Here is a 230,686-nt window from a genome sequence, read left to right as displayed (position 1 = left end):
CTCGCTCTGAACCATCTCCGGCGGCAGCGGATCAAAACGGTTGCGGCCGCGCTCTCGCACCGCGTCGCGCAGCCTGAGGGCCGGCGCAAGGCCGCGCTGCAGCCCAAGAATGGTTACCAGGCTCGCCAAGAAGACCAGCACGAACTGCTTCGAAAAATCCGACAGCCAGAGCTGCCTTCGCATCGCATATTGGCTCTTATGCGTCACCGCGACGGTCACGGAAATCGTGCCGTCATTGGGAAGCCCGACGACGGGATGGTCGAGCATCAGCACGCGCACATCGGCACCATGGAAGGCGTGGTCCTCGCCGACACGCTGAGCGGCCGGCAGCGGCAAATCGGGAAAGCCGCTCACCAGATTGCCCCACACGGTGGTCACCTGGTAAAAAACGCGGTCGCCGAACCCCGTATCGAACATCTCGAGCGCTGCGGGCGGCACATCGACCTGGACATTGCCGCCCTCGTCGACGCGCACCGCCTCGGCAATGACGCGGGCCGAGGCCAGAAGCGTGCGGTCCGTCACCAGTCTCGCTGTCGCGTCGGCCGACCAAAAGCTGTCGTAGAGATTGAAGCCGATCGCGCCGAATAGCGTCAGCAGCACCAGGAAAAGCAACTGCACCCTGAGGCTCTGGCTGAGCCGGCCGAAGGCGGCGCCGATTTTGCTGTAGACGCTACTGAACATGTCTGAGGAGATAGCCGAGGCCGCGCAACGTCGCGATTTGCACGGAGCTGGCCTCGAGCTTCTTTCGAAGCCTATGGACATAGATTTCGATGGCGCTCGGATCCGCCTCGTCATCGAAACCGAAGACGCTTTCCGACAGGGCGGCCTTCGAGACCGTGTTGCCGAGCTTCATAACCAGCTGCTCGAGAACCGCATATTCGCGCGGCGTCAATGGCAGCGGCTCGCCCTCGACGAAGAACTGCCGTGTGCCGCCGGAAAAACGCAGGTTTCCGACGGTGATTTCCGACGAGGCCCGGTCCTGCCCGCGGCGCACCACCGCGCGGATCCTGGCTTCGAGTTCGGCGATTTCGAAGGGCTTGGCGAGGTAATCGTCGGCGCCGCTGTCGAGCCCGGCCACGCGGCCGTCGAGGCTCGCATTGGCGGTCAGGATGATGACCGGGAGCTTGTTGCCTGATTGTCTCAGCCGCTTCAGGAGCGTCAATCCGTCGAGCTTCGGCAGCGAAAGGTCGAGGATCATCGCCGAATATTCCGCCACCTTGAGCAGATGCTCCGCGTCTTCGCCGTCATAGGCAATGTCGATCGTATATTGCGCCTGCCGCAGGGCTTTGCCCAGCCAGGCCGCCAGTTCCTTGTTGTCCTCCACCACAAGCAGTCGCATCCAATCCCCTTAGCACGTGCGGAGGGGCTCGCGGAAGCGGGCGCATGGAAGGGCGGCAACATTCGATCGCGTCCACCGTTCGCGGCATCGGGCTGCCTTCCGCCTTAGTTGGCGCGAAGTGTCCGCTATTTGTCCGACGCGTGCATTTTCCTCTGTCCAGGGATCACCGAATATGGCTTCATGATCAACATCCACGGAGCAAGAAATGTCCGGCCATGAAACCATACTTCTCGTCATCGACGCTCAGGAGTCCTTCCGGCAGCGCGATTATTGGGATGAAAGCCTCGCATCCGGCTATATCGATCGCCAGCAGGCTCTGATCGATGGCGCGGCGGCAAGCGGGATACCCGTCGTTCAGATCTTCCATGTCGATGGAAGCGGGCCGTTTTCGGAAAGCTGGGGCTTCGTCAGGACGCTCGCTCCGCTGAGGATCGCCCCCGACGTGACCTTCAAAAAGAGCCGTCACAGCGCGCTCGTCGGCTCCGGTCTCGACGTCTGGCTGACCGAGAACGGCGTCCGTCGCATCATCGTCTCGGGCATCCGCACCGAACAGTGCTGCGAGACCACGACCCGCCACGCATCGGATCTCGGCTATCAGGTCGATTATGTCGGCGAAGCGACGCTGACTTTCCCGATGACCGACGCGGCGGGACGCACCTGGAGCGCCGGGGAAATACGCGGCCGCACGGAACTGGTCCTGTCGGGCCGTTTCGCAAGGATCTCAACCGTCGAACAGGCGCTGGCGGGGCGCGCTGAGCAACTCGCCGCATGACGGAAGTCGCGCAGCCCTTCGAGATTCCCGTTTTCGTCGTCGTGCCGCCGCGCGTGCTGCTGCTCGACGTCGCCGGTCCGATCGAAGTGCTGCGCAAGGCCAATCTCGAACAGCAGGCGGTGCGCTTCAGCGTCACCTATATCGGCCCTTCGGCAACGGTCGGCAGCTCGATCGGCCTTTCCGTCACCGGCGTCGCCACCCTGCCGGAGCGCTTGCCCGATCGGGCGCTCGTGGTCATCGCGGGCAGCGCCGACGCGCCGATGGAGAACAACCGTCCCTGGGACGGGCAGGAGCGCGCCGCGCAGGCCGCCATCGTCGCATGGCTGAAGCGCGGCATCCGTCCGGGAGTTCGATTGGTCTCGATCTGCTCCGGCGCCCTGCTCGCCGCCGAGGCCGGAATGCTCGATGGCCGCGAATGCACCACCCATCACGGCTGCATGGAAGACCTGGCCAGACTCGCGCCTACCGCGCGCATCCGGGACAACCGCCTCTATGTTGAGGATGGAGAGCGCCTGACGAGCGCCGGCATCACCGCCGGCATTGATCTCATGCTGTATATCGTCGCCGAAGCGGCGGGACATGCGTGCGCGCTTGCGGTGGCGCGATATCTCGTCGTCTATCTCAGGCGCGCCGGCTCGGACCCGCAGCTTTCGCCCTGGCTCGAAGGCCGTAACCATATCCATCCGGTCATTCATCGTGCACAGGATGCCGTCGCCGCCGATCCCACTCGCGACTGGTCGGTCGCCTCGCTTGCGCACCTCAGCGGTGCCAGTCCGCGGAACCTCTCGCGGCTGTTCAACGAGCAGACCGGCATGAGCGTCACGGATTTCGTCAACCGCATGCGCGTGGCGCTTGCCCGCGAAATGCTCGCCGGTTCACGGCTGGATATGGAGGCTGTGGCAATGCGCTCAGGCTTCGGCTCGGCCCGGCAGCTGCGCCGAGCGTGGAACCGTCTGTACGACAGCCCGCCGAGCGCAGCGCGGCCGAGGCCGGCCTTGGGTTCATAGAGGAACAGAAAGAGCGGCGTGACCGGTCTGATCTTCGGCAGCGACGGCTGCGGCGCCCAACGCCTCTGCTCCCCAGATTTCGATCTGCGTCAGCGCCGGAAAAGGCGAACCGTCCTCGGCCTTAACCAAGCCGTGCAGCTCCACCCATTCGACGATGTAGGGCTCGATGGAAAAACATTGCGCGGCGCCGGTTTTTGTCAACGAAAAGGAGCGGGTCTTGCCGTTCGAGAAGGTGACGCTCGCCTGCTCCCACCAGGAATCATGCGGGAAATCGGCCCTGAGGTAGAAGACGATCTCATCAATCCGGACGGGCCTACCGAACTCCACCGTCAGCGTCGCTTCGGGGTCGCGATTGATGCCCCAACTCGTATAGGGCCAGAATCCGTGATTATCGTTGGCCTTTTCCCCGTCGATCGCATTGCGCGCCGCAAAGACCGCTTCGCCGCGGGTCTCGACATTGGCCCGCGCATGCGGGAAGAGCGCCCGATTGGCGTGGTCGTCCCAGGGGTTCAGAGCGAGATTGCGCCGCTGCGCGAGTTCGTCGGGCCGCGCCTTTCTCGCTGAAAGCCGGTGGATGTCCCCCTTGAAGGCATTCGGCGAATAGGACTTGCGCTTATCGTCGAAAGGCACGGCGAGCGAGTAGGCGCTTTCCCTAATGTAGACAAAACCGGGCTGGATCGCGCTGTCCAAGGCGAGAAAGAGATGCCCGGGTTCGGAAGCTTCGACGACGACACAGTCGCCCTCGCGATAATCCTGGCGATAGACCAGAAAGGTCTCGTCCCGCCCGGTGGCGCTTGCCCGCACGAACCCGTCGGCATCCACGATCTTCAGCGTCAATTCCATGCTCGACCTCCGGAGGACATCATGCTCTAACTCTCTAATTGATCTGCAATTTCAGGCGATTGCCGGCGAGCGGCAGACGCAGCCGGTAGAGCTGCTCGGGCCAGGCCGATCTCAGCCTGATGTCATTGACCTCGATCTCATCGACTTCGATTTCGCCGGCGCCCTCGACAAAAATGTTGCCGAGATCGGCGAGATCTATTCTGTCGGAGTTGACGGTCGGCGCGAGGCACGTCATCAGCGACAGGACAGCCGGCCGGTCGCCGTCTTGGGTGTCGACGATCTCGACATGGCGCCCGCGCAGCAAGGAGACTGTGCGGCGATAGCTGCGCAGTTGCGCTTCCTCTGGATAGGCGCCTGCAATATCGAGGGATATGCGCGCACACTCCTCGCCGAATTCGACCTCTACATCCCTGGCGCCGAAGGCTTCCCCGGCGGCCTGCATGATGCCGGAGAAAGTCGGCAGGTTGTGATAGGCCGACTGCATCGTCCAGATCTCGTAACGCCCAAGCGAGAAGGTCTTGGAGGTATAGGTCTCGACGCCGACATCGATCAGGAACGGGCGTCCGTTCTTGTAGAGCGTCATGCTGCCGACATCGTTGTGATTGTGGCCTTCGCCATTGTTGCCGCCCTTGACGGCAAGCGAAAACTGCCCGTCGCGGGCGATGAACAGGCCGATGCCGGGATAGAAGATATCCCGCTTGGACACAGGATTCGCCTCGACCTTCGGAATTGCGGGGCCGGTCAGCAGCTCCTGCACGCGATACCAGAGGTTCCATTCCTCCGGCAGATGCGGTCTCTCGGCCGCCGCCCGGTCGGCTGCGGCGAAGGCCGCGAGCATTTCGGAGCCGACCGCCTCGCCGAACAGATATTCGCGCACGCTGCAGGGTTCGACCACGGCAGAGGAATCCGCGAAGTTGAAATAATGGCGGCCGGCCACATGCATGTGGGCGATATACTCGGCCATGTTGCGGATCTTCGGCTGCCGCCAGATCCCGTCGAACAGGCCGGGCGCGACACGATCGAGCACGGTCAGCGCGCCGTGTAGGCAGAGTGCGGCATGGCGGTAATAGACCACGCCCTCCTCGCAGGCGCCGTCCTCGGCGTAGTCCTTGAGGAAGGCATCGAGACTGCCGAGCGCCTTTTCGGCAACGGCGCGGCGCGTCGGCTGATCGGTCTTCAGCGAGAAGGTGGCCAACAGGACGTTCTGGGTGATCCAGGCGGTCCAGTTGTTCATCCGCTCGTCGCCGCTGCCCATCCACCAGAAATGCCGGCCGAGATAGGGCGTCAGGATGCGGGCCTCAATCTCGCGGTTCACACGCGCGGCAATCTCCGGGCTGATGCCGTCGAGCGCATCGCCGAGCAAGGCGACGATCGTTGCCAGAAGGGCTGCCGTTTCGGCGGCGAAGAGATCGATCACCGGTTGTGAAGTATCGGGCAGCGGCAGACGCGGGCCGCCGCGCCCATAAGCATTGTGCGCCGGCAGCTGCCAGCCGCTTTCTTCCGCGATCAGGACGATGCCGTCGACGATCCCGGGCAGGAACCGCCCGTTGCCTTCGATAAGTTCGCCCAGCACCAGATCGTTGAGCATCCGCCGCCGCGTGAAATAAAGCTCCTCGAAGCGCGAGCGATTGCCCGTGGCCGTATATTCCCGGTAATCCGAGGCGGTGATCAGAGGCCATGTTCGCGCAAGCGTGGCTTCCGCGTCGCGGACGACCACATCCCGCAAGGCCTGCGGCACCGCTTTCCATCTCTCGCGATCGGAGGAGACGGCTCCCGGCGTGAAATCGCCGAGGATGTCCGGCAACGCGCCTGAAATCTCGCTGAACATATCCCTCCCCGCACCGGAAAAACATTGACGGGCGTCTGGCCTTCATCCCCACCTATCATATGTTTTTGGCGCTTGCCATAAAATTTGTATGATCTATTCATAACTTGTTTGACCAATACCGGAGATGTGCTATGTCCTTGGCTGGAGGAAGAACAGGCGGCACCTATCCGCCCGAACGGCTCTGCGTTTTAGGCTAGAGAAGCCCAGAAGCCGCCAGTTGCAGAATGCCGACCAGGAGGAAGCATCGGTGTCCATATCGAATTCGGTCATCGCTAGGGATGGCGTCCCGGCAACGCCACGCCGGAAGGCCGCGGCTCTATCCAAGCGGCAGCGGAAGATCCGCAGCGCGCTGGTCGCCTATTCCTTCATCGCGCCGAATTTCATCGGTTTTGCCGTCTTCACGCTCGGCCCGATCCTCTTCGCCTTCGCACTCGCCTTCATGCATTGGGACGGCTCGAATGCGATCACATTCGCCGGGCTGGATAATTTCTGGCGGCTGTTCGACGACAAGGCCTTCGTCGCCGCCTTCTGGAACACGATCATCTATACGGTCGCCTCGGTGCCGGCGACGCTGCTCTGCGCGCTCGGCCTCGCCGTCCTCCTCAACCAGAGGATCGCCGGGCGGAATTTCTTCCGCACGGCAATGTTCTTCCCCTATGTCGCCTCGCTGGTCGCCGTCGCCGTCGTCTGGAACATGATCTTCAATCCCGAGATGGGACCGGTGAACATGATCCTCTACACGCTCGGCCTCGACCCCAAGAACATGCCGGGATGGGCGGCCGACCGCCACTGGGCGATGGTGACGGTGATCCTCTTCGGCATCTGGAAGAACATGGGCTATTACATGGTCATCTATCTGGCCGGCCTGCAGGGGATCAATTCCGAACTCTACGAGGCTGCCGATCTCGACGGCGCCAATTCCTGGCAGAAGTTCATCCATGTCACCGTGCCGCAGCTCGGGCCGACCACCTTCTTCGTCACCGTCATGCTGACGATCCAGTCCTTCAAGGTGTTCGATCAGATCTTCATGATCACCCAGGGCGGCCCCGGCACATCGACGCTCGTCCTCGTCTACCACATCTATAACGAGGCCTTCATTTCCTGGGATCTCGGCTATTCCAGCATGATTTCGTTGGTGCTGTTCTTCCTTGTGCTCGCGGTCACGATTTTCCAGTTCCGCCGCCAGCGGGAGGACGAGGCATGAGGATCGCCGGGCGCAAGGTGACCGCCAAAACGGTCCTCCTCTATGTCATTGTCATCACGGTGACGGTGGTAATGCTGATGCCCTTCGCCTGGATGCTCTCGGCATCGCTGAAGCTCAGCCGCGACGTTTTCGCCTTCCCGATCGAATGGATACCGTCGCAGCCGCAATGGCAGAACTACGTCGATATCTGGACGAAGATCCCGCTTGCCCTTTTCATCTACAACACCTCGAAGCTGACGATCATCGTCACGCTGCTGCAGCTCTTGACCTCCAGCTTTGCCGCCTACGCCTTCGCCAAGCTGAATTTCCCTTATAAGAACACGCTGTTCCTCGGCTATATCGCCACCATCGCCATGCCATGGCAGGTTTATATGGTGCCGCAATTTCTGCTGATGCGCGAGTTCGGCCTCAACAACACGCATCTGGCGCTGATCTGCCTGCAGGCCTTCACCGCCTTCGGCGTTTTCCTGATGCGGCAGTTCTACATGTCGATCCCGACAGAGCTCTGCGAGGCCGCGCGCATCGACGGCATGAACGAATATCAGATCTGGGCACGCATCATGCTGCCGCTCTCCAAGCCCGCGCTCTCGACGCTGACGATCTTCACCTTCGTCAGCACCTGGAACGATTTCCTCGGGCCAATGATCTATCTCACCAAGACCGAGCTGAAGACCGTCCAGATCGGCCTGCGCATGTTCATCTCGCAATATTCAGCCGAATACGGGCTGATCATGGCGGCCTCCGTCGTCGCCCTCGTACCCGTTCTTATCGTCTTCCTCGCTCTGCAGCGCTTCTTTGTCGAGGGCATCGCCTCGACGGGACTGAAGGGTTAAGCCATGAATGCCGTTTCAACAGTCGCCCCGCAGCCGATCACCGACGCAGAGGTAAAGGTCGCCCTCGACCTTGCCGTCGAGCAGGTCAGGCGCAATCTTCCCACATTCACCTACGCCGCGCAGAACCATTCGAGCGTCAACAATTTCTATCCCGCCGTTGCCAACGACCAATGGACGGCCGGTTTCTGGCCGGGCGAGATGTGGCTCGCCTTCGAACATAGCGGCGATCCGGTGTTCCGGCATGCCGCGCAGATCCAGGTCCAGTCCTTCCTGCATCGGATCGTCAACCGCATCGAAACCGATCATCACGATATGGGCTTTCTCTATTCGCCCTCCTGCATCGCTGCCTGGAAGCTCGTCGGAGACGCGGACGGCCGCAGGGCCGCGATCCTGGCCGCCGACCAACTGATCGAGCGCTTCCAGCCGATCGGCCAGTTCATCCAGGCCTGGGGCCATAAAGGCAAGGCGGAGGAATACCGCTACATCATCGACTGCCTTTTGAACCTGCCGCTCCTCTACTGGGCTAGCAGCGAGACGGGCGACCCGAAATACCGCGAGATCGCGCTCACCCACGCCCGCACCACGCTCGCCCATTCGGTGCGGCCGGATGATTCCACTTATCACACCTTCTACATGGACCCGGTCACCGGCGCGCCGGTGCGCGGCGCCACCAAGCAGGGCTACCGGGACGACAGCTTCTGGGCGCGCGGGCAGGCCTGGGGCATCGCCGGCATGGCGATCTCCTACCGCTATGAGCGGATCGAGGAATATCGCCAGACCTTCGACCGGCTGCTCGCCTTCTATCTCAACCGGCTGCCGGCCGACATGGTGCCCTATTGGGATCTCGTCTTTTCCGATGGCGACGGCGAGCCGCGCGACAGCTCGTCCGCCTCGATCACCGCCTGCGGCCTGCTTGAGATGGCCGATCTCATCGATGCCGATACCGCCGAGCGCTACCGCATGCTGGCGCGGCGCATGGTGAAGAGCCTCGCCGATCATTATGCGGTCAAGGATCCCACCGTCTCCAACGGCCTGGTGCTGCACGCCACCTATTCGAAGAAATCGCCCTTCAACACCTGCCGCGGCGAGGGCGTCGATGAGTGCGTCTCCTGGGGAGATTATTATTACATGGAAGCTTTGACGCGCCTTTCGCGCCGTTGGTCTTCCTATTGGTGACGTCAGGAGAACCCGATGGCCAGCATTTCGCTCAAAGACCTGAACAAGACCTACGGCGCGCTCACCGTCGTCCACGATATCGATCTGGAAATTGCCGACAAGGAATTCATCATCCTGGTCGGCCCCTCCGGCTGCGGCAAATCGACGACGCTCAGGATGATCGCCGGCCTCGAGGAGATCTCGGGAGGAGAGTTGAAGATCGGCGGCGATGTCATGAACGACGTCCCCTCCAAGGATCGGGATATCGCCATGGTCTTCCAGAACTATGCGCTCTACCCGCATATGACCGTCTACAAGAACATGGCCTTCGGTCTGCAGCTGCGCAAAGTGTCGCGCGATTTCATCGACAAGCAGGTGCAGGACGCCGCCAAAATCCTCGACATCACCCATCTCCTGAACCGCAAGCCGAAAGCGCTTTCGGGCGGTCAGCGCCAGCGCGTCGCGCTCGGCCGCGCCATGGTGCGCAACCCGGCCGTCTTCCTGCTCGACGAGCCGCTGTCCAATCTCGACGCCAAGCTGCGCGGCACGATGCGCTCGGAAATCACCAAGCTGCACAAGCGCCTCAACGCCACCTTCATCTACGTCACCCACGACCAGGTGGAAGCCATGACCATGGCCGACCGCATCGTCGTCATGAAGGACGGCCATATCCAGCAGGTCGACACACCGCAGAACCTTTACGACCGCCCCGTCAACATGTTCGTCGCCGCCTTCATCGGCGCGCCGCAGATGAACATGATGCCCTCGATCATTCAGCGCCGGGGCGAGCGCTATGTCGCAATCTTCGACGGCCGCGAGCTGCCGCTGCCTGAGCATTTCGACAAGAGCAGGATCGCTCCTTACGAGGGCCGCGAACTGGTGCTCGGCATCCGCCCGGAGAATCTCCACGAACTGCCGCCGGCCGACATCCCGGCCGAAAATCTGGCGCCGGTTAAGGCAGTGGTCGAGCTTGCCGAGCCGATGGGCTCGGAAGTGCATCTGAACATGGTCGCCGGCGGGCGCAATCTCATCGCCCGCGTATCGCCGCGCTTCCGGCCCGATATCGGCGAGGAGGCGACGCTCGTCGCCGACATGAGCAATGCGCAGCTGTTCGACAAGGAAACCGAACGATCGATTCTCTACTGAGCGCCTGGGGAAACGGCCATGCAGTGGTTGCGGGACATGTGGACAAAGGAGGGGCCGGGCATTCCGAAGGATGCGCCTGTCAAGACCGGCCTTGCCTTGTTCGCCGACATCCTCGCCCGCGAATGGTGGGAGATGGTCAAGCTCAACATCCTGTTCATCCTGGCCTCGCTCTTCGTGGTGACGCTGCCGGCAGCACTCGCCGCCACGGCCCGGGTCTCGGTGGCCTTCGTCGAAGATCGCAACACCTATCTGCTGCGTGATTTCACCGAAGCATTCCTGCGCTATTTCTGGCGGGCCACCGCCTGGGGTCTGGCGCTGACGGGCGTGCTCGCACTCGGCATCTATGCAATCCTCAGCTATGCAGCCGGCGCGCGTGACAACCTGATGCTCGCCGCACCGCTGGCGGTCGCGCTTGTTGCCACCGCCTTTCTTGCGGTCACCGCCTGCCATCTCGTCGTGCTGATGGTCATGCGCGACCTGCCGGCGCTGCGGCTCCTTCGCCTGGCCGCGCTCGCCTCCGTCGCCCGCCCGCTGCCGGCGCTTGCCGCGCTCGCCTTCAACGCTGCCCTGTGGCTGGTGCACATCCTCTTCTATCCGGTTTCCGTGTTCATGCCGGCGACCTTCAATTTTTCATTCGGAATGTTCGCCGTCGCATTCGGCGTCCATCGGGCAGTGGTGTTGGTTCTGGACCTGCCAGAGGCAATGCGGCCGCACCGACACTTCATAAAATAACTGATCCAGAGACGATCCAGGGAAGGAGAAACGGGAATGTATTTGGATAATTTTGGGAGGACGGTGAAACTTGCCGTGGCAGGTTTCACACTGGCGGCGACGACGGCCGGCGCAGCGCTTGCTCAGGACGCCGTGACGCTCAAATGGGCTTTGTGGGACTGGGACAAGACAGCCTATTACAAGCCGCTGATCGAGGCCTATCAGGCCAAGCATCCGAACGTGAAGTTCGAGCCGATGGATCTCGGCTCGCAGGATTACCAGCAGATGATTTCGACGCAGCTGACCGGCGGCTCGAAGGATATCGACATCGTCACCATCAAGGATGTGCCGGGCTATACCAATCTGGTGCGCGCCGGCAATATCGCCGATCTCAGCGGCTTCGTGAAGGATCAGAAGATCGATCCGGCACCCTATGGCGGCCTGATCGAAGAGCTGACCGTCGACGGCAAGATCTATTCCCTGCCGTTCCGCTCCGACTTCTGGATCGTCTATTACAACAAGGACATCTTTGACAAAGCCGGCGTGCCCTACCCCACCAACGACATGACCTGGGCGCAGTTCGACGCAACCGCCGAGAAGCTCGCGGGCGGCATGGGCACCAACAAGACCTATGGCGCGCTGCTGCATACTTGGCGCTCGACCGTCCAGCTGCCCGGCATCCTCGATGGGAAACACACGCTGGTCGATGGCGACTATGCCTTCCTGAAGCCCTGGTACGAGCGGGCCCTCACGCTGCAGAAGGATGGCGCCATCCCCTCCTATGCCTTCCTGAAGACCTCGAACACGCATTATTCGGCGCTCTTCTTCAACGGCACGATCGGCATGCTACCGATGGGCACCTGGTTCGTCGGCACCCAGATCGCCAAGGTCAAATCGGGTGAATCGAAGAGCAAGAACTGGGGCATCGTGAAGTTCCCGCATCCCGATGGCGTGCGGGCCGGCACCACCGCCGCGCAGATTTCGGGCCTGGCGGTCAACGCCAATTCCACCCACAAGGAAGCGGCGCTCGATTTCATCAAGTTCGTCACCGGCCCCGAGGGCGCCGCCGTCATCGCCTCGACCGGCACCTTCCCGGCGCTGAAGACCGCCGACGTCAGCGCCAAGATCGCGTCGACGCCCGGCTTCCCGCAGGATGAAGCCAGCAAGGAAGCGCTGATACCAGCCAAAGCCTATCTGGAAATGGCCGTCAATCCGAACGCCGCCAAGATAGAGGTCGTGCTCAACCGCGCCCATGATGCGATCATGACCGACAATACCTCCGTCGACGACGGGCTGAAGGAAATGACCGAAGGCGTGAAGGCCATCAAGTAAGTCTCGCGAGATACCGGCGGCCGCGGACCAGCACATGGCCCGCGGCCGATCCTGTTTTAGAAAAACCAGAGCAGACAATGATCTACGATCCCAGCAGGGCCAACCCGCTTTCCGGCAACCCCCTGAAGACGCGCGACGATCTGGCAAGGGCCGTCATCAACCTTTTCGAGCCGCTTCTGCCCTATTTCTCCGAAGGCGGCGCCCGCGTGCGCCTTAGTGCTGCCGGCGCGATCTTCGACCAGGCTGCGGCCGATCTCGAAGGATTTGCGCGGCCGCTCTGGGGCATCGTTCCCCTTGCCGCCGGCGGCGGCCATTTCCCGCATTGGGATCTCTATCGGCGCGGGCTGGCAAACGGAACCAATCCCGATCATCCCGAATATTGGGGTGATCTCGCCGATCGCAATCAGCGGCTGGTCGAGCTTGCCGCCGTCGGCTTTTCGCTGGCACTGGTGCCCGAACATATCTGGGAGCCGCTTGCTGACAACGAGAAGAAGACGGTCTCTGCCTATCTTGTCGCCGCGCGGAACCTGGAATTCATCGACAACAACTGGAAATTCTTCCGCGTCCTCATCGATCTCGGGCTGGAGCGTGTCGGTGTGGCGTTCGACCACGGCAAAACCGTCACCTATCTCGACGAAGCCGAGGCTTTTGATCTCGGCGAGGGCTGGTATCGCGACGGACCGGTCAGGCGGGTCGATCACTACATCCCCTTCGCCATGCATTTCTACGGCCTGATCTATGCCGTGCTGGCGCCCGGCGACGAGGCGCGCAAGCAGCGCTTCCGCCATCGCGCCGAAATCTTCGCCCGGGATATCCGCCACTGGTTCGGCCCCGATGGCGCTGCCCTTGCCTTCGGCCGCAGCCAGACCTACCGCTTCGCCGCCGGCGGCTTCTGGGGTGCGCTCGCCTTTGCCGGCCTCGAGGCGCTGCCCTGGGCGGAGATCAAGGGCTACTACATGCGCCATATCCGCTGGTGGTCGGCGCTGCCGATCGCCGACCGCGATGGCATTCTCTCCATAGGCTACGGCTACCCGAACCTTCTGATGAGCGAGAGCTATAACTCTCCCGGCTCGCCTTATTGGGCGCTGAAATTCTTCCTGCCGCTCGCCCTTCCTTACGATCACCCCTTCTGGGCCGCCGAAGAGGCGCCGCAGCCGGAATTCTCGGAGCCGGTGGCTTTGAAGCCGGCCGGCATGGTCGCCATGCACACGCCGGGAAATGTCGTCGTGCTCTCTTCCGGCCAGCAGCACGACAAGATGCGCGGTGCAAACGAGAAATATTCGAAATTCGCCTACTCCACCCGCTATGCCTTCAACATCGAGGCCGACGACCGGAACTTTGTCGCCGCCAGCTTCGACGGCATGCTCGGCCTTTCCGACGACGGCGTTCATTTCCGCATGCGGGAAACCCTCGAAGAAGCGCTGATAGCAGGCGACCGGCTCTATTCGCGCTGGCGCCCCTGGAATGATGTCGCCATCGAGACTTGGCTCATTCCCGCAAACCCCTGGCACATCCGCATTCACCGCATAACCACACCGCGGGCGCTGAGCACCATCGAAGGCGGCTTTGCGATCGAACGCGCCGATTTTAATGTCGACCGATCCGAACAGGCGGAAGGCCGGGCCGTCTGGTACGGGCAAACGGATGTCAGCGCCATCGCGGATCTGTCATCCCGTCCGAGGGCCGGCCACACGATGAGCCCGATCCCCAACACCAACCTTATCCACGCCAAAACCCTGCTGCCGCAGCTGCGCGGCGAACTCGGCCCGGGAACCACCGTGCTGGTCACCGCGGCGATGGCCCTGCCCAGCCGCGAGAACTGGGCCGAGGCGCTGGGCAATCCGCCGGCTAGTCCGGATATTGACGAGCTGGAGCGGCACTTCCTTAAAAACGGCGTGCGCGTGCCGGCATTCGCCCTTAAGCTTTAGGTTTGTATACGCGAAGCGCGGGAGCGAATATGAACGATCTCGACGCGCTTTAGCCCGCCGCACGCAACTCATCGTACACCTCCGCGCCGATCGGAAGCCGGAGGGTGAACGTCGTGCCATTCCCGCGGCTGCTCGTCACCTCGATCGTTCCGCCATGAAGCTCGATGATCTGTTTGACGAGATTGAGGCCGATGCCGGTGCCGGCGATGCCTGTGGAACTTCTGGCGCGGAAGTAACGCTGGAACATCTTCGGTAGGTCGTCGGCATCAATGCCGATGCCCTCGTCGCGCACCGTGATGCAGACGTTGTCACCGTCCTGCCACCCTGTCACGTGAACATTGGGGGAATCCGGCGCGTATTTCACGGCATTTGAGAACAGGTTGCTGAAGACCTGATCGAGCGCGGGGCGATCGCCATAAATGGTCTCAGGAATCCGGTCGAGTTCGAGCAGAAAGCGATGGGACCGCCGGATGCTTTCCTGGCGCGCGCTGCAGGTTTCGATGATTTCGGCAATTGAGCACGGCTTGGGCACGATGGTGATCCGGCCATGATCCAACCGCCCGGCGGCAAGAATGCTTTCCATCAGTTCGAGCATACGGGAAACCGAGCTGCGGATCTGGTCGGTCTTTTCGGCAAGGAATTCCGGTGTCGCCGCCTCCTTGCGGCGAATGAGCCGCTGCGCCGCGCCGTCGATTACCGCCAGCGGGGTACGGAACTCATGCGACGCCATCGAGACGAACTGGCGCTGCAACTCGTTGATGTGCTTTTCCTGTTCGAGCATGCGTTCGAGTTCTTCCGTCTGCCGCGCCAGTTCGACGGTGCGGGAACGCACCATCTCTTCCAGCGTGTCGCGGTGCTGCAGCAATGCCTTCTCGGCACGCTTGGCCTCGGTGACGTCGGCGACGGCCATGAGCGCTGCCGCTTTGCCCTTGTAGTTCAAGCAGGTGGAATAGACGGTGACTTCAATGGCGCCGCCATCTGCCTTGAGGTGGCGCGACGAGCAGGTCGTGGCGGCCGGATCCTCGGCGTCGAAGACGGCCGCCGTTGCCCGGGCGGCGTCCTGCGGCACCTGGATGTCACGCAGCGTCATTGTCACAAACTGCTCCAGACGGTAGCCATAGTGATCGATGGCGGCCTGGTTGACATGGAGGAATTTCAGGGTTTCGCGGTCATACACCCACATCGGCATCGGGTTGCCTTCGAACAGCAGCCTGAACGAGGCCTCCTGCATCTTGAGATCGGTGATATCGACTCGGATGCCGACGCTGCCGCCTTCGGAGATCCGGCGTTCCTCGATCCGGATCCACCGGTTTCCGGGCAGGCGCTGCTCGTGGTTGCTGGTGGGCGCGGCATGATGGGCCAGCCGCTCCTCAAGCCATTCGTCTTCGCGCCCAACCGCCTCCGGATACTGGCCGCGTTCGAGGCCTGCACGCAGGCGGTCTTCGAAGCGCATCCCCTTGGCGAGCATATCGCCGCTTTCGGCGTAAAGCTGTTCGTATCGCCGGTTCCACAGGACGAAGCGGTCTTCTGCGTCGAACAGGACGAGGCCTTCCGGGACGACTTCGAAAGCTGCCAGAAGCCGGGCATGCGCCGCCCGCGCCTCCTGCTCGGCGCGTTCTGCCTGGGCGTGCGCCTCTGCAAGGGCTTTTTCAGCAAACCAGGCCTTTGTGATATCCTCATGGGTCGATACCCAGCCGCCCTCCGGCGTCCGCTGATGATAGCCGCGGATGATCCGGCCGGATTTCAGTTCCTTGATCCAATCCTGGGGCACATCGCCCATATTGGTCGCTTCGGCCCAGGCGAGATAGTCCGATGTGGAGGTGGCGGGAACGGCGCCGACCTCCAGTCTGAGATTCAGGATGTCTTCCAGCGACTGTCCAGGGTGGATGACGGCGGGATCGAGTCCATAAACCTCAGCATAACGATTATTCGAAAGAAGCAGCCGACCGCTTTCGTCGAACAGGCAGACGCCCTGTCCCATGCTGGCAAGCGCCGTTTCGAGTTGCTCGTTGCGCCGCTGCAGTCGCGCCTGCGCGGCGGCGAGCTCGATGTGTCGCTTAATGCGGGCGACGAGCTCAGCGGCGGACACGAGGTTGGAGACACAATCCACCGCACCGGCGGCAAACCCCGCAATCTTGGTCTGCTCGTCCTGAGGCGAGACCAGGATAATCACAGGGATATCACGCGTTACGACGTTTCCCTTGAGACGCCGGCAGTCTTCGAGACCGTCCCCCTCCGGCGACAGAGCGTCGAGCAGGATAAGCTCCGGTAACGGCCGCTTGGCGGCGCATTCATGAAATCCATCTCGATCAAGATGAACGCCGAGCACGATACCGTGTTGATCAAGGCAATCGCCAATTCCGGGCAGGCCCGTCAATGCACCACCCATTGCGGAGATCATGTGCAGCTCGTCGGACAAGACTATTCCCCCGTTCGCCCAAGTAGCCACGACCATAAGTCGTATGAGTTAATAAGCGACTTACCGCTGGTCGGCATGCCGCCGCGGCCTGCTTCATAGTCAGGAAATGGTTAGCGGCTGGCGGCTAGTTCTTGAACTTCGGAAGAGTTTCGCTCGCCGCGCCATAAATTGCGACAGCCTGCGCTGCGTTCGCAGAACGGAACACCTATCGTCCGTTCTCTATATCGCGCACCAGATCGAGGCCGCGTTGATACTTTTCCTTGTCTTTGCCGGTCTGTTCGGCCTGTCGGAGATTGTCTTCGAGGTCGGCCCGCTTGACGGGCAGAGCGAGCGGATTTGCTGCCGCACGCCTGACGAATTCCTCATCCGGCTCGTCGGACCGCCGGGTCAACGCATCCACTGCAGAGATGATCGCCGGCGGGAAGCCTTCCTCTCTCAACCTGTCGAGCGTCCAGCCGCTGCCTCTTTCTGCAACGTCGTGAAGGTAGGCGACGGTTCGCGCCTCGTCGCCCGACACGAGAAGCGCAACCCGCTGACAGTGCTCGAAAAACGGCCGGCCGGTTTTATCCGTCTGGCCATCATGCGCGTCCATAGCGACTTGCATGGCGTGGTCGAGATGCTGCATGACGATTACGGTCCTTCGGTCTCTCTGATCTTTTCTCGGGAAGGCTTCTCCCCCGTGGTTATTTCGATATCCGCCGTCTCCCCGGCATCTTGACCAGACCCGAGGCCTGGCCGGTCGAGATCGCCGCTTTCCCCGGCGCCTTGAAGCAGCGCCGCGTCGTCCCTGTCGTCTTGATCGAGCAGGTCCTGCAGCGTCGCATCCTCGTCCTCACCAGCCAACTCGTCGCAGGCTTGCATCCAATGACGCAGGTCCGCCCCTTCAGGGCGGCCTTCGGCCTCCCAGATTTCGTAGGCCCGCCGGCGTATCTGTTCGTGTTTGTCTGTGGCCATGATCTTCTCCAGTTCCGACCTGACCTCGCGGTTGGTTCGCCGTGTCTTAAGGCGTGTTGATGGTGGGAAGAAAATCCTCCACCTGCTTGCGCTCATTCTTTGAAAGCGTCTCCACCCGCTCCTGCCAGAAGCGTTCAGCCGCCGGCGGATCCTCCTCCCATTGACGAACAGTGGTGATGTTGTCGTCGATCTTGGACCGGCGGCGCCCCCCGAGGCTCAGATACTCTCTCGCGAGTTTCAGGCTCGGAGTTTCAGCGCCGCTGTCTCGATCCAACGTCGAATCCGCATTGCGCCGGGCTGCGTCCGACGCTCTTTGACGATCGGTTTCGGCTCGCTCAGTGTCGAAGGAACGCGCGTCGTCGGTTCCGCTTTCAGGTGGCGTGCTGGTTTTGGGAGTCGTCATGGATCACCTCTAGATGCTGTGATCCATTAACCTTCGCCAGCTGTGAGAGTTCCGCACGCTGGCAATTGTTTGAGAGGGGCAATCAGTGAACGGCCATGCTTACCATGCGATAAGGGTGCATAGCCTCGAACTGCGAGATCATCGCCGTCGCCTCGAGCAATACGCGCTCGGCATTCTCGGGATCGTCCCGGGCGAGTTCGTCGGCGTTGACGCGGATCGCTTCGGCCATGTTGTTCGACAGTACAGCAAAGTGCATATTGCCCTCGACGAGGGCCTCGCGCGCCGTATCCTCCAGCGTACGAGCGATATCGACGAAGATTTCCTCGCGTTCCTCGATACTGAGGTCTTTGATAATATTGGTCTTCTCTTCCATGTCACTCACTCCTAAAGACGTGGGACGGTGATCGAGCTCATCGAGCCTCGATCGCCTGAGAGCTAGGAACGCCGAAATCCGGATTCAAGCCGGAACAGTTTTGAACTCGTCTTATCAGACGAGGGGACGACCATCGTCATTAGCCCGAACGCAGGAGCCGGCCTTCGGTTCCCCGGCGCCATTAGCAGTCACCGGCAGAGAGTGCTAATTTTTCTGCGTCGCCCCTTGAAATCGAAAAACCATCGAACCAGATCAATCGCGCAAGGCGCGCGACCTTGCACCCGTCCGGACTGGTCATCAGGTCCGGTCTGGCGAACAACGTCATCATTGTTTGTCGATGGAGGAAGACATGTCGTTCCGACCGCTTCATGACCGCATTCTCGTCCGCCGCGTCGATTCCGAGGAAAAGACCAAGGGCGGTATCATCATTCCCGACACCGCCAAGGAAAAGCCGCAGGAAGGCGAGGTCATCGCCGTCGGCCCCGGCGCGCGCGATGATGCTGGCCAGGTCCAGCCGCTCGACGTCAAGGTCGGCGACCGCATCCTGTTCGGCAAGTGGTCCGGCACCGAGATCAAGATCAATGGCGAAGACCTGCTGATCATGAAGGAGAGCGACGTGATGGGTATCATCGAAGCCCAGAGCGAAGGAAAGCAGGCCGCCTGAGACCCTCAGGACGTGGTCAATGCTAGCTGCCTATGAAGGAGTGAGGACATGGCTGCTAAAGAAGTCAAATTCAACGTCGAAGCCCGTGAGAAGCTGCTGCGCGGCGTCGACATCCTGGCCAACGCCGTGAAGGTAACGCTTGGCCCGAAGGGCCGCAACGTCGTGATCGACAAATCCTTCGGCGCGCCGCGCATCACCAAGGACGGCGTTTCCGTCGCCAAGGAAATCGAACTTGAAGACAAGTTCGAAAACATGGGCGCTCAGATGGTCCGCGAAGTGGCTTCGAAGACCAGCGACATCGCCGGCGACGGTACCACGACTGCGACCGTTCTCGCCCAGGCGATCGTCAAGGAGGGCGCCAAGGCCGTTACCTCAGGCATGAACCCGATGGACCTGAAGCGCGGCATCGATCTCGCCGTCACCGCTATCGTCGCGGAACTGAAGGCCAACGCCCGTAGTATCTCCAACAATTCCGAAATTGCCCAGGTCGGCACTATTTCAGCCAACGGTGATTCCGAGATCGGCCGCTTCCTGGCGGAGGCGATGGAAAAGGTCGGCAATGACGGCGTCATCACGGTTGAAGAAGCCAAGACCGCCGAAACCGAACTCGAAGTCGTCGAAGGCATGCAGTTCGACCGCGGCTATCTCAGCCCCTATTTCGTCACCAATGCCGACAAGATGCGGGTCGAGTTCGAGGATCCCTATATCCTGATCCACGAGAAGAAACTGTCGAACCTGCAGTCGATGCTCCCGATCCTCGAAGCCGTCGTCCAGTCCGGCAAGCCGCTTCTCATCATCGCCGAAGACGTGGAAGGCGAAGCGCTTGCAACGCTCGTCGTCAACAAGCTGCGCGGCGGCCTGAAGATCGCTGCCGTCAAGGCCCCTGGCTTCGGCGACCGCCGCAAGGCGATGCTCGAAGACATCGCCGTGCTCACTGCCGGCACTGTCATCTCCGAAGACCTCGGCATCAAGCTCGAATCGGTCACGCTCGACATGCTCGGCCGCGCCAAGAAAGTGTCGGTCGAGAAGGAGAACACCACGATCGTCGACGGTTCGGGCGCCAAGTCCGACATCGAAGGCCGGATTGCCCAGATCAAGGCGCAGATCGAAGAGACCACCTCTGACTACGACCGCGAGAAGCTGCAGGAACGTCTTGCCAAGCTCGCCGGCGGCGTTGCCGTCATCCGCGTCGGCGGCTCGACGGAGGTCGAAGTGAAGGAAAAGAAGGACCGCGTCGACGATGCACTTCACGCAACCCGCGCGGCGGTCGAGGAAGGCATCCTGCCGGGCGGCGGCGTGGCGCTGCTGCGCACCGTCAAGGCGCTTGAAAAAGTCCAGACCGCCAATGCCGACCAGCGCGTCGGCGTCGAGATCGTTCGCCGCGCACTCGAGGCGCCGGCTCGCCAGATCGCCGAGAACGCCGGTGCGGAGGGCTCGGTGGTCGTCGGCAAGCTGCGCGAGAAAAGCGAGTTCTCCTATGGCTGGAACGCGCAGACGGACGAATATGGCGACCTTTATGCGCAGGGCGTCATCGATCCGGCCAAGGTCGTTCGCACCGCCCTTCAGGACGCGGCCTCCATCGCTGGTCTTCTCGTGACGACGGAAGCCATGGTCGCCGAGAAGCCGAAGAAGGATGCCGCTCCGCCATTGCCCCCCGGTGCCGGCATGGATTTCTGACAGATGACAGATAGGCCCGCACGCTCTGCCGGGCGGGCCTTTTTCGAGGGAATGAAAATGGTTCAAACGATCCTAAACCGATCGCAGGTGCCGCTGGACTCCCGCGATCTGGCAACCTGCCAGCAAGTCTTCGACAAGCTCCGCACCGACTACGGGGTGGCAAGGGACAGCGACGAAGCCGAACGAATGGCGAGCATCATCATCGAGCTCTACCGGCAGGGCGTACGCGACCCCAACCACCTGCAATCGATGGTCGAGGCGGCCCGCGGGCTCTTCGAAACGCGCCAGGAGGCGCCGGCTGCGGGGTGACCCCATAGAGCAAGACGCTTAGGTCATTTATATGGGCCGCCGCTGACGAGAGCTTCCTCGGGTGCGGCGGCCATAGCGTTCCTTAGCCTCAGCACAAACCATTCGGCGCGGTCGACAAGCGCGATCCGGGCATCGTCTTATCGGTGATTCAAGAGCTCACGGTCTTCAATCCAACGTCATCGCCGATCATTTCGCTCCGATCCTTTGAAGCTTCACTCATGATCGGGCATCGCCATCACAGCGACGCCTGCCCATCAGACGCGGGATCGAGATTTCCTCGGATAGCCTTTCGGAAAATCGATTCCGATTTAAGAGCCGATGCGCTAGTGACAAGGCTCGAGTGCATTCTGAAGGTTTCGAAATGATTCCACGCCTCCAATCGAGGGATTCCATCCCTCTTCCAGCCGCGGGGTTTTTCCAGCGGCTCGTCGAGGCGGGGTTCGACGGCGATATCGAGACCGGTGCGGCGAGCCGAACCGTATTTTCAACCGACAATTCCATCTACCAAGTCGCTCCGGGCGGCATTCTTTTTCCGAGGAGCGTCGAAGACCTGCAGGTCGTGGCGACCGTGCTGTCGGGACCGGCCTTCCAGGAGATCAGCATCGCGCCGCGCGGCGGCGGCACCGGCACAAACGGTCAATCCCTGACATCCGGCGTCGTGGTGGACTGTTCGCGCCATATGAAATCCATTCTCGATATCGATCCCGTCCGAAGGATCGCGCGTGTCCAGGCGGGCGTCGTCAAGGATGAGCTGAACCGAGCCCTGAAGCCCTACGGCCTGTTCTTCGCGCCCGAACTTTCCACCTCCAACCGCGCCACCATCGGCGGCATGATCTCCACCGATGCCTGCGGCCAGGGTTCATGCCTCTACGGCAAGACCAGCAACCACGTCCTCGGATTGCGTATCGTCCTGATGGACGGGTCCGATTTTTGGTCGCGCCCGATCGACGCAGAGGCGTACGCGAGGGTTGCCGCGCGCGAGGACCGCGTCGGCGATATCCACAGGACGGTCGAACGGATCGCGCGGGAGAAGCACGAGCGGATCGCCGAGATCTTTCCGAAGCTTAACCGCTACATGACCGGCTACGACCTCGCCCATATCAGGCGTGACGACGGACGCTTCGACCTCAATGCCGTTCTTAGCGGCTCGGAGGGAACGCTGGCGATGATCGCCGAAGCAGAACTCAACCTTCTGCCGATCCCCGCCCATGCAGCGCTGATCAACATCCGCTACGGCGATTTCAACACCGCCCTGGAGGACGCGCGCAATCTCGTGGCGCTGAAGGTCGCCTCGGTGGAAACGGTCGACGAGAAAGTGCTCGGCCTCGCGAAAGGCGATATCGTCTGGACCGGCATTGCCCGCTTCTTTCCCGACGATCCGAGCATTGCGACCAATGGCATCAACATCGCCGAAGTGCTGGCCGATAATGAAGACGAACTCGAGCGCAAGCTTGCGGAGGTGACCGCCGCGCTCGACACGGGCGCGAATGCCCGCCATGCCGGTTATACGATCGCCCGGGGCCATGCCGATGTCGAGGCGATCTGGTCGATGCGCAAGCGCGCGGTGGGCCTGCTCGGTAATGTGGAAGGGCCGGTCAGGCCGGTCGCTTTCGTCGAGGATACGGCCGTGCCGCCGGAGAATTTGGCGGCCTATATTCGCGAGTTCCGCGCGCTTCTCGATGGCGCCGGTCTCTCCTACGGCATGTTCGGCCATGTCGATGCCGGCGTCCTGCACGTGCGGCCGGCACTGGACCTCACCCGCGCTGATCACGTCCGGCTGATTCGAGAGGTCAGCGACGCCGTGGTGGCGCTGACCCGCAAATATGGCGGAGTGCTCTGGGGCGAACATGGCAAGGGCGTGCGTTCGGAATATGTGCCGGAGTTTTTCGGCGATCTTTATCCCAGCCTGCAGGAAATCAAGAGGGCTTTCGATCCTGAAAATCGGCTCAATCCCGGCAAGATCGCAACCCCTTCCACGGGAGCGCTGACGAAGATCGACGAAGTCCCGCTGCGGGGAGATACCGACCGCATCATCGGCAACGAGATCCGCTCTGCCTTCGACAACGCCGCCTATTGCAACGGCAACGGCGCCTGTTTCGATTTCGACGAGACGAGCCCGATGTGCCCCTCCTACAAGGCGACGCGCGACCGGCGCTTTTCGCCCAAAGGCCGTGCCGCCCTAATGCGGGAATGGCTAAGGCTGCTTGCCGAGGAGGGCATCGATGCCCGCCAGGAGGCGATGCGCCTGCGGCGGAGCATTCCGCTCGCCAGCCTGGCGCGGCGCGCCTTCAATTCGCTGAACCCGGCAAATCGGAACGACTTTTCCCACGAGGTGCGCGCGGCGATGGACACGTGTCTGGCCTGCAAGGCCTGCGCGGGGCAGTGTCCGGTGAAGGTCAGCGTGCCAGCCTTCCGCTCGAAATTCCTGGAACTCTATTATGGACGCTATCTGCGTCCGCTGAAGGACCCGCTGGTCGCCGCGATCGAAACCACCCTGCCGTTCGTCCGGCGCATTCGGCCTGCCTATAACCTGGTCGTGGGCACGCGCGCCGGCAGAACGATGATGCGTGTCGCCGGACTAACCTCCCTGCCGCATCTGCCGCGAATCTCGCTCGCCAGGGAAGCCGCCCGCCTCGGCGTACCGCTTGCGACGCCCCATTCGATCGAAGCCCTGTCGCCGCAGGAGAGGCAGCGGAGCGTGGTTTTCGTCGCCGACACCTTTACCGCCTATTTCGATCCCGATGTCGCCCTCGCGGCCATCGGGCTCGCCCGCAAAATGGGACTGACGCCGCTTCTTGCGGCGTCCCACGTCAATGGCAAAGCCCTGCATGTTCATGGCTATCTCGGACGCTTCGAGGCTGCGGCCAAGCGGACAGCGCGCTACCTCCAGCGACTGGATGAAACGGGCGTGGCGCTCGTCGGACTCGATCCGTCCATGACGCTCGCCTTCCGCAGCGAATACAAGGGATTGCTGAAGGCGACGGTGCTGCTCCCACAGGAATGGCTCGCCGCCAACCTCGACCGGCTGACCGCTTCGCCTTCTGCCATCAAGGGCAGTAGCTTCCGATTGATGGCCCATTGCACCGAACGCACCAATGCGCCGGCCTCCGTCGCACAATGGCAAAAAGTGTTCGACAGCCTCGGCGTCGATCTTCAGGCGGCGCAAACCGGTTGCTGCGGCATGGCCGGCACCTTCGGACACGAGGCCCGCAACCGGCCGCTCGCGGAGCGCCTTTATGCGCTGAGCTGGAAGCCGGAGCTCGACGCGGCTGGCGACTCCGATATCCTCATGGCGACAGGATATTCATGCCGCTCCCAGGTGAAGGAAATCGACGGCAGGCGGATGCCGCATCCGCTCGAAGTCATCGCCGGGATAGTGTCGGAAAAGGCCGAAATCCCACAGTCACACACGACAGCTCCACGGGGCTGACGACGAAGGCATGTCGCCTGTGAAGCAAAGACCGGCCGGCGATAGCCGAGCCGCTTCGTGACTCGCCACGGCCGCGATCGCGGTGCTATCGTTCGGCAGCAGCCGCGCGACGGCGCTCAGCAGATCGGTCTGCGATATCAGGCCGAGGATCCGGTGGTCATCATCGACAACGATGACCGCATGTGTACGCCCATCCGTCAAAACGGGCAGCAGCGACAGAGCAGCATCCGATGGCCTCGCCACCGCCGGCTTCGAGATTGCATGCGCAATTGTATCGCCGCTCGTAAACAATTCCCGCAGGCCGACGGTGCCGATAAGGCGACCCTCCGGATCCTTCACCGGCAAGGTGCGGATGTTGTGCTTCAGCAGAAGATGCCGGGCAGCATCCGGTTCCGACATGTCGCCGATGGCAATGACGTCACGCGACATGATATCGGCACAGCTGATCTTGTCGTTCGAGCGAATGGCCGCCTGCAGCTCGACCTGCTGCAGCAGCCGGCCGAGATCTGCCCGATCGATATCGAAGGTTTCATCGAGCGCTTCGAGGGCGGCGTCGACATCCTCCTCGCGAAAGCCCACCCGCACGGCAGATGGCGGGTCGACCGTCTGATGGGTATTCTCCGCCGGCTTGGGCACGACATGCGGATAATTCCGCCTGGAAAGCTTGTGGAACAGCAGGCCAAGTGCAACGAGAATGCAGGAGTTCAAGGCGACGGGCACGAAGGGAAAGAGGAAGCCCCAGCCGGCAACGATCGGACCGCCGAGCACCGCGGTCAGCGCCGCAGCCCCTCCCGGCGGATGGAGCGAGCGCGTGAACGACATCGCGCCGATTGCCAGTGAAACTCCGACGCCGGTTGCGATGATCGGGTCGCGAATGAAAAATGCGGCAATGATGCCCATCATGGCGGAAATGGTATTGCCGCCGATAATCGACCATGGCTGCGCCAGCGGGCTTGCCGGCACCGCAAAAAGCAGCACCGCCGAGGCGCCCATCGGCGCCACGATCAAGGGTAGATGCGGTCCCTGGCCGAACAGATAGCCGCTGATGACGCCGGTGAGACCGATGCCCAGCAACGCGCCGAAACAGGCGATCAACCGTTCTCGTAAAGTCGCACCCGCCAGGATGGGCGAAAACAGGCGGAATCGGCGAAAACCGCTCGCCTTCGGGGAAATGGGATATTGCATGCGAAGACCAATTATAAGCGAGGATTGTCTGGCGGGCGAAGGGGAAGACGGAGAAACTAGTTTGTCGCCAGCCGGATGTCTCTGCCCTTTTTAGCGCTGAGGACTTCGTGGAAGGCGCTGAAGGCGCTGGGGCGGTTATCCCTACGGTAAACCAGCAGCGTCTCGACTGGGCCGAGCTGATGGGTCTGGACAGCGGTCGGCCAGTGCATGAGGTCGAGCACGGATTTCGGCATGACACCCGCGGTATTGCCGGTCGCAACGCTCGCCAGGATCGCGTGGTAGGAGCCGAGCTCGCTCGTCGGCAGAGCGCTCGAATTGCGCGCCCAGCTTTCGGCAATCCTGCGATAGGTGCAGCCTGGCTCCAAAGCCGCGAGCGCTCCGACACGCAGGTCGGCAGCGGATTTGATGGCGGGATGTCCTGACGGCAGCACGATCAACAGATCTTCGACGAAGACAGTCTCCATCTCCAGCGCCTTGAGTTCGGCATCGAAATCCAGGTCATCCTCGCGCATCGTCTTCGGCGGCCGGGCGATCAAGGCGCAGTCCAGTGCGTCGGCCAGAACATCGCGGGCGAGATCGCGCGACGCGCCCATCGTCAGATGCAGTGACACATCAGGCCACATCCGGTTGAATTGCGTCAGCGCAGCCGGCAGGCGGCTTGCCGCCGTGCTCTCCATCGTGCCGACCCGCAATGTTCCCGATGGGGCAAGAGGCCGCACGGCTTGGCGCGCTTCCAGCGCAAGCGCCATAAGCCGGTTGGCGTAGGTGAGAAACGCCTCGCCCTCCCGCGTCAACGTCATCTTCTTGCCGTCACGGCTGAAGAGGGAAGCGCCGAGGTCTTCCTCCAACTGCTGAATACGTGTCGTCACGTTCGACGGCACCCGCCCGACGGCTTTGGCAGCCTTTGTAACGCTGCGGTCGCTGGCGACGGCGAGAAATATCTCGATCGAGGAAAGGTCCAAAGAAAATCTCTTTTTCAGAATTTAGGTGATTTATCATTCTCTATATAAAAATGATTGCATCCGCTCAAGCAGGTTTCTGCGTCGCACAGTTCCGCCTCGTCATCCCGGCTTGCCGGGCTGCATGCGCGCTATTCAGCGCGTGGACAAGCCGGCGACTGCCGAAAAAAGGATCGCGCCGCCGCTGAAATAGCCATAGACGCCGCGGCCTCGCCTCTGTGGCGGGCAATTGCGGCTGGCATGGCGTTTGCATCTGTACGCTATCTGCAGAGCGATCGTCGACGACCCATGTTGCACCTTGTCTTCACCTGTCTTCTCCTAAGCGTCGCTTCAGGCCTGAGCATGCGGCGTTTTCTCCTGCCGTATTTTTCTGGCGGCGATCTCGCCGAGAAATCCGCTCCCGTCACGATCGTCGCAACTGCGGTCTTTCTGGCGGCAGTCGCCTTCACCCTCTCCGATCAGGATCTTTGGGCGAAATCGGTCATCCTGATGCTCTGCCTTTCGCTGGCGGCAATGTTCGACGACGCCAGACCCAGGCTCACCATCAGCCTTTCCGCCATCTGCCTGGGCGCTTATCTCGGGCTGCGCACGATCAACTGAGGATCCGCTCGGCCTCGGGCGACAGGCGGACGGCGACGACGCCTTTGGGAAAGTCGTTCTCGTTCCATCATGCGGCTCGCAGAGCCCCCGCAAACAGATCGTGCTCATTCATGTCGTGCCCAATCGCCTCCTTGGGTGGAGCACGATTTTGACTAATCCTAAAAGGATCTTCGTAGAAGAATAATTTTGCAATATCATTCTCCTCTTCTGAATATTTGCCGGAGCAGACCGCTTAGGAGAGAGGGCGATGATAGGCAACGACAATGGAAAGATCTGGTCGCAGTGGTATGCGTGGCATCCCGTACTGCCGATCGACGACACGGTGTTCTGGCTCGAGACCGTATATCGGCGAGAGACTGCTGAGGGTTCCTGGCAATATCGCTCGTTCAGACCCGAGTGCGAACGCATTCAGGATCTGGCATCGCTGCCCCTCTGTCCCGGCGCTTAATTCACCCGAGCGCCTGGCTGACGAGCGCATAGGTTTTCGACTCGTGAAGAGAGAAGGCCGCGATCCGGCCGGCGCGGATCAGCAGCACCCTTGGAATTTTTAAGGAGCCGGCAAGAAGCAGCGTGCGATCCTTGCCGAAGGCCATTCGATCCAAAGCGGCGATCGCCGTCAGATCATCGGCTTCCACGGCCCGTAAAGCGGCACCTGGCGACAGTTCCACATCCGGCGGCAACCCGGGCAAGCCCCAGGGAAAGCTACCCATGGAAACTCCTCGTCAAGACTAGGACGGATTGCGCGATACAATTGACTGACGAAGCCCGTGCAAACACAACAATCGACCAAATCCGGCGCACTTTCGGCAAATAAAGCCAGGGCAGGTCTCTACAGTCGTTGACCAGCCGCGATAGGCCCAACGGCACCATTGACCGCAAAGCCCGATCGCCTCGATATTTCCCGCCGTGAGGACGCCCATGCAGGCAACTGATATTCTGGAAAGGCTCGTTGGTTTCCCCTCCGTCGTCGGAACACCGAACGGCGAGATCGTCGCCTGGATCCGGCACTATCTGCAAAGTCACGGCATCGCCGCCGTAGAGCTTCTGGGCCCCGAGGGTGACCGTTCGAACCTGTTTGCAACAATCGGTCCGAACGAAGTGCCGGGTTATATTCTCTCCGGCCATATGGACGTGGTTCCGGCCGCCGAGGCCGGCTGGAGTAGCGATCCCTTCCGCCTGCGCGCCGAAGCGGATCGCTTCTACGGCCGCGGCACTACCGATATGAAAGGCTTCCTGGCCGCCGTTCTTGCTGCCGTTCCGACGCTCGCATCAATGCGGCTCCGCCGGCCCATCCACCTCGCCTTTTCCTACGATGAGGAGGCCGGCTGCCGCGGCGCCCCGCACATGATCGCCCGCCTGCCGGAACTCTGTAGGCCTCCGCTTGGCGCGATCATCGGCGAGCCGAGCAACATGCGGGCAATCCGCGCCCACAAGGGCAAGGCCGCCGCCCGACTGACGGTCAGGGGCCGGTCCGGCCATTCCTCCCGCCCGGACCAGGGACTGAACGCGATCCACGCCATGTGCAGCGTCCTGGCTTGCGCCAATGCCGAAGCAGTGCGGCTGACACACGGTCCATTCGAAGATGTGTTCGAGCCACCCTACTCATCTCTTCAGGTCGGCACGTTGAAGGGCGGCCAGGCGGTCAACGTCATCCCCGATACCTGCGAGGCCGAGTTCGAAGCGAGAGCCATTTCCGGCGTCGATCCGGCCATTCTGCTGGCGCCGCTGCGCGCGGCGGCCGAGGCGCTGCCGCATCGCGGCTTCGAGGTCGAATGGCGCGAACTCAGCGCCTATCCGGCACTTTCGCTTGCCGCCGATGCGCCGCTTGCGCACCTGCTTGGCGAACTGACCGGCATCGAACCGCTCTCCGCCGTCAGCTACGGCACCGAAGCCGGCCTTTTCCAGCGCGCCGGCATCGATGCGATCATCTGCGGGCCGGGCGATATCGGCCGGGCCCACAAGCCGGACGAGTTCATTCACGGCAGCGAACTCCTGGCCTGCCAGGCAATGGTCGAAGCGCTCGCCCGCCGCTGCACCGCCTGACTTGAGATCAAGGAGCCGATGCAATGACCTTTCTCTTCAATTCCGACGCGAAGCGCGGGACCATATTCGCCGAAGCCTTCGCACGCGAACTGCCCGACATCGCCTTTTCCATGGACCCGGCATCCGTCGAACCGGAGGCTGTGCGTTACCTGATCACCTGGACCGTACCCGAGGATCTCGCGCGCTATCGCAATCTCGAAATCCTGTTCTCGATCGGCGCCGGGATCGACCAGTTCCGCATCGATACCGTGCCTGCGCGGGTCAAAGTGGTGCGGATGGTCGAGGAAGGCATCGTAAGGATGATGCAGGAATATGCGACACTCGCCGTCCTTGCGCTCCATCGCGACCTGCCGGCCTATCTCGACCAGCAGCGGCGCGGGATCTGGCAGCCGATCAAACCGGTACAGGCCGCACAACGCCGCATTGGCGTGCTTGGGCTCGGCATGCTTGGAAGCGCAGTGCTCGAACGTCTGCAACCCTTCGGCTTCCCACTTTCCGGCTGGAGCCGCAGTCCACGCGCGATCGGCGGCGTGCGCTGCCTTAGCGGCAGCGAGGGTCTCGACACCCTGCTTGCAACCACCGACATTCTCGTCTGCCTGCTGCCGCTGACGGAGGAAACGCGCGGCTTCCTGAATGCCGAGCTCTTCGCAAGGCTGCCGGCCGGCGCTGCGCTCGTCCATGTCGGCCGCGGCGCGCAGCTTGATCATCAGGCGCTCGTCAATGCCCTCAATACCGGGCATCTCTCCGGCGCCGTCGTCGATGTCACCGATCCGGAGCCCCTGCCTGCGGGTCACGTCTTCTGGAACCATCCGCAGATCCTGCTGACGCCGCACATTGCCAGCGTCACCCAAGCCGAAACGGCCGCGGCGGCGGTGATCGACAATATCAAGCGGCACCGGGCGGGCCTCGATCCGATCGGGCTCATCGACCGCAGCCGCGGCTACTGATTCATTCCGTTCAAACGTAAACCCCGGAAAGGAAAGCCATGTCCCTGCTCAAGACGATCGACACCAACCCATCCCAGGCGCCGCGCGAGTCCGCCCCCCTTCCCGAGCGCCTGATCTCAGGCAGTCCCACCTTCAAGACCTGGGCGCAGGACGTCGCCCGCGCAGAGACGGTTCATACCGGCGTATGGGAGGCAACGCCCGGCGAGACGCGTTCGATCAAAGGCGAAACGTTCGAGTTCTGCCATATCCTTTCCGGCCTGGTCGAACTCACGCCCGAAGGCGGCGATCCGGTGGTCTACAAGGCCGGCGACAGTTTCGTGATGAAACCTGGCTTCGTCGGCGTCTGGAAGACGATCGAGACGGTGCGCAAGATTTACGTGACCGTCACGTGACGCCGTAGAATTGACTGGTGGCGGCGGCGAAAACGCAATTTTTCGCCGCCTCGGCACCTCCGGTCGATGCATGCTGCTCGCTTTCCCCGGTTAGGCTTGTGTTAGCCCATCCCGAGGACATGCGATGACACTCAGCTTCGACCCAAACACGATTTCCTTGCCCGTAGGACATTTCATCGGCGGCCAGCTGGTTCCGGCCGAAGCCGTCATCGACATGCATCGGCCGTCCGACGGCAAAGCCTATGCGGGCTGCCCGCTTGCCGACGAGGCCCTTGTCGACCACGCCGTCGAGACGGCGGGAAAAGCATTGAACAGCAGCAACTGGGGCGGCGTGCGGCCGCGCGAGCGCACCAAGGCGCTGCAGCGCTGGGCGGACCTGATCGAAGCCGAGGCGGAGACCCTCGCCAAGCTCGAAGCGCTCTCCTCGACCCGCCCCGTCGGCCAGCTCATCGCCGGCGATATCGCCGTCACCGCCGAGCAGATCCGCTTCTTCGCCGAATTCGCCGATAAGGAAGGCAGCGATCTCGTCCCGACCGACGACGAAAATTTCGGCATGATCGTGACGGAGCCCTACGGCGTCGTCGGCGCGATCACGCCGTGGAATTTTCCATTGTCGATGGCAGGGTGGAAACTTGCCCCGGCGTTGGCGGCAGGCAATGCGGTGGTGTTGAAGCCATCGGAGATAACACCATTTTCGACGCTCTACCTTGCCGAACTTTCGGTGCGGGCCGGCCTGCCCGCCGGCCTCGTCAACGTCGTCCTCGGCGACGGTCCGACCACCGGAACCGCCATCACCGGCCATCCGGGAATTTCCAAGGTCAGCTTCACGGGTTCGACCGCGGCCGGCGCGGCGATCATGGCCAATATTGCCCGGACCGGCGTCAAGCCGATGACGCTGGAACTCGGCGGCAAGAGCCCGCAACTGGTCTTCGCCGATGCCGATCTCGATCTCGCCGCAGGCGCCATTGCCGGCAGCATTTTGTCCAACGCCGGCCAGGCCTGCGTCTGCGGATCCCGCCTCATCGTCGAGGCGAAGGTGGCGGAAGCGCTCGCAGCCGCACTTCTCGCGAGGTTGGCGGCAATCCGTCCCGGTCCCACCTGGGAGGAAACGACAGACTATTCGCCCGTCATCTCAGAACGCCAGATCGCCCGCATGGATGGCATAATCCGCGCCGCGATCGAGGGCGGGGCCGAATGCCTCACGGGCGGCGGCCGGCTCGACCGCGAAGGTTATTTCTACGCGCCGACGCTGATGTCAGGTGTGACGGCAACATCGCCCGCGGTTCTGGAAGAAATCTTTGGACCGGTGCTGACCATCCAGACTTTCGAGGATGAGGAGGAGGCGCTGAGGCTGGCCGACCATCCATCTTATGGGCTGGCCGCCGGCCTCTTCACCCGCGATCTCTCGCGCGCGATCCGCCTCACTCGCCGCCTGCAGGCCGGCACCGTCTGGGTCAACCGCTACGGCCGCTCGCGCGACCATATCCTGCCGACCGGCGGCTACAAACAGTCGGGCATCGGCAAGGATCTCGGCCGCGAAGCCTATCACGCCAACCGCAAGAGCAAGAGCGTGCTCATCAGCCTTTAAGGAGCTGCGATGAAAACCTACAAGATCGCCCTTCTGCCCGGAGACGGCATCGGCCGGGACGTGACCGAAGCGGCCTGGGCCGTGCTCGAGAAGACAGCCGGTTCAAGCGGATTTTCTCTCGAGGCAATCCGCCACCCCTGGTCCTGCGACTATTATCTGGAAAACGGCAGCATGATGCCCGCCGACGGCATCGAGACGCTGAGATCCTCCGATGCGATCCTGCTTGGCGCCGTCGGATGGCCTCGTGAAGTGCCGGATTCCGTGTCGCTGCACGGCCTCCTGCTGCCGATCCGCAAGGCATTCGTGCAATATGCCAATATCCGCCCGCATCGGCTGCTACCTGGCGTGCAGGGGCCGCTGCGGTCTGAGGGCTTCGACATCCTCTGTATTCGTGAAAATACCGAGGGGGAATATTCCGGAGCCGGCGGCCGCGTCCACCAGGGCACCGACAGCGAAGTCGCCGTGGAGACCTCGATTTTCACCCGCAAGGGCGTCGAACGCATTCTGCGTTTCGCCTTCGAGCAGGCGCATCGGCGGCGCGGCAAGCTTGCCTCGGTGACAAAGTCCAATGCGCAGAAATATTCGATGGTCTTCTGGGACGAGATTACCCAGATGCTTGCTGCGGAATATCCCGACGTCGAGGTGACCAGCTACCATATCGACGCCATGGCCGCCCGCATGGTCATGGCGCCCGAAAGCCTCGATGTCGTGGTCGCCTCCAACCTGTTCGGCGACATCCTGACCGATCTCGGCGCCGCCATCCAGGGCGGACTCGGCTTTGCGGCATCGGCCAACATCAATCCTGATCGATCGGCGCCATCCATGTTCGAACCCGTTCACGGGTCCGCGCCCGATATCGCTCATCTCGGGATCGCCAATCCGATCGCCGCCATCTGGTCGGGCGCAATGATGCTGGAGCATCTCGGAGAAACGGCTGCCGCCGAAAAGGTGATGGCCGCAATCGAAGCGACGACAGCGCGCGGCATTGGCGCAATTCCCGGCAAGGACAAAACCGACGCGATCACGGCGTCGGTGCTTTCAGCACTCGACTAGCGGATGCCGCGCAAAACGGCGCGCCCGAACTTGTGGAAATAAAATGTTCTGATGAAAGGGGATAAAATGAACGGATTAAGGGATGGCAGCCTGCTTCGCCAGCAAGGGCTCATCGACGGTGAATGGTGCGGAGCTGCAGCCGGCCACACGATCGAGGTGACCGACCCGGCGACGCAGCATGTGCTGGGCACGGTGCCCGATATGGACGGAGCCGATACAAGGGCCGCAATCGCGGCGGCGGAAAAAGCCTTTAGCTCGTGGCGGAAAAAGACCCATGCCGAGCGCGCCGCCTTGCTGGAAGCCTGGCACGATCTGATGCTCGACAATATCGAGGATCTGGCGCTGATCCTCACCAGGGAACAGGGCAAACCGCTGACGGAAGCACGCGGCGAAATCCGTTACGGCGCTTCGTTCATCAAATGGTTCTCCGAGGAAGCCCGCCGCATCGGCGGAACGACCATTCCCTCGCCGACAGCCGATCGGCGGATCGTCGTTTTGAAGGAGCCTGTCGGCGTTTCGGCAATCATCACGCCGTGGAATTTCCCCAATGCGATGATCACCCGCAAGGTGGGGCCGGCGCTTGCGGCCGGCTGCACCGTCGTCATCAAGCCCTCGGACCTGACCCCGTTTTCGGCGCTGGCGCTTGGCGTCCTGGCCGAGAGGGCCGGCATCCCAAAGGGCGTGATTAACATTGTCACCGGCATGCCGGCCGGAATCGGCGACGAGTTGATGACCAACCAGACCGTCCGCAAGATTTCCTTCACCGGCTCGACCCGCATCGGCTCGCTGCTGATGCGCGGCGCGGCCGACAGCGTCAAGCGGCTCAGCCTCGAACTCGGCGGCAACGCGCCCTTTATCGTTTTCGACGATGCCGATCTCGATCTTGCCGTGGAAGGTGCGATTGCCTCGAAATTCCGCAATGGCGGCCAGACCTGCGTCTGTGCCAACCGCCTTCTCGTCCAGTCCGGCGTCTACGATGCCTTTGCCGCCAAACTTGGCGCGCGCATCTCGGCCATGAAAGTCGGCGTCGGCACGGATGCCGGCACGGATATCGGGCCGATGATCAACAAGGCGGCGATCGAGAAGATCAAACGTCATGTAGACGATGCGGTGAAAAAGGGCGCGAGAATCCTCGCCACTGCGAGTTCTGTGCCGGCCGGTGATCAATATGCGGTGCCGATGGTGCTTGGCGGGGCGACAACCGACATGCAGCTTGCCAGCGAAGAGACATTCGGGCCGGTTGCGCCGCTCTTCCGCTTCGACACGGAGGAAGAGGCGATCCGCATTGCCAATGCGACCCCCTTCGGCCTTGCCGCCTACTTCTACACCGAGAGCCTGAAGCGCTCCTGGCGTGTCGGCGAAGCGCTCGAATTCGGTATAATCGGCCTCAACACCGGCGCCATTTCCACCGAGGTCGCCCCGTTCGGCGGCGTCAAGCAATCCGGCGTTGGCCGTGAGGGCGCGCAGTGCGGCATCGAGGAATATCTGGAAATGAAGAGCTTCCACATCGGCGGGCTTTCCTGACCCGCAAAAACAAAGGGCGCCGGAAATTCATCCCGGCGCCCATGCACCATCTATGTTCTGGAAAGATCGAACCGCTCTCGCGTGCGCGCCGCTTACTTGAAGCGATCAAGCGCCTTGTAATAAAGCCCGACCATTGGCAGGAACCACGGCTTGCCGAAATGGCCTGGAACGGCGGGCCATTCGAGCCCCTTTACCGGGTTGCGGTCCGTCTTGCCCATAATGGCATCGGCCATGATCATGCCGAGGTGGGTGGAAAGCTGGGCGCCATGGCCGGAATAGCCCATCGCGTACCATACGCCGTCGACATAGCCGGCACGCGGATAGCGGTCCTTCGTCATATCGACGAGCCCGCCCCAGCAGTAATCGACTTCGACGCCGGCAAGCTGCGGGAAGATCTCGGCGAGACTGGTACGCAGAATATCGCCGCTCTTTGCATCCGATCGCTGATCCGACGTTGCGGAAAAGCGGGCGCGACCGCCGAAGATCAGCCGCTTGTCCGGCGACAGCCGGAAATAGTTGCCGATGTTCATCGAGGTGACACAGGTCCGATTTCCCGGCATAGTCGCGGCGATTTCAGCATCGCTGAGCGGACGGGTGGCGATCAGGAAGCTGCCGACGGAAATGACCCGCCGGCGGAAATAGCTAAAGAGCGACGGCGTGTAGGCGCCGGTCGCGACAAGGACGTGATCGGCGGTAACGGTGCCCCGCGCGGTCTGAAGGCTGTGGCGGCCATTACCCTGCCTGTGAGCGGTCACCGCAGCCTGTTCGAAGATCGTCGCTCCATGGCGGGCGGCTGCGGCGGCAAGCCCGGCGACATAGCGGCCCATATGCATCATCGCGCTCTTCTTCGAGAGCATGGCGCCGTAGAAGGGCGATCCGACCTCGCTCTTCAGCTCATTTGCCGTCAGGAGTGCCGTGTCCGCATCGACTTCTCTGTGCACGGCCTCGAAATTGCGGGCAATGGCCTCGAAGTGCTGCGGCTTGGAGGCAAGCTTCAGCTTTCCGGCACGACGGAAACTGCAGTCGATCCCCTCTTCGGTGATGATCGTCTCGATCGTATCGATGGAATCGTCGAAGGCCCGGTAGAGTGCAACGGCCCGCTCCGGGCCCAGCGAGGCCTTGGCGGACAGGAAACTGTGGGCGAGCCCGTTATTGAGATGGCCGCCATTGCGTCCCGATGCTCCCCAGCCGACGCGTTCGGCCTCCAGCACAACGACCATGACGCCGGCTTTCGCAAGCTGGCGCGCGGCTGCGAGCCCGGTGAACCCGGCGCCGATGACGGCCACATCATAATGTCCTTCGACAGGACCTTTGGCCGCCTCCGCAAAAGGAGGGGCCGTGGCGTGCCAGTAGGATTGGAACTGCATCCGCTTGTCTCCGTCAGAGCCCGACGACGCCCGGGAGGCCCGAAATATTCGGGATTTCGACATAGCCGTAATAGGGATTGGCCGGCTCGTGACCGCGATTGACCCAGACCTTGTTCTTGATGCCGAGATCATGCGCAGACATCAGATCGTAGCGGAAGGAGGACGAGCAATGCAGCACATCCTCCGGCCCGCAGCCCAGCATGTCGAACATGTATTCGAAAGCCTGGAAACGCGGCTTGTAGGCATTGGCCTGCTCAGCGGTATAGACCGCGTGAAAGGGCGCCGCGAGCTTTTCGACATTCGACATGATCTGAGCGTTCATGGCGTTGGACAGGATGACCAAGGGAATCTCCTTGGCAACCCTGGCAAGACCCTCGGGTACGTCGCGATGCGGCCCCCAGGTCGGAACACGCTCGTAAACCATTTGCGCGGCTTCGTCGCGAAAGGTCACGCCGTTGCGCTTGCATGTCCGCTCGAGCGAATTGTGCACGACCTCCGCATAGGGCTTCCAGGCGCCCATGATCTCGTCGAGACGATAGGCCGCGAAATTCTTGATGAACTCCGCCATGCGCGGCTCGTCGAGCTGGTCGCCGTAAAGGTCGCGCGCCGCTTCCGCCATCTGGAAGTTGGTCAGCGTGCCGTAGCAATCGAAGGTGATGTATTTCGGACGGAACGTGGTCATCTGCATATCCTCGAACGATCGGAGCTGTGGAACGTGTTAACAATCATAGGCACCGCTTTGCCCATCGCTTGCCTGAATCGGCGGCATCGGAAGCAGAATCTATCGTATAGAAACCGGCGTTTGGCAGAAGGTTGCGCGCTCCCGCAGGCGATCATGCCGTCGAGCTCGACGATCCTCGAAGCGATGAGGGTTCAATCGTGATCGTGATCGCGGTGCGAGGGAAGATCGAGGCCAAAGGTCTTGACGAGATCGGCCACTTGCTCCGGGCTGAGGAAGCGGGGATTGAGGTTTCGCAGCAGCAGATATAGCTTCGCCGTTTCCTCCAGTTCCTCGGTTGCGAAGACCGCCGCCTCCAGACTGTCACCGGCGACGACGGGTCCATGATTGGCCAGAAGCACAGACGAATATTTGCCCGCCAGTCCGCGGATCGCATCGGCCACCGCCGGATCGCCGGGACGGTAATAGGGAACCAAAGCAGTCTCGCCGGCCCGCATCAGATAATATGGCGTCATCGGCGGCAAAGCGGCACGCGGATCGATCTCCGGCAGCATGGTCAGCGCCACCGCATGAGTGGAATGAAGATGGACGATGGCGCGGGCGCTGCCGCGTGTCTCGTAGAGGGCGGTGTGGAGCGGGATTTCCTTGGTCGGCTTGTCGCCGGACAGAAGCCGGCCTTCGGCATCGAGCCTTGAAATACGCGCCGGATCGAGAAAGCCGAGCGAGGCGTTGGTCGGCGTGACCAGCCAGCCGCCGTCCTCCAGCCGCAACGATATGTTGCCCGACGATCCGGGCGTCAGCCCGCGCTCAAACAGCGAGCGGCCGTACCGGCAGATTTCCTCACGCAGGCGCGCGTCGGACATGACAGTTCCTCCAATTCATGCGGTTGCCCCTTCGATCAGCTCAAAGCCGAGATCGATGGCCTGCGGCGGCGCGTTGGCGACGACCAACTGCGCGGCTAGCTCACCCGTCGCCACGCGCGGCGTCCGGATGGTCGACAAGGGTTGCGGTATCGCCCGGCCGATATCGAGGCCGTTATAGCCAAAAATGGCGAGCTGCGACGGGATTGCGATCCCCTGAGCGAGACAATGAAAATAACCGCCGAGCGCCATGTCGTCGTTGGAAAAATAGACCGCATCGAGATCGGTCGCGCGTGCAAGCAGTCGCTCCAGCGCCAACCTGCCGTTCTCCACCGAGGATGGGCCGGCAAGAATTTCCTGGGCGACCAGGGGGGCGCCGGCGGCATCGAGCGTTTCGCAAAAACTGGAAAAGCGCTTGCCGGCGCGGGTGTCCCGCTTCAGGTCGTGACCGACATAGCCGATCCGGCGATAACCCCGCTTGAGCAGGAAGGCAGCGCTCTCGCGTCCGGCCGCGCGGTTGGAGAAGCCGACCGCGATATCAAGGGCATCGCCGTCCAGATCCAGCAGTTCCACGACCCGGCATCCGCTGGCGCGCAGCATCTTCGCCGTGCCGTCAGTATGCTCGTATCCTGCCAGCATCACCGCCGCAGGCCGCCAGGCTAGCATCGCGGCGGCGAGTGCTTCCTCCTTGCCCGGATCATAGTCGGTCACCGAAAAAACCGCCTGATAGCGGTTTTCCTCCAGAACAGCGCTGGCACCGCGCAGCACGTCGGCAAAGACGATGTTGGACAGCGAGGGAATGACGAAGGCGACAAGGCGTGAGGTGGTGGACGCGAGCGTTCCGGCAATCCGATTCGGCACATAGCCTAGCCGTTCAACGGCAGCCATCACCCGCTCGCGCGTCTTGCCTGAAAACGAACCATGGTTGCGCAGAACGCGCGACACCGTGCTTTCCCCGACTCCAGCCGCCTCCGCGACTTCTGCAATGGTGACCGTCGCCTGATGTTTGAGTTCCATGTCAATTTCGGATCCGGCGCTAGGAGGCTTTGAGGCGCGGACCAGTTGTTGGGGCGCCAAGGCTGCCACTGTCATTTTTCACCACTTCGGACAAGAAGCAAGTTATTTTTGGCAGCGCTGCCAATTTCCCGTTGGCAATGCGCCACGATTGATTTAAAAAGAATGGCAGCGCTGCCAAAATGAGCCTGAAGGACATTCTCATGACACCGTCTGCTGAAAACTCAAGCCTTGCCGTCAGCGTCGCCGTTATCGGGCTCGGTTCCATGGGGCTGGGAATGGCCCGGTCGATGAAGCGCGCAGGTCTTGACGTCGTTGGGTATGACATAACCCCGGCAGCGGTGGACCGCTTCGCCGCCGAAGGCGGACGGGGCGCGGCGACCCCCGCCGACGCCGCCAAGGACGCCGACATCGTCGTCTCCGTGGTGGTCAACGGCGAGCAGACCGAGACCGTGCTGTTCGGACCGCAGGGCGCTGCGGATACGATGAAGCCCGGCGCCGTCTTCATCTCGTCAGCGACCATGGATCCAGCCATCGCGCGCGATCTGGCGGGGCGGACGGAGGCCCTCGGCCTGCACTATCTCGACGCGCCGATTTCAGGTGGCGCGGCCAAGGCCGCGCTTGGCGAGCTGACGATCATGGCTTCCGGCTCCGGCCGAGCTTTCGATACGGCCCGCCCCGCGCTCGATGCCATGGCCGGCAAGGTCTACGAGCTCGGCGAGGCCGCCGGCACAGGCGCTGCGTTCAAGATGATCAACCAGCTTCTCGCCGGCGTGCACATTGCAGCCGCATGCGAGGCGATAAGCTTTGCCGCCAAGCAGGGCCTCGACCTCGACAAGGTCTATCAAGTCATCACCGCCTCAGCCGGCAATTCCTGGATGTTCGAAAATCGCGTGCCCCACGTGCTGGCCGGAGATTATACGCCGCTCAGCAGCATCGAGATCTTCGTCAAGGATCTCGGCATCGTCCAGGATATGGCCCGTTCCGAGCGTTATCCGGCACCGCTCGCGGCAGCGGCCCTGCAGATGTACCTGGCGGCCGCCGGCGCCGGCATGGGCCGTGACGACGATTCCTCGCTCGCCCGGCTCTACGCGCAGCTTTCCGGCGCGCAATTGCCCGGCTCGGCCAAAGAACCGCAGAGCCGATAAGGAATATCGATATGCCCGCTTTCGCCGCCAACCTGACGATGATGTTCAACGAATGGGACTTCCTCGATCGCTTCGACGCCGCAGCCGATGCGGGATTTTCCGCCGTCGAATACCTCTTCCCCTACGAGGCCGCACCGGAGGCCATCGCCGAACGGCTTGCCCGCAACAATCTGCGGCAAGCTTTGTTCAATTTGCCGCCGGGCGACTGGGGTGCGGGCGAGCGCGGCATCGCGGCTCTTCCCGGACGGTTCGACGACCTCAAAGCGGATGTCGAGCGGGCATTGGACTATGCGGCGGCGACGGGCGTCAGGCGATTGCACCTGATGGCGGGTATCGCCGACCCTCATGATCAGGAGGCCGCCTCTTCCTACCGGCGCTCCGTCGCCTACACTGCCGGCCGGCTTGCGGAAAAAGGCATCGATCTCCTGCTGGAGCCGATCAATGGGCGCAACATGCCGAGATACTTCCTCAACGACTTCGCGATCGCCGAGCGGCTGATCGCCGAATGCGGCCTGCCGAATCTGAAGCTGCAGTTCGACATCTATCACCGTCAGATCCTCCATGGCGACGTCACGATGGCATTGCGGCGGCTGCTGCCGATCACCGGCCACATCCAGATCGCCAGCGTGCCGTCACGCAACGAGCCGGACGGGGAGGAGCTGAACTATCCCTACCTGTTCGGCGAAATCGACCGGCTGGGTTATGACGGCTTCATCGGCTGCGAATATATCCCGCGCGGCCAGACGCTGGACGGCCTTGGGTGGTTCAAACCTTTTGCAAGGAGCTAGACGATGGCTATATCGCTTGGATCGATCGCAGACGACTATACGGGCGCGTCCGATCTCGCCAACACGCTGACGAAGAACGGACTGCGCACGGTGCAGACGGTCGGCATTCCCGATCCGTCGCTCGCGCTGCCGGATATCGATGCTGTGGTCGTTTCGCTGAAAATCCGCTCCGTTCCGGCTTCGGAGGCCGTGAACGCTGCAACCAAAGCTGAGCGCTGGCTGCGCCAGCAGGGCGCGGGCCATGTGCTTTACAAGATCTGCTCGACCTTCGATTCCACCGATGCCGGCAATATCGGCCCCGTCACCGAGGCTTTGAGCGAGGCGGCGGGCGGCGGCGGCGTGCTGGTTACACCGGCCTTTCCGGAAACAGGGCGCACCGTCTATCTCGGCCACCTCTTCGTCGGCGGCCAACCGCTGAACGAAAGCCCGCTCAAGGACCACCCGCTGAACCCAATGCACGACGCCAATCTCGTGCGGGTTCTCGCCCGGCAATCGCGCGGCACCGTCGGACTGATCGATCTCCCAGCCATCGCTGCCGGAGCGGCCGCCGCCAAGGCGAAGCTCGATGCCCTTGCCAGGACGGGCGCGACCATGGCTATCGCCGACGCGATTTTCGAACGGGATCTGGAAACGCTGGGCGAAATCGCGCTGGAAACGCCGGTATCCACCGGGGCGTCCGGCCTCGGCCTCGGCCTTGCCCGCGCGCTTGTCCGTTCCGGCCGGATCTCCGGCAGCGCGACAGGTGAAGACGTCATTCGCCCTGTGGGCGGGCTTTCAGCGATCATTGCCGGCAGCTGTTCGAAGGCGACGCTGCGCCAGATCGACGTCGCCGAACGAGTGATGCCCGTGCTGCGGCTTGATCCGGAGCGGCTGCTGGCCGCCGGTCCGGATCAGATCGCCGCGGCGATTTCCTGGGCCGGTGACCGCATTTCTGCTGGCCCGGTCGTGGTCGCCGCGAGCGCGGCACCCGAAACCGTATCCCGGCTGCAATCGCAATATGGGCGGGAGGCCTCCGGCCACGCGATCGAGACCGCCACATCGATCATCGCCGCCGAACTGGTGGAGAGAGGCGTGCGGCGCCTCGTGGTCGCAGGCGGCGAGACCTCGGGGGCCGCAGTCGACAAGCTCGCCATCCCGGCATTTCTGATCGGCCCCGAAATTGCTCCCGGCGTGCCGGTACTGCGCACGGTCGGCAATGCGCAAGGCGATATGCTTCTAGCGTTGAAATCAGGCAATTTCGGAGGCGAAGATTTCTTCACCGCAGCGCTGGCGATGATGCAGTGACAAGACTCAGGCCTGCAACACACTCGCAGCAAGCGGTTTGCGAGAGGGTCGGTCCGCCAGCATAAGATGCGGCGACCCATGATCGCAAAGCCATAAGATACTGCTTGAACCACGGCCTTCAGACGATCTGCCCGCCGGCACTCCGGCAGACTTGCGGGAAGCCATGGGTCGGCCACGCCGCCGCCCCTGCTGCCACCACCTTCGCGCTTGCCAGCCAGGCGCTCGGCTGATCGGAGACCTCATGTACGCCAACTCGCTCATCGAACTCGACCGCGCCCATCTCATCCATCCGGTCGCCTCCTACCGCAGCCACGAGAAGCATGGCGTGCGCGTGCTGGCCTCGGCCAAGGGCGCAACGGTCACCGACGCTTCCGGCAAACAGCTGATCGACGGCTTCGCCGGCCTCTGGTGCGTCAATGCTGGTTACGGCCACGAGAGCATTGTCGAGGCAGCGGCCCGGCAGATGCAGGAGCTTCCCTACGCAACGGCCTATTTCGGCCTCGGGTCCGAGCCGGCGATCCGGCTTGCCTCAGAACTCGCCGATCGGGCGCCAGGCGATCTCAACCATGTCTACTTCACCCTCGGCGGCTCCGACGCAGTAGACAGCACAATCCGGTTCATCCGCTACTACTGGAATGCCCGAGGCCGTCCTGAGCGCGACCAGTTCATCTCGGTCGAACAGGGATATCACGGCTCCTCGACGGCGGGTGCGGGCCTGACCGCCTTGCCTGCCTTCCATGCAGGCTTCGGCCTTCCCTTTGACTGGCAGCATAAGATTCCGTCTCACTACGCCTATCGCAACCCCGTCGGCGATGATCCACAGGCGATCATCGAAGCCTCGCTCGCCGCGCTGAAAAGCAAGGTCGAGGCGATCGGGCCGGAGCGGGTCGCCGCCTTTTACGTCGAACCGATCCAGGGTTCGGGCGGCGTCCTCGTACCGCCGAAAGGCTGGGTGAAGGCAATGCGCGACTTCTGCCGCGAGCACGACATCCTTTTCGTGGCGGATGAGGTGATCACCGGCTTTGGCCGCACCGGGCCGCTTTTTGCCTGCAGCGAGGAAGAGGTCGTGCCGGATTTCATAACGACTGCCAAGGGCCTCACCTCCGGCTACGTCCCGATGGGCGCCGTCTTCATGGCCGACCACGTCTATGAAACGATTGCCGAGGGGGCCGGCGCCACCGCTATCGGTCACGGCTACACCTACTCGGCCCATCCCGTCAGCGCCGCGGTCGGCCTGGAAGTCCTGAAGCTTTACGAAAATGGCCTTCTCCAGAATGGCGTCAGAGCCGGGGCGCGGCTGATGCGGGGCCTCCAATCGCTGAGAGATCACCCGCTCGTCGGCGATGTCCGTGGCCGCGGCATGCTCGCGGCCGTCGAACTGGTGGTCGACAAAAGCAACAAGACGCCGCTGCCGTCATCTGCTGAACCCGCCCGCCGGATCTTCGATCGTGCATGGGAGAACGGCCTCGTCATACGCGCCTTCGCCAACGGCGTCCTCGGTTATGCGCCGCCGCTATGCTGCACCGAAACGGAAATCGATGCGATCGTCGAGCGCACGCGCATCACGCTGGACGAGACGCTTGAGGACCCGGATGTGCGCCGGGCGCTGCGCGCCTGAGTATACCGCGAAACTGCCGGATTCGGAATTTTGTGCCGCTCAATGGCGTCATTTCGGAGAATCCGGCGCAGTGCAGGTGACAAACTGAAATCGACCAAAGGCCTTGATCCCGGCAAAGGCGGGCCTTCCACAAGAGCGGGACAAAGATCCCGCCGGGAACAGAATATTCTTCTTTGAGAAGCGTGCTCCCATCGGAGCCGAACACTGGGGAATTCGCGTGAGCAAGAGCCTTTTGGGATTCAAGTATATGACCTTCGACGTCGTCGGCACGCTCATCGACTTCGAGGGCGGCCTCAAGGCCTGTCTCGCCGAGATCGCGGCCGAAACGGGAATTGAAATCGATGGCGAACGTGCCCTCAGCCTCTATCGCGAGGCCCGCTATTCCGGCGACGCCGACCTCTTTCCCGACGACCTCGTGCGCGTCTATCTCACAATCGCGCCGACGCTCGGCCTTCCCGCCGATCGCAAATACGGCGAGCGGCTGCGGGACTCGGCGAAAAACTGGAAAGGTTTCGCAGACAGCACCGCAGCACTGGCAAGCCTGGCGAAAAACTACCGTCTGGTTGCGATGACCAATGCCCGACGCTGGGCCTTCGCCTTCTTTGAGAAAGAGCTCGGCAATCCCTTCTATGCCGCCTTCACCGCCGACGACACAGGGACCGAAAAACCCGATCCCGCCTTCTTCGAGACGGTCTTCGCCTACATCGCTTCGGAAGGGCATTCCAAGAACGACATCCTGCATGTCGCCCAGAGCCAGCATCACGATATCGGGATTTCCAGGAAGCTGGGGCTGACCAATTGCTGGATCGAGCGGCGCCATGACCAGAAGGGTTACGGCGGCACGATCGAACCGGCCGAATTCACGACACCAGACTATCATTTCACGTCCATGGCAGGCCTTTCCGCTGCCGTGGCCGCCGCGCGTGCCTGACTATGAACCGGTGCGGACTCGCCTCGCAAGGCAGCCGCCGCAAAAGAAAAGGGGAATGAGATGAACGACAAGATCACCAATTGGACCAGAGCCGACGACGCCATGATCGAAACCGCCATCCGCCGCGGCGCGACTCGGCGCGAACTTCTGCAACTGATGCTGGCCGGCGGCGTCGCGATGTCAGCGGGCGGCCTCATCCTCGGCCGCGCCTCGCAGGCGGTCGCGGCCACGCCCGTTGCCGGCGGCGCCCTTAAGGCGGCCGGCTGGTCGTCCTCGACGGCCGACACGCTCGACCCGGCGAAAGCTTCGCTTTCGACCGACTATGTGCGCTGCTGCGCATTCTACAATCGCCTCACCTATATTCAGTCCGATGGCACGCCGCGAATGGAGCTCGCCGAGTCGGTCGAAACCAAGGACGCAAAGGTCTGGACGATCAAGCTGCGCAGCGGCGTCACCTTCCACGACGGCAAGCCGCTTACGGCCGACGACGTCGTCTTCTCGATGAAGCGTCATCTCGACCCGGCGGTCGGCTCGAAGGTCGCTAAGATCGCCAAGCAGATGACCGGGTTCAAGGCGGTCGACAAATTAACGGTTGAGATCACGCTGGAAACCGCGAATGCCGACCTGCCGATGATCCTCGGCATGCACCATTTCATGATCGTCGCCGACGGCACGACCGACTTCTCCAAGGGCAACGGTACCGGCGCTTTCGTCCGCGAGGTCTTCGAGCCCGGCGTTCGCTCGGTCGGCCTGAAGAACAAGAATTATTGGAAGCCCAACCATCCGAACGTTGACTCGTTCGAATTCTTCGCGATCGCTGAGGACAACGCCCGCGTGAATGCATTGCTCTCGGGCGACATCCACCTCGCTGCCGCCATCAATCCGCGCTCTGTGCGCCTCGTGGATGGCAAGGAAGGATTCTTCCTTAATAAGACGACCGCCGGCAATTACACGAACCTGAATATCCGCCTGGACACAGCGCCCGGCGACAAAAAGGGCTTCGTAGAGGGCATGAAATATCTGATCAATCGCGAGCAGATTCAAAAATCGGCCTTGCGCGGGCTCGCCGAGATCGGAAACGATCAGCCGATCTCACCGTCGAACTTCTATTATAATGGGGACCTGAAACCGAAATCGTTCGATCCCGAAAAAGCAAAGTTCCTCTTCGAGAAAGCCGGCCTTCTCGGTCAGTCGATCCCGGTGATCGCGTCCGATGCAGCGAATTCGGCGATCGACATGGCCATGATCGTCCAGGCCGCCGGCGCAGAAATCGGCATGAAGTTCGACGTGCAGCGCGTACCGTCCGACGGATATTGGGACAACTACTGGCTCAAGGCGCCGATCCATTTTGGCAATATCAATCCGCGGCCGACACCTGACATCCTGTTCTCGCTCCTCTATGCATCCGATGCGCCATGGAACGAGAGCCAATACAAGTCGGAAAAATTCGACCGGATGCTGCTCGAAGCGCGCGGCTCGCTCGACCAGGCCAAGCGCCGCGAGATCTACAACGAGATGCAGGTCATGGTGTCGGAAGAAGCCGGCACCATCATTCCGGCTTACCTCTCCAACGTCGATGCGGTGTCCTCCAAGGTCAAGGGACTCGAGACCAACCCGCTCGGCGGAATGATGGGCTACTCCTTCCCGGAATATATCTGGCTGGAAGGCTGATCGGCACATGCCGGGGGCGATAAGTCCCCGCTCGTCCCCCTGTTTCGTAATGTACTGTCAGCCAACGGCCGACGGGAGGCCTGCATATGAAGAATCCGGTCCTGTCTCTTATTGCCAGTCGACTGTTCATCTCCGCTGTCACGCTTCTGATCGTCTCCTTAGCGGTGTTCTTCGCAACGACGATGCTTCCCGGTGACACGGCGTCGATCCTGCTCGGGCAGGCCGCGACCCCGGAGGCGGTCGAGGGGCTACGCAAGGCCATGCATCTCGACGAGCCGGCGTTCCTGCGTTTCGTCTACTGGATGACAGGGCTCCTGTCCGGCGACCTCGGCACGTCTTACGCCAACGACATGCCGATCGCCGACTTGATCGGAGGGCGTTTCGTAAACTCTATGAAACTCGCCGGCATAACCGCCTTGTTCGCGGTTCCGATCGCGCTGACGCTCGGCATCACGGCCGCCATGATGCGTGGCTCGCTCTATGACCGGGCGGTCACGGTGCTTACGATTGGCGTGATCTCCGTGCCCGAATTCATGATTGCAACATCGGCGGTCCTGTTCTTTGCGGTCTATCTGCAGTGGCTCCCGGCAATTTCCTTTACGAATGAAGCGAAAACCTTCACCGATCTGCTGCGGGTCTATGCGATGCCGGTGATCACACTGACCTTCGGCGTATCGGCGCAGATGATCCGGATGACGCGGGCTGCCGTGGTTGAAACTCTGAACACGCCCTATGCCGAAATGGCGTTGCTGAAAGGCGCCTCCCGCAGTCGCATTGTTCTGAAGCATGCATTGCCGAACGCCCTTGGTCCGATCGTCAACGCGATCGCGCTTTCGCTATCCTATCTGCTGGGCGGGGTCATCATCGTTGAGACCATCTTCAACTATCCGGGCATTGCCAAACTGATGGTGGATGCGGTGGCCACGCGCGACCTGCCGCTCATTCAGACCTGCGCTATGATCTTCTGTGTCGGCTACCTCATCCTCATCACCCTTGCCGATATCATTGCCATTCTTTCCAATCCGAGGCTGCGATGACATCCCATATCGAACAACGGCCCGCCATGGCGCGCCGGCTCAGCTACCGCTTCAATCTCGTTGGGCTCCTGGGGCTTGCCGTCATCCTGTTCTGGGCCTTTATCGCGATCTTCGCGCACACGCTCATCCCCTACCCAGTGGGCGAAATCGTCGATTACGACTATTTCGGGCCGATATCCCAGCAGTTTTGGATGGGATCGGATTATCTCGGCCGCGATGTCTTCTCGCGCATCCTGATGGGCGCGCGCTACACGGTCGGCATCTCTCTTGCGGCGGTGACGATCGCCTGCTTCAGCGGCGTCGTACTCGGCATGATCGCGGCGGTCGCCGGTGGTTGGCTCGACACGTTGCTCTCCCGTTTTCTCGATGCCATGAATTCCATTCCGTCCAAGCTCTTCGGCCTGGTCGTGGTCGCAGCCGTCGGATCGTCGATCCCGGTGCTGATCCTGACGCTTTCGGTAATTTATATTCCGGGCTCCTATCGTTTCGCTCGGGCGCTCGCCGTCAACGTCAATTCCATGGACTTCATCACTGTCGCCCGCATCCGCGGTGAAAGCACGCTCTATCTGATCCGCTCGGAAATTCTGCCCAATATCATGGGTCCCGTACTTGCCGATTTCGGGCTCCGCTTCGTCTTCATCGTTCTCCTGCTCTCCGGCCTTTCCTTCCTGGGACTGGGCGTGCAGCCACCGTATGCGGACTGGGGTGCGCTCGTGCGTGAAAACATCGGCGGCCTGCCATTCGGGGCTCCCGCCGTCATGTTCCCATCGCTTGCCATTGCCAGCCTCACGATCAGCGTGAACCTACTGATCGACAACCTGCCGCAGAAAATCCGGGATCGGAGCGAGTGATGAGCAATCTTGTCGAAATTCGTAACCTCCGGGTCGAAGCCACTACCGATTCCGGCCGACGTGTCGAGATCATCAAAGATGTCAACCTCGACATTGCCGAGGGTGAGATCGTCGCGCTGATCGGCGAGAGCGGCTCCGGCAAGACCACGATCGCGCTGACCCTCATGGGTCATACCCGCCCAGGCTGTCGCATCTCCGGCGGCACTGTATCGGTCGCCGGCAAGGATTTGGTGGCGCTCAGCGGAAAGCAGCGGGCCAAACTACGCGGCACCCAGGTTGCTTACGTGCCGCAATCGGCCGCTGCCGCTTTCAACCCGGCCACATCAATCATGGATCAGGTGGTCGAGATCACGCGTATTCATCAGCTGATGTCGCCGGAAGAAGCGCGTGCCAAGGCCATCGAACTCTTCCGGGCGCTGTCCCTGCCGGAACCGGAAACGATCGGCAGCCGCTATCCGCACCAGGTTTCCGGCGGTCAGCTGCAGCGTCTGGCTGCCGCCATGGCGCTGATCGGCAACCCGACTCTTGTCATCTTCGACGAGCCGACGACGGCGCTCGACGTGACGACCCAGATAGAAGTGCTGCGCGCCTTCAAATCGGTCATGAAGAAGGGCGGCATATCAGGCGTCTATGTCTCGCACGACCTTGCTGTCGTCGCACAGATCGCCGACCGAATCGTCGTGTTGAAAGGGGGGGAGACCCAGGAAATCGGCACCACCGATGAAATCCTCAACAATGCGAAGCATCCCTATACCCGGCAACTGCTCGAAGCCTTCGAACCGAAACGGCGCGGCCCAGCAAGCCTTGCCGAGAACGCGCCGGCGCCGCTCTTGAAAATCGAAGACGTCGTTGCCGGTTACGGGCAGCGCCAGGCTGACGGCCTGCCTCTCGTTCGTGCGGTCGAGCATGTGAGCCTGACAGTCGAAAGAGGACGCAACCTCGGCATCATCGGTGAATCCGGTTGTGGCAAGTCGACTCTCGCGCGCACCATCGCAGGCATCCTGCCGGCCGCAGTCGGGAAGATCGTCTTCGACGGCACGGAGCTGCGCCGCAATGCGCGCGAGCGTTCACGCGATCAGCTGCGCGAGATGCAGATCGTCTTCCAATATGCCGATACCGCCCTCAATCCGGCGAAATCCGTCGAGGATATCCTCGCCAGGCCGCTGGTGTTCTACCACAGCATGGATCGACAGGCGCAGAACATCAGGATCAACCAACTGCTCGACATGGTGCGCCTGCCCCGCAACCTGCGCCACCGCAGGCCGGGAGAACTCTCGGGTGGACAGAAGCAGCGCGTCAACTTCGCCCGCGCGCTCGCCGCCGATCCGAAGCTGATCCTTTGCGACGAGATCACCTCGGCACTCGACACCGTTGTCGCCGCCGCCGTCATCGACCTGCTCAAGGAATTGCAGCGCGAACTCGGCCTCTCCTACATCTTCATCAGCCACGACCTCTCGGTGGTGGAGGCGATCTGCGACGAGATCGTCGTGATGTATGGCGGCCGGAAAGTCGAGGAAATCACCCCCTCGAAAGTGAAAACGCCGCAGCATCCCTATTCGCAACTGCTGTTCTCGTCGGTGCCGAAGCTCGATCCGGCGTGGCTCGACGGGCTCAGGCAGGATCCGGAACTCGTGCGGGCCTATTGCCGTCACTGAGGTCAGGCCGATGGTGCGGCTCGCGGTAGACTGGCTTGTTCTACAAAGCCGCGCCGCCTGATGCGCGAGGCCGTCTTGTTCACTGCTTTGCGATCAGGATCGCGCAGTACCAAGCCGGCCTGGTCGAACTGCGGAAAACCGGTGAACCCGCTGGCCTAGAGCCTTTCCTGGATGCGGGAGCGCGCATTTAGCGCGGCGGCCATGTGCAGGATACCAAGCTCAGGGCTGGTAAGTACCGGCATCGATGCCTCGCTCATTTCATTGAGAGCATTCGCCATTGACGCTTGAGCAAGAACAACCACGTCGACGCTGCCCACGAGCGAAGCGAAGCCTTCACGTATCATTGCATCATGCGCTGCCCTGTCACCGCTTCGCAACTTATCAAAGGCGCCATCACAAAGACGACCGGTCACAGATACAGTATGACCTATTCCTTGAGCATGGCGTTCAATTAGCCGGGTTGTAGGGTTCATTGTCGTAGCCAGAGTTGCAAGGACGCCAATTCGGTTCCCGCGCCGGATCGCCTCAATCGCCATGCCATCATCTATTCGGAAGAGTGGGACGGGGCAGAGCGGCATTGCCGCATCCACTGCCGGACCGAGTGAGGAACAGGTGACGAGGACCGCCGAAGCCCCTGCATCCACCGCCGACCAAATATGACCCGCAAGCCGCCGCATAGTTTGAGGTGACAACGCGCCTTCACGAATTGTGTTTCCCAGCAGGCTCTCATCTAACATGTTGAACGCGCGCCAACCGGGCAGATGGAGACCGACGAGTTCGTTAAATGAGGGGATGATCCCGGGAACCGTATGGATCATGGCAAGCGCAGGGCGATCATTAATTTCCGTAGGCATGGCTTAGATCTCTATTTTGGTTGTGCGCGCTCATCAATTGGAGCCGGCAGCAGTCGGGTTGATGTGGCCCTGAACCCGGCGTCTGTCGTGCTACGACCGGAAGTCGATTCAAAACCACTGTCGTCAGAGGATGCTTTACAATTTACCAGCTCAACGGCCAAAGTTTTGACTGTCATGCCGCCGAACACGGAACATTCCGCCGTCCGTGCATTTTCATTCGATGCATGCTGCTCGCCTTCCTCCGGTAGCTTCAGCTGAGTTCACTTCGAGGACGCGCCATGACACCAATCTTTGATCCAGGCAGTCTGCCCCTGCCCACCGAATTTGCGGGCAGCTCGCACCGCCATTTCAACTCAATACAATAGCCGTCATCGGCTCAGATACTTCTGCCTGAGGGGCAGAAACAGTGCCGTATAAGTCGGTTCCAAATCAGTTCAGGTCAGCCTCCATGTCTCCACTCCTCAAACGAATACACAGCGATGAAGCACTCCCCGCCAAGGCGGATGTCGTCGTCATCGGCGGCGGCATCATTGGCGCAACGGCGGCTTTCTTTCTAGCGGAGCGGGGACTCTCGGTCGCTCTGGTCGAAAAAGGCCAGGTCGGCTGCGAGCAGTCGAGCCGCAACTGGGGTTGGTGCCGCCAGCAGAACCGGGATGAGCGGGAGTTGCCGCTCTCGGGTGTCGCGCTGCGGCTCTGGGGTGAGTTTGAATCCAAAATTGGCGAGGACGTCGGTTTCCGTCGATGCGGTTTGCTCTACGCTACTGACAACCCGCAGCAACTGGCGGAATGGGAAGCATGGCGTGATACGGCTCGCCAGTTCAACGTCAATACGAAGATGCTTGGTGCCGCAGAAGCGGCTGCCGCAATCCCGGCAAATGGTCGCCTATGGCTCGGCGGGGTTCATTCCATTGACGATGGCAAGGGCGAGCCCGCTATCGCCGCGCCGACCATCGCTGAGGGCGCTCGCAAACTTGGAGCGACGGTCCATCAAGATTGCGCTGCGCGAGGTCTTGATCTGGCGAATGGAGCAGTAGCCGGAGTGATCACAGAAAAGGGGCTGATCCGGACCCAAGCCGTTCTCTGCGCCGGCGGTGCCTGGACGTCGATGTTTTGCCGTCAGCATGGCGTTCTCTTTCCACAGGCGAGCGTGCGTCAGACCGCGCTTCGCACGCGCCCTACGGCCGATCTCGGCGAGGCGATCTACACGCCCGAGTGTGCTTTGACCCGCCGGTTGGATGGCAGCTACACACTTGCGATCAGCGGCCGGGCGACGCTGGACATAACACCACAGGGCCTTCGCTACGCCCGCTGGTTCATGCCGATGTTCATGAAGCGTCTGAAGGCGGTGCAATTCGGGATCGGCGAATCCTTTTTCAAAGGTCCAGAAGCATTTGAGAGTTGGGATGGGCGTGGAAGGTCGCCCTTCGAGAAGACGCGCGTGCTTGATCCGTCTCCGAGCCGTCAGACGGCCGCCGCTATTTTGAAACGGGTCAAAGAACAATTTCCCGCGCTGGCTGGGATCGAAATCGCCGACAGCTGGGGAGCTTATGTGGATTTCACACCGGACGCAGTGCCGGTCATCTCACCTGCCGATGGCGTGAGAGGTCTATACTTGGCTGCGGGCTGCTCTGGCCACGGGTTCGGCCTTGGCCCGGGCATCGGCCGCCTGGCGGCCGACCTGGTTGCCAATGATACACCCTGTGTCGACCCCACCCCCTTCCGCCTGTCGCGCCTTCTTGACGGTTCGAAGGTCAAAGTCGGCGCAATCTGATCGTGAGGCCAAATCCGGAGAAAGCCATGGGGTGCCTCGGGACAGCTAGCGGAATGGATTACGACATAATCGTCATCGGCGGCGGGCTCGTAGGCGTATCCATTGCCTGGGGTCTCTCGAAGTGCGGGCAGAGGGTTGCTGTCGTTGATGAAGGCGACGTTGCAGACAGGGCCGCCAGGGCAAATTTCGGTCTCGTCTGGAGCTCAAGCAAAGGTCTCGGCAACGCGGCCTACTCCCGTTGGTCGCGAACCTCCACAGCGAACTGGCACCAGCTAGCAGCCGAGCTCAAGGGAGAAACCGGCATCGACACTGGCTTCATCCAATCAGGCGGTTTCTCAATTCGGCTCACGCCAACGGAGCTGGAGCGCGGGATCGCATCCATGGCGAAACTCGCCAGCCAGCCGGGAATGGAGGCGGAAGGTACTCCGCCGCTCGAATATGAGATACTCGATCAGGCGGAGACACGCCGCCGCTTGCCGCTGGTCGGGGAGACGGTGGCAGGCGCGATTTTCAGTCCTCTTGATGGACACGTCAACCCGCTGCGGCTGTTCGCGGCCTTTCACAAGGCGCTGCAGCAGCGTGGCGTTCATTATCTGCCGCATCGGAAGACGACGGCGATCCGCCATCGGGCCGGCGTGTTCGAATTGACCGGGGACGGGTGGAGGCTGACTTCCGGCAAGATCGTGCTTGCGGCCGGGATCGGTAACACCGCCCTCGCCCCGATGGTTGGGCTGAACGTTCCACTCTCGCCCAGCCGCGGCCAAATTATCGTCACCGAGCGGCTGAAGCCCTTCCTGAGCCATGCCACCGGCTACCTGCGGCAGACAGACGAGGGCTCAGTACTGATTGGTGAGAGCAAGGAAGCGACAATCGATCACCAGCGGCCACGCGGCCCGATTTCCGCGGTCCTCGCCGAACGCGCTGTGCGCACATTCCCACTTCTGAGGGATGTGAAGTCGGTGCGGACCTGGGCGGCATTCCGTGTGGTCACGCCGGATGGCTACCCCATTTACGAGCAATCGGAGAGTTTTCCAGGTGCGTTTGCATTCGCCTGCCATTCGGGCGTGACGCTGGCGGCGAACCATGCGCTGGTCCTGCCGCGGCAAATTTCGGCCGGCGAGCTCTGCGCAGATCTCTCCGTCTTTCATTCCCGGAGGTTCCGTGTTCCAACGGCTGCCTGACAGAACGGAGAGTTCTGTCTCCTTCACATTCAACGGCACGCGGACCACTGCCTGCAGCGGTGACAGCGTCGCCGCTGCACTGCTGGCTGCCGGACATTGCATCACGCGCCGCTCTCCGGTTTCCGGCGCTGCCCGCGCTCCTTATTGCATGATGGGCGTGTGCTTCGAGTGCCTCGTCAAGATCGACGGCCAAGCGAACCGACAGGCTTGCCTGATCACCGTGGAAGAGGGCATGCGGGTCGAAACGCAGGATGGCGCCGCCGTGGTAGGACAGCAAGCATGATCCGGAACATTCACTCTGCCATTGATCTCGCACCTGCCTACGACCTGATCATTGTTGGCGCGGGGCCTTCCGGCCTCGCGGCAGCCGTTGAAGCGTCGGCCCACGGCATCACCGTATTGCTGGCCGACGAAAACGAATCCCCCGGTGGCCAGATCTATCGGGCGGTCGACCGGGCTTCGAACGCCGATCTCGCGCGCATGGGGCCGGACTACACTGCCGGTCGAACGCTGATAAAGCGGTTTCAGGCGGCAGACTTGAGCTATGCCCGTCGGGCGACGGTCTGGAGCGTCGGGCCTGCCGACGAGGAAACTGGCGACGGCGCCCATGGGCTCGAGGTCGGCATCTCGCTCGGAGGCATCGCTCGACCGATCGCAGCCCATCGCGTGATCCTCGCGACCGGCGCGCTCGAGCGTCCGTTCCCATTCCCGGGGTGGACCATGCCCGGGGTCATGTCGGCGGGGGCGGCGCAGATCCTGATGAAGTCGTCGGGTCTCGTGCCGTCCGGGCGAACCATTCTCGCCGGGACCGGGCCCCTGCTGTATTTGCTGGCAAGCCAGCTTCTCCGGGCAGGCGTGTCCGTGATAGCGGTCGTCGATACCACGCCGGTCGAGAACTGGCGCTTTGCCCTGCCTCACGTGCTTGGCTTTGCCGCCTCGCCCTATGCCCTCAAGGGCCTGAAGCTCCTCTGGGAGGTTCACCGTCGAACCCGTGTCATCCGCGGAGCGACCGCGGTCGAGGCGGTTGGTTCCGGACAATTCAGTGCTCTAAGGGTTCTTCGCGGCAACAGGTCCCGGGACATTCCGGGCGACCTGCTCCTTCTGCACCAAGGGATCGCACCAAACCTCAATCTCGCGCTGGCGGCCGGCTGCGACTACGTCTGGGACGAGCGCCTGGCAGCCTTCCGCCCGGCCGTTGACATTTGCGGCGCAAGTTCGGTTCCGGGGGTCTCGATCGCCGGTGATGCGGCGGGAATTGTCGGGGCGGTTGCCTCGGCTCACCAAGGTGAGCTGGCGGGCCTGACTGCGGCGCTCGATCTCCATCGAATTAGCCAGGGTGTCTACGAACAGCGCCGCAACGAACTCGCACGAAAGCTCGCGCGCGCCCTCAGAGGCAGGAGTTTCATAGAGCATCGGTTCCGGCCCGCCAAAACGTGTCGTGTGCCAGAAGACGACGGCACCATCGTCTGCCGCTGTGAGGAAATTACGGCTGGCAAGCTGCGTGAAGTTGCGGCGCTCGGCGTGCCGGGCCCTAACCAAATGAAGGCGTTCACCCGATGCGGAATGGGACCATGCCAGGGCCGTCTATGCGGTCTGACCGCGGTTGAGCTGCTGGCGCAATGCCGTGGCGTAGCGCCCGGCGAGCTCGGTTACTATCGGCTGCGCCCACCCATCAAACCGGTAACGCTGGGCGAGCTCGCCGCTTTGCCGCACACGGAGGCAGCCATCATCGCCGTCGCCGGATTCGTCGAAAGGGCCGCCGATAGTCCGCAGGACCACTGATCTCCCCTGCCGCTGTCGTCGGGGCATTGTCGTCGCGCTCATCTTGCGGCGCCGGCAAGAACCTGATGGAGCGTCCGCAGGCCGCAGTGGGGGCCATTCTGAGGCGGGCACGAGGAGCTGCTCGCGAGCCCCGCAACATTACAAGAGCGGGCAGATCATCGCCCTGGGCTTTTGAGGAGGCGCACCATCACGGCGGTTCAAAGGTGCGCCAGTCGTCGGCGCACCTGAGTTTTGCGGGTCACTCGTAAACACAAAGATAGATTTTGCGGACAGTCTCGATCGTGCGCCAAACACCGACGAAACCCGGCTTCATCACGAAGCTGTCACCAGCACGGTAGGTTTTCGTCTCCCCGCCCTTCTCCTCGATTTCTACGAGACCCGAAATGATGTGACAGAATTCGTAGGTCGTACCCTTGATCGAATGATGCTCGCCAGGCGTCGCTTCCCAGACGCCGGTTAACACCTTCTCTCCCTTAGAAGCATCCTGAGCCCAGGTCTTGAAAAAGGGATTGCCTGAAATGAGCCGCTCCGGTCCGGGGATCGCGTCCTTCGGCGTGAAATCCGGATCGGTGTCGATGGTAACCAACAGTGACATGTCATCTTCCTTCTTGAGAGGCGGTTCTGAATCTACGAGGCGGGGGGTAGACTGCTTCCGAGCGCGATGGGGCGGCGGCCAGGTTGAGCAATACGGACCACCTATTGCCTCTAGGGTGGATCGTGGTGTCACCCGAGATTAAGGCAATGCGGAAGCCAGCGTTGCCGAAGAAGGCCTCGCTTTAGTCGATAATTTCGAAATCTATCCACGACCCAGCCAAACCTGCCGGCTGCTGCGACAGCTGTCACCGAGGAGACAACATGCGGGCCATAAATCTCCGAGCGATGCGCGCTCTTTAATGCGGAAACAGCGTGGTCAGCGGCATGTGGGCTTTGATGATCGGCGACTTCAGGACGACGAAACTGAAATATTTGTCGATGCCGACGTCCATGTCGGTGAGCCGTTCCATGATCGTCTGGTATTCGTCGATGCCGGCGGTGACGAATTTCAAGAGATAATCATAGCCTCCGGAAACCAGATGACATTCGATCACCTGATCGACCTTCTCGATTACCGCGAGGAAACGGGCGAAGTCGATCTGCCGATGGTTCTTCAGCGTAATCTCGGTGAACACGGTGAGCGTCTGACCGAGCTTGCTGACATTGATCTGAGCCGAATAGCCTTCGATGTAACCTTCGGATTGCAGCTTCTTCACCCGCATTAGGCACGGGCTCGGCGACAGGTTGACCAGCTCGGCCAGTTCAACATTGGTGACGCGGCCATTCTTCTGCAGTTCGTAGAGGATTTTTATGTCGATCCGGTCGAGTTTCATCACGCGCCTTCGTGTGCTTGAGATCGCCAATGACGCAGCAGATTATGCTGCGTCTTTCCAACACCGAGCTTAACATATACCAAGGCGGTGTCGATCAGATTGCGGGACATGGCGAAGCACAAATGGCTGCCGGGCTCCCCGCAAGACAGAATCTTCTGCTGCCGCCGGTCGATCTCCGGCAAAGGCGTGGCTTAGGATCCGTTAGACTAGCCCTGAACCGGAGACCATGCCATGCCCGCACCGCTAACGCGCGTCGACACCACACCAGAGATACCTTCTGCCGCCGATGCGGTGGTGATCGGCGGCGGCATCGTCGGCGTTTTCGCAGCCTATTATCTCGTCCGGCGCGGATTGAAGGTCGCCCTGATCGAGAAGGGCCGGATCGGGGCGGAACAGTCGAGCCGCAATTGGGGCTGGTGCCGGCAGCAGAACCGCGACGCACGGGAATTGCCGATGTCGACGAAGAGCCTCGACCTGTGGGAGCAATTCGCGACCGAAACCGGCGAGGAGACCGGCTTCCGGCGCTGCGGTCTTTTCTATCTTAGCAACAGTGAGGAGGAACTATCCGGCTGGGCTAGCTGGCGCGATTTTGCCCGGTCGGTCGGCGTCACGACTCATATGCTGAGCGGCGCGGAAGCAACCGAACGGGGGCGTGCCACCGGCGCCGCGTGGAAGGGCGGGGTGTTTTCACCAACGGACGGAATCGCCGATCCGGCCAATGCCGCGCCGGCCGTCGCGCGTGCGATCCTGAAGCTCGGCGGCACAGTGCATCAATCCTGCGCAGCGCGCGGCATCGACATTGAAGGCGGCAGGCTTGCGGGTGTCGTTACAGAGCACGGCACGATCCGGACAAAAGTCGCAATCCTGGCTGGCGGGGCCTGGGCCTCCTCCTTCTGCCGGCAACTTGGCATTCGATTTCCGCAAGCGTCGATCCGCTCGTCGATCCTCTCGGTGTCACCAGGTGCGAGCGGCCTGCCGGATGCGCTGCATACATCGGCGGTTTCCGTGACGCGTCGTGGCGATGGCGGTTACACTTTGGCGATCAGCGGCCGCGGTCGCGTCGATCCCACTGCGCAGCAGCTCCGTTTCACGCCGCAGTTCCTGCCGATGTTCGCCCGGCGCTGGCGGAGCCTCGCGCCCGGCGGGTTGGAGGGGATTCGTTCCGGTCATGAATCCCTGGCGCGCTGGCGGCTCGACAGCCGGACGCCGATGGAGCGCATGCGCATCCTCGACCCGGCAGTCGACGCGGCCACCATTGCTCTGACGCATGCGCGGGCGCTTAAGCTTCTGCCTGCCTTGAAGGGCACCGGTATCAGTGCAGCCTGGGCGGGCTATATCGACAGCACGCCCGACGGCGTGCCTGGGATCGGTGAGATCGCCACCCTCCCCGGCTTCATCCTCGCTGCGGGCTTCAGCGGTCATGGCTTCGGCATCGGACCCGGCGCCGGTCATCTGATTGCCGACATCGTCACCGGCGATGAGCCGATCGTCGATCCGCGGCCCTACCATCCCAGCCGCTTCGCGGCGTCCGCCTGGGGCAAAGTCGCCGATTTCTAAAGGCGCGCCCCAACGGAAAGACATAGACGCCGCTCAGGAGGCCAGGGCGATCCGCTGGCCGGCGGCCTGTGAAGCCTTGCGGCCGTCGGCGGTCTGGAAGCGGGAGATGCGTTCGTTCAGCAGTTCCACCTGCTGCCGGAGCCGGTGAATTTCCGCGGTATTTTCCTCGACCATGGCGGCATTGTGCTGGGTAATATGCTCGATGTCGCGAACGGCGTTGTTGACCTCGTCGATCCCCTTGTACTGGGTACTCGTGGCCGTCGAAATGACCTGCACCAGCCCGTTGATCGAGGTGAAGTGTTCCATGATCGCCGAAAGCGCCTCGCCGGTCTCTTCGACGAGCCGAACGCCGGTGCCGACCTGCGACGCGCTGTTGGAGATCAGATCCTTGATCTCGCGGGCGGCCTTGGCGCAGCGCTGTGCCAGCTCGCGCACTTCCTGCGCGACAACGGCAAAACCCCTGCCTGCCTCTCCCGCGCGCGCCGCCTCGACGCCGGCATTGAGTGCGAGAAGGTTGGTCTGAAAGGCGATCTCGTCGATCACGCCGATGATGCTGGTGACCTTGTCCGACGACCGGTTGATGGCGTCCATGGCCTCGACGGCCTTGGCGACGACGGCCGCGGAATGCTCCGCCTGCCGGTGCGCCTCTGCGACGGAAACCGACGTCTGGCGCGCGTTTTCGGCAGTCGTGCGGACGCTGGCGGTCAGCTCGCCGAGCACGCGTGAACTGTCTTCGAGAGCGGCCGCCTGCTGTTCCGTGCGCCGCGCCAGATCGTCGGCCGCACCCGAAAGATTGGTGCTGCCCTCGGCGATTTCATAGGTGGTGTTGCGAACCTCGGCGAGTGTGCGGCGCAACGCATCGATCGCCTGGTTGTAGGTCCTGGCCATCGCGACATAATCGGCGGCCAGCTCCTCGCTCATCACGGCAGCGAGGTTGCCGTCGGCGAGTTTGCCGAGCATGTCGGACAGCGCGTCCAGGGCCTCGCTCTGCTCGGCTTCGATGCGGGCCTGCTCGGCCGCGCGGCGGGCCTGTTCCTGTTCGTCCCGCGCCCTGTTCGTTTCAGCGACCTCTTCGAGCCTCGTCTTTTCGAGCGCCTGGTCACGGAAGACCGTCACGGAGCGGATCATATCGCCGATTTCATCGCCGCGCTTGCCGTCGCCGATCGGAACATTGAGATCGCCAGCGGCGAGTCTCGTCATCGTCTGGGTGATCCGCTTCATCGGTCCGCGCAGCGTCTCGATCAGCATCAGGCCGCCGATGATGGCAAGCACCGTGCCCGCAATCATGGCCGAGAGCGACATTGTGGCCGAGCGCTGGCTGATTTCCTTGCCGCTCTCCTGCGCCGTGCTGACGAACTGTTCGAGCGTGTGACTTGCAGCTGCAACCAGCTCCGTCGCCGCCTGCTTGTTGCCCTGCCACCGATCGGCGATCGATATCAGTGCCGAGGTACCCTTTTCGATCAAGACAAGGGAAGGCTCGATCTTCTTGGCAAGATCCTTCAAAGCGGCGTTCTTGCCGCTCAAGGGCTCCAGCTTTGCAGCGCTTTCGCGCAGGGCCTTCAGATCCACCAGAACCGCATCCCGCGACGCGGTATCGACCCGCCTGTTCAGTTCGCTCAGGTGCAGTCGCAGATCGTCGATCGATTTGAACGCGGCATTGACGATCGCCACCATCGAGCGAAGCGTTGCTATACTCGCATCCATGCCGGCAAAACGCTCGATCGCTGTATCCGCATTGCCGGAAGCAAGTTTTGCAAACTGCTCCTCGAACCGCTGCAGATCCTGGTCGACGGGAGCATAGCCCTCGAGCGACAGATTGGCGCTGTCCTTCACCATGGCGGCAAGCTTGTCCAGAACCGGCTTCAGCGGTGCGATCTGGCTTTTCGCCTTATCAGAGCCAAGCGCCTCGCTCTCGCCGACTTCCTTGACGAGCGGCGGCAGAAGGTTGCCTATGGCCTGGCCAAGCTTCTGAGGGTCGGCTGCGGCTGCGGTCGCGTTGCGCAATTTCGCAATGCGTTCCGCGAGATTTTTGTAGGCCGAGGCGTCGAGAAGAAGCGCCCGGACGAAGGCCTCCTTGCCGTTGGCCTGATCCTGAAGAACGTCGAGCTGCTTGCGGGCGGTCTGGCTTTCCTTGAAAAGTTGCGCCACCGCCCCATCGATCGCCAGTTCGGTATTGGCCCGCTCCTGCGCCACCGCCCAGAGCGCGTCGGCGCCGCCCTGCATCTTGCCGCCGAGTTCGCGCACGGCGGAGATCTGCTGTTTCTGGGCGGGATCGATCAACATGGCATCGAGCGTCGCCGCACCCTTCTGCTGATCGGCGATGCTGGCGACCAGCCGATCGCGCGTGGCCGGTGTCGGAAGATCGGTAAAGGCGGTGAGCGACGAGCGCAGCTGCTGGAAACTGGAAAGCGTATCGATCGTCTGCCGGGTCAGGGTCATCTGGCCATTCAGCGTACCAGCCGTGAAATAACCGAACAGGCCGATGCCCGCGATGAGGATGACGAGAGGCACCACGAAGAAGAGGACCTTCGTTACGATCCGCATACGCTGCAACAGACGATCAATCAACGACATGAAATGGTGGCCCCCGCCCAGGAAATTCGGCTCTTAACTCCGGCGCCCACCATGCAACAGCACGCCTGCGTGCAAATTGACCATTGTCCTCAATTGGCGGTGGCCGCGCCCAAGGCCATCACGATAGGCATAACTCTTAAAAAAATAGTCAATGGTGTCGAGTTTCGTCGGAGCATAGAAGGTAGGACGAGGGCGTGTTTTCTGCGCCCTCGTCGGTTTCGGTCAGCCGATCGCCATCAGGCTGGCATTGCCGCCGGCAGCGGCGGTATTAATCGAGGTCGAGACCTCTTCCAACAGCCAGTTCAGGCAATAGGCCTCAGGATCGCCGGCAAGCTCTTCGCTCGTGGCGGCCTGAACCAGGAGAAGCGGACCGGGCAAAGCCGCGATCCTTTTGTTGACCGCGTGGACCCTGTCGCGATCGCCCTCGACGAGCGCGCCCGAGAAAGGTCCGTCCTTTTCCCAGTCCGAGGTCCAGGAAAAGCGGCTTGCGACCGCCGCCGGAAGATCGGCGAGCGCCGATTTCGAGAGGGAACCGGCATCCACCGCGACATGATTGCCCGTTGCAAGGGCTGCGGCGATCTGGCGATAGAGCCCGCTCTCCGTCTGCGGCACGAGCAGAATGCGGCCGCGCGGATGCAGCGCGTAAAGATTGCGCTCGCCGACCGGGCCGGTGAGCTCGCGTTCGAGCCCAAGTGCCGAGCGGCCGGCATAACCGCGCGCCGCCTCCCCTTCGCCCGTCAGGCCCTTCTTGTCGAGCCAGACGATGTAATCGCGAAGGGCAAGGTCCGTATGAACCGAATCCTGTTGCGGCGGCACCGGCGCGCGCTGCACCAGGCGGCCGATATAGAGCGGACCGCCTGCCTTCGGACCCGTTCCCGACAGGCCGCGGCCGCCGAAGGGCTGGACGCCGACGACGGCGCCGATAATGTTGCGGTTGACGTAGAGGTTGCCGGCCTTGATGCGGCTCGTCACATGCGCGATGGTTTCGTCAAGCCGCGTGTGAAGTCCGAATGTGAGGCCGTAACCCGAGGCATTGATGTCGTCGATCAGGCGGTCGAGCCCGTTTCTCTTGAAGCGGTAGACATGCAGGACCGGTCCGAAGACCTCCTTGGTCAGATCCGACAGCGACTTGATCTCGATGATCGTCGGCGGAACGAAAGTGCCCGCCGCAGCACTTGCGGGCAGCGCCAGCTGCTCCACCTTGCAGCCGGAGCCGCGCATCTGCTCGATATGCTGGTCGATCTCGGCCTTGGCGCCGTCGTTGATGACGGGGCCGACATCGACGCTCAGGCGATCGGTCCGGCCGACCGTCAGTTCACGGAAGGCGCCCTTCAACATGGCAAGCGTCCTGTCGGCGACATCGTCCTGAAGGCACAGGACCCTGAGCGCCGAGCACCGCTGGCCGGCGCTGTCGAAAGCAGAGGCAATGACGTCGGCCACGACCTGCTCGGCCAATGCCGAGGAATCGACGATCATGCCGTTCTGACCGCCGGTTTCGGCGATCAGCGGGATCGGTTTGCCGCTCGGCGACAGCCGTTCGGCCAGTTGCGCCTGGATCATGCGGGCGACCTCGGTCGAGCCGGTAAACATGACGCCGGCGGTTTCAGGAGCCCCGACCATGCCGGCGCCGAGCCGGCCGCTGCCGGGCACGAATTGCAGAGCGCCGACCGGCACGCCCGCCTCGTGGAGAATCTTGACGCTCTCCGAGGCGATGATCGGCGTCACGCCGGCGGGCTTGGCCAGCACGGGATTGCCGGCCACGAGGGCAGCGGCCACCTGTCCGGTGAAGATCGCCAGCGGGAAATTCCACGGGCTGATGCAGACGATAGGCCCAAGCGGCGCGTGGGACGGCCCGAGGGTCTTGCGCGCCTGTTCGGCGTAATAGCGCAGGAAGTCGATCGCCTCACGCACTTCGCCGACGGCGTTGGCCGCCGATTTGCCGGCTTCGCGCATGACGATGCCCATCAGGGTCTTGATGCGGGCCTGCATGATGTCGGCCGCCCGCTCCAGGCAGGCCGCCCGCTCGGCCGGCGGCACGGCCGCCCATTGCGGTGCATAGGCGGCCGCCATCGCAACGATACGGGCCGCCTCCTCCACCTTCAGTTCGGTGACCGTGCCGACGACGTCGCGGTGATCGGCGGGATTAAGGACGTCGCGCGTCACCCCATCGGTGGAACCGTCGGCGAGGATCGGAAGCGCATGCCACGGGCTCTCGGCCGTGGAAGCGAGCGCCCGCGCCAGATCCGTCAGCGTCGCCTCGTTCGAGAGATCGAGCCCGTCCGAATTCGCGCGAGCATGGCCGTAGAGCGCCTTCGGCGCAGCGATCTGTACATGAGGAGCGCCGACGACGGGCATAGCCGCAACGGTCTCGGCGGGATCGGCGATCAGCGCCTCGACCGAAACGTTCGGATCGGAGATGCGGTGCACGAAGGAGGAATTGGCGCCGTTTTCCAGCAGGCGGCGCACCAGATAGGCGAGCAACGTCTCATGGGTTCCGACTGGCGCATATATGCGGCAGGGCCGGTCGAGCTTTTCCTTGCCGACGACCTCGTCATAGAGCGGTTCGCCCATGCCGTGCAGGCACTGGAACTCGTATTTGCCGACCGCGAAATCGGGGCCGGCGAGATGATAGATCGTCGCCAGCGTCTGCGCATTGTGGGTCGCGAACTGCGGGAAAACCGCATCCGGCGCACCGAGCAGCTTGCGCGCGCAGGCGATGTAGGCGACGTCGGTGTAGATCTTGCGGGTATAAACGGGATAGTCGTCGAGGCCATCCAGCTGAGCGCGCTTGATTTCTGCGTCCCAATAGGCCCCCTTGACCAGACGGACCATCATCCGGCGCCCGGACCGGCGGGCGAGATCGATGATGTAATCGAGCACGAAGGGGCAGCGCTTGCCATAGGCCTGCACGACGAAGCCGAGCCCGTTCCACCCCGCCAGCTCCGGCGCGAAGCAGAGCTCCTCGAGCAGATCGAGCGAAAGCTCCAGCCGATCGGCCTCCTCGGCGTCGATATTGAGGCCGATATCATAGGTCTTGGCGAGAACGGCGAGCGCCTTGACCTTGGGCAGCAATTCTCCCATTACGCGACCGGCCTGCGCCCTGACATAACGCGGATGCAGCGCCGAAAGCTTGATCGAGATGCCCGGGCCGCCATAGATGCCGCGTCCGTTCGAGGCCTTGCCGATGGCGTGGATCGCCTTTTCATAATCCTTGAAATAACGCTCGGCGTCGGCCGCCGTCGTCGCGGCCTCGCCGAGCATGTCGTAGGAATAACGGAAGCCGCGCGCTTCGAGCGGCCGGGCGCGCTTCAGCGCCTCCTCGATCGTTTCGCCGGTGACGAACTGCTCGCCCATCATGCGCATCGCCATATCGACGCCGCGGCGGATGACCGGCTCGCCGGCGCGCGCGATCAGCCGCGTCAGCGCTGCCGACAGGCTGCGGGCGTTGACCGTGGACGTCAGCTTGCCGGTGACGACGAGGCCCCAGGTGGCGGCGTTGACGAACATCGATTTGCCGCCGCCGATATGGGAGGTCCAGTTGCCCTCGGCGATCTTGTCGCGGATCAGCGCGTCGCGGGTGTCGGTATCGGGAATGCGCAACAGCGCTTCGGCAAGGCACATCAGCGCCACGCCTTCCTGGCTGGAGAGCGAATATTCCTGCACGAGCCCTTCGACGCCGGTGCCCTTGTGCTTGGCGCGCAAGGCTTCGATCAGCGTGCGAGCGGTGCTGCGGATGTCATAGCGTTTCGCCTCGGAAACGCGCGCGGCCGCAACGAGGGGCGGCAGGCATTCGGTTTCCGGACGGCGATAGGCTGCCGTGATCGCCTGGCGAAGTTCCGATTGCGGCCGGATCGGCGGCGCAAAAGCGGCGAACGGCGCGCTGCCGGCAGGTTCTTTGGAGGATGCGGGGTCGATCGCTGCGTTCAACATGGGAAATCCTGATCAGTGAATGTTTCGTCTAACGGATAAATGGAACACCGGGCTCATCATCCCAGGTGGCATCGTCCGTGAAAATCGGGCCGGAATATTCCGTCTCGCGAAGCGGCCGCGCATTGGGCTTGTCGCGCTTAAGAGTGAATGCCGCCGCGACCGCTCTAATGGCCACCGGCCGATAGTGAGCGAGCAGATCGGGTTTCTGATCGCCGTCCGCTTTTCTCTCATGCATCTGTGATCTCCCTTTGCGCGTCGCAGCCATCGATCCCGGCAATGCGCCGAGCGTCCGCGCCCTTCCTCCCATTGCCGAGGCATAATCTACCACAGCCGCAGATCGCGATCTCACTTGATTTCAATAGTTTTCAAGCTGTATGAACTTATAAAGCGATCATCGAGAGTTCAAATGGCCACGGAAGCCGATATCTTTAGTGAATTGGACCAATTCGACAGAAAGATCCTCGCCGCACTCGCCGAGGATGGCAGGCTGTCGATCACAGATCTCGCCGCGCGCGTCGGGCTTTCGAAGACGCCCTGCCAGATCCGCTTCAAACGGCTGATCAGCGACGGCTATATCGAAGGCTTCAAGGCCGTCCTCAATCCATCGAAAATGCAGCTCGACCACATCGCCTTCGTCGAGGTGAAGCTTTCCGACACCCGCGAGGATGCGCTGAAGAGCTTCAATGAGGCCATCAAGAAGATCAGGGAAGTCGAGGAGTGCCACATGATCGCCGGCCGCTTCGATTATCTCCTGAAGATCCGCACCCGCGACATCGGTCGCTACCGCCGCGTTCTCGGCGAACGCATCTCAACGCTGCCCCATGTAGCCAACACCTCGACGAATGTGGCGATGGAGACAATCAAGGAAGGCTGGGACAAATTCGGGTCGAGTCTTTCGTGAAGGTGATCCGTGGCAGACCTCTGGCGCGATGAGCAATACAGACCACCTACGCGGCCATACTGGGCGACAGACTTACGTGTATAGTGTTGCGGCAGGCCGTCGATGCTCATCCAGCATAGGCGAAATAAACCTTGCCCCTTGCCGGATCAACGATCGTGACGCTGCCGCCCTTTCCGTAGGAGTAAAACGACCCACTTGACTGGATTGCCCGGTCGGCTTCGTGATCGCGACCTTTTTCGATCGAGATTATGAAACCGTACTTTTCCAGGTATTCAAATATTGTAGGAGGGTGGCGCTGAATACGCTCCATTGCCATCATCTCCGGATCACGGTCGTAGGGGTGCCATTGGCTTATCGCGGTCTGGTCGCTCCTGTCGTCGACCGGTGTTTCATGCCACGTTCCCCTTGTTCCCGAAAGCATATCGCCTAGCCGGCTTCCCTGTTTCCGTGCCCAGTCTGCACTATCATTGGTCAGCCGATAGACGACAAAGCCGGTTTCGTTGTCTCCGGGCATGAAACCGAGGCCCCAAGATTCTTCCAGGCGGTATTCAATTTCAGCCACTTCAAGGGGTTCGGGAACGCGTGCGAGAAGGTTGTTTCGCTCGCTAACTTTGATGGCAACGTATGGCAGTGCGACAGCGCCCAGACCACAAGCTATGATGACGCTTCTTAAAACGACTTGGTTGGGTTGTGTCCGTCGCCAGATACGGCGCAGCCCAAGAAAGACAATTGCTATGGCCGCGATGAACAACAGGACGCAAATGGCGAGCACGACTAGTGTAATAATAATGAAACTCATATGGACTCGTAACTTGCCAAGGACATGATTGGATTCTCAAATAGGCGTGCGGACATTGAAATTGCGCCGGCCTAACAACGTTCTACGATGGAGGCAATGTGCGTTTATGGTGCTTTGCTGCCGAAATATAGAATGAGGAAAGATGGACCAGACCAGCAGCTCGCCAGCATCGGCGAACGTACAACGAGAAGCGCGCAGGCTGCAATATCTCCCCTGGGAGCACATCGCGGCGGATCTCGACCATCCCGCTCATCTCGCCCGCAAGGCAGCGCTACAGCGAGCGTGCGGCGCAGAATTGGCCGAGACCTCCTATATCGCCGAAAACGCTGCGATCTTCACCGAGAGCCTGGCGATGGGCGAGCGGTCCTGGATTGGCGGGCATGCGCTGGTGCGGGGCGATGTGATCCTCGGTGAGGATTGCTCGATCAATCCCTATGCCTGCGTTTCCGGCAAGGTGACGTGCGGCAATGGGGTCAGGATTGCCTCGCATGCGTCGATCGTCGGCTTCAATCACGGTTTCGACGATCCCGATCGGCCCATCCATCGCCAGGGCGTCGTCAGCATCGGCATTGTGATCGGCGACGATGTCTGGATCGGCGCCAATTGCGTGATCCTCGATGGCGTCACGATCGGCAACGGCGCCGTCATTGCGGCCGGAGCGGTCGTCACGCAAGATATTCCTGCGCTTGCGATTGCCGGCGGCGTACCGGCAAAGGTGCTGCGGAGCCGGGGCGCACCGGCGAGGAAATCCGCCATTGGAGAGATCGAGGATCGGCTGGTCAGGCTTGGGCAGAAGGCGAGAGAGCAATGGCCTGATATCCTTGCGCAATGGAAGACACCTGAGGGCTATGAATCGCTGGAAGCGGACGGCGTCAGGCGGCCGGCGATCCGGCATCTCTGCGATGCCATCGAGATCGCCGCCGGCTTCGATCAGCTGCCGCCCGGGCTCGATCCGGCGCAAACCGTCGAGCGTCTCCAAGGCCTCCAGGATCGGGAGACCGGCCTCTTTCCGCAAGCGCATTCGCGTGTCCAGGACTGGGCGTTGAGAGAAGATCCGAAGGCGCTCTACAACGTGCTTTCGGTCGGTTATGCGCTCGAACTGCTCGGCTCCGGACCACGGCAACCGATCCAGGCGGTGCTACTCGGGGCTGAAGAGCTGGAGCAATGGCTGAGCACCCTGCCCTGGTCGAGCCGGGCATGGCACGCCGGTAGCGTCGTCGATGCCATCGGAACCGCCATGTATTTCAACGCCAGGTATTTCGGCATCAAAGGGCCGCGACAGGCGCTCTTCGAGTGGCTGAGCCGCAATGCCAACAGCGTCTCTGGCCTCTGGGGTGAGCCGACGGCGCTGGAGGGATGGCTCCAGCCGGTGAATGGATTTTATCGCCTGACGCGCGGCACTTACGCGCAGTTCGGCATGCCGCTTCCGCATCCGCATGCCGCGATCGAGACGGTTCATCTGAATTATCGCAACCACAAAGGCTTCGTTGCCGAGAAATACAATGCCTGCAACCTGCTCGACACGATCCATCCTCTCCTGCTGATCGGGCGGCAGACCGACTACCGCCGGACCGATGGCGAGGCGATCGCCCGCAGCTTGATATCCAGGGCACTCGACAGATGGCGGGACGGCGGGGGTTTCCCATTCGCCGACGGCGGCGAGCCGAGCCTGCAGGGAACGGAAATGTGGCTCTCGGTCATTCACCTGGCGGCCGACTTCCTCGACCTGGCGGATCAGTTCGCCTTCGTCCCGAAGGGCGTGCATCGGACGGCGACACCCGGCCTTGGTCTCTGATCAACCGTGCAGCGATGCCGTCAGCCAGGCGGCGGCGAGATCGCCCGCATGGCTGCGCTTGGCCTTGATCGGCACGATCACGTTGTAGCGGCCTTCGGCGGCAAGCTCGGTTTCCGCGGCCGGCACCAGGGTTCGATCATCGAGGAAAGTGCCGATCAGCATGCGCCATCCCAAGGCGATCCCCTGCCCCGCACGCGCCGCCGCGATGCTTTCCGTGTAATGGTTGAATCGAAGCGACGGCTTGATCTCGATATTGCCGCCGGTCAGCGACACCCATTGCGCCCAGCCATACCAGGAACGATCGAGCACATCCGTTTCGATGAATTCGTCGGCAGAGCCGAGCGGGCCATCTCCGCGGCGCCTGAGGTGGTCGGGAGAGCAGACCGGGCAGACGACGTCGCCGCGCGAGGCAATGACAGTGCCATCGCTGAAGGGCGGCACGCCGTATCGGATCGCAACGTCGATCTCTCCATCGTCCAGAGTGATCGGGTTATCCTGGGATATCACCCGCACCAGAATGCCGGGATTGGCCCGGCGGAACTCGGCAAGCCGCGGCAGCAGCCAGAAGGAGGAGAAGGCGACGGTCGCGCCGATCGTCACCACGTCCTGGCTGCGCGACTGGATCGCCTCCACGCTTTCCGCGATATCGGCAAAGCTCTTCACCAGCGTCGCGCCGAGGCTGACGCAGGCCGCCGTCGGCTCGATCGCCCGGTGCTTGCGCAGGAAGAGCGGCTGGCCGAGTTCCTCTTCCAAAGCGGCGATCTGCCGGCTGACGGCTGCCTGGGTAACGCCGAGTTCGCTCGCCGCCGTGGTGAAACTCTTCCTGCGCAGCACCGCTTCCAGCGTCACCAGCGCCGTCAGCGACGGGAGCCGTCTTCGAAATTGCATCACAAGACTCCTATTCGCATGATAAAAACTTATGCGAAGCTAATTTTTTATGCCGTTGAAAGGCCGACGCTGCAAGAGCAATCTAGGGAAACTCTCACATAAGAGGTTCTCATGCTAAACAGGCTTCCTTCTTCCATTTCGGCGCTTCTCGACTCCCGCGCGGAAGGCCATTCGTTGCCGGCCGGCCTCTACGTTAGAGAAGACGTGTTCGAAGCGGATATCGACGTCTTCTTCCACAAGCACTGGATCTGCGTCGGCCTCGACTGCGATGTTCCGGAGGCCGGCGACGCCACAGTCGTCGACATCGGCAAGACGAGCCTGATCCTGCTGCGTGACGACGACGGCGAAATCCGCGTGCTGCACAATGTCTGCCGCCATCGCGGTTCCCGTCTTCTCAACCCGGGCAAGACGATCGTCTCGAAGCTCGTCTGTCCCTATCATACTTGGACCTATGAGCTGACGGGCGAGCTCAGCTATGCCCCGCATATGGGCAAGGATTTCGACAAGGACTGTCACGGTCTGAAGCCGGTTACCTTCAAATCGATCGGCGGCCTGATCTATGTCTGCCTGTCCGACAATCCGCCGGAGGACATTGCCGGCCTCGAGCAGGCGATGGTCGAGCGTCTCGCGCCCTACGACATCCGCAATGCCAAGATCGCCCACCAGACCGACGTCATCGAGGACGGCAACTGGAAGCTGACGATGGAGAACAATCGCGAGTGCTATCATTGCTCCGCCAACCATCCAGAGCTCTGCGTCTCCTTCGTCGACCTCGACTTCGGCTTCGATCCCGAAACGCTGAGCCCGGAGGATCGCGAACAGGCCGAGGAGCATTTCCGGCTTTACGAGGAGCGCACCCAGGCATGGGAAGCCGATGGCTTCCCGTCCGCCGCCATCGAGCAGCTCGCCGACTGCGCCACGAACTTCCGCACGCAGCGGCTGATCATATCAGGCGCCGGCGAATCCCAGACGCATGACGCCACCGCCGCATCCTCCAAGCTCCTCGGGCAGATGACCCGCAAGGATCTCGGCGACACCCATCTCTGGGGCCATAACAGCTGGAACCACTTCATGGGCGACCATGCCATCGTGGCGACCGTCATCCCGCTTTCGGCCGGCAAGACGCTGGTCAGGACCAAGTGGCTGGTCCACAAGGACGCCGTCGAAGGGGTGGATTACGACCGCGACAAGCTGACGGATGTCTGGGTCGCAACGACGGACCAGGACGCCGACCTCGTCGCCCGCTCCCATGCCGGTGCGCTCGATCCCGCTTATCGGCCGGGTCCCTATTCCCGCTTCTCCGAGACGAACCTCGACAAGTTCGCCAGCTGGTACATCGACCGGATGCGCGCTCATGGATACTAGGAACCCGCAAGCGCCGCTCGCAAAAACCGCCCGTCACGACGTCTGGAATCCCGAGGAAGACGATGCGCTCGTCTGCCTCGACGTCCAGCAGGAGACCCATGACGTCAAGACCTTCACCTTCGCCTCCCCTGACGGCAAGCGGTTCGCCTTCAAGGCCGGCCAGTATTTCCTGTTCGACCTGGAGCATAACGGAGAGCCTGAAAGCCGCTGCTACAGCATCTCCTCGTCGCCGCATCGCACGAACGCTTTCTCGGTAACGGTGAAGCGCGTTCCGGGCGGCAAGATCTCCAACTGGCTTCACGACACGCTGGTGCCGGGCGCGTCGGTCAAGGCGAACGGCCCGCTCGGCCATTTCGTCCGGTCCGAGGCGTCGAAGCCAAAACTTCTGCTGCTCTCCGGCGGCTCCGGCATCACGCCGGTCATGTCCATTCTGCGTGAACTCGCCGACAGCTGCGAGCCTGCCGACGTCATCTTCATGCATGCGGCGCGCACCCCGCTCGATCTGATCTTTCGCGACGAACTCGCCTGCATCGCCCGCAGGCTGAAAGGGCTGCGGCTGCATTTTCTGCCGGAAACGGTTGCCGGCGAACCCTCCTGGTCCGGCCTCACCGGCCGCATTTCGGCGGATTATTTCAGACTGGCGGTTCCCGATATCGCCGACCGCACGGTGATGTGCTGCGGCCCCGCTCCGTTCATGGCGGCAGCGCGCGGCATCGCCGCAGAACTCGGCGTTCCCGCCTCCCATTATCTCGAAGAAAGCTTCGACGCTGCCGTCATCGACGAACCTGAAATCCCCGCGATTCAGGAAGCGACCGCCAAGGTCTTTCAGGTCACCTTCTCCAAGCAGGCCCGCAGCATCGAGGTAACAGGCGACCAGAGCGTGCTCTCCTGCGCGAAGAAGGCGGGCGTCAGGATACCATCCTCCTGCGCCAATGGGGTCTGCGGCACCTGCAAGTCGATGCTCACGTCAGGCGCGGTCGACATGAACCACAATGGCGGCATCCGCCAGAGGGAAATCGACGCCGGCTTCTTCCTGCCCTGCTGCTCGAAGCCGCTCAGCGATCTCCTCATCGAACGCTGAGCGACACCGCGTCAATCGTCGATACGGGAACTGCCAGGATGCTGACGCTTCAGTGTGCTCTCAAGGCCGCCGCACGATGCTGCGAGGGCGTTTGCCCGAATGTGCGCTTGAAGGTTCTGGTGAACTGCGAGGCGTTTTCGAAGCCGACGTCGAGCGCAATCTCGATGAGCGGCGCCTTCGACTGGGCGAGGATCGATTTTGCCCGCTCCATGCGAACGCGGTTATAGGCCTTGGCAGGCGACATGCCCGTCTTTTCGATGAATATCCGCTCCAGCTGCCGCCTCGAGAGCCCGACCATTGCGGCAAGCTTCTCGATCGGCATGCTGCCGTCGACGAACTGCTCCATGGTGATCATCGCCGCCTTGACGCGGGCGTCGTCATAATCGTCGTAGAGCGGACGCCGCGGCTGAACATCCGATGGCGTTCGGGCCTTCTCGATCTGAAGCACTTCGAGCGCGTTTCGTTCGGCATCGCGGCTGATGTATTTTCTGACGAGCAATGCCGCCATGTCGGCAGCGCTGCTGCCCCCGGCGCAGGATCCGCGCTGCCGATCGAGATTGAAGAGCCGGTCGGAGCGGACGGCAAGCTCCGGAAAGCGCTCCCGAAACTCCTTGTAATGCAGCCAGCTGACGCAGGATTCGTGTCGTTTCATCAGGCCCGCCGCCGCCAGGATGAACGAACCGGTGCACACGCCGATAAGCGGCACCTTCTTCGCATCCGCTTGCCTCAGGAAGGTGATTGTCTGCTGGTCGACGGGATTTTCGACCGTCAGCAGGCCGCCGACGACCACGATATAATCGAACCTTGACGGGTCGACGAAATCCGAAGTAGGCGCCACCTGGACACCGCAGCTGGAGGTAATCAGATGCCGCGTGCTGCCGATCACCTGCCAGTCGGCGAGCACCCTTCCAGAACGATCCTGTTCGTCGCTGGCAAGTCTGAGCGTGTCGACGAACAATGCAAAGGCCGACAGCGTGAAGGAACGCGACAGAACGAACCCAACTTTGAGTCGCGCTGCCTGCTTTGCGCCATCGTCAACCACCCGATGCTGCTCAGCTCGCATGTTCATCTCCTGCCACGTGGAGCCAGTCGACGGCCGGCATCAAGATTGCGCCGGGCGGAAACTGCAAGTCCAAACTACTCATGACTTCCTTCCCATTCCCCAAGTGAACGGCGCTCTGCCATATTCGGTCAGTCAGCATGGTCAATAGCACGATGGCGATTGCTGCATGATTGAGGTCGCGATATCGACCGTCCTGATCGCGCCGCAGAACATTCCTTCGAGCCTGCCTGAACCCGCAATGCCCGCGACAACGGCCATGCCAGACGCCGTCGTTAGTCTCAGGTTGATCCGCATGATGGTCGGACGCGCAAAGGGAGGACGGATATTGAACAACATCTCTGCGGTCCCGCAGAAAGCCTTCCACAAAGTTTTCATTGTTATTACTCCCCAGCTGTCGTCCCTTCGCCATCGAAGTCTGCAGGCGGTGATCTTCAATTTGCGCGATCGAAATCACCCCTCGCGACCGGCACGCAATTCCTGAAAGCGGATGACGGAGTTGATGCCCAGCCAAGCGATGGGCTCGGGGGGCAGTCTCCTCGGTTCCGGCTGGTTTTTGAATTTGTCGAGCTCCGGGCTGGCGGCTCCTGTCGCGAGATCGGCGGCCATCATCCCGGCAAGCGTGCTCTTGACGGTGCCGAGACCGTTTTCGCAGCAGGCGGAAAATAGCCCTTCTTCAACCTCGCCGAATGCGGGCACATGGTTTCTGCTGAGGCAGAGCGCACCCGCCCAGCTATATTCCATCGGCAGGCGCTCCATCCCCGGGAAACGGGCATCGAACGACCGGCGCTGTTCGGCGGCGATTCCGGCGACGCGCTTTTCCGACACTTTCAGGCTCGGGTCATAGGTAAACCTCGTCCTGACGACGATCCGCGAAAGCCCGTCCTTTGTGATCTTGCGTAGCGTCGCGCCCATCGGGTCGGCCGGCAGCAGCGCCCAGCGATCCACACCGGTGCCTGCGAATTCGTTCTGTGAAAAGGCCGACGTCATCGACGCATAGGTGAAGATATGCATCAGCCTTCCACGGAAATGGCCGAAGCTTTGAATATGACCGTTCACACCGAGAATGACCTTGGGCGCGGAAACGGAGCCGCGGGCGGTCTTCGCCTTCCAGCTCCTGCCTTCACGCGAAAGCTCCAGCACCGGCGAGTGCTCGTGGATGGCAACCTTCGAATGGAGCCCGCGCGCCAGGCCCCTGATATAATCGGCCGGCTGGATCATCACCGCGCCCGGGGTGTAGAGGCCGCCGCGATAATAGTGCGAGCCGGTCATCTCCCGCATCTGGTTCGCATCGAGAACGCGATGCTCCTCGCCGATCTTTTCGAGCGACTTCCTATAATTGTCGTTGAGCCCCATTCCCCGGTCGGAGGCCGCGGCATTTACCTTGCCCGAGGGATCGAAGGTTTCCCGGGGCAGGCCGTATTCGGCCGCCACGTCGGCTGCGAAGGAAATCGCCAGACGGTTCTGCCGGATCTCGTCCTTGGTCGCCGCCTCGTCCGCCACCGAATACTCGCCGGAGGACAGGTTGTGCGGCACGTCGATCATGAAGCCGGAATTCCGCCCGGCCGGCCCCTTGGCAAGCTCACGCGCATCCAGGACGACGATCTTGTCCCCAGGGCGCGATTGCGAGAGACGGCGGGCCGCGGAAAGGCCGGCAAATCCGCCGCCGATGATCAGCCAGTCGGCGGTAATGTCGTGCTCAAGCGCCGCTACGGGAAAGGTGCGTTCGCTGGTCGCCTCCCATCCCGAAACGCCGGTATCGGTCGGCAGGTGCTTGATCACATGGCGGCTCATCGGATCGTCTCGTCGACGGAGCGTTCCGAAATGTCGATCCAGATGGTCTTCAGCTCGCAGTAGTTGTCGTGGGCGAAGACCGACTTGTCGCGGCCGCCGAAGCCGGACTCCTTGTAGCCGCCGAACGGCGTGGTGGCGTCGCCTTCGCCGAAGCAGTTGACGGTGATCAGGCCGGCGCGGATATCGCGGGTCAGCCGGATCGCATTGCGCAGGCTGCCCGTATAGACGGATGCCGTCAGGCCGTAATTGGTGTCGTTGGCCAGAGCAGTCGCCTCGGCGAGCGTGTTGAACGTCGTGACCGACAGGATCGGCCCGAAGATCTCTTCCTGGAACAGGCGGCTGGCCGGCGTCACACCTTCGACCAGCGTCGGCTCGATGAAGATGCCGTTATAGGTTTCACCGCCCTGGGTGACGGAGAGCTTCTCCGACTTGGCATCGTCGAGGAAGGATTTCACCTTCTCGAAGTGCGACTTGCTGACCAGCGCGCCGATGCGGTTTTCGGGATCGAGCGGATCGCCCGTCTTCCATTCGCGCATGTAGGCGCCGATGCGCTTCATCAATTCATCCTTGACCTTGGCATGGACGATGAGACGCGACGTGGCCGAGCAATTCTCGCCCATGTTCCAGAAGGCGCCGTTGACGACCTGCTCGGCGACGAGGTCGAGGTCCTCGGCATCGTCGAGAACGACGGCGGGGTTCTTGCCGCCGCATTCGAGCACCACCTTCTTGAGGTTCGAATCCGCGGCGTAACGCAGGAAGCGGCGGCCGGTCGGCGTCGAGCCGGTGAAGGCCACCATGTCGACATCATTGTGCAGGCCGATCGGTTCGCCGACCTCGCGGCCCGAACCAGTGACGACGTTGAAGACGCCGGCCGGAATGCCGGCCTCAAGGGCGAGTTCGGCGACGCGCAGCGTCGTGAGTGTTGTTTCCTGCGCCGGCTTGACGATGACCGAGCAGCCGGCGGCAAGCGCCGGGCCGATCTTCCAGGCGAGCATCAGCAGCGGGAAATTCCACGGCAGCACGCATCCGACGACGCCGATCGGCTCACGCACGATCATCGTCAGCGCGTTGGCGCCGACAGGCGCCGTGTTGTCGTAGAGCTTGTCGATCAGCTCGGCGTGCCAGCGCAGCGTATGAATGGTATCGGGAACGTCGACGGTCTGGCATTCGCGTATCGGTTTGCCACTGTCGAGGCTTTCCATGACGGCGAGTTCGTGCCGGTTGCGCTCCAGGAGCTTGGCAAGCTTCAGCAGCACTTCCTTGCGCTCACCCGGCGAGCGGAGCCGCCAGCGCCCGTCTTCGAACGCCTCTTTCGCCTTCTCAACGGCGAAATCGACGTCGCTGGAATCGCAGGCGGCGATTTCGGCCAAAGCCTCACCCGTCGCGGGATTGGTGGAGGTGAAGGTCTTGCCGGAATTCGCCGGACGAAATGCGCCATCGATGAATGCATTCGTCGGAAGTTGAAGACCGACGGCGATCGCCTTGTATTCGGCTGCGGTCAAAGGTTCATGCATGGTTGGCTCCCGACGTGATCTGGGCGACCGTGCGCTTCAATGTGGCGACGACGGTCTGAAGGGTTCTTTTTTCTTCGGAGTTCAGTCCGCGCAGCGGCGCCCGCACCGGACCGGCCTTGAGGCCGATGATCTCGCATCCGTGCTTGATCGACTGGACGAACTTGCCGCATTCGAGGAAATCCATCAGCGGCAGCATCGCGCTCATGATCGCCCGGCCCTTGTCGAAATTCTTCTCGAGGACGCAGGCCTCATAAAGGGCGACATGCTCGCGCGGCAGAAAGTTGGAACCGGCACAGACCCAGCTCTTCGCACCCCAAGCGAAGAATTCGAGCGCCTGGTCGTCCCAGCCGCAGGACAGCGCAATGTGCGGAAACTTCCGGGCGAGCCGATGAAGATTGCCCATGTCGCCGGAGCTTTCCTTGATGGCGATCACGTTCTTCGACTTGCCGACGCGGGAGAAATACTCCTCGCCCATCACCACGCCCATGCGGGCGGGATAGTTGTAGAGCATGATCGGCAGGTTGGCGGCGCGATCGACCGTCAGGGCATGGACCGCGTTCTCGCGTTCGGTCGGCAGCGCATAGGGCGGTGACGAGACCAGGATTGCATCCGCGCCGATTTCCTTTGCCGCTTTGGCGTATTCGACCGAATCCTCGGTGCGCGTGGCGCCGGTGCCGATGATGAGCGGCAGCCGTGTGCCGATGACCTCTTTCGCATAGGCCCCGAGCTCGAAACGCTCCTGGCTGCTCTGGGCGTAATATTCGCCCGTCGAGCCGCCGACGATAATGCCGTGGACGCCCGCTTCGATCAGCGACTCGAGCACGGCTGCAAATCCGGCCCGGTCAATCTGACCATTTTGATCGAGCGGCGTTACCACCGGCGTGTAGATCCCCTCAAACTTCACGATGACTTCTCCAATATGTGCGTGGCTGGACCGCCCACGAAGGCGTCCGCCTTGAGGCCTTGCGGTGCGATGAACATCTCCATGTTCTCGCGAGACAACTCCCAGTGTTCAAAAACGAGATCGACGACGGCATCCTCGTCGTGAGCGCCGAGCGCGGAGATAAAGCCGTCATGATGGTCGACGGCCAGTTGAAGCCGCCGCCTCATGTCCTCGTTCCTCGGCCGGAAAAACGTGTGACCGATGCGCGCGTGGTCGATGAGCAGCCGGCCGAGGCTCGGCTGCATGTAGACGTTGCCCGACATCTCGCCGAAGATTTCGTGAAAGCGGTTGTTCTCCAGCACCATCGCCAGAGCGTCCGTCTTCTGGCTGGCGGCGCGAAACCGCTCCTGGGTCTGCTTCAGGTCAGACAGCTGCGCCGGCTTGAAATTCTGCACGGCGAGACGGCCGATCGCCGCATAGATCATCGGCGCAACGAGGAAGAAATTCCGCAGCGTGGAGTGGTTCATCGGGATGACCCGCGCACCCCTGTTCTCGCGGATATCGATATAACCCTCTCCGGCAAGACGGCGGAATATGTCCCGCACCGGCGTCCGCGACAGCCCGTATCTTTCGCTCAAGCTGGCCTCGTCCAGATCGGCGTCCGGGTCCAGCTCCATCGTCAGAATCTGACGTTTCAGATCTTCGTAGAGATTGCTCTTGGGTGTCTTCGCCATCGTCGATCTCCGGCCGATTGTTGCCCTATGCCGCGAAAATGCCACGCCACTCGGACGGAGTCAATAATTGTGTACATAACGTACACAATTATTATTCTGGAAATATACAATGCCGGAAAACCAAACCGAGACCGGTATCGGGATGAGCGGGTTTCGCCGAAGGTGGGCTGCTAATTGCGGAATTACCGCACAGCCGAATGCGCCGCGGCGGCAGCCTTCGCGGAGTTTATCCAGGCGGGTAGCCTGACAGGTGTGGGGATTCTGTGGATCGTCAGGCTTGGACGCCTGGCGCCGGGAAGACGGCGCGCCCATCGCGCGGGATGGCGGGGTCGGGGAGCGCCCGTGGGCGCTCCCCGGATGATCAAGCGGCGAGCGCGCCGCTTTTCTTGGCAGTCCAGGTCGCGATGTAGTCCATCAGGCCGGGCGAGAGGCAATCATAGGGCTCGAGACCCGTTGCCTTCAGCTGCGCCCGGAGGGCTTCCATCTTGGCGGGATCAAAGCCGCTTTCGATGATCGACGACACGAAGGCCGCGAAAGTGGGCTTTGCCCAGCCGCTTTCCTGGAAGCGCTCCGGATGGACGAAGGACAGCCCCTGGAAGGGATGTTCGCGCTCGACCGGCCCGTACATATGCACGCCGCATTCCTTGCAGGCATGCCGCTGGATCAGAGCAGCGGGATCGACGACGGCGAGCTTGTCGCCGTTCTCGAGCACTTCGACGCTCTCGGTCGGAGCGACCGCCACGACCGAGAAGACTGCTCCCTGCGGCTTCCAGCACTTGGTGCAGCCGCAGACATGATTGTGGGCGATATCGCCCTTGATCCTGACCTTGACGGGATTGCTCGTGCATTTGCACACCAGCGTCCCGCCTGTGAAAGCAGCGTCAGTCGCTCGAAAGCCTGAATCCACTGCCGGATGAATGGCTATGCTGCTCATTGCTTTTCTCCCTTCCTCCCTGGCCGTTTGCGTTATGCCCGGCCGAGCCCTGCAATCATTTTTCGAGCTTCTTCGCGTGCCAGCGCAGATGGTCTCCCATGAATGTCGAAATGAAAAAGTAGGAGTGGCCGTAGCCTTCCTGCATGCGGAGCTCGAGGGGGATACCCGCCGCCTCGCAGGCTTGGCGGAGTTCGTTAGGCCGCAGCCCATCCTCCAGGAATGAATCCGCGGTCCCCTGATCGACGAAGAATTCCGAGAACCGGTGCCCGTCTTCGATCAGCGAGCAGGCGTCGTAGGCCCGCCAGCTCTTCTCATCCGGCCCCAGATATTTTCGGAATGCCGGTTTCGACCAGCCGGACACCGAGGGGTGGCTGATCGGCGCGAAGGCCGAGCAGCTCCTAAAGCGGTCCGGGTTCTTGAGCGCGATGGTGATCGCGCCATGTCCGCCCATCGAATGACCGAAGATTCCCTGGCGGTCCATGTCGGCGGGAAATTCCGCGGCAAGGAGGCGCGGCAGTTCGCCGGTGATGTAGCTGTACATGCGATAGTTGGCCGAAAACGGCGGCTCGGTGGCATCGACGTAAAAGCCGGCGCCCTTGCCGAACTGCCAATTGTCGGGCTCGTCAGGAACGTGATCGCCGCGGGGGCTGGTATCCGGGCAGACGACGATCAGCCCGAGCTCGGCGGCAAGCCGCCGATACTCGCCCTTGTCCATGACATTGGCATGCGTGCAGGTCAGGCCGGACAGATACCACAGGACCGGGCGCTTGCCCTCGGCCGCCTGCGGTGGCACGAACACCGCAAAGGTCATGTCGCAGCCGCAGACCTCGGAGCGATCGACGTAGACGCCCTGGATACCGCCGTAAGACTTGTCGGTCGAGATGGTCTTCATGACTAGTACACGACCACGCCGCGGATGCTTTCACCCTTGTGCATCATCTCGAAGCCCTTGTTGATGTCCTCGAGCGGCATGGTGTGGGTGATCATCGGGTCGATCTGGATCTTGCCCTGCATGTACCAGTCGACGATTTTGGGAACATCGGTGCGGCCGCGCGCGCCGCCGAAGGCGGTGCCCATCCAGTTGCGGCCGGTGACCAGCTGGAACGGCCGGGTGGAGATCTCCTGGCCGGCGCCGGCAACGCCGATGATGATCGACTTGCCCCAGCCGCGGTGGGATGCTTCCAGCGCCTGGCGCATCACCTTGGTGTTGCCGGTGCAGTCGAAGGTGTAGTCGGCGCCGCCGATCAGGTCGCCATTGCGCTTGGTCATGTTGACGAGATAGGGCACGATGTCGTCGCCGACCTCCTTCGGATTGACGAAATGCGTCATGCCGAACTTTTCGCCCCAGGCCTTGCGGTCAGGGTTGATGTCGACGCCGATGATCATGTCGGCGCCGGCCAGGCGCAGCCCCTGCAGGACGTTGAGGCCGATGCCGCCGAGGCCGAAGACAATGGCCGTCGAGCCGATCTCGACCTTGGCGGTGTTGATCACCGCGCCGATGCCTGTCGTCACACCGCAGCCGATGTAGCAGATCTTGTCGAAGGGGGCGTCGGGATTGACCTTGGCAAGGGCGATCTCCGGCAGCACGGTGTAATTGGCGAAGGTCGAGCAGCCCATATAATGATGGATCTTGTCCTTGCCGATCGAAAAGCGCGAAGTACCGTCAGGCATCACACCCTGGCCCTGGGTCGAGCGGATGGCGGTGCAGAGATTGGTCTTGCGGGAAAGGCAGGAATAGCACTCGCGGCATTCCGGCGTGTAGAGCGGAATGACGTGGTCGCCCTTCTTGACCGAGGTGACACCGGGGCCGACATCGACGACGATGCCGGCACCCTCATGGCCGAGGATCGCCGGGAACTGGCCTTCCGGATCGGCGCCGGACAGGGTGAAGTCGTCGGTGTGGCAGATGCCGGTCGCCTTAACCTCGACCAGCACCTCGCCGGCCTTCGGGCCGCCGAGCTGTACGGTCATCACTTCGAGCGGTTCCGGCCTGAACGGCTACGGCGGCGCGAACGTCCATTTGATATCTCCCTGTTAATTCAATTTCGATTGTTATGCGGAGGCCGAGAAATCGGAACGATCTGCTTCGGCCTCACCTCAGTGTCATCCCGGCTCGACCTGACACCACACCGCCAGAAGCGGCTGGGCCGTACACCTTATCGCGAAGGATTGCCCGGCATCATTCGCGAAGACCGTTCCGGTCGCGGCAGAAAACCACTGCGAGTCACCAAGGCAGATTTCTCCCGGTGAAAGCAGAATGAAGGCGCGCGGCTGCGTCTGAACATGGTCGGGGAAGCGGGTGTAGCGATCCATATAGATCACTCCGACCCGGAGATCGGCGCGCTCTTCCATGCCGCCAGGGCCGACCAGAACCGCATGGGAGTGCGTATTGCCGAAGTTCAGGCTGGCAAACGGGCCGGTGCGGCCGCGTCTCCACAGCAGTCTGTCGGCCAGGCTCTTGAACTGGCCGGCGATCGCCTCGTATTTCCGTCCGGATTTTGCCAAATAACGGATCGCGTCATCCAGCCCTTCGGGCACGCCTGGAAGAGGGCCTCCCTCCGGGTGCACCTTGCCTGTCTTAAGCAGCCTCTGAAGGACCTTGCCCGCAACGAAACTGGCAACGGCGGGAGCATCTGCCGACAGCATCAGCCCACCGATATCGTTGAGAAATTCCTGCAGCGGCCGGGGACGCCTTTCCCTTCCGATGTCGTGCAGCCTTATATAGGCCGGCTTTTCCTCATCGTTCAGGAGAAGGTCAGCACCAGGTCTGATTGGACGTCCCACCACGCGCGCCACGTTTGTCTCCCCAGTCAGAGCGCCTTTTCCAATTCCGGCAGGGCGTCGAAGAGATCGGCGACGAGGCCGTAGTCGGCGACCTGGAAGATCGGCGCCTCCTCGTCCTTGTTGATGGCGACGATCACCTTCGAATCCTTCATGCCGGCCAGATGCTGGATGGCCCCGGAGATGCCGGCGGCGATATAGAGGTCGGGCGCCACCACCTTGCCGGTCTGACCGACCTGCCAGTCGTTCGGGGCATAACCGGCATCGACGGCCGCACGGCTGGCGCCGACGGCAGCGCCCAGCTTGTCGGCAACCGGCAGGATGACCTCCTTGAACTTCTCGGCCGAGCCGAGCGCCCGGCCGCCGGAGATGATGATCTTCGCCGAGGTCAGTTCCGGACGGTCGGAGGCCGACAGTGCATCGGCGACGAAGCGCGACAGACCCGGATCGGAAGCAGCAGGGATCGCCTCGACCGTTGCAGAGCCGCTTGCCGGTGCCGAAGCAAACGAGGCGGTGCGCACGGTGATGACCTTCTTTGCGTCGCTTGCCTGCACCGTCTGGATGGCATTGCCGGCATAGATCGGCCGCTTGAAGGTGTCGGGGCTGACGACCTCGATGATCTCTGAGACCTGGGCGACATCGAGCAGTGCCGCCACCCGCGGCAGCACGGTCTTGCCGACCGAGGTGGCGGCCGAGACGATCGTGTCGTAGGAGCCGGCGAGCGAGACGATCAGATCGGCCAGCGGCTCGGCGAGATTGTTGGCATGCGCATCGCTTTCGGCCAGCAGCACTTTGGCGACGCCAGAGAGTTTGGCGGCCTGATCGGCCGCCGCCTTGGCGGCCTTGCCGGCGACCAGCACATGGATATCGCCGCCGATCTGGCTTGCCGCCGTCAACGCCTTGGCGGTCTGGTCGGAGAGGTGATTGCCGTCATGGTCGGCCAGAAGAAGAATGGTCATGATTTAGTTGCTCCTGTTCCAACCCGATTACAGCACGCCGGCTTCGTTCTTGAGCTTGTCGACCAGTTCGGCGACCGACTTGACCTTGACGCCGGCCTTGCGGCCACTCGGCTCCTCGGTCTTCAAGACCTTCAGCCGCGGCGTCGTGTCCACGCCGAAATCGGCCGGGCTCTTCTTGTCGAGCGGCTTCTTCTTCGCCTTCATGATGTTCGGCAGCGAGGCATAACGCGGCTCGTTCAGACGAAGATCGGTGGTGACGACCGCCGGCAGCTTGATCTCGATCGTCTGCAGGCCGCCGTCGACCTCGCGGGTCACGGTCGCCTTGCCGTCACCGATCTCGATCTTCGAGGCGAAGGTCGCCTGGGCCGAACCGAGCAATGCCGCCAGCATCTGGCCGGTCTGGTTGGAATCGTCGTCGATTGCCTGCTTGCCCGTGATGATCAGGCCCGGCTGTTCGGCATCGGCGACACCTTTGAGAATCTTGGCCACCGCCAGCGGCTCGACCTGATCGTCGGTCTCGACCAGGATCGCCCGGTCGGCACCCATGGCAAGGGCGGTCCGCAGCGTCTCCTCGGCCTTGGCCGGGCCGATCGACACCACCACCACTTCTTCGGCCTTGCCGGCCTCCTTCAGCCGCAGCGCCTCTTCCACCGAGATCTCGTCGAACGGGTTCATCGACATCTTCACATTGGCAAGCTCGACACCCGAACCATCCGGCTTCACACGGATCTTCACGTTGTAGTCGACAACCCGTTTGACGGGCACGAGAATCTTCATTTGCAATCCCCTTTGTTCTTCCGAATGCTAGTCCCTTTACAGCGCCGGCGCCTTGCCAGACAAGCTAAGGACATCGTGAGATTTTGAACCTATGCCCGGCGCTAGTGCGGCCGTTCGGCAAGCAAAGCCCAGAAGGCGAAAAGCGGCGTATCGACCGACCGCATGGCATGTTTGATCCCTGGGACATTATAGAACGATCCGCCGATGCCAGGCGAAAACCAGCCCCCCTCACCCTGCTTGAACTCCCCCTCGGAAAGCACGAGATAGACCTCCTCCGGCGCATGATCATGATCCGGATAGCGCACGTGCGGCGCCATCAACGTCACCCCGAGCCACAGATCGCTCCGCTCCTCCAATCCACCGGGGCCGATGATCATCGCATTGGCATGCCCATCGGCAAAATTGTCGCTGGCCGAGTGGTCATACTTGGTACGCCGACGCCATTCAAGCATTGGCTCGATGCCTTTGAACGCCTCGATCAATCGCTCCAGCGAAGGATCATAGGAGGTATCAATCGCGAGCGCCACATCAAGGTGAGTGCAGACCGGCAACCGGCTCCCGTCCCCCGCCCGTGCGGCCCCCGGCTGCTCCAGCCTTGCGAGAAACTGCCGGATCGAGCGCCGGGCCTCCGGGGCTGTCGCAAACACCTGGAAAGCCTGAGACGCCGCGTCCAGGAAAAGCTGCAGGCTCTCCTCACGTATACTCATGCCATCCCCTCCCTGAACAGACGATTTTAGCCGGCCAGTCAGTGGCCTCTCCTGCAATCATATATCTTTCGCGATGCGCAGGCCGTCATAGACGGCGGCATGCGTGTTGCGCGCAGCGACAGCGTCGCCGATCCGGAACAGCTGGAATTTGCCCTCGGGATTGCGAACGACCGACTGCGGTTCGCCGGCCAGAAGCTGCTCGTGCGACATCTCGCCCAGGTTGCTCGAATTGGGCTTCAGCTCGAAATAGAGCTCATCGAGCGGAATGGTCCCATGATTGACGATGATCTGGTCGTAGCTGCTCTGCTTGGCAATCCCGCCATAATCGCTGCCAACATGGGCGACAAGCTGATTGCCGCTCTTCTCGACCGCCTCCAGGCGATAGGTGACGGTGAAGGTCACGTCATGCTTTTGAAGCGAGCGCATATAGGGCACGAGGTTCATCGCCATGACCTCGGGCGCGAAGGAGCGGTCGGGCGTCATGATCTCGACCTTGGCGCCTGCCTTGGCGAGAAATTCCGCCGCCTGGAGGGCGGCATGGTCGCCGGCATCGTCGAAAATCAGGACGTTGGTACCAGGCTTCACGTCGCCGGAGATGATGTCCCATGAGGAGATCACCAGCTCGTTGCCCTTCGAAAGAACTTCGGTGTGCGGCAGGCCGCCGGTCGCGATAATGACGACATCGGGGTTTTCGGCTTCGATCGTGTCGGCTTCCGCCCAGGTGTTGAAGTGGAAGGTCACGTCGTATTTCTCGCACTGGCTCATGCGCCAGTCGATGATGCTGATCATCTCCCTGCGGCGTTCGCTCTGGGCAGTGAGGCGGATCTGGCCGCCCGGATTGTTCGCCGCCTCGAAAACCACGACCTTGTGGCCGCGTTCCCCAGCCACCCGCGCCGCCTCAAGACCGGCCGGACCGGCGCCGACGATAACGACCTTCTTCTTCACATCGGCCTTGGCCAGGATATGCGGCATGGTCAGTTCGCGGCCGGTGGCGGCGTTGTGGATGCAGTAGGCGGCGCCGCCCTGGTAGATGCGGTCGAGACAGTAATTGGCGCCGACGCAGGGCCGGATTTCCTCTTCCCGCTTTTCGATGATCTTGCGAACGATGTGCGGGTCGGTCATGTGGGCGCGGGTCATGCCGACCATGTCGACCTTGCCGGACGCGATGGCATGGCGAGCGGTGGCCACATCCGGGATTTTCGCCGCATGAAAGGTTGGGAAATCGGTCGCGGCGCGAATTTCGCCGGCGAAATCGAGATGCGGGGAATTCGCCATGCCCTGGATCGGGATCACATCTGTCAGACCGGCATCGGTATCGATGTGTCCACGGATCACATTCAGGTAATCGATGAGGCCGCTCTCCTTCAATCGCTTGGAGATTTCGAGGCCTTCGGCTTTGCCCGTGCCGCCGGGAAGACATTCGTCGGCCGTATAGCGCAGGCCGAGAATGAAATCGTCGCCCACCCTTTTCCGGATTGCCTTGAACACGTCGAAACAGAAGCGCAGGCGATTGTCGAGCGAACCGCCATAGGGGCCGTCGAGCTCATTGGTGAGCGGAGACACGAACTGGTCTATCAGGTGGCCGTAGGCCTCAAGCTCGACACCGTCCATGCCGCCCGCCTTCATGCGCTCGGCCGCGTCGGCGAAATCCTTGATGATGCGCTCGATATCCCAGTCTTCCAGCTTCTTCGGGAAAGCGCGATGGGAAGCCTCGCGATGATGCGACGGCGCCACAACCGGCAGCCAGTCGCCCTTGTCCCAGCGCGTGCGCCGGCCGAGATGGGTGAGCTGGATCATGATTGCCGCTCCCTCTTCGTGCACGGCATCGGTCATTTCCCTGATCCAGGGAACGATCTCGTCCTTATATGCAAGCAGGTTGTTGAAGACCGGCGGGCTGTCCTTGGAGACGGCCGCCGAACCCGCCGTCATCGTCAGGGCGACGCCGCCCTTTGCCCGCTCCACCGTATAGGCGCGATACTTTTCCTTCGGCATACCATCTTCCGGATAGGCCGGCTCGTGCGAGGTCACGATGATACGGTTGCGCAGCTTCAGATGCTTGAGCTGGTAAGGCTGAAGGAGAGGATCATTCGACATGGGCCGTGGTTCCGGATTAAAAACGACATGGGAACGCTATGCGCAATGTACATATGTGTCAACGCAGAAAACATCGTGGTCGTTATTTTCGACACATATGTACATTTTTCTTGTGCGCCACCTCGTAATTTGATAGGAGATAATTCATGGATCAGGCTTTGAATGACACTGGCTGGCGCGGATCGCAGGAGGGATGGCTGGAAGCAGCCTATCATTCCCTGCTCGAGTCTGGCGTTGACTCGGTAAAAATTCTGCCCTTGGCGAAGAAGCTCAATCTATCGCGGACGAGCTTCTACTGGTTCTTCAAGGATCGGGAGGAACTGTTGAGCGCGTTGGTGGCGCGGTGGCGCGACAAAAACACCGGCAACATCATCAAGCAGTCGGAGGCTTACGCGGAATCGCTGGCCGAGGCGATGCTCAACGTCTTCGATTGCTGGCTCAACACCGATCTCTTCGACGCGAAATTCGAGTTTGCCATCCGCAGCTGGGCGCTGCAGTCGGACGAGCTTTTGGCCGAAGTCCAGCAGGCCGATCAGATCCGGCTGGAGGCGCTGAAGCGCATGTTTATGCGGTTCGGCGTACCAGAAACGACATCAGATGTCAGAGCGCGAACAACATACCTCGTGCAGATCGGGTACATCTCCATGCAGTCGATGGAGGATATCGCCGTCCGCATGAAACGGATTCCGGAGTATATTGCGATCTACACGGGTGAAGTGCCGCAGCAGAGGGAGCTTGATCGCTTCTTCTCTCGGCACGGCTATAGGCCCAGTTAGAGGAAGGCTGGAGATGAGCGTTTCCTTGAGGATCGGCATAATCGGTGGCGGCGGCTGGCTTGGCGGAGCAATCGCCGGCTCGATCATTGACGCCGGCCTGGTCGATTCTCGAAACCTTTGCCTCTCCTATCGCGGCGAGCAGCCGCGCCGTTTCCCGAACTCCTCCTGGACTTCTGACAATCAGGCGCTTGCCGACCGCTCCGACGTGATCATTCTCTCCGTTCGCCCCGATGACTGGCATCGCCTGGCGCTCGATGCCGGCGGCAAGCTCGTCATCTCGGTCATGGCGGGTATCCGACTGGATGCCCTTTCAGAACGCCATAACACCGGTCGCGTCGTCCGCGCGCTGCCGAACGCTGCCGCCGAAGTGGGCAGATCCTATACGCCCTGGATTGGCGCGAGCGGTGTCACGGCAGATGACCGGGCCATTGTCGGCGCGATTTTCGAGGCTTGCGGATCACAGGACGAAGTCGCAAGCGAAAGCGACATCGACTACCTCACGGGCCTTTCAGGATCCGGTCCGGCATTTCCGGCACTGCTCGCTGCCGCCATGATGAGCGACGCCGTTGCCCATGGCCTTTCGCCCGAGATTGCCCGGCGCGCCGTCAATACCGTGCTGGTCGGCGCCGGCCACCTCGCGGAACGTCGCGACGAATCTCCTGACGATATCGTTGCGGCCTTTCTCGACTATCGCGGCACAACGGCGGCAGCCATCGAAGCAATGCGCGCCGCCGGGTTCGACGCCGCGGTGGCAGACGGACTATCGGCAGCTTTCAAGAAATCGGTGAGTATGGGAGACGCTTCCTGACGACCGTTGAGGGCGGGTACTGCGGCACCCCGCCTTGCTAGATCCGCCGCTAAATAGAGGGAACGAGAATGAAGAAACTACTCGCATCGACATGTTTGACGTTCGGCCTGCTCGGCGGCGCGTCTTTTGCCAGCGCTGCCGAATGCGGCAGCGTCACCATCGCCAGCATGAACTGGCAGAGCGCCGAAGTTCTCTCCAACCTGGACAAGTTCATCCTGAACGAAGGTTATGGCTGCAGCGCCGACATCACCGTCGGCGACACCGTCCCGACAATCACCTCCATGGCCGAAAAGGGTCAGCCTGATATTGCTCCGGAAGCCTGGATCGACCTGCTGCCGGATGTCGTCAAGAAGGGTACGGAAGAAGGCCGCATCGTGCAGGTCGGCTCGCCGCTGCCGGACGGCGGCGTACAGGGCTGGTGGATTCCGAAATATCTCGCCGACGCCCATCCCGACATCAAGACGATCGGCGACGTGCTGAAGCATCCGGAACTCTTCCCTGATCCGGAGGATCCGAAGAAGGGCGCCATCGTCAACGGCCCGCAGGGCTGGGGCGGCACAGTCGTCACCTCGCAGCTCTATAAGGCGTTCGGCGCGGAGAAGGCGGGCTTCACCCTCGTCGACACCGGCTCTGCCGCCGGCCTCGACGGTTCGATCGCCAAGGCCTACGAACGCAAGGAAGGCTGGGTCGGTTACTACTGGGCGCCGACCGCGCTGCTCGGCAAGTATCAGATGGTCAAGCTCGAAGCCGGCGTTCCGGAGGATTCAGCCGAATGGAAGCGCTGCATCACCGTCGCCGACTGCCCCGATCCGAAGCCGGCGGCCTGGCCGGTCGATCATGTCGTCACGCTGGTTGCCAAGCCCTTCTCGGAAAAGGTCGGGCCTGAAGTCATGGATTACCTGGCGAAGCGCTCCTGGAGCAACGACACGGTCAACAAACTGATGTCGTGGATGACCGATAACCAGGCGACCGGCGAAGACGGCGCCAAGCACTTCCTTAAAGAAAACAAGGACATCTGGACCAAATGGGTCTCGCCGGAGGCAGCCGCGAAGATCGAAGCTGCTCTCTAAAACAAAATAGCGGTGCGCGAAAAGCGCACCGCTTCTCACGCGCCGACAAAATCAAAAAGACTGCCACGGCTGTTTGACGAAAGGGGAACCGAGATGGAATGGTTTTACAAATTCCCGCACATGAACGATGACGCGCTTCGCAATCTGAAGAAGGCGATCGATGACGGCTTTCGCGGATTTACCCGCAGCTATGGCGACGGCATCGAAAGCCTGTTCGTGCCGCTGCAGCATTTCCTGATCGCCGCCGAGCGTTTCATGACGCAGACGCCGTGGCCGATCATCACCGCGATCATCCTGGCCATCGCCTGGTTTGCCAGCCGCAGCCTGAAGGTCGTCGCCGGCTGTCTGGTGACGCTGCTGCTGATCGGCTATTTCGACATGTGGGACGACACGATGCGGACGGTCTCGATGATCTTCGTCTGCACCGTTCTTTCCATCGCCATCGGCATCCCGATGGGCATCCTGATGGCCCGCTCCGACCGGCTGCAGCGCATCGTCAACCCGATCCTCGACGTCATGCAGACCATGCCGAGCTTCGTCTACCTCATCCCCGTCGTCATGCTGCTCGGCATCGGCAAGGTTCCTGGGCTGATCGCCGTCGTCATCTACGCCATCCCGCCGATGATCCGCCTTACCGATCTCGGCATCCGGCTCGTCGACAAGGACGTGCTCGAGGCCGCCGACGCCTTCGGCACCTCGCGGTCGCAGAAGCTGTTCAAGGTGCAGCTGCCGCTGGCGCTGCCGACCATCATGGCCGGCATCAACCAGACGATCATGATGGCGCTCGCCATGGTGGTCATCGCCTCGATGATCGGCGTCCAGGGCCTCGGCCAGCCGGTGCTGAAAGCGATCGCCAACCAGTACTTCACGCTGGGCATTTTCAACGGCCTTGCCATCGTCGGCATCGCCATCATCTTCGACCGGGTCAGCCAGGCATATGGCAAAAGGCTCCAGAAGCATCGGGAGACCGTCCATGGCTGAGCATCATTTCGGCGGCATCAAGATCCGCCACCTCTACAAGATCTTCGGCCCCAACCCCGCCGCCCATGTCGAGGCGGTGCAGAAAGGCCTGACGAAGAGCGAGCTCAACCAGAAGCACGGACACGTGCTCGGCCTTCGGGATATCAATATCGAGATCCCCTCCGGCTGCATCCAGGTCGTCATGGGCCTTTCGGGATCCGGCAAATCGACGCTGATCCGCCACATCAACCGGCTGATCGACCCGACCTCCGGCGAAGTGCTGGTCGACGGCGTCGACGTCGTGAAGATGAACGAGATCGAATTGCGCACGTTCCGCCGGCAGCAGACGGCAATGGTGTTCCAGAAGTTTGCGCTGCTGCCGCACCGCAACGTCCTCGACAACACCATCTTCGGCCTCGAAGTGCAGGGCATGGAGCGGGCGAAGGCCATCGACATCGCCATGCGCTGGCTGGAGCGGGTCGGCCTCAAAGGCTTCGAGCAGCGCTATCCCAACCAGCTCTCCGGCGGCATGCAGCAGCGTGTCGGCTTGGCGCGGGCACTGGCCAACGATGCGCCGGTGCTTCTGATGGACGAGGCCTATTCGGCGCTCGACCCGTTGATCCGCACCGACATGCAGTCGGTGCTTCTCGACATCCAGAAGGAAATCAAGAAGACCATCGTCTTCATCACCCACGATCTTGACGAGGCGCTGCGCCTCGGCGACCAGATCGCCATCCTGCGCGACGGCGAAGTCATCCAGCAGGGCACCAGCCAGGACATCGTGCTGCGCCCGGCCGACGAATACATCGCCAACTTCGTCAAGGAAGTGAACCGGGGACGGGTCGTCCATGTCGAAGCCGTCATGACGCCGCTGCACGCCGGTGCGGCACCCGTCGGCTTGGCGATCGCGGCCGGAACGACGGTCGAAGAGGCCGTCCGGATGCTGGCCTCGACGTCGGCCGACGATGCAAGGGTGGTGTCGCCATCGGGAGAAACCCTGGGGCTCGTCACCTTCCGCCAGCTCGCCGGCGCGATGGTGAACTCGCAGGAGGTGGCCGCCCGGCGCGACAACACTCTTTCGGTTGCACTCTGAAGCTGCGCGCGGCGACTCTCGGCTCGGTCGGCGACACCGATATTCGGTGCGCCGCCATGCGATGCAACCGGAAAGCCGGCTGTCTCTGAGGGATCCCAACGTCGAAACTTTTTCCGCGTCTGTTTTCGCCGGTCAGCCTAGGCGGACACAGCTTGCGCAACCGGATCGTCTTCGGGGCGCATAAGGCAAACATGGCCAGGGACGGCGTGCCTGGTGACCAGCACGTCGCCTATTAAGCCGAACGCGCCATCGGCGGCGCCGGGATGATCGTGGTCGAGCCGATGCCGGTTCATCGCGCCGCCGCGCACATACGCGGAAACTTTCGTCCCGGCGACGACGGCGCCGTTCCTCATTTCAAATGGCAACGACCGCAAGCAAGCAAAATGGTGCTGCCGCGATCCAGCAGCTCTACCATGTCGGCGCGCATGGAGATTCCGACAATTCGTACCGCGCCAGGCACCCTCTGCCTTTCTTCGAGGGCCGGCGAGTCGTTTTGGAGCTTTGAGGCCTAGCGGCGAAGACGGGAGAGCGTGAAGCGCCAGCCTGTACATTTTGCGCAGGAGCAGTCCAGACTGCGTCGCGAAAAGCCGAACGATCGACAATATCGACGCGCGACAATTGCTCCATGGCTGCGGAACACTAAAGTAATCGAGACCGGGGCCATGATGGTCTACGGTCTGAAGCCAAACCCCTCTATCGATCACCCCAAATGATGGGAGGGGCTCATTCATACGCACTCCATCCCGTGCGTATGCCAACTGCCTGTCAGCCTGCCGAAGGCTATCTCGAGCGGTCCACTTTAGAACCTTCGGCAGGCGACGTTTGCATTGCGCGTCGAAGCTCGCGGTCTGTGCAAGCTGGCTAATCGTTTAATCATCGGAATGTCCCTAAAAGCAACAGCGCCAAGGCTTGCCAAGTGCTGCCGGTTCTGTCAGTTCCTGCCAACCGGCCAGGAAAGTCCGACGGATGGGCATTGTCGATAAAGCCTTCAAAAACTTGCCTTTTCCAGCACCTGCCAGGTTCGGCGTCGACTCGAATTCGCTTGGCCGAACACCTATTAACGTCCGCATCAGGTTGAAGCTTGGCTGCTTCGCCATCATCTGCTGTGCTGAGCCTTCATTTTCGCTAATATGCGCTCAGGTCTCGCACTTCCTTCCATCCATCAGGTCCTGACGAAAGTGCGAAGGAGAAAGGCGATGTTAGCAAACGCGGTGAGAAAGAGGGACGTACATCATCTCGATCTCCATGCGACCGACGCCTCGCGCCGTGTTCGGTCAGAAGAAATGACGGGAACAGCATGACGGAAGACAGCGCAAAGCCATTCTCCTTCCGATTCCATGGTTCGTCCTTCGACAACATGGTGGAAACCCTGGGGGGTGCATTTGGCGCGTTCGATGCCGAGCCCGTCGGCCGCGCCAAGGACTTCCATTGGGGATTGGATTTTTCGGTGGCGAACAGCGCGGTCCTGCTGACCGGCTATCATGAGGCGGAGTTCCAGTTCAACATCGAGCCGACCGTCAGCACGGCCGAATATCTGTCGCTGGTCGTCCCCCGTCGCGGCGGCATGGGGGTGACCTATGGAGCGCGCAAGGCCGAAGCCGGGCAAGGAAAATTGCTTCTCTACAACAATTTCGAACCCGATAGCGTTCTCATGCATGGGCAAGGGAACGTCATCGACGAACTGCTGATCAACTGGCCCGTTATCCTCCAGACAATCGGCCAGACTTTCGAAATGCCGTTCAGTGGATCGCTCGACCTGCTGCCGGAACTGGACCTGTCGACACCGGTCGGCCGGACGATCGGCAATCTCACCGAAACGATCATATCAGGGATGCGCGACGACGGCCCCTTGCTGCAGTCGCCGATCGCCATGGCGCACATGACTCAGGCGCTGTCCGATCTGGTCGTGCGCATGGTGCCGCACCGGCTGTCGCATTTTCTCGAAAAGGGGCCGGCGCTGATCGCTCCGAGGCATGTGCGCAGGGCGATCGAGTTCATGCAGGCCAATATCGATCAACCGATCACCATGCCGAAGGTGGCCGAAGCGGCCGGCGTCTCGAGCAGGGCGCTCGAAACCGGTTTTCGCGCCTTCAAGGGTACATCTCCCGCCGCCTATCTGCTGATGCTTCGTCTGCGCGCGGCGCGGCAGGACCTGCTCGATCCCGAAAGCAAGGAGACGATGAAGGCCATCTGCCTCAAATGGGGCTTCTTCCATTTCGGCCGCTTTTCCGCGGTCTACCGGACGACCTATGGGGAATACCCCTCAGACACGAGGAAGCGCGTCAGCCACCGATAAGCCGGCCTGCATCGCAGTCATCGCAAAATCACTGCACAAGTTTGGCCGACATGCGTCAGGGATTGGCCAATCTGTAGAACACTCTCATCGTTCTCGGATCCCGCTTGACGATCTCAAGCGTGTCATCTCGCTCGGCAAGCGCGTTGAGTTCCCGCAGCACAAGCGCATGCGCGATCCCCAGCTTGCGTGCAAAGGAGCGGCTGTCAGTTGCTATGTTGAGCTCCGCGGCGACGAGCAGACCGGCCTGGATCGAGGTCAGCCCCGCATTCCTGGCTTGCGCCGCAGCGACAAGGACAAGAAATCGGCCGGCGTCGGATGCCTCTTCGCTCACGCGGCATGTCGCCGGCGGAAGGAAACCATGATTGATTTCGAGGTCGGCGTGTCGCTTTCATCGCCGGCGCTGCCAAGCGGCACGAGCACGTTCAACTCGGGATAATAACCGGCGATGCTGCCTCGCGGAATGTCATAGGGGACAAGGCGGAAATTCCGCGCGACGCGCTCGATGCCGTCATCGTGCTCGCCGACTACATCGATGCGGTCGCCGGCCTCGGCATTCATCGCCCTCAGATCTTCAGGATTTATGAAGATGACCTGCCGCTCTCCGTAGACGCCACGGTATCGGTCGTCGAGGCCGTAGACGGTGGTATTGTACTGATCGTGCGAGCGGAACGTCTGGAGGGCGAAGCGTCCCTCGCCTTTTCGCGCGCGCTGATGCACCGTCTGCTCGGGAAGCGCCTGGCAGGAAAATGACGCTTTGCCAGTGGGCGTCTGCCACTGCCGATGGGCGGCGGCATTGCGCAGATGGAAGCCGCGCGGCTTGCGCAGGCGCCTATTGTAGTCCTCGAAGCCGGGAATGGTCGCCTCGATATGATCGCGGATGCGATCGTAATCCTCGGCAAGTTCCGCCCAGTCGACCACGGAAGGGCCGACCGTCGCTTGCGCAATGCCGGCAATGATGGCGACTTCCGAGAGAAGATGCGGTGAGGCCGGACGATTGATGCCGGCGGAACCATGCACCATGCTCATCGAATCCTCGACGCTCACGAGCTGGGAATTGCCGGCCGCGTTGAGGTCCATCTCGGTCCGTCCGAGGCACGGCAGGATAAAGGCCGTCTCGCCGGGCATCAGATGCGAATGGTTCGGCTTGGTCGCGATATGCACCGTCAGTTTCAGCCGCCGAAGCGCTTTCTCGACGAGGGTGCTGTCGGGTGTGGCGCGGGCAAAGTTGCCGCCAAGCCCGATGAAGGCCTCAGCCGAGCCGTCGAGCATCGCCCCGATCGCGGAAAGCACGTTGTGGCCGTGCAGGCGCGGGACCGTGAAACGGAAATGCTTCTCCAGCGCATCGAGGAAATCGTCCGAAGGCTGTTCGTTGATACCGACAGTTCGGTCGCCCTGCACGTTGGAATGGCCGCGCACCGGGCAAAGGCCGGCGCCGGACCGGCCGATATTGCCGCGCAGAAACATGAAGTTGGCAATCTCTCGGATCGTCGCCACCGAATGCAGATGCTGCGTCACGCCCATCGCCCAGGTGCAGATGACCCGTTCGGCAGCGATATAGACATCGGCCGCCCGTTCGATCTCCTCTCGGCTCAACCCCGATTGATCTTCGATGTCGGCCCAGCTCGTCGCCTCCACAGCCGCCCGGTATTCGGCAAAACCTGCGCAATGTTCGACAAGAAAGGCATGATCGAGAACCGGCGGCAGACCGGCGGCGACGGCCGCGTCTTCCGCAGCCAGCACGGCCTTTGCCATTCCGCGCACCGCAGCCATGTCGCCGCCGAGTTGCGGCTGGAGATAATGGCTGGCGATATCCGTCGAACCGCCCCGCAGCATTTCGATCTTGTCCTGCGGATCGGAGAAGCGCTCCAGGCCGCGCTCGCGGATCGGATTGAAGACGACGATGCGCGCGCCGCGAAGCGCTGCCCGGCGCAGGTCGCCGAGCATTCTCGGATGGTTCGTGCCGGGGTTCTGTCCGATCACGAAAATCGCGTCGGCCTCCTCGAAATCCTCCAGCAGAACGGTGCCTTTGCCGACGCCGACCGCCTGGCGCATGGCGATGCCGCTGGCCTCGTGGCACATGTTGGAGCAATCGGGAAAATTATTGGTGCCGTAGATGCGCACGAACAGCTGATAGAGGAAGGCGGCCTCGTTGCTGGCCCGGCCGGACGTATAGAATTCCGCACGATCGGGATTATCGAGGCCCTTGAGGATGCTGCCGATCTCGGTAAAGGCATCCTCCCACGCCACCGGCAGGTAGCGGTTGCTTATTGCATCATAGCGCATGGGATGGGTAAGGCGGCCGTTGAGCTCAAGTTCGTAATCCGACAGCCGGCGAAGCTCGGATACCGTATTTTCCGCGAAGAAAGCCGGCGTTGCCCGCTTCTCCGTCGCTTCCCAGGCGACGGCCTTGACCCCGTTCTCGCAGAACTCGAACGAGGATCCGTGTTCCGGGTCGCCCCAGGCGCAGCCCGGGCAATCGAACCCATCCGGCTGGTTCGCTTTCAGCATCGTTCGCGCCCCAGCGATCGGCATCCCGCTTTGAAGCAACTGCTTCCCGCAGCTCTTCAAAGCGCCCCAGCCGCCGGCTGCCGCCGATTTCTTCCCAATGAATTTTGTGTCCATGCGCCCCTGTATTGCCGAAGCCGGACAAACATCAAGGCCTTACAAGCGATGGTTTGATAGAAAAATCCTATCGAGCGCGCGCAGCTCTCCGGGAGGTAAACAGGATTGCGGTCTAACCGGTTTCCTTGAGCGCATGCCCGTTCTCGCGCGAATGCGCCAGGATGCGGTTGCGGCCTTGCGTCTTGGCCTCGTAGAGTGCGGTATCGGCCTCGGCGAGTAGACGGTTGGGGCTGGCGCGCAACGTTGCTCCTGTCGCGCAGGATATGCCGATACTGGCGGTTACACATCCGAATTCGCTGCCGGAATGAAGGATATTCTCCTTGGCCAGTCGGCGGGCGAATTGCTCGGCGACGATCATTGCCCCCTTGGCGCTGGTGTCGGGAAGGAACACCACAAATTCCTCCCCACCATAGCGCGCGACGATGTCCGCCGGCCGGCTGACGGATTGGCGCAGGCACTTGCTGACGACGCGCAGGCATTGGTCGCCGGCCGGATGCCCATAGGTATCGTTATAGGCCTTGAAGCGGTCGATATCGACCATCAGCAGGCTGAAGGGCGTGTTCTTCCTGGCGCTGCCGGCGGTCTCACGCGCGAAGATTTCATCGAAGGCGCGGCGATTGACGATACCGGTCAGCCCGTCGGTCTCGGCCAGATTCCTCAATTGCTCCGCCGACAGCCTGAGCGCGATTTCCGCCTGCTTCGTCGCCGTGATGTCCGAGACGACAGCCATCGCCGTGCCATCTTCGGCAAGTCTCGTGCGAATGCTGCGCCAGTCGCCGTTGTGTAGCTGAACCTCTTCGTCCTTGTTGCTGTGCAACGTCGCGCTGGTCAGCTTGATCCACTCTTCCGGATCACCCTCGACCACGCCCGGCCGCTCGCCGGTTTCAACGACACGGCGCAGGATGTCGCTGATATGGGCGCCGACCACCCGGGCATCGCCGGACAGCGGAAAGGCGCTGCGGTACTGATCGTTGCAAAAGATAAGAAAACCCTTGCTGTCGTACATGGCGATACCATCGGACATGCCGGCCATTGCATGCGACAAGAGGTTCTTGCTTTCACGCAATTCACGCTCCAAGGCCGTGCGCTCGGTCACATCTCGTGTCACGCCGGCCAGGCCGATCACTCGGCCCTGCCTGTCCCGGAGCGGCACCTTGGAGGCAAGCAGGAATCTGCCTTCAATATATTCGGTGGAATCGATCAGCGGCACGCCGGTGTCTATGACCTGCTGCTCGAGATAATAGAGTTTCTCGGCGAGCGGCCGCGACATCAGATTGAAATCCGACAATCCGATCATCTCCGCCGTCGTCCTGAACCGGAAAAGCCGGGTCATGTTTTCATTGACGGTGATGAAGCGGCTGTTTCGATCCTTCACATAGAGATAGTCGGGCGACTGCGAAAATGCCGTCACCAATATGCTGCGTTCGAGCTCCCAGTGCTGTGTCTTCAGCAGAACGGAACCGCCCAGAACGGTTGCCAGGCAATTCAACGCGGTCAGGGGAAAACCGACGCCGGCGAGCACATGAGCGGTCACGAGAGTGGGAAGCAGAGCCATGGATAGAACCAGTGCAACGCCAAGGGCGAGGCTCAGCAGCGCAACGTCCATAAGCACCGGAGATCTCTTGCGGGTCCAGAAATGGCCGGCCACACCAATGCCGGCAGCCACGGCCATCGTGACGATCCCGTCGAGCATCGCCGTGCCGCCGACGGCAAATCGAAAGGCCATCGCCAGCGATGCGGCAAAAGCCGCCGCTATCGGCCCGCCGAACATGCCGGCCAATGCCAGCGGCGAAAATCGCAGATCGATATAGATGCCCGGATGAAACTCAACGGCCAGCAATATGGATCCGATGGAGGCGCCGCCGGCTATGATTCCGAAGGCGATCCTCTCCTGCATGAACGACCGGCGCTGAAACTGAATCGAAAAGAGCGCCCAGAGCGACATTGCCAGGGATACGAAGGAAAGGTTGCCACCGAATTGCGTCCAGATGCCATTCACTGCGTTGGTTCCACCTTCCCAAACCATGTAACGAACCTGTTATACGACGATACTGGTTTGAGCTTCGTTAAATCGGAGGGTGACCAATACTGCGTAGTGTTCCACTTGTGTGCGAACATCTTGTCGCCGCAAGGGTTCGCCGGCGCGCGCGGCCGCAATGCGCGGCATCGGCGGTCGCCAATCCCGTACCAGACGCATGCCGAGCTACACCGTATCGGTTTGCCCTTGGGCGTGCGATCCCAACGCGAGCGGTTGATACAGACCAGCCGGACTCCGCGCCATGAGCACCGGAAAGGCGATGATATCGACAGCCCGTGTAGGAGCGCCATATTATCTGTCACGTCGCGATAAGTGAGGGCCTGCGGGAGCGTTCGCGGTCGAAATCAAACCCTCAAGCGGGACGATAAAGCTCGTACCGGTGGCAGGCAATTTCAGGGTAGTGGCAGTTGACATGAAGACGCGACACTGGGATCGCAGGGGAGACAGCGGGCTCACTTTTACGGAACTCGGGTTTGGCACGGCGCCGCTCGGCAATCTCTATCGAGCAATCACCGATGATGCGGCGGCAGCCGTATTGGATGCAGCCTGGCGATACGGCATCCGCTACTTCGACACCGCACCGCTCTACGGGCTTGGCCTCGCGGAAAGGCGGGTCGGCCATTTCCTTGCGACGAAAAAGCGCGAAGACTTCGTGGTGTCGACAAAAGTTGGACGGATCTTGAAGGTCTGCCGACCCGAACAGCGGACCGGCATCGGCAAATTCTTCGATACTCCCAGTCGTCGGGAAGTTTTCGACTACAGCTACGATGGCGTCATGCGATCGTTCGAAGCATCTTTCGAGCGCACCGGTCTCGACAGCTTCGATATTCTGTTCGTACACGACCTGGATGTCTTCAATCACGGCACGCAAGCAGCCTGCGACCACTATGTCGGGCAATTCATGGGCGGTGGATACCAGGCAATGATCTCGCTACGCGACCAGGGAGTCGTGAAGGCGATCGGTGGCGGAATAAACGAGTGGGAGATGTGTCAGGCGCTGGCCGAACGGGGGGATTTCGATCTGTTCCTGCTTGCCGGACGCTATACTCTGCTTGAGCAGGAGGCATTGGAATCCTTTCTCCCCATGTGCGAAGCCCGCGATATCGGCATAGTGCTCGGCGGCCCGTATAATTCCGGCATCCTGGCGACGGGGCCGATTGCCGGCGCACGATATAATTACTCCGACGCCCCTTCCGAAATCGTCGACAAGGTCCGGCGAATAGAGCAAGTCTGCCGCAAACACGAAGTCGCCCTGGCAGATGCGGCGCTCAACTTTCCGCTCTTCCATCCAGCTGTCGTTTCCGTCATCCCCGGTGGCCAGTCGGTCGATCAAGTGGCGTCAAACGCCCGCGGGCGCAGCACACCTATCCCTTGCGCGCTGTGGGAGGACCTGAAGATGCTTGGCTTGATGCGCGCGGACGCGCCCGTCTGCGAGGGATCGAACGGAACGGGCTGACCTACCTGTTCCTGGCGCTGGTCGGACCGCAAATCTTTCAAGTGGAGGTCCGCCTGCCGGCAAGCTCGTGTTTTGCGGCATGTCACCGACCATGTTCGCCCCGATGGCCGCGCAGGCCTTTTCAGCGGCGGAACCCGTTCAGCGCCTCGGCGAGCCTCAGCCAAAGATCGTGTGGCGGCGACGGAACCGGTCGCGAACCATCGTCCGAGCACCGGATTTCGCCACCAGTCTCATCCGGCACCACCGTGGCCAGCATTCGCCGGAATTTTGAAGCCTTGTTCGTAAAACGCTCCGCCCCCTGTTCGCCGAGCACGGTGCGGACTGTCGCCATGGCAAGATTGAAGTTCTTCTGCAGCGGTCCAAATGCGCCGCGGTGCTTGTCCCGCATGCCGCGATGGAGATCGCCTTGGGCGAGAGCGGCCATCGCATCGTTGAAATCATCGAGGTTACTGCCGATCGACGACATCAGTTCATTGAGCATCGTCGCCGAACGCCTAAAATTCGGGTCCGTATAGTCGGCATTCATTCGCCGCGTCAGATCGCCATTCATGGCACCATCGGCGAATGCCGCGATGTCAGCGCAGAATCGGGCCTTCTGATCCTCGAGGTCCACCGCGCTTTCGGGATCGCGAGGATCCCGGCCTTGATGCGTCGTGTTCGGTCCGGAGCCGTTCATGTCTCGACCACGCACCAGCCTTAGCGCAACACGCCGCCGTCGTCGGACTCGTGACGGATCAAGAGAGCAGCACAGCCATGCACCATATTCTATTCCCCACTGACCAATTGCGCCGCTGCCGCTCATGAGTGCGCCGGCGCCAGCTTTGCCAAAAGCAGGACCATCCAAGGCAGCGACGCTTTAAAAAAGTCCTTCCTTGCCCCTACTGCCGGATAATTGCCGCGCAGAACGGACAGCATCAGCGCTTTTTGACCCTGATCCGGCAGCCTGCAGCCATGGCGTCGGATCATCGCCGCCGGTTCGATGCGCAGCCTGGCGCACCATCCCGGTCAGCTCCTCCTAATCGACCCGCTTCAGGTCTTTGGGAACGCCATATCCCGATCCGTCGTACCGCAGCCGGTACTTGCGGGTCGTCGTCTCATCTTCGCTCTTGCAACCATTATCCGTTCCGACCGTGTTGACGGATGTCCTCGTTTTCTCTGTGACAACGATGTCGGCAATCGTGTCTTTCGCTGATGGAACCATCGAAAGCGTGCGGGTGGTTTCGCTAAACTCACCGGCGCAGACGGTATCCCATTCTCCCTGACTTTCGCCGACGACAATATTGTCGAGAACCGGCTTTAGCCGATCACCTTCGATCGAAAAAAGCCATAAGGTCGTTTCACCAAATGGATTGGCGCGCGAGCTGCCATCCCGCGAAACACGCAGGCCGAAAGCCGTTCTCTTCGGCGCGAGCTGATAACGTGCGGTATCGAAGGCGACGCTTCGTACACGAAAGGCGTCGTCGGACATAAGGCCGTCAAGACGCAGCCGCTGCCTTACTTGCAGGTTGGTGCTGTCGACGACGAGCAGTTCGATATCGCCTTCGTTTTCCGAATCCGACTGCTCCGTCATCAACGGAACCGCAATCAGCGTCAGCTGGGGTTGAGCCGGCCAAACCCGGCAGATCACCGCATGCGGATCGCCATCAACACCGTCGCCCTTGGCTAACGTGAGGGTTGCCCCCTCGAACAGAAGAGTACCATCATCGGCATTTGTCGCGCTCGGATAGGCCCGCCGAATGATGTCTGCCGTACGGCCGGCGCATTCATTCTGCCCCGCCAATCCCGCCGGAGCGCCGAGCCCGATCAGGACGATCGGTGCGAAGAACAAGGTTCGGACGTTCGAAAACCGCTTCACATCAATTCTCGACCAGACGGTCATGTCCGATCGTACGAACAGCTTCGAGATGCCCAAAAGCACCCCGTCCACTCTCCTTCGGATCGACATAGCGTTCAAATGTAAAGGGTCCCATCTGCGTCAGAACGCCCAGATATTCGATGAAGCCGCCGATTGAAAAATCCTTAGCGGCGCCGGCGCCGCCGAGGCGGAAATGCGGGACCATAGTATAGACCTGACTGGCATCAATCGGCCCGAGCCGCCGGCGTACGGCATCGAAAACTGGCTTGCCGGTCGTAGAATCCACCCAGCCGTTAATATCGAAAACACTGGCGTCCACGGCGGAAGCTACCGCCATATCGTCATCGAAGGGAGGCATACCCTCGATGACTTTGGTGGTAATGTCCGTGGTGGTGACCGTGCCGGAATTCACATTGAGCGTGATCACCTTAAATGTGGGATGCCAGATGCTGACTTCACCGAATGCATCACGCAAGAAAGGCACCATTCTTCCGGCGTCGAATTCCGGATCGCCGGCAGACAGCGTATGCAAAACAGGCATGATCGGTTCCGGATCGCAGATCCAGTAGAGACCATCACGCCACTGCCCGCGACCATGTTCAATCCAGAAATCAACCATGGCGTCAGGCAACTTCCCGCGGTAGCGCTCAGCCTGCAAAGCGGAAACCGCTATACCGTCTTTGATTGGTCCGAATTCATCCATTATTTCCTGCAGGGGGCGCCGAGGTGTAGCGGCCATATTGGCTCCAAATTCTTGTCGTGAGGCCACCAGTTGCTCATCAGCCACTCGATTCGGTCAAGGCGATCCTTTGTCGCTCCCACCCTTGAACGGCCGTGCCGAAAGGTCTTTCGGGATATCGTATTGATGCCAACCCGCATCGTCCAAGATGTAATAGCGAAGCCCGTAATCGAAAACATAGAGCTTGTCGTTCTGGACGAAAATCGCACTCGGCTGCAGGACAAAGGGGGCGGAGCGCATCTTCACCTTGGGCACAAACGGCTTTGCCAAATGCCCATCGAACCGGAAGAGTTCAGTGCCCGTCGCAAGAACGAGATCGTTGCGCAAGCGAACGGCGTCCTTGAAATTCTTCTCGCGATCGGCAATCGATGAGATATCGGCAAAACCGGTATTTGGATTACCCTTCATCACAAGACCGTCGGAGCCGATGACGTAGTTCGCCTCGACACCATCACTCTCGACATCGGCTACATAGCCATAAGCGGGAAGAGACCGAGCGATGCGATCCGGTAATACCTGCTGCTTCCAGGCGCCGGGCCGGCCTGTGGAAAGTGTTTTCAGACGCGGATAGCGATCCATTTCGGCATAAAGCTTTTTCTGATTCTCAAATTCCTCGTCCTCAGACATTCCGTCTCGATAAAGCGGATGGCCAGGATAGAGATTGAAATGCCGCGTGTTCGCCGCCTGCGTCGCCACGATGAAAATATCACCGCTATGATTGGTCCCAAGGATCGTCCAATCGGGCACGTTGTAGGGATACGCTGTTGGCGGAGACGGAGAAACATCTTGCCAGGATTTTGCTTTACAAAGCTTCAGAAAGCCTTTGCCACCCGCAACCAGCCATTGATCTTCCACCGGCAGAATGGAACTGAACAGGATCTCGGGCGCATCATCGGATTCGGCCTGGGTTCCCGGAATGATCGAGTGCTCTGCGCCTTTGGGACTGATCAAATAGATGTCGCCGTTTAGGCTGAGCGCCACATAAGATGGCTCGCCCGCGTCATCGGCCCGCGGCACCACTCTGATATCCCTTAATTCGCGTCGTACATCCAGGCGCGAAAATGTCTGCGCTTTGGCATCCCGAGTGAGAATGATAGTATAGGGATCGTCCCAGCGCGGACCGCCGAGCAAAAGCGCAAAGTACCGATCATCCGCCATAGCCGCGGCGTAAAGCGTCGGCTCCCATGCTCCATAGAGCTCTTCGAAATCTTCATCGTCATTAATGGCGTCGGTCATCGAGTCTTGGCCGCCCGTAGTCCTTTGAAATCGCGCTCCAGCAACTCAGGCGGAATTTCGATTTCTGTCCAGCGTTCACCATCGAAGGTATGAACGCCATGTTTCGTGTCGAAGTAATACAGCACATCGTCAACAGCCTGGACTTTGAGCGGGTTGGGAATGTTGCGATTGATGCTCGGATCAAGGACGGGTTTCAAGGGAGACAGCAGATGTCCATCGAACCAGTGCAAAGCGTAATCAGACGCGATCACCATCCGATCCTTGAATTTCGTAATCGAGCGCAAATTCTCATCATTTCCCTTGAAGGAAATATCCTGAAAACCATGCTCGGCATTGCCGAACAAAATGACGCCATTACCGCCGACAGCCCAGATCTTGTCTTTTGATTCAACGAAGATGTCAGAAAGGGTTTCTGGCTCCGGATAGTGTTTTCCTGAGCGCGGCTTGGCCACAATCCGCCATTCTTGCCCGTTCCAATGGTAGAGGCGGCCCTCCAAAACACGCGTCTGGCCTTCGGCGGCATGGTGAATGGCTAGTGCCTCATCGGTTTTTCCTAGCTCAAATAGCTCCGCGGCGCACTCTTCTTCCTCCTCGGTCAATTGGCGCTTTGTGCTCGTTGGAGAATATTTAACGTTCATGTAGAGGCTGGTTTCTGATATGCCGTTCAGATCACCGAAGACGAGGTAATCATAGGTTTCTGGCGCCTGCGGCAGCCTTTCCTTTCGAAACCAGTCGATGTCGATATCCGTCAGGCGGTAAAGCTGCGAGTGATAACCCGTTACGAACAAGGCGTCGCCAATCAGCGCTATTGAGTTGACGTATGCGAGGTCGGTCGCATCGTCGGAATAGACGCTGGCTCCTTGGATTTTCCGGTGTGTGGAATTCTGTCCCATCGCCAGTGTATAAACATCGCCTTCGTCACTGAGGGCGTAGATGATCGGTCGTCCATCCTCTCCGATTTTGCCGGTAAGACCATCGATCTTGCGCGGGACGTCGGAGCGGGACCATGGCTGTTCCAATCCGCCTTCATGAACCAGCACATAGGAATACATATCCTCATAATCTTTGCCGCTGAACACGACACAAAACGTGTCTTTCCCGAGAGCAATGGCTCCATCAATGTGGTGTCGATCGAATGCCTTCATGTTCCGTCACTTCAAGCGGTGCCGACCGACCTTCAGGACATCACGCGTTGCCCGCAAGGCAGGGCGTGTCCGCTATTTACAGATATGGCTGCAAGCATACGATAGACGAGCCCTATTGTCTGGCAGGTAAGCCTCTGAACTCGCGTTGCAGAAGTGACGGCGGAATCTCGTACCAATTCCATGACAGCCCGTCCCACCTGCACACGCCATGCTTCCTGTCAAAATAAATCAGCGTGTTATCGGAAGATTGAATTTTCAGCGGGGCGGGAACATTTCGGTTTATAGCTGCAGAACTTAGTTTGGGCTTCACAATGCTAAGCTTATGGCCGTCAAATCGGCGAAGACCGTCGTCTGTGGCCACAAACAACTCGGAACGATACCACGCGGCGCTGAACAAAGTTTCTTTATCCCCGTGGAAGCCGACCTTCTCAAATCCTCCTTCGATGGTTCCCTGCATAATCAGACCTCCCACGCCCAAAAGCCAAATGCGCTGCTCCGGGTCGCGGTATAGTGCTCTAATCATGCAATCTTCAGGGAGGGTTAATCGAGAGAAGCTGCCGTCGAGATAATGATAGACGCGTTGGATGCGTGGCCTTGAAACGCGCTCGGATCGTTGCTCCTTCATCATCTTTAGAAACTGCTCCGGGCTGACGTTTTCCCAAGTTTTGGGATCGAACTGCGCAGCGTTCGGTGCTGAATAAGGTCGTTGAAAACTTTCGATCAGGAGCGAACCTTCCAAGGAAATCGCATTCCCGAAATGTTCAGCCTCATAACCATCCTGCCGGGACTTATCCGCAGAAAGCCGTTGCCATGTTCCAAGGCCCTCTCGGCGGTAGAGTTGGCGACTATCCCCGACGACATATTGATTATCTCCGTCGATCACCAAGGTGTTGACTGCCCCGAAACCCTCCGCATCGTCACTGAGAACTCCGGCTCCGAGAATCTTCGATCGCTCCACCTGTTCGTTTTTCAGGACATACACGTCGCCCTCGTTGCTGAGCGCTACAGGTATTGGACCACCCGAAGCTGCGTCTTCCATATAACTGATATCGACGATTTCGCGCTCAACATCCGTTCTGCTCCAAGGTTGGGAAAACCTCCCATCGTAGGAAATGATCGCAGTAAACGGATCGTCATATTCCAGCTCGCCAACACATATTGTGAAGCGGTCTGCGTCAAATGCCGCGGCGGCTTGAATCGTCGCCTTCCAGTCACTGCCAATCATTAATAATGTCCCCTTCTAAGAACAGTTTCGGCATCGCCGGACGGGAGCGGTCGTTCTTTCGTTCGCCCAGGAGCTGCGAATCCTGTTTTCGATGCGACCTGGCCTGTAGCCATGGCGGCGGCTAATGCTTTACATTCTTCCGGCAAATCCGGGATATCTTCAATAACTTTGAGACTTTCGGCGAGTATTGCACCCATCGGCGCGGTGCCCGGTACGGGGCTTGCGAGATCCGAAAACCGTTGCCGGAGCACGCCATGCAATCCTTCGCTATCGCTCCCATGCTGTCGGGTTAGCAAACAAATTGACATCCCCTGGTTAAGCGTGGGCGCGTTCGGGATACGATTCTCTGTAGAATTATATTCCGATTTAACAGGTCGTCGCCCTAGCCTGTAAGCCATGTCAGGAACGATATGGTGAGCATTGCCCCGACATATGGGCTCGATCTCCTCATAGGGGCCGACGATGCACCGACGTTGGGAGCCTTCCTCATCAACGCGCGCGCCCTCCGTCTGAGGAAGTGGTTGCGGTTTCTGTTTTTCCTCGATCTCCTGTTGCCTCCGGCGTCGCGCATTCTCTGCTCGCTCCGATCGGAACCACTCCTGAATGTCATCAACGTCGACGCCTTGCTCCTCGAGTTCGCGTGCTTTCCGGAAAAGTACGCTTTCGAAATCATCTTGAGGCATTTCGTCGTACCACGGCATTGCCGTTGAGGTTGGCCACATACCCTCGATAAATGCTCCGATGCCAGTCATCGCCCGACCAAATCGGCCGAGCCTTCCGACCCATTTGCCAACTTTGATGGACGGTCGGGGCGGAGGCTTATTCCACTGCGGGACATTCGGCCGGATGACTTGTCCCGGCGGTCGAGGCACCGGGGCTGGTCGGGCCGGCACAGGAACCGTTTGAGGCACCGTTGCCGGGACCGCCTGAGCATATTGCGCACCCATGATAATCGGCTCGGGTGAGGCATCGCTGATGACCCTGCCTTCGTCACTGCCGTTCCAGCGGAGAGACCCCGGAACAGGATCGTCGTCTTCCGGCGCTGCGAATGTCTCGGTACCACGGATGAAGATCGCTTCGCCCTGCGTGTTCCGATTGTTCATCCAGAAGCGGTCGAGATGGCGGATGACATGGGAGCCCTCAGCGCGTACCTGCTCGGCATGACCGATCGGCTCGCAAATATTTTCAACGGTGCCGGATTTGAAACCCTTTTTCGTTCCCGGTGCATCGCCATGGACGTGGGTCGTGCAGGAGCGCATGACCATCGCCTTCTTGCCGGTAAAGCGGACGGTTGGCGTGTAGTCTTTGTCGTGCCCGCAATAGTCGACGATCGGGTACGGGACGGGGACGGCAGACGAGCCTACCGGAGTCAGGCAGACATCCGGCGATAGCGAGACGACCCGCGCCTCGTCCAAGTCGCGCAATCCCTCTCGCGGTTGTTTCGTCGTCCATGGTCTTGGATAATCGGGCTCGCCGACATAGTTGTCGCGTGGGATGCTCATGCTGCTACCCCGCCCATTGGAGCCTCGACGTTGAGCCGTACCCGCGTCAGCGTCAGCTCGGTTCCTAGAGCCTCCGCAAGCGCAAAGCGGGCTCGCCAAGTCAGCATCACTCGCTCGTCGTCTCGCCAGTCGAAATGTACGCCGTCCAGCGACAGCAGGTGCCATTCGTCCCGATCATGGCCAACACACCGTACCCCCAGCGTTATTCCCGGCAACCGCCCCGCGGCGCGCGCAAAGCGCGGGTGCAGATCATCCAACTGATAATCCTCGTCACCGGCCAGATGTGGAACGGCAACAAGATCTGGATGGGCGCATTGCCAGAAGCGCTCATCGAAATCCCTGGGCAGAAGCGGATGGCGCTCGTTGAGCCAAACATCGTCATAAGTGCCGGCATGTTGCTGGCGGGACCGCCACCAGGGCGACACGAGGCCCAATCCCTGCGGCTCGGCAGGCTCGCGCCAATTCAGCGTCTCACCGGGTGAGGTAATTTGTGGTGCGGCGACAGGCGGGTGATCCGAGGGCATGTCGAGATTGACGATGCCGCAGCCGAGTGGATTGCGCGCTTCGACATCGGCGGGTGTTTCCGTTTCCGGGTTGCCCGTACCAGGTATTTGGCCGCCATAGGCCTTGCTCCAGCATATCGGCACCTGGGATGCCGGCTCGGCTTGCGTGAGTTGCCAATCCGTCAGGACGCGTTTGGGTTCTCTGGCAGAAAAGCCCGCCCATTTTTCATTGATCACAGGGCGCCAGAAACGTGCGCCGTGGACTTCGAGCCTCTTGGAAAGCTCTCCGACGCGCAGGCCAACTTGCCAAGACGGGGCTGGCGTGCCGCCCGGCGCATAAGCATTGCCAAGGAATGTGATGTCGGTTCCAGCCTTCTCCGGCGTCAGGTCGGTCTGGCGCAGCAGGGGGCCGGCATGGGGATCGCTCTCATAGGCGTCCTCCCATTGGAAATCTTCCTGTTTCGCGGCGATGGCGAGCGGATCGCCCTGGCGGTGAACGAAGGTTCCGCGAACCGACACGACGCAATCCAAATCCCCATTCGCGTCGAATTGCCGGAAAGCCATAGCCGGAAAGGGAAGCCGATTGATCAGTTCCAAGCGAACTTCCTCCTCAGTTCAGGTCGATCGGCTTGCCGCGCATCTGGAAGTGTTCGGTCGCAACGAAGTTGAAGGTTTTGCCGAGGATGATCACTTCGCCGTTGGCTTTCATGATGAATTTGGAATCGCCGCATTCGATGACAAATTCCTCGCCGACCGCGATCTTCTTGAACTTGCCGACGCTCTCCAGCGAGGTCTGACCGACATTGGTGACCTTGCTCATTCCGATCTGCTCGGCCCGCGCTATGCCGATCGTGTCGGATTTGAAGGCGCCGACGATGGTGTTCATGATGCCGGGCATTGGGAAAAGGCCCGAAGCCGCATCGCCCACTCCTGTGCCGGAACCGGCAAGCGCTGTGCCCGCATCCGCTCTTGGCGACGGCCCTGCCACCACGCCCTCGCGGCTGCCCAGTCCGCCGGCGCCGAGAAAGCCGAGCGCAGAAGAAGCAACCGTGCCGGCGAAGGCCGCAAGCCCGGCCCCGCCGCCGCCTGCAATTTGCCCGGCCTGCGCCAGGAGCCCGGCGGTATGTCCCGAGAGACCGCTGACCGCACCCATCAGCGCCATCGCCATCGGCCCGGTGCCGCCGACGACGGTGTTCACGGAACCGCCGATTTCATGCTTCTGATTACCACTGACTTCCACCGCGCGATTACCACCAATCGCCGAGACCTCGTGCCGGTCGACGCGCTTGGTGCGGTCGTTCAGCACGCGGGTCGTCTGGTCCTTCTGCGCATGGAAGAACATGTTCTCCTGGCCGGCCTCGTCTTCGAAGGTCATTTCGTTGAAGCCGGTGCCCTTATGGGTGTTCGAGCGCATGACCATGCGCGTCTTGTTGGCTGGCAGATCGTAAGGGACGGTGTTGCTGGGATTGGGCACCACACCGGTCACCAGCGGCCGGTCGGGGTCGCCGTCGACGAAGGCGACCATCACTTCCATGCCGATGCGCGGGATAACCTGGGCGCCCCAGGTGCCGCCGCCCCAGACCTGGCTGACGCGCACCCAGCAGGTGTCGGAACCGTCCTTCTTGGCCTTGCGGTCCCAGGGGAACCACAGCTTGATGCGGCCGTATTGGTCGGGATGGATCTCCTCGCCGGCGGGGCCGGCGACGATCGCCACCTGCGTGCCCTCGATGCGCGGCCGCTTCGTTTCGCGATGCGGCGTCATCGGCACCCGCGACGGTACGGCCTCGAAGGTGTTGGTATATTCCGGCTCATTGCTGTTGGTCTCATAGGAGCGGTCGACGACGGTATGGGTCGCCTTCACCACCACATGCTCCTCATAGACATGGTCGGGGTGGGCGACCTCATAGGGGGTGAAGCGGCGTCCCGCCTCCAGGATGCGGGATGTCGAGCCGCCAAAGACCCGGTCGTGATCGGCTTCGGAGGCCTGCATCCTCAGTTTTTCCGCCCGCTCCGCCTCGGCGACGGAGGAAATGCGCGCCGGATATTCGTAAAGCTCGCGCCTGGTTGCTTCCGGCATCTGCACCAGCGATGGCGTCATCGTGCCCGGCACCATGCGCGGGGTTTCGAAGTTCCAGTCGGCGCCGGCGCGCTGGCCCGGCACGTAGGAATAACGCCGGCTCCATTCGGTGATATGGTTACGGTCGGCCGAGCCCTGCGCCAGGCGGACCTGGCCCTCGCCCTGCGCCGATGGCGACGGGCCGAGCCAGGATCGGGCGCTGTCGGCCACATGCAGCTTGTGTTTGCCGTCCTCGTGGGAGAACCAGTAGAACAGGCCGTCCTCTTCGAAACGGCGGGTGAGGAAGGCAAGATCGGTTTCGTTCCACTGCACCGAATAATGCTGCGGCGGTGGTGGCGTGATCACGCCCGACGTGTCCGGCGCCGGAATGCCGTGCTCGGAAAACAGCGTCTCGACGATGTCGATCGAGGTCTTGTCCATCCAGATGCGGCAGTCGGAGCGGCGCGACAGCAGCCACATCTGCGGCCGCAGCACCATGGAGTAGGAGCGCAGCCCGCGGGTGATCGGCGGCCCCTCGTTGAGTTCGGTCACCAGGCCGTTGAACGGCCGGCGCACGGCGCCTTCGCCATCGCCCTGTTGCACTTCCACGGAGACATCCATCAGCCGGCCGATCAGCTCCTCCGGCTTGACCGACGGCTTCTTGGCGCGCGCGGAAACCTTGATTTCGAAGAGCGACGAAATACCTTCATCGATCGTCACGCGCTCCGGCAGAAGTTGGTCCTCGCCGAGCGGCGAGACGATCTTCAGGATACGGTTCGCCTGGATGAAGTCGGCGGCAGAGGGCTGATCGTTCATGAGTTGACCTCAAACCTTAAGACGTGCGGCTCGACAGGAGCGGCCAGAACCAGATCGACTGGGATTGGTAGTAGCAGGAAGAGGCGCACTGAGCCGCGTCGGCGGCCCCGATGACCAGATCGATATGCCCGCCACCGCGATAACCCGGTATGCAGTTGAAGGCGACGACGCCCTTGCGGGCTCCAATGCCGGATTGCGCCGTCGCGGAGGTGTAGGATTCGTAAGTGCCGAGATAGCGTGAGGTCGCCAAAAGATCGGCGAGCCGGCGCATGGAGACCTCCAGGCCCTTGTTGGCGTGTGGGCCCTTGAGGATATTGTGAGATTTCGGGGAGATCTTGATGCCGGACCTCACGAAGGCGAGGCTGACGCGCACGGCGCAGGTATTCGCGTAGAGTGGATTGTTTAGAAGCGCGTCCCAACCAAGCTCGCGAAAAAGATCCTGCTGACTGACATAGTTAGGCCGATATGTGGTGCTGCTCGGATAATTGGCGTAAAGCTCATCGAAAGCTACGTTGATCATGTCGGCTCCAAAATCATTTTTCTTTGCAGGGAAAGGATTTGCTGAGCGCAGCGGAGACAGAGATCGCAGCATTCTGCTGCAGAGCCTCCGGTGCCAATGTTTGCAGATGGCCGAAGACGCGGTCCGTCAGCTCGTGAATGAGGACACCGCCTTCAATGCACCAGGTCTTTCCATCTGTCGCATCGGCAACGCCGGCCACGTAGGCCGCGCCACGCTCGTACGAGATTTGCCGGCGAAGTTCCGGATTCGTGATATCCGGCGCGGCATCGCCCTTGAGCGCTTCCAGGAGCTGCTGGTTGCTCATGCGCCAGATATCGGACTGCTGCGCTTGGACGGGCACGGCGCCGACAAGCAGCAGGATGGCCATGACAGGCCCCATCCAGCTATCGTGCTTCCCCGCATTGCGCAAATTAGGGCCATTGCCGAGCGAAGACTTCATCCACCAGCTCACAAAATCAAAGAGTTCAGATTGCCGACGACATATCGTTCATCGATAGAGACCTTCTCAGCCTACGGCCGCAGCAGATGCTTCCGAGAAGCGTTTCAGAAAGCCGTCGACAAGGGTGCGCCGGTCGAAATAGTGAAGAAGTTCCAACCGATTGTTGTTGCCGTTGAAATAGGCCGCGGCCATCGGCCGTTCCCCGGTCTTCTGGATGAAAGTCACCGCCGGATTGCCGTAGAGCAGACGCGTCGGCGCCGGATCCTCGCCGTAGATGCGAAGGAAATTCAACGTGACGGAGGTCTTGTAGTGCTCCAGCGCCTTGGCTGTGAAGATATTCTTCTTGCCGAGATAGCGGTGCATCACCGTCGTGCGGCCGTTTGGGCGGGCCGTCAGCTGCGTTCCGGATTCAAAGAATTCCGATAGCAGTTCCCTCACGCCCGGCGAACCCTGCAGCTTGCGGCCCTTGAAATAAACATCTTCGCCGATCGCAAGCGTGTAGACGCTGCGCATCACCTGAAGATGACTGGTACCTAGCCCCTTGACACCCTTAATTTTGAAGCTGGGCGCCACCATGCCGAAAACACTTTCGTCGAAGACTTCCTCGACGATAAGATGGTAGTTCGTCAGTTTCACATTATCGATGTCCAATCCGCTCATGGGAAAGACTTCCTTCAGCCCGCGACGACAATGAAGTGAGCGGACGCCATCGTGAAAGGCGCCCGCTCCAGTCGGATATTAAGCGGCCTTGGTGGTCGCCAGATCGTAGGAAGCGATCATCGGCGACTGCGGCGAGTGCTTGTCGTCGTAAGGCGTGTACTTCACTTCCATCTTGGTGAAGTTCAGCTTGATCGTCTCGACCGGGCGGTCACCGTTGGAATCGATCGAGTAGCTGGCGATCAGCGTGTTCTCGAGCGAATACTCGATATAGGTGTCGCCGGGATTGCCCGTGGTGACGAGATGGATGACCGAGCGCTTGCCGGTGCGGCCCGAGCAGGCCTCCTGGAAGAGCTTGGTCGACGAGGAGTCGCTGACCTTGGTGAGGATCACTTCCGAAACGGTCGGCTCGGAAGCTTCGCGGTTGGCCGCCGAACCAGCGGAGGTGTTCATGTTGCGGGAAACGTTCCAGTGGATGGCTTCGATATCCATCCACTTGCGATGCTGTTCGTGGGTCGCATCACCCTGGATACCGTCGATCTGAAGATAAATCGGCATTCTGTAAGCTCTCCTATTGGCGGTTGAGTGCCTAGTTGCGTCTAAGGCGTAGTCGCCTTTCTTCGTCCTGCTCCCCGAGCGCGTTTGCGGCTCGGGGCTACTTCATCCGACAACCGGCTTTCCCCCGGCGTGCCGAATTCCTGGGGGGCGGCCTCTTCGGCATCGAGGCCGAAGCGTTGCCCATCGTAACCGATGGTGATCCCCGTAATTTTCTTCCCGGCCGCGACGGCATCGAGGAAAAACGTCGAAAGAACAGGCAGGAGGTCGCGGGCGATCATGACCTCGATCGCGCGGGCGCCCATCTCGCTGGTGCGGGCGCGCGAAATCAGCGCGTCGCGGGCTGCCGGCGACAATGAAAGCGTCGTCCCGTAAGTGGCGGCAACTCGCTCGCGGATTCGGCCGATCTGGATGTCGACGATGCCCGACAGCGTCTCCGGCCCAAGCGGCATGAAGGGCAGCACGGTCGTGCGGCCGAGGAAGGCCGGCTTGAAATGCTTCTGCAATTCCGGCAGCAGCATCGCTTCCAGCGCTTCCGCCTCCGGCATCGTCTCGGGATCGGCGGCAAGGGCTGCGATCATTTCCGAACCGGTGTTCGCCGTCATGACGATGGTGGTGTTCTTGAAATCGATGTCGCGACCTTCGCCATCACGCAGCGTTCCCTTGTCGAACACCTGGTAGAAGATTTCCTGAACGCCGGGATGGGCCTTGTCGATCTCGTCGAGCAGCAGCACTCCATAGGGCCTGCGCCTCACCGCCTCGGTCAGCACGCCGCCTTCGCCGTAACCGACATAACCGGGCGGCGAGCCGAGAAGCATGGAAATCTTATGCTCCTCCTTGAACTCGGACATGTTGATGGTCGTTAAATAGCGGCTGCCGCCATAGAGCATGTCGGCAAGCGACAGCGCCGTCTCGGTCTTGCCGGTGCCGGACATGCCGACCAACAGAAAAACGGCCGGCGGCCGGCGCGGATCGGAAAGTCCGGCGCGCGAGGCCCGCATGGCCGAAGCGATGCGTTCGATCGCCGCGTCCTGGCCGAGCACCCTCTCCTTCAGGCGGGCATCGAGCGTCTTGACGGTTTCGATCTGGTCCGCCAGCAGCTTGCCGACAGGAATTCCGGTCCAGCGGGCAACGATTGATGCAACGACGTCCTTGTCGACCACACGCGGCAACAGGGCCGTTTGATCCGCCACCGCCGCGAGTGTCCGTTCGGTCACGGCAAAGGCGGCGCGGGCGGCTTCCGCGGTCATGGCCTGCGGCGGGAAAGGCGCAACATTCGTGCCGTCGCCACTGTCCGCCGGCGCCAACGGGACGATGGCATCGTCCGGCGAAAAGAATTCCTCCAGCCGGTCGGCCTCGCGGACGAGCCGGTTTTCTTCCTCGAACTGCGACCGGAGCGCTTCGATCTGCGCAACGATCTGCTGCTGTTTGACGGCGATTTCGCCAAGCCGGGCGGCCTTTTCCGGTGTCTCGGGTTCTCGCGCAAGCCAGTTTGCCTCGGTTTCCAGGAGATCGCGTTCGTCGGTAGGCTGTTTCAAAGCCTCCGGCCTCGTCTGGCGGGCCAGCGCCACGGCGGCGGCAGCCGTGTCGATCAGGCTGATCGCCTTATCGGGAAGCTGCCGGTCCGGCAGGTATCGCGCCGAAAGGCGGACGGCGGCGACGATCGCCTCGTCGCGGATACGCACCTTGTGATGGATTTTAAGGCTTTGTGCCACGCCGCGCAGCATCCGGATTGCGGCCTCTTCGTCCGGCTCGCGGACATGCACGGTCTGGAAGCGGCGGGTCAGGGCCGCATCCTTCTCGATGAAGCGCTTGTATTCGCTCCAGGTCGTTGCCGCGATCGTCCTGAGTTCTCCGCGCGCCAAAGCCGGTTTTAAGATATTTGCGGCATCGCCTTGCCCTGCCTGTCCGCCGGCGCCGATCAACCCGTGCGCCTCGTCAATGAACAAAATGATCGGTTCCGACGACGTCTTTACCGCGTCGACCACGCCATGCAGGCGCCGTTCGAACTCGCCTTTGACGCCGGCGCCGGCCTGCAGCAGGCTAAGATCCAGCAGCAGCAGCTTCACATCCTTCAGCCGGGCCGGAACATTGCCGGCGGCGATCTCCAATGCGAGCGCTTCGGCAACCGCGGTCTTGCCGACACCCGCGTCGCCGACCAGGATCGGATTGTTCTGCCGACGGCGCGTCAGGATATCGATCAGCTGCCGCAACTCAGCGTCGCGGCCAATGACCGGATCGATGCGGCCCGCGCGGGCGTCGGCCGTCATGTCGTGCGTGTAGAGCCGCAGAAATTCATTGCCTGCCGATGTCGCGGTGGGCACGGAAAGCTGGTCCGACGGGCCGGAGGCCTTTTCCAGCAGTTTGTCGAGCATTGCCCGGTCGAGATTGCGTATCGAGGGGGCGATACCGCGCACAACCACCCGCAATGCCGAATCGCCGGTCAGGGCGGCGAGCAGATCGGCCAGCAGCACGACATTACGGCCGCACTGCAGCGATGCAACCAGGAAGGATTCCCGACCGAGGGCCAGCAGATTGGGGGAGAGCGCCAGCGCGGCACCGGCCTCCCGCGGAATGTCGGCGATCGCCGCATCCAGCTCCGTTCTCAGCATTTCCGAGGAGAGTTTGAGCTCTTCGAAGACGGCCGAAAACGCCGCAATATCAAGAAGGGAGCGAAGCCAATGAGCGACGTCCACGACGGCGTGCTGGTGGCGCACGGCGAGCGAAGCCGCTGTCTCAAGTCCGACACGTAAATTAGGCTCAAGCGTTCTTATCAGACGATTGAGATCGATATTCGACATCCGCAAGTCCCGTTTATTCGACGAAATTCAGTGCGTCCTCGTGATGCGAAGCAACAACTAGGGCGCTCATAAACCCTTGTCCAGAAGAAAAAAGACTCTATTTTCAAAAACGAGCATTAGAGTAGTCGTCATAAATCCGTCATCATCGGGAGATGGTTGACAAGCCAATACAAGCCGCACAAAATGCCGGCCCGGTCGCAGTATGTTTAGATTTTTGAGGTATTTAACAGCGTGAATGTCAGAGAAATCATAAATCCACTTGAACAAAATTATCCGTGCGGAGAAAACGTTCGGACCAATACTGCATCACGTGAAATATACTATAGAATTAAAGACGCCAGAAACGCCGCACGTACAGCCGAACGTAGTATTTCACCAGGCGACATTATTATGCTTGCACCCGCCTGGCACGATGTTAGCAATCTTGGATTGCAAATTCTTTCTTCCGAGAGCAAGGACATAGAAGTATTGGCCTGGCTCGCCGAAGCGCAGCTGCGGCTGCGCGGCTTCTCAGGATTGCGCGACGTCTATGTTGCAACCGCGTCGCTTTTAGACAAGCATTTCGACACTTTGCACTCGATCGGAGACAGCGATTTCGAGGAGCGGTTCGCTCCCTTTGCGGGTCTTAACGGCGTGGGCGGCGAAGGAACGCTTATCCAGGCTATTCGTTTGACTTCGTTGATCCCGGACGGAAAATTCGCTCAGTTTTCGCTCTGGGATTTCCAGCTTTCGCAGCGGTCGAACGAAGCCGAGCGGCGCAAGGAATTGCAGCAGGCGGCGGCAGAAGCCGGTGTCGCACAGATGTCGGCCCATCTCAGGGTGGTGACAGAGTGCATCGCCGCTTTCGACCGCATGATCGAAATACTTGATCATCACTGCGGGGATCAGGCGCCGCCGAGCTCCAATACACGCAATGCTTTGCAGGAAGCGGCATCTGCAATCCGGATGCTCGCCGGCATCGAGGCTCCCTCGGCCATGTCCGAAACCCCTGCCTCGCAAGGCTCGGAGCCGCTGCCGGCAACCGATATCGGTGAGTCCGAGGCCGTCCGCATGCGGCCCGTCGACGCCGAGATGATTCGTTCACGCGAAGAGGCCTTCGAACTGCTCGCTGTCGTTGCGCGCTATTTCCGTCGCACCGAACCCCATTCACCGATCTCCATGTCGATCGAGACCTTGGTGCGCCGCGGCCGCATGGATTTTTCCGAGCTACTTGCCGAGCTCCTGCCTGAGCAGCACACGCGCAATGCAGTGCTGACAGCGGCCGGCATACAGCCCGTAACCGACAAGGGAGGCTAGCGGCCTGAGGTCGGGCCCTGCCCGGCCGCAATCTGGAGCATCCGCAATTCGTAATCCGCCGATGAGACGAAGGAGAGCCTCGATGGCAAGTGTACATGAGAAACTGGAACGGGTTCGCAAGCCGCGGGTCCATATTAAATATGAAGTCGAAACCGAAGGCGCGATGGTGGTGAAGGAGCTGCCTTTCGTCGTGGGCGTGCTCGGCGACTTCTCCGGCAATCCGACGCAGCCGCTCAAGGCTTTCGGCGAGCGCAAGTTCGTGCAGATCGACCGCGACAATTTCGACGACGTCATGCGCCGGATGACACCGGGCCTCACGCTTTCGGTCGAGAACACTCTCGAGAAAGACGGAACGGAGCTTCCGGTTTCGCTGAAATTCGAAAGCATGGCCGATTTCGAACCCGGCGCGGTCGTCGATCAGGTGCCGGCGCTGAAGGCGCTGCTCAACGCCCGCAACCAGCTGCGCGACCTGATGAGCAAGGCGGACCGCTCCGAGGAGCTCGAGCGCCTGCTCGAGGACATCCTGCAGAACAAGGCCGATCTCTCGCAGCTGGTGGCCCAGCTTGGCGGCGGCAAGGCCGAAGAGGCGAAGGACGTGCTGAATTGAGTGCCTGGGATCGCAGGCCGATCGCGGCCGCGCGAATTCCTGAAGAGTCGTTGTCCGGCAGCGGCCCCTTGTTAAGGGAAACCCTCACAGCCCCGAGGGTCGCCGCTTCGCAAAAAAGGATCGTTAGATGACCGCCGAAACGCAATTGCAGACAAAGGAAGAAGTAGGCTTCGCACCCGATGAGAGCCTGCTCTCGAAGGTCGTTGCGGCAACCCGCCAGACCGAGCCCGACCGCGCGCAGGACCTTCTGCGCACCCTCACCGATCAAGCCCTGAAGGGCACCGTCACCTATGATCGTAACCTCACGATCACTTTGAACAACGCCATTGCCGAGATCGACAAGGCGATCTCGAGCCAGCTCGCGGCAATCATGCAGTCGCCGGAGTTCACCAAGCTCGAAGGCGCCTGGCGCGGCCTGCACTATCTGGTCAAGAACAGCGAGACCAGCGCCAACCTGAAGATCCGCGTGCTCAACGCCTCCAAGCGAGACATCGCCAAGGATCTCGCCAAGGCCGTCGAGTTCGACCAGTCCAGGCTCTTCAAGTCGGTCTATGAAGACGAGTTCGGCACTCCAGGCGGCGAACCGATGGGCGCGCTGATCGGCGACTATGAGTTCGACAATTCCTTCGACGACGTCCAGCTTCTGCAAGGCGTCTCGATGATCGCCGCCGCCGCCTTCGCCCCGTTCATCTCGGCGGCGAGCCCCCGCATGTTCGGCTTCGAGGATTTCCGGGAGCTGGCAAAACCCCGCGATCTGGAAAAGATCTTCGAGACGGTCGAATACGCCAAGTGGCGCAGCCTGCGCGACAGCGATGATTCCCGCTTCGTGACGCTCGCCATGCCGCGCGTGCTCGCCCGCATGCCCTACGGTCCGAAGACCAGCCCGATCGAAGAATTCAACTTCGACGAAACCGGCGGCTCCAAGACCGGCGAACTGCCGCACGGCTCCTATTGCTGGATGAACGCAGCCTATGTGATGGGCACGCGTCTCACCGAAGCTTTCGCCAAGAACGGCTGGTGCACCGCCATTCGCGGCGCGGAAAATGGCGGCAAGGTCGAAGGCCTGCCGATGCATATCTTCTCCAGCGACGACGGCGATCTCGATCTGAAATGCCCGACGGAAGTCGGCATTACCGATCGCCGCGACGCCGAACTCGGCAAGCTCGGCTTCCTGCCGCTCTGCCACTACAAGAATACCGACTATGCGGTGTTCTTCGGGGCGCAGACAGCCCACAAGCCGAAGCTCTACGACCGGCCGGAGGCAACCGCCAATGCCGCCGTTTCCGCCCGCCTTCCCTATATGATGGCAACCTCGCGCTTTGCCCATTACCTCAAGGTCATGGGCCGCGATAAGATCGGCTCCTTCATGGAAGCGGAAGATTGCGAGGCCTGGCTCAACCGCTGGATCTCCAACTATGTCAACGCCAATGACGACGCCGGCGAGGAGTCGCGGGCGAAATATCCGCTGCGCGAGGCAAAGGTCACCGTCCAGGAAATCCCCGGCAGGCCGGGCGCTTACAACGCAGTGGCCTGGATGCGTCCGTGGCTGCAGATGGAGGAATTGACGACCTCGCTGCGCATGGTCGCGCGGATTCCTTCGAAGAACTGATGAAATCAGAGTCCGGCGCGGCGGTTTTCCGCCGCGCCAAGCTCTTGCGAAACATTTGGTCAGGTCGACGATGGGTTCCAGCACTGAATGGCGGCGCCGGGCGGATCAGTTGATTACGCTGATCGACGGGGCGCTGAACAGGCAAGTCAATGCCATCCTCCACCATCCCGATTTTCAGGCGATGGAGGCGAGATGGCGTGGCCTTGCCATGCTCGTGCGCGAGGCAAGCCGCAGCGGCGAGGTGAAGGTTAAGCTTCTCAGCGTCAGCTGGCGTGAACTGGCGCGCAGCATGGAGCGTGCCAGCGATTTCGACCAGAGCCACCTCTTCGAATTGATCTACAGCCGCGAGTTCGGCATGCCGGGCGGCGAGCCCTTCGGCTTGTTGGTCGGCGACTATCATCTGTCTCCGCACGATCCCGCCGACGGCGATCCGGTCAGCACGCTGTCGCAGATCGGCATGGTGGCGGCTGCCGCCTTCTGCCCCTTCGTCGCGGGTGCGGCGCCGCTTTCGATCGGGCTTGAAGACTTTCACGAGCTGAACCGCGTCAACGACTTCTCCTGGCTTGCCACGGAGACGGACCGCATCCGCTGGAACGGTCTGCGCGCCCGAGAAGATTCGCGGTTCCTCGGGCTCGTCGCGCCACGCATCCTGATGCGCTCGCCGCTTGCGCCGCATGCGCGCGATCGCAATGACGGCTTTCCCTTCCGCGAAAGCATTGCTGCCGACGGCAGTTCGTTGCTCTGGGGCAATGCCGCTTTCGCCTTTGCGACCGTCGTCATTCGCAATTTCATCGCATCCGGCTGGTTTGCGGAGATCCGCGGCGTCACGCAGGATGCCGTCGACGGCGGCCTGCTGAGCGCAAGCGAATTGCCGCCTTACGATCTCGGCACGGAGAGCAACGGGCTTTCCGCCCAGGCGCCGGTCGAAGTCCAGCTGACCAGCAGCCAGGAGCAACAGCTGTGTGACCTCGGCATCATTCCCGTCGCGACCACCTATCTCTCCTCTGCGGCGATCTTCAATTCCAATCAGTCGCTGCATGCACCGCCGCATTATTCCAACGAGCATGCACGCCAGAACGCCCGGCTCGCCGCCATGCTGCAATATGTGCTCTGCGCCTCGCGCTTCGCGCATTATCTCAAGGTTATCATGCGCGACGAAATCGGCCAGCTCTCCGATGCGCTCTCGATCGAGCGCAAGCTCATGGACTGGCTGACCGCCTATACGCTCGGCAATGACGACGCCGATATCGCGCTGCGCACCCGTTTCCCGCTGCGCTCGGCCGGCATCGGCGTCGCCGAAATTCCGGGCAAGCCCGGCAGCTTCTCCTGTACCGTCCGGCTGCAGCCGCATTTTCAGCTCGATGACGTTGCCACGAGCTTCCACCTTATCGCCGAGACCGCAACCACCGGCCAGATTCTGAGCCGCCCGGTTGCCATACCCGAGAGGATGTCCGCATGACGCTTTCCGCCAGCATCGCCCGATCGCTCAGCGACAACGCCCTCGAGGACGCGCTCGAAGAGGTCAAGGCGCATCTGAAGGCCAAGCCCTCGGATCAGGAGGCGCGGCATCTCTATATCGATCTTCTCGTCCTTGCCGGAGAATATGAGCGGGCGGACAATCAGTGCAGCCTTGCCGCTACCCTCTCTCCCGACGCGACGATGGGCTTTGCCCTGTTGCGCAACGAACTTCGGGCGATGGCGGCACGCGACGCCTGGTTCGAAAGCGCCGCTCTGCCGGAATTTCCGCAAGGGCCGAGCGAACTCGACAGGCTCGCCGTCCGCCTCGGTATCGCCCATCGCGAGGGCAATGCGGACGATGCGAAAACGGCCCTCGCTGCGCTCGAAGACCTCAGGGGCGAGCGCCCGCTGATCCGGAACGGCAAGGCGATTTCCGATTTCCGCGATCTCGACGACCGCACACCGCACGCCCTCGAAGTCATCATGACCGGCGGCGGCTATCTCTGGATCGACTTCGCCAAGATATCAGCCCTGTCCATCGAGCCGATTGCCCGGCCGCGAGATCTCGCCTTCCGTCGCGCCGAATTGACGCTGATCGACGGCGCCGCTGCATCGGTGCTTCTGCCGGCCGTTTATCACGGCACCGGCAAGGATGCGGCGCTCAGGCTCGGACGCGAAACCGAATGGGTCGAGGAACCGAGCGGCATCACCACCGGCCGCGGTCAGCGCTGCTTCCTCGCCGGCGATGAACTCGTCTCCTTCCATGACACCCAAAGTTTGGAGATCGAGCCGGCAAGCTCTGCCGGCAGGCAGGTCGCGCATGGTTGATCCGCTCGAACGCTACCGGCAGCGCGACCGAGTCCTGTCCCGCTCGATCCTCGACAGGCTGATCGACGAGGCCCCGGATCGCGCCGCCGATCCGTCGGTCAGTTTCGTCGACCAGGTCCGCGAGGTCAGGGAGGCGATCCGCCGCGATCTCGAAGCGCTGCTCAACACGCGGCGGTGCCCGACGACGCCGCCGACGGACCTTTCAGAATTGCGGGACGCCCTGGTCAGCTATGGCGTCGACGGTATCGTCTCGGCAAATCTGATGACCGACCAGGCGAAGCTCAAGCTGGCGGAAGCTATCGAGCGGCGGGTTGCGCTGTTCGAGACGCGGCTTGCCGATATCAGGGTGACGATCCTGAAAAGCCGGACGATGACCGAACGGGCGCTGCGCATGCGCATCCAGGCGACCTTCCGCCTGCATGAGGGCATGCCGCCGATCAGCTTCGAATCGACCATCGATCCGTCGACCCAGCGTGTCCTCGTGGAGGCGGCGCATGGCTGAAGGTTTCCTGCACCGCTACAATGAGGAATTGCTGGCACTGCGGCGCCGGGCCGCGCGCTTTGCCGACGCTTTCCCCAAGATCGCCGGCCGCCTGCGCATGACCGGCGACGTCGCCGACGACCCGCATGTGGAACGCCTGATCCAGAGTTTCGCCTATTCGGCGGCGCGCGTGCGTCAGAAGCTCGACGACGAATTTCCCGAACTGACCGACGGCCTGCTTGAAACGCTCTATCCGCATTATCTCGCACCCCTGCCGTCGATGAGCATCGTCAAGTTCCGGCCAAGCGACACACTCGCCTCCGTCCAGACCGTGCCCCGCCACACCGAGGTGCTCGCAGAGCAGGTGAGAGGCGAAGCCTGCCGCTTCCGCACTACGCAGGATGTCGAGATGGCACCGATCGATATCACGGGTGCTGCGCTTTCCGGCCAGCCGATCAATGCGCCGCTTTCGTCCTATGCCGGCGTTGCCGGCTGCCTCAGGCTCTCCATCCGCTCTCTCGATGCCCGCAAGCCCCTGGGCAGCCTCGGCCTGAGCCGGCTGCGCCTGCATATTCCCTCTGCCTGGCAGCAGGCCGTGGCGATCTACGAACTGCTTGCCAACCACACGCTCGGCATCGCGCTTGCCAAACATGCAGACGACCGTTCGCCGATCTTCCTGCCGGCAAGAAACCTGAAACCCGTCGGCTTCGAGCCGGAACAGGCCATGCTGCCCTATCCGGCGCCGAGCTTCATCGGCTACCGCCTGCTCACCGAATTTTTCGCGCTGCCGCGGAAATTTCTGTTTCTCGATATCGAAGGGCTCGAGTGCTGGCGAGGGGAAACGCTGGAACTCTTCGTTTACCTCGGGGAAAGCGACGCCAAGCTGGAGCGGGCGGTTTCGGCCCGCGACTTCGCGCTCAACGCCACGCCCGTCGTCAACCTGTTTCGCCAGGTCTGCGAGCCGATCGCCGTCGATGGCACCCGCACCGAATACCGTCTGCTGCCGGATGCACGGCGCCAGAAGACCCGTGAGATCTATTCGATCGACCGCGTGCTGCTGACCGGATCGCGCGGCCAGGAGGAATTCTGCCAGCCCTTCTTCGGACGATCGCAACGCGCAGGCGCGAGCGCGACCTACTGGCAGGCCTCTCGCCGTTTCAACGAAGACGACAGGACCAGCGATATGGATATCGCCTTCGTCGACCGGCAGCGCCGGCCGGCCGCTTCGGTCGATGCGGTGGCGAGCGTCGATACGCTCTGCCTCAACCGCGACCTGCCGGAACAGCTTCCCTTCGGCGGTGGCCACCCGTTGCTGCAGCTCGCCTCCGGCCATGAGGCGGTCGCAGGCGTCGAGGCGCTGATCCCGCCGACACCGTCGGTCAGAATGAACGATCAGGATGGCCGGAACTGGCGGCTGATGTCGCACCTCCTCCTCAACCATCTGTCGCTGTTCGACAATGATGGGGCCGCATTGAAGGACATCCTGTCGCTCTATGCCTTTCGCGACAGTCCCGAGACCAAGCAGTTCGCCGATGCGCTGGTCGGGATCAAGGCCGCCAACTCGACCGCCCGTCTCGGCAGCGGCGGCATGGTGCCCGGCACCGAGATCGCGCTGGAATTCGATCCGGCCGCCATCGACCGGCCTTCGGCCTTCCTGTTCGGCAGCGTGCTCGACCGCTTCTTCAGCCTCTACACCTCGGTCAATAGCTTCACCCGGCTCACTGTCGGCATGAAGGGGCAGTCGAGGCCGATCGCCCGCTGGCCGGCGCGCGCCGCCGAACGCCCGCTTCTCTGAGAAAGGACCGCCAGTCGATCATGGACATGCAAGCCGCCAGCAAGCCAGACGCGCTTACCGACCTGCTCGAACGCGACCCCGGCCGTTTCGAGCCGGTGACGGCATTTCGCGTCGCGCAGGCGTCGGTTGGCGAAGGACGGCTTGACGTCGCCTCCCATGTCGGCGTCTCGCCGGCGCCGCTTGCGGTGAGCGGCTACCGGCGCAAGGCCGGCCGCGCCACCGTGCGCAGTGCACTTGCCGGCCTTGTCGGCGCGCTCGGCTCCATGCCATCGGCCTATAACGAACTCGTCATGCGCCAGGAGCGCAACCGATCGCGGGGGCTGGCGAGCTTTTTCGATCTGTTCGGCGCGCGCATGGCGGAGCTCTTCGCCGACGCGTGCGAAAAATACCGGATTGCGAGGCGGCTGCGCTGGGGCGGCGTTTGGGCAAGCAATGCTTTCGTCACCACGCTGCTGTCGCTGACCGGCTTCGGCACCAAGCGGCTCGTCGATAAGAGCGGCGTCGACGAGGAGTTGATCCTGCGCTTTTCCGGGTTCTTCGCGGCGCGCAACCGCAATACCGTCAACCTGCGCGCCATGCTGACCGAATTCAGCGGCCTGCCGGTGGAGATCGAACTGTTCCGCGGCCGCTGGCTGAGCATTCCGCCGGAAGAGCGCAGTCGGATGAGCCAGCTGCAGGGCGTGCAGCTCGGGGTCAATGCCACGGCCGGTGCCGCCGTTCACGATTTCAGCGGCGGCTTCCGCGTCGTCATCGGCCCGCTCGGTTATGCCGATTATCTCACGCTTGCGCCGGGCGGAAAGGCCATCACCGAACTCTTCGCCCTGACCCGGCTCTATGTCGGCTCGGCGCTCGATTTCGACATACAGGTCGTGCTGAAAAAGGAGGACGTTCCCTTCTGCCGGCTCGGCCAGGCAGGCGATCCGCCTCGTCTCGGCTGGAACAGCTGGGCGAGGGTCGCACCGGCGGCAAAGGACAGCGGCGATGCGATCATCGTCGAACGCCTGTCGGCCGAGATGCGGTGAGGAGGTGAGGATGCGGCTCGAACTGAGAGAGATCACCGGCGACGCGGTGACAATGGCCGGCCGGCCGAAATGGTTTTTCGAACGCGGCCGGCGCACGCTCGGCCGGGCGCCCGATTGCGACTGGCAGCTGCCGGCGGACAGGCTGTCGATTTCGAAACTTCATTGCATCATCGAGCGCGACCGCGACGGCTTCCTTTTGCGCGACCAGAGCGCCAACGGCTCCCGCGTCGATGGCGTTGCCGTGCATGAAGGCCAAATCGCCAGGCTTTCCGACAGGTCGCGGCTGGAGATGGGCGGACTTGCATTCTCCGTCCACATCTCCGGCGACAGGGATCGCGACATCGAGGACCCCGATGCCGGGCTCGTCTTGAGCGACGAACCGCTGACCATTTCCGCGATCCTTGCCGACATCGCGCCGGGCGGCCATACCGCAAACGGCATTCTCGGTGAGCGCACGGCCGACGATTGGAGCCCTTCCGAACAGGCCGGCAAGAAAGGCGCGGCGTCATCCCGCAATGTCGAGATCGGATGGAGCGGGCCCCCGGAGATTCGCACGCTGACCCAGCTTCTGCCGGAAGACTGGAATTCGGAGGACACCGAATACGCCAGCCATTTGGAACACGGCTCGGCCACCCATATCGCAGTCCCCATCGCCCAACGCCGGACCGCGCCGCTGATCGACATCTTCAACGACAATGCGCAACCCGAATCCGAAGATTTTCCGGCGCTGAGCATCGGCCGGCCCGCAGCCCTCGCCGACAGGCTGGAGCCGTTGCTCGGCCGGCTCGAGGAGGCTGTCGAGAGTGCCTATGCCGTTTTCGAAATGAATGCACCGCCTTCCGGCAGCCAGCCGGACTTCCCTGACAGGGAGGAGGCGCTGCTTGCCCGCATCGAGACCCTGCTCGGCCGGCAGCTCAAGCTCAATTCCGCGCTCGAAGCCCTCGCCCAGGCGGCGGGCCAGCTGGAGCCGCGCAGCCTGGAAGCGCGTGTCGAGACGGGCGCCTGGCGTCGGGACCGGAACTACTGGCGGGCCTACCGGGCGCAATTCGAAAAAGACGGCAAAAGCCGATCGGTCCAGGACTTTTTTCGCGACGCCATGCTGGCAGCGATGAACGGCAGGGACACAGGGCCTCGTCCACAAGACAGCCAGGAAGGACAAGACGCGCATCATGAGGAATGAGAACCGGGTGGCCTGGAGCGAGGGCATGTTCCTTCGCGTGCAGCATTTTCAGCAGGCGGACCGCTGGACCGAACGGCTCGTGCGCACCGCCACGCACGGCCTGTCGCCCTATCCCTGGGGGATCGCGGAGATCGGCATCGACCGCGGGGCGCTGGCGATCGGCCAGTTCGCGCTGTCGAACCTGCGCGGCGTGTTGCCCGACGGCACGCCGTTCGAAGCGCCCGTCGATGCCGATCTGCCGCCGCCGCTCGATCTCGACGAGAACACCAAGAATGCGATTGTCTATCTCGCACTTCCCGCCCGCCAGCCCGGCAAGGCTGATGTGGCGCTGAATGGCGGTGCTCAGCGCAACAGCGTTCGCCTCGTGGCCTCGCCCTATGAGGCGCCCGACGCAAATGTCGAGACCGACTTCATGGCCCCCATCGATGTCGGCCGCCTCAGCCTGCGTTATCTCAAGACCGGCGACGAGCTGGCCGGCTACGAGCTGATCGGACTTGCCCGCATCATCGAGGTGCGCTCCGACAGGGCTGTCATTCTCGACCCCGATTACATCCTGCCGAGCCTCAACTGCACGGCCGCCGGCCGGCTGAACGAATTGATCACCGAGCTTCTCGGCATCGTGCGCCACCGCGCCGAAGCCATTGCCGAACGCATCGGCGATCCCACCATCCGCGGCACGGCGGAGGTCGGCGATTACCTGCTCCTGCAGATCCTCAATCGCGCCGATCCGATGCTGAAGCATATCTCGGCCAATGCGACGCGCATCCATCCGATCGTCTTTTACGAGCACTGCATCCAGCTTGCCGGCGAGCTTGCCACCTTCACCACCGAGCGCAAGCGGGCGAGCGACTTCCCGCCCTACCGCCACGACGACCTGAAGGCGACCTTTGCCGCCGTCTTCGATGATCTCAGAGCCTCGCTTTCCTCGGTGCTCGAACAGGCGGCGGTGGCGATCGAGCTCGCCGAACGCCGGCATGGTGTCAGGATCGGCACGATCAACGACCGTTCCCTGCTTCGGGATGCCGGCTTCGTGCTGGCGGTCCGGGCAGAGATGCCGGCCGAGGACGTGCGCCGCAAGCTGCCGGCGCAGATCAAGGTCGGCCCGGTCGAACGCATCGCCGACCTCGTCAACGTGGCGCTGCCGGGCATTCCCGTACGGCCGCTGCCGGTGCTGCCGCGCCAGCTCCCCTATCGCTCCGGCACCATCTACTTCGAACTCGACACCAAGAATCCGCTCTGGAAACAACTCGATACCTCCGGCGCCATCGCCGTGCACCTCGCCGGCGATTTCCCCGGGCTCGAAATAGAACTGTGGGCCCTTAGAGAATGAAGAACGAACCCGCCTCCACCTGGCAAAGCCTGCCGACCATCGTCGAACTCACCGAGGATGGTGTGAAGAAAAAGCAATCCGCCCGAAAGATGGCGGAGATGCTGGAGGACGTTCTCGATTTTCCCGAAGCCGAGAAGGCAACGGCGGCAGCGCTCGCGACGGGCGGAGCATCGGTCGAAACACTCGTACGGGATTTCCGCTTCGGCGCCGAAGACGTGCCGACCTTGGTGCGCTCGGCCGCGCCGCTGCTCAACCTCGCCCATGGCCTGCGCTACACGGACGAGCAGCCCGATATCGATGAACTGAGGTCGGTGGCAATCGCAGCGGTCGGCCGCTACGAGCGGGATCTCGCCAGCGCGCGCATCAGCCCCGAGCGGGCGCGTGCCGCCCATTATGTCGTCTGCGCGACCGTCGACGACGTCGTGCTCAGCAAAGCCTGGGGCGTGCGCGCCGGCTGGGCCCGTTCGGGCCTCGTTTCCACCTTCCATATGGATGTGACCGGCGGCGAGCGGGTGTTCGATCTGCTCGATCATTTCCACCAGAGCCCCGGCGCCAACAAGGACCTGCTGCTGCTCATCTATCTCTGCCTGTCGCTCGCCTTCGAGGGCCGCACCCGCGTTTCCGCGCGCGGCGGGCTGGAGCTCGCCCGCATCCGCGACAGTCTCTATAAGACGCTGCTCGGCCAATACGGCGTCTTCGAACGGGAGCTTTCTCCGCATTGGAAAGGCGTTTCCGCCCGGCACCAGCCGCTGCGCACCGCCGCCGCCCTTTGGACGCTGCTTTCCGTCCTGACGCTGATCCTGGCTTTCGGCTACCTGTTCTTCACGCTTTCGCTGAACCGCGCCTCCGACGGCACGTTCGAGCGCCTTGCCAACCTGCCGCCACGCGAGACGCCAAGCGTGCTGGTCAAGGTGCCGGAGCCGCCGCGCGCCCCTCCGCCTGTTGTCGTCGCGCAAACGCCGCCGCCACCGCCACCGCCGCAGGTAAAGCCACCGAGCCGTCTCGACAATCTGCTCGCCTTCCTCCAGCCGGAGGTCGAGAAGAAGCTTGTCACGCTGTCGGATTCGAATGGCAGGCTGCTCGTGCGTATCAGCAATTCCGGCCTGTTTGCCACCGGCAGCGCCGAAGTCAGCGAGAAATTCCACGATCTCCTGCAGCGCATCGGCGGCGCGCTCGCCGCGGAGAAATTCCGCGCCGTCGTCGTAGGCTATACGGACAATGTGCCGATCCGCACCATCCAGTTCCCATCCAACTGGCACCTGTCGGAAGCCCGCGCCAAGGCGGTCGGCGAAATCCTCGCATCATTCACCGGGCCGGGGGCGATCCTGACCGAGGGACGCGCCGACAGCGATCCGATCGCCGGCAACGACACGCAGGAGGGCCGGGAGATGAACCGCCGCACCGAGATCCTGGTGCTGACCGATCCGAGCGAACGGCTGAACGACGCCGGTTTCAAGACAGCGCCGATCGAGGCCGAAAGACCGAATGCACCGGCTGCCGCCGCAGGAGGCGCTTCGCGATGATGAATCCCTTAAGTTATTTCTATACGCTGCGTTCCTATGTGGAAGCCTATGCCGGCCTTCTCGGCCGCCGCTTCATCTCGATCATATGGGTGGCGGCGATCTGCGTCGTCATCTGGTTCTACGGCTATCTCGCCGCCTATGGCGACTTCAAGCCGCTGGCGAGCGCCTCGGCGCGGCTGACGCTGATTGGCGTCATCATTGCCGCCTGGCTCGCCTACCTCCTGTTCACCGTGATCCGCGACCGCCGTCGCGACAAGCAGCTCGTCGAAGGGATCGAGCGTGACGCCGAGGCCGAAGCGGCGGCCAGCCAGCAGGCTGAGGTCGGCGAGATCCACAGCCGGCTGAAGGAGGCGTTGCAGTTCCTGCGCCGCATCACCAAGCGACGCTTCGGCTATATTTACGAGCTGCCCTGGTACGTGATCTTCGGCGCGCCGGGCTCCGGCAAGACGACGGCGCTCACCAATTCCGGCCTCAAATTCCCGCTCGGCGATGCGCTCGGCAGCAACTCGGTTCAGGGCATCGGCGGCACACGCAACTGCAATTGGTGGTTCACCGACGAGGCAATCCTCATCGATACCGCCGGCCGCTACACCACGCAGGACGATCTGAACGGCACCGCCAAGGCCGGCTGGGAAGGCTTTCTCGGTCTCCTCAGGAAATATCGCCGGTCGCAGCCGATCAATGGCGCGCTGGTGACGCTGTCGATCGGCGATCTGTTGACACGCGATCCCGAAGCCCAGCGCGAGGAAATCCGGGCGATCCGCCAGCGGCTGTCCGAGCTCGATGAACTCCTGCATGCGCGCGTGCCGGTCTATCTGCTCCTGACCAAGGCCGATCTCCTGACCGGCTTCGTCGAATTCTTCGACGGCTTCAACAAGAGCGACCGCGAACAGGTCTGGGGCACGACCTTCGGGCTCGACGAAAGCTATAAGGCGGCCAACCTGCCGGAACGCTTCACAGAGGAATTCACCCTGCTGCAGCAACGCATCGACGCCATGCTGATCGAGCGCCTGCAGCAGGAGCCCAATCCGGAGCTGCGCGGCCGCATCTTCCGTTTCCCCGCCGAGCTCGCCTCGCTGAAGGAGCGCCTGCATGAAGTGACGACGGAGCTTTGCTCGGGCTCGAAACTGGTCGACGCGCCGCTCCTGCGCGGCATCTATTTCGCCTCCGGCACCCAGAGGGAGGAAGCAGCCGCCACACCGCGCATGCGGCGCAGCTATTTCCTCTCGCGCCTCTTCAAGGAGGTGATCTTCGGCGAGGCTTCGCTGGTCGCCCGCGACAAGCGGCTTTCCGGCCGGCAGCTCCTCTTCCGCCGCGCCGCTTACGCGAGCGCGGTCCTGCTGCTGGCCGTGGTGCTGACCAGCTGGACGGCCACCTACTTCCAGAACACCACGGCGCTCGCCGGTGCGGAAAGACGCATCGATGCCTATGAGCAGCTGGTGCGCGGCGTGCCGGTGCGCGACGTCTCGGATGCGGATTTCCTACGCATCTTGCCGGCGCTTGATAATCTCGCTGCCGTCACTACCGATTTTTCGAAGACGCGCGTCTGGCCGGTGAGCCTCGGCCTCGATCAGGACGGCAAGGTCGCGAGCCGCCAGCGCGAAGCCTATCAGCGGGCGCTGAACACGCTGCTCCTACCCCGCATGCTGGTGCAGCTCCAGAAGGAGATGACCGAGACCACCGACGTCAACAGAACCTTCGACGCTCTGAAACTCTACGGCATGCTTGGCGGGCTCGGCCCGATGAATGCGGATTTCGCCTCCCTGGAAGCGGAAGACATGTTCACCAGGCTCTATCCCGACGAAGGCCGTACCGCGGCGCGCAACGCGCTGATCACCCATGCGGAAGCCATGGCGCGCGGCGCGCTGCCGCCGATCGATCTCGACAAGACGCTGATCGCCAAGGCACGCGACATCATCCGATCGCAGAACATCGCCAGCCGCGCCTATGATATCCTGGCGGAATACCGCGCCTCCCGCGCCCTTCCCGGCTGGAGTCCGGCCGGTGCGCTCGGCCCGCTCGGCGAACAGGTATTCGAGCGGACCTCCAAGGCGCCGCTTGGCGAGAGCATCCCCGGCCTTTTTTCCGCGACCGGCTACCGCACGGTCGTTCTGCCCGAGATCAGCGAGGCCGCGCGGGAGGCACTCGACGAGCAGTGGGTTCGCGGCGTCCCCAATCCCGCCGGTGTCACGGTCGACACCATCGCCCAAGCCACACTTCAGCTTTACTTCGACAAGTTCGATCAACGCTGGTCGACCCTCTTGACCGATATCAGGGTCAAACCTTCGCAGACGATCAGCGACGCGGCTGAGACCACCCGGATCCTCGCCGGCAAGCCCGGCCCCGTTGAGACGATCGCGAATTCGATCGCCGCGGCCACCGATCTGCGCGGCCCCGCCGCCGAGATCGCCTCGGCTGCCGACGGCAATTTGAGCGTCTCAACAACGGCGCTGAGCAGTGCCGCCAATGCGCCCGATCCCTTCGGCCGTCTTCGAGACGCGCTGAAGACGCCGGCCGGCCAATCGCCGCTTCCCGACCAATCGAAGGAGGCGCCGCGCTCGGAAATCGGGCAGCTGGAACCGATCCTGCAGAAAGTGCAGGAGCAGCTTTCGCGGGCGACGACCTCTACGGCCGAAGTGGCGAAAGTCTTCGACGTCGATAGCCAGCTGACCGACGCCAATCAGGACTTGCTGCAGCAGGCCCGGAAGTTGCCGGCGCCGATCGATACATGGATGGCGGGGCTCGCCGCCGATGTCGGATCGCTGGCGGTCAAATCCGCCCGTTCGCGCATCAGCGACGCCTGGGCCGCGGAGGGTGCCGGTTTCTGCTCGAATGTCGTGGCCGGCCGTTATCCCTTCGATCGAAAATCCGCGCGCGACGTGGCGATGAGCGACTTCGTCAGGCTGTTCGGTCCCGAGGGACTGTTCAAGACCTTTTTCAAGGAGAAGCTTGAGGCCTTTGTCGATACCAGCGCTTCGCCATGGGGCTGGAAGGGCACTTTCGGGGCGTCGAGCATTCCGAGCGCGGCGATCGCCCAGTTCGAGAATGCCGACAAGATCAACCGCGCCTTCTTCCCGGCCGGCAGCAAGGACCCGTCGATCACGATCAACGTGAAGCCGGTGTCGCTGACCGATGCCGCCAGCGCGGTGATGCTGGAGATCGAGGGCGAACGCGTTGTCTATTTCCATGGACCGGTCCAGGCGAAATCGATCACATGGCCGTCGACGGAAGCGAACAACACCTCGCGCATCGCCTTCCAGCCGGGCGGCTGGCAGCAGGCCTTGACCGAGAACGGCGACTGGTCGCCCTTCCGCCTCTTCGACGATGCCAATGTCACGGTGCAGGGCGACGATCTGTTCAGGGCACAATTTGAGCAGGACGGCCGGGCGGCGGAGTTCGATGTGCAGTTCGGTTCGGTGCTCAATCCATTCCGGCTGGAGGCGCTCGGCGCCTTCTCATGCCCGGCGCAATTCTGAGCGGACTGATATGAACGAGCGCGCCACCCTCGAGCGAAATCCGGCCGAAAGCGACAGGATCGGCTTCTACGGCAAGCTGCCGAGCCACGGCGATTTCGTTTCGATGGGCCTCGGCCACAGCCTGCAATCCGCACTCGACGCCTGGATGCAGGCCGGGCTGCAGGCGGCGCAGCAGGAGCTCGGCGAGGATTGGAAACGCCGCTTCCGCTCGATGCCGGCATGGCGTTTCATCATCGAGCGCGGTCTCTGGGGGCCGGCAACCGTTGCCGGCGTGCTGCTTCCAAGCCTCGACCGCGTCGGGCGCAGTTTTCCGCTCGTCATCGCCGCGCAGCTTCATGGCTTTGTCGAGCATCCACGCCAGCTCTATCTCGACGACACGTGGTTCACGGCGGCCGAGGCGATCGCCGAAAGCTCGGCCAAGCGGGATTTCGACATCAACCATTTCACCGCAAGCCTGAAGCGGCTGAGGACACTGCGCCCGGCCGACCTGGCGGAAAACGAGATACTGCAGGATAGAGCTTCCAGCCGAGGCACGATCTGGTGGCGGATCGACCCGGATGATCGGCGAGCCAAGGGGTTCGGGGTCGGCGGCGCGCCGGAGCCGGAGCAATTTCCGAAGCTGCTGCGCGACGAGACGCCAGCGACTTCGGCTCCGCCGCAACCTGAACCAGCCGTGGCACCGCGCCATGTTGCCGCCGAACCGCATCCTCCTCTGGTGCTCCGGCACAGTCATGCCACGCATGCGGGAACAAGGCTCACTGTCAACGCCGATGCGCTGCTCGTTTCGGAAACGCCCTCGTTGTTTGCCGTCGCCGATGGCGTCGGCGACGGCAACGCCGCGGCCGAGATCGGCAAGATCGCCGTCCATGTGCTGGCTGAAACCGCCACGCAGCAGACCATCGAAGCGCTGGTTCAGGACATCAAAGGCAAGCTCGGCCGCACCCACGGCCTGCTCCAGTCGGCCTATCTTTCCTCAGATCGCGAGCCGTCGGCCCTCAGCATCGTCGTGCTGGCCGTGCTCGGTGAGAGCTGCGCGCTGCTCTGGGTGGGTGATGCCCGCTGCTACCTCCTGCGCGACGGCATGATGCGCTGCCTTACCCGCGACCATGTGGAGATCGGCCTGCGGCGCACGCTCTCGCGCGCCATCGGCATGCGCGGACATCTCGTTCCCGAAGTCCGCGCCGGCGGATTGCAGGCCGGTGACCGGCTGCTGCTCTGCAGCGCCCCGCTGCCGAACGCCGTCCCCGAGCGGAGCATCGCCGATATTCTCATTTCCGCGAAAATCGAAAAGGCGGCCGATATTCTTGTCCAGGAGGGGCTGATCGCCAATTGTCGCGACAACCTCAGCGCCATCGTGATCGACGTGAAGACCGATGACGCATGATCATCCCGCGTATTTCGAAGAAATCGCCCGACGTTTTTCGCGTCTCTGGCAGGCGTTGAATGAGGGGCCACTCGAGACCCGGAACATCCTGATAGACCGGGTCCGGGACGCGCTCGACCGTGGCGAGGCCCGGCTTCGCGACACGGATTGCGAGACCGTCGCCAACAGCTTCATGCTCGAGACGCTGATCCATGACGGGGCAGCGACCCAGGTCTATCGTGCCCGCCATCGCGATCTCGGAACGTTGCATGTGATCAAGCTGCCGCGGCCCGAACACGCGGATGACCCGGTGCTCAGGAAACTCATGCTGCGCGAGGCCGATATCGGCATGTCTCTCCGCCATCCCCACATTGCCGCGACGCAGACCGTTCTGCGGCTTGACGATGGGCGCCCCGCCCTGGTGATGGAATGGATCGAGAGCCGCCTTGCGGATCTTTTGCAGGAAAGACCGTTATCTCCGCGCGAAATCATCGATGTGATGACTTCGGTGCTTTCCGGCCTGGACGCCATCCATGCCGCCGGCCTCGTGCATTGCGACCTGTCGCCGCTCAACCTTCTGTTCGATGGTGACCTCGCGCATCTCAAGATCGCCGATCTCGGGATCGCGCTGAAGGCCGGATGCCGGCACGAAGAGTTCGATCTTGCCTTTGCCGGCCAGCCGGATTTCGTATCCCCGGAACAGGCGACCGGCGAGCCGGTCGACGGGCGGTGCGACCTCTACGCGGCCGGGCGTCTGCTGTCCCTGCTGCTCAGCTATTGCAGCGGTGAACGCGACGAAAAGTTGGAGGCGTTGGCCGTCCAACTCTCCCAACGCAATCCGCAAGACAGGCCAGAAAATGCAAAGGCCGCCTTGCATCTGCTCGGCGGCCCCGTGGAACGTCCAGTCGATTTTTAGTTGCCGCTCGATCCGGGGATCGGCGCTGCGGCCGTCGGCACGCTCTTCTGGTAGACGTTGAAGAGCTTGGCGAAGTCCACCAGGCTGGCATTGCTGGCGTAGATGATATCGCCGTCCATCATCTGGAAACGCTGCATCAGCGCCAGATTGGAAACATCCTTCATATTGACGCGGTAGATCACCGGCTTGCTGCTGACGACGACCGGCGCGGCGGTCTTGGCATTCGCTGCCGCCAGCTGCGTAGAGACCGGCTGATTGCGCAGCACATAGAAATTGCTGGCATCAGCCCGGTCATCGAGCAGCCCGCCTGCCCGGCCGAGCGCCTGGGCCAGCGTCAGCCGGCCGGGTTCGAATTCGAACTCGCCGACACTCTTGAAGGCGCCGAAGGCGGTGAAGGTCGGTGAATCCTTGTCGACATAGATCTGGTCGTCCGGCAGCAGATAGACATTCTGCTTGCTGTCGTCGATGACGCGCTGCAGCGGCACGGTGGCGCGCTGTTTGCCACGGATCAGCGTGACGGTGGCCGATCCCGGATCGGAGGATGCACCGCCGGCAAGTGCGACTGCGTCGAGCACGCGCTCCTTGCGCGCGGTGAGCGGGAAGCGGCCGGCGGAGCGCACGTCGCCATTGACGGTGACGCCGCTGGAGGGTCTGTCGACCACGGTGACGACAGCCTGCGGATTGACCGCCGAGCCCTTCAGGCCGGTGACGATGCGCGTCTGCAGCGCCTCGGTCGAGGAATCCACCACCCGCTGCTTGCCGATGAAGGGAAGGGTCACGTTGCCGGTCGAATCAACGGTGAAGCGGCCGAGATTGAGGGTCTTGCTCTCAGTCGAGGAGAAAAGCCCATCCTCGCCGGGATCGAGAATCGTCACGTCGATGACGTCGCCACGCCTGAGCTTGGTATCGGCAAATCCGCCCGAGCGCATGGCGCTGAGCCCCAGATCGGAGGAGGCATAGGCAAGCGGGGCGGCCGAAACCGGGCCCATCGGCGCTTCCGACAATCTGACGACCGGGATCCGCTCGTTGGTTTGCGGTGAGGTGGCATTGTAAAAACCACCGGCAGTAGGGCCATCGGATGGCCGGGCGCATGCGCTAAGAACTGCGACAAGGACCAACGGCGCCAGCTTTCGCATCAGGTATCCTTTTGGCAATGTTGAGAGAATCGGAAAATATCAGCGGCAGGAGACCGAGCAATACCAGTTGCACGCGAAAAATCAATTGTGACAGCTCAGAGGCAGTCTGCTGTGACTAATTGGCAACCATATGTATCAACGTGGAACCAGGTCCTACGCTCGTCCCTTCGGTCGAAACCGGTTCTGAACCTATGCGGGTGAGCAAATGGCCGTGCACATCAAACGAATCTACGAAGCGAAAGAAGACAAAGACGGCATCCGCATACTCGTCGACAGGCTCTGGCCGCGCGGGTTGAGCAAGCAGGATGCGTCAGTCGATCTCTGGCTGAAGGAGATCGCGCCGAGCCCGGCGCTGCGTCGCTGGTTCGGCCACGATCCCGCCAAATGGACCGAATTCCAGCGCCGTTACCGGCGCGAACTCGAAAAGAACGCGTCGGCCGTCGAGGAGCTCGAACGCCAGATCGGGAAATCGGACGCGACGCTTCTCTACGCGGCGAAAGACCTGCAGCACAATCACGCTATCGTGCTGCAGCGCTTCCTCGGCAAAGACCGAAGCATCGCGCCCGGCACCGATAAGATGCCGCCCACATAAAATTTCCGGGAACCTTTTCGACCGATCTGCATCCAATGTCTGCTTCCAAAGGCGCGCCACTGCCGCGGAGGCCATTCCGTCACACGACACAAGGAAGACAGATCATGTTGAAACATGTTTTCGGCGCAGCCCTGATAGCGGCCTCGCTCGGCACCGCCGCGGTCGCCGCCGATGCCAAGCCGACCGATCCGCAGATCGCCCATATCGCCTATACGGCAGGCGAGATCGACGTCACTGCCGCGGAACAGGCGCTGAAGAAAAGCAAGAATGCCGAAGTCATCGAATTCGCCAAGACGATGGAGCGCGACCACAAGGCCGTCAATGATCAGGCGCTTGCCCTTGTCAAGAAGCTGAAGGTGACACCTGAAGACAATGCCGTTAGCCAGTCGCTGTCGACACAGGCGAACAAGGAACTGGCGACGCTCGGCGCTCTCGACGGTGCGGCTTTCGACAAGGCCTATGTCGAAAACGAAGTCACCTATCACAAGTCGGTCAACGATGCGCTTGCCAACGTGCTGATCCCCTCCGCTCAGAACAAGGAGTTGAAGTCGCTCCTGGAAACGGGCCTGACCCTCTTTAAACAACACCAGATGCATGCCGAGCATCTTGCTTCGATGATGAAGTAGGCTGGCGATGGACCTGCTGATGAAATCGCTGCTGCTGTTTACGCTGCTCTGGACAGGCAGCGGGGTTGCTGCCGCGGCTGATTATAAGGTCACCATCACAGGCATGAAATTCGGTCCGCCGCCTGCCGAGCTTAAGGTTGGCGACGTGATCGTCTGGCGAAACGATGATATATTCCGGCATACGGCGACGGCTCGCGACAAGAGTTTCGACATCGATCTGCCGCCGAAATCGGAGGGCCGCATGACGATCAGCCGAGCGGGAGCGGTCGATTATTACTGCCGCTTTCATCCCGCCATGACGGGCACACTGGACGTTCGGCCATAGGCCGGACTCCAAAGGAACGACAAAGCAGCCAGGCGTAGTTTCCATGACAGCCATTGCGGTTCCGGCCGCACCACACCGGCCCGACATATCGACGCTTTCCGACGACGACCTCGTGCCGCTGGCAAAAAAGGGCGACGAGCCCGCCATCCGCGCCATCGTTCAACGTCACAACCGGCGCCTGTTCCGGACGGCGAGGGCTGTCATCCGTGACGATGCGGAGGCGGAAGATGTCGTCCAGGCCGCCTATATAAAGGCATTCACCAACCTGGCGGCGTTCCGCGGCGATGCGCAACTGTCGACATGGCTGACCCGCATTGTCCTGAACGAGGCGATGGGTCGCGTGCGAGCGGTCAGGAACACGACCGGGCTTGAGGATATCGACATGCAGAGGGCGTCGCGGGGTGGCGAGGTATTACAGTTTCCTTCCTCTATGTCGGCTACGGATCCGGAAACCGAGCTGTCCAGGAGCCAGGCGAGGCATCTCCTTGAACATGCTGTCGACGAACTCCCGGAAGACTTCCGCGCCGTTTTCGTGCTGCGTGACGTCGAGGGTATGAGCACCGAGGAGGCGGCATCTTGCCTCGGCATAAGAGCTGAAACCATCAAGACCCGGCTGCACCGGGCGCGGAAGATGATGCGGCAATCGATCGAAAAACAGCTCTCCGGCGCATTCGCCGCCCTGTTCCCGTTCGATGGCGCGCGCTGTGCTTTCATGGCCGATCGTATCGTCGCGGCCCTTTGCCACGGGACGTCGGGGACAGATTGACAGTGCCGCTGCGTGGGGGTTGCGGAAAGCGGCCTGCGACGCGTCAGCGCGAGGCAGGCAGCCCGTATAGCTTTTCGATATCGTCGAGCATCAGGTTGGCGGCGACAATCCCGCCGGCCGTATTCCAGACGGCGTCGCTGACGGCGCCGACCTTGCCGGCCTTGACAACAGCAAGATTGTTCCAGAGCGGGTCGGACGTCCAGTCGGCCGCGGCGGCGGCCGTCTTGCCGTCACCGGTGTCATAAACCAGGTAGAAGAGCCGATCGCCTTCGAATTCGGGCGTGCGCTCCTTCGTCACCTCGTCGGCGAATTCCATCCGATCCTGGTTTGCTGGCCGCGCAAAGCCGATCTGGCTCAAAACATTGCCGGCAAAAGTATCCTTCAGCAGAATCCGCGTTCGCCCCGGCATGAAGCGCACGAGCGAGATCTTTTCGGCCTTTTTATCCCCCAGCGCCTTGCTGATCGCGGCGACGCGGTCGTCATAGGCCGTGAAGGCCGCTTCCGCTCCCGGCAGTTTCCCGACGGCGGCGGCATAAAGTTTCATGTTGCCTTTCCAGTCGCTTCTGATTCGTTCGGAAAGGACCGTGGGGGCGATGGCCGAAAGCTGCGAATAAATCTTCTCCTGCCGGAATTTTGTGCCGAGGATGAGATCGGGTTCGAGCGAGGCGATCAGTTCGAGGTTGACGGCCGACTCGTCGCCGACGACGGTTACGCCCTCCATCTGAGGGGCGATGTGGTCGTACCAGGGTTTGCCGAGCCAGGACCGCACGGCACCGACCGGCTTGATGCCCATCGCCAACAGCGCTTCCGTTCCCTCGTTCGTCAGCACGACGATCCTCTTCGGCGCATCAGGGACGTCGGTAACGCCCATGGCATGGGTTACTTCGCGCGCGCCGACCGCCGTTACGGCGATGAGGGACAGAATGGCAGCGAACGCCGCCAGCAGAATGGATTTCGTACGCACACAGGCCTCGAACTTGACAATTGAATGATTTTTCGACCAATCGGTTGGGTCATAAGATGAGATACATTGTCCACTTAAAGTCAAGCTGAAACTCGTGCGCTCTATCCCCCTCTCCACGTCTTCGCGGCCGATGACATTGCTGGCGATCGCCTTGCCGGCGATCCTCATCCTTTTCGTCGCAGCCAGCGTGGCAGTGGGATATCGGCAATATTGGCCGGCTGCGATCTGGAACGCCATCTTCGCTTTCGACGGATCGGAAAGCGCCGTCGTCATCACCACGCTGCGCATCCCCCGGGCTCTTCTTGCGCCGCTCGTCGGCGCCGCTCTCGGTGTCGCCGGCGTCTTGACTCAGACGCTGGCGCGCAATCGCATCGCCTCCCCCGATACGCTCGGCATCAATGCCGGCGCAGCTCTCGCGGTCGTCGCCTCCAGCGTCTGGCTCGGGATCGGCTCGATTGCCGGGATGTCGGTGGCGGCCATTTCGGGCGCACTGGCGACCAGCCTGCTCGTCTTCGGCGTCGCCGCCACTTCGGGAGGCTTCTCGCCGATCCGCATCGTGCTCGTCGGCGTGACCGTCGGCGGTCTGGCATTTTCGATCGTCCAGATCATCCTGACCACCAACGAAGCCCAGCTCAAGGAGCTGCTCTTCTGGCTGACCGGCTCGTTTGCCGACCGGCCGATCGCCTTTGCGATCGGCGGCGCACCCGTGGTCATGGCCGGGCTGGCGGCCGCATGGATGCTCGCGCAGCCGCTCGACGCCCTGCAGGCCGACGATACGACAGCAGCAAATCTCGGCGTGCCGCTCGCCGTCGTGCGCTGGGCCGGCTTCCTGACTGTCTCGCTACTGACGGGAGCCGGCGTCTGCATGGCCGGTCCGGTCGGCTTCGTCGGTTTCGTCGTGCCGCACCTCGCCCGATGGCTCGTCGGCCTCAGCCATCGCCGCCTCATCCTCACCTCGGCACTGATCGGCGCCATCTACACGACTGCGGCCGATATTCTCGCGCGTTTCATCATTTATCCCACTGAGGCTCCGGTCGGCGCGATCACCTCCACCGTCGGCGGCATCACGCTGCTCATCCTGCTTAAACGGAGAGCGGCATGACCTCGCCTGTCCGGCCGCTCGCAGCCTCCAGAACTACTCTGACGCTCGCGGCGATCGTCCTGCTCTTCCTCGCTCTCGCTTCGACCGGCGTGGCATTCGGCTCCACCTGGATCCCGCTTGCCCAGGTTTGGGACGTCCTTCTCGGCGCCGAGGTTCGCGGCAAAACCGTCATCATCCTGCAGTTCCGCCTGCCGCGTGTCGTGATCGCTGCTCTGGCGGGCGGGGGCTTTGCGGTCGCCGGATATCTTCTCCAGCGCGTCACCCGCAACGAACTCGCATCGCCCGGCATATTGGGCGTCGTCGACGGCGCCGCGCTGGCGGTCGTCTGCTTCCTTGCGGCGCTCTCCAATGAGTCGAACGCGCTCGTCACCTCGGTCGCCTATCAGCCCGTCGCAGCGGTTGCCGGATCGATTGCGGCGATCTTCGTCGTCTTCGCCTTTGCCGGCCGCCAGGCGGCGTCGGCGATCCGTCTGCTTCTCTTCGGCACCGCCGTTGCCGCGGTGCTCAAATCATTGACGGTCATCGCCATGCTTGTCCGCCCGGTCTACCAGGCAGGACAGGCCGCCCGCTGGATCGCCGGCGCAGTCAACGAGATCAATTGGAACGAGATCCGGATCACGGCGATCGGCATGCTCCCGCTGACCCTCGTCGTGCTGATCGTCGTCCGCAGGCTGCCGCCGGCCGACCTCGACGAGATGTCGGCCAGAAGCGTCGGCCTCAACTTGCCGAGCTTCCGCATTCAGATCTTCGTCCTTGCCGCGGCCATCTCCGCACTTTCGGCCGCCTTCGTCGGCGGCGTCGGCTTCATCGGCCTGATGGCGCCGCATCTGGCGCGCCGGCTGATCGGACGAGGCGTCCATTTCGGCCTGATCGGCAGCTTCTTCATCGGAGCGTCGATGCTGGTGGGCGCGGATATTATCGTCCGGTTGCTCTTTTCGCCGACGGAGGTGCCTGCCGGAACGGTTCCGGCCGTCATCGGCGCTCCGTATTTCCTCTATCTCCTGATGAGAAACCAGCGCCATGGCTAGTGCGACCCCCACCGGAAACGTCATATCGATCGAAGGGCTGAGCCTGGATTATGGCAAGGTCAACGTCCTGCATTCCCTGTCGCTCGCCATCCCCAGGGGCAAGATCACCGTGCTGGCGGGCGCGAACGGCTGCGGCAAATCCACCCTGCTGAGAGCGATCCGCAGGCTGCACAAGCCCAGCAAGGGCGAGGTCCTCCTTGAGGAACTGAGCCTTCACAGCCTCGGGGAAAAGGCGCTCGCCAGGAAGATCGGGCTCTTGACCCAGAGTCCTTCAGCCCCCGAAGACATGACGGTGCAGGAGCTCGTCCGGCTAGGCCGCTATCCGCACCAGACGCTGCTGCAGCCCTGGAACGCCGGCGACGCGGAGGCGATCGAGCAGGCGATGGCAGGCACCGGCGTCGGGCATCTGCGTGACCGCAGGCTGGGCTCGCTCTCGGGCGGCCAGTTGCAGCGCGCCTGGATCGCCATGGTTCTGGCGCAGGAGACCGACATCATCTGCCTCGATGAGCCGGTCAACCATCTCGACCTCGCCCACCAGCTCGAATGCCTCGAACTGGTCGACCGTCTCAAGCAGCAATTCGGCAGAACCGTGGTCCTCGTCCTGCACGACCTCAATCTCGCAGCGCGCTACGGCGACACGCTGGTTTTTCTCCGGGGCGGCGAGATCGTCGCCACGGGGGCGCCCGCCGATCTGGTCACCGAGGCGATGGTCGCCGACGTCTTCGGGGTGCAGGCAAGGGTCATAACCGATCCCGTTCACGGCCGGCCGCTCTGCATCCCGCTGCGTCTTGCTGGGACGTCATCGGAGTAAGCAAGAACGCGCCGACCGAACATTCCGCTGTCAGCCCTCGATAAACAACTGGCCGAGCTCACCGGTCAATCTGTCGAGTTCGTGCAGAACCCTTTCGATGCGGGCGCGGGCCTGGAGCATCTGGTCAATGTCGGAGCCGCCGGACGGTCCGGCTGCGGTCTGCAGGTCATGAGCATTCGTCGCAATATTGGAGACCGGATTTGGAAACTGGATAATTTCAGCCATTCTCATTCATTATTTTTTCGTTGTGCCTGGGAGGATGGAAACTCTCATGTCTCCAGGATTCGGCGTGTTTCATTGCCAATCGGCGGGAACGTCTTCGCTTTTCATTTCAATGCGTTGCGTTCGTCCCGGCAGCCAGTAAACGCCTTGTCAACCTTAACAAACTCTTACTTTTCCCCTGCGGGCGGCTCAGTCCGGAGCTTTGCTGCGCCGACCGGACAGCATTGCGAAATTCGGATAAGGCAATCGTCAGCTTTGAGAACCGACCGTATCTGCAGCTTAGGAGTTCGGCAAAATGGGAAATCCCCGGCCGCTCGCCTTGCTGCGAGGCGAACTCGCAAGCGGTCGTTCTTTATCCGCGCGGCGTTACAGGCGCCCGCCTGCCGCGGCCCCAGAGGATGAAGGCGGAAAGGCCAAGCAGGATAACGTTGAGCGGCAGGGCCGGCGCTTCGCCGCGGGAGAGATGAAAGATCATCGCAGCGATCTGCAGCAGCACGCAGCCAATCGCCGCAAGCACGGTCAGACGCGGCTGGATGCGGGTCAGGGCCGGCAGCAGGACGCCGACGCCGCCGGCAAAATCGATGATGCCCATGAGCCGTAAAAACCAGGCGGGAACCTGGCCCGGCCAGACCCACATCGCCGCCAATTGATCGACCGGCATGAAGAATTTCATGCAGCCGAACAAGGTGAAAGCGGCGAAGATGAGCACCTGCGCGGACCATATCGCGATCTGCAGCAATCTTCCCGCACGGGGCGCTGGCGAAATGGTCGTAGCATTGGACAACTCGAACCTCCTGAACGATGGCTGGCTGCGGCAGGCAGCCTTGAATTAGCCTTACAGATAAAGCTGGCTACCCATCGTGAAAATCGGTATATTTTCGAAATAATTTATCGACTGGATCGATGAGATATGCAGCCGCATCCGACCTTGGATCAGCTTCACGTATTCCTGACCGTGGTGGAGAAAGGCAGTTTCTCGGCAGCCTCCCGCGCGCTGAACCGCACGCAGTCGGTCATTAGCTATACGATCGCCAATCTCGAAGCACAGCTGCGCGTGGCGCTTTTCAGCCGTTCCGGCACCAAGCGGCCGCAGCTTACGGAGGCCGGCCGATCCGTGCTGGAGGATGCGCGCCGGCTGCTCGGCGACCTCGACCTGATGCGGGCACGCGTGCGCGCTTTGAGCGATGGACTGGAGGCGGAACTCAATGTCGCGATGAGCGCCATCGTGCCGTCGGATATCGTCGTCGACGTGCTGCGCGCCTTCCGCACTCATTATCCGACCGTCTCACTGAACGTGACCGTCGGCACGCTCGGGATCGTCATGGATGCGGTCATGGCAGGAAAGGCCGCCGTCGGCTTCGGCGGTGCCATGGCAACCAGGAACGATCAGATCGTTTTCGAGCGGATCGGCCAGTCGGCGATGATCCCGGTCGCCGCCGCCGACCATCCTCTCGGCATGCTGCGCCGGCCGCTAAACCTTGCCGACGTGCGCGATGAAACCCAGCTCGTCGTCTATGACGCCTCGGGGCTGACCAAGGGCCGCGATTTCAACGTATTTTCGCTCAAGACCTGGCGGGTCAGCGACAATGCAACGAAGCATCTTTTCATCCGCGGCGGACTGGGCTGGGGCGGGCTTCCGGCCTATCTAGTCAAGGACGATCTTGCCGATAGCCGTCTCGTCCATCTCCGGTTTCCTGCCTTCGATCAGGATGAATATCCGATCCACGTGATACGCAACGTTGCAAACCCGCCCGGACCTGCGGCGAGATGGCTGATGGCGGAGCTTCGGACGAGGCTTTCGGGCACGGTCCGAGATCGGGGACGTCAGGACGGCGTCGAACACGGCTCCAGGGAAATCGGCGGCTGAGGGCTAGGGCATCGCGCTTGCGGGAGACTCGCCCATCGAAGAGGCCAGCCGCAGAGCCATGATTTCCATCTTCGGCAGGGCTTTGCTGTAGAGGAAACCTTGCGCGGATGCGCATCCGTGGGCCGCCAGGAAGGCTGCCTGCTCGGCGGTCTCGACGCCTTCGGCCACCACATTTTGGCCGAGGCAGCGCGCGATGGAGAGGATCGCCTTGACAAGTTCCTCGTTACGCTTGTCGGCGCTGTTGATGAAAGAGCGGTCGATCTTCAGCGTGTCGATGGGAAAACGGGCCAGATAGTTCAGCGCCGAATAGCCCGTGCCGAAATCATCGATGGCGATCGAAAATCCCATGCTCCGAAGCTCGGAAAGCATATGCAACGTTTCATCCTTCTGATCCAGAAGCAGGCTTTCGGTGATTTCGATTTCGACCCATTCGGCGCGGCAGCCGGTCTCCTCAAGAATCTCGGCGATAGACTTTATCAAGCCGGCGGACTGGAACTGCTTGACCGACAGGTTGATTGCTACCTTGTGCGGTATCCGGCCGTCGGCATTCAGCTCGGCGGCCGTCTCGCACGCCTCACGCAGCACCCATCGGCCGAGCTCCACGATCAGCCCCGTATCTTCCGCGACCGGAATGAAGCGGAAGGGAGGAACCATGCCCATGTCCGGGTGGCGCCATCTCAACAGGGCCTCGGATCCGATCATGGCGCCGCTGTCCAGGAGCACCTTGGGCTGGTAGTGCAACTCCAATTCACCACGCTCGATGGCACGGCGCAAATCTGATTCCAGCCGCATGCGCTCTTCGGCGCTCGCCGTCAGGTCCTTTGAATAGAAGCGAAAGCTGTTTCGCCCCGAGCGTTTGGCGAGATACATCGCGGAGTCGGCGTATTTCACGAGATCGTTGACGTCGGCGCTGTCATCGGGATAGAGCGCGATGCCGACGCTGCACGAAATGAACACTTCCTTGCCATCCAGCAGAAAGCCTTCCTTGAACCTCTCGAGGATCGTGCCGGCAATCCGGCCGAGGTCGTCGCCCTGACGGATCTCCGGCAGCAGGATCGCGAATTCATCGCCGCCGAGACGGGCGACAGTGTCGTAGTCGCGGACGCTCGCCTTGAGGCGGGCCGCCGCCTGGCAGAGCAGTTCATCGCCGACGGGATGCCCCATCGTATCGTTGACCACCTTGAAGTGGTCGATGTCGATCAGCGCCACGCCGGCCCGCTGACCTCGCGACACGGCTGAAGTGATCATCTGCCGCAGCCGGTCGTTGAACAGCGATCGGTTCGGCAAGGAGGTCAGGGGATCGTAAAAGGCCATCTGGTGGATTTTCTGGCGCGAGACGTTCAATTCGGTAACGTCGCGCGCCACACCGAGAACCCCGACGACGCCTCCCCCTGCATCCATGACCGGCACCTTGCGTGTTTCAAGCAGAACAGATTGCCCGTTCTCCTGAGAAATGACCCATTCCTCATCGCTGAGGATGCATTCTCCAGCCTCGACAGCCGCCTTGTCCGATTCCCGAAAAAACCGCGCCCTTTCGACGTCGAACAGCTCGAAATCGGTTTTCCCGACAACGTCGGCTTCCGCCAATCCGGTCAGCCGCTCGAAGGCGTGGTTGCACAGCAGATAGACACCGTCCATGTCCTTGACCCACACCATATCGGGCATGGTCCGAAGCACGCTGAGCAGCTGCATTCGCACCAGGTTGATGGCGTCTTCCGCCTGCTTCCGCTCGGTAATGTCGCGCGAGAACGCCAGGAGCGTGGTCGCGGCAGCAGGATCGGCACTCGGCCGTCTGGCCACGGAGAGTTCGAACCACCGCCTCTCGCCGTTCGGCAGGGCGATGGAAATGCATCGCCCATAGGCAACGCCCTCCTTGGCGGCCTCGCGCAACGCCTCCATCGCGATGGCGGCCTGATCGGGCGCAAGGACGTCATTGACAGTCCTTCCGAGCAGCATCTCCTTCTGCTGGGCCAGCAGTTCCGGATTTCGTGTCCAGACCTGAAGATACCGGCCGTCCTCATCCACCTCGAAGAGGACATCGGGAATGGCGGTGATGATTCCTTCGGCAAATTCAAGCGCCTTCTTGAGATCCCGCCCCGCCTGCTTGTGCTCGGTAATGTCGACGATGGCGCCGATCACGCCGGCGGCGCCGTTTGCTCCCGACAACACCACCTTGTTGACGACGACATCACGCACCGCACCGCCAGCTGTCGTGATTTTGGTCTCGCAGTGTTGGGCCCCGCCGCTTTCGGGGCAAACATCGTCTTGCGTCAGATGCCATTCCGTATGATGGTGCGGATCGAGATCGGCGTCGGTTTTCCCGATGATCCCATTGCGTGCATGACCAAGCAGACTCTCGAAGGCCTTGTTGCAGCCAAGGTAGCGCCCATGCCGGTTCTTGTAGAAGACCGGAAGCGGAAAGGTGCCGAGCAAGGCCCCGAGCAGGGCCTCCCGATCGACTGCCGCGTCTCGGTCGTGCCCTTCTGTACGGAGGGCCGGCTGGCGAAGCGACTGGGACACGGTCATCATTGATCTTCCTCAACCATGGGCAACAACCGGATGCGTCATCCATCCGGTCGAGAATCTTTAGCAAAGGCCACCCAAATCATTTGAGGGGAAGTTATGGCCTGAGATCGGATGCAAAGACTCCGGTCCGCCGCGACCAAGCATGTCGGCTTGGCATCGGATATTGCGGCCAGAAAATTAAGAGATGGCTGTGGTCTCCGGCAGCTCAGCAAATTTCGTCGCGCGAAGCGGATCGCGTCGACGCAATATGGATACTCATAATTTCTCGTCTTCTCCGGCAACACTGCCTTGCCTGTCGTGGTCTACCTTGCGTTTTGTTTAAACGGCACGTCCGAAAAGGCCTAGGTTTGGAAATCAGGTAGGCAATTATCCGGAATCCGAACCCTCTGGCCAGATCACGACGATTTCGTATGGGCCTGTGGCAAGGACCTGGTTTCGTTGCATTTTTTTACGCTTCTTAAACCAGGGAACGACAAGCTGGGCCACCGAACGAGGTGCTGCTTGTACTTCTCCGCCATGAAGACGGGTTCAGAGACGAGCCAAAAATCCGCGTTGTTCGACAGCGCGTTCAGAGGTGGAAATGTTTGATAGTACGCATGCCTATGACCATCAATCCAGAGGCAGTACAGCGGGCGCGATCGCGATGCTGAATATCCTCGCCCCCTGGAATAGCTGACCGCGGATCGCGCCGCCCTGGCTTGCTCAAAGCTCCCACAAGATGTCGCCGGCTGGACGTCGATCACGAGATCGGTCCAAGGCAGGCGGCGATCTGAACTCCATTCTCCCGGCGCGCCGCACCCGACGCGCAGGACCGGGCCATGATGGCCGATCTCTTGCAAATGATTGTGAAGCAGTTGTCCCGGAGGCCGTTCGGCCTGTCTTGTTTTGATGAAGCGCGAATGGTGGGGTTCGGATTTGGAAAATACAGTGATGCCGGCCGGTGAGTCCCATTCCTCCGTAGCGAAATATATCCGCTCCATCGGGCGCCATTACGTCCTCGCCGTCGTGGTCATGACAGTTCTGATCGGGTCAACCTTCCTGACGGTCAAGGTGGCTCTCGATCGCCATTCGCTGCAGCAGAACATCAGCTATGTGATCGGACGCCAATTCATCCGCTTCCAGCAACTGGCCACCCAGACGCGCGCCATCATGCGCGCTTCGGCCGACCCGAATATGCCTGAATATGTTATCAGGCCGATGGTCGAGGACGTTCAGAGGGCAATCGACGACATCCACTCCATGAGCGTGGAGTTGAAGGGGCTGAATACGCAGGTCGAGGCGAACCTTCTGGAACTGCTGAACGGACAGGACGGCGCGTCCGAGAAATTGCGGCGCGAACTCGACGGACGGTTGGAGGATTTCCTTCAGAGGGCCGAACGCGTCGTGTCAGCAAAACTGCAGGATCGACGGGAACGTTACAGCTTCTGGGGACCAATCGACTTTGCCGTTTCCTCGGACAGCACGCTGATGCGTCAGTTCAGCGCCTTGATCGAGAGCGCGCATGACCGGAGCGATGTCAGCATCGATCACACGCGCCTTATCAGTGCCGTGCTGCTCAGCCTCACCGCCGCGACGCTCATCCTTGCGACCCTCATCCTTTTCATACCGCTCCTCGTCAAATTGCGCACCGAACACCGCCGGACCCTGGATTTCGAGATCAAGCTGACGCATCTGGCGCATACCGATACCTTGACGGGCCTTGGCAACCGATCGTCGTTCAACGAGGCGCTGAACGGGCTGTTTGGCTCCCTTGAGCGGACGGGGGCAGGCTTTTCCATGCTGTTGGTCGACCTCGACCACTTTAAGGCCACCAATGACAGTTTTGGTCATCCGGCGGGAGATGCGGTTCTGAGCCATGTCGCGCGCGCGCTGCAGAAGACGTTCCGGTCCGGCGATATCGTCGCGCGGCTTGGCGGCGACGAGTTCGCCGCACTGCTTCCGGGCATTTCAGATGCGGCGACGCTGGAAGGAATTGCCGGGCGCGCAGTCGCAGCCATTGCGACGGAATGCCAGTTCGAGGGCCGGTCGCTGCCGGTTTCGGCCAGCCTCGGCGGCGCGGTCGTGCCGGGCCATGCCTCAGACGAGGCGACCCTCATGCGCGTTGCCGATCTGGCGCTTTATGCCGCAAAGGCCAAGCGCAATACCGCCGTCATTTTCGACGAAAGCTCCTTCGCCCAGCGTCTGGAGCAGAACCGGCTTGCGAGCGCCCTCGCCTTCGCCGCCGATCGCGACGAGTTCGTCGTCTACTACCAGCAGAAGGTCAACCTGCAGACCAGCAGGCACCTCGGCTTCGAGGCATTGGTGCGCTGGCGTCATCCCCAGCTCGGCATTCTACCGCCGGGACGCTTCCTGCCGCTTATGGAAGGTCACCTTATACAGGGGATGACGCGCTGTATCGTCAACACCGTCGCCCGCGACCTCAGAGCATGGCAGGCAGCCGGGCTCAGCGTGGGATCGGTCGCCATCAATCTGCCGGAGGCCCTGCTGGTCGGCGATGACGGTTACGACCTTATCGCCGCGGCGGTCGAAGCAAACCGGCTCGACTGGCTCGATTTTTCCATCGAGATCACTGAAGACGTCTTTCTCAATCGCGGCGCCAATCAGATCGCCGAGACCATCTCCCGCTTCCGCAAGCATGGAGTTTCGGTCTCGCTCGACGATTTCGGCACCGGCTTTGCGTCGCTCGTCCATCTGCGTGACTTCCCCTTCGACGAACTGAAGATCGACCGCAGCTTCGTTGCCGAAATCGGCAAGGATGTCCGATCGGAACAGATCGTCAGGGCGATCATCGATCTGGCGCGCAACCTCGGCAAACGGTGCGTGGCGGAAGGCATCGAGGAGGAGGTCCAGCGGGACTTCCTCCTGCATGCGGGTTGCGACATCGGCCAGGGTTATCTGTTCGGCAAACCGGAACCGGCCCTCGTGGCGGAACGATTGGTTCGCCGGCCGCCGGTGCGCGGAATATCAGGGCGATCCCGCAAATCGCCGGCTGTAATGGTCTCCTGAACCGCGCTGCACGGGCACGGGGCGGCACAATCATCGACGAAAGAGGAAATCGAATGAGACGGGCAATCATACGGACGTGGCTCGCCACGACCCTGGCGACGGTAGCTCCTGTGGCGCAGGCTTTCGCGGCAGAGGGCATGGCGGTGGACGTCGTGCATTTCTGGGTGTCTAAAAGCGAGGCGGCGGCGCTCGATGTTTACCGCAAGGCCTGGGCAGCGGCCGGCAACCAATGGGTCGACATGCCGGCGGAGAATAAGGTCGCGGTCCAGCGGGTCGTGAGCGACCGCATTGCCAACGGATATGCGCCGGCTGTGATGCAGTGGAATGCCAACGAAGGATCACGCGAACTGCCGGAAATGGGCATCGTGCTCGATATAGACGATGTCACCCAGGCGGATCACTGGCGCGATGTCATTCCCGCGACGGTGTTCGACCGAATCTCCTCCAAGGGAAAGGTTTATTTTGCGCCGACCAATATCCATGCCGAGAACTGGCTGTGGACGAGCACGGCGGCATTGGCCGAAGCGGGAGTGAAGACGCCGCAGACCTGGGACGAGCTTTTCGATGCGGCCGATAAAATCCAGGCGACGGGACGCCGGGCGATCGCGCTCGGCGGCGCCCGATGGGAGGTGTCGCTCATCTTCAACGACATCGTCTATCACAAGTTCGGGCCGGAAGGTTATGCCCGGCTGATGAGCGGCGATGCAGAACTGGTGCAGGACCCGCGCATGATCGAGGCGCTGGATATGCTGCTGCGCCTGTCCGATTATGTGGAGCCGATCGAACAGCGAAAAGACAAGACATGGGCTGATGCGGCTGCGGCGGTCGGCCAGGGCAAGGCCGGCATGCAGTTCATGGGCGACTGGGCCAAGGGCGAACTTGCGGCGCGCGGCTACAGCGTCGACAAGGATTTCGACTGCAGCCTCGTTCCCGGCACCTCCATCGCCTATTTCATGGTGATCGATGCCTTCGCCTTTCCGCTGACCAGCCGGGAAGGCACAGCGCAAGCGCAGCAGGCTTTCGCGCGCATGGTGCTCGATCGGGACAACCAGGTTGCCTTCAGCCGGATCAAGGGCTCTTTGCCCGTCCGCACCGATGTCGATCCATCAGGACTCGATCGCTGCGGCAAACTTGGATTGGAGATGATCAAGGCGCATAAGGGCGAAGTCAGCGCCCAGTCCCAGGCCATGCCGACCCAGATGTCGGAAGGCTGGATCGCCGTGGTCGGCGACTTCTTCAACAACAGGAACATGTCGCCGCACGAGGTTCAGAAGCGCCTGCACGATCTGCTGATGCAGCGCTGAAGGCAACGGAAGGCCGGTACCGCAGTACGGCACGAATATCCATGATTCGCAGAGATGTACGATAAGCGCAGCAAACAGCCCGCCGCCAGTCCGCTGGTCGCTGGAACTCACAAGATTTAACAAAGACTTAAGCTTCGTTGAAACATCTTGCCATCACGATTTTATTTCCGGGCGTTTGGTGGTTTTTTGAAGTCAGTTTTTTCATCTTCATTGGGTCGATGCTTGCACACGCTTCGCGGTTTCGGAACGGACAGAACCGGCAATGTCGCGATCGTCGTTGCCCTCAGCCTGGTGCCGATGCTCGTCGCAGTCGGCGCAAGTTTCGACTACATCCGCAGCTACAATGTCCGGCAGAGGATGCAGAGCGACCTCGATGCAGCCCTGATCGCCGCGGTCAAACAGATCGACAATGTCGAGGACGCGGACACTCTCAAGAAGAAGGTTTCCGACTGGTTCCACGCACAGGTGGACAACAGCTATTCGTTGGGTGAGATCGAGATCGATACGGCCAACCACAACATCACGGCGACGGCGAGCGGTACCGTTCCGACCACCTTCATGAAGATCGCCAACATCGAGAGCGTCGACGTCAGCGTGGCGAGCGCCGTCAAGGGACCGGCCACCTCCTATCTCAACGTCTATATCGTCATCGACACCTCGCCCTCGATGCTCCTGGCGGCGACGACATCGGGCCAGGCGACGATGTATGCCGGCATCGGATGCCAGTTCGCCTGCCACACTGGCGACGCGCACACGATCGGCAAGAAGAAATATGCCAACAACTATGAATACAGCTCGGAAAAGAAGATAAAACTGCGTGCCGATGTCGCCGGCGACGCGGTCCGCGAAGTGCTCGACATGATCGACGAATCCGACGCCAATCATGAACGGATCAAGGTCGGACTCTACAGCCTGGGAGATACGCTCACCGAAGTTCTGACCCCGACGCTGAGCACGGATACGGCGCGTACCCGCTTGGCGGACGCGAGCTACGGCCTCACCAGCTCGACCTCGAAGGCCGCCACCTATTTCGACGTATCGCTTGCAACGCTCAAGCAGAAAGTCGGCGCCGGAGGGGACGGATCCACCTCAGGCTCGCCGCTCAAGCTGGTTCTCCTGCTGACGGACGGCGTGCAGTCGCAGCGCGAATGGGTCACCGACGGAGTGGTATGGAGCAAGGGAAAGGCGATTCCCGGCTCATACTGGAATAAGGTGGCGCCGCTTAATCCCGAGTGGTGCGGCTATCTGAAGAACCAGTCCAATACGATGGCGGTGCTCTATACCGAATATCTGCCGATCACTTCGGACTGGGGCTACAACGCCACCGTCGGCTCGACCATGGCCAGCGCCAACTGGAAGAGCACCTGGGGCGGCACCATGGACAGCGGCGTTTCGAGCAGCATCACGCGGCGGGATTACATCCCCTATGCGCTTGCCGGCTGCGCATCGTCGAAGAGCCTGTTCATCTCGGCATCGTCGTCGTCTGAGATCACGGAAGGCCTGTCGACGCTCTTTACCCAGTATCTCTCTTCCGTCCGGCTGACTCAATGACCGCAAGAAAACGCTTTGCGCCGTTTCGCCGCCTGCTCGGCGATCGCAAGGGGGTGGCCGCGATCGAATTTGCGATCCTGGCCCTGCCGCTCTTCATCATGATATTCGGCATTATTGAAGTGTCGCTGATGTTCTTCGTCAACTCCGCGCTGGACGCTTCGGTTCACAAGATCTCCCGGATGATCCGCACCGGCGAGGTCGCCTCGTCCAAGATCACACTGGCCGGATTCAAGAGCAGGATCTGCGACGACATGCTTCTGGCCTTCAGCTGCTCCAGCGGTCTCGTCGTCAAGGTCAGCGTGCTTTCCGACTTGTCTTCCGCCACCAGCGCCGATCCTATCGACAACAGCGGCAAGCTCACCGTCACCGAGACCTACGATATCGGCAAGGGCAGCGACTACATTCTGGTGCAGGCATTCCTGCCCTGGGGAGCCACGGTCAACTTCTTCAGCCTGTCGAGCGCCAAGCTTTCCGACGGCAGCTATCTCCTCGGATCGTCCGCTCTGTTCCGCAACGAGCCCTTCTGACATGATGATGAAACGAAGCCTCCCCCTTATCAGCTTCATCATGTCCCGTATCCGCCGGCTCGCTCGCGACCGTTCGGCGGCTTCCGGCGTGGAATTCGCATTGGTGCTGCCGATCCTGATCGTGTTGCTGTTCGGCACCGTCGATCTCGGCCATGCCCTGACCGTCAGCCGCAAGATAGACGAGATCGCTTCCAGCACGAGCGACATGATCGCCCAGCAGAGCACCTGGGCGAAGACCGACGTCACTAAGCTTCTCTCCGGCGCAAGCTTCATCCTGCAGCCCTATGAAACCACTGGGCTGACCATTATGGTCACGGTCAACGATGTCGACAACAGCGGCAAGGCAACCGTCAACTGGTCGGCCGCGTTCAACACCTCGCCGCTTGCTTCCGGCACGGCAAGCGCCATCGACATACCGAAAAAGATACAGGAGACCGGGGTGCAGGTGGTGCTGACCCGCGTGCAATATCGATTGACGACGCCCGTCTCGGCATTCTTTTCAAACTTCACGGGAATGGACAGCTACAGCTTCGACCACCATTTCTTCACGCGTCCCAGGGTCAGCGACACGATCAAATACAATTGAGCCGCAGGCTGCCCGCCATTCAGATCATTGTCGCCGGGCCGACAATGATGCATTGCTTCGGCCGCTCGGCGGGATCGGCTTTTCCAGTGAATCGCAATGCATGATCGTGAATATGAGGAACTTGAAATGACGGCAGGAAGAGGTTCCGGCGGCATACGGCAATTGTCTGCCGTCGTGCCGATCTTGCTGGCCGCGATCGCGAGTTCCCATGCTGTCGTCGACACTGCTCATGCGCGCAATCTGTTGCAGCTCAATCTCGACGGGCCGAAGAAGCCCCGGCTCTGGCTGCGCAGCTACGACTATCACTACAGCCTTTACTGAGTGGAACGAGGCTCACCCGGCGAGCTTGACGATGCCGTAGGGATTGAACTTGAACTCGTCCACTTCATAGGTGGAATCGAACGAGAGCCTGGCCCCGCGCGCCTTGAGCGTCGGATCGAGCCCCTGCTCGCCAATCTCGTCGGCAACCGCATCCATAATGGCAACGACCTTCCTTTCACTGCCGGCGGTCTCCGGCACATAGACTTCCGGCAACCCGACGAGATGGAAGCCGACACTCTCCAGATATCCCCGCGCCGAGAGCGGCCGCTTGGCGAAAGCGAGCCGGCCGATGCGCTGCTGGGCGAGCGGATCTGCCGCTTTCACCGCCTCCGCACCTTGGCCGATCAGCGCTCTCCATCGATCGAGGCCATGGGCGATGCCGGCGCTTTCGCCTTTGACCGCCACCGCTCCCGCCGCGATCAGTCGCTCGACGAGACGCAGCGCGGTCATCGACACCTTCACCGTCTCCGCCTGCGCCATGCTCGGCCCGAGCACATAGAGGACGGACTGATGATCGGCGACGGCTTTCTCATCCGCCTCGTTCCACACATCGGCCTCGACCCGATCCCAGCAGACATCGAACGATCGGCTCATGCGATCATCCGGTTCTGCCTGCGAATATTCCTCGTCGACGCTGAATCCATCGGCGAAGTCCCGAATCGCTTGGGCTGCTGCCTCGGACAAGCGGCTGAGGTCGCGATCCTTCCCGAGGAAACACAGAACATGCCGGGGCGTCACCGAGGACGCCTCCTCCCGGATCGCCGATTCCGGGCTCGCTTCCCCGGCGAAAGCCGGTTTCCAGCCGATCATGGCCCACAAGGACCCCAAGAGCGAGCGACGCAGGATATGCAAGATCGATGCCTCCGTTCGGTCGTATGTTTACAGCCTCCGCTTGTAAACATAAGACGCCCGAAACGAAAGCGGGATCATCGCCGCAGGCGATGCGGGCAGCGCCCGCAAGGCGGACGTGATCAACTTCGAAAGTGTCCGGCGCTCCACTTTTGCTGTGCGCTAAGCGCGCGGTTCCACTCGTCGGCTCCAGCCGCTTCTGTTATTCTTTGTCGGCTGCGTGTCGACTGACGACCATGTGTGTCAACAGCGTGTCGACCAAATCGGACCGCTGCGGGCTGCGGAGTAAAAAGGTGATGATCAACAGCATTGGCTTTGTCGGCACCGGCGCGATCACCGAAGCGATGGTTCGCGGGCTTCTGGCCGCACCGGCCTACGCCTCCGAGATCCACGTATCGCCGCGGAGCGCGCACATTGCCGCGACATTGGCCCAGGAGTTCGCCGCCGTCAGGATCGCCGGGGACAACCAGACTGTCGTCGATCGCAGCGACATGGTGTTCCTGGCGATCCGGCCGCAGATCGCCGAGGAGGTCGTACGGGCGCTTTCGTTCAGAACCGGCCAGGTGGTCGTCAGCCTCGTTGCAGCGACCGAGCGCCAGGCGCTTCTCCATTGGATCGGCACCGACGTGCACCTCGTCCAGGCCATCCCCCTGCCCTTCGTCGCGCAGCGCCAAGGCGTCACCGCCATTCTCCCGCCCGATGCCGCCGTCGCGGCGCTGTTCGATACGCTCGGAACCGCCGTCCAGTGCCAGTCGAAAAAGGAATACGATCTGCTCGCGGCGGCGAGCGCAATGATGTCGACCTATTTCGGCATCATGGAAACCGTAGCCGTCTGGCTGGAAAAAAGCGGCCTGGAAAGGCCGAAAGCAAATGCCTACATCGCGCCGCTTTTCGCAAGTCTGGCGCAGAAGGCCAACAGCCCAGGCACCGAGCCGTTCAGCGCGCTGAGCCGCGAATTCGCCACCAAGGGCGGATTGAACGAGCAGGTTCTTTCCGACGTCGACAAGCAGGGCGGCCTTGCTGCGCTGACCGCAGCGCTCGATGGCGTGCTCGCTCGCATCGAGGGCCGCAACAACTGAAGCGCATGCACCTCAAGCGAAAATCCCTTACCGTCCTTTTCACAGTTGCCACGATTTTGGGCCAGACGATTTGGGCGCGCGCAGAACCGCTGGAGCGACCGACCATTTCCGTCATCATCCTCTCCGTGTCACCACGGACCGTCCGTTGGGCCACCGTCCACAAGGCTCCCGATCCAGGGGAAGACGATCCCTATTACCACGTCGAGGTGATCGAGAAGGAGCGACGCACGCCGCCGTGGCAATTCAAACGCCTTGCCACCCATGTCGTGGTCACGGCCGATGCGTTGAACAGGAGCCGCTCGCGACAAAAGGCCAGGACCTATTTTTATAAGGATATTGAATTCCGGATCGCCGACCAGAACTGGCGCGCGCAGCCTCGCTCAGAGAGGGAGGCGGGTGTTTGCCGCACGACGATCCTGGAATGCGTCGGCATCGCAGGCAAGCCTGACTGATTCCGCGCCGCCATCGAAAATCACGGTTGCAATAATCGCAGAAATGCAATTTACCTCTGACGATGAGTCACGAAACTACTTTTGCTAGAGAAAATATCCTCGCCCGGCCGCCGGCGGCGGGGTGGCCGAATTTCTCCGGCCTGCCGGTTTCAGCCGATCCCGATCACATCACCCCCAATTAGCTGATCTGACGAACCGTGACGTCCCGGCCGCTCTGCCAGCAGAGCGCGGCGGGGCATATTCCATGAATTTCCCCGCATCACCTTTCAACACAAGGACATCTCCATGAAGCATCTGCGCAATTTCCACCTGATGATGGCCAGCACCGCGTTCCTGACGCTGGCCGGCCCGGCGCTCGCCCTCGACGGCGCCGATATGATGAAGAAGCTCAGCGCCGCAACCAATGCCGGCGGCACCGTCATCACCTTCGAGAAGGCCGAAGTCGACGGCGACACGGTGACGGCAACAGGCGTCCAGGTGGGATTTGCCAACGTGCCCGGCGACACGCTGAAGATCGGCAACCTCACCTTCGAGGGCGTGGAGGAAAAAGAAGGCGGCGCCTATTACGCCAAGACCCTTTCCTTCCCGGATGTCGATATCAGCCAGGAGGGAGGACGCTTTTCCGCCAAGGAGATTCTGTTCACCGGCCTGACGATTCCCGCCAATGCGACCGGCGAAACGCTGGACGATATCCTTCTCTATGAAACCGCCAGCACCGGGCCGATCGCGCTCAACATCAAGGGCAAGGATGTGCTTGCGATCGAAGGCGTCGAGGCAAACATGGGGCGGCAGGACGGCGGATTTGCCTACGACGCCAACGTCGCCGGCTTCAAGGCCGACCTGTCGCAGGTCGAGGACGCGGCTGCGAAGGAGGCCATCGAGAAGCTCGGACTGACGACGCTCGACGGCACCATGACGATGAAGGGAAGCTGGGAAGTCGAAAGCGGCAAGGTTGTCCTCGACGAATATGCTTTCGATTTCAAGAATGTCGGCCGGCTGAACTTCGCCGTCGACTTCTCCGGTTATACGCTCGGCTTCATCAAGTCGCTGCAGGAGGCGGTCAAGACAGCCGAAGCCAATCCGAACAAGGAAGAGGCCAACCAGGCCGCTGGACTTGCGATGATGGGGCTGATGCAGCAGCTGACGTTCAACAGCGCCTCGATCCGCTTCGACGACGCCTCGATCACCAAAAAGGCGCTCGACTATGCCGGCACGAAGCAGGGCGTCACGGGCGACGAACTGGCACAATCGCTGAAGGCGCTGGTTCCGATGATGATGGCGCAACTCAACATGCCGGAACTGCAAAACCAGATATCGGCGGCCCTCAACACCTATCTCGACGGCCCGAAGAGCCTGACGATCAGCGCCGCTCCGGAAAAGCCGGTTCCGGTGCCGATGATTGTCGGTGCTGCCATGGGTGCGCCCAACACCATTCCTACGGTTCTCGGCGTCAAGGTATCGGCGAACGACTAAGTCAAGATCAACTGCCGAAGGCGGGTCCTTACCGATCCGCCTTCGGGATCATCCTTCCGAAACGACTGCGCTGTTCTTCTGAATTGCGCTAAAAGGTCGGCGGCGTGCAGGCGCTGATAACCTCACAGGGCACCGGTCCGACGCAGCGGAACCGATGCGGACGCCGGCTTTCGAAATAATAAGCGTCTCCCGGTCCAAGGATACGCCGTTCGTCGTCAACCGTGACCTCGAGTCTTCCCGAGAGCACGATCCCGCCCTCCTCCCCTTCGTGAACAAGGGGAATTTTTCCGGTGTCGGCACCCGGCTGGTAGCATTCCTTCAGCATCTGCAGGCTGCGCCCGAACAGGGTTTCACCGACCTGCTTGTAGGAAATGGCACCCTTGCCGATCTCCACCAGTTCCTCGGCGGCGTAAAAGGCCTTTTTCGGACGCTCCGGTTCAAAGGCAAAGAACTCCGCCAGCCCGATCGGAATGCCGTCGAGGATTCGCTTCAGCGCTCCGACCGAAGGATTGGAGGCATTCGATTCGATCAGTGAGATCGTCGAGTTCGGTACACCGGTGCGTTTGGCGAGCTCACGCTGGGAAAGCTTGTGGGCGAGGCGCAGATGGCGAAGGCGGCTGCCGATGTCGACTGACATGATGGATCCGTTTGCGTTGTCCAGAATATCGCAAAACCTATCTTGTTCGTTGTTAAATTTCAATAACTTGCATCACCAAAGAAAAGGACTTGTTTGAAGGATGGAAATTGCCATTCTCCGGGCGATTTCAAAGGAGGCCAGGATGGACCAGATCAGCAAGACGAACGCGCCCGTACTCGAAAATTTCTGGATGCCGTTCACCGCCAATCGGCAATTCAAGGCCGCGCCGCGCCTGCTGGCCGCTGCGGAAGGGATGTATTACACTGACGTCGATGGCAACCGGGTGCTGGACGGCACGGCCGGGCTCTGGTGCTGCAACGCCGGCCACGGCCGCAGGAAGATCGCCCAGGCAGTCGAGCGGCAGCTTGCCACGCTCGACTATGCGCCGACCTTCCAGATGGGGCATCCGATCGCCTTCGACTTCGCTGCCAAGCTCGCCGCCAACGCACCGGGCGGGGCTGACGCCAAGCTCGACAGGGTCTTCTTCACCGGCTCAGGCTCGGAATCGGTCGATACGGCCCTGAAGATCGCCATCGCCTACCAGCGCGTGATCGGCCAGGGTACGCGCACCCGGATCATCGGCCGCGAAAAGGGCTATCACGGTGTCGGCTTCGGCGGCATTTCCGTCGGTGGTTTGGTCAACAATCGCCGGGTCTTCCCGCAGATCCCGGCCGATCACATGCGCCATACGCTCGACATCGGGCGGAACGCGTTTTCGAAGGGGCTGCCCGCCCATGGCGTCGAACTGGCGGATGATCTCGAGCGCCTAGTGCAGTTGCACGGCGCCGAAACCATCGCAGCCGTCATCGTCGAGCCGATGTCGGGGTCGGCCGGTGTTGTCCTGCCGCCGAAGGGTTATCTGGAGAAGCTGCGCGCCACCGCCGACAAGTACGGCATCCTGCTGATCTTTGATGAGGTCATCACCGGCTTCGGCCGTCTCGGCACGCCTTTTGCGGTGGATTACTTCGGCGTCGTACCCGATCTCGTCACCACGGCGAAGGGCCTCACCAACGGCGCCGTTCCCATGGGCGCGGTCTTTGCCAGCCGCAAGGTCTATGACGGGCTGATGGTCGGACCGGAAAATGCGATCGAGCTCTTCCACGGCTATACCTATTCCGGCCACCCGGTCGCCTGCGCCGCCGGGCTCGCGACCCTCGAAATCTATGAGGAAGAAGGGCTGCTGACCCGCGCAGCCGAGTTGGCTGACTATTGGCAGGAAGCCCTCCACTCACTGAAAGGTCTCGCGCACGTTGTTGACATCCGCAACCTCGGACTGGTCGGCGCAATCGAACTGGCGCCGCGTGATGGCGCTCCCGGAACGCGCGCTTACGACGTCTTCGTCGACTGCTTCAACAATGGACTGCTGATCCGCGTGACCGGCGACATCATCGCCCTGTCTCCACCGCTGATCATCGAGAAGGACCAGATCGACACGCTCGTCTCGACGCTTGCGGACGCTCTGAAACGCGCGGCCTAGATCTGCATCCGGCGCCCGCAATTCCCGTCGGCGATCGGATGCTCGGTCCGTCGCCGATGGAACCATCCGGCACGCCGAGGCGGAGTTCAGCGCTTCAGGGTCTGTGATGGCAGATGACCGAAGCGCTTCCTGTATTCGGCGGCGAAACGCCCGAGATGGGTAAATCCCCATCTGAGCGCGATATCGGCGACGGCCTGCTTCGCACCGGATTCGAGCAGGTCGCGATGGGCAGCGGCCATTCGGATTTCATGGAGGTAGGCGATCGGAGTGGTACTCCTGAACTGCCGGAAACCTTGCTGCAAAGTACGAATGCTGACCTTGGCTGCCGTCGCGATCTCGCTGAGCGAGATCGGTTCGGCGATGTGAGCATGCATGAAATCGATGGCCCATTTCACATGGCGCGGAGCCGGCGCCGGCGCCGGAAGCGTCAGTTCGCCCGAATAGCGATTCGGAAAGGCCTCGAGAAGCAGATAGACCGTCGCGTCGCAGAGCGCGCTGACGGCTAGCGGCGACTCCTGCAGCAGCCCGCCCCCGCCCAGTCCGCGATGCAGGTTCGTAACAAGTTGTTGCAACAACAGCCCCGGGCCGGCCGTCAGATCGATATGGGGATGAAAATCGGCGTCACCGGTGATCATTCGCTCGAACATATGGGTGAGATGCCGGTTGATCCTCTCCTGATCGACGAACAAACCGAGATGACGGCGAGGGCCGAGCAGGCGGGCGCCGGTGGCGCGACCTGCTCCCAGAATGGTGCCGCGACCTGGACCTGAATGGATCGGCTCCTGCCCGGCATCGAAAGACCGCATCTCCCTCCACCGGCAGGAATATGATCACTTTGCTGTTCGGCGCCTCCCGCCTGAGCGAGATCGCGCCCTCATAGGCGCAGTCGGCTATGGACAGATCTCCCGCCGAGACGAAATTGCATCGATATGCAATGGAGGCATTGGCTTGCGCCGCAGCCTTGATCGGAGAGGCCGATGACGACAATATTTCCGACAGGGCATCCGGGTCTGTTCCGGTGTATGCCGTTTCCGAAAACGACGGGCTTTGCACTGCCGGATAAAGGAAGTGCCTATCGGAACTAACGGACATTCACGACCTCACGATTATTCCCGCGAGTAATAATCGATTCTCTCCAATAAAATCTCTTCTTTTTTGCGTTACCTCGGCAGGATTTCACGCGTAGCGGCTGACCGCAAGATCCCGCGCATCGATCTCAGGCGTACGGGCGCAGACGAGGTCGCTGATGAGCCTTGCCGAACCGGTGCTCATTGTCCAGCCGAGCGTGCCGTGACCGGTATTGAGGAAGAGGCCGACGATCTTCGTCGGGCCGATGACCGGCGTGCCATCCGGTGTCATCGGGCGCAGACCCGACCAGAAGGAGGCCTTGGACACATCGCCGCCGGGGAAAAGATCGGTGACGGAATGCTCGAGCGTGCTGCGGCGGGCGAGGCCGAGATCGTTGGTGTAGCCCGAGATTTCAGCCATGCCGCCGACGCGGATGCGTTCGCCGAGCCGGGTGATGGCGATCTTGTAGGTTTCGTCCATGACCGTCGATTCCGGCGCGCGCGAGGCGTCGGTGATCGGGATGGTGAGCGAATAGCCCTTGACCGGATAGACCGGCAGGCTGATGCCGAACGGCTTGAGCAGCAGTGGCGAATAGCTGCCGAGCGCAACCACCACCGCGTCCGCGCTCATCCGTTCGCGCTCGCGATCGGGATCGCGAGCGGTGACGACCCCGCGCACCCGGCCGGCTTCGACGTCCAGCGCCTTGATCGTCGTGCCGTAGGCGAAGCGGACGCCGAGCGCTTCGGCTTTGGCGGCCAGCGCATTGGTGAATTTGAAACAGTCGCCGGTCTCGTCCTTGGGCGTCAGAAGGCCGCCAACGATCTTGTCGCGCACGTGCCTTAGCGCCGGTTCGACGCGGATGCAGCCGTCCCGGTCCAGCACCTCATAGGGAATGCCGTCGGCTGCCAGCGCCTTGACATCTTTCGCCGAGGCATCGAGCTGCTGCTGCGTGCGGAACAGCTGCAGGGTTCCCTGCATGCGTTCGTCATAGGCGATTCCGGTTTCGGCGCGAAGCTCGGCGAGCGCGATGCGGCTGTAATCGGCAAGGCGCAGCATGCGACTCTTGTTGATCGCGTAACGCTCGGAGGTGCAGTTGGACAGCATCCTCGTCATCCAGGCGAGCATGGCCATGTCGAGTTTCGGGCGCAGGATGAGCGGCGCATGTTTCATGACCAGCCATTTCATGGCCTTGGCAGGAATGCCGGGGGCAGCCCATGGCGAGCAATAACCGAAGGAGACCTCGCCGGCATTGGCAAAGCTCGTCTCCAGCGCCGGCCCCGATTGCCGGTCGACGACGGTAACCTCATGACCTGATTTGGCCAGCTGATAGGCGGATGTGACGCCGACGATGCCGGCACCCAGAACGATGACTTTCATGATTTCCTCAAGAACAATGCCGGCCGGCTCTCAGCAATATTGCCTGTCGTAACGATCGCCCAGACCGGTTAGTATTTCGTAAGATATCGTTCCGGCATCGCCAGCCACGTCATCGAGCGTCTGGTTGGGACCAAGCACTTCGACGAGGCTGCCGAGGCTCAGCGCCCCTTCGGGCAAAGCCGTGATGTCGACGGTCGTGCTGTCCATCGACACGCGCCCCACGATCGGCAGACGGATGCCCTTGTGATAAACGGCGCCGCGGTCGCCGAGACTGCGCGGCAGGCCGTCGGCGTAACCGGCGGCGATGGTGGCGAGGCGGGTTTGCCTGCGCGTCACATGCGCGCCGCCATAACCGATCTTGGCGCCTGAAGGTACGGTGCGCGTCTGCACGACCGCGACATCCAGCCTGACGACCGGTTCCATCGGGTTGTTGCCGCCGGCATTCGGTGCGCCGCCATAAAGGGCGATGCCCGGGCGGGCGAGCACACCATGATAGGCATCGCCGAGAAAGACGCCGCCGGAATTGGCGAAGGAGATATCGAAGCCGGGAAATTCATCGGCAATGCGCGCCATCTCGGCAATCTGTTCGCCGTTCTGGCTGCTCTCCAGCTCGTCGGCGCAGGCCAGGTGGCTCATGATGAACAGGATTTCGACATTGACGCCGTCGCGGATGGCTGCCGCCAATTCGGCTCGCTCTTCCCAGGGAAAACCGAGCCGCGACATGCCGGTGTCGAACTGCAGAACGGCCGGCAGGCTGCGCTTCAGCCGACGCGCGGTCGCCGACCATTGCCGCCACTGCGCGAGCGAATTGAGAACCGGAATAATGCCGCTTTCGGCGCAGGCGAGCTCGTTGCCGGGCTGCAAGCCGTTCAGCACGAATATCTGAGCACCCTCAGCAAGGGCCGGCCGCAGCCTTACGGCCTCGACGAACTGGGCGACGAAGAAATGCCTGCACCCCTGATCGTAGAGCGTTTGGGCGACCCGCTCGGCGCCGAGGCCATAAGCATCGGCCTTGACGACGGCTCCCGCGCGGACCGGCGCCAGCATCGATGCAAGCTTCGAATAATTGCGGCCGAGCGCGGCAAGATCGATCGTCAGATAGCCCGTGGCTCCCTGCGTGATCGTAGCGGTGCGTGCGCGGGAAACCAAAATATCGCTATCCATGTCCACCCCATCTCGATATCAGCAGCTTATGAAACAATGAGCGAAATTGCCGATGATTTTGTCGCTTAATATTGCGCATATTGCACATTATTCGCATAATCAGCCAAGATATGAAGGAAACCGTCATGCCCGCCCTCGACACGGTCGACCGCAATATCCTCAGGCTGTTGCGTCTTGACGCGCGCATGAGCAACGCCAAACTCGCCGCCGAGATCGGCCTTTCGCCGTCGGCCTGCCTCAGACGCATCAAGATCATGGAAAAATCAGGCGTCATTCGCGGCTATACGGCGCTGGTGGATACCGGCAATGCGGATGAGATGATCGCCGTGATCATCAACATCACCCTCGAACGGCAGACGGAGGATCATCTCGATCGCTTCGAAGCGGCGGTGCGTCGGCATCCGGAAATCCGCGAATGTTTTCTGATGACCGGCGGATCTGACTACCTGCTGCGCGTGGAGGTTGCCAGTGCGGGCGAGTTCGAACGGATTCACAAGGAGGTATTGTCGACCCTGCCCGGCGTCCTCCGGATTCATTCCAGCTTCTCGATCCGCAATGTTCTGGCGACGCGCACGCGGGGCAGGCGCTGAACCGCCATCCGCTAGCCTAGATCAACTCCAGCGCCGTGGCCTTGGCGACCGCCTCGCTCGTGGTGGCAACGGTCAGCTTCCGGCGCGCTGAGGCGAGATAGAGCTGCACCGCACTGATCGAAATGCACAACCGGGCGGAAATCTGCTTTGCCAGAAAGCCGCTGGCCGTCATCTCCAGACATTGCAGTTCGCGGCGCGACAAATGCGGAACATCCGCAATCTCCCTCATGCCGGCCAGCACCATGGCCCTGTCATGGAGATGATGGGCGAGAAACTGGAGGTCGCGCATGCTGTCCATACGGAACTGCCGCCAATAGGTGTCGGGGTGATTGGAGGTCACCGTAAACAGCGATCGCTCCCCCTGAGGTCCCCGCACCGGCAGAGTAACGCCTTGCCGGCCGACGCCGTAGGCCATCGCCTCCTTGAAGAAGCCATAGGCCTTGCCCGAATCCCATTTGGACGCAGACCACTCTACGGGCAGGAAGCCACGTCGGCCGAGACGTACGACGGGGTCGATGCTGAAGTAATCCCGGGCACGATATTGCTTCACCCACTCGGGCGGGTAGGTCAGCATCAGCAATGGATTGCTGACCGTCGCCCCCGATGAGCGGGTCACGTGCAAAACCATATGCGATATCGCATAGATGTGGCGGACTTCATCCAGCGCTGCTTCCAGATCCTGCAATGTCGGCGATGCGGAGATCCGGTCCAGACAGTAGAAAAAACGAGAACTGCTCAGCATGAGATGGACTCGTGATTGCGTTGTTTCTTAACTGCTCGCCATGGTAACATTTCGCGATTACCGAGAACAGATACTTTTTTAGCAACCATGACGCGATGTGAAGAACAGGTTAAAGAGCTCGCGAGATCTCCTATGCTGGGCGGCGGGACCGCGACTGAGCTTACCCCACGCCGCCATCGACAAGGGCTCCGGCAGGATAGGGAGAGGCTTGCTCCAGAAGTCGGGACAGGTTGGCCCGCAGTGTCCGACAATTGTCCGCCGTCACATCCCATAGGCCAACATACAGCTTGCCGATCTCGGGCCGGGATCGGGCAAGCGGCATCGGCCTCCAGCCGATCCTCCGGTACACAGCAACCATCGCGGCGTCATAGACGCCGACAATGCTCTCGATACCGGTGTCGAGGGCAAGATCGCAAAGCCCTGAGAGCAGTTCCGTGGCGACTGCGCGCGATTGCTCCATGTGTCCGGCATGCGGATGAAGGCAAAAGCGGGTACATTCCCAGGTCGTCGGGCTATCGACGTCGATAGGCTGATCGAAGAAATGCCGGAACTCGCTTTTGAGCATCGTCGCTCCGGTGGTCGGCAGCAGGCGCAGCGAACCCGTCAGCGTGCCGGAAGGTCGTTGCGTGACGAGATAGACGGGATCCTCGGCCTCGTCGTATCGGTCCCTCTCCCATTGATCCCGGACATCGACCTGCCATCCCAGCCGATCGCGAAAAACAGCGGCGCGAGCCCGAAACATTTCATCGAAAGCCCGTCGATCGGTCTCGAGCATGTCTTTGGTGAGTATCCGCAACATATCCGTCCCTCCTGATGTTTTGACGTTTCACAACAGGAGGCCGAGCGGGCGCAATCTGGATATTTCACCAGGTTGACCGGTGCTTGGCTTTGCCGTCCCCTTCCATAAGAAGTTTCTGATGTTCGTCGATCGAAAGCTCTTGGTAATTGCCAATTTTAACGCAACAACGGGGAGGATTGTTGATGACTCACGACATGGCACGCGGCAGACGTATTCGAGAGGCGATATCCCGCGGCAAGTTCCGGAAAGTTCACGCCCTGGCGGCCGAACTGGACGTGTCCGTCGCCGCGGTCTCACGCTGGCAGAATGGCGGACATACCTCGCTGGAAAGCGCCTGCGCGCTCGCCGACCTGCTGGATGTCTCCCTCGACTGGCTGCTGCTCGGGCGCGGCACAATGGACTGGCATAGGAACAGCGCGATTTCCGCCACGGAATTGCAAATGGTTCTGGCGTTGCGCAACCGGTCTGCGGCAACACGGTCCAATCTCGTCGGCCTGGTCGAATCCATCCCGCCGGAGCATGCGTAACGCCAAGCGCAATTCTCCGAGATTAATTGACCTGAGGTCAACAGCTTCAGGTTGCTAAATGGCAGATCGTCGACGATCTTTCTAGCTAAAGGTTCAATTGCAGCAAGGGCAGGATGGCCAATCATCCAGCCCTCCGCAGAGGCCTTGTGTTCACGCTCGCCGCCCATTCGGCCGCAATATTTCGCTCATCCGGGTCCGGAATTTTTCCGCGACCCCGGCAAGTCTCAACCGATTTTGGAGTCAGTCAATGACAGTTGCGCTTTGGAGTCAGTCAATGACGGGTGCGAACCCGGCCCATATCGGCGCCAATGCGCCTACGGTCAAACCACGGCCTGCCTTCGCGCAGACCGATCTGGTCGCATTGTCGCGCTATTTTTCTCTTCTGATGATGCGCAACATCACCAGCGATGGCTATGTCATCGAGGATCCCACATCGCCCGGCGTCTTTTCGGCCCCGGGCTGCGTCATCGCCGCACCCTCCTATCCAGCGAACACGCCCGGGGTGGACCAGGACTATGTTTTCAACTGGGTTCGCGACGGGGCGATTACTGCGATAGAGATCGCGCTTGCCGGCTTGCTGCCCGTTCCGGGCGGAGTATTGCCAAGCCTGGTCGACTACGTGAACTTCGCCGCGCTCTGCCAGGCGAATGCGGAGAATTCCGACACCGTCACACTTGGCCACGCCTGCTTCACCATCACCGGCGAGGTTCGTCCGTGGTCGGAGCAGAATGACGGGCCGGCCATTCAGTCGATTGCGATCCTGACCCTGTTCGATCAGCTGGATGGCGCCACGCAGACGATCGCCAAACAACTGGTCCAGGCCAACCTCGCTTATCTTCTCGAAGTTTACCAGAACAAGACCACAAATCTCTGGGAGGAATATGAGGGCTATTCGTTTTTCGCAAGAGCCGTACAGCTGCGCTTTTTCCGCGAAATTTCCACAAACACGATCGGCATTGCGGTGCCTGCCGGGGTGTCGGATGCCATCTCCTGGCTGGAAACCCAGCTGGTAACCCACTGGAACGGGCAACTCTATGTGAGCATTCTGGATGCCGCGGAGCAAGCCGGTTACGACGCGAACATCGATATCGTCTCTTCGGTCTGCTATGGCGGGATCGAGCCAACCGATACCAAGCTTCTGGCAACGGCGGCCATCCTGCGGCGCCAGTGGGCCGATCCTTCGTCTTCGACCTATTACCCGGTCAATGGCGCCGACGCGGCCAACGGGCTCGGACCACTCTTCGGGCGCTATCCGGGCGACCATTACGATGGCGATGTGGCAGCTCCGGTTGCCGGCGGACATCCCTGGGCTCTGTGCACCGCCAACTTCGCCGAGTTTCAATATCGGCTTGCCAATGCCATCGATGCCAGCGGCGCCATCCCCCTCGATCAGTTCTCCGAACCCTTCTTCGCGGGACTGGGACTTGGCGCATCCAGCAGCGCCGCCGACGCGTCGGCTGCCTTGCGGGCTTCGTCTGACGCCATGCTGCGCGCCATCGTCTATCACAGCGATCACTATGAGCTGAGCGAACAGTTCGATGGAACCGTTGGCTACGAGAAAAGCGTCCGGAATCTGACCTGGAGCTATGCCTCCTTCCTCTCGGCAGTCAGAGCCCGCGCCGCCGCGCCAGCCGCCAAGTCCAAGCCCCGAAACTCTCGCGGCCCGAAATCATGACGATTGAAGGCCGCAGGGCCTGAAATCTCGATCGAGTCCAGAACGGCATGGTTCGCAAAGCCCTGATCGGCTTTCCGGGATTAATGGAGGACCAAAGTGCTTTTTCCCCTCGAATCGGCAATAAGAGCCGATGCCAAGACCGTCGCAGAGTCTGGCGACTACGATATCGTGATCGTCGGCAGCGGCATTTCCGGAGCAATCATTGCCAAGCAGGCTGCGGAAGCGGGCAAACGTGTCCTTATCCTTGAAGCCGGAACCGGTTCCAATGTCACTCTGGCAGGCTACGACAATCTACTGACGACCTTCTATTCGGCAGCCTCGAAGGACAACCAGTCGCCCTTTCCGCCAAATGCGAACGCGGCCATACCCCGCAGCCCGCAGCTTCGCAAGCTGCAGGCGGGGGAAACCGATAGCTCGAACTATATCGTTCAATCCGGCCCTTATGTCAGTGATACGGTATATACCCGTATTTTCGGCGGAACGACCATGCACTGGGAGGCGAAAACGCCCCGTCTGCTTCGCTCCGATTTCAAAACGCGCACGCTTTTCGGCCACGGGCTGGACTGGCCGCTGAGCTTTGAGGAAGTCGAGGAGGATTACCGCCTGGCCGAGCGGGAAATCGGCGTATCGGCGAATGTCGAAGATCAGCAATATCTCGGGCAGACCTTCCCGGACGACTATGTCTTTCCCATGCGCGGCCTGCCGCTTTCCTATCTGGATCAGCAGGTCAACAAGGGCATCGAGGGCACCAGCGTCGAACTTTACGACAAGACCTATCCCCTGAAGGTCAGGCCCTTTCCGCAGGGGCGCAACGGCATACCAAACCCGGCCTATGACGGTGGGAAGGGCTACCGTCCAATCGGCGCGGTCGATACGCATCAGGTCGAAGAGGGCGGTCGCTGCCAGGGCAACACCAACTGCGTACCGCTCTGTCCCGTGCAAGCGCGCTACCACTCCGGCAAAACGCTTGCCAAGGCGTTCGCGGTAAACGGGAAAGGCGGCGAGCGGCTTGTCGAAATGTTACCGCAGGCGGTCGCATCGAAGGTCAACATCGATCCGGATAGCGGGAAAGTCCGCTCTCTCGAGGTCAAGATTTACAAGGACCCGGCCTCACCGGCCCATGAGACCATCACCGTGAAGGGTAAGGTTTTCGTGCTTGCGGCAGGCGCCATCGAAACGGCGCGTCTCATGCTGGCCTCCGGCCTGCGCAGCACCAGCGGTCTTGTCGGACGCAATCTGATGGACCACGCCTACCTGCTGAACTGGGCGCTGATGCCTGAGATCTGCGGCACAATGCGCGGAACCAGTTCGACGGGCGGTATCGTCGACCTGCGGGACGGCCCCTTCCGGGAAAAGCAGGCCGCCTTCGCCATCGATATCCATAACGACGGCTGGGGTTGGGCCACGGGTGCGCCGACCTCCGACCTTCTGGAGTTGGTGGATGATCGCAACCTCTACGGGGCCGATCTTCGGCGCGGCATGGTCGACCAGGTTTCGCGGCAGTTGCTGCTGGCGTTCATGATCGAGGTCATGCCCGTCGACAGCAACCGCATCACGGTGGATCCGCAATATACCGATGCTCTGGGCAACATGCGGCCCATCCTGTCCTTCACGGTTCCGGAATATACCATGAAGGGCGCCGCCTATGGCCGCCAGTTTGCGCGCACCGTCTTTGCGCGCCTGGGCGCGCAGGATCATACCCAGTACGACCCCAGCGATTACGGCTATGTGGCCTATGAGGGACAAGGCTATGCGATCCGCGGCGGCAATCATCTGGCCGGCACCCATATCATGGGAACGACGAAGACCAATTCCGTCGTGGACAAAAACCAGCGCAGTTGGGACCACGAAAATCTCTATCTCGTGGGCGGCGGCAGCATGCCGACGATCGGCACGGCCAATGTCACCTTGACGCTGGCCGCCATGTGCTTCCGCAGCGGTCGCGACATTCTGAAGTCTCTGCATTGAACGAAGACCGGCATCCCCTGCGCGGAACGAGCCGATGCGACACGAAGCCGGCAGGTGCACCCATTTTATCTTTCACGGAGCATGAGCATGGATTCCTATAGCATCAAGACGCTCGATGAGCTGAAAGAGTTTCTCTACCGGGCGATGCAGCTCGAACATGCGACGATTCCTCCGTATCTGACGGCGCTTTACTCGATCAAGCCCAGCATCAACCAGGACGCGACCCAGGTTCTGCGCGTAATCGTCGTGGAAGAAATGCTGCATCTGACGATCGCGGCCAATATTCTCAATGCCATCGGCGGTAAGCCGGATCTTGTCAGGCCGGACTTCGTCGCCAGCTATCCGGCCGCCCTGCCGGACGGTGAGACCGATTTCAGGGTCGGTATCCAGGCATTCGGCCGTGAGGCGCTGGCGACTTTCCTGAAAATCGAGCGGCCGGCCCAGCGTCCTGAACATCTCGTCGGCAAGGGCCTGATGTACCGCAAAACTCCCGCCGATATCACCGCGCTTGCCAGCCATCCGAGGCATGAGGACCTCCATTTCTACAGTATCGGCGAGTTCTACTCGGCCATTGCGGAAGGCATCAAATATCTGGAAGCCGAAGCGCATGGGGCGGGCACAACCATCTTTACCGGCGACAGGTCGCGCCAGATCACTTCGGAATATTATTACTCCGGCGGCGGCGAGCTGTTTCCCGTCACCGATCTGAAAAGCGCCCAGGAAGCCATCGAGCTCATCATCGAACAGGGTGAGGGCGACGGCGGCGGTATCTACGACGGTGACGACCACGAACTGGCCCATTACTATCGTTTCGAGGAGCTGGTCAAAGGCCGCTACTACCAGAAGGGCGACCAGCCCGGCCAGCCCACAGGTCCGCACCTGCAGGTCGATTGGGAGGGCGCCTATCCCATAAAAGAGAACCTGAAAGTAAAAGATATACACGAAGGTTCGGAACTGCGTGAGGCGGCGATCGCCTTCAACACCCGCTATGGCGAATTTCTCCAGCTTTTGACGCGTGCCTATAACGGCCAGCCAAACCTGCTGCTGGAAGCCGTTCCGATGATGTTCGAATTCCGCAACATGATCCTCGAACTCATCCGCAATCCGCTGCCGGGGCATCCCGGCAAGAACGGCAGCCCCACCTATGAGATCCCCGGCGGCATCAGACAGCCAGCCGTCACCCGGCAGGCGGAGGTGAACGCATGAGCAGCCGTTTCGAGCCCTTTCTGGGCCTTTCCGTCGAATTGACGGCCTTCTCCTACTTCGATCTGTTGGGAACCGGCCTGGCAGAACGCTATCTCGCCACGCTCGACACGGTGGTCGGCAGCGAGATCACCGACGCGCTGCTGGCCGCTTTCACCGCCTTGCCACCGCCGGAAAGTGAGGCCCGTATCCACGCCCTGCGCACGACCATCCTCGGCAATGAATTGCTCGGAGACGTCGCCCGCGCGCTGATCAAGCTCTGGTATTCCGGCACTTGGTTCGAGCTGCCCTCCGCTTGGACGGAGCGCTTTGGCCCCAGGCCTGCGAATACCACCTTCGTCGTTTCTCCCGATGCCTATATCGAGGGTCTGCTCTGGAAGGCGATCGGAGCTCACCCTGCGGGCGCCAAGGGGCAGGGTTTCGGCTCCTGGGCCTTTCCACCGAAAATTCCGGCTCCGGCCCCCGTTCCAAAACCTGACCTGACGCCACTTCCGCTTGTCTTCAAAGAACTGGATCAACGCCATGACGAATTATCTGCATCGATTGACGCCCGCTAAGGTCTGGCTCGGCGTCATCCCCACGCTCTGGTGGAATGACGATTTCATCAATATCGACATCGGCATCCCCTACGAGCAGGCTCTGAGTGAAATGGCGCTCGCCGGCTATGTCGGGTGCGGCGTCGGCCATAAATATCCGACGGATCCGAAAATCTTGCGCCCCGTCCTCGAACTCAGGGGATTGCGGATTTCGGAGCCTTGGGTGAGCACTTACTTCACCATCAAGGCGATGAATCGTCACACGCTTGAAAGCGTCGATGCTCAGCTCGACTTCCTCGAAGCCATGGAAGGCGGCAGCGACGATCCGCGCAGGGCCGATCTCGTCGTCGCCGAATTTGGCGGAGCGGTCAATCCGCTTCCGGTCGCCCTGTTTCCCAATTGCCCCGAATTCTCCGAGGACCAGTGGAAACAGCTGATCGAAGGCCTGCACGCAGCCGGAGAGAAGGCCAGGGCCCGCAACCGCCGGCTCTGCTATCACCCGCATCTCGGAACCGGGGTGATGAAGACGGAAGCGATCCACCGGCTCATGGACGAGACGGATCCTCGCCTGGTCAACATGCTTCTCGATACCGCGCACCAGGCGGCCGCCGGCGTCGATCCGCTGGCGCTGGCCAGAAAATACGCCCACCGCATCAAGCATGTTCACCTGAAAGACATTCGCGCCGAGGTGGTTAAGAACATTCACAACAGAGAATTGTCCTTTCAGCAAGGGATCGAGGCGGGGATCTTCACCGTGCCGGGCGACGGCTCCATAGAAACCTTTCCGGAAATCCTCGATGCGTTGGCCGAGGCGGATTTCGCCGGTTGGATCTGCATCGAGGCAGAGCAGGACCCGGCCAAGGCCAATCCGCTGCAATACGCGAAAATGGGCCGCGAATATCTGCGCAAGCTGCTTGGATGGTAGCCCGGCGCGGACCGTTTGTTTCGCCCCGATGACAATGTGAAGGAGGCGGGGACGGATCTCGCCTCATCACAATGCCGGGCGAGACATCACCCTGAACCACGCATTACTGGATAGCCACAGCTGGAGTGATGAAGATGGAAGAGGCACGCAGGCGAGATATATATTTCAGCTTCTTTATGTTTACAGCGGACTTGAGGCCGAATGACGCTGCCTATACCCAGGTTCTCGTCAGACATCTGGAAGCTCTCACCGAGATCGGCTACACCGGCTTCGATGTGCATATCGCCCCAGGACCGGCCCATGCCGATCATCACGCTGAGGTCGAAAGCTATATCAGCCTCAGACGAGCGTTCGATCGGGCCGGCTTCCGGGATGTGAAGTTCACAACCAATGTGGGGACCACGCGAAGCTTCGATCCGACCTCGCCCTACGAGGAACAGCGTAAGCAGGCATTGTCCTATCTCAAGTCCCGCGTCGACATCACCTCGGTGCTGGGCGGCGAGAATACGATCATGTCAGGGCCGTTCCTTTACCCCTATGGCATCTTTCCGCTGACGGATGACGGTGAAGGGATATGGAGCGACGCGCTTCAGGATTGGATGAAGCCGCGATACGCGGCGGCGGCCTCCATCTTCCGAGAATTGGCGCAATATTCCGCCGAGAAGCGGGTGAAGCTCGCCATCGAACCCGTCAAGAATTGGGAAACGCCCGGGCCGACAATGGTCTCGGAAGCGCTGGATTTTCTCGAAAGCGCCGACATTCCGGTCTGTGGCGTCACGATCGATACAGCCCAGGTCGTGATGGAAAGCCAGGGGCCGGCAATCTTCAGGAAAAATGTCGCCCGGGCAGCACAGCAGAGCCGGCTGAATTACGTTCATATCTCAGCGCCGGACCGGGGCGCTGTCAGCGATAGCTGGATTCCCTGGGAGATCATGCTGGACGAAATCGTACCGGTCTATTCCGGCCCTTATCTCGTCGAAGTCTTCAACGCGATTCCCCCCTTCGAGAGCTCGATGCGAATGACGCGCAGACGCTTCTGGCGGCCCGGCGAGGACGCGCCCGAGGCGGGCGTCGACAGCGCCTACGACGTTGCGCGCGCAGCCCTGAGGACATTGGAGGAAAAGATCGCGTCCCACGGTCGTCGATCTCATCCGTGATGGCGCTCCGGCGCGCAAATGTTGGAAACAGCCGGCGAATGCTGGGGAACCAAATCTCCGCCATGCCCGGGTGAACGTCAAACCTCAGTCAACGACCTTCAAACAGGGAGATACCGATGGTGGCCCAATTGCCGGAGCCCATTAAAATCGTCAGGCGAGCAGGCGATGTCCGTATTCATACTTTCATTTCGGCTTTCACGGATGACAATATCGCCAATGCGACGCACATCATCGAGAGCAGGAACAAGCTTGTTCTTGTCGATGGGCAATTCCTCGTTCCCTATGCGCTGCAATTCAGGGCCTATGCCGACAGTATCGGCAAGGAGATCGACCGGATTTACCTGTCGCACAGGCACCCCGACCATTGGTTCGGCCTGGGAGCCGCATTCAGCGACATTCCGATTCATGCACTGTCGGAAACGAAGGAGTTCCTGAGGCAGCATGGGCAGGATTCCCTGAATGACCATTGGAAACTGGGCAACCTCGCTCCGACGAGCTTGGTAATTCCCGAAAAAACCGTCCGTGCCGGCCACGAGATCATCGACGGTGTCAAATACGTATTTGATGAAGTCGTTGATACGGAGATCGATTTTCTCCTCACCATAGGTCTTCCTGATGTCGGCGTTTTTATTGCGCAAGACCTGATCTACAGCGGAACGCACCTTTATCTGACGAAATATATGGAGCATTGGATCGGGATTTTGCAGGGCATGCTGCTGTCCGACTATGAGCTGTTCCTTCCCGGTCACGGCTTTCCGGCTGACAAAAACGAGGTTGCCAAAAATATAGAGTATTTGTCCGTCGCCATGGAGGCCGCCGGCAACGGACTCACCAATGATGCTTTCAAGCGCTTCCTGCTGGAAAGATTTCCCGAACGAAAATGCCCCGGAATATTCGACATATACATACCGCGCTTATTCGATAACGCGAGCGAGTTCTAATATTCGTCAATTCTCGTCAACAGGGGAGCCGTTGGAACATGGGCGATACATACACGGTTGGGCAATATCTGGTCGATAGACTTCGCGAACTGGGCCTGGGGCACCTGTTTTCCGTGGCGGGCGATTATTCGATCGAATGGGTGAACAGCTATGTCGAAAAAAGCGATATTCAGGTCATCGAAGAGGTGAATGAACTGAATGCCGGTTATGCGGCCGACGGCTATGCGAGACTGAAAGGAATTGGTGCGCTGTGCGTCACCTATTCCGCAGGCTCGCTTTGCGCAACAAATGCGATCGCCGGATCTTACGTCGAGAAAGTGCCGGTCGTCCTGATCAACGGTGCGCCAAGCATCCAGAAAACGCTGACATTCGAACAAACCGGCTACAGTTCGCACCACTTCATCAGCGGGCGGGAAACGGATCGTCAGGTGTTCGAATACATAACCGCCGCTACCGTCCGCATCGACAGCCCTCATCTTGCGCCAATGCTGATAGATTATGCGCTGACACAGTGCATCACGGAAAGACGTCCTGTTTATATCGAGTTGCTGGAGGATATGGTCGACCTGGAATGCGCGCGCCCGTCGACTGCATTAAGAGCGGCGCCTGACATATCCGACGAGGACAGTCTCAATCAGTCGATCGCGCAAATCAGCGAAAGATTGCAGAATGCCACCAAACCGCTGATCTGGATCGGTGTCGAGATCGACCGGTTCGGCCTCCACGACCAGGCGGAGCGGCTCATTCGGGACCTCAAAATTCCCTACGTGACCGAGCTTTTGAGCAAGGCCATCCTGTCGGAAGACGATGTCCAATTTGCCGGGGTGTTCGATGGCCAATCATCATCACCCTATGTCCAGTCTTTCGTCAAAGACTCCGACTTCGTATTGGCGCTGGGCGTCTGGTTGACTGATATCAACGATTTGGGCTGGCCTATCGATGTTGCTAAGACCGCATTCGCCTCCTGGGATACAGTGAAATACGGCACGATCTTCAACGCACAGGTTTCGTTGGCGGATCTCGTCAACGGCTTGATCGACAAAAGGCTGACATGCAAAGCCCAAAGCCTTCCGGCGAAAACGGCCCGGCAAGCGCCGGTCGTGAATCCGGCAGGCGAAATTACCTATCAGGGTTTCTACGATCTCATTCAGCAGCAGATCGACGAAAATACCATCGTTGGTGCCGATGCCAGTCTGAATTATTTCGGCAGCCTGCTTCTTGAAGTGGGGGCTCGCCGCGGTTTCATCGTCCAGTCATCTTATTCGGCGATCGGTTATATCGGCCCGGCCGCGACCGGGGTTTCGCTGGCGAAGCAAGATAACCAGAGGCTGCTGGTCTTTGCCGGGGATGGCGGGTTTCAGATGACCGCTCAATGCCTCTCGACACAAACCCGTTTCAATCTCAACCCGATCATCTTCGTGATGGACAACGGCATCTATGGCGTGGAGCAATGGCTTGCCGACGCATCGGTTTTCCATGGTAACAAGCCGTTCTACAATTCATGCATCCTGCACCGATGGAATTACAGCAAGTTGGCAGAGGTCTTTGGCTGCCAGGGCTGGAAAGTGGATACCTATGGCGAACTGCAGGACGCCATAAATGGCGCCAAAGAAAACCTGAACAGTCCGTCCATCATCCAGGTCGTCGTGCCTCAGCGGTCAATCCCCAATAATGCGAACTGGAAAGCAAGCTAGATGTGAGCGTCCAATAGGTTGTCCATTCGGCCGGCAGGCATTGACTGCCGTCGCTTGATCGCTTCGACGTTATCGACCGGCCCCAACAACTTCGGCCCGCTCGCAATCGAATATCTCCTGCTCCAAACGCGCCGACAGGTCGGCAAACGACTGCGGTCGTCCGAACGCATAACCCTGGAGGGTGTGGACGCCGAGAGCGGCAAGCACGTTGGCGTGCTCGAGGGTTTCCACGCCTTCCGCAATCACCTCCATATCCAGCGCCCGCGCTATGTCGACCAATGAGCCGACCAGCCGGCGGCTGGGCACCGATTGCAGGATCGGCGTCACAAGCTGGCGATCAATCTTGACACGATCCGGCCGCAGCTCGAGCAAACCCAGCAAGGAAGCATGCCCCGAGCCGAGGTCGTCGATCTCGATGTCGATGCCGAAAGACTTGATCGCCTGGATGTTCTGCCGCACTTGGTCACTCAGGCTGTCCAGGAATATCGTCTCTATCAGCTCAAAACTCAACCGGCCGGGCGGGATGTCATAGCCGTCGAGCTTCGCCGTCAGCTCGGGATCGTCGAGACGATCGGCGGAAAGATTGACGGACACCCGGATGCCTTTGAGTGGGGAAGCGGAGGATTTCATGTCCGACAGAACAGCCTTCAGAACGACATCGTCAAGCTCTGCGACCAATCCATTCGACGAGGCGATGGACAGGAAATGCGCCGGGGCGAGAATTCCTCGGGTAGGATGATGCCACCGCGCCAGAGCTTCGACGCCGCTCACCCGGAAAGATCTGGCGTCGACCTGCACCTGGTAGAATGGGCGGATCTGACCGAGCGCCAGTCCGGCCCGCAGATCCTGGGCGAGCTGCCTTTCATTCGCCAGCGTCGAAGCCATTTCGTCGGAAAAAATCTCGGCCCGATTCCGACCGTTGCGTTTGGCATGGTACAGCGCCAGATCGGATTGGGAGAGCAGCCTGGCGAAATCGGCGCTCATGGCGCTCGCAACGCCAATCGAACACCGCACGATCAGCGTCTGATCGCCGACAGGAAGCGGGCTCTCCAGACGTCTCTGAATATGATCGAGCACCGCAATCGTCTTGTCACATTCGTCCTCGGTGATGACGACAGCGAACTCGTCGCCGCCGAGCCGTGCCGCGACGTCACCAGCGGAAATGGCCTCCAGCAGAATTTTGCTGACGTGACAGAGAACGAGGTCGCCGACCGCATGTCCGAAGCGGTCATTGATCTCCTTGAAATGGTCGACGTCTATATGAAGAAGCGCAACCTTGATGCTCTCCTGCCTGGCAAATTCGGACAGAGCGAAATCGAAGCTGCGCCGATTCAACAGGCCGGTGAGGTGATCGTGATCGGCCGCGAACCGCGCCTCCGCCCGGCTCCTCTCCAGCTCCTTGTTGAGAAGCACATCGTCCGTCACATCCCATTCGGCGCCGACAAAGCACGGGTCGCCGGCCGCGTCGACGAAATAACGAGCACGCGAACGCAGATAGCGGGTCGCTCCATCCGGCCGCATGATGCGAAACTCGGAGGCATAATCCGATTTGGTTTCAATCGCGCGGAGAAAGATTTCATTGGTCGGCACGAGGTCGTCCGGGTGGATGCTGTCGAGCCAGATGACATCGAGCGGCGCTTTCGGAATGCCATAGATCGATTTGAGCTGTTCATCCCATCGCGTCTGATTTTTGGCGATATTGTGCTGCCAGATCCCGACCCCGGACGCTTCAAGGGCCAGTCCAAGCTGGCGAAGCAGGTTCTCAAGCTCGACATTTGTTCTGGATCGTTTGCTGCTCAAGGCGATCTCGCTGTTTCGTTCGCCCGAATGTCGCATTGAATATTTTAAAGAGTGCTAATCGAGAGCAAGCGCGGCGGCAATCCGACCGTCGCCGATCGCAAATCGGCCGAAATGTGTCCGTGACCTCTGATGTCGAACCAGGGCAGCTTGCGGCAACGAGCTTCCTCCAGCGGGAATGTTTCCCTGCAGGCGAGATTGACGACGGCCGCAATTTACCTCTGCATCGCGGGCCGCAGCGCGACCACCTGCGACGGCATGCTGCTTTCCAAGGAGCGCGTGTTGTACTGGGCATTCACGGGGTCTCTGTCATCCAATTGGAACTGATTGACCAGCTGGCGCAGGCGGCTTGCTTCGGAGGCTAGCGAAGAGGCGGCGGCCGTGGACTGCTCGACCATTGCCGCATTCTGCTGGGTTGCCTGATCCATTTGATTGATAGCTGTGTTGATCTCGGAAAGCCCGGTCGCCTGCTCGCGCGCCGAGGTGGCGATCGCGTCCATGGCTCGGTTGATCTCGGCAACGCGTTCGCCGATCGATTTCAGTGACGTCCCGGTTTCGAGAACCAGTTTCACCCCATGTTGGACTTCAGTCGATGAATTCTGAATAAGACCTTTGATTTCCTTGGCCGCTTGCGCGGCACGCTGCGCGAGTTCGCGGACTTCTTGTGCGACCACCGCGAAACCTTTTCCTGCCTCACCGGCTCGCGCCGCCTCGACACCGGCGTTGAGCGCCAGGAGGTTCGTCTGGAAAGCAATTTCATCGATGACGCCAATAATGTTGGAAATCTGCTGCGAACTGTCCTCGATGCGTCGCATGGCCTGCTCGGCCTCCGACACGACTGTTGCCGAGCGCTGGGCGCTGACATTGGCTTCTGCGGATATAGTGCGCGCCTCCTCGGTGCGCTTCGATGCCATCGCGACATTCGAGGTAATCTCGTCCAACGCGGCTGCGGTTTCCTCGAGCGAAGCAGCCTGTTGTTCAGTGCGTTTCGACAAGTCCTGGGCACCGGATGCTATTTCACCGGTGCCATTGTCTATGCTGTGAACCGTCTGCAGCACCGCGCCGATCGTCGCGCCCAATTGCCGCAGCGAGATATTGAAATCGTCGCGCAATGATTCGTATTCAGCGGCAAATCGCTCCGAGAGCTGAAAGGATATGTCGCCAGCGGCAAGGCGGCGCAGACCTCCGCCCAAGGTCGTGGTCGCAAAGCGCAACTGTTCGGCTTCGCGCTCGGCGCGCTGCTGGGCTGCGGCGCGCGCCGCCTCGCCCTCACTGCGGGATTCGGCAGCCTCCCTCTCAAGCCTGACGACGTTGAGAGCATTCTGACGAAACACTTCGACCGCCCCGGCCATTTCGCCGATTTCGTCGGCGCGGCCGGCATAGGGAATATCGCTGTCGAGATCGCCCGCCGACAACCGCTTCATGGCGGACGCCGTATTGCGGATCGGGTGGGCAATGCCGGAAATCGCGAAAACGATCCCCGCCAGAGCGACCAGCAAGGCGAGAGAGGCGATCGCGGCCGTCATTATGAAAGCGGACTTCGCATCGGCATCGCTTGCCGCGACAAAGCTTTCGGTCTGGCTGAGAATGAATGCCACCAGATCCGCCACCCCATTGTTCACCAGTTCGGCCTGCGGCACCATCTTTTCCTTAAAAAGGCGGACTGCCTCGGCTGTCTTGCCGCTATCTTCGAGCGCTGTCATTTCCTCTGCCAACGCGCGGTATTTTTCGAGTTCGGGCTTTATCTGATTAATGAGCTGGCGTCCGCGCTCGGTGCGCACGCCCTTGTCGTAGTCGCCAACAGCCGTCTCGAGCCCCGCGGCAGCGGCCGCGATCGCCTGCTTTCCGGTTCTGTCGTTTTCCACCGTGTCTTCGAGCAAATACCGGGTGTGGGCAAGTTTCAGATCAAGAAAGTTGGCTTTGATTTCACGCGCCGTCACCAGCCGATGCACCCAGAAGGTACCGACCTGTTCGGCATTTGCGCGAAGCGAGGAAATGGTGTCCAGCGAGACGTAGGACAGAACAACTATGAACATGCTGATGATGGATAGCTTTAAGATGAGGGCTTGCTTGATACTCGGGCGCTTCATGCGGGTCTCCTCTTGGGACGGTCGCTGCCGGTTAAGGCAAAATTTCCCATCGGATTCGATAATTTAGTATTAACTAAACAGAGAGATTCGTTCAGGTCTCGAAATCGCTGGTCGTCGCATTTACTTCCGCGATCATTCCCAAGGCCAGCTCCCCTCAAAGTTACTGGAATATATAAAGAATTACGACTTCACCGTGCGTGGAGATCTGCGAGACGGGCGCCTTCGGACTGCCACTGCGTCGCGATTCGCCAGAGGGAGAGCATGGGAATGCAACCAGCCCGCTTAACGCCTTCAACCGTTGAACGCGAGCGTGCAGCCTTCTATTGGGTCGCAGGGCCTAAATCCGCGTGGCCATTTTATGTGCACTGCACAAATATGGCGCTCCGCGGGTGCGCCCCGCGTTCGCAGTAGCACAAATCGTAATCACATTCGACATATGCACAACAAATAGTCACATCCGAAATTTCCGATTTTCTTGTTTCGCTTCCTGCAGTTACCGGCCATCCCCTGGAACTGGCACGCTGATTGCAGGTTCTCAAACGCCCGGTCAACGGCGACTGAGGCAGAGAGGCGCGGCTTAAGCGCCGACTTCGACACCGACGTCGCAAGGTTTTTGCTGTCCGGGATTTCCCACCCCGAACGCAGATGCCGGCGGCGTTTTTTTGCGTCCGAATTCACCAAGCAGAGGGGAACCTGCAGATGAAAAAGCTTTCGACGACTGGGATTTCGACAACCGGCATTACCCGCCGCACGATGCTCAAGACGACAGCGGCGGCCGCCCTGATCGGCGCCGCCAAGACCGCCTTTCCCTCCGGCGCCTTCGCAGCCGGAGCCGGCCCTGAAGTGAAAGGCATCAAGCTCGGCTTCATCGCTCTCACCGATTCCGCACCGCTCATCATCGCCAAGGAGAAAGGCTTTTTCGACAAGCACGGCCTGCCGGAAACGGATGTCGCCAAGCAGGCCTCCTGGGGCGCGACGCGCGACAATCTGGTGCTCGGCGGCGCGGCCAATGGCATCGATGGCGCGCACATCCTTTCGCCGCTCCCGTACCTCATGCAGACGGGCAAGGTGACGCAGAACAACAAGCCGGTGCCGATGGCGATCCTTGCCCGGCTCAACCTCGACAGCCAGGGCATTTCCGTGGCCAAGGAATATGCAGAGACCGGTGTGCAGCTGGATGCCTCCAAGCTGAAGGCCGCCTTCGAGAAAAAGAAGGCGGAAGGCAAGGAGATCAAGGCCGCCATGACCTTCCCGGGCGGCACCCACGACCTCTGGATTCGTTACTGGCTCGCCGCCGGCGGCATCGATCCGAACAAGGATGTTTCCACAATCGTCGTGCCGCCTCCGCAGATGGTGGCCAACATGAAGGTCGGCAACATGGATGTCTTCTGTGTGGGCGAGCCGTGGAACGAGCAACTCGTCAACCAGGGCATCGGCTTCACGGCGGCGACCACCGGCGAGCTCTGGAAGGGCCATCCCGAAAAGGCGCTCGGCCTGCGCGCCGAGTGGATCGAGAAGAACCCCAATGCCGCCAAGGCCCTGCTGATGGCCGTGATGGAGGCGCAGCAATGGTGCGAAAGCATGGAGAACAAGGCCGAGATGGCGGAGATCCTCGGCAAGCGCCAATGGTTCAACGTTCCGACCAAGGACGTGCTCGGCCGCCTCAAGGGCGACATCAACTACGGCAACGGCCGCGAAGCCAAGGCCACCGACCTCTATATGAAATTCTGGAAGGACGGCGCCTCCTATCCGTTCAAGAGCCACGACACCTGGTTCATGACGGAAAATGTCCGCTGGGGAAATCTGCCTGGTACAACCGACATCAAGGCGCTGGTCAACCAGGTGAACCGCGAGGACATCTGGCGGGAAGCCGCCAAGGATCTGGGCGTCGCAGCCGCCGACATTCCCGCTTCCTCGTCGCGCGGCAAGGAAACCTTCTTCGACGGCAAGGTCTTCGATCCTGAAAATCCCTCCGCCTATCTCGACAGCCTTTCGATCAAGGCCGTCTCCTGATCCCGCCTCCGGCGCGCGAACGGCGCGCCGGCCTTCCATTCCCGTGAGGAGCGCGCTGATGTCCGCCCTGGCAAATAAAGAAAATCCCTCGATCGTCGCGTCTGCCAAGCCGGCGGCGAAGATTCTGTCATTCTCCGGCAAACAAGGATCGCGGATCGATTTTCGCCGTGCGGCGCTGACCGCACTTCACAATGTCGCTCCACCGGCCGTCGTGCTGGCACTCGTCCTCATTCTCTGGCAGGCGCTCTGTTCATCGGCGGATGCCTCTCTGCCGTCGCCGCATCAAGTCTGGCAGGATAGCTACGACCTCATCGTCTATCCGTTCTTCAACTACGGTTCCCAGGATATCGGGCTCGGCTGGCGGGTGCTGGTCTCGCTGCAGCGCGTGGCTTATGGCTTCGGCCTTGCCGCAGTCACCGGCATCATCATCGGGGCGATCATCGGCCAATCGGTCTGGGCGATGCGCGGCCTCGATCCGATTTTCCAGGTGCTACGCACGGTGCCGCCGCTCGCCTGGCTGCCGCTGTCGCTCGCCGCCTTCCAGGATTCCAACCCTTCGGCCATCTTCGTCATCTTCATCACCTCGATCTGGCCTGTCATCATCAACACCGCCGTCGGCGTCCGCAATATTCCGCAGGATTATCGCAACGTCGCCGAGGTGCTGCGGCTCAACCAACTCGAATTCTTCTGGAAGATCATGCTGCCGTCGGCAGCCCCTTACATCTTCACCGGCCTCAGGATCGGCGTCGGCCTGTCCTGGCTCGCCATCGTCGCGGCCGAAATGCTGACCGGCGGCGTCGGCATCGGCTTCTTCATCTGGGACGCGTGGAACTCATCGCGCCTTTCGGACATCATCGTCGCGCTCGCCTATATCGGCATCGTCGGTTTTGCCCTCGACAAGCTGGTGGCCGCGCTCGGCAAACTCGTCACCCGCGGCGCCATGGCCAACTGAGGACCATCCTGATGAACGCCTATCTCAAGCTCGACCACATCGACAAGCATTTCGATCGCGGCGGCGTGCGCGCCGAAGTCCTGAAGGATATCAACCTGACGATATCCGAGGGCGAATTCGTCTCGATCATCGGCCATTCAGGCTGCGGCAAATCCACCCTGCTCAATCTCATCGCCGGCCTGACCCCGGTTTCTTCAGGCGCCGTGCTCCTGGAAAATCGCGAGGTCAACGAACCGGGTCCGGAACGCGCCGTCGTCTTTCAGAACCATTCGCTGCTGCCCTGGCTGACGGTCTATGAGAACGTAAATCTCGCCGTCTCCAAGGTTTTCAGCCGAACGAAGACCAGGGCCGAGCGGCATGACTGGGTCATGGCCAATCTCGACCTCGTGCAGATGGCGCACGCCAAAGACAAGCGGCCCGCGGAAATATCGGGAGGCATGAAGCAGCGCGTCGGCATTGCGCGCGCGCTTGCCATGGAGCCGAAGATCCTGCTCCTCGATGAGCCCTTCGGTGCGCTCGATGCGCTAACGCGCGCCCATCTTCAGGATGCGGTGATGGAAATTCACGCCCGGCTTGGCAACACGATGGTGATGATCACCCATGATGTCGACGAAGCGGTGCTGCTCTCCGACCGCATCGTGATGATGACCAACGGCCCGGCGGCCCGCATCGGCGAAGAGCTCGATGTGACCATGCCCCGCCCCCGCAACCGCATCGAACTCGCCTCCGACAGGACATATCTCAAATGCCGCGAGGCCGTGCTGAAGTTCCTTTACGAACGCCACCGCTTCATCGAAGCCGCGGAGTAGACCCCGCGGCGATTGCCAATCGGGCAGCGGTACGCATACTGGCCTGATGCAGCAATTAGACAGTCAACCGGCCGCCATCGATGTCGTGCTCTGGCAATATCCCAAGAACCGGAGCGATGGGGAGCGCTGGATGCGGTTGCTTTCACCGAATGAGCGGGAGCGCGCCGCGACCTATTGCTTCGAACGCGACCGGAACTCGTTCATCGCCGGCCGCTATCTGCTGCGGCAACTGCTGAGCGCGCATACCGAAACGCAGCCTGACAGGCTCGTGTTGCTGGCGGATGCGTACGGCAAGCTGACGATCGAGGGGCGCGACAGGCTGCAATTCAGCCTTTCCAATGCCGACGGCTTGGTGGCAGTCGCGGTCACTTCAGAATGCGAGCGCGTCGGGATCGACTGTGAACACGCCGATGCCGAAATCGAAGCGGCGGCGTTGGAGAGCTATTGCAGCCTGGACGAACGGCGTTGGCTCGATCGAGTGCCTGCGGGCGAACGGCCGCGTGCGGCCGTTGCCCTTTGGACGCTCAAGGAGAGCCATCTCAAGGCGCTCGGGGTGGGCTTGCGCCAGGATCCCCGCAGCGTCGGCTTTTCCTGGCAGGACGGCATCCCCCTCCTGGTTGAGAGCGGCGAACCCGACCGGCAATGGCATCACCGCCTGATCGAGAGCGGCAGCCAGCACGTCGTCGCGCTGGCGGTCCGCTCACGATCACGAGCCTTCGACATTCGTGTCCGGATGTTTCAGGACGAGAGCATGCCGTCCGAATAGCCGGCGCGGAGCTGATGCGGCATGGCCGAAGCGGCTTCCGTCGCCCAGACCAGCTGCGCATTGTCGGGTTCGGCATCGAAATGCTGCCGGCCGAGAAGCGCGTTGACGATCTTGGCACTGCGCCAGGCCATCAGGCTGAGCTGAGAGTCGGCGATGCCGTGCGAGTATCGGCCGGCGTTTTGCGCAAACAGCCGGTTTGTCCTCGGGCCAGTCCACTGCATCGTGTAGTCGTCGTTCAAGGTGGGATAGCCGTTTCTGTCGAGGCTGATCCTTTCGCTGAGCGAGCCGAGCGCATCCGGCAATCGGAACCTGTAGCCGGTTGCCAGTACCACCGCATCGGCATGCAGCACCTCGATCCCGCCGTCGAAGTGGTTGCGGACGATCAGCCGATAGGCATTGCCGTTCCGCTCCATCTGGATCACGTCGCGGTTCGGCGACAGAGATGCGTTCAGCGTGCTCTGATCGAGATAACGCAGCGCGTAGAGGCGGCGGTAGATCGAGTGGATCGTCGAAATCGACAGGCCGTCGCTGGTCAGGATCGAGTTCTTCAGCGCCGCCTGCTTCTGCTCGCCGCTGAGCTTCAGATAGGCCTGCACATATTCCGGCGAGAAGACCTGGTTCGAAAACGGCGTGTCGTTGATCGGCTCGAAATTGTGGCGCCGGCTGATCCAGGTCAGCTCCTTCATCGAGCTGGCATCCCCAAGCAGCGCTTCGACCACCTCGCCGCCGCTCTGGCCGCCGCCGACCACGACGATGCGGGCGGCGCGAAGATCCTTGAGACGCGACTTGGCCTCGCTGTTATGGAAGCAATCGGATCCAAGGAAGGGTTTCGCCCAATCGGGCACGAAGGGCGAAGATCCCGTGCCGATCACCAGGTTCTTCGCTTCTTCCTGGCCGTTGTCGAAGCGCAGAACGAAACTGTTGTCGCGGTGCTCGACATCGCGAATGTCAGTTCCGTAACGCAAGCCGTCAACGCCGTTCGCGACCCAGGCGAGATAGCGCGCAAATTCCTGCCGGGGAACGGCCTCGTAATTGGCGTTCAGGAAGGCATAGAGCCTCTTATGCGCCACCAGATAGGAGACGAAGGACCAGCGACTCGTCGGCAGGACCGGGGTGACGAGGTCCTTCAGGAAGGATGATTGCAGCTCGACGCCGGGCATCATCATGCCGGGATGCCAGTCGAACGAGGCTCGGCGCTCGAAGAAGCGGCTGCGCACTTCGGGCACGGATTCCAGCAGGCAGGCAAGGCTCAGATTGGAAGGACCGATGCCGATGCCGGCAAGATCGAGCGGCTCGTTAAGGGCATCCCTGCGGGTAAAAGCGACGGTCATGCGTTATCCTTCTCTGTTTCCTTGAGACGCAGGGCAAGCCTTGAGTGAAAGGCGGGAGACCCGATCATGTGCAGATGGTTGGTGCCGGTGATGATTTCGGCCGCCCGCGCCCGCGGCGACAGGCGGCGCCAATCGATCAGGTTGAGGCCGCGGTTGAGGCTGTCGTCGGCCGCCCAGGGATAGATCGGCACGTCGTGGGGAACGAGCCGATGCTTGCGGAAGATCAGAGCATTGTCGATCAGCACCCAGAACGTATGCTCGCGGCTGCTGATGTCAGGCCCGTCGGTCGGCAGCGGATCCTTCTCGTCGCCGACGAAGCGCAGGAACTGCTCGTAAGTATCCGCGTCCATGGTCGAAAGCAGCCGGTCCCACTCGGGGCGCATCGCCGTTTTCTGCAGCCATGCCTGCACGTCGCGATGCAGCGTGTCGCGCTCGCCGGGCCGGAAGCGCGGCTTGGCGCCGATCGCAAATTCCGAGCCGAGGTCGCAAACGTCAACCATCGCCATCATCCTGACGTCGACCTCGTTGCCGAGGGTGCGGGCAGCCTCATAGGCGAGAAGCCCGCCCCAGGACCAGCCGAGAAAATAGCAGGGTGCACCTTTGCTATGCGTCCTGATGTAATCGACATAGCTTTCGATGATCTCTTCGATCGGCGCGCCGACTTCCTTCTTTTCCGACAGCGAATGGCAAATAAAGCCGGTCGCCGGCTGGTCGGCGCCGAGATAATCAACGAGCTTCACATATTCGCGGGTGCTGACCAGAAGCCCGGGGAAGCAATAGAGCCGCGGCTTGGCGCCGGAGGCGCGCAGCACGATCACCTCGGAGAGATCGCGCTCCTCACCCTGCTCCATCACCCCGGCGAAGGCGCGAATGGTCGGGTTGTTGAAGATATCAGCGACGGTCAGCGGCACCTTTGGCCGGCGCTGCCGGAGCAGCGAAAGGATGCGGATCGCACCCAGCGAATTGCCGCCGATGGCAAAGAAATTGTCCTCGACGCTGATCGCTTCCAGCTTGAGAACCTGACGCCAGACATCCAGCAATTCTTCTTCGAGCGCAGTCGCCGGCTCGATAATGGCGCGTTTGACCGGCTGGGGTGCGGGCAGCGCGAAGCGATCGAGCTTGCTGTTCGGATTGGTCGGCATCTTCTCAAGTTCGACTACGGCGGCCGGCACCATATAGGATGGCAGGCTGCGTTCGAGGCCGGCACGGACCGTCTCGACGTCAAGCCTCTCATCCTTCTTCGGAACGACATAGGCAACCAGCGCCTTTTCGCCGCCGGCATCGTCATCGCGCAGCACGACCAGGGCCTCGCCGACGCCGGGCTGCTGGAGCAAAGCTGCCTCGATCTCACCCAGTTCGATGCGGTATCCACGCAGCTTGACCTGATGGTCGACGCGGCCGACGAATTCGACCGTCCCGTCCTCACGCCAACGCGCCAGATCGCCGGAGCGATAAAGCCGGCCGCCCTCCTTGGAGAACGGGTCGGGGACGAAGCGGTCCGCCGTGGTTTCAGGTTTGCCGAGATAACCGCGCGCAATGCCCTCGCCGCCGATATAGAGTTCGCCGGTCACGCCGATCGGGCACAGGTTGAGGTCGGGATCGAGCACATAGACACGCCGCAGCCCGACAGCGCGGCCGAGCGGCGCATAGACGCCCTGGAACTTCGTGCCGGCCCTGACCTTCCAGACCATCGGCGTCATGATCGTTTCAGTCGGTCCGTAGCCGTTGATCAGCCACTCCGATTTCAGCGCCCGCGACAGAAGATCGAAGGTCGATTGCGCCAGCCCCTCGCCGCCGAAGGAATAGAGCCGCATCGGCGGCGCGCCGTCGGTGATGTCGGCCCATTCCGCCAGCTGCTGTAGATAGGTTGTGGGGATGCTCGCATTGTTGGCGCCATGCTTGCGCATCGCCGTCAGCGTCTCCTCCGGCGTCCACAACGGCTGGTCCGGAAGGATGATGCTGCCGCCTTCCATCAGCGGGTTCATCCACCGCTCATGGCCGCCGTCCGAACTGAAGGGCAGGAAGGGCAGCTCGCGCGATTCCGAGCTCATGCCATAGACGCGCGAGGTATTCTGCAGATGGTGCGTCAGCGGCCCGTGCTCGACGGCGACCCCTTTCGGCAATCCCGTCGAGCCTGAGGTGTACATGACATAGGCGAGCTGGTCCTTGTGCGTGGGAACATAGAGCGGCGTATCCGGCTCGCCGTCGAGATCGAGCTTGTCGAGTTCGAGGACAGTCGCGTCGAGCTCCTCCGGCAGGCGGTGGCGCAGCCAGCTATGGGTCAGGATAATTTTCACGCCGCCATCGCGCAGGATGTGGTGGTTGCGCGCCGGCGGGTGGTCGGGCTCAACAGGAATATAGGCGCCGCCGGCCTTCAAGGTCGCGAGAATGCCGACGATCGCTTCCGGCGAGCGCTTGATGAAGATGGCGACCGTCACTTCGGCGCGAACGCCGAGCTGCCGCAGCCGATGCCCGAGGCGGTTGGTGCTCGCCTCCAGCCAGCCATGGCTCCACTCCTCGTCGCCATAGACGATCGCGGTCTTCTCCGGCGTGCGGCGCGAATGGGCCGAGATCAGCTCGTGCACCGGCCTGTCGTCGTTGACGACGTCATCCTCATAAGGCGCCGACAGCCAGTCGAGCTCGTCGCTGCCCATGAGTTCTAAATCCTTGATCCTGAGATCGGGCTTGGCGACGATCTGCTCCAGCACAAGGCAAAAATGCCTGGAGACACGGGCAATCAGGGCACCGTCATAGAGATCGCCGGCGTAGTCGATCAACCCGTACGCGCCGCCATCCGTGCGAGCCTCGACGACGAGGGAAAGCTCGCTATCGGCGCGTGCGCCTGACGGCTCCAGGTTGGTCGCCTGCCTGGGAACGGGATAAGGTTCGCGGAATTCGAACAAGGCCTTGACCACGGCCTCCTGGGCGGCGGCCTCGTCGACGACCAGTTCCTGCGTGATGCGCTCCAGCGGCACGAGGCGGGCAAGCCCCTCCTCCGTCACCGACGAGATCGCCGCGACGACGTCGTCGAGCGAGTGCCTGGAGGTCAGCGAAAGCACGAGGGGCAGAACCTGCTCGGCGCGGCCGCGGCTGGCGAGATGTTCGTTGCGGGGTCGCGCGACGAGGAGGCCGGTCAGCAAGGCGTAGTTGCCGCTGTAGCGCGCCAGCAGCGCGCAGAAGGCGGCGTGAAGCACGCGATCGACCTGAACGCCCTTGTGCCCCGCATGCCGTTCGAGTGTGCCCCAGAGGTCGGGCTCGATCGAAAACCGATGCTCGGCGCGCGCTACGCCTGCCAGCCCGCCGCTGTTGAACCGGGTCGGGAAGGTCGAGGCCGCATAGTCGAGACCGATCGCATCGCGCCAATAGGCAAGCGCTTGCCGCGCCTCATCCGTCTCCAGCCAATCGGCCTCCTGCGCCCCGGCGGCGATTTCCACCGGATGCATCTCGCCGGCCGGTTCACCATCGAGAATGCGCGCGAGCGAGCCGGCGAGAACGGATTTTTCCCGGTCGTCGCAGATGATTGGATGCAGCACGATCGTCAGCAGCGATTGCCCCTCGGCAAGCCGGATGATCTGGATGCGTGTACCGGGGCCTTCCAAGAGATCGAAGCGCTTGTCGCGGAAAGCTTTCCGTGCGGCCATGGCATCAGGCTCGGAAAGAACCACTCCGTCATTGCCGAGCATCTCGACCGGCACCGCGTTCGATGCGCCGCGATATTGCTCGATGCGGCCTCCCGCCAGCCGGCGGAAGCGGAAGGCGAGCGACGGATTCTGCGCCACGAGCGCCCGGCAGGCGCCGGCAATCGTCTCGACGTCGATCGCGGCATTGAACCGCAACCCGATGACCTGGTCGGGAAAGACTGTGTAGTTGCCGATCTGCTCCAGCGACCAGATGCGCTTCTGCGCGATCGTCAGCGGAAAACTCTCGAAAACGGCGTCCACCGCGTCGGTCGGGCGAGCATCGGCGAAATTGGTGATCTGCTTGTTCATCTTGCCATCCAGACGGTTTCAGAGACGTGCGTCAGCGGCCATTGCCGAGCGCAGGGAGAGCGGGCGGGGATCGGTCCAGATCTCGCGGATATGGGCCAGGCATTCCTGGCGCGAACCGGCAAAGCCCGCGGCCTCCCAGCTCACCGGAATCCGCTTGTCCTGCGGCCAGACCGAGTAGTGGTGCTCGGTGTCGATGACGACGATCCAGAGATCGTCGCGGGGCTCAAGATTGTCCATTCGAAGCTCCTGCTGAGAGTGACGTCATGCGCAAATGACGGATCGTGCAGGTTGCAGTTTAGAAAATTGATGAGAATTTTTTTCTTTGCGAAACCCTAAATCCGGCCGGAGACGGATCGTCATTCTACCAAATCGACACAGGAGCGGGCTTCATGCTCGAAGCGTGAAAAGCCCTGTCGATCAAGGAGAACATCATGGATTTCGACGCCGCCAAACAAAGGCGGGCTCTGCAGTCGCGGAGCTACATCAGGCTCGCCCCCAACATCGTCCACCTGAAGACCGCGCACGGACAGCACGAAGCCGCCTTCGAGGTCGAGGCCGGCGTCGCAACGCTCACCTTCTACCACGGCGAGCCGCCGCAATCGGCGGAGCTTCTAATGGCTGCCGCCGAAGCGGTGACGGCGGAGGATCGCTCGATCACGTCGGTTGTCTTCGAAGGCCATCAGGCAAGCCTTCTCAGGCATATTTCGAGTGCGGGAAAGCTCGATTCCGCGATCCTCTGGCAATGGCCGTCGCTGTGGCTGCAGCAGCTAACCTCTCCGCTGCCGCCGGTACGTGAGATGACCGCCGGCCGCTATCATCCGCGCCGGCCGGCAAAGCCGAAGGGAACGGTCTATCGCCGCTTCATCCCCTGGCTGGAGCGGGACATCACCTTCCGCGTGGCCGATCCCGAGACCGATCTTGCAGCCTTCCACCGCTGGATGAACGATGAGCAGGTCAACACGATCTGGGAGGATTCGGGCTCGCTCGAAAAACACCGCGAAATCCTCGAAGAACGGCTCGCCGATCCGCATGTGCTGCCGCTGATCGGCAGTTTCGCCGATATCCCTTTCGGCTATTTCGAAGTCTATTGGGCCAAGGAGAACCGGCTTGGCCCGTTCTATGACGCCGACGATTACGATCGCGGCTGGCATGTGGCGATCGGCGAGGCGGATTATCGCGGCAAGAAATGGATCAGCGCCTGGCTGCCTTCGTTGATGCATTTCATCTTCCTCGACGATCCCCGCACGCAGCGCATCGTCGGCGAGCCGCGCGCCAGCCACGAGCAGCAGATCCGCAATCTCGACCGCTCGGGCTTCGCCAAGATCAAACATTTCGATTTTCCGCATAAGCGGGCGCTTCTCGTCATGCTGACCCGCGAGCGCTTCTTCGGCGATCATCTCTGGGTGCCCGCATCATGAACGACATGAGCGAGATGAGCGGCAGCCTGCGGAAGCGGCGGCTTGCGCCGGAGGATCTTGCCAGTCCGCAGCTGTTCAGGCTGCTGCTGAGGCTCGGGCTGCCGGCCATGTTCGGCCTGTCGATCAATGCCGCGCATCACACGATCAACATGGTCTTCGTCGGGATGATCGGCGAAGACCAGATCGCCGCGATCATGATCGTGCTGCCGATCCTGATGCTCGTCGCCGCTTTCGGCGAAGGCATCGGCGTCGGCGTGGCGACCGAGGTCGGGCGCGCGCTCGGCGCCGGCAACCGGTCGAGAGCCAGCACCCTTGCCTCGGTCAGCCTTGCCGCCGGCATCGCCTTCGGCGCGGCGAGCGCGATTGCGATCGTCGCCTTTCCCTCTGTCCTGCTGTTCGGCGCCACGTCCGCGATCGAGCCGCTCGCGCAGCATTATCTCCTCATCATCGCGGTCTCGATACCACTGACGATGGCGCAGATCATTCTCGATTTCCTGGCGATCGCCGAGGGCAATGCCCGCTTCAGCATGTGGACGCTGGTCGCCTGCTTCGCGCTGAACATCATCCTCGACCCGATCATGATCTTCGGCTTCGGCCTCGGCCTGCAGGGCGTGGCGATGGCAACCATTCTCTCCCAGCTCGTGGCGCTCTCAATCTACGGCGCCTACCACGCAAGACGTCTCGGGACGATCCGGCTGACGTTCTCCCGGCGCTTCGCCGATGTCAGGCACCTCAAACCGGTCCTTGCGGTGGGCGCACCGACGACGCTGACGAGCCTCGCAACGGCTGGCGCGATTGCCCTGATGCTTTCGGTCGCCGGCACCTATCACGGTGAAGACGGTATCGCTGGGGTCGGCATCGCCTTGCGGCTGCTTGCGGTCGGCGCACTCCCGGTCATCGGCATTTCGCTCGGAGCGCAGTCCATCCTGAGCTTTGCCTGGGGCCGCGAAGATATATCCCGGGTCCTGGCGGCAGCCCGCATGCTTTCCGTGGTCACAAGCGCGGTCGGCGGCGTCTATGGGCTGACGGCGATCATCTTTTCCGAGCGCCTCGCCGCGCTCTTCACCGACGAAGCTTCCGTCCTTTCGATCGCTGGTCAGGCGATCATTGCAACCCATCTTCCCTTCCTGCTGTTCGGCCTGCGGCAGACGGTGCTGATCCTCTTCCAGGCTCAGGGCAGGCCGAAAGCCGCACTTGCCGTCGGCCTGGCGCAGAATGGGTATCTTCTTTTTCCGCTGCTCGCGCTCCTGCCGCCCTTCTTCGGCTTCTCCGGCCTGCTCGCAGCCATGTTCCTGGCCTCGGCGCTGACCGGCCTGCTGTCATGCTTCTGCCTGGCGAGATCGCTCGCCGCGCTCCGGCAGCGCGCGGCCGACGATCTGACCGCTCTTCGCCCCTATCCCAGCTTTTGTCCATGAGAGGATTTTCATGAACCAGTCGTTCAGCCCCCGCGACCTTGGCGCCCATGCGGCCGCCGACGATCTCTTCACGCCCGTCGATCCGGCCGCCTTCAACGCCGTCTCGCCGCCGATCTTCCAGACCTCGCTCTTTACCTATGACAGCTACGAGGCGATGGAGGATGTCTTCGCCGGCCGGACGCGCAACTTCATCTATTCGCGCGGCGACAATCCGACCGTCCGCGAATTCGAGCTGCTGGTCGCCCGCCTCGAGGGTGCCGAAGACGGACGCGCCTTCTCCAGCGGGACGGCCGCCATCACCGCGACCATTCTCAGCCTGGTGGAGGCGGGCGACCGCGTCGTTGCCGTCCGCCATCTCTATAATGACGTCTACCGCCTTCTGGTGAAACTGCTCGGCAGGCTCGGCGTCACCGTCGATTTCGTCGATCCCTCCGACCATGACGAGGTGCGCAAGGCGCTGCCGGGCGCCAAGCTGCTCTATCTCGAAAATCCGTCTTCCTTCATCTTCGAGCTTCAGGACATCGTGGCGCTGTCAGCCATGGCGAAGGAGGCCGGCGTCACGACGATCATCGACAATAGCTGGGCGACGCCGCTCTTCCAGAAACCGATCCAGCATGGCGTCGATATCGTCATTCACGCCGCTTCGAAATATCTCGGCGGCCATAGCGATACGGTCGCCGGCGTCGTCGTCGGCACGAAGGAGGCAATCGCGAAGATCAACTCGACGTCCTATCCCTATGTCGGCGCCAAGCTCTCGCCCTTCGAGGCCTGGCTGCTGCTGCGCGGCATGCGCACGCTGCGTGTGCGCCTCAAGGAGCATGAGCGCAGCGGGCTTCTGCTCGCCGAACGGCTGAAGCAGCATCCCGACATCGCGCGCGTTCGCCACCCGGCCTTTCAGGATCATCCCGGGCGGGCGACGCTCACGGGTTATGCCGGGCTTTTCGCCTTTGATCTCACGCCCGATATCGATGTCGCACGCTTCGTCAACGCGCTTCGCGAGATCCGTCTCGGCGTCAGCTGGGGAGGACCGGAAACGCTGGTCGTTCCGGCCAAGGTCGCGCTGCAGATCCCTGACCGGATGACCACATTCATCCGGTTCGGCGTGAGCGAGCAGACGATACGTTTTGCTGTTGGGCTGGAAGAACCGGAATTGCTGTGGAGCGATTTGCAGCAGGCGCTGTTCGCCGCGAAGCGGTAATATCCCGCGGGCGCTCGTGATCGGGGCGGGCAGGCTCGGTGATTGCCAGATGGCAATGCTGCTCCGCCGCCTTGATCATGAAGTTGACAAGCGTCCTGGAGACGCCGAGTTCGGCCGCGATATCCTTCTGCGGCACGCCGTTCAAACGATGGCGGATGAAGGCGTCGTTGGTACGCTTCGGCAGCGCCTCTAGCGAGGCAAGTACATCTCGTAGGGTCTCTGCGGCGACCAGCTGATCGAGCACGGTGGGGATGGGCGCCGTCATTTCTTGGACCTGGTCAATCGACCTATAGTTGCTCACCCGCTGGCGTTGTCGGCGGCTCTCGTCGAGGGCGAGATTATACACCATCCGAAATGCGTAACCGATCGGGCAACGGATGTCGTCGGTTTTGACCCCGTAAGCTTTTATCACTCCGTCCTGAAATATATCCTCAGAATATGATCTTGATTTGACAACGCTTTCAATCGTTTTGAGGAGCTTATCCTTGTTTTCGATCATGGCGTTGACCACGGCATTTCCGTTCACATCACGATGCGATGCTCGCATTGTCCTGTACCCTTTTTACAAATGGAAAATCAGGCTCTGTCGTTGCTGGTCGGTGCTGTCTTGGCATTCCTTTATCGCAGGAAGCTACACGATGTGATTGCAGTGTCTATTTTAAGGTGATAACAGGAGTCAAGTTTTAAATCGACCGAACGAAGGCGAGAAAAAGATGGGACGAACAGTCGAGATTCTGACCGGCAAGGCGGAGCTCTGCCGATCGATCATGGGGGCTTTGCCGGACTGGTTTTCGGAACCCGAAGTCATCGAGGCAAGCGCCCGGGCGGTCGAGGAACTGCCGGTGTTCGGCTATATCGAAGCGGATGTCGTCACCGCCTTGATCGCCTTGAAGCCGCACCTGCCTGATGCCGTCGAGATCGCGCTGATTGCGACCCGGCCCAAATATCACGGCCGCGGCGCCGGACGCCATCTCGTCGATGCAGCCGAACGCTTCGCCCATGAATCGGGCGCCCGGCTGCTGACGGTTAAAACACTCGCGCCGCGCGGCCGCGACGAACCGCAATTCGAGGCGACGCGGCGCTTCTATGACCGGACCGGCTTCATCAGGGCCGAAGTCTTTCCAAAACTCTGGCATGAGGATCATCCGTGCCTGTTCATGGTCAAGCCGCTCATGGAGACGCAGCCGGGCAGGACCGCGCTTTGAGACGACGAGACTTTCTTCTTGGCGCGCTGGCAATGACCGGCACGCCCGCCATCGCGCGCACCGGCGATGCCAACGTCGTTTCGCTGGATTATGGGCTGGCGTCGACGATGCTGGCGCTCGGCAGCGTGCCGCGCGCCATCGCTTCCCTCAGGAACTGGTCTGAATGGGTGGTCGAGCCGGCGATGCCATCAGGCGTCGTCGATATCGGCACCACCGCCGAGATCAATCTCGAAGTCCTGAGAAACCTGCGGCCATCGCTCATCCTCAGCACGCCCTTCCTTGCGGCGCTGGACGAAAAACTGTCCCGGATCGCGCCTGTGGAAAGCTTCACCGTCTATGCCGAGAATGGCGAGGCGCTCGACCGCTCCTACGCCGAAACACTGCGTCTCGGGGCGATGATCGGGCGGCAGAGGGAAGCGGAGGCATTTCTCGCCCGCGCCGACGCCACCTTCGCCCGGCTGCGCGACCGGATGAAAAGCCTGTCCGCGCGCCCGGTCGCCGTCATCAACTTCATCGACCAGAGGCATGCGCGCATCTATGGCGGCCCCGGACTTTACGGCGGCGCCATGCGCCGGATCGGCCTCGAGAACGCCTGGAAAGGCGAGGCGAGCTACTGGGGATTTCAGACGATCGGCCTGGAACAGCTCGCCGAACTCGATGAAGAGGTGCATCTTGTCGTCGTTTCGCCGCTGCTTCCGCCCGATGTCCTGACCCGGCTTTCCGAAAGCCCGCTCTGGACCAGCCTTCCCTTCGTCCGGCGCCAGCGCATCTCAGTCGTTCCAGGCGTCCTGATGTTTGGAATGGTCCAGGAAGCGCTGCGCTTTTCGACTTTGATGGTCGATGTTCTGGAGACTGCCGCCTGATGAAAGCGCAAACTTCCGGCTTTGGCGCGCCCGCGCTCGCGGCGCTACTGCTGTTTTCGGGCCTCGGCCTGGCTCTCCTCGACCTGCTGCCGGCGCTGCCGCATCTGGAGGCATCAGGCGGATACGACGCGCAGCACCTTCTCCTTCTCTATTCGACGCTTCCGCGCATGGCCACGGCCCTGATCACCGGCGCCGCCCTCGCGCTGTCGGGCACGATCCTGCAGCAGGTGCTGCGCAATCCGCTCGCTTCGCCAACAACGCTCGGCGTTTCGGCCGGCGCCAATCTGGCGCTGGTCTCCGTCATGCTCGCCTTCCCGTCGCTGACGGGATGGGGCCGCGACGCGATCGCGCTTGCCGGAAGTGCTGCTGCCGCCTTCGCCATCTTCTCGATCAGCGGCCGGCACGGCTTCTCGCCCTTTTCCCTCATCCTGTCGGGCATGATCATCGGCCTCTGGTGCGGCGCGGCGGCAGCCATTCTCATCCTGATGAACGATCAATATCTCTCCGGGATCTTTATCTGGGGCGCCGGATCGCTGTCGCAGCAAAGCTGGGCGATCCCGATATCGCTGCTGCCCAAAGTCACCCTGCTTGCCGGCCTTGCCTTTCTCGCCGCGAGGCCGCTGGCGCTGAGCCAGCTCGGCGATGCCGGCGCGACGAGCCTCGGCCTGCCGATCAAATGGGCACGCGGCTTCATCCTGGCGATCGCAATTGCGCTGAGCGCCCTCGTCACCAGTGCCGTCGGCGTCATCGGCTTCATCGGGCTGGTCGCCCCGCAGATCGTCCGGCTGGCCGGCGCACGCCGTGTCGTCAGCCAATTGATCTGGTCGCCCATTGCCGGCGCCGGGCTTCTTCTTCTGACCGATGAGGCGATCAAGCTCGTTGCTCCCGGCGACTTCGTGCCGACGGGGGCAGTAACCGCGCTGCTCGGCGGACCGATCCTGATTGCGCTTCTACCGCGCCTTGCCACCGCCACCCGCGCGCTGCCCGGTATGGTTTCACCAAGAGTGGCAGCCGCCAACAGAACGGCATCCCTTGGCCTGCTGCTGATCTCGGTCGCCGCGCTGGCAGCGGCAGCGATCTTCTTCGGCCGCGCGCCGGACGGAAGCTGGGCCTGGCTGTCGGCCGCCGCCTGGGATGACATCCTTCCCCTTCGCCTGCCGCGCGTCGCCGCCGCCTTCGGCGCGGGAACCGTGCTCGGCGTGACCGGGCTGATCCTGCAGCGGCTGACCGGAAACGAAATGGCAAGTCCCGAGGTGCTCGGCGTTTCGGCGGGAGCAACGCTCGGCGTCGCGGCCGCCATGTTCGCCTTCGCCGCGCCGGGGCTGACGGTGCAGCTTGCCTTTGCCGGCGGCGGCGCGCTTGCGGTTCTGCTGCTGATCTTCCTCTTGAGCGCCCGTTCGGGCTTCGGCCCGAACCGCGTGCTGCTCGCCGGCACCGCCTTCGGCGCGATCCTCGACGCCGGGATTGGCGTGCTGGCGGCCAGCGGCGACCCGCGCGGCCTGGCGCTGATTCGCTGGATGGCGGGCTCAACCTATTTCGTCGACAACAGCGTTGCCGCAAGCGCCATGCTGATTGCGATTGCCTGTCTTATCGTGGCCTTTCTCGCCAGCAGATGGCTTGCGCTATTGCAACTCGGGCCGGAGGCCGCAAGCGAACTCGGCCTGAGGATCGTTCCCGCGCGCGCGATCCTGTTCGGGCTCTCGGCGATCATGACCGCCGCAGCCACGCTCGTCGTCGGCCCCTTGAGCTTCATCGGCCTAATGGCGCCGCACCTTGCCCACGGGCTCGGCCTTCGCCGGCCATCCATCCAACTGCTCGCCGCCGCCCTCATCGGCGCGACCCTGCTCGTCACCGCCGATTGGGCCGGGCGCATGATCGCCTTTCCCTACCAGGTCCCTGCGGGATTGATCTCGGCCCTGGTCGGGGCACCGATGCTGCTGTTCGTTCTGCGCCGGCGGGCGTGAAGGATGGCCGGCAATGAGAGGCAACCGGCGATTATTTAGACTGCGGTTGGGAAGATTAATGCCGCCCGTCCGGCAGCGGACAGGCCTCGCCGCAGCCGCCGACGCCCGGCAGGTTATAGCGCAGGCAGCAGACCTTGCGGCGGGCGAATTCCAGCCCGCATTGCTGGCGCGCCATACGGATCATGCCGAACATCGGATTGCGCCCGCCGCCCGGCCACTCAGCATCGTTCAGCAGCGCCAGACCGCCTTCGACAAGGGCGGGCTCGTGGCGATGAGCGATCTCTTTGAGGATCCAGGAGAGATAGGCCGCAACATTGTTCCAGAGAAGCTTCGGCGCCACGCCGGCATTGGCGGCAATCGCCGTGATGACAGGCTCGGCATGGCCGAGCATCAGGCGGTGAAGCTCCCCGGCCGGATCGGTGGCAAGCTCCGGGCTGTCGGACATCACGAAGGCTTCCGGCTCGCCCGTCTCAGCATTGTACACGAGCGTAAGCCGGTCGATTTCCAGCGGCAGGGCGACGCGGTTCACGAACATGTGGACACTCGGCGCGATCGTCAGCATGCTGAAATAATAGAGCGTCCACATGGAGACGATCGCGCGGCGGTCGCTGCCGGGAAATTTTTCGGCATAGCGGGCTATGATCCCGCCAAAGACTTCCGGGTCGCCAAGATCCTTGCAGGAGACCACCAAACCCGCCGGTGGCGGAGAGGCAAGTAGCTTGCCGCGGCAATAAGAGAACGGGCCATCGCCCACCAGGCCGTCGAGATCGACGGCCTGGTGGGCGACAGGATGATCGGCGATCGAAGGGCGCGAGTCCGCCCCGTTCATCTCTGCCGCCATGGTGCTACCACCAATACTTCAGGGTGCCGGTCATGTTGCGACCCTGGCCGAGGTAGCAGAAGCCCTCTTCGCAGACAGTTTCGCGCTCATCACCGATGTTGCGGATGTTGAAGGCCGCCGTAAGTCCTTCATATTTCTTGTCGACGGCGCCGAAATCATAGGCGAGGGCGGCATCGACATAGAAAGTTGCGGAATTCTTCGAGGTGTTGGCGACATCCGTCCAGGTCTCGCCGATGTAGCGCACGCCGGCGCCCATCGACAGGCCGTTGAAGGGGTTGCTTTCCTGGAAGGTATAATTCGCCCACAGGCTCGCAACATGGGTCGGGGTGACGGCCGGAGTATTTCCGACGTTGTTGCCCCCGGTTATCTCAGAGTCGTTGTAGGTGTAGGCGGCAATAATATCGAGGCCGTCGGCGATTGCCGCGCGGGCTTCAAGCTCGATACCCTTTCCCGTCACCTCGCCCTGAGAGTCGTAAGCGAAGGTCAGCGGGTCGGCGAGCCTCGGCTTGTTTTGTTCGACGATGTGATAGGCGACGGCCGAGAGCAGGATGTCGGAGCCGGGCGGCTGGTATTTCACCCCGAGTTCGAATTGCTCGCCCTTCGTCGGCGGAAGAATTGTGTTGGCTCTCGATCGGTTGGTGACCGGATCGAAGGAGGTCGCGTAGGAAGCAAACGGCGCGATGCCGTTGTCGAAGAGGTAAAGCGCGCCGGCCTGTACGGAGAAGGCATTCTTGTCGACCTCCTCGGAGCTGACCGTGGGCAAGGTCGCATCTCGCGTCTGGTTCACCCAGGTCTGCCGACCGCCGAGGTTGAAGCGCCAGTTTCCGACCTCGATCTGGTCCATGACGTAAATGCCGAGCTGCCGCATATCCGCATCGGACGCCAATATATTATAATCCGGCGTAGCGCCCGAGACTCCATAGGTCGGATTGGCGATATCGAAGTCGAATGCCGGATCTGCGGCTCCGGCGCCGTAGCCAAAGCTCGACTGGAGATTGGTGTAGTCGAGCCCGAACAGCATCGTATGCGCAAGCGGGCCTGTATCGAACTTCGCCTCGAGCTGGTTATCGATCTGGAAAACGTTCATTTCGTCCCGGATCGCATTTGTGCCGCGATGCGCGACGGTCCCGCTCCAGCCGGTAACGCCGAGGTAACGGGCCTCCAGATCGAGATGCGAATAACGCAGGTTCTGCCGGAAGGTCAGGCCGTTGTCGAATTCATGCTCGAACTGATAGCCGACCTGCTGCTGCTTGACCTTCTGGTGGTCGTAGTCGGGGTCGCTCTGCCTGATGTCGAGGATCCGGCCGTCCAGCGTCGTGATCGCGCCGACGTTGGCGTCGGTCTCGTCGGCCTGCGCCAGACCGTACACCGTGAAAGTCGTGCCCTCGTCGGGTTTCCAGGTAAAGGACGGCGCGAGCAAATAGCGGTCGTCGGCAATGTCGAAATTGGTGTCGCCGCGGCGGGCGACGCCGACGATGCGATAGAGAAAGTCGTCGTTGCCCTCGCTGATCGGCCCACCGAAATCGAACATCCCCTGCACCCGATCCTTGGTGCCGTAGGTAATGCCGACTTCGCGGATCGGCTCCTCGGTCGGAAGCTTCGATATCTTGTTGACGAGGCCACCCGGCGAACCGGAACCGTAAAGAACGGAAACCGGTCCCTTGATCACCTCGACGCGCTGCAGCTGATAGGGATCCGTGCGGAACATGCCGTAATTGATGTAGGGCTGGCGCAATCCGTCGCGATAGTCACCGACCGTCGTGGCGTTGTAGCCGCGAATGTAGATCTGGTCGAAACGCGGGTCGAAGCCGCTCGTTCCCGTCGTCACGCCGGCGGTGTAGCGCACCGCCTCGATGACCGTCTGCGCGCCGCGCTGCTCGATTTCCTTCTCGGTGGTGACCGACACGGAACGCGGCGTCTCGACGAGCGGCGTGCTGATCTTGGTCGCGCCGGCGCTGTTTTTGGCGGTGACCGACGTCCTGTCTGTCTTGCTATCAGAGGCTGCACCCTGGATGACGATCGGTTCCAGCGTCGTCGCAGTGTCGCCAGTGGTCGCGCTCTGGGCAGAAGCCGGCGATGCCGCGATGCCGGTCAGGACCATCGCCGTCGTGGCAAATAGGGTATGTCTATAAATTTGCGGTACATTATTAGAAACATTCAAAAAAACACGCGCCATTGCTTGGTCCCTACGTCATAGATGCGCGCGGAACCTATGGAGCGAAGACAGCCTTGTCAACATAAGGTGATTGTTTTTGTCATCTTTTAATCGATGATTTTTGAATGTTCGGCGTTCCCGAACAAGTTGCACGCAGCGTCGAGATGTAAAGGCGCATTTTCCAGCGCAGACGACTAACGGTCAAGCTGCGGCATCAGCCGCCTGCACGCTGATAACGCCGGATCGCAAAGCGCCAGAAGGCGGCGGCAATCAAGGCGGCAACCGGTCCCACGGCGACGGCCACGGGGGCTGCGGCATCACCGAGGTAAGGAACCGGCTTTCCGATCAAAGCGGCGACCGGCACATAAGCCATGTAGGCAAAAGGCAAACCGGAAAGCAGCAGAAATTGAAGCGGCGCGGCAAAGATCGTTATAGGGTAGCGGGAGAGTTCCCAAAAGTCGAAATATATGCCGAAAAGATAGCGCGCGCGCCGCACCACCAGCGCAGTTGCGCCGATCAGGGTGATGACCGCGCCGGTCAGAAGCGCGGCACTGAAAATGCTGGCGACCAGCTGCAATATGGTAAGCATGCCCCAGTCGATCGCCACCTTGGGCAAAGCCCACGCCATCAGCCCCACGCCCAATATGACATGGCTGCCATACTCGATATTGAAACCGGAGAACGATAAAAACGCCCATGTATTGATCGGTCTGATCAGCAACGTATCAAACTCGCCATCCCTGACCATTTCTTCCATTCGGCGCAGCTGCACGAAGGTGAAGCATGCGCCGAGGGCATAACCCAGGGTGTGGAAACCGAGCAGCAGAGCCATGTCTTGCCACCGCCATCCGCCCATGCCGCCGAATCGCGTGAGGATGATCCAAAGCGAGGCGAAGGCGCCGGCGTAACCGAAACCCTGCGAGACCCAGGCAAGGGCCAGTGCCACCCGATATTGCAACCGGGTCCGCATACGCAGCCGCATCAGATACCAGGCGAGCGCCAGCGTTTGCTGCATGATCAGCCTCCCTGCACCACAATCCGCCGGCAGGCGCGGGACCACAGCGCTGCGATCAGGCCGACGAGGCCGGCGATCCAGCAGAGGAGCCCGACGGCCAGATATGTCAGGGAATAGACGAGATCGAGCTGACCGAGATAGACGGCCATCGGATAATAGGTGATCCAGGCGAAGGGCAGCACGTGGGCGGTTTCGGCGAGCACCGGCGGAAAGAACCATAGCGGCACAAGCCCGCCAGACAGGAGCGCCCCGAATCCGCGCATGAACCATTCCAGCGAATGTGCGTCGAACACCCAGAAGGACAGAAGGCCAAACAGGATCGAGATCAGCAGAAGCAGTGTTGTGGAGACGGCCACATATCCGATGAAAAGAAGGCCATGCGCCAAGTTCGCCGGTGGCAAAAGTCCATATAGAAGCGAGAATATGATGATCACCGGCGTGCAGACGGCGGCGAAGTTGAAGAGCCGCGGCCCGAGATTTTCGGCAAACAGCATCACCGGAAAGCTCGCCGGCCGAATGAGCGTGTTGCCGATCTGGCCGGTCCGGATCGCCGCGCCGATTTCCCGCACGACCAGTGCAGCATCCCAGTTCGACAGCAACGTAGCCCCGATTATGGCATAGGCAATCATCTGCGGCAGTGTAACGCCGGCCACGGCATGTTGCCCGCCATAAACGGCCTTCCATATCGAAATACGGGCGAAGACTTCGATGTTGGCGCCGAGGACCATCGAAAGGATTTCGGCACGATAGCCGGTCTGCTGGCGGACGGCGGCCACCGCAAAAGCGACAAAGCTCCGCATGTCACCCCCTCGCCTGATAATGGGTGCGGATCACTTCCTCGATGCCGGGCTCGTGCAGCCGAACGTCGCGAAGCGCGGCCCTGGCGGTCAGCGCCCATCAGATCGATCAGGGAACGTCCATCGTCTGCCAGCAGAAACTCGCGTACCGCTCCCTCTCCGCCGAGCAGCTCGGCTCCCGCCAATGAGACTGCGCCGGGTTCACCATCAAACTCCAGCGTCAACCGCCGTCTCGCGCCGAAAGTTACGCGCAATTCCGCCAGCGGACCGTCGAACAGAAGCCGACCTTCGTCCACCATGATCAGGCGCGGGCAGATTTCCTCGATGTCCTGCAGGTCGTGCGTTGTCAGAATGATCGTCGTGCCGCGTTCTCTGTTCGTGCGGGCAAGAAACTTGCGCAGGACATCCTTGGCAACAACGTCCAGCCCGATGGTCGGCCGTCGAGAAACAGGATTTTAGGCTCATGCATGAGCGCCATGGCGATTTCGGCGCGCATGCGCTGGCGGAGGCTGAGCTGACGCACCGGCCGCTCGATGAATGAGGACAGCTGCATCATCTCGACGAGCTCGGCTCTGTTGATGCGAAAGGCCACATCCGGCACCCGATAGATACGCCGGTGCAGTTCGAAGCTCTCGGCAAGGGGAAGATCCCACCACAACTGGGTACGCTGTCCGAAAACCACGCCGATCTCACGCGCATTGGCAATCCGATCCTCGACAGGCCGGCGACCGAGCACGCTGACCTCGCCGGAGGTGGGCATGAGGATGCCGGTCAGCATCTTGATCATGGTCGATTTTCCCGCACCGTTCGGGCCGAGATAACCGACTGCTTCCCCCGCCCCTATCGTGAAGGAAATCTGCTCCACGGCATGCACAGGTTTCGTCACCGGCGCGATGAAGTTGCGTAGCGCCCCAACCAAGCCTGGCTGCGGCACCCGCTGGCTGAATGTCTTGCTTACGCTCTTGGCACTGATGATCGACAGCATGAGGGAATCCGGCAAAATGGGAAGATCCCAGTAAGAGAGTCATGTGAAACCTACGCAACAGGTGCTGCCTGGGATAGACAATTCTTTTGATACAACCGATCAATCGTGGGAATGCCGGGGGCTGCGAATGATACTAAGGCGACCCGCCGGCGCTGCCCGACTTTTCGACAGAAGGACAGGGCTGCCCCCTTCTACCCCTTCCAGTGATCCGGTGCGGAATTGGTATAATATGATCCGAGGCCGAGTAACGGCCGGTGCAATAGAGATCCGAGAGGCCCTCGACTCCATATCGATCTTGATCGGGCGCGGAGTTTTCTATTGAGGCAAATGAAAAATCTGGTTTACTGGCGCTTCGCTTGTTGGCTTTCAGGGGGAGCTTGGCCGATGATGTGGAACCGCAGGAGTATTGTGCTTGGTGGATTGGCGTTGCTTGGGACTGGCGCCGTTCACAAACCGGCGGTCGCCGCGGCATCTTCTTATTTTGACGGCCCGGCCGTCGATAATGGTGTGACGTTTCGCAGCACCAATTTCGCCAAAATCGACAAGCGGTGGCACCGTCAGGTTGTCAAATATTTCAGCAGCGAGCCGATCGGCACGGTTGTTGTCGATACAAGGCACCATTTTCTCTACGTGATCATGGAGAACAAGACCGCCATCCGCTATGGGGTCGGCGTCGGCCGCGAGGGCTTCAAATGGTTCGGTCGCGCCACGATTGACGCCAAATCGCTCTGGCCGCGCTGGACGCCGCCGCCGGAGATGCGCAAGCGTCATCCCGAACTGCCCGAATTCGTGGCCGGAGGCTCACCAAAAAATCCGCTCGGGCCCCGCGCTATGTATCTGCATCGTGACGGCGTCGATACCGGCTATCGCTTCCACGGCACACTGGAGCCATGGAGCATCGGCAAGGACGCCTCCAGCGGTTGCATCCGCATGTTCAACGAAGACGCCATCGATCTCTACCAGCGCTGCCCGATCGGCACGGCCGTGCAGGTTCTGCCGCATATCGCCGACCAAGCCGAAAGCACCACCCAAATCAGCCAAACAACCCCGGTCGAATAAGGAATCTTACCCCGATGTCTGCTATGACCGGTTATACGCGCCGCCTTCTCGCCGCGGCCATGCTCCTGGCGCTTGCCGCCTGCTCCACCACCCAGATCGCCTCCCTGGAAGAGCTGACTGCGGCGCCGATGACCGGCCAGACCAACGATCCGGCGCCGGGATTCGAGAACGTGGCGGCAGGCAGCGAAGAGGATTTCATCCTCAATGTCGGCCGACGGATCTACTTCAAGCAGGATTCCGCCGCCCTCGACTCCGTTGCGATGGCGACATTGGATAGCCAGGCCGACTGGCTCAACAAGAACCCGACCTGGCTGCTCAAGCTGCAGGGATTTGCCGACGATTCCGGCTCCACATCGAAAATGCAGACGCTGTCGCAGAAGCGCGCCGAAGCGGCGATGGCCTATCTTGCCTCGAAGGGAGTCGACCCGAAGCGGATGTGGGCCAAGGGTTATGGGAACGATCGAGAGGTTCGCGACTGCACGGACCGCTCCTGCAAGGTGCAAAACCGGCGCGTCGTCACCAATCTGCGCACTGAGCCGGACGCGGCCTGATCGGGGAATCGTACTTGCTTCCACTATAAAGGGCCGGCCACGCGGCGCCGGCCCTTTTGCTGTGCAAGTCCTGTTCAGGTTCGTGCTTCAAGACCCGAGGTCGCGGTGCGGAGCTTGCCTAGTTGCTTCAAAAGCAGAGGCTTTCCCGCATCCTTCGCGATGCTTCCGCGACGTTTCTTTATCTGCACGATAAACGGCTTTATCCGAGACTTCATGAAGAAGCTCTCCTTAAGCCACCTGACGCTCGGCTTCGATCTGAAGAGGCGCCTGCTGAAAGGAGCCATCTCCAATGGCAATCTTGCGCGGCTTCATGGCTTCAGGCACTTCACGCTTCAGCGCGATCGAGAGAATACCATTCATCAGCGAGGCATTCTCGACCCTGACGTGATCCGCGAGCTCGAAGCGGCGCTCAAATGTACGCCCGGCGATGCCGCGATGCAGGTACTCACCGTCTTTCGCTTCGGCCTTCTGCCCTTTTACCACAAGGACGTTCCGCTCCTGGGTGATTTCGAGGTCGGCCTCGGCGAAACCAGCAACCGCCATTTGAATGCGGTAATCGTCTTCGCCCGTCTTGACGATGTCGTAGGGCGGCCACGCGTCGATCGCTTGCAGCCGCTGCGCATTGTTCAGCAGGTTGAAGACACGGTCGAAGCCGATGCTGGACCGGTAAAGGGGAGCGAAGTCAAGTTCGTTTCTCATAGCCATATCCTCCGTAAAGCAACATGGGGTGGAGACGCGTCGCAAACCTGCGTCTCCACTCTGATTGCCGGCCCGCTTTGCGCAGCCGACGAGCATGATCTGGTTTGCATGTTTTTTCGATTCAAGAGGTGCGTCAAAAAAAATTTGACACGGATTTCGGGCCAGCCCACGGCCTCTTGAAGGCTGTTTTTGTTCACCTAAATCGTTTGGCACCTGAAGATGTTCTTCGACTGATGGAAGATTTTGGGAGAAGATCTGATGACAAGCAGAGGCATCACCACGGTAGGCAATCACGCGTGCGACGGCGGCAACAGATAGCTGGCCGGTGACCGCAGATCGATCACGGATTTTATATCTATGGCGTTGGCTGCAATAACCAGCTGATAGTCACCCGGCTCTGCCCGGAAGGCACCGGCCTCAGGGTCAAAGTAAGCGAGATCGCGCGGCAGGACCTTCAGGACCGCCGTGCCCGTTTCGCCAGGCTGCAGCGAAAGCTTGGCAAAGGCGCGCAGTTCCTTGTCCGGCCGTGCCACTTTGGATTTGGGCGAACGCACATAAAGCTGAACCAGTTCCGACCCCGCCCGATCGCCGATATTGGTCAGGTCGACGCTGACGATCACGCCGTCAGCATCCATCTCGCTCACCGACAGTCGCGGCTTGTCCCAGCTGAAGCGCGTATAGCCAAGCCCGAAACCGAAAGGAAAGAGCGGCTCGACGGCGCGGCTGTCGTGGTGACGGTAGCCGACGAAGACGCCTTCGGCATAGTGCACATGCCCGTCCTTGCCGGGATAGACGGCGGGATCACCGGTGATGGCGGCGTTATCGGCAAGCGCCTTCGGGAAGGTCTGCGGCAGGCGTCCGCCCGGCTCGACGTCGCCGAACAGCACGTCGGCGACGGCATTGCCGAGTTCCTGCCCCGGATACCACATCTGCAGCACGGCGCGAACCTTGCCGAGCCAGGGCATTTCCACCGGGCCGCCGGTCTGCAGCACCACCACCGTGTTGGCGTTGGCGGCCGCAACCCGCTCGATCAGTTCCTCCTGTCGGCCCGGCAGCCGCATGTCGGGCAGGTCCAGTCCCTCCGTATCCCATTCGCCGTCGCGGCCGACAAAGAGAAGCGCCACATCGGCATTACGGGCGGTTTCGACGGCCGACTCGATGTCAACCTCGCCAAGCGGCTTTTCGACGCCGAAGCGGACGGCGATGAGGTTGATCCCCTCCTCTGTCGCCGTGGATGGTTCATACTCGACGGTGATCTCATATGACCGGCCGGCCTCGAGCATCAACGTGCCGCGCTGTTCGTCGTTGGCGGTGCCGAAATAGTTCTCGCCGCGCGTCCAGCCGTCATGGCCGTCGACGGTCAGTACACCGTCGACGAAGAGCCGCGCCAGTCCGGCATTGGTCATGCCGAACACATGCTCGCCGCTCTCCTCCGGCACGAATTGCATCGTCATGCGGGCCGAGAAAGCGGCGGGATCGAGCTCGCCCGACGGCAGTTCGAACCAGAAGAATTCGCCCTTGTCGACCGTTTCGACGTGCAGCGGATCGCCCTTGCAGCCGCGGCCGTTGAAATATTCGACCGCGATCTTTCCCTTGAACACATCGATCAGCCGATTGTGGCGGCAGCCGACGGCATGGCTGATGCTGTTGGCATTGGAGAGAGCCGCGCGAATGCCTTCGAGCGGGCTCACGGTATAATGCGCCGCGATCTGCGCACTGCCGCCGCCCATGACCCGCGCGCTTGCCGCATTCGGTCCGATGACAGCGATGCGATCGAGCGAGGTCCTCGCAAGCGGCAGGATGCCGTCGTTCTTCAGAAGCACCGCGCCTTCTGCGCCGAGACGCCGGATCAGCGCCCGGTCTTCCGGCAGGTCGACCGCCCGCTCGGTGAGATCGGGTTCTTTCTCGAACGCGCCGACCCGCTCCAGCAAAACCAATATGCGCCGCGCCGCAGCGCGCACCGTCGCGGCATCGACCTTGCCCTCGCGCACGGCCGCAACCAGCTTCTCGCCGCGATCGCGCGCCGGGCCCGGCATTTCGAGATCGAGGCCGGCATTGATCGTCTCAGCCGTCGAGTGAGAGCCGAACCAGTCGGACATGACGATGCCGTCAAAACCCCATTCCTCGCGCAGCACCTTGGTCAGCAGCCAGTGATGCTCGCTCGTATAGGTGCCGTTCAGGCGGTTGTAGGAGGACATGACCGCCATCACGCCGGCGCGGCGCACCGCCTGTTCGAAGGGCGGCAGGTAGATTTCGCGCAGCGTCCGCTCGTCGATATCGGAAGACATGGTCTGCCGCTCGATCTCCGATTCATTGCCGGCGAAATGCTTGATTGTCGCCGCGACCCCTTCGCCCTGCACGCCCTCGATATAGGCGACGGCGAGTTCCGCAGTCAGCATCGGATCTTCGGAATAACATTCGAAATTGCGGCCGTTGAGGCCGGAGCGATGGATATTGACCGTGGGCGCGAGCAGCACGGCGGCACCCTTGCTCTTTGCCTGGCGCCCAAGTGCCGCGCCCATCTGTTTGACGATGCCGGGATTCCAGCTGGCCCCGAGCGCAATGGCGACGGGGAAGCAAGTCGCCTTGACGCCGGCGACCAGCGAACCGGCGCCGCGCGCGCCGTTCGGTCCATCCGTCACCTTGATCTTCGGCACGCCGAGACGCTCGACCGGAACCGTCGTCCAGAAATCGGCGCCCGACAACAGCGAGACCTGCTCCTCCAGCGTCATCTGGTCGAGAATGGAATCGATCATGCAAACCTCCCAAGCAAGCTCTTAAACCTACCGATTACTCGGTATTTTTAAGATGTCAATTGGGCAAAGCTGATGTATGGAAGGAGAGCATAGGACAGTACCGGGGAATGATGGCAGAATTGTCGGAACAGAACGTCGCGGAGGAAAGGCGCCGCCGCCGCTCCCGCAAGGGGGAGACACGCCGTGCGGAGATCCTCGCCGCGGCGATGCGGCGTTTTGCCGAAGACGGCTATCAGAGCGCTGCGATCGGCGACATCGCCCGCGATGTCGGCCTGTCGCTGCCGGGTCTGCTGCATCACTTCCCGACCAAGGTCGATCTGCTGCTGGCGATCCTCGCCAAGCGCGATCTCGATAGCGCCGATTTCATCGGCCACTATCGCGCCGATCTTCGCGGCCTGCTCAGGGGCATGGTCGAAATCTTCCGCCGCAACGCCGGAATGGTCGAGGTCATCAGAGCCTTCGCCATCCTCAATGCCGAAAGCCTGATGAAGGACCACCCCGCCAAAGCCTGGTTTTTCGATCGCACCACGGAGATGCAGAAGCACATCGCCGCGACCTTTGAGCGGGCCGCCGTCGACGGCATGATCAATGCCGGCATCGACGGGCAAGCGATGGCGGCGGAACTGATCGCCGTGATGGACGGCCTGCAGATGCTCTGGCTGCGTGACCCCGATCGCTTCGACATGGTCGGCGGCCTCGAAGCCTATATCAGCCGCCTGCAGACGAGCCTCGGCCTGGAGAGCTGAAACGGCCTGCAATTTGGGGCACCGGATCGACTATTGCACGACGGCGGCTCAGGGACTCAATGAGGGTGCGATATGCCTTTGGAGCGTTCTCGAACATAGCTGGCACAGAGTTTCTTCAACCCTCGGTACGATCCAATTCCGAGAAGGCTGCTCAGCCGTATCACTGTCGTTTGCGAAACGCCGCAGTTTTTTGCGACTACTGCAGCGCTCTCGAAAGCAATCATGTCCGGCTGCTCAAGCATCCGCCTGGCCACCTGTTCCACCTGGTGCGGGAGGAAGATTCGTCCCTCAGCGATGAACTGTTTTAGTTCCTGAAAAGTTTGAGGACGTTGATCTCTCAAAGGACACATGACTGACATTGGCACCTCCGTGGCAGATGCATTTCGCGCAGGATAAGTCGTCGCATTTCTTGGGATGGGCGATACAGCGGGCGATATGGACCGGACTGCATCGCCATGACGTCAATTGACGGCAACTGGCCTGCCTGTCTGCCAGCTCACAGTAGCGGCCTCCGCCAATTTCTGAGCCTGGAGCCCATCCAGCCCCCCTGGCCGCGGCGAGGAGTTGCCGCTGTCGATCGCTTCGATGAAGGCGTTGATCTCGTTGGCGTAGGCCTGTGCATAGCGTTCGAGGAAGAAATATTGAACAGGATCGCCGCTGACGCCGTTCGCATTGGAAAGCTCGACGCTCGTGGCATGGATATTCTTCGCCGCGAGCATGCCGGCAGCTCCATGGACTTCGATGCGCTGGTCGTAGCCATAGGTCGCCCGGCGCGAATTGGTGATCACGGCAATACGGCCCGAAGCCGTCTGCATCTGCACGGCGGCAGTATCCACATCGCCCTCGGCTCCGATTGCCTTGTCGACGAGAGACGACCCCAGCGCGTTCACGACGACGAATTCCTCGCCCATGAGGAAGCGGGCCATGTCGAAGTCATGGATCATCATGTCGCGGAACAGACCACCGGAGGATTTGACGTAGTCGGCAGGCGGCGGCGCTGGATCCCGGCTGGTGATCGTCACGATTTCAATTGCTCCGACATCGCCCCGGCGCAGGCGCGCTTCCACACTCGCGAAGTTCGGGTCAAAGCGGCGATTGAAGCCGATCATCAAGGTCGACCTGTTTTTCTCAACGACGTCGAGGCAGCTATTGATGCGCTCGACCGAAAGGGATACCGGCTTTTCGCAAAGGATTGCCTTGCCGGCGCGTGCCGCCGCCTCGATGAGGTCGGCGTGGCTCGGGGTCGGTGTCGCGATAAGGATCGCATCGACGTCGGCGGAGTTGATGACGTCCTCCGCGTCGGCAACCCCGGCGCCGGTCTGCGCGGCAAGCGCCTCTGCCGATGCCTTGAAGGCATCCGCCACATAGGCGAGCTTCGCTTTCGGGTTCGCCGCGATAGTTGCGGCATGCACCTTGCCTATGCGGCCGGCGCCGATCACTCCAAATCTGATCATTGATGTCTCTCCATTATCTGTAAGTCTTGACTATCGAAATCTAAACGGTGAAGGCGTTGCGGAAGCGGGCAAGCGCCGTCTCGTCATCACCCGAGGCCCAGGCCTCCATGCCGATCGTGCCGCGATAGCCCATGTCCTTGAGCGCGCGGGCGATGGCCTTGTAGTTGATCTCCCCGGTGCCCGGTTCCATGCGACCGGGAACATCCGCCACCTGGATTTCGCCGATATAGGGCAGCGCCCGCCGGCACAGCTCGATCAGGTTCCCCTCACCGATCTGGGCGTGATAGAGATCGAGGTTAAGCTTCAACGCCGGCCGGTTCACGGACGAAACGAGCGCGAGCGTATCCTCGGCCTTGGCAAACGGGGTCTTGGGGTGATCGACGGCTTGGTTGAGGTTTTCGAGCACGAAGGTCACGCCCTCCTGCTCTCCGAGGTCGGCAATGCGCTTCAGCGTGTCGCGCGCCTTGAGCCACATCGCACCCGTCACTTGGTCAGCCTTGACGACCGGCAGTCCATTGCCGTCGAGGCCGGTTCCGTGCAGGTTGAGACGCGGGCAATTCAGCTGCCGGGCAACGGGGATCGATAACTTCGCGGTTTGCAGTAATTCTTCCGCACCTTCATCATCGGCAAGCGTGCCCGACACATAGCCGGTCATTGACGAAAAGACCGCTCCCGATCGCGCAAGCGTGGCGATGTCGTGTTTTGTCCAATCCCAGATTTCGGCCTGAAAGCCGAGTTCGCTGATACGCTTCAGCCTGTCGACCACAGGAAGCGACTTGAAGACCATTTCGGCGCAGACAGCGAGCGTGAAGGGGGATGATGTATTCGACGGACCGTCGTTCATGACCATTTCCATGTTTGTTGATTGAGAATGCGGCAGCTTGCCAAAGCCAATCCGGCACCGCGGGGATAAGCAGGGCTAGATTGTGCCGCCGAGCTCCTCGGACAGTTGCTGCAGCTCCTTACCGCCCGCCATCAGGTTCTGAAGCTCGTCCATCGCGATATCCGCCTTGGCAAAAGTGCCGAGCGTCTGACCGCGGTTGAGAATGGTGAAGCGGTCCGCGACCGCATAGGCGTGCCGAACATTGTGGGTGATGAAAATCACGCCCAGTCCGTTTTGTCGGACCTGGTGGATGTATTTCAGCACCATCGAAGTTTGCGCCACGCCGAGCGCCGAGGTGGGCTCATCGAGAATAAGGATCTTGGCACCGAAATAGACCGCGCGTGCAATCGCAACGCATTGGCGTTCGCCACCCGACAGTGTGCCCACCGCCTGATTGGGATCGCGGATATCAATGCCGATTTTGCGCATCTCTTCACGCGTGACATCGTTGCAGTGCGCGAGGTCGAAGTGACGGAATGGGAAGATGCCTTTGCGAGGCTCCCGCCCCATGAAAAAATTACGCGTGATCGACATCAGCGGAATCATTGCGAGGTCCTGGTAGACCGTCGCGATCCCTGCATCGAGTGCGTCGCGCGGGCTGCGGAAGTTGACCGGCTTGCCTTCGACCAGGAAGACACCTCCGCTTGGCCGGACGACGCCAGACAGCGTCTTGATCAAGGTGGATTTGCCGGCACCATTGTCTCCGAGGAGACACAATACCTCTCCGGCCGACACTTGCATCGACACGCCGTTGAGAGCGATCACGGAGCCGTAGTGCTTGACGATATCGGTTACTTCGATGATCGGCGTTCGGTTATTGACGTCTGGCATGATCAGCGCTCCCCGGTAACCTTGCGGCGAATGAAATTGTTGAAGAGAACAGCCAGCAGCAGCATCGAGCCGAGGAAGACCTGAAACCAGTCGGAGTCGAACCTGGTATAGGTCAGGCCGATGGAAACCGAGCCGAAGATAATCGCTCCGAAGAAGGCGCCGATCGCCGAGCCATAGCCGCCGGTGAGCAGGCACCCGCCAATGACGGCGGCGATGATCGCCTCGAACTCTTTTTGAAAACCGCGTCGGGCGTCGGTCGAGCCGGCGTCAAGCACGGTGATGATGGCGACCAGCGCGGCGGCACATGCCGTCAAGGCGAACAAGCCGGTTTTCACCCGATGGACAGGCACACCTGAGTTTCTTGCTGCATTCGGATCGCCACCGGCCGCGAAGATCCAGTTGCCCATGCGGGTGCGCAGCAGGACCCAGGTTGCAGCCAGGGCAAGCACGACGAACCACAAGACCGACACCGGGATGCCCGTGACCTTCGGCAGGCCATTGGGGAACTTGTCGATCAGATCGTGATCTGCAAGCCAGACAAATAGGCCCTTCAGCGCATCGCCGGAAAAGAGCCCGAGCAGCGGACTGTCCTTCACATGATCGCCGATGCCGCGAAGCTGCGTCGAGCCGCCCGTGGCCCATTTCAGACCGACGAGGGTCAAGCCGCGCAGTATGAACAGAAATGCCAGAGTCACGATGAACGACGGCAGGCGGGTGTGGATGACGATCTGCCCATTGATCGCGCCCATGAACGCCGCAAACAGCATCGTCATGACGATGGCAACCGAAAGGGGTTGACCGAAATTGGTCAGGATGACGCCGAAGATCAATCCTGCGAAAGCCACCATCGAGCCGATCGAGAGATCGAACTCTCCGCCGATCATGAGCAGTGCCGCCGCTATGGCGAGGATTCCCAGTTGCGATGCCGGCGCCATGATTGTCATCAGGCCGGAAAGGGAGAACATCGTCGAATCTGCAGTAAGAAAGAAAAACACGATGACGAGGACAAGGCCGGCGACCGCACCCAGTTCGGGCCGCCGCATCATATGTGTTAAAAAACTCACTTGTTTGACGCGCTCATCGACCGTCGGCGCAGCCGCCGTGTTCTGCTCAAGCGAAGCCATAACTCCTCCCATGTAATCTTTGTTTTGAGGTAGCGGCGGCGCTGCTCGGCAGCGCTCTTTCAACCGAACCCCCTCCCCTCGAGGGGGAGGAGATTCTGCGAGAATGCCTTTCGGCAAGTCGGTCAGCGAATGCCCTTGGCGGAAAGATCGACGACCTGGGCGGCCTTTTCCTTGGTGATCAGGTTCGGACCGGACGGAACGTTGCCGCCTGGGATCAGCCCGTATTTGGCGTAATTCGCCAAAAACACGACCGGCAGATAACCCTGCAGGAACTGCTGCTGATCAATCGCGAAGGCTGCCTTGCCGTCGGCCACGGCCTTCAGGAAATCGGCCGAAAGGTCGAAGGTCGCCACGCGGATCTTGCCGGTCATTCCGACATCCTCGACAGCCGCCAGAGACGGCTCGCCGGCGGTGCCGGCACCGAGCGCCATGACGGTATCGACAGCGGTGTTCGAGCTCAGCGCCGCCTTGACCTTGGCCCGGACGTCGGCAGGATCGTTGCTGACGGGCAGAACCGTGACCTTGCCGCCAAAACCGTCGGCAAAGCCCTTGCAGCGCAGATCGAGCGCGACATTGCCGACCTCCTGATTGACGCACAAGCCTTCCTTACCGCCCAGCTCATGCAGCTTCGCGCCAGCGGCCTTGCCGGCGGTGTATTCGTCCTGGCCGACATGCAGAAGCGCCCCCAATTCCTTCGATACGTCGGAACCGGAGTTGATCGAGATAACCGGAATGCCAGCGGCCACGGCCTTCTTGATGGACGGACCGAGCGCCGAAGAGTCCGGGATGGAGACGATCAGCCCGTCAGGTTTCTGATTGATGGCCGCATCGATGAGTTGGCCCATCGACACCATGTCGAATGTTTCCGGCGCCCGATAGTCGACGCTGACGCCGATATCCTTCGCAGCTGCGTTGACGCCGTTCTTGACCACGGACCAGAACGGGTCATTGGCCTGGCCATGGGTAACGGCAACGATGCGAATGTCCGCCGCATTGACGATTGCTGAAGAACACATGAATGCAACAGCGACGGCAGCGCCCGCGAAAAGCGATTTCAAACCAGATTTCATCTAACCCTCCCAAAAACAGTCCGCTCCATACGGACCCGCAGTTGCTACCGGTAGCAAATCCTTCTGCACCCGGTAGCAAGCTGGGACAAACTACTTTATTGTCGGCAAAAATCAAGCATCCATTCCATTTTTATTTTTTTATGGAATATTCATTCCAATCAGGAGGAGACAGTCATGCGCAAAAGGGCGACGGCAAAGGAGGTGGCTGAAGCTGCCGGCGTATCGAAATGGACGGTCATCCGTGCGTTTACACCAGGTGCATCCATTACCGACGCCAGCCGGCAAAAGGTGCTTCAGGCCGCCGAGGCGCTGAACTATTCGCCGAACCTGCTTGCCCGCAGCCTCGCCACAAACATCACGCATCAGGTCGCGGTCTTCGTCGATGACTTCGCCAATCCGCACAAGCTTCCGGTTCTGGAGATGCTCACCGAGCGCCTGCAGGCGGAGGGACTACTGACTGTATTGATCAATATCAATCGGCATTTCGATCACGTTCACGCGCTGATCAATGCCGACCAACGGCAATTCGACGCGGTGATCCTGTTCGGGACGGCATTTCGCGAGGAAACGCTCGGCGATCGACGCCTCGGCCCAGGTTTTCCGCCGATGTTCGTTCTGGCAAGAGACAGCCAGATCCCCGGCGTCCCGGCAATCGCCTGCGATGCGGAACTCGCTCTCAGCCAGATGGTCGATTACCTGTTCGACAAGGGCTATCGCCGTCCGGGCTTCATGACGGGAGCAAGAACCCTGTCGACGGCACTCGGCCGGCGCCATCATTACGCGAATTTCTGGCGGCGGAAGGGCGTCGAGAGCGTCGTAGAGCTCAATACAGACCGATACAGTGCTGAGGCGGGCGCCGAAGCGGCGCGAGCCTATCTGAGCGCTACTCCGCCTCCCTCGCGCGTCGATGTGTTGATGTGTGAAAACGACATTCTGGCGTTAGGAGCCATGGATACGGCCCGCAGTGAATTTGGTTGCCGCGTGCCGCAAGACCTTGCGGTGGTCGGCTTCGACAATATCGAGCTTGGCGCGACGCCGGCCTATGGCCTGACAACTTACGAGCAGCCCACTTATGACATGATCAACACGATAGTGGAGATGATTACCGGAGCCCGCGCCGTTGAAGCTGTCACCTTGCCAGGTCATCTCGTTTCCAGACTATCCGCCTGATTGCCGGTGTTGAAGGGAAGCCGCGGCTCGATATTGTCGCACCTGGAAGCCCATTCCGGTGGTTATCACCGGGCCCTCGGCTTGGAAAGCGGATAGATCAAACTTGCAAGCGCGCCAGCCAATCCATAATGCGGCTGACCGCTTCGTGATACCTTTGCCCGACCAGCAGACCCGTATGCGTCGTGCCGGCAAGACCCAGATATTCGCCGCCGATATGGCGCGCCGCCGCCCGGCCGCGCCGGTCATCGTCTTCATTGCCAACAGCGGAGATGACAAGGCTTCGACAGCTAATCCTGCTGCCGTCGACGGAAATCCCCTCCGCTCCGAAATGAAAGGAGAAGGCGCTGAAAGCCTTGCCTGACTCAATCGACAGGTATTTCCGCTGAAACGCAATATCTTCGAAGATCTCATCGGCGCTGACCTGCTCGCCGCGCGCCGGCGCGGGCACGACGAGACCGTGCGCCTGCGGAGCAAGGCCCTGATAGGGCACCTCGTGATGCACTTGCTTGCAGATGCTGGAATCGATCAGCACCAGCCCGGCGATCTCCACGCTTTCCGCCAGTTTCTGGCTCAGGATGCCGCCCATGCTGAAGCCGATCACGATAGGCGGGCTTCCGCTCTCATCGACGATTTCGGCGATCGCCACCTGAATGTCTTCGAGATAATCCTCGAATCCGACCCGCGTGAAATCGACCGATCTGCTTTTGTAATGGCCACGCAGATTGATGCAGTAGGAGTCCCATCCTGCGGCCATGAAATGCGGAATGTACTTGCTCCACATCCAGCTTCCGGTGAAGGCGCCATGGACAAACAGCAGAGGCGGCCGGCCGGCCCGCTGCGAGCCATGGTTCCCATGGAATATCTCAAGAAAAAGGTCGTTCTCTCCGATGAATTTTTCCCTGTGCTCGGGCAACTCCTTTGCATAGTCCCGCATGGCATTCGCTCCTTCAATTGGGCAGGCATCCGAGACAAAGGATATTTGTTACGCAATGTTGATCAACCAACGCACATGGACTTACATAAAGGACAAAATGTCCTCAATTGGGAGTGGCCGTGGATAGTCTTGCAAGCGTCGTCGCCTTCGTTCATGCCGCCGAACAGCGGAGCTATGTCGCCGCCGCGCGCCTTGCCGGCGTTTCGCCGTCGGCCATCGGAAAGGCGGTTGCGCGTCTCGAAAGCCGGCTCCGCGTGCGGCTCTTCAATCGCACGACGCGCAGCATCAGCCTGACAGAGGAAGGGGCGGTCCTCTACGAGCACTACAAACGCGTCCTCGACGACATGCAGGATGCAGAGGCAGCCGTATCAAAGGGCCGGGACCGGCCAAGGGGGCGCCTGCGCGTCAGCGTTCCACATATCGTCGGGCACCATCTTCTGATGCCGATCCTGCCGAGCTTCACCGCGCAGTTCCCCGAGATCGAACTGGACATCGATTTCGAAGACAGGGTCATCGATCTCATTACGGAGGGGCTCGATGTCGTCGTGCGCAGCGGCGAGCTTGCCGATGCGCGGCTGATCGCCCGTCGTCTCGGCGAGCAGCATTTCGTCGTCTGCGCGAGTCCCGCCTATCTCGAACTTCACGAACGGCCGGACACGCCCGACGATCTCTCGCGGCACGCCTGCATTCACTTCAAATATCCATCGACCGGCCGCACCGCGCCCTGGGCCTTCCGCCCGCCGCACGAGCGGCTGCTTCTGCCGAAAAGCTTGACATTCAACAACACCGATGCCGGGCTGCGGGCGGCCAGGGATGGGCTCGGCCTCGCGCATCTGCCCGTCTATGTCGCCGAGCCGCATATCCGGGCCGGCACGCTGATCCCCGTCCTCACCGCCTTCATGGCGCCCTTCGGCTCGCTCTCGCTCGTGTGGCCGTCAAACCGCCAGCTTTCACCCAAAATCCGCGCTTTCGTGGATTTCGTCGTCGAGAACTTTGCTGCCCGGCTCGGCACTCCATTTTCATACTTCGGAGAATGAGTCGCCGGGCCGTGTCGAGCGGCGGAGCGCTTTTGCAACGAAGGACCATCAGCCCTTCCGCAGTCTCCAAGTCCGGATTTCGAACGGCATGATGTCTGCCGGTCCTTGGCGCTCCATCGGCTCTTCAAGAATGTTGAGCGGCTGCGACGCGCTCCATCCGGAAGGCAGGTTGAGAGAGAGGCGGCCGCGCCGGCCGGCGGGTTCGTAGAGGCGCAGGATGAGGCCGTCGCCCTCTTCCGCGGGCTTCAGGCCCGAGAAGGCGACGGGCGTACCGGAGACGGCAAGCGGCGCGAAAGTGCCGACGGAGAGGCCGTGGGCTTCTGCGGTGACGAGCGGCTGGTTCAGGTCGAGCGCTTCATCCAGCACGCAGCTTTCATGCCAGGCGCCGTCATGCGGCATCAGCGCATAGGTGAAGTTCTGCTCGCCTTCGTCGGCCAGCGGATCCGGATAGATCGGTCCGCGCACCAGGCTCATGCCGATCACATTGCCGCGAGCGCTGTGACCGTATTTGGCATTGTTGAGCAGCGCGACTCCGAAGCCCGGCTCACTGATATCGACAAAACGATGGGCGACGGCCTCAAACATCGCCTGTTCCCAGGAGGTGTTGGTGTGCGTCGCCCGCTCGACCACGCCGAACGCGCATTCGAAGGTCGCCTTGCGCGACCTGACGTCGACGGGGTTCAGCGTGCGCAACAGAGTGCGGCGGTCATGCCAGTCGATCGTCGTTTCGATGTCGAGCCGCTTGGCGTTCGCCGTAAGGACATAGGTTTGCGTGACGCTCGAATTGCGGTAGCGATGGACGACGCGGATCGCCGCGCGATGCGGGCCGCTTTCGACGAGGCCGATGCTTTCGGGCGCTTCGAGACGGACGGCCTTTTCGGCATAATCGGCATCGATATCCCAGGCGTCCCAGTTGCGCGGCTTGTCGGCCGGATAGACCCAGAGCTGGTTTGCCGAGCCGTCGACCGCCTCACGGCCGCTCGCCTTGTGAAGGAGGCTCGCGACCGCGCCGTCCCTGCCGATGACGACGGCGAGATGATCGTTTTCGAGGCGATCGGAACTCGCCTTGAGCCCGGCCGCCGGCTGCAGCGCCTGCCGGTCGAAGACGGCGACGGACAGGGGTGCGACATTTTCGGCGGCCGAGACGACGGTGCCGTCGGCGAGCGTGGCGCTGAGGGGCCGCGGCACAAGCGACGGGTTGACGACGACAAGCGCATCGCCGACGCTGCCTTTCGGTAGCTGGGCCGACAATAGCTGCAAGCCCTTGGCCTGTTCGGCCTTGGCGTGCTCGATGACCCCGCCGAGCTCCTGCTCCGCGTCCTGATAAACCTCGCGGATGCTCGAACCAGGCAAGATGTCGTGGAATTCGTTCTTCAGCACCACGCGCCAATCCGCCTCAAGGCTCCTCGGCTTTTCAGCTCCGAGCATGTGGGCGAGCGACGCCAGCGTCTCGGCGGTGATCAGCGCCCGTTCGGCCTGGCGGTGTTTGCGCTTGACGCCGCTTTGCGTCGTCAGCGTCGCCCGGTGCAGTTCGAGATAAATCTCGCCATCCCAGACGGGCAGGTTCTTCTCCGATGCAGTTCGGTGCGCCTCTTCGTAGAAGCCTTTGACCGTGCCCCAGCGCGCCTGCGGGATGGCCGGAAAATCGCGCAGCTGCACTTCGCGCTCCACCATTTCAGGCGTCACGCCGCCGCCGCCGTCGCCATAGCCGACAGCGAGAAGCGAGGCATGATGCTGCACCTTGCCGCGGAAATTCTTCCAGGTCGGCAGATAGCAATCGGCCTGCACGAAGCCGTTATAACCCTGCATCGGGTTATCGAAGGTGTGGGTCAGCACCTTGCTGCCGTCGAGGCCCTTCCACCAGAAGAGATCGGAGGGAATGTGATTGGTCTCGCTCCAATTGACCTTGATGGTGAAGAAGCTGTCGATGCCGCCCTGTCTCAGGATCTGCGGCAGCGCGCCGGAGAAGCCGAAGCAGTCCGGCAGCCAGCAGACCGTATGGCGCGCGCCGAAGGTCTTTTCGAAATAGCGCTGGCCGTAGAGAACCTGGCGGGCGAGACTTTCGCCTGTGGGCATGTTGGTATCGGGCTCCACCCACATGCCGCCGAGGGTTTCCCACTTACCTTCCGCGACCTTCTTCTTGATGCGATCGAGAAGCTCCGGGTCTTCCTCTTCCATCTGCGCGTAATAATGGGCGGTCGATTGGTTGAAGCGGAAATCGGCTGAGCGCTCCATCAGCGACAGCGCCGTGTTGAAGGTGCGCCGCATCTTCCGCCGCGTCTCGCGATAGGGCCAGAGCCAGGCGAGATCGATATGCGCATGGCCGGTCAGCACCAGCTCGCCATTGGCAGGAAAGCGCTTCTGCAATTCCTTCAGCCGCGCCGTCAGCGCCTCGAAGGCGGAGGCGGCAGAAGCGCTCTGCTCGTCGGAGAGGCCCGCCGGATTGTCCTCGAGTTCCGGCAGCTCCCAGATCTTCTGCTGCATGACGGCATCGGCGGTGCGGGAGACGTAAGCGGCGGTATCCGACGGCCAGTCGAGGCTGCGCAAGGCCTGCTCGGCCGCATCCATCATATGCGGCACGACTTCATGATCGCCGAGCACCTCGATCGCTTCGGCCACCTGCTTCAACAGAAGATGCAGGCGATGGGCCGGGCCGTCGAGCCAGATCAGCCGGGCCTTGTTGAGCCGCGGCGTCCGGTTCGGCTCGCCAAAGGGAAAGCGCGCGACGCTTTCCGTCGCAATCGAAAAGCGGCGGCCCCTGACCGGAAATTCCTGATGGTAGGGATCGAGTCCGAACGTCTCGCTCTCGCCATCAGGATAGCTCAGCGTGATCAGGCTCTCGCCGCCGAGATCGAGCTGCAGGCGGATATCCTCGAGCGGCCAGCCCGCCGGCGCCTCAGCTTCCGCAGCAAAATGCACGACGCCCTGGCGATGCGGCCAGTCCTGATGATGGCCGATCGGCTCGCCTTCGAAGGTCCAGCCGTCGATCGGGCTACTCTGCCGATCCCGCCAATGCGCGAGCTCCGCAATGCGGACTTTGAGGCGATCGAGGCGTTGGGCAATGGTCAAAGGCATGGCTTATCCCTGTTCAAAAATCGGCCGCGAACGATCCGGAGTCATGGGCTTTGGGAGATGACGGATGGTGCGGCAGAGCTCGCGATTGCCGGCCCCTCCTCCCAGCGGGTCCTGCCGAGTCTTTAGATTAAGTAACTTTGATTTGCCGTCAAGTGCAAAGGAATGCGGAGGTTCGTAGCCGACGGAAAATGATCAAAAAAGCTTTGAGCCTACAGGGCAGTCCGTGCGGACATTTCCGGATTGTCAGCGAGCCTGAGTTTACCTTGCTCGAAGGACCGTCGTGGCGCGAACCACCCAAAATCGCGCATCGGAAGTGGTCGAGAGCCTTTCCTCTCCCGGTCGGGGACCAAGGTGCCGCTATGTGCTGGACGCCGTGATGGGACTGGAACCGTCAGCCCGGTAATGTAGAATCCCCGCCCGCATCCTTACTTTTGCTCAGAACGATAACTCGCCCATCGAGAGCTTTCGCAGCGCGATGGCGACATTGGCGACGAGCCCTTCCTTTTTCGGACCGCAATCGGGATAGCGGGTCATGTTGTCGCCGTTGTGCATGAAGACATATCCGCCGCGCCCGGCCGGCGTCGGATATTGCCAGATCCAGTCCGACGGTTTCGGATCGTGCTCCGGGCCGACATCGGTCAGCCAGATCGCCCGCCCCGCGCGAGAAATGCGAGCAGATCTTCAGCTCGGCTCTTGAGAAAGAACTCATCATGGCTGCTTGGAATGTAGAGCGTGTCCGTCCTGTCAAGAATCCCGGGGCCGAGCTCGTATTGCGGAACGAACGAGGTTTCCAGGCCGGCCTGTGCGAGGCTTTCCTGCAACCCGTCAGGCTGCCACTCCGATGGGACATGCGAGCATTGCAGATAGGTGAACCGGTTCCTCAAAGGCCGCTCGATGCTGAGCTCGCGGTTCAGCCAGGGATAGAAGGAACGCAGGCACCGCGTGGTCGCCGGCATGAAGCGCTGGCCGTTGTGCGAATGCGGGTCGAGCGTCGAGAGCAGCAAACGCCCGCCGCCCGGCAATGCGGGAAAATCGAGAAACAGACTGCCACGGCCATCGTCGATCTCGAGGATCGAGCGCGCGCTTTCCGGAACATTGTAGGAGCCGCCCCAGTGCCAGCTCATGTGAGACAGCGGCATGCTTTCGGTGATTGGATGATGCGGTTCGGAAAACCTCACACATTATCGCGGCGGGCGACCCATGCGAGGCTCTTGGCTTGGTGGAGGCAGGAATTCGAGGCTATGCATGCCGAGCGTTGCTTTGCGACAATCACCGTTAGCCCGCGTTCGGACTATGGAAGCGGTCGCGCCAGCCGGATTGCAGCCCTCGAGCATTTCCTCGCCGATGTCCAGAGCCGCGCCGATGTTATGCTGATGACATGCGCCGAAGCGGCTCGGCTTCACCAGTCCGCCGCACTCTAGAAAATGCCGCGGGCCGCAGCCCGCCGGCCCGCCACAATGTCGAACAGCGGTTGATCTCATGCATACCTATCCGGACGTAAGGCTTTTCATCGGCGGCGAATGGCGCGACGCCCTGGCTGCGGAGACTATCGCGGTCGTCGATCCGGCGACCGAGGAGGTGATCGGCTGCGTCGCCCATGCGCGTCACGCCGACCTCGATCTCGCGCTGGAAGCGGCCGACAAGGGCTTCACGCTCTGGCGGCAAACGTCGGCCTTCGACCGCTGCAAGCTGATGCGCAGGGACCGCCGACATCTTGCGCTGACGCGCGAGCAGGGCAAACCGCTCCATGAGTCGAGGCGGGAGGTCACAGGTAAGAGGCAAAGGCTGTCCGAACCATGTGGACAGCCATCAGCGACACGTAGCAATACAAAGCAAATGTCGACAAAATCGATCATGCCTGTGCGGAATATCTCGCGAGATTCTGTCTTAGAAGATCAAGCAGAGCATCTCTTTGTGGATCTCGAACTGCTTTCATCCACGCAGCCGCCAACGGCAGTGTCTGCGTCGCCTGGCCGGTCCCGTCGTCAAGAGGGAGAAAGCGGACGCCGGCTGAAGCGAGCGATGATGTCCATCTTGGGACGACGGCGAGACCAAGTCCCGCCGCGACCATGCTGACGATCGTTTGTTTTTCATCGGCTACCTGGGCAATGTATGGGTGAAGGCCTGCCGCCGCAAACATATTCAGAGTAAGATCATAGCTGTGGGGTCTGGATCTCCTGTCCGGTACAATCAGCGGCTCACTCGCTAAATCAGGAAGAGAGATGCTATTATTGTCGGCGAGTACATGCGCGGACGGCACTGCCACGACGGCTGTCTCAGAAAATAAATCCTCGACTGCGAGGTTTTGGCTCATTCCAGAGCGCGGCCTGATGAACGCCAGGTCCAACCCGCCGGCCAAGAGCTTCGGCACAAGCCGAATGGATTTGTCCTCTGTCAGTTGGGTTTTGACATCAGGCGCGATTGCTCGGAAGTCCTGGATCAGCGTCGGGAGGAGGCCGGCGGCCGCGCTGTCGATTGCGCCTATGCGCAAGACATGACTGCGTTGCCGCTGGTTCGCGCGAAACCGTTGTTCAAGCTCATTCAGCCGGGCGAGAAGCGGTCTGACCTCCTCCAAGAGAGCGACCCCGTCCTCGGTCAGCGAGACGCTTCGGGTCGTGCGGTACAGCAACTGGCTCCCAACCGACTCTTCGAGCAAGCGGACGTGGCGTCCAAGCGATGCGGGTAGCAATCCTATCCTTTGAGCCGCCCGGCCGAAATGAAGCTCTTCCGCAACGGCAATGAAGCAGCGCAACTGTTCAAGCTCCATGTGCCATCTCCCATTATATCGATTTTTTATATAATTTTTTGGTGATTGAGTAAACCGAGCTCCAGGTCCTAGGCTTTAGTCGAGCGGAGAAAGCCCTTCCTTCCTGCGGTGAATGCAAAGGCGCTACTGGAGAAGATTGATGCGTGAATACTTTATCGCAGCCATCCCCGCCGACGGGATAGGCCCCGAGGTCATTGCTGCCGGACGGAGCGTACTCGCAACTCTGGAAGAACGTCTGGGCGACGTGAAATTCACCATCGAAAACTTCGACTGGGGTTCCGACTATTACAAAAAGCACGGCGTGATGATGCCCCGCGACGGGCTTGAGCGGTTGAAGAAATTCGATGCAATCTATTTCGGCGCCGTCGGAGCGCCGGATGTTCCTGACCACATCACCCTATGGGGGCTCAGACTGCCGATCTGCCAGGGCTTCGACCAATATGCCAATGTCCGGCCGACCAAGATCCTTCCAGGTATCACCCCTCCGCTACGCAATTGTGGCGTCGGCGATCTCGACTGGGTGATCGTCCGCGAGAATTCCGAAGGCGAATATTCCGGCAATGGCGGCCGTGCCCATCGCGGCCTGCCGGAGGAAGTTGGAACCGAAGTCGCTATCTTCACGCGCGTCGGCGTCACCCGCATCATGCGCTATGCTTTCAAGCTGGCGCGGGCGCGACCGCGCAAGTTGCTGACGGTGGTGACCAAATCAAATGCCCAGCGACACGGCATGGTCATGTGGGACGAGATCGCCGCCGAAGTGGCTGAAGAATTTCCCGACGTCACCTGGGACAAGATGCTGGTCGATGCCATGACCGTCAGGATGACGCTGAAGCCGCAAAGCCTCGATACAATTGTCGCGACCAATCTGCACGCGGACATCCTCTCCGATCTGGCCGGCGCGCTCGCCGGCAGCATCGGAGTTGCACCCACGGCCAATATCGATCCGCAGCGCCGCTTCCCCTCGATGTTCGAACCGATCCACGGCTCGGCCTTCGACATCACCGGCAAAGGCATTGCCAACCCCGTCGCCACCTTCTGGACTGCGGCCCAGATGCTGGAGCATCTCGGCGAGCAGGAGGCCGCGGCCCGCCTCATGCGCGCTGTCGAAACGGTCACCGGCGCGGGCATCCTCACCCCGGATGTCGGCGGGACGGCCACCACCAAGGAAGTCACGGACGCCGTCTGCGACGCGATCCACTCCTCCAACGCCTAAAGGAGGAACGAACCATGACTTGAGACGATCAGAAGGCGCGGGGCGACATTGCGTCGTATATTTGACGTTGCAAACGCCAGCCCAGTCCAGCCAAGATCGTCCCACGGCATCTGCCACTTCTACCGCAGGGGCGTCGCATCGTCGTCGGCGCCGGAACGGACGCCGATGACATTCGCGCCATTCTCATTAGCGGAGACCAAAGCCCATGAAACTCGACCGTACCGACATCAAGATCCTTCATGAACTGCAGAAGAATGGACGGATCACCAATGTCGAGCTCTCCGAACTAGTCAACCTGTCGCCCAGTCCGTGTCTCATACGCATAAAGAAGCTGCAGGCGGAGGGCTACATAGAAGGGTATTCGGCTCAGATCGATTTCAACAAGCTTGCTCAGACCCTGACGGTATTCACGGAGATTACCCTGAAGAACCATCGGCAGATCGACTTTGCCCGCTTCCTCGCGACGATCGAGAAGATCGACCAAGTGATGGAATGCCATCTGGTTTCCGGAGGCTACGACTACCTTCTGAAGTTCGTCACGGCGGGGATAGAGGAGTACCAGACGATCATGGAGCGGCTCATCGACATGGAAATCGGCATTGACAAATATTTCAGTTTCATCGTGCTCAAATCCCCGCTCGTGAAAGCGCGTATGCCCTTGACGAGTCTGTTTCAGCTATAAGTCACAGGATCGGCGACGGCAGCATAAAATGCCGTCCCTGCAATTTGCCGCAGTTGTTCGTTCCTCTCAAAACCTCGAAACGCAATCGACATGTTTATCCAACGTGTTAGTCTGACGGCCCGAGACACGGCAGTACACCATGCCGCGCCTCTTTGCAGCTCGACAGGCGGAGTGACGCGATGAAACTCGACCGGATCGATATAAAGATTCTACATGAGTTGCAGAAGAATGGGCGCGTGACCAACGTAGAACTCGCCGAGCTCGTCAACCTTTCCCCGAGCCCCTGCCTGATGCGAGTGAAAAAATTACAGTCGGAAGGTTTTATCGAAGGCTATTCCGCGCAGATCAACGTCGCCAAGCTCGGCCAGACGCTAACGGTTTTCACCGAGATTACCCTGAAGAACCACCGGCAGGTGGACTTCGCCCGTTTCCTGGCGACGGTCGAAAAGGTTGACCAGGTCATTGAATGCCATCTCGTCTCCGGTGGCTATGACTATCTCTTGAAATTCGTTACAGCCGGGATCAGCGAGTATCAGACGATCATGGAGCGACTCTCCGATATGGAGATCGGCATCGACAAATATTTCAGTTTCGTGGTGCTGAAGTCGCCCATTGTCAAAGCCCATATGCCGTTAACGAGTCTGTTTCCTCTGTAGCTTGATCCCGCGCTTTCAATGCCACGGGGGCAGATCCTTGCCGAAATAAGCTCTCCGACCGTTCAGAATGGCGTAGAGCAATCCTCTGACCTCATGGTCGTCGGCTATGTAAACGCGAGCGGAGGTGCTCAGCCTTACAAGACCGCGCGCACATCGGAACCGGTCAGAGTGTCTTCGAGCCTCTGCGGCTGCGCTCGATGATCGCGATGTCATTCGTCGTGCAGCAGAGTGGCGGCGCGCAACCGAGGACACCATTGGCGAAGGCCCGGATGCCCAAGCCACTGAGGCCTCCGGATCACCCGAGCGCCTGGTTGGTGAGAGCAAAGATGGTGGGACCGGAATCTCCAATCGCGATTGGCGGCTTCATCATGGCAATGGCACCGCTCACATGAGGGAGGCCCTGCTCGGAGAGCCATTGGGAAAGGCCGGCCGCGGCGGCGGTGGTATCGACCCTGAGGAACTTGCCGGGCCGCGCGGCAATAAAATAGGAGATGAGTGCCTTGGCGTCGTCGAGGTTCGCGGCGATGACAGGACCGATAACCTCGCCACGGCCAAAAGTGCGAAGGAAGGCGAAACCGGTGACCTTGCCGTCATGGCGTACCACAGCTAATTCACCGGTTTTCGCAAGATATGAAATCAGATCGCTGCGATCAGCTCCGAAAGCCTTTCGATCGAGTTCTTCGATGACAGCGACATCGGTTAGTGTTGCGGCCATCGCGGCCGGTGGCGCGGCTACTCTCTCTGCAATGCCTTGGTGCTGCAAAATGCGGCCGGTCTCACGGAAACCAAACTTTTCGTAAAGCGGAAGACCTTCAGCCGTCGCCACGAGCCGCAACGACCGCTCACCGGCAATGCCTATCGCGGCCTCCATTAGTCTGCGGCCAAGGCCGCGCCCCCGCATGGCCTCGTCGACGATGACCATATTGATCGTAGCGCAGTCTTCCCGATACCGCGTAACTAGGACGGTGCCGACCACTCGGCCGTCCTCGATGGCGACGACGCCCTCACTTAATGCAAGCGCCATCTGCCAATCCTCGGGGCGATGGGGCCAGCCTGCCTGCCGGGAGAGGTTCACGGCGGCACTCAGATGTTCGGGGCTAAAAGCGGCAATATCGATCTGACTTGTCTGCACGACACTTCCTCGGATTTCTTGTGTAAATGGTGAATGAGTGTGAGTAGGCAAATCGACCAAAGGCTGCACTCTCAGTGACATCTTATCGTTTTCCCCTCATGGTCCGCGGCATCTTATGCTGGCACCGAATGACCCACGCGCCCGCCATCAGCTTGTCCTCGGAGCCTACCTGCGCACACTCGCGCCCGAGGCCGGACTGTTTGAAACCGCCAAAAGAGGCTACCTCGGTGAGATGGCGCCGGTGTTAAGTCCGGCCAAGCCGAATTCGAGTGCTGCGCGTCAACACGCCAGGCTCAGCTTTCGGTGTAGACGTAGGCGGCGCGACCAAGAGGCTGGGGCGCCAGTAGATCTCTCCTTTGGACGGGATCAGCGGCTGGCGCTGGTAATGCCGCCTTTGCGCGACGATGCCCCCTCGCCAGGATCAAGGCATCGAAAGCAGCCACAAAACGTCCCTGGCGCGCCAGCACCAGCCCGGCAGAAAGGCGCTAATACGCGGTGCGAAAATCGGTCAGGGCATCAAATCCTTCATTCGGTAATAGGTGCCCACAATAGGCAGGAACCAGGGATTCCCGGCATTCAGCGGAACCGCGGGCCAGGCGAAACCGTCAAGCGGGTTGGCGTCCTTGCGCCCCATGGCCATATCGGCAAGCGCGTTACCCATGAAAGTCGACAACTGGGCTCCGTGGCCGGAATAACCCATGCTGTAAATCACCCCTTCGGCGCTGCCCGCCCGAGGATAACGATCCTGCGTGCAACCGACGAGCCCGCCCCAGCAATAGTCGATCTCGACATTTGCGAGCTGCGGGAATATGCCAACCATCTGCTGGCGCAGAAGCTGACCGGAGCTGACGTTGGTTTTCTGGTTCGATACCGCCGAAAATCTGGCCCGCCCTCCGAACAGCATGCGGTTGTCGGGTGTGAGGCGGAAATAATTGGCGATGTTGAGGGAGTTCGTAAAGTTGCGGTTGCCCGGAACCGCCGCGGCCATCTCCTGCGGGGTGAGCGGTCGTGTCACAATGATGAAGGAAGCGATCGGCATGAGCCTTCGTCGGAAATAGTTGAAGGTGCTCGGCGTATAGGCGTCTGTCGCCAGGATGACCTGGCGCGCGGTTAGCCTGCCTGTCGGCGTGTTGAGCCGCCAGCCATTCCCCACGCGTTCGCGCGCGGTGACGGGGTTACGTTCCCAGATTGCGGCGCCATAGCGGTGGGCCGCCTGCGCCAGGCCGTTGGCGTAGCGTCCCATGTGCATCATCGCGGATTTCGGAGAGAGAATTCCGCCATGGAAGGCATCCGATATCACCTCCTTGCGGAGGTCCTCACGCGTCAGCCATTCGGCTGACGGGTCGACCTCCCGGCGGATTTCTGCACACATCGTTTGGAGCTTGGCCACGTGGGACGGCTTCGATGCCAGCTTGATTTTGCCGCCCCGGCGGAAGTCGCACGCGATCTTTTCATCCTCGATGATCCGCTCAATCATATCGATCGAGTCATCATAGGCTCGCCACAAGCGGCGTGCCCGGTCTTCCCCGAGATGCTGTTTTGCGGCGCTGAAACTTGCGAAATGGCCGCTGTTGAGGTGCCCTCCATTGCGACCGGACGCACCATACCCGACGTGCTCCGCTTCCAGCAGGGCGACCTTCACCCCGGATTGCGCCAGTTTGCGCGCAGCGCTCAGGCCCGTGAAGCCCGCACCGATCACCGCCACCTCGAAATCTCCCGAGACCGGGCCAGCGGTGCCGCTTGCAAATGGGATGGAAGTCTCATGCCAGTAGGAAGCAAATCTCATCACCCCAAGCCCTTATGCTCGTCTGATCGAATGCGTCAAGTATAGGCCTGCTTGCGCTCAATAGTGCGGGGCGATCGGCTGCGTTCCGCAATTATTGGCTTTCTTATGAGGGGCAAACCACAGGATATTCTGTTTGGTGCCATGCGCCCCAGGTGCCGCAGATTTGAACGTGCTCGCTGCCTTCCGCCGCGCCCACCGCGATGAGCGCTCAGTCATAAACGCGAACATGGATCTTGCGCATCGTCTCGATGGAGCATCCGAGTTCCACTCTGCGTCGGCGGCAGGTACGACGTGACAGGTGAGTAGGCAGGCCCTATTGTCGCGCAGATTGAAGCAGCCCCTTCCGGCCATAGGGCGTCACCAGGCCTGCCATCTGGCGACGATTTACCGATCCAATCCGCGATAGCTCCGCTGGAGAATTCACGACGGAGGAAATGCGACCCGTCTGGCGAGAATATCTTTGGCGTTCTTGCGCGAACATGGAGGCGGCTCGGATGACACCACTCTAAGCGGAGCTGAGTGTTATTCCTGCCGAATCGCGGCTTTGTTAGGTAAGAAATTGCGGATAATGCCTAAAAGCAAGCCGAACCTGCCGCTCTCTGTATGTAAATATTCTAACAAGATTGCAACCTAAGCCGGGATCAGAGACACTGCCAGCGCGGTGGGCGATCCGGAGGATGGAGCGGATAGCTGAAATGCAAAAATCGGTGCGCCTGAAATCGTTCGAACTAATCGCCCAGGACATCCAAAGCGTTGACGTAAGCCTGCTTCACGCCTTGTCGACCGGCGTCGGCTGGCCGCACCGTCTCAAGGATTGGGAGTTCCTGCGCCGCGCCGGCCGAGGCATCGTCGCCGTGGATGGAATTGGACGCGTCTTCGGAAGTGCAATGTGGTTTCCTCATGGTGACGATTTTGCCACCATCGGGCTCGTGATCACATCGCCTCGCACGCAGGCAGAAGGAAACGGCCGCTGGTTGATGCAACAAGTGTTCGAGCAATGCGGCGACCGCAATCTGGCTCTAAACTCGACCGACGCGGCTTATAAACTCTATCTATCGCTCGGTTTCACAAAGGAAGCGACGGTTTACCAGTATCAGGGAGACGTCGCTCCCGCGCTTCCCGCGCTGCCAGCTTTGAATGGCGAGTTGAGCGCGCTGTCGATCGATAGGATAGAGGAGATTACCGCTCTGGACACATCTGCCTTCGGGACGAACCGAGCGCGATTGCTTGCCCTTCTTGCAGAAGGTGCTGCAATTTGCGTGCTTCGGCGCGGCGGCGAACCTGTCGGCTATTCCATGTGTCGCGAGTTCGGGCGCGGTCACGTGGTCGGCCCTATCGTGGCAAGCAATGATCACGATGCGATGCATCTCGCGGCCGTGCATCTTAAAGATCTGGCTGGTCAATTTGCCCGCGTCGATACACGGGAGAAAGGCCCATTTGCGGACTTTCTTCAACAAAGCCGGCTGGCTATATCCGAGACCGTTACGACCATGTCTAAAGGCCGTCGCTTCCTGAATCGACAAGCGAACGAACCGGCGGTATATGGCCTCGCTGGCCATGCCTTGAGTTAGGCCAGACGAGCGAAAATCCAAAGCTGCGACCATCCAGCACGATGGTATCCCGCTGATCTGCCGCGCGAGACACGCAGACCATCGTGCAGTCAGTTGCCTCTCTCCGGCGGGCGGTCAACAAGACGATGATTGATCCGGCCCGATAGCAATTTGGTCTTGCAATTCCCGCAGTTTCCTTCCTGGCAAGGATCTGCTGACGTTTAATCGTGGTCCGCAAGCACCTGGGTGAGGGTTTTGTCGGCGGCGCAAAATGGCTTTTGCCCGACTTGGCGAGTTTCGACCTCGAGAGCATTGTCACCCACACGGTGTGTTTCACTGGCTCCGAAACGGTCCGAACAGACTGTTACGCCGAAGTTGAACCTCGTGCACCTCTCCTCATCATGTCGAAGGCGAGTGGCATGATTAGGAGCCATCGGTGCGTGATGGCCGAGCCGTTTCCTTGTTCTGCCGGTTGGCGATCAGATCATCGACGACAGCAGGATCGGCAAGTGTCGAGGTGTCGCCGAGCGCACCGAAATCGTCCTCGGCGATCTTGCGCAGAATGCGGCGCATGATCTTGCCCGAGCGGGTCTTCGGCAGGCCGGGGGCAAACTGGATCTTGTCGGGCGAGGCGATCGGCCCGATTTCGGCGCGCACATG

The 230,686-nt window shown here is 61.4% G+C and carries 196 protein-coding genes and 9 pseudogenes (1 of these 205 cut by a window edge); 111 read left to right on the top strand and 94 right to left on the bottom strand.

All coding sequences use genetic code 11. The annotated features are described in order from the left end of the window. Both EFR00_RS15565 and EFR00_RS15560 read right to left on the bottom strand, forming a co-directional pair. Positions 1-681, bottom strand: the 5' portion of a protein-coding gene (locus EFR00_RS15565; protein ID WP_077989084.1) for a sensor histidine kinase. The gene continues 720 nt to the left of window position 1, outside the view; only the first 681 of its 1,401 coding nucleotides appear in the window; it begins with the start codon at positions 679-681; its stop codon lies off the left edge, out of view. Beyond that, positions 671-1,339, bottom strand: a complete 669-nt coding sequence (locus tag EFR00_RS15560; RefSeq protein ID WP_077989083.1) for a response regulator — start codon at positions 1,337-1,339, stop codon at positions 671-673. Before EFR00_RS15560 ends, EFR00_RS15565 begins: the two co-directional genes overlap by 11 nt. 205 nt (positions 1,340-1,544) lie before the next feature. Here EFR00_RS15560 and EFR00_RS15555 point away from each other — a divergent pair, with 205 nt between their 5' ends. Further along, positions 1,545-2,111 carry an isochorismatase family protein gene (locus EFR00_RS15555; protein ID WP_077989082.1) on the top strand — a complete coding sequence of 189 codons (567 nt, stop codon included), beginning with the start codon at positions 1,545-1,547 and terminating at the stop codon, positions 2,109-2,111. Further along, positions 2,108-3,118, top strand: a complete 1,011-nt coding sequence (locus tag EFR00_RS15550) for a GlxA family transcriptional regulator (RefSeq protein WP_077989081.1) — start codon at positions 2,108-2,110, stop codon at positions 3,116-3,118. Before EFR00_RS15555 ends, EFR00_RS15550 begins: the two co-directional genes overlap by 4 nt. On the opposite strand, the gene EFR00_RS15545 is transcribed toward EFR00_RS15550, so the two are convergent. Continuing rightward, entirely contained in the window at positions 3,113-3,961 is an 849-nt protein-coding gene (locus EFR00_RS15545; protein ID WP_077989080.1) for a carbohydrate-binding protein, read from the bottom strand. The genes EFR00_RS15550 and EFR00_RS15545 overlap by 6 nt on opposite strands. 34 nt (positions 3,962-3,995) lie before the next feature. Then, complete coding sequence (locus tag EFR00_RS15540) at positions 3,996-5,789, bottom strand: heparinase II/III domain-containing protein (protein ID WP_077989079.1); 1,794 nt, start codon at positions 5,787-5,789, stop codon at positions 3,996-3,998. Between the two features lie 247 nt (positions 5,790-6,036). Here EFR00_RS15540 and EFR00_RS15535 point away from each other — a divergent pair, with 247 nt between their 5' ends. The 7 genes from EFR00_RS15535 (at position 6,037) to EFR00_RS15505 (ending at position 14,098) form a co-directional block, all read left to right on the top strand. Beyond that, a complete protein-coding gene (locus EFR00_RS15535; protein ID WP_077989163.1) occupies positions 6,037-6,993 on the top strand; it encodes a carbohydrate ABC transporter permease in 957 nt (318 codons plus the stop codon). Continuing rightward, positions 6,990-7,826 (top strand): carbohydrate ABC transporter permease, encoded by an 837-nt coding sequence (locus tag EFR00_RS15530; RefSeq protein WP_077989078.1) that lies wholly within the window; start codon positions 6,990-6,992, stop codon positions 7,824-7,826. Before EFR00_RS15535 ends, EFR00_RS15530 begins: the two co-directional genes overlap by 4 nt. 3 nt (positions 7,827-7,829) lie before the next feature. Further along, entirely contained in the window at positions 7,830-9,002 is a 1,173-nt protein-coding gene (locus tag EFR00_RS15525) for a glycoside hydrolase family 88 protein (protein ID WP_077989077.1), read from the top strand. Between the two features lie 15 nt (positions 9,003-9,017). Continuing rightward, the gene (locus tag EFR00_RS15520; RefSeq protein ID WP_077989076.1) at positions 9,018-10,127 is read left to right on the top strand and encodes an ABC transporter ATP-binding protein; all 1,110 of its coding nucleotides are present in this window, start codon (positions 9,018-9,020) and stop codon (positions 10,125-10,127) included. A gap of 18 nt (positions 10,128-10,145) precedes the next feature. Beyond that, positions 10,146-10,859, top strand: a complete 714-nt coding sequence (locus EFR00_RS15515) for a DUF624 domain-containing protein (RefSeq protein WP_077989075.1) — start codon at positions 10,146-10,148, stop codon at positions 10,857-10,859. Between the two features lie 36 nt (positions 10,860-10,895). Beyond that, a complete protein-coding gene (locus tag EFR00_RS15510; RefSeq protein WP_077989074.1) occupies positions 10,896-12,170 on the top strand; it encodes an ABC transporter substrate-binding protein in 1,275 nt (424 codons plus the stop codon). A 77-nt stretch (positions 12,171-12,247) separates the two neighbouring features. After that, positions 12,248-14,098 (top strand): DUF2264 domain-containing protein, encoded by a 1,851-nt coding sequence (locus EFR00_RS15505; RefSeq protein ID WP_077989073.1) that lies wholly within the window; start codon positions 12,248-12,250, stop codon positions 14,096-14,098. Between the two features lie 49 nt (positions 14,099-14,147). Here the strand turns inward: EFR00_RS15505 and EFR00_RS15500 are convergent, their stop codons facing one another. The 5 genes from EFR00_RS15500 to EFR00_RS15480 all read right to left on the bottom strand — a co-directional run bounded on the left by EFR00_RS15500 (position 14,148) and on the right by EFR00_RS15480 (position 18,247). Next, entirely contained in the window at positions 14,148-16,517 is a 2,370-nt protein-coding gene (locus EFR00_RS15500) for a PAS-domain containing protein (protein ID WP_406550261.1), read from the bottom strand. 205 nt (positions 16,518-16,722) lie between these two features. After that, a complete protein-coding gene (locus EFR00_RS15495; RefSeq protein WP_009988747.1) occupies positions 16,723-17,142 on the bottom strand; it encodes an HD domain-containing protein in 420 nt (139 codons plus the stop codon). A 5-nt stretch (positions 17,143-17,147) separates the two neighbouring features. Then, on the bottom strand, positions 17,148-17,471 hold the full coding sequence (locus EFR00_RS15490; protein WP_040112249.1) for a DUF2934 domain-containing protein: 324 nt from the start codon (positions 17,469-17,471) through the stop codon (positions 17,148-17,150). 46 nt (positions 17,472-17,517) lie between these two features. Beyond that, positions 17,518-17,874 carry a hypothetical protein gene (locus EFR00_RS15485; protein WP_009993000.1) on the bottom strand — a complete coding sequence of 119 codons (357 nt, stop codon included), beginning with the start codon at positions 17,872-17,874 and terminating at the stop codon, positions 17,518-17,520. A gap of 82 nt (positions 17,875-17,956) precedes the next feature. Continuing rightward, a complete protein-coding gene (locus tag EFR00_RS15480; protein ID WP_009992999.1) occupies positions 17,957-18,247 on the bottom strand; it encodes a hypothetical protein in 291 nt (96 codons plus the stop codon). A gap of 349 nt (positions 18,248-18,596) precedes the next feature. On the opposite strand from EFR00_RS15480, the gene groES reads away from it, so the two are divergent. From groES to ydiJ, 4 genes are all read left to right on the top strand, one after another. Beyond that, on the top strand, positions 18,597-18,911 hold the full coding sequence (gene groES, locus EFR00_RS15475; protein ID WP_009992998.1) for a co-chaperone GroES: 315 nt from the start codon (positions 18,597-18,599) through the stop codon (positions 18,909-18,911). Between the two features lie 48 nt (positions 18,912-18,959). Continuing rightward, positions 18,960-20,588: a chaperonin GroEL gene (groL, locus tag EFR00_RS15470; RefSeq protein WP_040141894.1), complete on the top strand. Its 1,629-nt coding sequence runs from the start codon at positions 18,960-18,962 to the stop codon at positions 20,586-20,588. Between the two features lie 57 nt (positions 20,589-20,645). After that, entirely contained in the window at positions 20,646-20,897 is a 252-nt protein-coding gene (locus tag EFR00_RS15465; protein ID WP_040112253.1) for a hypothetical protein, read from the top strand. Between the two features lie 361 nt (positions 20,898-21,258). Next, on the top strand, positions 21,259-24,327 hold the full coding sequence (ydiJ, locus tag EFR00_RS15460; RefSeq protein WP_077989071.1) for a D-2-hydroxyglutarate dehydrogenase YdiJ: 3,069 nt from the start codon (positions 21,259-21,261) through the stop codon (positions 24,325-24,327). A gap of 63 nt (positions 24,328-24,390) precedes the next feature. Here ydiJ and EFR00_RS15455 read toward each other — a convergent pair. Then, a pseudogene (locus tag EFR00_RS15455) lies at positions 24,391-25,512 on the bottom strand (HPP family protein); the annotation flags it as partial. 56 nt (positions 25,513-25,568) lie between these two features. Beyond that, entirely contained in the window at positions 25,569-26,474 is a 906-nt protein-coding gene (locus EFR00_RS15450) for a LysR substrate-binding domain-containing protein (RefSeq protein WP_077989070.1), read from the bottom strand. 285 nt (positions 26,475-26,759) lie between these two features. On the opposite strand from EFR00_RS15450, the gene EFR00_RS15445 reads away from it, so the two are divergent. After that, positions 26,760-27,071, top strand: coding sequence for a hypothetical protein (locus EFR00_RS15445; RefSeq protein ID WP_009986321.1), 312 nt, complete (start codon positions 26,760-26,762; stop codon positions 27,069-27,071). Between the two features lie 247 nt (positions 27,072-27,318). Further along, positions 27,319-27,519, top strand: a complete 201-nt coding sequence (locus EFR00_RS33565) for a hypothetical protein (RefSeq protein ID WP_040112258.1) — start codon at positions 27,319-27,321, stop codon at positions 27,517-27,519. Positions 27,520-27,565: 46 nt separating this feature from the next. Here the strand turns inward: EFR00_RS33565 and EFR00_RS15435 are convergent. Further along, positions 27,566-27,751: pseudogene (locus EFR00_RS15435) on the bottom strand (GNAT family N-acetyltransferase); the annotation flags it as partial. A 238-nt stretch (positions 27,752-27,989) separates the two neighbouring features. On the opposite strand from EFR00_RS15435, the gene argE reads away from it, so the two are divergent. From argE to EFR00_RS15405, 6 genes are all read left to right on the top strand, one after another. Further along, the gene (gene argE / locus EFR00_RS15430) at positions 27,990-29,114 is read left to right on the top strand and encodes an acetylornithine deacetylase (protein ID WP_077989069.1); all 1,125 of its coding nucleotides are present in this window, start codon (positions 27,990-27,992) and stop codon (positions 29,112-29,114) included. Between the two features lie 23 nt (positions 29,115-29,137). Further along, positions 29,138-30,061, top strand: coding sequence for a 2-hydroxyacid dehydrogenase (locus EFR00_RS15425; protein ID WP_077989068.1), 924 nt, complete (start codon positions 29,138-29,140; stop codon positions 30,059-30,061). Between the two features lie 38 nt (positions 30,062-30,099). Further along, positions 30,100-30,453 carry a cupin domain-containing protein gene (locus EFR00_RS15420; RefSeq protein WP_077989067.1) on the top strand — a complete coding sequence of 118 codons (354 nt, stop codon included), beginning with the start codon at positions 30,100-30,102 and terminating at the stop codon, positions 30,451-30,453. Between the two features lie 124 nt (positions 30,454-30,577). Continuing rightward, positions 30,578-32,041 carry an aldehyde dehydrogenase family protein gene (locus EFR00_RS15415; RefSeq protein ID WP_077989066.1) on the top strand — a complete coding sequence of 488 codons (1,464 nt, stop codon included), beginning with the start codon at positions 30,578-30,580 and terminating at the stop codon, positions 32,039-32,041. Between the two features lie 9 nt (positions 32,042-32,050). Continuing rightward, complete coding sequence (locus EFR00_RS15410) at positions 32,051-33,094, top strand: tartrate dehydrogenase (protein ID WP_077989065.1); 1,044 nt, start codon at positions 32,051-32,053, stop codon at positions 33,092-33,094. Between the two features lie 66 nt (positions 33,095-33,160). Beyond that, a complete protein-coding gene (locus tag EFR00_RS15405) occupies positions 33,161-34,618 on the top strand; it encodes an NAD-dependent succinate-semialdehyde dehydrogenase (RefSeq protein WP_077989064.1) in 1,458 nt (485 codons plus the stop codon). A gap of 92 nt (positions 34,619-34,710) precedes the next feature. Here the strand turns inward: EFR00_RS15405 and EFR00_RS15400 are convergent, their stop codons facing one another. From EFR00_RS15400 to EFR00_RS15385, 4 genes are all read right to left on the bottom strand, one after another. Beyond that, a complete protein-coding gene (locus EFR00_RS15400) occupies positions 34,711-35,985 on the bottom strand; it encodes an NAD(P)/FAD-dependent oxidoreductase (protein ID WP_077989063.1) in 1,275 nt (424 codons plus the stop codon). Positions 35,986-35,998: 13 nt separating this feature from the next. Further along, positions 35,999-36,667: a haloacid dehalogenase type II gene (locus EFR00_RS15395; protein ID WP_009983979.1), complete on the bottom strand. Its 669-nt coding sequence runs from the start codon at positions 36,665-36,667 to the stop codon at positions 35,999-36,001. Between the two features lie 191 nt (positions 36,668-36,858). Further along, positions 36,859-37,527 carry a 3-oxo-tetronate 4-phosphate decarboxylase gene (gene otnC / locus EFR00_RS15390; protein ID WP_040112267.1) on the bottom strand — a complete coding sequence of 223 codons (669 nt, stop codon included), beginning with the start codon at positions 37,525-37,527 and terminating at the stop codon, positions 36,859-36,861. Between the two features lie 15 nt (positions 37,528-37,542). Continuing rightward, a complete protein-coding gene (locus EFR00_RS15385; RefSeq protein WP_077989062.1) occupies positions 37,543-38,541 on the bottom strand; it encodes a LacI family DNA-binding transcriptional regulator in 999 nt (332 codons plus the stop codon). A gap of 200 nt (positions 38,542-38,741) precedes the next feature. On the opposite strand from EFR00_RS15385, the gene ltnD reads away from it, so the two are divergent. The 10 genes from ltnD to EFR00_RS15340 all read left to right on the top strand — a co-directional run bounded on the left by ltnD (position 38,742) and on the right by EFR00_RS15340 (position 49,521). Beyond that, positions 38,742-39,686 carry an L-threonate dehydrogenase gene (gene ltnD, locus EFR00_RS15380; RefSeq protein ID WP_077989162.1) on the top strand — a complete coding sequence of 315 codons (945 nt, stop codon included), beginning with the start codon at positions 38,742-38,744 and terminating at the stop codon, positions 39,684-39,686. A gap of 11 nt (positions 39,687-39,697) precedes the next feature. Next, positions 39,698-40,474 carry a 2-oxo-tetronate isomerase gene (gene otnI / locus EFR00_RS15375; RefSeq protein ID WP_077989061.1) on the top strand — a complete coding sequence of 259 codons (777 nt, stop codon included), beginning with the start codon at positions 39,698-39,700 and terminating at the stop codon, positions 40,472-40,474. Between the two features lie 3 nt (positions 40,475-40,477). Then, positions 40,478-41,758 (top strand): 3-oxo-tetronate kinase, encoded by a 1,281-nt coding sequence (gene otnK, locus EFR00_RS15370; RefSeq protein WP_077989060.1) that lies wholly within the window; start codon positions 40,478-40,480, stop codon positions 41,756-41,758. Between the two features lie 104 nt (positions 41,759-41,862). Continuing rightward, the gene (locus tag EFR00_RS33905) at positions 41,863-41,988 is read left to right on the top strand and encodes a hypothetical protein (protein ID WP_280950815.1); all 126 of its coding nucleotides are present in this window, start codon (positions 41,863-41,865) and stop codon (positions 41,986-41,988) included. 11 nt (positions 41,989-41,999) lie between these two features. After that, on the top strand, positions 42,000-43,376 hold the full coding sequence (locus EFR00_RS15365) for an aspartate aminotransferase family protein (protein WP_077989059.1): 1,377 nt from the start codon (positions 42,000-42,002) through the stop codon (positions 43,374-43,376). Between the two features lie 217 nt (positions 43,377-43,593). After that, positions 43,594-44,307: an HAD-IA family hydrolase gene (locus tag EFR00_RS15360; protein ID WP_077989058.1), complete on the top strand. Its 714-nt coding sequence runs from the start codon at positions 43,594-43,596 to the stop codon at positions 44,305-44,307. Between the two features lie 60 nt (positions 44,308-44,367). Further along, positions 44,368-45,978, top strand: coding sequence for an ABC transporter substrate-binding protein (locus EFR00_RS15355; protein WP_077989057.1), 1,611 nt, complete (start codon positions 44,368-44,370; stop codon positions 45,976-45,978). 86 nt (positions 45,979-46,064) lie between these two features. Next, complete coding sequence (locus EFR00_RS15350; protein WP_077989056.1) at positions 46,065-47,015, top strand: ABC transporter permease; 951 nt, start codon at positions 46,065-46,067, stop codon at positions 47,013-47,015. After that, on the top strand, positions 47,012-47,866 hold the full coding sequence (locus EFR00_RS15345) for an ABC transporter permease (RefSeq protein ID WP_077989055.1): 855 nt from the start codon (positions 47,012-47,014) through the stop codon (positions 47,864-47,866). The genes EFR00_RS15350 and EFR00_RS15345 overlap by 4 nt, the downstream gene beginning before the upstream one ends. Continuing rightward, the gene (locus EFR00_RS15340) at positions 47,866-49,521 is read left to right on the top strand and encodes an ABC transporter ATP-binding protein (protein WP_077989054.1); all 1,656 of its coding nucleotides are present in this window, start codon (positions 47,866-47,868) and stop codon (positions 49,519-49,521) included. The genes EFR00_RS15345 and EFR00_RS15340 overlap by 1 nt, the downstream gene beginning before the upstream one ends. A gap of 155 nt (positions 49,522-49,676) precedes the next feature. Here the strand turns inward: EFR00_RS15340 and EFR00_RS15335 are convergent, their stop codons facing one another. After that, on the bottom strand, positions 49,677-50,375 hold the full coding sequence (locus EFR00_RS15335) for an aspartate/glutamate racemase family protein (protein WP_077989053.1): 699 nt from the start codon (positions 50,373-50,375) through the stop codon (positions 49,677-49,679). Between the two features lie 448 nt (positions 50,376-50,823). Between EFR00_RS15335 and EFR00_RS15330 the strand changes: the two genes are divergently transcribed. From EFR00_RS15330 to EFR00_RS15315, 4 genes are read left to right on the top strand one after another with little or no spacing between them, the layout of a single operon-like run. Next, positions 50,824-52,146, top strand: a complete 1,323-nt coding sequence (locus EFR00_RS15330) for an NAD(P)/FAD-dependent oxidoreductase (protein ID WP_077989161.1) — start codon at positions 50,824-50,826, stop codon at positions 52,144-52,146. A gap of 53 nt (positions 52,147-52,199) precedes the next feature. Continuing rightward, entirely contained in the window at positions 52,200-53,327 is a 1,128-nt protein-coding gene (locus tag EFR00_RS15325) for an NAD(P)/FAD-dependent oxidoreductase (RefSeq protein ID WP_077989052.1), read from the top strand. Further along, the gene (locus EFR00_RS15320; RefSeq protein ID WP_077989051.1) at positions 53,308-53,610 is read left to right on the top strand and encodes a (2Fe-2S)-binding protein; all 303 of its coding nucleotides are present in this window, start codon (positions 53,308-53,310) and stop codon (positions 53,608-53,610) included. The genes EFR00_RS15325 and EFR00_RS15320 overlap by 20 nt, the downstream gene beginning before the upstream one ends. Further along, a complete protein-coding gene (locus EFR00_RS15315) occupies positions 53,607-55,109 on the top strand; it encodes an FAD/NAD(P)-dependent oxidoreductase (protein WP_077989050.1) in 1,503 nt (500 codons plus the stop codon). Before EFR00_RS15320 ends, EFR00_RS15315 begins: the two co-directional genes overlap by 4 nt. A 238-nt stretch (positions 55,110-55,347) precedes the next feature. On the opposite strand, the gene EFR00_RS15310 is transcribed toward EFR00_RS15315, so the two are convergent. Further along, positions 55,348-55,704 carry a cupin domain-containing protein gene (locus EFR00_RS15310; protein ID WP_064685941.1) on the bottom strand — a complete coding sequence of 119 codons (357 nt, stop codon included), beginning with the start codon at positions 55,702-55,704 and terminating at the stop codon, positions 55,348-55,350. A 295-nt stretch (positions 55,705-55,999) separates the two neighbouring features. Further along, entirely contained in the window at positions 56,000-56,476 is a 477-nt protein-coding gene (locus EFR00_RS15305) for an Lrp/AsnC family transcriptional regulator (RefSeq protein ID WP_040112276.1), read from the bottom strand. A gap of 231 nt (positions 56,477-56,707) precedes the next feature. Here EFR00_RS15305 and EFR00_RS15300 point away from each other — a divergent pair, with 231 nt between their 5' ends. Continuing rightward, positions 56,708-58,033 carry an NAD(P)/FAD-dependent oxidoreductase gene (locus tag EFR00_RS15300; RefSeq protein WP_077989049.1) on the top strand — a complete coding sequence of 442 codons (1,326 nt, stop codon included), beginning with the start codon at positions 56,708-56,710 and terminating at the stop codon, positions 58,031-58,033. A 33-nt stretch (positions 58,034-58,066) separates the two neighbouring features. Here EFR00_RS15300 and EFR00_RS15295 read toward each other — a convergent pair whose 3' ends face one another. From EFR00_RS15295 to EFR00_RS15285, 3 genes are all read right to left on the bottom strand, one after another. Next, positions 58,067-60,607, bottom strand: a complete 2,541-nt coding sequence (locus EFR00_RS15295) for a methyl-accepting chemotaxis protein (RefSeq protein ID WP_077989048.1) — start codon at positions 60,605-60,607, stop codon at positions 58,067-58,069. A gap of 222 nt (positions 60,608-60,829) precedes the next feature. Next, positions 60,830-64,537 (bottom strand): trifunctional transcriptional regulator/proline dehydrogenase/L-glutamate gamma-semialdehyde dehydrogenase, encoded by a 3,708-nt coding sequence (gene putA / locus EFR00_RS15290; RefSeq protein ID WP_077989047.1) that lies wholly within the window; start codon positions 64,535-64,537, stop codon positions 60,830-60,832. Between the two features lie 28 nt (positions 64,538-64,565). Then, complete coding sequence (locus tag EFR00_RS15285) at positions 64,566-64,772, bottom strand: hypothetical protein (RefSeq protein WP_077989046.1); 207 nt, start codon at positions 64,770-64,772, stop codon at positions 64,566-64,568. 171 nt (positions 64,773-64,943) lie between these two features. On the opposite strand from EFR00_RS15285, the gene EFR00_RS15280 reads away from it, so the two are divergent. Further along, positions 64,944-65,438, top strand: a complete 495-nt coding sequence (locus EFR00_RS15280) for an Lrp/AsnC family transcriptional regulator (protein ID WP_077989045.1) — start codon at positions 64,944-64,946, stop codon at positions 65,436-65,438. A gap of 106 nt (positions 65,439-65,544) precedes the next feature. Here the strand turns inward: EFR00_RS15280 and EFR00_RS15275 are convergent, their stop codons facing one another. After that, positions 65,545-66,237, bottom strand: coding sequence for a hypothetical protein (locus EFR00_RS15275; protein ID WP_077989044.1), 693 nt, complete (start codon positions 66,235-66,237; stop codon positions 65,545-65,547). A 142-nt stretch (positions 66,238-66,379) separates the two neighbouring features. Between EFR00_RS15275 and EFR00_RS15270 the strand changes: the two genes are divergently transcribed. Beyond that, positions 66,380-68,032: an acyltransferase gene (locus EFR00_RS15270; RefSeq protein ID WP_077989043.1), complete on the top strand. Its 1,653-nt coding sequence runs from the start codon at positions 66,380-66,382 to the stop codon at positions 68,030-68,032. On the opposite strand, the gene EFR00_RS15265 is transcribed toward EFR00_RS15270, so the two are convergent. Next, on the bottom strand, positions 68,033-68,920 hold the full coding sequence (locus EFR00_RS15265) for a LysR substrate-binding domain-containing protein (protein ID WP_077989042.1): 888 nt from the start codon (positions 68,918-68,920) through the stop codon (positions 68,033-68,035). A gap of 111 nt (positions 68,921-69,031) precedes the next feature. Between EFR00_RS15265 and EFR00_RS15260 the strand changes: the two genes are divergently transcribed. Together EFR00_RS15260 and EFR00_RS15255 are read left to right on the top strand one after the other, a co-directional pair. Beyond that, positions 69,032-70,285 (top strand): aromatic ring-hydroxylating oxygenase subunit alpha, encoded by a 1,254-nt coding sequence (locus EFR00_RS15260; protein ID WP_077989041.1) that lies wholly within the window; start codon positions 69,032-69,034, stop codon positions 70,283-70,285. Continuing rightward, entirely contained in the window at positions 70,275-71,366 is a 1,092-nt protein-coding gene (locus EFR00_RS15255) for an FAD-binding oxidoreductase (protein WP_077989040.1), read from the top strand. Before EFR00_RS15260 ends, EFR00_RS15255 begins: the two co-directional genes overlap by 11 nt. A gap of 49 nt (positions 71,367-71,415) precedes the next feature. Here the strand turns inward: EFR00_RS15255 and EFR00_RS15250 are convergent, their stop codons facing one another. The 14 genes and pseudogenes from EFR00_RS15250 to EFR00_RS15185 all read right to left on the bottom strand — a co-directional run bounded on the left by EFR00_RS15250 (position 71,416) and on the right by EFR00_RS15185 (position 85,603). Continuing rightward, positions 71,416-72,429 (bottom strand): GlxA family transcriptional regulator, encoded by a 1,014-nt coding sequence (locus EFR00_RS15250; protein WP_077989039.1) that lies wholly within the window; start codon positions 72,427-72,429, stop codon positions 71,416-71,418. 85 nt (positions 72,430-72,514) lie between these two features. After that, positions 72,515-72,771: pseudogene (locus EFR00_RS33560) on the bottom strand (proline/glycine betaine ABC transporter permease); the annotation flags it as partial. A gap of 108 nt (positions 72,772-72,879) precedes the next feature. Beyond that, complete coding sequence (locus EFR00_RS15240; RefSeq protein WP_077989037.1) at positions 72,880-74,220, bottom strand: NAD(P)/FAD-dependent oxidoreductase; 1,341 nt, start codon at positions 74,218-74,220, stop codon at positions 72,880-72,882. Next, a complete protein-coding gene (locus tag EFR00_RS15235) occupies positions 74,217-75,734 on the bottom strand; it encodes an aldehyde dehydrogenase (RefSeq protein WP_077989036.1) in 1,518 nt (505 codons plus the stop codon). The genes EFR00_RS15240 and EFR00_RS15235 overlap by 4 nt, the downstream gene beginning before the upstream one ends. Further along, a complete protein-coding gene (locus tag EFR00_RS15230) occupies positions 75,727-76,638 on the bottom strand; it encodes a dihydrodipicolinate synthase family protein (RefSeq protein WP_077989035.1) in 912 nt (303 codons plus the stop codon). The genes EFR00_RS15235 and EFR00_RS15230 overlap by 8 nt, the downstream gene beginning before the upstream one ends. Next, positions 76,635-77,351: a GntR family transcriptional regulator gene (locus tag EFR00_RS15225; RefSeq protein ID WP_077989034.1), complete on the bottom strand. Its 717-nt coding sequence runs from the start codon at positions 77,349-77,351 to the stop codon at positions 76,635-76,637. Before EFR00_RS15225 ends, EFR00_RS15230 begins: the two co-directional genes overlap by 4 nt. A 361-nt stretch (positions 77,352-77,712) precedes the next feature. Then, positions 77,713-78,285 (bottom strand): S-(hydroxymethyl)glutathione synthase, encoded by a 573-nt coding sequence (gene gfa, locus EFR00_RS15220; protein WP_009983297.1) that lies wholly within the window; start codon positions 78,283-78,285, stop codon positions 77,713-77,715. A gap of 55 nt (positions 78,286-78,340) precedes the next feature. Then, complete coding sequence (gene fghA, locus EFR00_RS15215) at positions 78,341-79,177, bottom strand: S-formylglutathione hydrolase (protein WP_077989033.1); 837 nt, start codon at positions 79,175-79,177, stop codon at positions 78,341-78,343. Positions 79,178-79,179: 2 nt separating this feature from the next. Continuing rightward, a pseudogene (locus tag EFR00_RS15210) lies at positions 79,180-80,305 on the bottom strand (S-(hydroxymethyl)glutathione dehydrogenase/class III alcohol dehydrogenase). Between the two features lie 83 nt (positions 80,306-80,388). Further along, a complete protein-coding gene (locus EFR00_RS15205; protein ID WP_077989032.1) occupies positions 80,389-81,081 on the bottom strand; it encodes a dimethylsulfonioproprionate lyase family protein in 693 nt (230 codons plus the stop codon). Positions 81,082-81,095: 14 nt separating this feature from the next. Beyond that, positions 81,096-82,025, bottom strand: coding sequence for an electron transfer flavoprotein subunit alpha/FixB family protein (locus EFR00_RS15200; protein ID WP_077989031.1), 930 nt, complete (start codon positions 82,023-82,025; stop codon positions 81,096-81,098). A gap of 27 nt (positions 82,026-82,052) precedes the next feature. Next, the gene (locus EFR00_RS15195) at positions 82,053-82,802 is read right to left on the bottom strand and encodes an electron transfer flavoprotein subunit beta/FixA family protein (RefSeq protein ID WP_009990411.1); all 750 of its coding nucleotides are present in this window, start codon (positions 82,800-82,802) and stop codon (positions 82,053-82,055) included. A 101-nt stretch (positions 82,803-82,903) separates the two neighbouring features. Next, positions 82,904-83,509, bottom strand: a complete 606-nt coding sequence (locus tag EFR00_RS15190; protein WP_077989030.1) for a dimethylsulfoniopropionate lyase — start codon at positions 83,507-83,509, stop codon at positions 82,904-82,906. Between the two features lie 57 nt (positions 83,510-83,566). After that, positions 83,567-85,603, bottom strand: coding sequence for an NADH:flavin oxidoreductase (locus EFR00_RS15185; RefSeq protein WP_077989029.1), 2,037 nt, complete (start codon positions 85,601-85,603; stop codon positions 83,567-83,569). A gap of 146 nt (positions 85,604-85,749) precedes the next feature. Here EFR00_RS15185 and EFR00_RS15180 point away from each other — a divergent pair, with 146 nt between their 5' ends. The 7 genes and pseudogenes from EFR00_RS15180 (at position 85,750) to EFR00_RS15145 (ending at position 92,606) form a co-directional block, all read left to right on the top strand. Next, positions 85,750-86,379, top strand: coding sequence for a TetR/AcrR family transcriptional regulator (locus EFR00_RS15180; RefSeq protein ID WP_077989028.1), 630 nt, complete (start codon positions 85,750-85,752; stop codon positions 86,377-86,379). Between the two features lie 13 nt (positions 86,380-86,392). Continuing rightward, positions 86,393-87,187 (top strand): pyrroline-5-carboxylate reductase family protein, encoded by a 795-nt coding sequence (locus tag EFR00_RS15175; RefSeq protein ID WP_040112303.1) that lies wholly within the window; start codon positions 86,393-86,395, stop codon positions 87,185-87,187. Between the two features lie 68 nt (positions 87,188-87,255). Beyond that, the gene (locus EFR00_RS15170) at positions 87,256-88,257 is read left to right on the top strand and encodes an ABC transporter substrate-binding protein (protein ID WP_040112304.1); all 1,002 of its coding nucleotides are present in this window, start codon (positions 87,256-87,258) and stop codon (positions 88,255-88,257) included. 93 nt (positions 88,258-88,350) lie between these two features. Further along, complete coding sequence (locus EFR00_RS15165) at positions 88,351-89,238, top strand: ABC transporter permease (protein ID WP_077989027.1); 888 nt, start codon at positions 88,351-88,353, stop codon at positions 89,236-89,238. Further along, the gene (locus EFR00_RS15160) at positions 89,231-90,310 is read left to right on the top strand and encodes a quaternary amine ABC transporter ATP-binding protein (RefSeq protein ID WP_077989026.1); all 1,080 of its coding nucleotides are present in this window, start codon (positions 89,231-89,233) and stop codon (positions 90,308-90,310) included. Before EFR00_RS15165 ends, EFR00_RS15160 begins: the two co-directional genes overlap by 8 nt. A 92-nt stretch (positions 90,311-90,402) precedes the next feature. Then, positions 90,403-90,773: pseudogene (locus tag EFR00_RS33555) on the top strand (oxidoreductase); the annotation flags it as partial. A gap of 834 nt (positions 90,774-91,607) precedes the next feature. Further along, positions 91,608-92,606, top strand: a complete 999-nt coding sequence (locus EFR00_RS15145; protein WP_077989025.1) for an AraC family transcriptional regulator — start codon at positions 91,608-91,610, stop codon at positions 92,604-92,606. 55 nt (positions 92,607-92,661) lie between these two features. On the opposite strand, the gene EFR00_RS15140 is transcribed toward EFR00_RS15145, so the two are convergent. The 3 genes from EFR00_RS15140 to EFR00_RS15130 all read right to left on the bottom strand — a co-directional run bounded on the left by EFR00_RS15140 (position 92,662) and on the right by EFR00_RS15130 (position 97,254). Continuing rightward, positions 92,662-92,937, bottom strand: a complete 276-nt coding sequence (locus EFR00_RS15140; RefSeq protein WP_077989024.1) for a hypothetical protein — start codon at positions 92,935-92,937, stop codon at positions 92,662-92,664. After that, on the bottom strand, positions 92,934-95,228 hold the full coding sequence (locus tag EFR00_RS15135; RefSeq protein WP_077989023.1) for an FdhF/YdeP family oxidoreductase: 2,295 nt from the start codon (positions 95,226-95,228) through the stop codon (positions 92,934-92,936). The genes EFR00_RS15140 and EFR00_RS15135 overlap by 4 nt, the downstream gene beginning before the upstream one ends. A 112-nt stretch (positions 95,229-95,340) precedes the next feature. Next, a complete protein-coding gene (locus EFR00_RS15130; RefSeq protein WP_183602374.1) occupies positions 95,341-97,254 on the bottom strand; it encodes a diguanylate cyclase in 1,914 nt (637 codons plus the stop codon). A 424-nt stretch (positions 97,255-97,678) separates the two neighbouring features. Here EFR00_RS15130 and EFR00_RS15125 point away from each other — a divergent pair, with 424 nt between their 5' ends. After that, entirely contained in the window at positions 97,679-98,722 is a 1,044-nt protein-coding gene (locus tag EFR00_RS15125; protein ID WP_077989021.1) for an aldo/keto reductase, read from the top strand. Positions 98,723-98,843: 121 nt separating this feature from the next. On the opposite strand, the gene EFR00_RS15120 is transcribed toward EFR00_RS15125, so the two are convergent. The 14 genes from EFR00_RS15120 to tssH form a co-directional block, all read right to left on the bottom strand. Beyond that, complete coding sequence (locus tag EFR00_RS15120) at positions 98,844-99,398, bottom strand: methyl-accepting chemotaxis protein (protein ID WP_210299562.1); 555 nt, start codon at positions 99,396-99,398, stop codon at positions 98,844-98,846. Between the two features lie 339 nt (positions 99,399-99,737). Beyond that, complete coding sequence (locus EFR00_RS15115; protein ID WP_210299568.1) at positions 99,738-100,601, bottom strand: PA3715 family protein; 864 nt, start codon at positions 100,599-100,601, stop codon at positions 99,738-99,740. Next, a complete protein-coding gene (locus EFR00_RS15110) occupies positions 100,579-101,280 on the bottom strand; it encodes a GAD-like domain-containing protein (protein WP_245345097.1) in 702 nt (233 codons plus the stop codon). Before EFR00_RS15110 ends, EFR00_RS15115 begins: the two co-directional genes overlap by 23 nt. Before the next feature lie 93 nt (positions 101,281-101,373). Beyond that, positions 101,374-102,552 (bottom strand): hypothetical protein, encoded by a 1,179-nt coding sequence (locus EFR00_RS15105; RefSeq protein ID WP_077989018.1) that lies wholly within the window; start codon positions 102,550-102,552, stop codon positions 101,374-101,376. Then, the gene (locus EFR00_RS33300; protein WP_086156618.1) at positions 102,549-103,697 is read right to left on the bottom strand and encodes a hypothetical protein; all 1,149 of its coding nucleotides are present in this window, start codon (positions 103,695-103,697) and stop codon (positions 102,549-102,551) included. Before EFR00_RS33300 ends, EFR00_RS15105 begins: the two co-directional genes overlap by 4 nt. A 112-nt stretch (positions 103,698-103,809) precedes the next feature. Beyond that, positions 103,810-104,922, bottom strand: a complete 1,113-nt coding sequence (locus EFR00_RS15095; RefSeq protein WP_077989017.1) for a hypothetical protein — start codon at positions 104,920-104,922, stop codon at positions 103,810-103,812. Continuing rightward, positions 104,922-106,424, bottom strand: coding sequence for a DUF4150 domain-containing protein (locus tag EFR00_RS15090; RefSeq protein WP_077989016.1), 1,503 nt, complete (start codon positions 106,422-106,424; stop codon positions 104,922-104,924). Before EFR00_RS15090 ends, EFR00_RS15095 begins: the two co-directional genes overlap by 1 nt. Next, positions 106,421-107,524 carry a DUF2169 family type VI secretion system accessory protein gene (locus EFR00_RS15085; protein WP_077989015.1) on the bottom strand — a complete coding sequence of 368 codons (1,104 nt, stop codon included), beginning with the start codon at positions 107,522-107,524 and terminating at the stop codon, positions 106,421-106,423. The genes EFR00_RS15090 and EFR00_RS15085 overlap by 4 nt, the downstream gene beginning before the upstream one ends. A gap of 13 nt (positions 107,525-107,537) precedes the next feature. After that, positions 107,538-109,799, bottom strand: coding sequence for a type VI secretion system tip protein TssI/VgrG (tssI, locus tag EFR00_RS15080; protein ID WP_077989014.1), 2,262 nt, complete (start codon positions 109,797-109,799; stop codon positions 107,538-107,540). Between the two features lie 16 nt (positions 109,800-109,815). Beyond that, positions 109,816-110,319 (bottom strand): T6SS effector amidase Tae4 family protein, encoded by a 504-nt coding sequence (locus EFR00_RS15075; RefSeq protein ID WP_210282099.1) that lies wholly within the window; start codon positions 110,317-110,319, stop codon positions 109,816-109,818. Positions 110,320-110,332: 13 nt separating this feature from the next. Then, positions 110,333-110,686 carry a Rap1a/Tai family immunity protein gene (locus EFR00_RS15070; RefSeq protein WP_208655962.1) on the bottom strand — a complete coding sequence of 118 codons (354 nt, stop codon included), beginning with the start codon at positions 110,684-110,686 and terminating at the stop codon, positions 110,333-110,335. A gap of 138 nt (positions 110,687-110,824) precedes the next feature. Next, positions 110,825-111,418, bottom strand: a complete 594-nt coding sequence (locus tag EFR00_RS15065) for a hypothetical protein (protein ID WP_077989012.1) — start codon at positions 111,416-111,418, stop codon at positions 110,825-110,827. 78 nt (positions 111,419-111,496) lie between these two features. Beyond that, complete coding sequence (locus EFR00_RS15060) at positions 111,497-111,973, bottom strand: Hcp family type VI secretion system effector (protein WP_009990920.1); 477 nt, start codon at positions 111,971-111,973, stop codon at positions 111,497-111,499. A 41-nt stretch (positions 111,974-112,014) separates the two neighbouring features. Then, the gene (gene tssH / locus EFR00_RS15055) at positions 112,015-114,771 is read right to left on the bottom strand and encodes a type VI secretion system ATPase TssH (RefSeq protein WP_077989011.1); all 2,757 of its coding nucleotides are present in this window, start codon (positions 114,769-114,771) and stop codon (positions 112,015-112,017) included. A 231-nt stretch (positions 114,772-115,002) separates the two neighbouring features. Here tssH and tssA point away from each other — a divergent pair, with 231 nt between their 5' ends. From tssA to EFR00_RS14985, 14 genes are all read left to right on the top strand, one after another. Next, positions 115,003-116,067: a type VI secretion system protein TssA gene (gene tssA / locus EFR00_RS15050; protein WP_077989010.1), complete on the top strand. Its 1,065-nt coding sequence runs from the start codon at positions 115,003-115,005 to the stop codon at positions 116,065-116,067. A gap of 82 nt (positions 116,068-116,149) precedes the next feature. Further along, positions 116,150-116,674, top strand: a complete 525-nt coding sequence (gene tssB, locus EFR00_RS15045; RefSeq protein ID WP_009991955.1) for a type VI secretion system contractile sheath small subunit — start codon at positions 116,150-116,152, stop codon at positions 116,672-116,674. 127 nt (positions 116,675-116,801) lie between these two features. Further along, positions 116,802-118,283: a type VI secretion system contractile sheath large subunit gene (gene tssC, locus EFR00_RS15040; protein ID WP_077989009.1), complete on the top strand. Its 1,482-nt coding sequence runs from the start codon at positions 116,802-116,804 to the stop codon at positions 118,281-118,283. 4 nt (positions 118,284-118,287) lie between these two features. After that, positions 118,288-119,742, top strand: a complete 1,455-nt coding sequence (gene tssC / locus EFR00_RS15035) for a type VI secretion system contractile sheath large subunit (RefSeq protein WP_281040126.1) — start codon at positions 118,288-118,290, stop codon at positions 119,740-119,742. Then, positions 119,739-120,569, top strand: a complete 831-nt coding sequence (locus tag EFR00_RS15030; RefSeq protein WP_077989007.1) for a type VI secretion system accessory protein TagJ — start codon at positions 119,739-119,741, stop codon at positions 120,567-120,569. The genes tssC (EFR00_RS15035) and EFR00_RS15030 overlap by 4 nt, the downstream gene beginning before the upstream one ends. Next, positions 120,562-121,071, top strand: coding sequence for a type VI secretion system baseplate subunit TssE (gene tssE, locus EFR00_RS15025; protein WP_077989006.1), 510 nt, complete (start codon positions 120,562-120,564; stop codon positions 121,069-121,071). Before EFR00_RS15030 ends, tssE begins: the two co-directional genes overlap by 8 nt. Continuing rightward, positions 121,064-122,845 (top strand): type VI secretion system baseplate subunit TssF, encoded by a 1,782-nt coding sequence (tssF, locus tag EFR00_RS15020; protein WP_077989005.1) that lies wholly within the window; start codon positions 121,064-121,066, stop codon positions 122,843-122,845. The genes tssE and tssF overlap by 8 nt, the downstream gene beginning before the upstream one ends. A 20-nt stretch (positions 122,846-122,865) precedes the next feature. Continuing rightward, positions 122,866-123,867, top strand: coding sequence for a type VI secretion system baseplate subunit TssG (gene tssG, locus EFR00_RS15015; RefSeq protein WP_077989004.1), 1,002 nt, complete (start codon positions 122,866-122,868; stop codon positions 123,865-123,867). Between the two features lie 10 nt (positions 123,868-123,877). Then, positions 123,878-125,047 carry a type VI secretion system-associated FHA domain protein gene (locus EFR00_RS15010; protein WP_077989003.1) on the top strand — a complete coding sequence of 390 codons (1,170 nt, stop codon included), beginning with the start codon at positions 123,878-123,880 and terminating at the stop codon, positions 125,045-125,047. Continuing rightward, positions 125,037-126,377, top strand: a complete 1,341-nt coding sequence (gene tssK / locus EFR00_RS15005; RefSeq protein WP_077989002.1) for a type VI secretion system baseplate subunit TssK — start codon at positions 125,037-125,039, stop codon at positions 126,375-126,377. Before EFR00_RS15010 ends, tssK begins: the two co-directional genes overlap by 11 nt. Continuing rightward, positions 126,374-127,900 carry a type VI secretion system protein TssL, long form gene (gene tssL / locus EFR00_RS15000; RefSeq protein ID WP_077989001.1) on the top strand — a complete coding sequence of 509 codons (1,527 nt, stop codon included), beginning with the start codon at positions 126,374-126,376 and terminating at the stop codon, positions 127,898-127,900. The genes tssK and tssL overlap by 4 nt, the downstream gene beginning before the upstream one ends. Beyond that, positions 127,900-131,376, top strand: a complete 3,477-nt coding sequence (gene tssM, locus EFR00_RS14995) for a type VI secretion system membrane subunit TssM (RefSeq protein WP_077989157.1) — start codon at positions 127,900-127,902, stop codon at positions 131,374-131,376. Before tssL ends, tssM begins: the two co-directional genes overlap by 1 nt. Positions 131,377-131,386: 10 nt before the next feature. Then, positions 131,387-132,760, top strand: coding sequence for a type VI secretion system-associated protein TagF (gene tagF, locus EFR00_RS14990; protein WP_077989000.1), 1,374 nt, complete (start codon positions 131,387-131,389; stop codon positions 132,758-132,760). Further along, the gene (locus tag EFR00_RS14985) at positions 132,750-133,655 is read left to right on the top strand and encodes a serine/threonine-protein kinase (protein ID WP_077988999.1); all 906 of its coding nucleotides are present in this window, start codon (positions 132,750-132,752) and stop codon (positions 133,653-133,655) included. The genes tagF and EFR00_RS14985 overlap by 11 nt, the downstream gene beginning before the upstream one ends. On the opposite strand, the gene EFR00_RS14980 is transcribed toward EFR00_RS14985, so the two are convergent. Beyond that, complete coding sequence (locus EFR00_RS14980; protein ID WP_077988998.1) at positions 133,652-134,791, bottom strand: polysaccharide biosynthesis/export family protein; 1,140 nt, start codon at positions 134,789-134,791, stop codon at positions 133,652-133,654. The genes EFR00_RS14985 and EFR00_RS14980 overlap by 4 nt on opposite strands. Positions 134,792-134,996: 205 nt before the next feature. Here EFR00_RS14980 and EFR00_RS14975 point away from each other — a divergent pair, with 205 nt between their 5' ends. From EFR00_RS14975 to EFR00_RS14960, 4 genes are all read left to right on the top strand, one after another. Further along, on the top strand, positions 134,997-135,383 hold the full coding sequence (locus tag EFR00_RS14975) for a DUF488 domain-containing protein (RefSeq protein WP_077988997.1): 387 nt from the start codon (positions 134,997-134,999) through the stop codon (positions 135,381-135,383). Between the two features lie 104 nt (positions 135,384-135,487). Then, a complete protein-coding gene (locus tag EFR00_RS14970) occupies positions 135,488-136,009 on the top strand; it encodes a DUF4142 domain-containing protein (RefSeq protein ID WP_009996512.1) in 522 nt (173 codons plus the stop codon). A 7-nt stretch (positions 136,010-136,016) separates the two neighbouring features. Beyond that, the gene (locus EFR00_RS14965) at positions 136,017-136,334 is read left to right on the top strand and encodes a cupredoxin domain-containing protein (RefSeq protein ID WP_009996511.1); all 318 of its coding nucleotides are present in this window, start codon (positions 136,017-136,019) and stop codon (positions 136,332-136,334) included. 43 nt (positions 136,335-136,377) lie between these two features. Next, positions 136,378-137,100 carry an RNA polymerase sigma factor gene (locus tag EFR00_RS14960; RefSeq protein ID WP_077988996.1) on the top strand — a complete coding sequence of 241 codons (723 nt, stop codon included), beginning with the start codon at positions 136,378-136,380 and terminating at the stop codon, positions 137,098-137,100. A 43-nt stretch (positions 137,101-137,143) separates the two neighbouring features. On the opposite strand, the gene EFR00_RS14955 is transcribed toward EFR00_RS14960, so the two are convergent. Beyond that, on the bottom strand, positions 137,144-138,064 hold the full coding sequence (locus tag EFR00_RS14955) for an ABC transporter substrate-binding protein (protein ID WP_245345100.1): 921 nt from the start codon (positions 138,062-138,064) through the stop codon (positions 137,144-137,146). 94 nt (positions 138,065-138,158) lie between these two features. On the opposite strand from EFR00_RS14955, the gene EFR00_RS14950 reads away from it, so the two are divergent. From EFR00_RS14950 to EFR00_RS14940, 3 genes are read left to right on the top strand one after another with little or no spacing between them, the layout of a single operon-like run. After that, on the top strand, positions 138,159-139,166 hold the full coding sequence (locus EFR00_RS14950; RefSeq protein WP_245345101.1) for a FecCD family ABC transporter permease: 1,008 nt from the start codon (positions 138,159-138,161) through the stop codon (positions 139,164-139,166). Beyond that, on the top strand, positions 139,163-140,194 hold the full coding sequence (locus tag EFR00_RS14945) for a FecCD family ABC transporter permease (protein ID WP_077988993.1): 1,032 nt from the start codon (positions 139,163-139,165) through the stop codon (positions 140,192-140,194). The genes EFR00_RS14950 and EFR00_RS14945 overlap by 4 nt, the downstream gene beginning before the upstream one ends. Beyond that, on the top strand, positions 140,187-141,005 hold the full coding sequence (locus EFR00_RS14940; protein WP_077988992.1) for an ABC transporter ATP-binding protein: 819 nt from the start codon (positions 140,187-140,189) through the stop codon (positions 141,003-141,005). Before EFR00_RS14945 ends, EFR00_RS14940 begins: the two co-directional genes overlap by 8 nt. A 30-nt stretch (positions 141,006-141,035) precedes the next feature. On the opposite strand, the gene EFR00_RS14935 is transcribed toward EFR00_RS14940, so the two are convergent. Both EFR00_RS14935 and EFR00_RS14925 read right to left on the bottom strand, forming a co-directional pair. Further along, the gene (locus EFR00_RS14935) at positions 141,036-141,230 is read right to left on the bottom strand and encodes a hypothetical protein (protein ID WP_010058939.1); all 195 of its coding nucleotides are present in this window, start codon (positions 141,228-141,230) and stop codon (positions 141,036-141,038) included. Between the two features lie 349 nt (positions 141,231-141,579). Beyond that, complete coding sequence (locus EFR00_RS14925; protein ID WP_077988990.1) at positions 141,580-142,011, bottom strand: DoxX family protein; 432 nt, start codon at positions 142,009-142,011, stop codon at positions 141,580-141,582. Positions 142,012-142,137: 126 nt separating this feature from the next. On the opposite strand from EFR00_RS14925, the gene EFR00_RS14920 reads away from it, so the two are divergent. Next, positions 142,138-143,094 (top strand): LysR family transcriptional regulator, encoded by a 957-nt coding sequence (locus EFR00_RS14920; RefSeq protein WP_077988989.1) that lies wholly within the window; start codon positions 142,138-142,140, stop codon positions 143,092-143,094. Between the two features lie 3 nt (positions 143,095-143,097). On the opposite strand, the gene EFR00_RS14915 is transcribed toward EFR00_RS14920, so the two are convergent. Beyond that, on the bottom strand, positions 143,098-145,623 hold the full coding sequence (locus EFR00_RS14915; protein ID WP_077988988.1) for a sensor domain-containing protein: 2,526 nt from the start codon (positions 145,621-145,623) through the stop codon (positions 143,098-143,100). An 815-nt stretch (positions 145,624-146,438) separates the two neighbouring features. On the opposite strand from EFR00_RS14915, the gene EFR00_RS33900 reads away from it, so the two are divergent. The 7 genes from EFR00_RS33900 to EFR00_RS14885 all read left to right on the top strand — a co-directional run bounded on the left by EFR00_RS33900 (position 146,439) and on the right by EFR00_RS14885 (position 152,915). Beyond that, positions 146,439-146,564, top strand: coding sequence for a hypothetical protein (locus tag EFR00_RS33900; protein ID WP_280950831.1), 126 nt, complete (start codon positions 146,439-146,441; stop codon positions 146,562-146,564). Then, positions 146,551-148,626, top strand: a complete 2,076-nt coding sequence (locus EFR00_RS14910) for a putative bifunctional diguanylate cyclase/phosphodiesterase (protein WP_245435260.1) — start codon at positions 146,551-146,553, stop codon at positions 148,624-148,626. Before EFR00_RS33900 ends, EFR00_RS14910 begins: the two co-directional genes overlap by 14 nt. A 53-nt stretch (positions 148,627-148,679) precedes the next feature. Beyond that, positions 148,680-149,930, top strand: a complete 1,251-nt coding sequence (locus tag EFR00_RS14905) for an ABC transporter substrate-binding protein (protein WP_077988986.1) — start codon at positions 148,680-148,682, stop codon at positions 149,928-149,930. Between the two features lie 186 nt (positions 149,931-150,116). Then, positions 150,117-151,481, top strand: a complete 1,365-nt coding sequence (locus EFR00_RS14900) for a TadE/TadG family type IV pilus assembly protein (protein WP_077988985.1) — start codon at positions 150,117-150,119, stop codon at positions 151,479-151,481. After that, complete coding sequence (locus EFR00_RS14895) at positions 151,478-152,008, top strand: TadE/TadG family type IV pilus assembly protein (RefSeq protein WP_077988984.1); 531 nt, start codon at positions 151,478-151,480, stop codon at positions 152,006-152,008. Before EFR00_RS14900 ends, EFR00_RS14895 begins: the two co-directional genes overlap by 4 nt. Before the next feature lies 1 nt (position 152,009). Further along, entirely contained in the window at positions 152,010-152,594 is a 585-nt protein-coding gene (locus EFR00_RS14890; protein WP_077988983.1) for a TadE/TadG family type IV pilus assembly protein, read from the top strand. Between the two features lie 126 nt (positions 152,595-152,720). After that, positions 152,721-152,915 (top strand): hypothetical protein, encoded by a 195-nt coding sequence (locus EFR00_RS14885; RefSeq protein ID WP_096764145.1) that lies wholly within the window; start codon positions 152,721-152,723, stop codon positions 152,913-152,915. Between the two features lie 12 nt (positions 152,916-152,927). Here EFR00_RS14885 and EFR00_RS14880 read toward each other — a convergent pair whose 3' ends face one another. Further along, positions 152,928-153,767: a hypothetical protein gene (locus tag EFR00_RS14880; RefSeq protein ID WP_077988981.1), complete on the bottom strand. Its 840-nt coding sequence runs from the start codon at positions 153,765-153,767 to the stop codon at positions 152,928-152,930. A gap of 290 nt (positions 153,768-154,057) precedes the next feature. Between EFR00_RS14880 and EFR00_RS14875 the strand changes: the two genes are divergently transcribed. The 3 genes from EFR00_RS14875 (at position 154,058) to EFR00_RS14865 (ending at position 156,768) form a co-directional block, all read left to right on the top strand. Next, positions 154,058-154,843 carry a pyrroline-5-carboxylate reductase gene (locus tag EFR00_RS14875; protein ID WP_086156624.1) on the top strand — a complete coding sequence of 262 codons (786 nt, stop codon included), beginning with the start codon at positions 154,058-154,060 and terminating at the stop codon, positions 154,841-154,843. A gap of 5 nt (positions 154,844-154,848) precedes the next feature. After that, a complete protein-coding gene (locus EFR00_RS14870) occupies positions 154,849-155,295 on the top strand; it encodes a DUF5086 family protein (protein ID WP_010059935.1) in 447 nt (148 codons plus the stop codon). Between the two features lie 285 nt (positions 155,296-155,580). Continuing rightward, positions 155,581-156,768: a hypothetical protein gene (locus EFR00_RS14865; RefSeq protein WP_077988979.1), complete on the top strand. Its 1,188-nt coding sequence runs from the start codon at positions 155,581-155,583 to the stop codon at positions 156,766-156,768. A gap of 88 nt (positions 156,769-156,856) precedes the next feature. Here EFR00_RS14865 and EFR00_RS14860 read toward each other — a convergent pair whose 3' ends face one another. Then, on the bottom strand, positions 156,857-157,405 hold the full coding sequence (locus EFR00_RS14860) for a cupin domain-containing protein (RefSeq protein WP_009996449.1): 549 nt from the start codon (positions 157,403-157,405) through the stop codon (positions 156,857-156,859). Positions 157,406-157,547: 142 nt separating this feature from the next. Here EFR00_RS14860 and aptA point away from each other — a divergent pair, with 142 nt between their 5' ends. Next, on the top strand, positions 157,548-158,882 hold the full coding sequence (aptA, locus tag EFR00_RS14855) for an omega-aminotransferase AptA (RefSeq protein ID WP_009996450.1): 1,335 nt from the start codon (positions 157,548-157,550) through the stop codon (positions 158,880-158,882). An 86-nt stretch (positions 158,883-158,968) separates the two neighbouring features. On the opposite strand, the pseudogene EFR00_RS14850 reads toward aptA, so the two are convergent. The 3 genes and pseudogenes from EFR00_RS14850 to alr all read right to left on the bottom strand — a co-directional run bounded on the left by EFR00_RS14850 (position 158,969) and on the right by alr (position 162,491). Then, a pseudogene (locus EFR00_RS14850) lies at positions 158,969-159,974 on the bottom strand (helix-turn-helix transcriptional regulator). Positions 159,975-160,058: 84 nt separating this feature from the next. After that, positions 160,059-161,327 carry a D-amino acid dehydrogenase gene (locus tag EFR00_RS14845; RefSeq protein ID WP_040112372.1) on the bottom strand — a complete coding sequence of 423 codons (1,269 nt, stop codon included), beginning with the start codon at positions 161,325-161,327 and terminating at the stop codon, positions 160,059-160,061. Between the two features lie 30 nt (positions 161,328-161,357). Beyond that, on the bottom strand, positions 161,358-162,491 hold the full coding sequence (gene alr / locus EFR00_RS14840; protein WP_040112373.1) for an alanine racemase: 1,134 nt from the start codon (positions 162,489-162,491) through the stop codon (positions 161,358-161,360). 125 nt (positions 162,492-162,616) lie between these two features. On the opposite strand from alr, the gene EFR00_RS14835 reads away from it, so the two are divergent. Continuing rightward, positions 162,617-163,081, top strand: a complete 465-nt coding sequence (locus tag EFR00_RS14835; protein ID WP_077989156.1) for an Lrp/AsnC family transcriptional regulator — start codon at positions 162,617-162,619, stop codon at positions 163,079-163,081. Positions 163,082-163,097: 16 nt separating this feature from the next. Here EFR00_RS14835 and EFR00_RS14830 read toward each other — a convergent pair whose 3' ends face one another. Both EFR00_RS14830 and EFR00_RS14825 read right to left on the bottom strand, forming a co-directional pair. Next, positions 163,098-163,823: a helix-turn-helix transcriptional regulator gene (locus tag EFR00_RS14830; RefSeq protein WP_040112374.1), complete on the bottom strand. Its 726-nt coding sequence runs from the start codon at positions 163,821-163,823 to the stop codon at positions 163,098-163,100. A gap of 160 nt (positions 163,824-163,983) precedes the next feature. Next, complete coding sequence (locus EFR00_RS14825; protein ID WP_077988978.1) at positions 163,984-164,622, bottom strand: acyl-homoserine-lactone synthase; 639 nt, start codon at positions 164,620-164,622, stop codon at positions 163,984-163,986. Positions 164,623-164,804: 182 nt separating this feature from the next. Here EFR00_RS14825 and EFR00_RS14820 point away from each other — a divergent pair, with 182 nt between their 5' ends. The 9 genes from EFR00_RS14820 (at position 164,805) to EFR00_RS14780 (ending at position 175,248) form a co-directional block, all read left to right on the top strand. Beyond that, positions 164,805-165,149, top strand: a complete 345-nt coding sequence (locus EFR00_RS14820; RefSeq protein WP_040112376.1) for a helix-turn-helix domain-containing protein — start codon at positions 164,805-164,807, stop codon at positions 165,147-165,149. 247 nt (positions 165,150-165,396) lie between these two features. Continuing rightward, positions 165,397-166,824, top strand: a complete 1,428-nt coding sequence (locus tag EFR00_RS14815; RefSeq protein ID WP_077988977.1) for a glycoside hydrolase family 15 protein — start codon at positions 165,397-165,399, stop codon at positions 166,822-166,824. 96 nt (positions 166,825-166,920) lie between these two features. Beyond that, entirely contained in the window at positions 166,921-168,792 is a 1,872-nt protein-coding gene (locus EFR00_RS14810; RefSeq protein ID WP_077988976.1) for a GMC oxidoreductase, read from the top strand. A gap of 87 nt (positions 168,793-168,879) precedes the next feature. Continuing rightward, positions 168,880-169,998, top strand: coding sequence for a ferritin-like domain-containing protein (locus EFR00_RS14805; RefSeq protein ID WP_077988975.1), 1,119 nt, complete (start codon positions 168,880-168,882; stop codon positions 169,996-169,998). Further along, positions 169,995-170,552 (top strand): hypothetical protein, encoded by a 558-nt coding sequence (locus tag EFR00_RS14800; RefSeq protein WP_009991346.1) that lies wholly within the window; start codon positions 169,995-169,997, stop codon positions 170,550-170,552. Before EFR00_RS14805 ends, EFR00_RS14800 begins: the two co-directional genes overlap by 4 nt. Next, positions 170,518-171,456 (top strand): myo-inosose-2 dehydratase, encoded by a 939-nt coding sequence (gene iolE / locus EFR00_RS14795; RefSeq protein WP_040142123.1) that lies wholly within the window; start codon positions 170,518-170,520, stop codon positions 171,454-171,456. Before EFR00_RS14800 ends, iolE begins: the two co-directional genes overlap by 35 nt. A gap of 128 nt (positions 171,457-171,584) precedes the next feature. Then, positions 171,585-172,613, top strand: coding sequence for a sugar phosphate isomerase/epimerase family protein (locus EFR00_RS14790; RefSeq protein ID WP_183738658.1), 1,029 nt, complete (start codon positions 171,585-171,587; stop codon positions 172,611-172,613). A 116-nt stretch (positions 172,614-172,729) separates the two neighbouring features. Beyond that, entirely contained in the window at positions 172,730-173,554 is an 825-nt protein-coding gene (locus EFR00_RS14785) for an MBL fold metallo-hydrolase (RefSeq protein ID WP_040142125.1), read from the top strand. Positions 173,555-173,592: 38 nt separating this feature from the next. Next, positions 173,593-175,248 carry an alpha-keto acid decarboxylase family protein gene (locus tag EFR00_RS14780; RefSeq protein ID WP_077988974.1) on the top strand — a complete coding sequence of 552 codons (1,656 nt, stop codon included), beginning with the start codon at positions 173,593-173,595 and terminating at the stop codon, positions 175,246-175,248. Between the two features lie 69 nt (positions 175,249-175,317). Here the strand turns inward: EFR00_RS14780 and EFR00_RS14775 are convergent, their stop codons facing one another. Both EFR00_RS14775 and EFR00_RS14770 read right to left on the bottom strand, forming a co-directional pair. Further along, entirely contained in the window at positions 175,318-177,084 is a 1,767-nt protein-coding gene (locus EFR00_RS14775; RefSeq protein WP_077988973.1) for a putative bifunctional diguanylate cyclase/phosphodiesterase, read from the bottom strand. A gap of 176 nt (positions 177,085-177,260) precedes the next feature. Next, a complete protein-coding gene (locus tag EFR00_RS14770) occupies positions 177,261-179,135 on the bottom strand; it encodes a HAMP domain-containing methyl-accepting chemotaxis protein (RefSeq protein WP_077988972.1) in 1,875 nt (624 codons plus the stop codon). A 699-nt stretch (positions 179,136-179,834) separates the two neighbouring features. Here EFR00_RS14770 and EFR00_RS14765 point away from each other — a divergent pair. From EFR00_RS14765 to EFR00_RS14750, 4 genes are read left to right on the top strand one after another with little or no spacing between them, the layout of a single operon-like run. Then, positions 179,835-181,148 (top strand): CmpA/NrtA family ABC transporter substrate-binding protein, encoded by a 1,314-nt coding sequence (locus EFR00_RS14765; protein ID WP_077988971.1) that lies wholly within the window; start codon positions 179,835-179,837, stop codon positions 181,146-181,148. A 58-nt stretch (positions 181,149-181,206) separates the two neighbouring features. Further along, positions 181,207-182,100 carry a nitrate ABC transporter permease gene (ntrB, locus tag EFR00_RS14760; RefSeq protein WP_077988970.1) on the top strand — a complete coding sequence of 298 codons (894 nt, stop codon included), beginning with the start codon at positions 181,207-181,209 and terminating at the stop codon, positions 182,098-182,100. An 11-nt stretch (positions 182,101-182,111) separates the two neighbouring features. Then, a complete protein-coding gene (locus EFR00_RS14755) occupies positions 182,112-182,909 on the top strand; it encodes an ABC transporter ATP-binding protein (RefSeq protein WP_009987379.1) in 798 nt (265 codons plus the stop codon). A gap of 46 nt (positions 182,910-182,955) precedes the next feature. Beyond that, positions 182,956-183,675: a 4'-phosphopantetheinyl transferase family protein gene (locus tag EFR00_RS14750; protein WP_077988969.1), complete on the top strand. Its 720-nt coding sequence runs from the start codon at positions 182,956-182,958 to the stop codon at positions 183,673-183,675. On the opposite strand, the gene EFR00_RS14745 is transcribed toward EFR00_RS14750, so the two are convergent. From EFR00_RS14745 to EFR00_RS14735, 3 genes are read right to left on the bottom strand one after another with little or no spacing between them, the layout of a single operon-like run. Continuing rightward, a complete protein-coding gene (locus tag EFR00_RS14745; protein ID WP_077988968.1) occupies positions 183,648-185,006 on the bottom strand; it encodes a lysine N(6)-hydroxylase/L-ornithine N(5)-oxygenase family protein in 1,359 nt (452 codons plus the stop codon). The genes EFR00_RS14750 and EFR00_RS14745 overlap by 28 nt on opposite strands. Further along, positions 185,003-188,995, bottom strand: coding sequence for a non-ribosomal peptide synthetase (locus EFR00_RS14740; RefSeq protein WP_077988967.1), 3,993 nt, complete (start codon positions 188,993-188,995; stop codon positions 185,003-185,005). The genes EFR00_RS14745 and EFR00_RS14740 overlap by 4 nt, the downstream gene beginning before the upstream one ends. 18 nt (positions 188,996-189,013) lie before the next feature. Continuing rightward, a complete protein-coding gene (locus EFR00_RS14735; protein WP_040112391.1) occupies positions 189,014-189,232 on the bottom strand; it encodes an MbtH family protein in 219 nt (72 codons plus the stop codon). Positions 189,233-189,426: 194 nt separating this feature from the next. Between EFR00_RS14735 and EFR00_RS14730 the strand changes: the two genes are divergently transcribed. The 3 genes from EFR00_RS14730 to EFR00_RS14720 are packed head-to-tail and all read left to right on the top strand — an operon-like array spanning position 189,427 to position 193,026. Continuing rightward, the gene (locus EFR00_RS14730; protein ID WP_077988966.1) at positions 189,427-190,413 is read left to right on the top strand and encodes a GNAT family N-acetyltransferase; all 987 of its coding nucleotides are present in this window, start codon (positions 189,427-189,429) and stop codon (positions 190,411-190,413) included. Then, the gene (locus tag EFR00_RS14725) at positions 190,410-191,828 is read left to right on the top strand and encodes an MATE family efflux transporter (RefSeq protein ID WP_077988965.1); all 1,419 of its coding nucleotides are present in this window, start codon (positions 190,410-190,412) and stop codon (positions 191,826-191,828) included. The genes EFR00_RS14730 and EFR00_RS14725 overlap by 4 nt, the downstream gene beginning before the upstream one ends. Positions 191,829-191,838: 10 nt before the next feature. After that, on the top strand, positions 191,839-193,026 hold the full coding sequence (locus tag EFR00_RS14720) for a PLP-dependent transferase (protein ID WP_077988964.1): 1,188 nt from the start codon (positions 191,839-191,841) through the stop codon (positions 193,024-193,026). Here the strand turns inward: EFR00_RS14720 and EFR00_RS14715 are convergent. Continuing rightward, positions 192,917-193,573 (bottom strand): sigma-70 family RNA polymerase sigma factor, encoded by a 657-nt coding sequence (locus EFR00_RS14715; protein ID WP_077988963.1) that lies wholly within the window; start codon positions 193,571-193,573, stop codon positions 192,917-192,919. The genes EFR00_RS14720 and EFR00_RS14715 overlap by 110 nt on opposite strands. 166 nt (positions 193,574-193,739) lie before the next feature. Between EFR00_RS14715 and EFR00_RS14710 the strand changes: the two genes are divergently transcribed. The 3 genes from EFR00_RS14710 to fhuB are packed head-to-tail and all read left to right on the top strand — an operon-like array spanning position 193,740 to position 197,058. Continuing rightward, positions 193,740-194,231, top strand: coding sequence for a GNAT family N-acetyltransferase (locus tag EFR00_RS14710; RefSeq protein ID WP_009988446.1), 492 nt, complete (start codon positions 193,740-193,742; stop codon positions 194,229-194,231). 32 nt (positions 194,232-194,263) lie between these two features. Then, complete coding sequence (locus tag EFR00_RS14705) at positions 194,264-195,094, top strand: iron-siderophore ABC transporter substrate-binding protein (RefSeq protein WP_077988962.1); 831 nt, start codon at positions 194,264-194,266, stop codon at positions 195,092-195,094. Beyond that, a complete protein-coding gene (fhuB, locus tag EFR00_RS14700) occupies positions 195,094-197,058 on the top strand; it encodes a Fe(3+)-hydroxamate ABC transporter permease FhuB (protein WP_077988961.1) in 1,965 nt (654 codons plus the stop codon). The genes EFR00_RS14705 and fhuB overlap by 1 nt, the downstream gene beginning before the upstream one ends. Before the next feature lie 55 nt (positions 197,059-197,113). Here fhuB and fhuF read toward each other — a convergent pair whose 3' ends face one another. From fhuF to EFR00_RS33550, 5 genes are all read right to left on the bottom strand, one after another. After that, entirely contained in the window at positions 197,114-197,899 is a 786-nt protein-coding gene (gene fhuF, locus EFR00_RS14695) for a siderophore-iron reductase FhuF (RefSeq protein ID WP_077988960.1), read from the bottom strand. 4 nt (positions 197,900-197,903) lie between these two features. Next, complete coding sequence (locus EFR00_RS14690; protein WP_077988959.1) at positions 197,904-200,075, bottom strand: TonB-dependent siderophore receptor; 2,172 nt, start codon at positions 200,073-200,075, stop codon at positions 197,904-197,906. Positions 200,076-200,268: 193 nt separating this feature from the next. Further along, on the bottom strand, positions 200,269-201,069 hold the full coding sequence (locus EFR00_RS14685) for an ABC transporter permease (RefSeq protein ID WP_009990102.1): 801 nt from the start codon (positions 201,067-201,069) through the stop codon (positions 200,269-200,271). A 2-nt stretch (positions 201,070-201,071) separates the two neighbouring features. Then, positions 201,072-201,869, bottom strand: coding sequence for an ABC transporter permease (locus EFR00_RS14680; protein WP_077988958.1), 798 nt, complete (start codon positions 201,867-201,869; stop codon positions 201,072-201,074). Positions 201,870-202,212: 343 nt separating this feature from the next. Further along, positions 202,213-202,851, bottom strand: coding sequence for an ATP-binding cassette domain-containing protein (locus EFR00_RS33550; RefSeq protein ID WP_009987048.1), 639 nt, complete (start codon positions 202,849-202,851; stop codon positions 202,213-202,215). A gap of 384 nt (positions 202,852-203,235) precedes the next feature. Here EFR00_RS33550 and EFR00_RS14670 point away from each other — a divergent pair, with 384 nt between their 5' ends. Both EFR00_RS14670 and EFR00_RS14665 read left to right on the top strand, forming a co-directional pair. Next, a complete protein-coding gene (locus tag EFR00_RS14670; protein WP_040142165.1) occupies positions 203,236-203,910 on the top strand; it encodes a L,D-transpeptidase in 675 nt (224 codons plus the stop codon). A gap of 14 nt (positions 203,911-203,924) precedes the next feature. After that, positions 203,925-204,461 carry an OmpA family protein gene (locus EFR00_RS14665; protein ID WP_077988957.1) on the top strand — a complete coding sequence of 179 codons (537 nt, stop codon included), beginning with the start codon at positions 203,925-203,927 and terminating at the stop codon, positions 204,459-204,461. 228 nt (positions 204,462-204,689) lie between these two features. Here the strand turns inward: EFR00_RS14665 and EFR00_RS14660 are convergent, their stop codons facing one another. Together EFR00_RS14660 and EFR00_RS14655 are read right to left on the bottom strand one after the other, a co-directional pair. Then, a complete protein-coding gene (locus EFR00_RS14660; protein WP_009993043.1) occupies positions 204,690-205,160 on the bottom strand; it encodes an Hsp20 family protein in 471 nt (156 codons plus the stop codon). 290 nt (positions 205,161-205,450) lie between these two features. Then, complete coding sequence (locus EFR00_RS14655; RefSeq protein WP_077988956.1) at positions 205,451-207,916, bottom strand: beta-glucosidase; 2,466 nt, start codon at positions 207,914-207,916, stop codon at positions 205,451-205,453. A gap of 110 nt (positions 207,917-208,026) precedes the next feature. On the opposite strand from EFR00_RS14655, the gene EFR00_RS14650 reads away from it, so the two are divergent. Continuing rightward, positions 208,027-208,662 carry a TetR/AcrR family transcriptional regulator gene (locus tag EFR00_RS14650; RefSeq protein ID WP_077989154.1) on the top strand — a complete coding sequence of 212 codons (636 nt, stop codon included), beginning with the start codon at positions 208,027-208,029 and terminating at the stop codon, positions 208,660-208,662. A gap of 461 nt (positions 208,663-209,123) precedes the next feature. Here the strand turns inward: EFR00_RS14650 and iolG are convergent, their stop codons facing one another. From iolG to EFR00_RS14620, 5 genes are all read right to left on the bottom strand, one after another. Next, positions 209,124-210,116: an inositol 2-dehydrogenase gene (gene iolG, locus EFR00_RS14640; protein ID WP_040112406.1), complete on the bottom strand. Its 993-nt coding sequence runs from the start codon at positions 210,114-210,116 to the stop codon at positions 209,124-209,126. A gap of 40 nt (positions 210,117-210,156) precedes the next feature. Beyond that, entirely contained in the window at positions 210,157-210,960 is an 804-nt protein-coding gene (locus EFR00_RS14635; protein WP_077988955.1) for a TIM barrel protein, read from the bottom strand. Between the two features lie 75 nt (positions 210,961-211,035). Then, positions 211,036-211,830, bottom strand: a complete 795-nt coding sequence (locus EFR00_RS14630; RefSeq protein ID WP_040142174.1) for an ATP-binding cassette domain-containing protein — start codon at positions 211,828-211,830, stop codon at positions 211,036-211,038. A 2-nt stretch (positions 211,831-211,832) separates the two neighbouring features. Continuing rightward, complete coding sequence (locus tag EFR00_RS14625; protein ID WP_009991852.1) at positions 211,833-212,954, bottom strand: ABC transporter permease; 1,122 nt, start codon at positions 212,952-212,954, stop codon at positions 211,833-211,835. A gap of 122 nt (positions 212,955-213,076) precedes the next feature. Then, entirely contained in the window at positions 213,077-214,024 is a 948-nt protein-coding gene (locus EFR00_RS14620; RefSeq protein WP_077988954.1) for a sugar ABC transporter substrate-binding protein, read from the bottom strand. A 174-nt stretch (positions 214,025-214,198) separates the two neighbouring features. Here EFR00_RS14620 and EFR00_RS14615 point away from each other — a divergent pair, with 174 nt between their 5' ends. Continuing rightward, the gene (locus EFR00_RS14615) at positions 214,199-215,194 is read left to right on the top strand and encodes a substrate-binding domain-containing protein (RefSeq protein WP_077988953.1); all 996 of its coding nucleotides are present in this window, start codon (positions 214,199-214,201) and stop codon (positions 215,192-215,194) included. A gap of 97 nt (positions 215,195-215,291) precedes the next feature. Here EFR00_RS14615 and EFR00_RS14610 read toward each other — a convergent pair whose 3' ends face one another. Beyond that, positions 215,292-216,128: an alpha/beta hydrolase family protein gene (locus EFR00_RS14610; protein WP_040142182.1), complete on the bottom strand. Its 837-nt coding sequence runs from the start codon at positions 216,126-216,128 to the stop codon at positions 215,292-215,294. A gap of 119 nt (positions 216,129-216,247) precedes the next feature. Between EFR00_RS14610 and EFR00_RS14605 the strand changes: the two genes are divergently transcribed. Further along, a complete protein-coding gene (locus EFR00_RS14605) occupies positions 216,248-217,165 on the top strand; it encodes a LysR family transcriptional regulator (RefSeq protein ID WP_170961430.1) in 918 nt (305 codons plus the stop codon). 48 nt (positions 217,166-217,213) lie between these two features. On the opposite strand, the gene EFR00_RS14600 is transcribed toward EFR00_RS14605, so the two are convergent. Further along, complete coding sequence (locus EFR00_RS14600; protein WP_077988952.1) at positions 217,214-220,240, bottom strand: alpha-mannosidase; 3,027 nt, start codon at positions 220,238-220,240, stop codon at positions 217,214-217,216. A 638-nt stretch (positions 220,241-220,878) separates the two neighbouring features. Further along, positions 220,879-221,418, bottom strand: coding sequence for a hypothetical protein (locus EFR00_RS14595; protein ID WP_225882536.1), 540 nt, complete (start codon positions 221,416-221,418; stop codon positions 220,879-220,881). Between the two features lie 301 nt (positions 221,419-221,719). Here EFR00_RS14595 and EFR00_RS14590 point away from each other — a divergent pair. Then, positions 221,720-222,022 (top strand): annotated as a pseudogene (locus EFR00_RS14590) (aldehyde dehydrogenase family protein); the annotation flags it as partial. A gap of 70 nt (positions 222,023-222,092) precedes the next feature. Here the strand turns inward: EFR00_RS14590 and EFR00_RS14585 are convergent. Further along, positions 222,093-223,007 (bottom strand): LysR family transcriptional regulator, encoded by a 915-nt coding sequence (locus EFR00_RS14585; RefSeq protein ID WP_077988950.1) that lies wholly within the window; start codon positions 223,005-223,007, stop codon positions 222,093-222,095. Positions 223,008-223,146: 139 nt separating this feature from the next. Between EFR00_RS14585 and EFR00_RS14580 the strand changes: the two genes are divergently transcribed. The 3 genes from EFR00_RS14580 (at position 223,147) to EFR00_RS14570 (ending at position 225,558) form a co-directional block, all read left to right on the top strand. Then, on the top strand, positions 223,147-224,220 hold the full coding sequence (locus tag EFR00_RS14580; protein ID WP_077988949.1) for a tartrate dehydrogenase: 1,074 nt from the start codon (positions 223,147-223,149) through the stop codon (positions 224,218-224,220). A 205-nt stretch (positions 224,221-224,425) separates the two neighbouring features. Next, positions 224,426-224,902 carry an Lrp/AsnC family transcriptional regulator gene (locus tag EFR00_RS14575; protein WP_077988948.1) on the top strand — a complete coding sequence of 159 codons (477 nt, stop codon included), beginning with the start codon at positions 224,426-224,428 and terminating at the stop codon, positions 224,900-224,902. A gap of 179 nt (positions 224,903-225,081) precedes the next feature. Further along, a complete protein-coding gene (locus EFR00_RS14570; RefSeq protein WP_040112430.1) occupies positions 225,082-225,558 on the top strand; it encodes an Lrp/AsnC family transcriptional regulator in 477 nt (158 codons plus the stop codon). A gap of 134 nt (positions 225,559-225,692) precedes the next feature. Here EFR00_RS14570 and EFR00_RS33545 read toward each other — a convergent pair. The 4 genes and pseudogenes from EFR00_RS33545 to EFR00_RS14550 all read right to left on the bottom strand — a co-directional run. Further along, positions 225,693-225,841, bottom strand: a pseudogene (locus tag EFR00_RS33545) (aspartate aminotransferase family protein); the annotation flags it as partial. Positions 225,842-225,853: 12 nt separating this feature from the next. Further along, positions 225,854-226,690 (bottom strand): GNAT family N-acetyltransferase, encoded by an 837-nt coding sequence (locus EFR00_RS14560; protein WP_077988947.1) that lies wholly within the window; start codon positions 226,688-226,690, stop codon positions 225,854-225,856. Between the two features lie 82 nt (positions 226,691-226,772). After that, positions 226,773-227,022 (bottom strand): annotated as a pseudogene (locus EFR00_RS33540) (aldehyde dehydrogenase family protein); the annotation flags it as partial. Between the two features lie 176 nt (positions 227,023-227,198). Next, positions 227,199-228,476, bottom strand: a complete 1,278-nt coding sequence (locus EFR00_RS14550) for an NAD(P)/FAD-dependent oxidoreductase (RefSeq protein WP_077988946.1) — start codon at positions 228,474-228,476, stop codon at positions 227,199-227,201. 695 nt (positions 228,477-229,171) lie between these two features. Between EFR00_RS14550 and EFR00_RS14545 the strand changes: the two genes are divergently transcribed. After that, the gene (locus EFR00_RS14545) at positions 229,172-230,047 is read left to right on the top strand and encodes a GNAT family N-acetyltransferase (RefSeq protein ID WP_077989153.1); all 876 of its coding nucleotides are present in this window, start codon (positions 229,172-229,174) and stop codon (positions 230,045-230,047) included. A 402-nt stretch (positions 230,048-230,449) separates the two neighbouring features. On the opposite strand, the gene EFR00_RS14540 is transcribed toward EFR00_RS14545, so the two are convergent. Then, positions 230,450-230,686: AMP-binding enzyme (locus tag EFR00_RS14540; protein ID WP_425376254.1), on the bottom strand; the 237-nt coding region annotated here is incomplete at its 5' end.

This window comes from Rhizobium sophoriradicis (assembly GCF_003939025.1).
Classification (GTDB): domain Bacteria; phylum Pseudomonadota; class Alphaproteobacteria; order Rhizobiales; family Rhizobiaceae; genus Rhizobium; species Rhizobium sophoriradicis.
The sequence above is the reverse complement of the archived record's forward strand: the minus strand, read 5'-3'. Positions and strand labels throughout refer to the sequence as shown.

Excerpts from the sequence above, each read along its gene's own strand:
- EFR00_RS15560 (WP_077989083.1), bottom strand. The coding sequence starts at position 1,339 with ATGCGACTGCTTGTGGTGGAGGACAACAAGGAACTGGCGGCCTGGCTG.
- EFR00_RS15555 (WP_077989082.1), top strand. The coding sequence starts at position 1,545 with ATGTCCGGCCATGAAACCATACTTCTCGTCATCGACGCTCAGGAGTCC.
- EFR00_RS15550 (WP_077989081.1), top strand. The coding sequence starts at position 2,108 with ATGACGGAAGTCGCGCAGCCCTTCGAGATTCCCGTTTTCGTCGTCGTG.
- EFR00_RS15545 (WP_077989080.1), bottom strand. The coding sequence starts at position 3,961 with ATGGAATTGACGCTGAAGATCGTGGATGCCGACGGGTTCGTGCGGGCA.
- EFR00_RS15540 (WP_077989079.1), bottom strand. The coding sequence starts at position 5,789 with ATGTTCAGCGAGATTTCAGGCGCGTTGCCGGACATCCTCGGCGATTTC.
- EFR00_RS15530 (WP_077989078.1), top strand. The coding sequence starts at position 6,990 with ATGAGGATCGCCGGGCGCAAGGTGACCGCCAAAACGGTCCTCCTCTAT.
- EFR00_RS15525 (WP_077989077.1), top strand. The coding sequence starts at position 7,830 with ATGAATGCCGTTTCAACAGTCGCCCCGCAGCCGATCACCGACGCAGAG.
- EFR00_RS15520 (WP_077989076.1), top strand. The coding sequence starts at position 9,018 with ATGGCCAGCATTTCGCTCAAAGACCTGAACAAGACCTACGGCGCGCTC.
- EFR00_RS15515 (WP_077989075.1), top strand. The coding sequence starts at position 10,146 with ATGCAGTGGTTGCGGGACATGTGGACAAAGGAGGGGCCGGGCATTCCG.
- EFR00_RS15510 (WP_077989074.1), top strand. The coding sequence starts at position 10,896 with ATGTATTTGGATAATTTTGGGAGGACGGTGAAACTTGCCGTGGCAGGT.
- EFR00_RS15505 (WP_077989073.1), top strand. The coding sequence starts at position 12,248 with ATGATCTACGATCCCAGCAGGGCCAACCCGCTTTCCGGCAACCCCCTG.
- EFR00_RS15495 (WP_009988747.1), bottom strand. The coding sequence starts at position 17,142 with ATGCAGCATCTCGACCACGCCATGCAAGTCGCTATGGACGCGCATGAT.
- EFR00_RS15490 (WP_040112249.1), bottom strand. The coding sequence starts at position 17,471 with ATGGCCACAGACAAACACGAACAGATACGCCGGCGGGCCTACGAAATC.
- EFR00_RS15485 (WP_009993000.1), bottom strand. The coding sequence starts at position 17,874 with ATGACGACTCCCAAAACCAGCACGCCACCTGAAAGCGGAACCGACGAC.
- EFR00_RS15480 (WP_009992999.1), bottom strand. The coding sequence starts at position 18,247 with ATGGAAGAGAAGACCAATATTATCAAAGACCTCAGTATCGAGGAACGC.
- groES (WP_009992998.1), top strand. The coding sequence starts at position 18,597 with ATGTCGTTCCGACCGCTTCATGACCGCATTCTCGTCCGCCGCGTCGAT.
- groL (WP_040141894.1), top strand. The coding sequence starts at position 18,960 with ATGGCTGCTAAAGAAGTCAAATTCAACGTCGAAGCCCGTGAGAAGCTG.
- EFR00_RS15465 (WP_040112253.1), top strand. The coding sequence starts at position 20,646 with ATGGTTCAAACGATCCTAAACCGATCGCAGGTGCCGCTGGACTCCCGC.
- ydiJ (WP_077989071.1), top strand. The coding sequence starts at position 21,259 with ATGATTCCACGCCTCCAATCGAGGGATTCCATCCCTCTTCCAGCCGCG.
- EFR00_RS15445 (WP_009986321.1), top strand. The coding sequence starts at position 26,760 with ATGTTGCACCTTGTCTTCACCTGTCTTCTCCTAAGCGTCGCTTCAGGC.
- EFR00_RS33565 (WP_040112258.1), top strand. The coding sequence starts at position 27,319 with ATGATAGGCAACGACAATGGAAAGATCTGGTCGCAGTGGTATGCGTGG.
- argE (WP_077989069.1), top strand. The coding sequence starts at position 27,990 with ATGCAGGCAACTGATATTCTGGAAAGGCTCGTTGGTTTCCCCTCCGTC.
- EFR00_RS15425 (WP_077989068.1), top strand. The coding sequence starts at position 29,138 with ATGACCTTTCTCTTCAATTCCGACGCGAAGCGCGGGACCATATTCGCC.
- EFR00_RS15420 (WP_077989067.1), top strand. The coding sequence starts at position 30,100 with ATGTCCCTGCTCAAGACGATCGACACCAACCCATCCCAGGCGCCGCGC.
- EFR00_RS15415 (WP_077989066.1), top strand. The coding sequence starts at position 30,578 with ATGACACTCAGCTTCGACCCAAACACGATTTCCTTGCCCGTAGGACAT.
- EFR00_RS15410 (WP_077989065.1), top strand. The coding sequence starts at position 32,051 with ATGAAAACCTACAAGATCGCCCTTCTGCCCGGAGACGGCATCGGCCGG.
- EFR00_RS15405 (WP_077989064.1), top strand. The coding sequence starts at position 33,161 with ATGAACGGATTAAGGGATGGCAGCCTGCTTCGCCAGCAAGGGCTCATC.
- EFR00_RS15400 (WP_077989063.1), bottom strand. The coding sequence starts at position 35,985 with ATGCAGTTCCAATCCTACTGGCACGCCACGGCCCCTCCTTTTGCGGAG.
- EFR00_RS15395 (WP_009983979.1), bottom strand. The coding sequence starts at position 36,667 with ATGACCACGTTCCGTCCGAAATACATCACCTTCGATTGCTACGGCACG.
- otnC (WP_040112267.1), bottom strand. The coding sequence starts at position 37,527 with ATGTCCGACGCGCGCCTGCGTGAGGAAATCTGCCGGTACGGCCGCTCG.
- EFR00_RS15385 (WP_077989062.1), bottom strand. The coding sequence starts at position 38,541 with ATGGAACTCAAACATCAGGCGACGGTCACCATTGCAGAAGTCGCGGAG.
- ltnD (WP_077989162.1), top strand. The coding sequence starts at position 38,742 with ATGACACCGTCTGCTGAAAACTCAAGCCTTGCCGTCAGCGTCGCCGTT.
- otnI (WP_077989061.1), top strand. The coding sequence starts at position 39,698 with ATGCCCGCTTTCGCCGCCAACCTGACGATGATGTTCAACGAATGGGAC.
- otnK (WP_077989060.1), top strand. The coding sequence starts at position 40,478 with ATGGCTATATCGCTTGGATCGATCGCAGACGACTATACGGGCGCGTCC.
- EFR00_RS15365 (WP_077989059.1), top strand. The coding sequence starts at position 42,000 with ATGTACGCCAACTCGCTCATCGAACTCGACCGCGCCCATCTCATCCAT.
- EFR00_RS15355 (WP_077989057.1), top strand. The coding sequence starts at position 44,368 with ATGAACGACAAGATCACCAATTGGACCAGAGCCGACGACGCCATGATC.
- EFR00_RS15350 (WP_077989056.1), top strand. The coding sequence starts at position 46,065 with ATGAAGAATCCGGTCCTGTCTCTTATTGCCAGTCGACTGTTCATCTCC.
- EFR00_RS15345 (WP_077989055.1), top strand. The coding sequence starts at position 47,012 with ATGACATCCCATATCGAACAACGGCCCGCCATGGCGCGCCGGCTCAGC.
- EFR00_RS15340 (WP_077989054.1), top strand. The coding sequence starts at position 47,866 with ATGAGCAATCTTGTCGAAATTCGTAACCTCCGGGTCGAAGCCACTACC.
- EFR00_RS15335 (WP_077989053.1), bottom strand. The coding sequence starts at position 50,375 with ATGCCTACGGAAATTAATGATCGCCCTGCGCTTGCCATGATCCATACG.
- EFR00_RS15330 (WP_077989161.1), top strand. The coding sequence starts at position 50,824 with ATGTCTCCACTCCTCAAACGAATACACAGCGATGAAGCACTCCCCGCC.
- EFR00_RS15325 (WP_077989052.1), top strand. The coding sequence starts at position 52,200 with ATGGATTACGACATAATCGTCATCGGCGGCGGGCTCGTAGGCGTATCC.
- EFR00_RS15315 (WP_077989050.1), top strand. The coding sequence starts at position 53,607 with ATGATCCGGAACATTCACTCTGCCATTGATCTCGCACCTGCCTACGAC.
- EFR00_RS15310 (WP_064685941.1), bottom strand. The coding sequence starts at position 55,704 with ATGTCACTGTTGGTTACCATCGACACCGATCCGGATTTCACGCCGAAG.
- EFR00_RS15305 (WP_040112276.1), bottom strand. The coding sequence starts at position 56,476 with ATGAAACTCGACCGGATCGACATAAAAATCCTCTACGAACTGCAGAAG.
- EFR00_RS15300 (WP_077989049.1), top strand. The coding sequence starts at position 56,708 with ATGCCCGCACCGCTAACGCGCGTCGACACCACACCAGAGATACCTTCT.
- EFR00_RS15295 (WP_077989048.1), bottom strand. The coding sequence starts at position 60,607 with ATGTCGTTGATTGATCGTCTGTTGCAGCGTATGCGGATCGTAACGAAG.
- putA (WP_077989047.1), bottom strand. The coding sequence starts at position 64,537 with ATGTTGAACGCAGCGATCGACCCCGCATCCTCCAAAGAACCTGCCGGC.
- EFR00_RS15285 (WP_077989046.1), bottom strand. The coding sequence starts at position 64,772 with ATGCATGAGAGAAAAGCGGACGGCGATCAGAAACCCGATCTGCTCGCT.
- EFR00_RS15280 (WP_077989045.1), top strand. The coding sequence starts at position 64,944 with ATGGCCACGGAAGCCGATATCTTTAGTGAATTGGACCAATTCGACAGA.
- EFR00_RS15275 (WP_077989044.1), bottom strand. The coding sequence starts at position 66,237 with ATGAGTTTCATTATTATTACACTAGTCGTGCTCGCCATTTGCGTCCTG.
- EFR00_RS15270 (WP_077989043.1), top strand. The coding sequence starts at position 66,380 with ATGGACCAGACCAGCAGCTCGCCAGCATCGGCGAACGTACAACGAGAA.
- EFR00_RS15265 (WP_077989042.1), bottom strand. The coding sequence starts at position 68,920 with ATGCAATTTCGAAGACGGCTCCCGTCGCTGACGGCGCTGGTGACGCTG.
- EFR00_RS15260 (WP_077989041.1), top strand. The coding sequence starts at position 69,032 with ATGCTAAACAGGCTTCCTTCTTCCATTTCGGCGCTTCTCGACTCCCGC.
- EFR00_RS15255 (WP_077989040.1), top strand. The coding sequence starts at position 70,275 with ATGGATACTAGGAACCCGCAAGCGCCGCTCGCAAAAACCGCCCGTCAC.
- EFR00_RS15250 (WP_077989039.1), bottom strand. The coding sequence starts at position 72,429 with ATGCGAGCTGAGCAGCATCGGGTGGTTGACGATGGCGCAAAGCAGGCA.
- EFR00_RS15240 (WP_077989037.1), bottom strand. The coding sequence starts at position 74,220 with ATGAGCCGCCATGTGATCAAGCACCTGCCGACCGATACCGGCGTTTCG.
- EFR00_RS15235 (WP_077989036.1), bottom strand. The coding sequence starts at position 75,734 with ATGCATGAACCTTTGACCGCAGCCGAATACAAGGCGATCGCCGTCGGT.
- EFR00_RS15225 (WP_077989034.1), bottom strand. The coding sequence starts at position 77,351 with ATGGCGAAGACACCCAAGAGCAATCTCTACGAAGATCTGAAACGTCAG.
- gfa (WP_009983297.1), bottom strand. The coding sequence starts at position 78,285 with ATGAGCAGCATAGCCATTCATCCGGCAGTGGATTCAGGCTTTCGAGCG.
- fghA (WP_077989033.1), bottom strand. The coding sequence starts at position 79,177 with ATGAAGACCATCTCGACCGACAAGTCTTACGGCGGTATCCAGGGCGTC.
- EFR00_RS15200 (WP_077989031.1), bottom strand. The coding sequence starts at position 82,025 with ATGACCATTCTTCTTCTGGCCGACCATGACGGCAATCACCTCTCCGAC.
- EFR00_RS15195 (WP_009990411.1), bottom strand. The coding sequence starts at position 82,802 with ATGAAGATTCTCGTGCCCGTCAAACGGGTTGTCGACTACAACGTGAAG.
- EFR00_RS15190 (WP_077989030.1), bottom strand. The coding sequence starts at position 83,509 with ATGAGTATACGTGAGGAGAGCCTGCAGCTTTTCCTGGACGCGGCGTCT.
- EFR00_RS15185 (WP_077989029.1), bottom strand. The coding sequence starts at position 85,603 with ATGTCGAATGATCCTCTCCTTCAGCCTTACCAGCTCAAGCATCTGAAG.
- EFR00_RS15180 (WP_077989028.1), top strand. The coding sequence starts at position 85,750 with ATGGATCAGGCTTTGAATGACACTGGCTGGCGCGGATCGCAGGAGGGA.
- EFR00_RS15175 (WP_040112303.1), top strand. The coding sequence starts at position 86,393 with ATGAGCGTTTCCTTGAGGATCGGCATAATCGGTGGCGGCGGCTGGCTT.
- EFR00_RS15170 (WP_040112304.1), top strand. The coding sequence starts at position 87,256 with ATGAAGAAACTACTCGCATCGACATGTTTGACGTTCGGCCTGCTCGGC.
- EFR00_RS15165 (WP_077989027.1), top strand. The coding sequence starts at position 88,351 with ATGGAATGGTTTTACAAATTCCCGCACATGAACGATGACGCGCTTCGC.
- EFR00_RS15160 (WP_077989026.1), top strand. The coding sequence starts at position 89,231 with ATGGCTGAGCATCATTTCGGCGGCATCAAGATCCGCCACCTCTACAAG.
- EFR00_RS15145 (WP_077989025.1), top strand. The coding sequence starts at position 91,608 with ATGACGGAAGACAGCGCAAAGCCATTCTCCTTCCGATTCCATGGTTCG.
- EFR00_RS15135 (WP_077989023.1), bottom strand. The coding sequence starts at position 95,228 with ATGGACACAAAATTCATTGGGAAGAAATCGGCGGCAGCCGGCGGCTGG.
- EFR00_RS15130 (WP_183602374.1), bottom strand. The coding sequence starts at position 97,254 with ATGGTTTGGGAAGGTGGAACCAACGCAGTGAATGGCATCTGGACGCAA.
- EFR00_RS15125 (WP_077989021.1), top strand. The coding sequence starts at position 97,679 with ATGAAGACGCGACACTGGGATCGCAGGGGAGACAGCGGGCTCACTTTT.
- EFR00_RS15120 (WP_210299562.1), bottom strand. The coding sequence starts at position 99,398 with ATGAACGGCTCCGGACCGAACACGACGCATCAAGGCCGGGATCCTCGC.
- EFR00_RS15115 (WP_210299568.1), bottom strand. The coding sequence starts at position 100,601 with ATGACCGTCTGGTCGAGAATTGATGTGAAGCGGTTTTCGAACGTCCGA.
- EFR00_RS15110 (WP_245345097.1), bottom strand. The coding sequence starts at position 101,280 with ATGGATGAATTCGGACCAATCAAAGACGGTATAGCGGTTTCCGCTTTG.
- EFR00_RS15105 (WP_077989018.1), bottom strand. The coding sequence starts at position 102,552 with ATGACCGACGCCATTAATGACGATGAAGATTTCGAAGAGCTCTATGGA.
- EFR00_RS33300 (WP_086156618.1), bottom strand. The coding sequence starts at position 103,697 with ATGAAGGCATTCGATCGACACCACATTGATGGAGCCATTGCTCTCGGG.
- EFR00_RS15095 (WP_077989017.1), bottom strand. The coding sequence starts at position 104,922 with ATGATTGGCAGTGACTGGAAGGCGACGATTCAAGCCGCCGCGGCATTT.
- EFR00_RS15090 (WP_077989016.1), bottom strand. The coding sequence starts at position 106,424 with ATGAGCATCCCACGCGACAACTATGTCGGCGAGCCCGATTATCCAAGA.
- tssI (WP_077989014.1), bottom strand. The coding sequence starts at position 109,799 with ATGAACGATCAGCCCTCTGCCGCCGACTTCATCCAGGCGAACCGTATC.
- EFR00_RS15075 (WP_210282099.1), bottom strand. The coding sequence starts at position 110,319 with ATGATCAACGTAGCTTTCGATGAGCTTTACGCCAATTATCCGAGCAGC.
- EFR00_RS15070 (WP_208655962.1), bottom strand. The coding sequence starts at position 110,686 with ATGGCCATCCTGCTGCTTGTCGGCGCCGTGCCCGTCCAAGCGCAGCAG.
- EFR00_RS15065 (WP_077989012.1), bottom strand. The coding sequence starts at position 111,418 with ATGAGCGGATTGGACATCGATAATGTGAAACTGACGAACTACCATCTT.
- EFR00_RS15060 (WP_009990920.1), bottom strand. The coding sequence starts at position 111,973 with ATGCCGATTTATCTTCAGATCGACGGTATCCAGGGTGATGCGACCCAC.
- tssH (WP_077989011.1), bottom strand. The coding sequence starts at position 114,771 with ATGTCGAATATCGATCTCAATCGTCTGATAAGAACGCTTGAGCCTAAT.
- tssB (WP_009991955.1), top strand. The coding sequence starts at position 116,150 with ATGGCAAGTGTACATGAGAAACTGGAACGGGTTCGCAAGCCGCGGGTC.
- tssC (WP_077989009.1), top strand. The coding sequence starts at position 116,802 with ATGACCGCCGAAACGCAATTGCAGACAAAGGAAGAAGTAGGCTTCGCA.
- EFR00_RS15030 (WP_077989007.1), top strand. The coding sequence starts at position 119,739 with ATGACGCTTTCCGCCAGCATCGCCCGATCGCTCAGCGACAACGCCCTC.
- tssE (WP_077989006.1), top strand. The coding sequence starts at position 120,562 with ATGGTTGATCCGCTCGAACGCTACCGGCAGCGCGACCGAGTCCTGTCC.
- tssF (WP_077989005.1), top strand. The coding sequence starts at position 121,064 with ATGGCTGAAGGTTTCCTGCACCGCTACAATGAGGAATTGCTGGCACTG.
- tssG (WP_077989004.1), top strand. The coding sequence starts at position 122,866 with ATGGACATGCAAGCCGCCAGCAAGCCAGACGCGCTTACCGACCTGCTC.
- EFR00_RS15010 (WP_077989003.1), top strand. The coding sequence starts at position 123,878 with ATGCGGCTCGAACTGAGAGAGATCACCGGCGACGCGGTGACAATGGCC.
- tssK (WP_077989002.1), top strand. The coding sequence starts at position 125,037 with ATGAGGAATGAGAACCGGGTGGCCTGGAGCGAGGGCATGTTCCTTCGC.
- tssL (WP_077989001.1), top strand. The coding sequence starts at position 126,374 with ATGAAGAACGAACCCGCCTCCACCTGGCAAAGCCTGCCGACCATCGTC.
- tssM (WP_077989157.1), top strand. The coding sequence starts at position 127,900 with ATGAATCCCTTAAGTTATTTCTATACGCTGCGTTCCTATGTGGAAGCC.
- tagF (WP_077989000.1), top strand. The coding sequence starts at position 131,387 with ATGAACGAGCGCGCCACCCTCGAGCGAAATCCGGCCGAAAGCGACAGG.
- EFR00_RS14985 (WP_077988999.1), top strand. The coding sequence starts at position 132,750 with ATGACGCATGATCATCCCGCGTATTTCGAAGAAATCGCCCGACGTTTT.
- EFR00_RS14980 (WP_077988998.1), bottom strand. The coding sequence starts at position 134,791 with ATGCGAAAGCTGGCGCCGTTGGTCCTTGTCGCAGTTCTTAGCGCATGC.
- EFR00_RS14975 (WP_077988997.1), top strand. The coding sequence starts at position 134,997 with ATGGCCGTGCACATCAAACGAATCTACGAAGCGAAAGAAGACAAAGAC.
- EFR00_RS14970 (WP_009996512.1), top strand. The coding sequence starts at position 135,488 with ATGTTGAAACATGTTTTCGGCGCAGCCCTGATAGCGGCCTCGCTCGGC.
- EFR00_RS14965 (WP_009996511.1), top strand. The coding sequence starts at position 136,017 with ATGGACCTGCTGATGAAATCGCTGCTGCTGTTTACGCTGCTCTGGACA.
- EFR00_RS14960 (WP_077988996.1), top strand. The coding sequence starts at position 136,378 with ATGACAGCCATTGCGGTTCCGGCCGCACCACACCGGCCCGACATATCG.
- EFR00_RS14945 (WP_077988993.1), top strand. The coding sequence starts at position 139,163 with ATGACCTCGCCTGTCCGGCCGCTCGCAGCCTCCAGAACTACTCTGACG.
- EFR00_RS14940 (WP_077988992.1), top strand. The coding sequence starts at position 140,187 with ATGGCTAGTGCGACCCCCACCGGAAACGTCATATCGATCGAAGGGCTG.
- EFR00_RS14935 (WP_010058939.1), bottom strand. The coding sequence starts at position 141,230 with ATGGCTGAAATTATCCAGTTTCCAAATCCGGTCTCCAATATTGCGACG.
- EFR00_RS14920 (WP_077988989.1), top strand. The coding sequence starts at position 142,138 with ATGCAGCCGCATCCGACCTTGGATCAGCTTCACGTATTCCTGACCGTG.
- EFR00_RS14915 (WP_077988988.1), bottom strand. The coding sequence starts at position 145,623 with ATGATGACCGTGTCCCAGTCGCTTCGCCAGCCGGCCCTCCGTACAGAA.
- EFR00_RS33900 (WP_280950831.1), top strand. The coding sequence starts at position 146,439 with ATGATGGCCGATCTCTTGCAAATGATTGTGAAGCAGTTGTCCCGGAGG.
- EFR00_RS14910 (WP_245435260.1), top strand. The coding sequence starts at position 146,551 with ATGCCGGCCGGTGAGTCCCATTCCTCCGTAGCGAAATATATCCGCTCC.
- EFR00_RS14905 (WP_077988986.1), top strand. The coding sequence starts at position 148,680 with ATGAGACGGGCAATCATACGGACGTGGCTCGCCACGACCCTGGCGACG.
- EFR00_RS14895 (WP_077988984.1), top strand. The coding sequence starts at position 151,478 with ATGACCGCAAGAAAACGCTTTGCGCCGTTTCGCCGCCTGCTCGGCGAT.
- EFR00_RS14890 (WP_077988983.1), top strand. The coding sequence starts at position 152,010 with ATGATGATGAAACGAAGCCTCCCCCTTATCAGCTTCATCATGTCCCGT.
- EFR00_RS14885 (WP_096764145.1), top strand. The coding sequence starts at position 152,721 with ATGACGGCAGGAAGAGGTTCCGGCGGCATACGGCAATTGTCTGCCGTC.
- EFR00_RS14870 (WP_010059935.1), top strand. The coding sequence starts at position 154,849 with ATGCACCTCAAGCGAAAATCCCTTACCGTCCTTTTCACAGTTGCCACG.
- EFR00_RS14865 (WP_077988979.1), top strand. The coding sequence starts at position 155,581 with ATGAAGCATCTGCGCAATTTCCACCTGATGATGGCCAGCACCGCGTTC.
- EFR00_RS14860 (WP_009996449.1), bottom strand. The coding sequence starts at position 157,405 with ATGTCAGTCGACATCGGCAGCCGCCTTCGCCATCTGCGCCTCGCCCAC.
- aptA (WP_009996450.1), top strand. The coding sequence starts at position 157,548 with ATGGACCAGATCAGCAAGACGAACGCGCCCGTACTCGAAAATTTCTGG.
- EFR00_RS14845 (WP_040112372.1), bottom strand. The coding sequence starts at position 161,327 with ATGAAAGTCATCGTTCTGGGTGCCGGCATCGTCGGCGTCACATCCGCC.
- alr (WP_040112373.1), bottom strand. The coding sequence starts at position 162,491 with ATGGATAGCGATATTTTGGTTTCCCGCGCACGCACCGCTACGATCACG.
- EFR00_RS14835 (WP_077989156.1), top strand. The coding sequence starts at position 162,617 with ATGCCCGCCCTCGACACGGTCGACCGCAATATCCTCAGGCTGTTGCGT.
- EFR00_RS14830 (WP_040112374.1), bottom strand. The coding sequence starts at position 163,823 with ATGCTGAGCAGTTCTCGTTTTTTCTACTGTCTGGACCGGATCTCCGCA.
- EFR00_RS14825 (WP_077988978.1), bottom strand. The coding sequence starts at position 164,622 with ATGTTGCGGATACTCACCAAAGACATGCTCGAGACCGATCGACGGGCT.
- EFR00_RS14820 (WP_040112376.1), top strand. The coding sequence starts at position 164,805 with ATGACTCACGACATGGCACGCGGCAGACGTATTCGAGAGGCGATATCC.
- EFR00_RS14815 (WP_077988977.1), top strand. The coding sequence starts at position 165,397 with ATGACAGTTGCGCTTTGGAGTCAGTCAATGACGGGTGCGAACCCGGCC.
- EFR00_RS14805 (WP_077988975.1), top strand. The coding sequence starts at position 168,880 with ATGGATTCCTATAGCATCAAGACGCTCGATGAGCTGAAAGAGTTTCTC.
- EFR00_RS14800 (WP_009991346.1), top strand. The coding sequence starts at position 169,995 with ATGAGCAGCCGTTTCGAGCCCTTTCTGGGCCTTTCCGTCGAATTGACG.
- iolE (WP_040142123.1), top strand. The coding sequence starts at position 170,518 with ATGACGAATTATCTGCATCGATTGACGCCCGCTAAGGTCTGGCTCGGC.
- EFR00_RS14790 (WP_183738658.1), top strand. The coding sequence starts at position 171,585 with ATGAAGATGGAAGAGGCACGCAGGCGAGATATATATTTCAGCTTCTTT.
- EFR00_RS14785 (WP_040142125.1), top strand. The coding sequence starts at position 172,730 with ATGGTGGCCCAATTGCCGGAGCCCATTAAAATCGTCAGGCGAGCAGGC.
- EFR00_RS14780 (WP_077988974.1), top strand. The coding sequence starts at position 173,593 with ATGGGCGATACATACACGGTTGGGCAATATCTGGTCGATAGACTTCGC.
- EFR00_RS14775 (WP_077988973.1), bottom strand. The coding sequence starts at position 177,084 with ATGCGACATTCGGGCGAACGAAACAGCGAGATCGCCTTGAGCAGCAAA.
- EFR00_RS14770 (WP_077988972.1), bottom strand. The coding sequence starts at position 179,135 with ATGAAGCGCCCGAGTATCAAGCAAGCCCTCATCTTAAAGCTATCCATC.
- EFR00_RS14765 (WP_077988971.1), top strand. The coding sequence starts at position 179,835 with ATGAAAAAGCTTTCGACGACTGGGATTTCGACAACCGGCATTACCCGC.
- ntrB (WP_077988970.1), top strand. The coding sequence starts at position 181,207 with ATGTCCGCCCTGGCAAATAAAGAAAATCCCTCGATCGTCGCGTCTGCC.
- EFR00_RS14755 (WP_009987379.1), top strand. The coding sequence starts at position 182,112 with ATGAACGCCTATCTCAAGCTCGACCACATCGACAAGCATTTCGATCGC.
- EFR00_RS14750 (WP_077988969.1), top strand. The coding sequence starts at position 182,956 with ATGCAGCAATTAGACAGTCAACCGGCCGCCATCGATGTCGTGCTCTGG.
- EFR00_RS14745 (WP_077988968.1), bottom strand. The coding sequence starts at position 185,006 with ATGACCGTCGCTTTTACCCGCAGGGATGCCCTTAACGAGCCGCTCGAT.
- EFR00_RS14740 (WP_077988967.1), bottom strand. The coding sequence starts at position 188,995 with ATGAACAAGCAGATCACCAATTTCGCCGATGCTCGCCCGACCGACGCG.
- EFR00_RS14735 (WP_040112391.1), bottom strand. The coding sequence starts at position 189,232 with ATGGACAATCTTGAGCCCCGCGACGATCTCTGGATCGTCGTCATCGAC.
- EFR00_RS14730 (WP_077988966.1), top strand. The coding sequence starts at position 189,427 with ATGGATTTCGACGCCGCCAAACAAAGGCGGGCTCTGCAGTCGCGGAGC.
- EFR00_RS14725 (WP_077988965.1), top strand. The coding sequence starts at position 190,410 with ATGAACGACATGAGCGAGATGAGCGGCAGCCTGCGGAAGCGGCGGCTT.
- EFR00_RS14720 (WP_077988964.1), top strand. The coding sequence starts at position 191,839 with ATGAACCAGTCGTTCAGCCCCCGCGACCTTGGCGCCCATGCGGCCGCC.
- EFR00_RS14715 (WP_077988963.1), bottom strand. The coding sequence starts at position 193,573 with ATGCGAGCATCGCATCGTGATGTGAACGGAAATGCCGTGGTCAACGCC.
- EFR00_RS14710 (WP_009988446.1), top strand. The coding sequence starts at position 193,740 with ATGGGACGAACAGTCGAGATTCTGACCGGCAAGGCGGAGCTCTGCCGA.
- EFR00_RS14705 (WP_077988962.1), top strand. The coding sequence starts at position 194,264 with ATGACCGGCACGCCCGCCATCGCGCGCACCGGCGATGCCAACGTCGTT.
- fhuB (WP_077988961.1), top strand. The coding sequence starts at position 195,094 with ATGAAAGCGCAAACTTCCGGCTTTGGCGCGCCCGCGCTCGCGGCGCTA.
- fhuF (WP_077988960.1), bottom strand. The coding sequence starts at position 197,899 with ATGGCGGCAGAGATGAACGGGGCGGACTCGCGCCCTTCGATCGCCGAT.
- EFR00_RS14690 (WP_077988959.1), bottom strand. The coding sequence starts at position 200,075 with ATGGCGCGTGTTTTTTTGAATGTTTCTAATAATGTACCGCAAATTTAT.
- EFR00_RS14685 (WP_009990102.1), bottom strand. The coding sequence starts at position 201,069 with ATGCAGCAAACGCTGGCGCTCGCCTGGTATCTGATGCGGCTGCGTATG.
- EFR00_RS14680 (WP_077988958.1), bottom strand. The coding sequence starts at position 201,869 with ATGCGGAGCTTTGTCGCTTTTGCGGTGGCCGCCGTCCGCCAGCAGACC.
- EFR00_RS33550 (WP_009987048.1), bottom strand. The coding sequence starts at position 202,851 with ATGCTGTCGATCATCAGTGCCAAGAGCGTAAGCAAGACATTCAGCCAG.
- EFR00_RS14670 (WP_040142165.1), top strand. The coding sequence starts at position 203,236 with ATGATGTGGAACCGCAGGAGTATTGTGCTTGGTGGATTGGCGTTGCTT.
- EFR00_RS14665 (WP_077988957.1), top strand. The coding sequence starts at position 203,925 with ATGTCTGCTATGACCGGTTATACGCGCCGCCTTCTCGCCGCGGCCATG.
- EFR00_RS14660 (WP_009993043.1), bottom strand. The coding sequence starts at position 205,160 with ATGAGAAACGAACTTGACTTCGCTCCCCTTTACCGGTCCAGCATCGGC.
- EFR00_RS14655 (WP_077988956.1), bottom strand. The coding sequence starts at position 207,916 with ATGATCGATTCCATTCTCGACCAGATGACGCTGGAGGAGCAGGTCTCG.
- EFR00_RS14650 (WP_077989154.1), top strand. The coding sequence starts at position 208,027 with ATGGCAGAATTGTCGGAACAGAACGTCGCGGAGGAAAGGCGCCGCCGC.
- iolG (WP_040112406.1), bottom strand. The coding sequence starts at position 210,116 with ATGATCAGATTTGGAGTGATCGGCGCCGGCCGCATAGGCAAGGTGCAT.
- EFR00_RS14635 (WP_077988955.1), bottom strand. The coding sequence starts at position 210,960 with ATGAACGACGGTCCGTCGAATACATCATCCCCCTTCACGCTCGCTGTC.
- EFR00_RS14630 (WP_040142174.1), bottom strand. The coding sequence starts at position 211,830 with ATGCCAGACGTCAATAACCGAACGCCGATCATCGAAGTAACCGATATC.
- EFR00_RS14625 (WP_009991852.1), bottom strand. The coding sequence starts at position 212,954 with ATGGCTTCGCTTGAGCAGAACACGGCGGCTGCGCCGACGGTCGATGAG.
- EFR00_RS14620 (WP_077988954.1), bottom strand. The coding sequence starts at position 214,024 with ATGAAATCTGGTTTGAAATCGCTTTTCGCGGGCGCTGCCGTCGCTGTT.
- EFR00_RS14615 (WP_077988953.1), top strand. The coding sequence starts at position 214,199 with ATGCGCAAAAGGGCGACGGCAAAGGAGGTGGCTGAAGCTGCCGGCGTA.
- EFR00_RS14610 (WP_040142182.1), bottom strand. The coding sequence starts at position 216,128 with ATGCGGGACTATGCAAAGGAGTTGCCCGAGCACAGGGAAAAATTCATC.
- EFR00_RS14600 (WP_077988952.1), bottom strand. The coding sequence starts at position 220,240 with ATGCCTTTGACCATTGCCCAACGCCTCGATCGCCTCAAAGTCCGCATT.
- EFR00_RS14585 (WP_077988950.1), bottom strand. The coding sequence starts at position 223,007 with ATGGAGCTTGAACAGTTGCGCTGCTTCATTGCCGTTGCGGAAGAGCTT.
- EFR00_RS14580 (WP_077988949.1), top strand. The coding sequence starts at position 223,147 with ATGCGTGAATACTTTATCGCAGCCATCCCCGCCGACGGGATAGGCCCC.
- EFR00_RS14575 (WP_077988948.1), top strand. The coding sequence starts at position 224,426 with ATGAAACTCGACCGTACCGACATCAAGATCCTTCATGAACTGCAGAAG.
- EFR00_RS14570 (WP_040112430.1), top strand. The coding sequence starts at position 225,082 with ATGAAACTCGACCGGATCGATATAAAGATTCTACATGAGTTGCAGAAG.
- EFR00_RS14550 (WP_077988946.1), bottom strand. The coding sequence starts at position 228,476 with ATGAGATTTGCTTCCTACTGGCATGAGACTTCCATCCCATTTGCAAGC.
- EFR00_RS14545 (WP_077989153.1), top strand. The coding sequence starts at position 229,172 with ATGCAAAAATCGGTGCGCCTGAAATCGTTCGAACTAATCGCCCAGGAC.